This window comes from Pseudonocardia yunnanensis (assembly GCF_039534065.1).
GTDB classification, from domain to species: Bacteria; Actinomycetota; Actinomycetes; order Mycobacteriales; family Pseudonocardiaceae; genus Pseudonocardia; species Pseudonocardia yunnanensis.
On the sequence record NZ_BAAAUS010000037.1, the window covers coordinates 1 to 167004 of the forward strand.

Below are 167004 nucleotides of genomic sequence, written 5' to 3' on the forward strand. Positions count from 1 at the left end.
GCCAAGAAGGAGGCTCTCGAGGCCGCGGGCGTCAAGGTCGGCAAGACCCCCAGCGAGACCGCCGCGCTCATGCGGGAGCTCATCAAGGCGCACTAGGCCTGCCGGAGCCGCCGCGACCCGAACTCCGTCCTCGCCACGTCCGTCGACTCCGGGAGGAGCCGTATGTCCGACGCCGCCCAGATGGCATTGCGTTACGACGTCAACCTGTCCATCTTGTTCACCGAGCTACCGCTGCTGCAGCGACCCGCAGCGGCAGCGGCAGCCGGGTTCGACGCCGTCGAGCTGTGGTGGCCCTTCCCGGAGCCGGTGCCGTCCGATCGGGATCTCGACCAGCTGCGTGACGCGATTCTCGACTCGGGCACGCGGCTGGTCGGCCTGAACTTCGATGCCGGCAACATGGCGGCGGGAGATCGGGGACTGCTCTCCCGGCCCGCCGACAGCGAACGCTTCCGCGCGAACATCGACGTGGCCGTCGGCCTCGCCGCCTCGCTCGGATGCACCGTGCTCAACGCCCTGTACGGAAACTGGGACCCCGAATCGAGCGTGCCCGAGCAGCGCGAGATCGCCACGGAGAACCTCGTGCTCGCCGCGCGTTCCGCGGAACGGGCCGGGGCCACCGTCGTGATAGAGGCTCTCAACAGCATCGAGAGCCCCGACTACCCGATCACGTCCTCGCACGAGGCGCTGGACCTGATCGAGTACCTGCGGGTCATCCACGACGTGCCGAACATCGCGTTCCTCGCCGATCTGTACCACCTCGCCCGCATGGGCGAGCCGGTCGAGCAGCTCATCGAGCGGCGCGCCGACCGGTTCGGTCACGTCCAGATCGCCGACCCACCCGGCCGGGGCCAGCCGGGCACGGGCGACCTCGACTGGCCCACCCTGCTCGACCGGCTGGCCACGAGTGAGTACCGCGGCTACGTCGGCCTCGAGTACAAGCCGGTGGGGCCGAGCGCCGACAGCTTCGGCTGGCTCCCCCGGCACCTGCGGTCCGCCGCCGCCGTCGAGGAGTCCGTGTGACACAGACCGTCGGGATCGCCGGTCTCGGGATCATGGGTGGCCCGATGCTGGCGGAATCGCCTTACGTGGAAGAGGTCGTTCTCGGGCCCGGTGGGGTGCTCGAGAACGCCGAGCCCGGGCTACTGCTGATCGACGGCCACCGGAACGGGGACTCGGAAGGCTAGCGATGGCAACCACCGCGAGCAGGGTCGTCCCCTGCATGGAGGCGGTGGCGGCGGTCATGGAGTCGGAGGGTGTCGACACGGTCTTCGGCACCCCCGGCGCCGCGATCCTGCCGCTGTTCGCGGCGCTGCGGAACAGCGGGATCAAGCACCTCACGGTGCGCCACGAAGCAGGCGCCACGCACGCCGCCGACGGGTGGGCACGAGCCACCGGCAAGGTCGGGGTGACGATCGGAACGTCCGGTCCCGCCGGCACGAACATGATCAGCGGCCTCTCCACGGCGCTGGCCGACTCCATCCCGATCATCTGCATCACGGGGCAGGCGGAGCCCGCCACGCCGCGCCAGGAGGCGTTCCAGGCCGTCGACATCGTCGAGATCGCCAAGCCGGTGACGAAGTGGGCCGTGCGGCTCACGGAGCCGGCCCAGGCCGTGTGGGTGTTCCGTGAGGCGTTCCGGATCGCCCGCTCGGGCCGTCCGGGCCCGGTGCTCATCGACCTGCCGATCGACGTGCAGCGCGGCGCCTGCCTCTACAACCGCAAGGTCGACGCACCGATCCCGATCGAGGTACCGGCGCCACGGGCGCAGCCGATCAACGCGGCCGTGCAGATGCTGCAGGAGGCCGAGCGGCCGATCATCCTCGCCGGCGGCGGGGTCATCGGCGCACAGGCGTCGGACGAGCTGCGCCAGCTCGCCGAGTACCTCCAGGTGCCGGTGCAGGTCACGCTGATGGGCAAGGGAGCGTTCCCGGAGCACCACCCGCTGTTCGCCGGCATGGCGGGGCTGCAGACGCAGACCCCCTGGGGCAACGCCACATTTCTCGAGAGCGACCTCGTGCTCGCGGTCGGAGCGCGGTTCTGCGACCGCCACACCGGCGACCTGCAGACCTACCGGCACGGACGGAAGTTCATCCACGTCGACATCGAGCCGACACAGATCGGCAAGGTGTTCGAGCCGGACCTGGGGATCGTCGGGCACGCGAAGCCGACCTTGGCCGCCATGCGCGACCACGCCCGGCGCTCGTCGCCGCAGCACGCGCCCGGGGTTTGGGTGGAACGGGTGGCGCACCTGCGTACCACCCTGAGGCGCCGGGACGACTTCGACGACATGCCGATCAAGCCCCCGCGCGTGTTCCGGGAGATCAACCGGTCGTTCGGGCCCGACACCACGTTCGTCACTGCGATCGGCCTGTACGAGATCTGGTCCGGCCAATTCCAGCAGACGTTCAAACCGCGCCGCCACATGGTGTGCGGCCGCCCCGGCCCGCTCGGTTGGGAGGTGCCCGCCGCAATCGGCGTCAAAAGTGCGCTCCCGGATGAACAGGTTGTCGCCGTGGTCGGCGACCATTCCTTCCAGTTCCTCATGGAAGAGATCGCGGGCGCCGCCCAGCACAAGATTCCGTTCGTCATCGTCATGGTCAACAACGCCGTCGATCCGCGTCACGGCAAGGGCGGGATCGATCACGTCAAGCTCATGGATGCCTTCGGCTGCCCGGCGCGACGCGTCGAGCAGCCCGGCGATATCGCCGACGCGCTGAGCTGGGCGGCGCTCGAGTCGGAGGCGCAGCAACTGCCGGTCCTCGTCGAGGTCATGGTGGAGCGGGAGGCCAACGCCGCGATTAGCCGGTCCCTGAACACCATCAACGAGTTCGAGCCCGCGCCCGAGCTGGTGCCATTGGACGACTGAGGCCCCCAGGCGCAGAACGGCCACCTCCCGGCAGAACCGGCGAGGAGGCCGTTTCTGCATATTCAGGGCATCGCAGTGCGCACACCGGCCGGCCCCGGAATACAGAAACGGCACTCCCGCCGACCTGATCGGGAGTGCCGTTCGTGCGCTTCGGGCCTGGAGACGCGCCGGCCGCCGGCAGGCTGTTCACCCGCCGGCGGCCTCTGGGCGTGGACCTGTCAGGACGCCGCGGCCACCTGCTGGTTGAGCAGGTCGGCAACAGCGGTGATCGCCCGGAGAGTGGGGACCTCGGCGCCGGTGAGATCGGCGAGCTCCACCACAGCGGTCAGGAGCACGTCGAGCTCCATCGGGCGTCCACGCTCCAGGTCCTGAAGCGTGGAGGTCTTGTGCTCGCCGGTGCGCTCTGCGCCGGCGAGACGCTTCTCCACGGAGATCTCGGGGTAGCTGCCCACCCGGTGGGCGACCTCGAGGGTCTCCTCCATCATCTGAGCCACAAGGGCGCGGGTGCCCTGGTGGCGGCAGATCCCGGCCATCGTCGCCCTGGTGAGCGCGCTGAGCGGGTTGAAGGCGATGTTGCCCATCAACTTGATCCAGATGTCGCAACGCAGGTCGGCCTCGACCGGACACTTGAGGCCGCCGGCCACCATCGCCTCGGCGAACTCCGTGCAGCGCGCAGAGATGCTGCCGTCGGGTTCCCCGATGGAGAACCGCGTGCCCTCCAGATGCCGTACGACGCCGGGAGCTTCGATCTCCGTGGCGGCGTAGACCACGCAACCGATGGCCCGATCCAGGTCGAGCGCGGCCGTAACCGCTCCGTCCGGGTCGACGCTCTCGATGCGGTGGCCCTCGAACTGTCCGGGAAGGCGGTGGAAGTACCACCACGGGATCCCGTTCTGAGCGGCGATGATGCTGGTGCTGTCGTGCAGCAACGGCTTGATCATGGGGCCGGCCGCTGCGTAGGCGTTGGCCTTGAACCCCAGGAACACGTGGTCGACGGGCCCGATCTCGCCGGGATCGTCCGTTGCGTGGGGATGGGCGGTGAAGTCACCGCGGGGACTCAGTACCTGGACTCCGTTGGCTCGGAGCGCTTTGAGGTGCTCGCCGCGGGCGACCAGGTGTACGTCGACACCCGCCCGACTGAGGCTCGCTCCTACATACGCGCCGATCGCACCGGCACCCAGCACAGCAACCTTCACGTCGAGCTCCCGTCCTCGGCGACTGTGCATTCAGTATGCAGTATGGAACCGCGACGTCAAGACGGCACAGGACGGACATACAGGGGTCACGAGGGCTGTCGGGAAACCCGCTCTGGACATCCGACGAAGCTAGGAGTACCAAAGCACCCATACCGTATGCAGTATGGAACCAGCCGCTGGCCGAGTGGCGAGACGACGAGGAGGTGCATCGCCATGACGCAGACGATCCCCGCGAGCGCTCAACGCCACGGGGTGAGCGATGCGGCGATCGCACCCGAGACGATCTCCGGCGGCCACCTGGTCGCGAAGGCACTCAAGGCCGAGGGCGTGGATACGGTCTACACCCTCTGCGGCGGTCACATTATCGACATCTACGACGGCTGTGTCGATGAGGGCATCGAGGTCATCGACGTACGTCACGAGCAGGTTGCGGCCCACGCCGCCGACGGCTATGCGCGCATCACCGGCAAGCCCGGCTGCGCGGTCGTCACCGCCGGCCCGGGCACCAGCGACGCCGTGACCGGCGTCGCCAACGCGCTACGCGCGGAGAGCCCGATGCTGCTCATCGGGGGCCAGGGCGCACTGAGCCAGCACAAGATGGGCTCGCTGCAGGATCTCCCCCACGTCGACATCATGACGCCGATCACAAAGTTCGCGGCCACGGTCCCCCACACGGCCCGCGTCGCGGACATGGTGTCGATGGCCTTCCGCGAGTGCTTCAACGGAGCCCCCGGCCCGTCGTTCCTCGAGATCCCACGCGACGTCCTCGACGCCCACGTGCCCTATGAGCAGGCCCGCCTGCCCAAGCCGGGGTCCTATCGCGCCTCCGCCAGGTCCGTCGGCGACCCCGCCGCCATCGAGCGGCTCGCCGACCTCATCGCGCAGTCCGAGAGGCCGTGCGTCCTCCTGGGCAACCAGGTGTGGACCTGCCGGGCCACCGACGCCGCCATCGAGTTCGTCCGCACCCTCGACATCCCGGCGTTCATGAACGGCGCCGGCCGGGGCACCCTCGCCCCGAAGGACCCGATGCACTTCCAGCTGGCCCGCCGCCACGCGTTCAACGAGGCCGACCTCATCATCATCGTCGGCACGCCGTTCGACTTCCGGATGGGCTACGGCCGGCGGCTCTCCCCCACGGCCAAGGTCGTTCAGATCGACCTGGACTACCGCACGGTCGGCAAGAACCGCGACATCGACCTCGGCCTCGTCGGCGACGTGGGCGCGATCCTGGGGGCCACTACGGCCGCTTCCTCGGGCCGCATCACCACCGGCGCGGCCAAGCGGAAGGCCTGGATCGACGAGCTGCGGGCGTTCGAGACCGCCGCGTACGAGAAGCGCCTCCCCCGCCAGCGCTCCGATGCCATGCCGATCGACCCGTACCGGCTCGTGCACGAGATCAACGAGTTCCTCACGGAGGACTCGATCTACATCGGCGACGGCGGTGACATCGTCACCTTCTCCGGCCAGGTGGTGCAGCCCAAGGCCCCCGGCCACTGGATGGACCCCGGCCCCCTGGGCACCCTCGGCGTCGGCATCCCGTTCGTGATGGCCGCCAAGCACGCCCGTCCCGACAAGGAGGTCGTCGCCCTCTTCGGCGACGGCGCCTTCAGCCTCACCGGCTGGGACTTCGAGACCCTGGTTCGCTTCAACCTCCCGTTCGTCGGCATCGTCGGCAACAACTCGTCGATGAACCAGATCCGCTACGGGCAGATCCAGAAGTACGGCGAGAACCGGGGCCGCGTGGGCAACACACTCGGCAACGTCAAATACGACCAGTTCGCCACGATGCTCGGAGGTTATGGCGAAGAGGTCCGCGACCCCGCCGACATCGCCCCTGCACTCCAGCGAGCCCGCGAGTCGGGCTTGCCGTCCCTCATCAATGTCTGGGTCGACCCGGAGGTCTACGCCCCGGGAACCATGAACCAGACCATGTACAAGTGATCACTGCAGATCCCCGGGGAGTATACGAATGAGCGCACTAGACGGAATCCGCGTTCTCGACATGACCCATGTGCAGTCCGGGCCGTCGGCGACGCAGATCCTCGCCTGGCTCGGCGCCGATGTGGTCAAGCTCGAGGCGCCGACCGGGGACATCACCCGTCAGCAGCTGAGGGACATTCCCGACGTCGACAGCCTCTACTTCACGATGCTGAACTGCAACAAGCGCAGCATCACGCTCAACATGAAGAGCGAGGAAGGCAAGAAGCTCTTCATCGAGATGGTCCAGAAGTCCGACGTCCTGGTCGAGAACTTCGGCCCGGGCGCGGTCGACCGGATGGGATTCACCTGGGACCGCCTCCAGGAGATCAACCCCCGGCTGGTCTACGCCTCGATCAAGGGCTTCGGCGAGGGTCCCTACACCCACTACAAGGCGTACGAGGTGGTCGCCCAGGCCATGGGCGGCTCGATGGCCACCACGGGGTTCGAGGACGGGCCGCCGCTGGCCACCGGAGCCCAGATCGGTGACTCCGGCACCGGCATGCACGCCGTCGCCGGCATCCTCGCGGCGCTGGTGCAGCGCAACACCACGGGTCGCGGCCAGCGCGTCACCGTGGCGATGCAGCACGCCGTGCTCAACCTGTGCCGGGTGAAGCTGCGCGACCAGCAGCGGCTCGAGCATGGCCCGCTCAACGAGTACCCGAACGAGTCGTTCACCGACGAGGTGCCGCGCTCGGGCAACGCCTCCGGTGGGGGCCAGCCCGGCTGGGCGGTGAAGTGCAGCCCCGGCGGCCCCAACGACTACATCTACGTAATCGTGCAGCCTCCGGGCTGGGCTCCCATCGCCAACCTCATCGGCCGGCCCGAGCTCGCCGAGGACTCGGAGTGGGCCACCCCTGCGGCGCGGCTGAACAAGCTCGACAAGATGTTCCAGCTGATCGAGGAGTGGTCGTCCCGCCTTTCGAAGTGGGACGCGCTCGCGGAGCTGAACGCTCTGAACGTGCCATGTGGCCCGATCCTGTCGACCAAGGAGATCATCGAGGACGCCTCCCTCGCCGACAACAACATGGTCGTCACCGTCGACCACCCGGAGCGGGGCGCCTTCAAGACGGTCGGCTGCCCGATCAAGCTGTCCGACTCCCCGGTGAAGGTGGAGACCTCGCCACTGCTCGGGGAGCACAACGAGGACGTGTACGTGCGCGAACTGGGACTCGCCCCGGAGCGCTTCGCTGAGCTCAAGACGCAAGGAGTGATCTGAATATGGCCAACGAGAGCGTGGCCTACGACAAAGACGCGGTACGCGAGGTCCTCGACAAGGCCCGCGCGGAGGGCCGCGACTCGCTGACCGCTCCCGAGGGCCGCCGCGTGTGCGAGGCCTACGGGATCCCGACCCCCGGTGAGGGTCTCGCCGGCACGGCCGACGAGGCGGTGCGACTGGCCGGAGAGCTCGGCGGCCCGGTCGCCATGAAGATCGTCTCCCCGGACATCCTGCACAAGACCGAGGCCGGCGGCGTCAAGATCGGCATCTCGGGCGACGACGCGGTGCGCGGCGCCTTCGACGAGATCATCGCCAACGCCAAGGCCTACAACGCCGACGCCAGTATCGATGGCATCCAGGTCCAGCAGATGCTGAGCGGCGGCCAGGAAGTGATCATCGGGGCCACCACGGACCCCACGTTCGGCAAGGTGATCATCTTCGGCCTCGGCGGTGTGCTCGTCGAGGTGCTCAAGGACGTCACGTTCCGGCTCGCGCCGGTCGACCACGCCACCGCGATCTCGATGCTGGACGGCATCAAGGCCGCCGAGATCCTCCGCGGTGTCCGCGGCGGTGAGGCGGTGGACGCCGACGCGCTCGCCGACGTCATCACGCGGCTGTCCGACCTCGTCACCGACTTCCCGCAGATCAGCGAGTTCGACCTGAACCCGGTGTTCGCGCGGCCCGACGGCGCGTCCGCCGCCGACGTGCGGATCCTGCTGGACAACGCCGAGCACGCCGAGCCGGTGCGCTACAGCCAGGAGGAGATCCTGGCCACGATGAGCCGGATGATGCGGCCGAAGGCGGTCGCGGTCATCGGCGCGTCGGCCGAGGACGGCAAGATCGGCAACTCCGTGATGAAGAACCTCATCAACGGGGGCTACGCAGGCGAGATCTACCCCATCAACCCCAAGGCCGACGAGATCCTGGGGCGCAAGGCCTACAAGAACATCGGCGACGTGCCCGGTGACGTCGACGTGGCCGTGTTCACGGTGCCGGCGAAGTTCGTGCCGCAGGCGCTGCGCGAGGTGGGCGAGAAGAACATCCCGGCCGCCGTGCTGATCCCCTCCGGTTTCGCGGAGACGGGCAACCACGAGCTCCAGGACGAGATCGTCCAGATCGCCCGCGAGGGCGGGGTGCGCCTGCTCGGGCCGAACATCTACGGCTACTACTACACGCCGCAGGACCTCTGTGCGACGTTCTGCACGCCCTACGACGTCAAGGGCGGTGTCGCCCTCACCTCGCAGTCCGGCGGCATCGGCATGGCGATCCTCGGGTTCAGCCGCACCAGCAAAATGGGTGTCTCGGCGATCGTCGGACTCGGCAACAAGTCCGACCTGGACGAGGACGACCTGCTCACCTACTTCGAGCAGGACCCCGACACCAACATCGTCGCGATGCACCTCGAGGACCTGAAGGACGGCCGGGCCTTCGTCGAGGCGGCGCAGCGGATCACCAAGAAGAAGCCGGTGGTCGTGCTGAAGGCCGGACGTACGGCGCTGGGTGCCAAGGCGGCCAGCTCGCACACCGGTGCTCTCGCCGGCGACGACAAGGTCTACGACGACATCCTCAAGCAGTCGGGTGTGGTCCGGGCCTACTCGCTCAACGACATGCTGGAGTTCGCCCGGGGCATCCCGGTGCTGCCCACTCCCAAGGGTGAGAACGTCGTCATCATCACCGGCGCCGGTGGCTCGGGTGTGCTGCTCTCCGACGCGGTGGTCGAGAACGGCCTGTCGCTGATGGAGATGCCGAAGGACCTCGACGAGGCCTTCAAGGCGTTCATCCCGCCGTTCGGCGCGTCGGGCAACCCGATCGACATCACCGGTGGGGAGCCGCCCTCGACGTACGAGGCCACGATCCGGCTCGGTCTCGAGGACGACCGGATCCACGCCCTGATCCTCGGCTACTGGCACACGATCGTCACCCCGCCGATGGTCTTCGCCGAGCTCACCGCTCGCGTGGTGGCCGAGGCTCGGGCGAAGGGCATCGAGAAGCCGGTCGTGGCGTCCCTCGCGGGAGACGTCGAGGTCGAGGAAGCCAGCGACTACCTCTACCAGCACGGAGTTGTCGCGTACCCCTACACCACTGAGAAGCCCGTCGCCGTTCTGGGAGCGAAGTACCGCTGGGCCAGGAGCGCCGGACTGATCTGAAAGGTCTTCGGGCCGGCCCTTCCGGGGGCCGGCTCGAACCGGTCACGGCCCCAGCGCCGGACCGGGTACGGGACGGTCGGCCCGGCCGGCGTCCCCTGGGGGATCTCGCCCACCCTCCAGGGACAGCCTGCCGGGCCGACCGTCGCCGCATCGTCACGACAAGGAGGCCATGGCGAGGGGCGATAGGCCGTACGAAGCACCAATCGGAAGGTCCACAAAAGTGACTACATCAAGACAGCCTGGCGCCACAACCGGGTACGCAACTGACGCTACCGGCGAACGCGTCTGGCATGCGGGTGGCCTCGAGCCGATGCCCATCCGCAAACTGCCGGAAGCTCCGCCCTCAGTCCACATCCTCGGCCCGACGGTCTTCCTCGTCGCGCTCGGTGTGGGCATGGGCGAGTCCTACATGTGGCCCCGGCTCGTTCTCCTGTTCGGGCCAGAGATCCGCTGGCTGTTCCTGATCGGCGTGACCATCCAGGCCATTGTACTGCTGGAAATGGCCCGGTACGCCATGGCAACCGGTGAGAGCATATTCACAGGCGCTGCCCGTGTGTTCAAACCGATCATGTGGTTCTTCTTTACCATCGCAATACTCATCTACATCTGGCCGGGTCACCTTTCGGCCGGAGCGTCCGCTTTCGAAGCCGTAACGGGCGTTCCATGGCAGGTTGCCGCGATTGTCGGGATGCTCCTGGTCGGCACGGTGTTCACGCTGGCCAAGTTCATCTACAACCTGCTCGAGAGCGTGCTGTCGATCCTGATCGGCGTGCTCGTGCTCGGCACCGCGATCATCGCCTCCCTCGTGGGTTCCTGGGGCGACCTGGCCAGCACGATCACCGGCATGTTCGCCTTCGGGTACCTGCCCGAGGAGGCCCTCACGGCCGCCTGGTTCCCGGTGGTGGTCGGTGCGATCGCGTTCGCCGGTCCGTCCGGCATGCAGCAGATGTGGTACACGCTGCACCTGCGCGACAAGGGCGCCGGCATGGGCGCGCACATCCCGAAGCTGCGTGGTCTGCGCCACTCCGGCGACGAGGAGATCATGCCGTCGCGCGGCTTCATGTTCGACACCGAAGACGCCGACGAGATGCGCAAGTGGAAGGGCTGGCGCCGCTGGGTGACGTTCGACGCCCTGCTGCTGTTCTGGGGCATCACGATGCTCGTCACGATCTCGTTCACCGTCATCGCACAGGTCGCGGCCCGGCAGAGCCCGGATGTCGTCAACCTGCTCCGGGATGGTGAGCGGGAGGCAGCTCTCGCGGCGATGTCCTCGTCGATCGCCTCCGTCGGGGTGCCGGCGCTGGGTTCGGTCTTCATGGGCTTCATCGCCCTGATCGGCCTCAACGCCACCCTGGGCCTGTTCGACTCGTTCTCCCGTGGACAGTCGGACATGACCTACCACTTCGTGCCGGGCGCGAAGCGGTTCCGGATGGCGCACCTCTACGCCGGCTTCCTGTGGGGCGTGATCCTCTTCGGGATCGTCATCCTGCTCTGGGGCCCGGCCGACGGTCCGGCAGCGATCCTGGACGTCCTGGCGTTCCTCTCCGCGTTCGCCATGGGCGCCTACTGCGTCGTATTGCTGCTGGTGAACAACCGGTTGCTGCCCAAGCCGATCCGTCCGAAACTGTGGACGAACCTGGTGATCGGCTTCGGCGCGGTGTTCTACCTGGGCTCGCTGTTCTACAGCCTGATCCGCTTCGGCGCGGTGCTGGACTGACATGTCCAAAACCAGAGTGCTGCAGCTCGCGGAGCTCGGGGTACCGGGTGCGGCGATCGGAGCTGCGTCGGGTGCCGTGGTCGGTCTGCTCGTAGCGGCCGTCGGCCATCCCATCGGGTGGGCCGCGGTCGGGGCACTGACCCTCGGTGTTCCGCTTGCACTGCTGGGAGCCGGCTACGGGGCGATCGCCGCCACCGGCTGGTTCCGGCCGGGGGTCTTCGCGCCCGTGGCGATCTACTGGATGCTGGGCTTCCCCCTCTCGCGCCTCGTGCATGAGACGGTGACGCCCGCGCTGCTCGGCGGAAGTTTCGCGCCGCCGAGCGACGTTCTGACGTTCCTGCTCTTCCAGGCTCTCGTCAGCATGGGTTATGCGATCGGCTTCATCTGGCTCCACGAGCGGATCGCGCCGCATTGGCTCATGCGCATCCAGGATCACAATCCCGCCGCCCGAACCATGTTCGCTGTCTACGTGAAGCAGGCAAGCGCGATGTGGGAGGCACGGGAGAGCAAGCGCGCCCGGCGCAACACCGGTCGCGATCGTCCGCGTGCTGCGGCGTCGTCGTCCGGCGCTGCACGGGCGCGGTCCCGACGGTCCTCGTGACCGCAGTGCCGCGGCGGGGCCGGGTCGATCCGGCCACGGTTCCGCCGCGGCACTTCGACCGTCGACCGCCGATTTCCGAGGAGAGAGATGAGTGTTCCGTTCTGGGCCTGGCTCGCGACGATAGGCGCGTTCGTGGCCATCATCGCCTTCGACTTCTATCTGGTCGCCCGCAATCCACGTGATCCGTCGATGCGGGAGTCGACGATCTGGGTCTGTTGTTACGTCGCTCTCGCTGTCATCTTCGGGCTCGGTGTACTGGCCTTCACCGGGCCGCAGTACGGAGGTGAATTCTTCGCCGGCTGGATCACCGAGTACTCGCTGTCGGTGGACAACCTGTTCATCTTCGTCCTGATCATGAGCAGATTCGCCGTGCCGCGGCAGTACCGCCAGAAGGTGCTGCTCATCGGGATCGTTCTGGCTCTGCTCCTGCGCGGCATCTTCATTGCGCTCGGCGCCGAGGCCATCTCCCGTTTCGACTGGATGTTCTACCTCTTCGGCGCATTCCTCATCTACACCGCTTGGAAGCTCATCCGGCACTCCGACGAGGACGAGGAGTTCCAGGAGAACCGCGTTCTGCGCGCCGTTCGCCGGGTCGTCCCGTCGACCACCGAGTACCAGGGTGCTTCGCTCACCACCAAGGTCGACGGGCGCCGGCTCGTCACGCCGATGCTCATCGTGATGGTCGCGATCGGTACCACCGACCTTCTCTTCGCGGTCGACTCCATCCCGGCGATCTTCGGACTCACCCAGGAGCCGTACCTGGTATTCACCGCCAACGCATTCGCACTGATGGGGCTGCGGCAGCTGTTCTTCCTCATCGGTGGCCTGCTCGACCGGCTGGTGTACCTGAGCAAGGGCCTCGCGATCATCCTGGCCTTCATCGGCTTCAAGCTGATCTTCGAGGCGATGCACCACCACGGTGTCTCGTGGGCCCCCGAGGTGCCGATCTGGGCGTCGCTGCTGGTCATCGTCGGCACGCTGGCGATCACCACCGTGGCCAGCCTCGCCAAGTCCCGCAAGGACGCCGCCGCGGAGAACGCGGCCGCCGACCCGACCACCGCCAAGGACGGCGACGACCCGGCCGAGGAGGTGCCGGAGCCCACCAGCAAGTCCGCCGGCTGACGCCGCAGACGTCCGCTCCCGCTGCCCGTCCCGTAACCCGGGGCGGGCAGTTCGGCTTTCGGGGGCGGTCGCTGCGTGCGTCATGTCAGGCCGAGTCCCTGACGCCGGCCAGGCCTGCGGGCTCGTCGCCACCGACCTCGGTGAGGGCGAAGCTCTCGATGTCGAGCACGAAACCGCGGACGACCGTCTCCGGCAGCAGGAACGGATCACGTCGCAGGCGTTCCACACCCCGCTGCACGTCCACAGCGGGATCCACGAAGGCGTACGTCCGCCACAGTGGACGCATCCCCACCTCCGACGCGAGCTCCTCCGCGAAGTCGTCGTCGCTGAACGTGGCCATCCCACACCGGCTGTGGGCCACCACCAGCACCTCACGCGTTCCCAGCTTCCGCTGGCTGACCACCACCGAACGCACCACGTCGTCGGTCACCACCCCGCCCGCGTTCCGCAGCGTGTGCACCTCACCCAGCCCCAGGCCGAACAGGGCCTGGACGTCGATTCGGGTGTCCATGCACGTCACCACGACGGTGCGCAGCCCAGGTGCGGCCGCCGCGCCCCGAGCGTTCGACGCGGCGAGCCGGCCGCCGCCTGCCTCGTGCCGCCGCAGCAGCTCCTCGCTGCTCATAGCGATACCTGGGGCGCGGGGAGCGCCCTGTGGCGGGCCATGCACCTCGAGCGATTCACCAGCGATCTCCATTTCGTCTCACACGGGCCGACAGGCCCGGTAGGTCACCGACCGGACCGGGCGAGCCACCGGCAGCACCCGGCAGCTCGCCCGATCCATTCCATCGGCACCGGGTCGGGTCAGGCCCGGCCCCCATCGGCCACCGCGTGGGGAGCGGACGAACCGAGGGCGGAGTTGGACGCCGCGCGCTCTCGTGCGCCGCGACCGGGCTGCCGGAGGAACAGCGAGATCACCGCGGAGAGGAACGCGATGGCACCGGCGATCGTGTACGCCCCGTTGTAGCCCCATGTCGAGACCACCCAGGACGCCACGCCGAGCCCGAAGAGGCCGCTGACCAGCTTGGAGCTGTAGACGAGCCCGTAGTTGGTCGCGTTGTTGTTCTCGCCGAAGTAGTCGGGGGTGAGCGAGGCGAACATCGGGAAGAACGCTCCACCACCGAGGCCTGCGAGGAAGGCGAAGAAGATGAAGAGCGCCTCGTTGTGCGTGTCCCCGCCCCAGAGCAGGCCGAACTGCGCGACTCCCTCGACCACCAGCACGATGATGAGCGACTCCTTGCGCCCGATCTGGTCGGAGAGCCATCCGACGAACCCACGGCCGAAGCCGTTGACGATCGAGAGCACACCCGCCGAGGACGCGGCGATGAACGGGCCGAAGCCAACTTCCTTCGCGAAGTCGACCTGGTAGCCGATCCCGAACAGCGACACGCCGCCGATGATCGCCAGCGCGAACCACATCAGCGGGAGCTGACCGGTCTTGATCGCCTCCATCGGGCCGTACTGCTTCACGGCCGGTGGGTTCTTGGCCAGGCTACGAGCGGACTTGGGGCTCGCTGCCCACTCGAGCGGGTCGACGTCGTGGGGCCACCAGTTCTTGGGCGGGTCCTTGAACAGGAAACCGCTGATACCGACGACCACCAGCATGTACAGGGCGATGAGGGTGAGGACGAGCGTGAAGTTGCTTTCGTTGAACGCGTAGCTGAAGACGAAGATGAACGGCACTGCGCCGTAGGCGAAGGCACCGTTGACGAACCCCGTCTTCCCGCCCCGCTTCTCGGGGAACCACTTTCCGACCATGTTGATCGACGTGGCGTACACGAGACCGGCGCCGGTCCCGCCGATGACCGAGTAGAACAGGAAGTTCAACACGAGGTTGCTTGTCAGGCCGAGCACGACGAACGCCGCGAACACCATGACGGCACCGGTGAGCATGGCGGTCCGGGCCGAGACGATGCCCTTCTCGCGAAGCCGTCCGGCTGGGAACGCGACTCCCGCCTGGAACACCGTCCAGATGCTGACTAGCCAGAAGGCCTGCCCGAGCGACCAACCGTGTACGTCCTCGAGGGTGCTCTCCGCGGCGCCGTAGCCGTATTCGAAGACGCTGACCCCGAACATGGACGCCCACGGCAACCACATCATCCACTTGCGCGAGCGCCCAAGTATTTGTTCCGCCGGTATCCCGACGCGGTAGACGCGCCCGTTGGAGTCGGTTATTTCACGATCCGCGACAGTCACGTCGTCTCCTTTGACGAGAAGGGAGGATGGACCCGACCACTTGTCGTGTCTTCCATCAATTGGCCGGCTGGCAACGCACCCGAATTCGCGCACCACCGACCGAGCAAGCAGAGCGGGTGGACCGCGCTGCAGCTCCCTTAGTGCTGGTTGTAGGCTCCCGCCGGTCCTGCCATGCCGACAGCGTCTTGCTAGCAAAGACGCAGGTAGACCGGCTGACAGGGCGAGGCGTCAGGGAACCGGCAGAGCCACCGCTCGTGGTCGACGGGCGGCGTCGAACGTCCGCAGGACTAACTCGGGGACCAGCTGAGACATGTGACGCATCTCCTCCTGTCGCCGCTGCGGGGGTGGTTCACATACTGCATACGGTATGACTCCTTGTCTAGATTTTGTTGTCGCCAAATGGCCCAACGGCGCATTTTTTACCCAAGATCAAGCTGGACTTGGCAGTCCCTTTACCATAGCTAATTGTCCGAATTAGGCGTGATTCGGCCACTTCGTCCTGCAGTTCGGCGACGGAGGCCCGGGACAGGGTCGGTCCCGAGCGCACGGGAGGGCGGGTGGAGGCCCGGGCGCGACTACGCGGCAGCGACCGGCGCCGGCCGCAAGAGCCCGCGAGAAGGCGGCAGCCTCCGGCGAGCAGCCGCGGAAGCGGCAACGTCGACAGAGCCGGCTCAGCCGGGTATGGGAGGCCTGGGCGAAGCCAGGACGGTTGGCGCGCGGCAATGAATGCCAACGGCGACGCCCACGGAGCGGCCTACCGGGTCGGAGAGAGACCGCGGCGAAGCCAGGAGAGGCGGCAGCGCGGCAACTGCACCGGCGCGAACTACCGCGCCGGACAGAGGCCGACCGAAACCGGGAGGTGGGGCCCTGCGGCAACCTCCGCGGAGGGGCCTACCGAGCCGGAGCGGGCCGGCGAGAAGCCAGGTCAGTCAGCCCCGCGGCAACGTCAACAGCCACGTCCGCGGAGCGGGCCTGACGAGCCCGGGGAGACTGCCGGACTGAAGTTAGAAGCATTGCCAGTCCCGCGGCGAAGTCTGCGGGGTGGCCGACCGGACCGGGATGAGGGCGCGGCGAAGCCGAGCCCAAGGCTCGGGGCTACGAGCGGCGCTCTCGTCCGATAGGTCGGGACGGATGTGCCGATCGTCCAGTGGGGACGGTCGGCGCGGGCCGGCCCGGTGGCGTCGCCACCGGGCCGGTAACCGGCCGGTCAGTCCTCCGACTTGCCGCTCTTGAGGCCCTCGGAGATGAGGTCCATGACGGAGGAGTCGGCGAGCGTCGTGACGTCCCCGATCTCGCGGTTCTCCGCCACGTCGCGCAGGAGCCTGCGCATGATCTTGCCGGAGCGGGTCTTGGGCAACTCGTCCACGACCATGATCTGGCGCGGCTTCGCGATGGGCCCGATCTCCTTGGACACGTGATCACGCAGTGCCTTGATCGCGTCGGCGCCCTTCGCCTCGTCCTGCGCGACGTTGCCCCGCAGGATGACGAACGCGACGATCCCCTGCCCCGTGGTCGGGTCCGACGCACCCACGACCGCCGCCTCGGCCACCGTGGGGTGGCTGACCAGCGCCGACTCCACCTCCGTGGTGGAGATCCGGTGGCCCGACACGTTCATCACGTCATCGACCCTGCCCAGCAGCCAGAACGCACCGTCGTCGTCGTACTTCGCGCCATCACCGGCGAAGTAGTAGCCCTGGTCGGCGAACCGCGACCAGTAGGTCTCCCGGTAACGCTCCTCATCACCCCAGATGCCCCGCAACATCGCCGGCCACGGCTCGTCGAGCACCAGGTAGCCACCGTTGCCGTGCTCCACCGGCGTACCACCCTCGTCCACGATCGTGGCGCCGATCCCCGGCAACGGACGCATGGCCGACCCGGGCTTCGTGGCGGTGACGCCGGGCAACGGCGAGATCATGATCGCGCCGGTCTCGGTCTGCCACCACGTGTCGACGATCGGGCAGTTGTCCTTGCCGATGTTCTCCCGGTACCACATCCAGGCCTCGGGGTTGATCGGCTCACCCACACTGCCCAGCACGCGCAGCGACGAGAGATCGAACTTCTCCGGGATCTCCTTGCCCCACTTCATGAACGTCCGGATCAACGTGGGAGCGGTGTAGTAGATCGAGACCCCGTACTTCTGGATGATCTCCCAGTGCCGGCCCTCGTGCGGGGTGTTAGGCGTGCCCTCATACATCACCGACGTCGCCCGGTTGGCCAACGGACCGTAAACGATGTAGGTGTGCCCGGTGACCCAGCCGATGTCGGCCGTGCACCAGTAGACGCTCTCCCCCGGCTTGTGGTCGAAGACCACGTTGTGGGTGTAAGCGGCCTGCGTCAGGTAGCCACCCGAGGTGTGCAGGATGCCCTTCGGCTTCCCGGTGGTGCCCGAGGTGTAGAGGATGTACAGCGGGTGCTCGGCGTCGAAGGGCTGGGCCTCGTGCTCGTCGGACTGCCGCTCGACGATGTCGTGCCACCAGATGTCGCGGCCCTCGGTCCAGGGCACATCGGTCTCGGTGCGCTTCACCACCAGCACGTGCTCGATCGACGGCGTGTCCTTGACCGCCTCGTCGGTGTTCTCCTTCATCGGCGCGGGCTTGCCACGCCGGAACTGCCCATCCGAGGTGATCAGCAGCTTCGCCTGCGCATCCTCGATCCGCGAACGCAACGCCCCCGGCGAGAACCCACCGAAAACCACACTGTGCGCCGCGCCCAGCCGCGCACACGCCAGCATCGCGATCGCAGCCTCGGGGATCATCGGGAGCTGGATCGCCACCCGGTCACCCTCCCCCACACCCAACTCGGCCAGCGCGTTGGCCGCCTTGCAGACCGCACTCTTGAGATCCGCGTAGGTGATCGTGCGGGTGTCACCCGGCTCGCCCTCCCAGTGGAAGGCGACCTGCTCACCGTGACCGTCCTCGACATGCCGGTCGACGCAGTTGTAGGCGACGTTCAGCTTGCCGCCCACGAACCACTTCGCGAACGGCGCATCCCACTCCAGGACCCGATCCCACTTCTGGTGCCAGTGCAACCGGTCGGCCTGCTCGGCCCAGAAAGCCTCGCGGTCGGCCGCGCCCCGGTCGTACCACTCGGCCGTCGCATTGGCCTGCGCCGCGAACTCCTCGCTCGGAGGGAAGCTCCGACTCTCGGTGGACAGGTTGCTCAGCGTGGCTTGAGTCGATTCGTCGGCCATGAATGCCCTCCTGATAGTGGGCGCCTCACGCCGGGCGGTCACTGCCCGGCTCCTCGTGCGTAGCACGACGCTAGCGGCCTCTCCGAGCCGCCGCATCGCCAGTCTGTCCAGGTTGATCCCGATCTCCCGCGCCGCCCGGCAGCCAGGCACGACGGGCCCCGAGACGCGGAACGGGCGCCCGGCGGTGGCACCATGCCGGTGTGCCCACGACCGCCGATCCGCTCGCTCCGCTGCTCGGTCTGCCCGGCGTCCAGGACGCCGTGACGAGGGCCCGGGACGCGCTGGTGGCGGTGCACAACCATCCGGTCAACCGGCGCGGGTGGCCGGCAGGCGCGGCGGAGGCGAGCATGCGGGCCGCGCGGGCCTCAGCCGCCCTCGACGGCGCCCCGCTGGGGGGTGTCGATCTTCACGGTGGTGCCCCCGGAACAGAGCACACCGTGAGCCCGGTGCTCGCCGGGGCCGTTCGCGTCGCCGAGGAGTCCGGCCGGCTGCTGGCGGTCTGGCGTACCTCGCCGTTGCAAGCGCTGGCCCGCCTGCATGTCGTGGCAGCGGCCGATCTCGTTCCTCCCGAACGCCACGACGACGAGCTCGGCAGGCCGATGCGGGCCGAGGGGATCTCCGCCCGGCTCGGGCTGCTCGCCGACATGCTGACGGGCGGCACGTCCGTGCCCGGACCGGTGCTGGCCGCCGTGGTGCACGGCGAGTTGCTGGCGCTCGCCCCCTTCCCCACCGCGAACGGTGTGGTCGCGCGCGCAGCGGCACGGCTCACGGCCGTGGCCGCGGGCCTCGATCCCAAGGGGCTGGCCGTGCCCGAGGTCGGGCACCTGCGCCACGCCCCGGAGTACCGCACCGCTGCCGCCGCCTTCGCCGGCGGCACGCCCGAGGGCCTCAGAACATGGCTGCTGCACTGTTGCGCCCAGTGGGAGGCCGGAGCGCGCGAGGGGATGTCGATCGCCGACGCCCGGGCCTGATCACGCTCGTGGCCCGGGGCAATGAGACGGGCGGCGCCCCTTGGCAGGGACACCGCCCGTCTACGCGCAAACATCAGGATCCAGGCGTGCACTACGTGTCGTGGTAATGGCCTCGGCGTCCAGCGTCCCGGTACGCAGGCCCACGACGACATGCCTCCCGCGGCGTGCTGTGCGTGGAGTGCCCGACCTTTGCGCACGGAGCCCCAGTCAGGGGGAACGGGTGCTTCTCCACCGCACCGTCCCTGGCCGACCAGGAGTCCGTGCGCCCTTTGTAGTACGTGACGCGGAGCACAGCAAGGGTCACACGGCAGTGCACCGGTTCAGAACACCCGGGCCCGGCGAAGGCCTCTCGCAGCGGCTCCGCGGCCACTCATCCGCGGGTTCGCCGTCGATGCCCGTACCACGACACCCCGACCAGCGCCACCGCTCCCAGCCCGGCCGCTGCCAGCGTCGTTCGCTTCTCCGGGGCACGAAACCGCCGCAGCGCGACCGGATCGGCGAAGGTCAGGATCGGCCATCCTCGCTGCACGGCTTCGCGGCGCAGGGCCCTGTCCGGGTTGACCACCGTGGGGTGCCCGACGGCCTCCAGCAGCGGCAGGTCGGTGATCGAGTCGGAGTAGGCCCGGCAATCGGAGAGCTGATAGCCCTGCTCGGCGGCGATGGCCCGCGCTGCCTCCGCCTTCTCCTCGCCGTAGCAGTAGTAGTCGATCACACCCGTGTAGCGGCCCTCCTGCACGCTCATCCGCGTGGCCAGGCACCGGTCCGCCCCCACGAGAGCCGCGATGGGTTCGACGACCTCCAATCCCGACGCGGACAGCACCACGACCTCGTCACCGTTGGCCTTGTGCTCGGCGATGAGCTCCGCGGCCTCGGCGTAGACCAGCGGCTCGACGATGTCGTGCAGGGTCTCGGCGACGATCGCCCGGATCTGCGCGACCTCCCACCCGGTGCACAGCGCGGTGATCCGCCGGCGCAGCAGGTCCATCGTGTCGGCGTCGGCCCCGGAGAGCACGAGCAGCAACTGAGCGTATCCGCTCCGCAAGGCGGCACGCCTGCTGATCAAACCTCGGCGGCGGAACGGACGGCTGAACGCGAGCGCGCTCGACCCGGCGATGATCGTCTTGTCGAGGTCGAAGAAGGCAGCGGCTCCCGAGGCCGCGGGGTGTGGCTTCGGGCGTAGCGTCGGCAACGGACCAGGCACGTCGAGCGAGCTTGCCAGAACCCCCGAACGACGGCCGACCCCCGCGGCACTGCCCGAACGCAGCACAGATGGTCCGTCCAGAGGCGCGCGTTGCAGCCCGTCAAGGGCTACAGTTGGTTGTGCTCGGACGTGTCCGGGCGCGGTTCAGCTCGACCCCCCGGAGCTGAACCACCGACGGCCCCCGCCAATCCCCCCTGGCGGGGGCCGTCCCGTATCCAGGGGACCCCCGAATCACACTGCCCCTGAACACCGACAGAACCGGGCATTCGGGAGCCGATTCGATCCGGTTTATCCACATCGGTCACCGCCTGTCCACAAGATCATGGTCCGCCCTCCGCCGAGGCCACGCGCACCGCACGCTGGTCAGGCCGCTCTTCCGAGCGGCAGGACGAGGGAGGCGTGGTGCAGCAGAGCGCAGGTGAACGGCGCGGGTTGGTGATGGTGTCCGACCCCGATTTGCTCGACACCATCCTGCGGTTGGCCGCAGCAGCAGGGTGTGACCTCCACCGCACCATCGACGCGGCACAGGCCCGTCCGCACTGGCCGCGAGCGCCTCTCGTGCTCCTCGACGCGGCCGCAGCCCAGCAGTGCGCGCAGGCGGGGCTGCCTCGTCGTGGCGAGGTGATCGTCACTGTCCGTGGCGAACCGGCCCCTTCCGTGTGGCAACACGCGGTGGCGGTCGGCGCCCAACACGTCATCTCCCTCCCCCAGGCGGAGTCGTGGCTGGTGGCGGCCCTCACAGAGGCCGCCGAGGGTCCCGGCCGCAACGGTGCCGTGCTCGCCGTCGTAGGCGGTCGCGGCGGCGCCGGCGCCTCGGTGCTCGCGGCGGCCGTCGCGGTCACTGCCGTACGCGACGGGTCACGGGTGCTGCTCGTCGATTGCGATCCGCTGGGCGGAGGCCTCGACCTGGTGCTCGGAGCGGAGGAGCTCGGCGGTCTGCGATGGCCCGACATCGGGGTCGGCGGCGGGCGCGTGCCGGCCACCGCGTTGCACGCCGCCCTTCCCGCCCCCACCGTCGCCCGCCGCGGTGGTGGCGAGCTGGGCGTGCTGTCCTGCGACCGCTCCGCTCACGGCCCCTCGCCCGCCGCGGTCCGGTCGGTGGTCGAGGCCGGTCGGCGGGCCGGGGAGACGGTCGTCTGCGACCTCCCGCGCTACCCCACCGAGGCTGCCGTCGCGGCGCTGTCGTCGGCCGACCTCACCGTCCTCGTCGTACCCGCCGAGGTACGGTCCTGCGCCGCCGCGGCGAGGGTGGCCGCCGTACTCGCCGAGCACGGCGGCCCGGTGCGTCTGATCGTCCGGGGTCCGGCTCCGGGAGGCGTGGCGGCCTCCGAGATCGCCCGCGCTCTCGGTCTTCCGCTGCTGGCCGCGATGCGGCCCGAGGCAGGGCTCGCCCGGGCACTGGAGCGCGGCGACGCGCCGGGCAGGCCACGCGGTCCGCTCGCGGCCACCGCGCACACGGTGCTCACCGAGCTGCGCGCGCTCGCAGGGCCGGCGTCGGGGGTGCCGGCGTGAACATGTCGAGCCACGCCGGACTGGCCGTCGCGGCCCGCGCCACAGCCGATATCGGCCCGCGGTCCGCGTCTGCGCTGGTCGACCGCGTGCGATCCCGGCTGGCCGCCGCCGGCGGAGAGATCACCGAAGCGGCGGTGGCCGCGGCCGTGCGGGCGGAGTCCGGCGGGGTCGCCTCCGACCTCGACGTACTCGCGGCGCTGCGCGTGCTGCGCCAGGAGTTCGTCGGCGCCGGCCCTCTCGACGAACTGCTGCGCGACCCACGCACCACCGACGTCCTCGTGTGCGGGCCCACGTCGGTGTGGGTCGACCGCGGATCGGGACTCGAAGCCACCGATGTCCGGTTCCCCGACGAGGCCGCCGTCCGCCGGCTCGCCCAGCGGCTCGCCATCGCCGCAGGCCGTCGGCTCGACGACGCCAGCCCATACGTCGACGGTTGGGTCGCCGACGTCGGGGTGCGGCTGCACGCCGTGCTCCCGCCCGTCGCCGCCGACGGCACCTGCCTGTCCCTTCGTGTCCTGCGTCCCGCCGCGCACGACCTGCCGGCGCTGCGTTCACTCGGCACCGTCGACGCCACCGGCGAGGCCCTGCTGCGGGCGGTGCTTGCCGCCCGGCTCGCGTTCCTCGTCTCAGGAGGCACCGGCACGGGCAAGACCACGATCCTCGCCGCGATGCTCAGCACGGTCCATCCGCGGGAGCGAATCGTCTGCGTCGAGGACGCGGAGGAGCTTCGCCCCCGGCACCCGCACGTCGTACGGCTCGTCGCCCGGCCGGCCAACATCGAGGGAGCCGGCGGGATCGTGCTGCGCGACCTCGTGCGCCAGGCGCTGCGGATGCGGCCCGACCGGCTCGTCGTCGGCGAGGTCAGGGGTGCGGAGGTCTGCGACCTGCTGGCCGCGCTCAACACGGGCCATGACGGCGGTGCCGGCACGGTCCACGCCAACTCGGCCGGCGAGGTGCCGGCGCGGATGGAGGCGTTGGCGGCCACCGGCGGGCTCCCCCGCGATGCCCTGCACAGCCAGCTCGCCGCCGCTGTGCAGGTGGTACTCCACATGCGCAGGCTCGGCTCCGGCGCCCGGGTGCTGGATGTCGTCGGCGTGCTGACCCGCTCCTCCGAGGGAGTCGCCGTCGGAGCAGCGTGGAGCCGCAGTCGCGGCTGGTCCAGCGGACGCGATGCCCTCGGGCGCCTGTTCGCCGACCGCGGGGTGCGGGCACCGTGGTGAACGCCATGGCGTGTGCCGCTCTCGCGGCGGCGATCGGATGCCTGCCCCCGGCTGCTGGGGCCACGAGGCTCGCAGTGCTCTGGCCGGTCACGGCGATCCGCGGCCGCCGAATCGCGTGGGCCGCCGCACCGGCTGTGCTCGGTGGGCTCGCCGGGCTGCTGCTCGCCGGTCCGGGTGGAGCACTGGCGGGCGCGCTCGTGGCGTTCACGGTCCGACGGCGACAGGCCCGGCATCGGGCAGCCGCCGCGGCGGCGGCCGCCGCGGCGCAGCTCGCCGACGCGGTCTCCCGCATCACAGAGGAGCTGCGGGCGGGCAGCCATCCGGCCGCCGCGCTCGCCGGGGCGCGGGCGGACGGTCCGCTGGCCCGCGACATCCTCGATCCTGCGGCCGCTGCCGCACGTCTCGGCGACAATGTGGCCGCCGCCCTGCGCCGGGGCGCGGTCGGACGGCCGGGAATCGGCCCCGACGTCGAACGCATCGCCGTGGCCTGGTCGCTCGCCGAGCGGCACGGGATCCCGCTCGCCGAACTGCTCGGGAGTACCCACCACGACATCCGCTGGAGAGTGCGCTTCGGGGCCACCGTGCGGGCCCAGCTGGCCGGGCCGCGGGCCACCGCCCACGTACTCACCGCATTGCCGCTGCTCGGACTCGGGCTCGGCCAGCTCGTCGGCGCCGACCCGGTCGCGGTACTGCGCGGCGGCTTGCTCGGCCAGATGCTGCTGGTCATCGGCGTCGCGCTGGTGGCGGCTGGCTCAGCGTGGTCGGAGCGCATCCTCCGCTCGGCGGTGCCGTCATGAGTCCGTCGATCAGCGCGGTGCCGGGCACCACCGCCGCCGCACTCGCGGTGCTGGCCGTCGCACTACTCGTCGCTGCGGGGCCCAGCAGCTCAGGCAGGCTGCGGGCACTGCAAGCCGATCCGCCGCCACCGGTCGATGCCGTGGCGTCCCCGCCACTGCGCGGTTCGTGGCTGGCCATCGGGGCAGCCGCGGCCGGGCTGCTCGGATGGGCCGTCGCCGGGGCCATGGCGGGCGCGGTCCTGGGGATCGCGGCCGGAGCGGCAGGCGCAGTGTTCGCGCGTCGCGCTGCCGCTCGCGCCGGCCCGGGCACCGAGCAGGACAGCGACATCGCCGGCGGCTGGGAGCTGCTCGCGGTCTGCTTGGAGGCGGGGTTGCCGGTCTCGGTCGCGGTGTCGGCGGCAGCCGAGCCGCTCGGCGGTTCCACCGGCGCCCAGTTGCGGCGCGTCTCCGGCCTCCTCGAACTCGGAGCCGATCCGGTCGACGCCTGGCTCGCGGCCGAGGGCGTGCCCGCGCTCGCGACGTTCGCTCGCGCAGCGGGCCGCTCGGCCGGCACCGGCGCGGCCCTCGCCCAGGTGGCGAGAGCCGAGGGCGGGCGGCTCCGCGCCGACCTGCTCGACTCCGCGCAGGCACGGGCGGAGCGCGCCGGAGTGCTCATCACCGGCCCGCTCGGACTCTGTTTCCTGCCGGCGTTCCTGGTCCTCGGTATCGCCCCGGTCGTCATCGGCCTGGCGGGCGAGGCACTCGCGCAGTGGTGACCACCGCGCATGTCCACCACGAAGGAGATCTGATGTCCCTGCTCACCATCCCCACACCGCTGAACACGTCCACCCGACTGCGAGCGCTCCGCCATGACGACGCCGGCATGAGCACGGTGGAGTACGCCATCGGCACGATTGCCGCCGCCGCATTCGCCGCCGTCCTCTACGCGGTGGTCAGCGGTGAGTCGATCGTCACGGCCCTCACCGAGCTCGTCGAGCGCGCGTTGTCGGTGACGTTCTGATGGTCGCCCGCACACCGGTGGCGCGCGCGGGGCACCGTTCGCCGGGCCGGCGCGAGCTCCGGTGTGCGGGCGATCGGCGATCACGATGGCAGCGGCGGGAGCAGGCGGACGCCGGCGCCGTCACCGTCGAAGCGGCTCTCGCCCTGTGCAGCCTCGCGGTGTTCCTCGCGGTCGCGGTCACGTCGGTGGTCGCGGTGGCGGCCGCGATCCGCTGCATCGACGCAGCACGCGAGATGGCCCGGCTCGCCGCTCGTGGCGAGGCCGACCGCGGTCGCGCTGTCGCCGCCGAACTCGCGCCCACCGGTGCTCGCCTGGAGCTGGTGCATCGGGACGACCTCGTCATCGCGGAGGTCTCCCACGACCTGCTGCGGCCGCTCCCCCTCCGGGTCGGCGGCCGCGCCGTCGCCGCACTCGAACCCGGGGACGTCGGGTCATGACGCCACGTCGGGTACGTCCCGCCCACGACGAGGGGATCGCCACCGTATGGGCCGCCGCGGGCGCTGCCGTGATCATGGCTGCGCTCCTGCTCGGTCTTCATCTCGGCGCCGCTGTTGCTGCCCGCCACCGGGCGGAGGCCGCAGCCGACCTGGCTGCGCTCGCCGCGGCCGGGCAGGCCGTCCACGGCGCCGGCACGGCCTGCCGACGGGCCGAGGCGATCGCACATGAGATGGGCGGCGAGGTCATCCGATGTTTGCTGTCGGGATGGGACGCCCTGGTCGAGGTCCACGTCCCGGTGCCGCTCGCGCTTTCCGGCGCCGAAGCCGTCGGCCGGGCCCGGGCGGGACCGATGGAACCCGAGCGGCCGTCGGCACCATCGCCCGCTGATCAGGGCACCGCCCACCGTCGCCGCGGCCCCGCCAGGCGCAGGCCCGGCTCTGCCGCCACCGTTGCCCGCGCTCTCCGCACTGGTAGCGCCGGGCACGAGCGGTCCCACGCCTCACGCGTCGGCTCCGGCAAATCCAGATCATGCTCGGTCGGCGTTGCGTGCACCGTTCACCCGACTCTCCCCGATGTCAACTCCATCATCCGGAAATCTGCGCGGCGAACGGTAGGCAGTATTCGACGGATGGGCAGGACGCTGTCGATCAACCCGATTCGTCCGCCTTGGCCAGCCGTCCGACGACTCGGCGCACTACCGCAACGTTCGTCGTGGCTGCCGAACCGATGGGCGACGGCCACTGGCGACACACGGGACAGGGCGCGCCTACTTGACGTGGTTCCGAACGGCCCCGGCCATCGGCACCACGAGCTCGCTCCCCAGGCTGCGGTGGGGCCGGCGCGTCCCCCCCGACGCCCACCCCGATACCGGTTCCACCGCGCTCCGGCCGTCGTCGGCCGGCCCGGCCCCCGATGTGGCCGGCCGACGGCGGCTACCTCGGCACCCGCTCCGTGTGCCGCGGGGGCGACTCGATCTCCCCTGGTCCCGGCGCCGACAGCGCGTCCAGCACCACGCTCAGCACGATCACAGCGCCCGCCTTGTCGAGCGGCACGTTCCCGTTGCCGCACTTCGGCGACTGCACGCAGGACGGGCAGCCCGTGCGGCATTCGCAGCCGCCGATGGCGTCGCGCGTGGCCGTCAGCCACGCGGCGAGCACGGCGTGCCCGCGCTCGGCGAACCCCGCTCCGCCCGGATGGCCGTCGTGCACGAACACCGTGGGGCGACCGGTCTGCGGATGCAGGGCTGTGGACATCCCCCCGATGTCCCACCGGTCGCAGATCGCGAACAGTGGGAGCAGGCCGATCGCCGCGTGCTCCGCGGCGTGCAGCGCCCCCGGGATCCGTACGGGCGGCACGCCTGCAGCGATCAGTGCGCCTTCGTCGATGTCGTACCAGACCCCACGGGTGCGGAGGGTCTGCTCGGGGAGGTCGAGGGGCACGGTCTCCAGCACGGTGCCGTCTGGGGCACGCCGTTGATAGGCCACCACCTGCGACGTCACGGTCACCTCACCGAACGACACGCGCACGTCGCCGAGGTCGCGGTGTGCGAGCACCCGCGCCACCTCCACGTCGGCCGTGGATCGGGCGTCCGTGCGCCAGTCCGGGTCGGCGGGGCACACGAGCGCCACACCGGCCTCGAGGTCGAGTTCCTCGACCAGATAGCTCTCCCCGCGGTGCAGGTACACCGCTCCGGGATGCGCGGTGGCCGGGGCCGAGGGGCCGTCCACCGTGCCGAGCATCCGGCCGGTCTCGGCCTCCACCATGGCCACCTGGCCAAGGCCGGAGCCCCGGATGTCCACCGACGCCGCGGGGCGCTCCCTCGTCGACGGCCAGAACCAGCCGGTGGGCCGGCGCCGCAGCACGCCGTCGGCCACCAACTCGTCCAGCACGGCCGCCGCCGCATCTCCCCCGAACACCTCCGACACGTCGTGCTCCGTCACAGGGAGCTCGGCCGCGGCGCACACGAGTTGGGGGCCGAGGACATAAGGGTTGAGCGGGTCGAGCACACAGCCCTCCACCGGGGCGCCGAGCAGCGCCTCCGGGTGGTGCACGAGGTAGGTGTCCATGGGGTCGTCGCGGGCCACGAGCACCACCAGCGCTTCGTCGCGGGCCCGTCCCGCGCGCCCGGACTGCTGCCAGAACGACGCCCTCGTGCCCGGGAAGCCCGCCACCACCACCGCGTCGAGGCCGGCGATGTCGACGCCCAGCTCGAGCGCGTTCGTGGTGGCCACCCCGAGCAGCTCGCCGCGCACCAGCGCCGCCTCCAGCGCCCGGCGCTCCTCGGGGAGGTAGCCACCGCGGTAGGCAGCCACTCGCTCGGCCAGCGCGGGGTCGACATCGGCGAGCAGCCGCTGCGCACCCAGCGCCGTCACCTCCGCACCGCGGCGGGAGCGCACGAAGGTGAGCGTCCGTGCGCCCTCCACCACCAGGTCGGCGAGCATGCGCGCGGCCTCGGCGCCTGCCGCCCGGCGCACCGGGGCTCCGTTCTCCCCCGTCAGCTCGGGCAGCAACGGCGGCTCCCACAGCGCGACGGTGCGCCCCGCCCCCGGCGAGCCGTCGTCGGTCACCGCCACGACGTCACGGCCGGTGAGCCGGGACGCGAAGGCAGCGGGCTCGGCCACGGTGGCGGAAGCCAGCACGAGCGTGGGGCGCGAGCCGTAGCGGGCGCAGACGCGCAGGAGACGGCGCAGGAGCAGCGCGACGTGCGAGCCGAAGACCCCGCGGTAGGTGTGGCACTCGTCCACCACCACGAACTGCAGCCTGCGCAGGAACGCCGTCCAGCGCCCGTGTTGCGGCAGGAGCGAGCGGTGCAGCATGTCCGGGTTGCTGAAGAGCCACCGGCCGTGCCGGCGCGCCCAGTCGCGTGCGTCCATCGGGGTGTCGCCGTCCAGCGGTGCCGGCCGCACGTCCGGCAGGCCGAGAGCGTCCAGCGCCCGGAGCTGGTCGGCCGCGAGTGCCTTCGTCGGCGACAGGTAGAGCGCGGTGGCGCGGGGGTCCGCGGCGAAGCGGGCGAGCACGGGCAGCTGGTAGACGAGCGACTTGCCCGATGCCGTGCCTGTGGCCACCACGACGTCCTGACCGGCGTGGGCCAGCGCTGCCCCGTCGGCCTGGTGGCTCCAGGGTGTCTGCACACCGGAGCGGCCGAATGCATCCCGCACCTCGTGCGGTACCCAACCCGGCCACTCGACGGGCCGGCCGGGCCGTGGGGGCATGTGCACGGCGTGGCGCAGCGGGCCGGCCGCATCGTCCACGTCGTGCGCTTCCGGATCCGTCGGCCGCCACAGTGGTTCGGCCCCGGCCCCTGCCAGCACTCGGCGGAGCAGGACCTCGCCGCGCCCGGGCCGCGCGCCTACCTCCGGCCCCGCGACACCCTCGGCTCGTCCGTTCCCGCCACCCACGGTGTTCGAGGTTGGCACATCGGTCCGACGGTCAGGCCGTCGCCTGCACTGCTGCGGTGGCGATTCGCGTCATCTCCTGGCGTGCTGCTTCCCAACCCGGCGCGCGGGGCACCCTGGCCAGCAGGGCCATCAGGAAGCGGCGGTCGCCGCCGACCGCACCCGTGCTGTGGATGTAGTACTTCCCGGAGAAACAACACATCCAGCCCTGTTTGGCCACTGCCCCCGGGGCATCCGGCCCGTCCACCGCCGGTGCGAGCAGTCCGAACGCCTGGTTGAACCCGTCAGCTGCCCGCGCCGGAGCGGCGTCCATGGCGGAGGCGAGCAGGTCGCGGTCGGCGGTGGGCATGTCCTCGAGCAAGTACTGCCAGGTCCGCACGGTGTCCTCGGCCGACATCGACACCTCACCCCACTGGGATGGATCCCGCGGAGCCGTGGTGCCGGTGAGCCCCACGCGGCTGCTGACCCTCCCGATGGCGCCTGCACCGTCGAAGCGGCTCCAGAGCGCGTTCATGGCGTTGTCGTCGCTGGGCCCCAGTGCCCGGTTCAGCAGTGTGATGTCGGCGTCGGCGACGGCCAGGCCGTCGAGCCGCCTGCGGTCGAGGACGTCCACGGCGACGAGCACCTTGGACAGCGATGCCGTGTAGTAGGGCTCCCCACCTCGCGCACCGAGGGCGAGCTCGTCGGTCTCGCGATCCAGCACGGCGACGGCGAGTTCCGTGGCGCTCCCTGCTGTCCCCTGCGCGGCGTCGACAGCGGCTTGGGCGAGTCCGGAGCGAGGGACGGGCGCAGCGGGTGCGGCCAGCGCCTCGACGCCGGGTATGGCAGCGCTCAGCTGACCGGACGGCCTCTCGGACGAGTCGCTGAAGGCCATTTCGCCGCTGGGCTTGGCCTCCGCATGGCGGAGCCCGCTGGCCGCGACGACGGGCACGGCGACGAGCAACGCGAGGGTGCAGGTGATGACCAGGAACTGTGTCCGGTGTGAGGGAGCGCTGACCGTCACGTGAACTTCACGATCGACACCATCGGCAAGTTCGGATCCCAACCGTAATCGACCGACTCGTGATCAGATCGTTAACCTTAGCGCGCCCCTGCCCCTCACTCGCGGGTGCCCTACGTACCACCCATAGACTGCAGAGGCCTGCACCGCTCCCACCTGCGGCGACGGGTTTCGAGACGCCAGGGGTGCCGTCTGGAGTTCCCTGGCCCGGTATTCACTGAACCAGGAGGACGGATGTCCACGTCCACCCTCGCCCAGGGCCTCGAGCTCGGAGCGAATGACCGCATCCTCGTCGGTGTGGTCGCGGTGGTCGCCCTTGCTGCCCTGGCCATCGGCTTCATCTTGCGCCGGGAGGTACTCGCCGCGGGCGAGGGCACCTCCAAGATGCAGGAGATCGGCCGAGCGGTCCAGGAAGGCGCCACGGCGTACCTCAACCGCCAGTTCCGCACGCTCGGCATATTCGTCGTGATCGTGTTCGTCCTGCTCTTCGCTCTCCCGGCGGACGATCTCGGCGAGCGCATCGGGCGATCGATCTTCTTCATCGTCGGCGCTGTGTTCTCTGCCACAATCGGCAACCTGGGCATGCGGCTCGCGACCTTCGCCAACATCCGCGTCGCTGCCGCGGCCAACGAGGAGGGCGGCCGGGAGAAGGCCACCCGCATCGCGTTCCGCACCGGTGGCGTGGTCGGCATGTTCACCGTCGGCCTCGGTCTGTTCGGGGCCGCCGTGGTCGTGATGGTGTACGCCGGCCAGGCACCGAAGGTGCTGGAAGGCTTCGGCTTCGGGGCCGCGCTGCTCGCCATGTTCATGCGTGTCGGCGGCGGCATCTTCACCAAGGCCGCCGACGTCGGTGCCGACCTGGTCGGCAAGGTCGAGCAGGGCATTCCCGAGGACGACCCGCGCAACGCCGCGACGATCGCCGACAACGTGGGCGACAACGTCGGTGACTGCGCCGGCATGGCCGCCGACCTGTTCGAGTCCTACGCCGTGATGCTCGTGGCCGCGCTGATCCTCGGCACCGCAGCTTTCGGCCTGCAGGGGCTGCTCTTCCCGCTGATCGTTCCCGCCATCGGCGTGATCACGGCGGTCGTGGGTGTCTACATCACCCGCACCCGCGAGGGCGAGAGCAGCCTGACCACCATCAACCGCAGCTTCTACATCTCCGCGGTCATCTCCGCGGTGCTGTGCGTGATCGCCGCCTACGTCTACCTGCCGGGCAGCTTCGAGGGACTGACGAACCCGACCGACACCACGGTCGTGGCCGCCATGGCGGGCAGCGACCCGCGGTTGATCGCCTCGATCGCCGTCATCATCGGCATCGTGCTGGCGGGCGTGATCCTCTGGCTCACCGGCTACTTCACCGGCACCGAGGACAAGCCGGTCAAGACCGTCGGCGAGTCGTCGCTCACCGGGCCCGCCACCGTCATCCTCGCCGGCATCTCGATCGGCTTCGAGTCGGCGGTGTACACCGCGCTGGTCATCTGCGCGGCGGTGTTCGGCGCGTTCACGCTGGCCACCGGTTCGATCACCGTTGCGCTCTTCGCGGTGGCGCTCGCCGGCACCGGCCTGCTCACCACGGTCGGCGTCATCGTCGCGATGGACACCTTCGGCCCGGTCTCGGACAACGCGCAGGGCATCGCGGAGATGTCCGGCGACGTCAAGGGCCCCGGGGTCGCCATCCTCACCGAGCTGGACGCGGTGGGCAACACGACGAAGGCCATCACCAAGGGCATCGCGATCGCCACGGCTGTGCTCGCCGCCACGGCGCTCTTCGGCTCCTACCGCGACGCCATCGCCCAGGCGCTGGTCGACGCGGGCGGCACCCTGCAGGACGCCGGCACCGCGTTCGCCTTCGAGGTCTTCTCCCCGAACACGCTCGTCGGCGTGATCATCGGTGCGTCGGTGGTGTTCATGTTCTCCGGGCTCGCGATCAACGCGGTCACCCGCGCGGCAGGCGCCATCGTCTTCGAGGTGCGTCGCCAGTTCCGGGACAACCCCGGGATCATGGAGGGCACCGTCCGCCCGGAGTACGGCCGCGTCGTGGACATCTGCACGCGCGACTCGCTGCGCGAGCTGGCCACCCCCGGCCTGCTGGCGATCTTCGCCCCGATCGCCGTCGGCTTCGGCCTCGGCGTCGGCCCGCTGGCCGGTTACCTGGCCGGTGCCATCGCTGCCGGCACGTTGATGGCGGTCTTCCTCGCCAACTCCGGTGGCGCGTGGGACAACGCGAAGAAGCTGGTGGAGGACGGAAACCACGGCGGTAAGGGATCGTCCGCCCACGAGGCCACCATCATCGGTGACACGGTCGGCGACCCGTTCAAGGACACCGCGGGTCCGTCGATCAACCCGTTGATCAAGGTGATGAACCTGGTCTCGGTGCTGATCGCCCCGGCGGTCGTGACGTTCTCCGTCGGCCCGTCGGCCTCGGCCCCGCTGCGGATCGCCATCGCGCTCGTGGCGGTCGCAATCATCGTGGCTGCGGTCGTCGTCTCGAAGCGGCGTTCCACCTCGATCGCCGACACCCCGGCAGCCAGCTCGGTCGGCTGACCGCTCATCCCTGTCCGGAGGCCGTTCACCCGTTCGGGTGGGCGGCCTCCGGCCGTTCTGAGGCCTACCAGTACCTTCCCCCGCGAATCGACGCGCGCCGCGCGTCATGATGCGCACCGCTGCGGGAGGACCGAATGAGTACTCGCAGGCTCACCTACACGCTCGCCTCGGCGTTCGTTCTCCTCGTCGTGACAGGGTGCGGCACCGGGGGTGACAGCGACGCCGAGGCGGTGGCCTGGACGAACCAGGTGTGCGGTGCACTGTCCGGCTTCGCCCGGGCGGCCACGACCCAGCCGCAAGTGAACGGGGCCGACCCCGTCGCGACCGTTCGCGGGCTCGGCGACTACTTCACCGCCACGGGCACCGCGGTGCAGGGCTCCATCACCGCACTCGACGCGATCGGCCCATCGCCGGTGACAGGCGGTGACGAGTACGTCGCCCGGCTCAAGGGAGCCCTGACCCAGATCCGCACCGGTTTCGACGCGGCGCGCGGACAGCTCACCACCGTCGACACGTCCAGCGTCCAGACCATGTCGGTCGCCCTGCCGACGGCGCTCGCGCCGCTGCAGGAGCTACGGAACATGGCCGACCCCACTGCCGGACTGCAGGCCAACGACGAGCTGAAGGCCGCCGCCGCCAAGGCTGCGAACTGCCAGCAAGTCCGCTCGACGACGTCACCTGCTCGCTGACCGGCCTGTCGCGGATTACTGCCCTCCAACGCGGCACACTGACCGCCCACATCACCTTCGATCCAGGAGCAGCATGTCAACCACACCGCGTCCGGCACTGCTCCTTCCGGCGCTCGCCGCTTTAGTGGTGGGCATCGCGGGCTGCACGTCGGCCGTCTCGGGCACGGCCGCCCCGGCCGGACAGTCCCCTGCGACCGCCGCGGGAGATCCCGTGCAGTGGGTGGACGGCGTCTGCGGGGCTCTCCTGCCCTTCGTCAAGACGGCAGGCACGCCACCGCAGCTCAACACCGCGTCCGATCCCACAGCGCTCGCGAAGGGCATCAGCGAATACCTGGGGCAGGGCGCGACCGCGGCCGACTCGGCGATCAACGGGATAGCGGCCGTAGGCCCCTCCCCGGTGGCGGGCGGGGACGACGTCATCACCCGGCTGACCAAGACCCTGACCACGTTCCGGACCTCCTTCCAGGACGCCAAGACCCAGGTGGACGCGGTCGACACCAGCAACCCACAGTCGCTGCGCACCGAGCTGCCGAAGGCCGTCGCGCCGCTGGAGCAGCTGGCGAACATGCCGGACCCCACGGTCGATCTGCAGACCAGCCCCGAGCTGGAGCGGGCGAGTGCACAGGCACCGAACTGCCAGCAGGTCGAACGCCAGACCGGAGGCTGACGCGGCGGACCGACGCCGACCCGGGGCGGGCGCCGCGGGTCGGCCGGACCTCCATGATCAGCGCCGGAAGGGCCCGGGCACACTGACGCCGACCTTCCACCGATCCGGAGCCGGCGCATGACTCGCTCGACCCGCCCCGCCCTGACGGCCGTCGCCGCGCTCGTCGCCGCCGCCGTCCTCGCCGGTTGCACGACCACGGTCGTCGGCAACCCTGGCGTCGACCCTGCCCCGACCCCGACCGAGGGCCCCGGCAGCGATCCGGTGGCCTGGGCCGACCGCCTCTGCGGGGCCGTCATGAGCTTCGCGGTGCCGGCCACGACGCCGCCCGCCATCGCACCGGGGGCCGACCTGCCCACCGTCAAGGGCGCTGTCAGCGACTACCTCGGCACGGTCCTCAACGGAGTGCAGCAGGGCCGCGCCCAGCTCGGGTCGATCGGCCGCTCCCCGGTGCAGGGCGGCAACGACGCCGTGGGCCGGGCACAGAGTGCGCTGGAGTTCCTCGAGCAGGACTTCACCGGAGCCAAGACCGCGGTGGACGCTGCCGACGCGAACAATCCCGAGTCCGTCATGACCGCGCTCAACCAGGCCCAGTCGACCTTCGACGCGATCACGCCCCCGAACCCGCTGGCAGACCTGAGCGCCACCCCCCGGCTGCAGAAGGCCGCCGAGCGGGCCGCGCAGTGCCAGCAGCTCTCCGCGCTGTCGGCCACCGCCCCGCGCTGACCGGCACGCACGTCGACGCCTGAGAGTGCCGATCTTCGGCGCGCCCTGGCCATAACGCTCGAACGCGTGTTCTACTGTGCGCTCGTGTCGCAGCTGTCGCTGTTCTCCGCCGATGCCCGTCCTCCGCGGGTGAGCGACCTCGCCGGGCTGCTGTGCGGTCCGGGACAGATCGTCAGGTTCGGAGCGGGCGATCAGGCCCGGCTCTCGATCGTGCTGCCCGATGCGGCCAGAGCACCGGCGCTCGCGGCAGCGTGCGCCGCCACAGGCATCCGGATGGAGGCTGTACGAACAGAGAGCGGCGCCACCGCGTTACGCTCGGCGTTCCGCTGCGATCTGGTGGGGTTGGCACGGGCGTGGACACACGGGGCGGTCAAAACGGTCCCGGTGGGATGGCAATTGGACGGGCCGGCGTTACGACTGTGGGCTCTGGCCGCAGGCCGGCCCGACGAGCGGGGCGGTTACCTGCTCGGGCTCGACCCGCACGCCCCTGAAACACACCTACCTCTGGTGGCCGCTGCCACCAGAGCAGGAATATCACCCGCGAGGGTGGGTAACGGGCAGGCGCTGCGGATAAGCGGCACCCGACGGGTCCAACGGCTCGTCGAGCTCGTCGGTCCGGTTCCGGCCAGGGCCGACACCGCTGACTGGCCCCGATGCTGGGGCAGGGCTGCGTCTTGACGAGCTGGTTACGCTCGCGCGGCGCAGGCCGACACGGTGTCGCAGGCGCTCCGCCGGGCGACGCTCGGTGTGATGAGGGCGACACGCTAGGTGGGCGGGTGAAGTCTAGGTTCCGGTACTGCCGGAACGGGAGACCCGCATACTCGGTGTCCGGGCACTCCCGCGCATGGGGCGCGGAAACCCAGCAGGACGGCTGGTGCGCGGCGCCGAAACGGCCGTAGACGATGGAGTAGGACCAGGTGGCAACCGGAACGACGAGTGCGAAGCCCGCGACCCCGAGGGGCACGGGCAGCCGGAAGGCTGCCGCGAAGGCCGCCCCGGGTCGGCCCAACGGCACAGCTGCGGTCACCGCCAACGGGCGACCGCCACGCCGACTCGTCATCGTCGAGTCCGGGACGAAAGCGAAGAAGATCCAGCAGTACCTCGGCAACGACTACATCGTCGAGGCTTCCGTCGGGCACATCCGCGACCTTCCGCGCGGCGCCTCCGACGTCCCCGCCAAGTACAAGGGCGAGGCATGGGCGCGGCTCGGGGTGGACGTCGACAACCAGTTCGCGCCGCTCTACATCATCACGCCCGAGAAGAAGAGCAAGGTCGCCGAGCTCAAGGACGCTCTGAAGTCGGTCGACGAGGTCCTGCTCGCAACGGACCCCGACCGTGAGGGCGAGGCCATCGCCTGGCACCTGCTCGACACGCTCAAGCCGCGCATCCCGGTGCGCCGGATGGTGTTCCACGAGATCAGCGAGCCTGCCATCCGTGCCGCCATCGAGAACCTGCGCGATCTCGACCACGACCTCGTCGACGCGCAGGAGACCCGCCGCATCCTCGACCGGCTCTACGGCTACGAGGTCTCCCCCGTTCTGTGGAAGAAGGTCATGCCGAAGCTCTCGGCGGGCCGGGTGCAGTCGGTGGCCACGCGGATCATCGTGCAGCGCGAGCGCGAGCGCATGGCGTTCGTGTCGGCGTCGTACTGGGACATCGCCGCGCAGCTCGACGCCGGTGCCGAGGCGAGCCCCCGGCAGTTCCCCGCGCGCCTGGTCTCGATCGACGGCACCCGGGTGGCCACCGGGCGCGACTTCGGCCCCGACGGCCGTCTCAAGACCGCGGACAGCCCCCGGGAGAGCGCCCGCGTCCTCGACGAGGCGAGCGCCCGCCGGCTGGCCGAGGCGCTTCAGGGCCGCGGTCTCACCGTCGAGTCCGTCGAGTCGAAGCCGTACACCCGCAGGCCGTACCCCCCGTTCATGACGTCCACGCTGCAGCAGGAGGCCGGCCGGAAGCTGCGCTTCTCCGCCGACCGCACGATGCGCAGCGCACAACGGCTCTACGAGAACGGCTACATCACCTATCTGCGTACCGACTCCACCACGCTGTCGGAGTCGGCGATCCAGGCCGCCCGCACCCAGGCCCGCGACCTGTACGGCGACGCCTACGTCCCGGCCCAGCCGCGGCAGTACACGCGCAAGGTGAAGAACGCGCAGGAGGCCCACGAGGCGATCCGGCCCGCAGGCGACACGTTCCGCACCCCCGGCGAGATCGCCCGTGAGGTCGACGGCGACGACTTCCGGCTCTACGAGCTGATCTGGCAGCGCACGGTGGCCTCGCAGATGGCCGACGCCCGTGGCACCACGGTGAGCGTACGCATCGGCGGCACCGCGGCCACCGGCGAGGCGGTCACGTTCGCCGCGTCCGGGCGCACGATCACCTTCCCCGGGTTCCTCAAGGCCTACGTCGAGACCGTGGACGACCAGGCCGGTGGCATGGCCGACGACGCCGAGTCGCGGCTGCCGGAGCTCACGCAGGGCCAGGCGTTGACCGCCGCTCAGCTGACCCCCGAGGGGCACTCGACCAACCCGCCGTCCCGGTTCACCGAGCCGAGCCTGATCAAGACGCTCGAGGACCTCGGGATCGGCCGCCCGTCCACCTACGCGTCGATCATCAAGACGATCCAGGACCGCGGGTACGTGTGGAAGAAGGGCCAGGCGCTCGTCCCGTCGTGGATCGCGTTCGCGGTGGTCGGCTTGCTCGAGCACCACTTCGGGCGGCTGGTCGACTACGACTTCACCGCCGCGATGGAAGACGAGCTCGACTCGATCGCCGCCGGGCTCCAGGGCCGCACCGACTGGCTCTCGGGCTTCTACTTCGGCGCGGACCAGGGCAGCACGGGATCGGTGGCACGGGCCGGCGGTCTGAAGAAGCTCGTCGGGATCAACCTCGAGGAGATCGACGCCCGGGAGATCAACTCGGTCCCGGTGTTCGACGACGTCGTGGTGCGCGTCGGCCGCTACGGCCCGTATCTCGAACGCATGCGCGACGGGCAGTCGCAGCGGGCCAACCTGCCCGACGACCTCGCGCCCGACGAGCTCACCCCCGAGGTCGCCGAGCAGCTGTTCTCGGTGCCGCAGGAGGGCCGTTCCCTAGGCGTCGACCCGACCACCGGGCACGAGATCGTCGCGAAGGAGGGCCGCTACGGGCCCTACGTCACGGAGATCCTCCCCGAGCCGATCGCTCCGGAGGCCACCGCCAACGGCACCAAGAAGAAGGCGCCCGCCAAGCCCAAGCCGCGCACCGGATCGCTGTTCAAGGACATGTCGACCGAGACCGTCACGCTGGAGGACGCGCTGCGTCTGCTCTCGCTGCCGCGGCTGGTCGGCACCGACCCTGAGAGCGGCGCCGAGATCACCGCGCAGAACGGGCGCTACGGGCCGTACCTGAAGCGGGGCACCGACTCACGGTCGCTGGCCAACGAGGAGCAGCTGTTCACCGTCACGCTCGACGAGGCGCTGGAGATCTACAAGCAGCCCAAACAGCGCGGCCGCCGCACCGCCGCGGCCACCCCGCCGCTGCGTGAGCTCGGCGCGGACAAGGCCACCGGCAAGCCGATGGTGATCAAGGACGGGCGGTTCGGCCCGTACGTCACCGATGGCGAGACCAACGCCTCGCTGCGCAAGGGCGACAGCGTGGAGGAGATCAGCGACGAGCGTGCCTCCGAGCTGCTGGCCGAACGCCGGGCGCGCGGGCCGGCACCGAAGAAGCGCACCACGACCACACGGAAGAAGGCTCCCGCCAAGTAGGCCGGGAGCACCGCCCCTCAGGGAACGAGCAGGGCCTTCACCGCGGCGGCCACCCGGCCACCCTCGGCACGGCCGGCGGCGGCCGCGGTGGCCTTCTTCATGACCTGCCCCATCTGCCGCGGTCCGGGCTGCTCGCCGAGCTCAGCGGCGGTCTCCTCCACCGCTGTGCGCGCGATGGCGGCGAGCTCGTCGTCGGACAGCTGGGCCGGGAGGTAGCGGGCCAGCACCTCGCCCTCGGCGCGCTCCTGGGCGGCCAGCTCTTCGCGGCCGGCGGCGGCGAACGCCTCCGCCGACTCGGCGCGCTTCTTCGCCTCCTTGGTGATCACCTTGATGATCTCGGCGTCGTCGAGCTCGCGGGCCTTCGTGCCGGCGACCTCCGCGTTGCCGATCGCCGTCAGCGTCATCCGCAGGGTGGCCTTCACCAGCTCGTCGCGAGCCTTCATGGCGGCGGTCAGGTCGGTCCGCAGCTGCTCCTTCAAGGTGCTCACGGCGCTGCACGCTAATGCATGTCCGCCTGCGTGTCCGCGTACATACCCGGCCCCGCGCCGCCGCGATCGGGGGTGCGGAGTCAAGGAATCGTCACCGAAATAGTGGGGATCGCGGAGGAACCAGCATTCGCCGTACCCTGGCCGAGTGAACAGCTGGGCTCGGATCGCTCTCGGCGCCACCACAACGGGAGCGGCGACGCTCGCGTACGCGGCGGGGATCGAGCGCCGGAGATGGACGCTTCGAGAGGCCACGCTGCCGGTCCTGGCGGAGGGTGCACGCCCGATTCGCGTCCTGCACGTGTCCGACCTGCACCTCACCCCGCGGCAGCACAGCAAGCAGCGCTGGGTGGCCGAGCTCGTCGCCCTGGAGCCCGACCTCGTCGTGAACACCGGCGACAACCTGGCTCACCCTCGCGCCGTGCCCGCTGTCGTCGCCGCCCTCGGGCCGCTGATGCAGTACCCGGGCGTGTTCGTCTTCGGCAGCAACGACTACTTCGGGCCCACCCCGAAGAACCCGGCCCGCTACCTGGTGAAGAGCAAGCGACGCCATCACGGCGCCCCGCTGCCGTGGCGTGACCTGCGGGCCGCGATGGTCGAGCGGGGCTGGGCCGACGCCACCCACGCACAGGTGAGCCTCACCGCCGGGGACGTCACGATCGCCGCCGCCGGTGTCGACGACCCCCACCTCGGGCTGGACCGCTACGACCGCATCGCCGGCCGCCCCACTCGCCAGGCGGACCTGCGGCTGGGCCTCACCCACTCACCGGAGCCACGCGTCCTCGACCGGTTCGCGGGCGACGGCTACGACCTCGTGCTCGCCGGCCACACCCACGGCGGGCAGCTGCGCGTGCCGGGTGTCGGCGCGCTCGTCACCAACTGCGGGATCGACCGTTCCCGCGCTCGCGGTGTCTCCCGGTGGGGCGCCCACACGTGGCTGCACGTCTCCGCAGGTCTGGGCACCTCGCCGTTCGCGCCCGTGCGGTTCGCCTGCCCGCCGGAGGCCAGCTTGCTGACGCTCGTGCCGCGCGCGTCGGTGGTCGCGTCGGCGCGGGCAACCCGCGCGTCAGCGCCCGCAGACGTCGGCTAGAGTTGGTCACGGCCCACGGGCCACCGGGGTGTGGCGCAGCTTGGTAGCGCGCTTCGTTCGGGACGAAGAGGTCGCAGGTTCAAATCCTGTCACCCCGACCAGATAGCACCAGGTCAGGGCCGGTTCTCCGCGAGGGAGAGCCGGCCCCGACCTCGTCTCGGACCCAGCTTGGGAGAATTCTGGGAGACGATCTCGCTCCGGACGGATGGCCTGCCCATCTCCAGACGTTCCGGGCTCATCGACCTGACGCTTTGGCCCAAGCGGGACACACGGCGCGGCGATCGCCAGAATGGTGGACTTCTACGACTCAAGGGGTTCCATGACAGAAACGCCGACCGAGGACGGGTCCCGACCGCCCTCGAACAACGGCATGAAAGGCACAGTGGAGTTCCTCGGCGTGATCACCGCAATCATCGGGATTCTCGCCTGGCTGGGAATAGCGAACTGGCAAGAACTCAAGGACTGGGCCAACGATCGTGGCCATTCGTCCAGTTCCACCACGACGCCGACCCCGCCAACCTCTAGGGCACAGGTCAGTGAGGAAGTCAAAGAGTCGACTGTCGGACGCCGCGACGTAGCCCTACCGAAGACCAAGACCGTAGATCGTGGCTGCGATGCGGCCCTCGCTACGTTAGAAGTCTTCGACGCAGTGCCCTTCCCCGAAGCGCTCAGCGACTTCACCAGCCACGCTAGGGCATACGCCGATGCTCTCGACCGGGCCGCTGACCAGTCCGACGACCGCGAAGTGGTCAGCGCGGTCATCGCACTCGCCATCGACTGGCGCCTCTTAGCGACATACCTCGACAATAACGACTTCGATTCCGCCCAAGCACTTACGAACAAACTAGTTGACGATGCCATCGCGGTCCGCGCCGCCTGTTAGAGGTGACCTTGCTGTCCTCCGACCCGGCGGTGTTGGTGGTCCAGATGGAGGGCTTACGCCCGCTCCTGTAGCAGGGCGTCGAGCACTACGACGGGTGATCGAGTGCTCATCTCGCGGCGGGCCGCCAGGGAGGACTCCCACTGCTCGGTCAGGCCGTGCATGAGCCGTCGGCGCATCTCGGACGTGACGTGGGAACAGCGCCCCTGCACGGTGCCGTCTGCGTGTCCCATCCGCTCGTCCATGAGCGGCGGCGGTGTTCCGAGCTCCTGCATCCACCAGGGCGGGGCTCTGCCGTCCCGACGACTTCGGCCCACCGCATGCCCGTGCTGTCGGCTACTGCATCCCCGCCGCGCCGACTGGGTCACGAAGCAGCAGGGCGTTCCACGACCTGCGGATGGCGATGATCATCGCGTACATCACTCCGTAATTGCACGGAGGTTTGCACAGGAAGGGGGACGTGGCAGATGAGCAGTACTCTCCTCGACGTTGCCTACGGATACCTACAGATCGGGCCGTTGTCTGCCCTGTCGTCCCCGGATCGTCCGGCGAACGATCCGCTCGAGTTTGCGTCTGTCCACAACAGCGTCATCTACGTTCAAGTTGGCACACACACTGGCCAGGTCGAACTTGATGTAACCGTTGTGCGGGACCTCCAGGAAAGGAGCTTCGGGTCAGCCGCGTGGGAGGAACTCTTGTACCCGGTCGAAGAGAGGGAGCTTCGGGCTACCTCCTTCCATGGGCTCAACGAATCGTTCCGGCTTTTCCTTCCGCAAGAATGGGTCGTTGCGCGAGTTCGGATTGTTTCGGAGCGTTATTCCGAGGCAGCTGAGCGTAGCGTGACTGGACAACAGGTTGATCCGTTGGAGCATGTCCGGGTCGAGTTCGCTCCCGGATCTGAATGACATTCTCCGTATGCGCGCCGCGGATGTGGCCGCGGTGCGCATACGGAGTCCCGTGTCGATCGCGTTGTACCTGGCGTCTCATTTTGGAGCTCTTCACGACGACCTCGACGCCGACCGCTAGACGACGCTGCCACCCTGAGGCCCTCCCTTGGGAGAAATCTGGGAGATGACCTTTCTCGGTGGAGGTGGTCGGCGCCGCCGGAGAGCGACGTACACCAACAGCCTGACCTGCACATGTTCCGCCGCCACAGGTAGATCACGTGCCCTCACCTTGTTCGGGACGAAGAGGTCGCAGGTTCAAATCCTGTCGCCCCGACACAGCTCAGGGCCTGTCCGAATATTTCGGGCAGGCCCTGAGTCGTTCCTGGTCAGCGCAGCCTTGCGGGATGCTCCGATTCACGCCGGGTGAGCACCAGAGGGGCGTCCCCGGTGATGGCCACCGTGTGCTCGGAGTGGGCCGTACGCGAGCCGTCAGCCGACCGGATCGTCCAGCCGTCGGCGTCGTAAACGATCCGGTCGGTAGTACCCGCGAACCAGGGTTCAAGCGCGAGGGTGAGGCCAGGCCGGAGCGTGAGGCCGCGCCCTGCCCGGCCCTTGTTCGAAACGTGGGGCTCCTCGTGCATGGTGCGACCGAGACCGTGACCACCGAACTCGCTGTTGACCGGATAGCCGTAGTCGCGGGCCACCGACCAGATCGCCGCCGAAATGTCACCCAGGCGGTTGCCCGGACGCGCCATCTCGATCGCCGCCTCCAACGCTTCCTCGGTGGCGCGGATGATCCGCATGTCCTCCTCGGCGGCGGTCCCGACGACGACCGTGCGCGCCGAGTCGGCCACCCATCCGTCGACGCTGACCGCAAGATCCGCGCTGAGCACGTCCCCGTCGCGCAGCGTGTAGTCGTGAGGTAAGCCGTGCAAGACGGCGTCGTTCACCGACAGGCAGATGACGTTGCGGAACGGGCCCTTTCCGAAGGACGGCGCGTAGTCCCAGTAGCACGACTCCGCCCCGCGCCGTTTGATCATGCCGCGCACGTGGTGCTCCAGGTCCAGAAGGTTGACGCCCACGTCGGCGAGCCTGCCGACCTCGGTGAGCACCTCGGCGACGAAACGCCCGGCCACGTGCATGCGTTCGATCTCCGCAGGCGTCTTCAGTTCGATCACGAGTACCTCACGTCACCAGCACCGGTATAGTTATACCGAACATAGCATGCTTCGGTATAGAAATACCACCCTCGTCCGGCCACGCCGGCCCTGCGGCGCCAGGTGACGTGCCGGCCTTCACCGCACCAGGTCAAGGGTGACGTCGCTTGCCCGCACGAATTCGACCCGGTGACCGAACTGGATCTCGTAGTACTTCCCACCCCTGATCCATGTGCGCACGCTGTCGTACGCCTTGGCGTAGTAGTAGTCCCCGGCGACTTCGTCGCCCACGACGTAGCTCTCTCCGGCGGGCAACCTGTATTGCAGGGTCGTGTCGGCCGGTACGGGAACGTCGGCCGGGAAAGCGGAGGCCTTCGGGAACGCCCCGCCGTAAACGGGGATCGACGCCAGTCCACGCCGCGGTGTGGCGACCACGGCCCGCGCGGGTAACGCCACCCGTCGGCGATGCGGGTCGCGGAACCATGCCTCCTGGCCCAGATACCAGATCGCCGTCCATCCGCCCTTGTGCCCAGCCACCACGTACTGCTGCCCGGCGGAGGCACGCGCGCCGGTGTCGTTGACGTCGGTGGTGCTCTTTCCGCTCGGGTGTAGTCCGACGTCCCCAACCAGAGGGGCCGAGACGCTCGGCGCCGTGTACAGCATTACGGCGCTCGATCCGTGCTGGGCGCACGGTCCTGGCGTTACGCATCCCGTCAAGGCCGGCTCGTTGCGGGGGTAGGACGGGTCGATCGTCACCGCGTCCGCTCCGGACTCGGCCGTCGCGTGGAACGGCGCGCCGAGGAGGCGAAAGTAGTGAGCCCAGTCCCAATACGGGCCGGGATCGGTGTGCATTCCCGCCACCGCGTCCGGCGTGAGACCCGGCACGTTGTCGTGGCCAATGATGTGCTGGCGGTCCATCGGAATGCGGTAGCGATGCGCCAGGTACCGCACGAGACGTGCCGATGATCGGTACATCGCCTCGGTGAACCAGGCGTCGGGATCGGCGAGGAAGCCCTCGTGCTCGATACCGATCGACTTCGAGTTGATGTACCAGTTGCCCGCGTGCCAGCCGATGTCCTTCGTGCCAGGTGCTGATCAATGGCCCCGTCCGAGGACCGCACGGTGTAGTGCCAACCCAAATAGGTCGGGTCTTGGACGAGCCCGATGGCTTCGTCCCATGTTGTTTCGGTGCTGTGGATGACGATGTAATCAATGGAGGAGTCCCTGGGCCGGTTGGCGAGGTCGTGGTTGCCGTAATCCGTGGGATGCGGCCCGTACTGTTCGTAAGGGGCTGGAATCCACGTGCACCTCACCCGAGCGGGACACTCGGTGCGTTCGGCATGGCTGACGGGCGGGCCCGGCGCTCGAACCTGCGCGGTGTGCGGTGCGACGCCCGGCCGAGCGGCGAGTGCGACGCGCTGCCCGGTGTCGGTTGTACGCACCTGGCCGTGTCGGACGACGTCGAACACCTCGTCGGCGAAGCCCGCTGCCGCGGCCTGCGTGTCTGCGCCCGAGTAGCGGGCCACCGCGCCGTACCAGTCTGCAGGATCGGCGGTGAGTGGCTGCCCAAGTGCCCGCTGGTCGGCCGCGAGCAGTGCCGCGCCGCCCGTCACGTTGGCGGCGGGGTCGAGACGGATGCGGTTCTCGGACAGGCCGGTCAGCGACGCGGCCAACGCAGCGGTGCGCAGCGATGCGGGCACGGCCACAGTCCGGGGGAAGTCGGGCGCCGGGGCCGATGGCCGAGCCGGGTCACCTCGGCCATCCGCTGCCAGGCGGGACCGCGCGAGCGCGGCGCGGAGGTCGGTCAGGTGCATGGGCCCGTATCCCCCGGAGACGCTGGGCTTTCCAGGGTGCGCGTCCCAGCGCGACTCGATATAGGACACTGCGAGCAGTACGTCGCCCGGGACGTGGAACCGCTGTGCCGCGGCGGTGAACGCCTCCTGCAACACGCCCGGATCCCCGGCGACGGGCGGCGCAGCAGCCGCAGGCCCGGCGAGGGCAAAAACGGGCAGCAATGCTGATGCAGTCGCCACTGCAAAGGCCGCGCGGAACCGCGCGATATGAGCCTGCATGTACGAACTCCAGAAGTCGGGGTCTTTGACACTGCCGCCGAAACTTCGCTCTACGCAGCGCCTGGCCGATCACGGCATTCGCGCTTCGATAGGATCGACTGGTGATCCATACGACAATGCACTGATGGAGAACTGATTCTCCGCGCCGGGAATGGTCCGGGCCGCCGGCAGCACGGAACACCGCAGAGCGGAACGCTCCCAACCGAGTGATCCCCCCGGGCCCGGGCTCCTCGCGGTGAAGGCTCTGGCATCGGTGAAGGCTGGCTCATCAGGACGACTCCCTGGCTCGGCCCCGTTACGCTCCTCAGCTTCGACCCGAAGATCGGGATCGGCCCGGTGCTGCTTCTACCACCGCTCCGGGTGGTCATCGGAAGCCTCCGACTCGACGTGGCGTCCGTCTCGATCGACGCACGCTCTTCGTCGCAAGGTGCTCAACCGGCGGTCAGCCCGCCTGACCATCAAGACAGGGGCCCGGCCAGGGCCCGGGTAGATTCCGCGGTCCGACGGAAGCGGGGGTGGCATGGCCGGGGGATGGCACTTCTGGGTCGGCACGTTCACTGGCGTCGCATTCATGACGGTGGCCGCACTGCCGTTGGCCGCGCTGGCGGTGTGGGCTCTGGCACGCCTTCGGAATTCCACCGGCACCACGCCGCCGTGGCGGTCGTCGCTGGCCGAGGTCGGCATCGTCTACGGGACGGTGCCGGTGGTATGGATGATCATGTTGCCGGGCAGCCGGGCGGGCGCCGTCCCCGGTCGGGTGAGCCTGGTGCCGCTGCGGGACCTGCTCACGATCCTCGCCGACGCGCCGCTGACGGCGACGGGCCAGATCGTCGGCAACCTGCTGGTGTTCGCAGCGCTCGGGTTCTTCGCCCCGATGCGGTTCGCGGCGCTGGCCTCGGTACCGCGGATCCTGGCGCTCGCGGCCGGCTGCTCGATCCTGGTCGAGGTGGCGCAGTACGTCCTGCGGCTGGATCGGGTGTCCTCCGTGGACGACGTACTGCTCAACGCCGCCGGCGCCGGGCTGGCGGCGCTGGCATCGCGCCGCTGGTGGCGCGCTACGGCCACAGCGTCGTCAGATCGACGTCGATCGGCCCCGGTACCCGGACGCTGAGCCGCCCGCGCTACGCCGGTCAACGGCACGCTGGGCCCGTTGGCGTCCGTACAGCTGCGGATCCGTAGCGCTCACGAAGCGACGGCGCCCCCGACCGCCACTCCGGCGGGTGCCGGAAATCCACCCACGGCCTGTTCGAATGTGTGGGCCACCCGGAGCACGGTGGCGTCGTCGAACCGCTTCCCGACGATCATCATTCCGGTCGGGAGACCGTTCGCCATCCCGGCGGGCACGCTGCACGCGGGATGGCCCGACACGTCCGTAGGAGTGGTGTTGTTCACCATCTCCATGGCGCGGGCGATCACTTCCTCGCGGGGGGCGTCGTCGGCCGGGATGACCGAGGCCTGGATCGGTGTGGTCGGCATGACCAGCACGTCGAAACGCGACAGCGCCTCGTCGTAGGCCGCCTGCAAGTGCGAGGTCAGGTTGCGGGCCATCGCGTAGTGCTTGCCCCGGTAGCGGTCGAGCGAATACCGGCCCGAGAGCAGCACGAGCTTGACCGTCTCGGAGAACCGGCTGCCGTCCTCACGCCATCTGTTGCCGTAGAACTCCATGAACTCGGGGTCGTAGAGGCCCTGCCAGTTCAGCCCGTAGCCATTGGCATCCACCATCTGCGCAGTGATGCCCTCTACGGCGATGACGTCCCAGAGCGTCCGGCCGTGCAGGTGCCACGGGATCGAGACGTCCTCGACCGTGAGCCCGGATTCCCGCAAGGTCTCGACGGCCGCTCGCACCGTGTCGTCCACGGCGGGTTCGGAATTCGGGTGCCCGAAGCCCTCGGCGACCACGCCGACCCGCAGTCCCTCGGCCGAGCGGGCCAGCGCGCCCACGTAGTCGTCGACGACGAGGTCCACAGGCTGCCGGGGGTCGTGCCCGTCGAACCCGGCGATGACGCCGAGCATCAGTGCGGCGTCCGCCACCGTGCGCGTCATCGGACCGATGTGGTCGATCGTCTGTTCGATCGAGATCGCGCCCGTGTACGGCACGAGGCCGTGGGTGGGTTTGTGCCCGACGATCCCGCTGAAAGATGCGGGCATGCGGATCGACCCGGCCTGGTCGCTGCCGGTGGCGAAGTCGACCGCGCCCGATGCGACAAGGGCCGCGCTGCCGCTGGAGGACCCACCGCTGGATCGAGCGAGGTCCCAAGGGTTGCGCACCGGCCCGGTGCGCGAGGTGTGCGAGCCGCCGGAGCAACAGAGGTTCTCGCACACCGACTTGCCGGCGATCGTGGCGCCGGCTTCGAGCATCCGGGAAACGATCGTGGCGTCCCGGCGCGGAACGAAGCCCTCCATGATGGGGGAACCGATCATCATCGGCACCCCGGCCACGGCCGTGTTGTCCTTCACCGCCACCGTGCGCCCGGCGAGCGGACCCCCAGCGTTGCCGGTCACCTCGCAGGTGACGTACCAGGCGCCCAGCGGGTTGTCGGCCGCCCCCGGACGGCTCCAGGCCCGCTGCGGAACGGCCGGCTCGACCTCGGCGTGCAACCGCTCGACGATGTCCCAGGACCGGAGCACGCCGTGCACCGCCGGGATGAAGGACGCCACGTCGGCGTCGGTCAGACCCAGACCGTAACTCTCGGCGACCTTGGTGATGACCGACGGATCAGGCAACTGAACAGGCATACGGGATCCCCTCGGAGTCGGCAGCCCACCGCGCCGTAACGAGGAGCAGCCGATGCTTACGATTTGCAGACGGTATTGAACCTACCCGATGGAACGACTTCCTCCGCACCACTCAATTGATCGTGGTCCGACAGAACTTTCAATGTCGGACTTCTGATCCTGCTGGACGGTTGAGAACTTCCTCCACACCTTTGCTTTCTCTGCGTTTTGAAGCCGACAAGGCGGGGTTGCGCGAGCCGGAAGAGATCATCGCCGCTGGTCACAGATCGTCTCAGCGCGCCCCGAAAGGCATGCACGGCCAGGATCGCGCGATGGGGGCGATTGGCCTGCAGTCAACCCGTTCAGGCGAGAAATTGACAGCTCATCGCAGAAAATCGGGCCGCCGGCGCCACGGCCATTTGTCGCGACCAGCTTGGCCAGACAGTCAATAACGATCTGGAACGACACCGCCTCGCCGATCATGACATCACAATTGCGAAGCTATTACCGCCTCAGCTGCGCCTCGGGCGCCCGATGCCCGCCAGGTACAGCACCAGGAGCACGAGGCCGGGCGGCAGCACCAGCCACAGCAACCACAGCGAGCTGCCGGTGTTCAGTGCGACGAGGCCCCAGATCGACAGGCTGACCACGGAGAGACTGGACCAGATGATCGTCAGCACGCGCATGGCGATGCCGCCACCGGTGCCGGAGAAGACGGTGCGGCGCCCCGGCTCGGGCGGCAGCGCGGGCAGATCGGCCGTGACGCGCTCAAGTTCGCCGCGAGTGCGGGCGGCCCAGACGGAGCGCACGCGCTCGTCGAACTCGCCGAGGTCCAACTGGCCGATGTCGTGTGCGCGGCGCAATGAATCTTGCACCTTGCCACGCTCGACGTCCGATACGCGCATGTTCTCCGGTAGGACGGGTTCCGTCACGCGCGGATGATCGCACGACCCTCCGACGACGGCGATCATCGATCGTCGGGTGGCCCAAGTTGCACTCATGCACACTTCCGCATATGTTGGCGCCCATGGGGGCTGGTCACGGTCACGGTCACGGCGTCGACGCCGGTCAGAGCGCCTCGGGCCGCTATTCGCGGCGGTTGGCGATATCGGTCGTCGTACTCACGGCGTCGCTCGTCCTGCAGGTGATTGTCGGACTCGCCACGTCGTCGCTCGCGCTGCTCTCCGACGCGGGGCACAACTTCACCGACGTGCTCGGCATCGTGATGGCGCTCGCCGCGATCACCGCCGCCCGTGCCACCCAACGCAACGACCGTCGCACCTTCGGGCTCTACCGCGCCGAGGTGCTCGCCGCTCTCGCCAACGCAGTGCTGCTGTTCGGCGTGGCCGCCTGGGTGGTCGTAGAGGCCGTGCACCGGTTCACCGACCCACCCGAGGTGCCCGGGCTCCCGCTGATGTTCACCGCGCTCGCCGGCCTCGCCGCCAACCTCATCGTGTTCGGCCTGCTGCGCCAGGGCGCGAAGGAGAGCATCAACCTCCGCGGCGCGTACCTCGAGGTCATCTCCGACACCCTCGGGTCGATCGGTGTGCTCATCGCCGGTCTGGTCATGCTGGTGTGGGGCTGGCCCTACGCCGACCCGATCATCGCGATCGCGATCGGGTTGTTCATCCTGCCGCGCACCTGGTCGCTCGGCCGGCAAGCTTTGCGGATCCTCGTGCAGGCCGCCCCAGCGGATGTCGACGTCGCCGCCATCCGGTCCGAACTCGCCGCCCTCGAGGGTGTGCAGGACGTGCACGACGTCCATGTCTGGACGCTCACATCCGGCATGGAGGTCGGCTCCGCCCACCTCACCGTCGACGCGAAGTGTGATCCGGCAGTGGTGCTCACCCAGGCGCAGGAACTGCTCGCCGAACGCCACCACCTGGCGCACTTCACCCTGCAGGTGGAGCCGCCCGGTGCGCGCACGGGCTGCGCGGAGCTCGCCTGGTGACGCGACCCGTCAGCGGGGCACGTACATGATCACCGCCACTCCGGCGAGGCACAGCGCGGCTCCGATGTAGTCGAGCCGGTCCGGGCGGAACCCGTCCATCACCATCCCCCAGGCGAGCGAGCCCGCCACGAAGATCCCCCCGTACGCCGCGAGGATCCGGCCGAAGTGCGGATCCGGCTGCAGGGTGGCGACGAACCCGTACGCCCCGAGCGCCACCACGCCTGCGCCGACGAACAGCAACCCGCGGTGCTCCCGCACTCCCTGCCAGATCAGCCACGCTCCGCCGATCTCCGCCACTGCCGCGACAACGAACAGCAGGATCGACCGGACCACCGTCATGGCATCAGGAGAGCACGAGCAGGAAGAGCCCGGCCATCGTGTAGGCCACCATCAGCAGCACGAGCGGCACCTGGTCGGCGAGGCGCCGGTGTTCGGGCAGCAGGGCCACGCTCCGGTCGTGCGCGGCGACGACCGCCACGACGTGCCCGACGAGCACGGCGGCGATCTGAACGCCCGCCACGATCGCCGGCGCGGGCACGGCGGTGACCGCCCCGAGGTGCGCGCCCGCGAGCTGTGCGAGCCCACGAGGCCCTTCGACCAGCAGCAACGTGACGTAGTGGGCGATCGTGTATCCGGCCGCGATCGGCACCAGCGTGGTGACGAGCGGGCGCGCAAGCCGTCCGGTCGCGGCTCGGTAGAGGCCTGCGACGATCAGTACCAGTCCGACGAGCACGAGGGTGTCGAGCACCGGCGGGAGGTTCAGCGCCTGCCAGCTGATCCAGCCGGTGAGGCCGTCGAACACGGTGGAGCCCCACCACACCGCGACGAACCCGACCAGCCCCGGCGCCGCGGGAACGGCCGCGAGCCCTCGGAACGGGTTGCGCAGACCGATCCGCCCGTTGTCCAGCCGACCGATGGGGGCGAGCGCGCCGGTGAGCACCGAGTAGGTCTCGAAGGCGTCGGCCCGGTCGAACCAGCGCGCGCCGAACCGCAGCGCGGCCCCGGTGTGCACCAGGGCGTACGCCAGCAGGAACCCCGCGACGACGGCGGGCCGGTCACGTGCGGGCGCGACCAGCTCCAGCCAGACGAACACGAGCAGCCCGGCCGCGGCCGGGAAGTGGCCGAGTCGATCGGGTAGCGGTGCGGTGCCCTGCACGGGCATGCGCAGCGCCGTGGCGACGAGGCGGTGCAGCAGCCGCAACGGGTTGACCACCCGCCATACCGGCCCCAAGAGCAGCGACGCCGGGACGACCCCCACCCACAGCAACACGTAGAGCGCTCTGGGGGCGGGGTTCGCGTCGGGGTCCTGGGGACCGGCGAAGCCGTAGCCCACGATCGCGACCGCCCCGGCGAGCGCCACCGCCTGGAGCGCGTCGCGCAGGCGGGGCGAGTCCAGAACGGCAGGCAGCGGACGTCCGGTCACCGGGCCGGCGAAGCGCGGATGCTTCCACAACAGCGCCACGGCAAGGAACGACACGAGCACGACCACGCCGCCGGTCTGGAGCACGAGCTCGCCGTCGAGAGGCAGCCCCTCGACATCGCCGATGCCGTGCGCGAGCAGCATCTACGCCGCCGGGACAGGACCGCGGCGCAGCACCGCCATGCCGGCGACCACGACGCCGAGGCCCCCGCCGAGAGTCAGCGCCACCAGAAGCCGGTCGAAATCCGCGCCCCATGAGAAGGGGACCACGGCCTCGACTAGGGTGAAGGCGTCGATCGGGGTGATGACGATGGCGAACAAGCCTCCCGCCGCGACGCACAGCAGCGGGCCACCGACGTGCCCTCGCACCGTGAGCCACGCCCCCACAGCGCCGAGCGGCCAGCCGAGCAGCGCGTATCCCGCGGCGCTGAGCAGCATCAGCGCGTACGGCTGGTCCTCCGGCGCCCCGGCGGAGCCGAAGACGTGCAGCAGGTGCGAACCGATCACCACGACCGTGGCCGCAGCGAGTGCGACCCTGCCCAGCCGCCGCCCCGCCCCGAGCACACCCACCACGGCCGGGACGGCCAACGCGACGAGCGCCAGAGCCACCCACAGTGCCGTGGCCGGGGGCGGGGGCCAGAACTGCTCGCCACGCACCGTTGCCGCGCCGGTGCCCACGCGAAGCGGAACCGACCAGGCCAGCCGATCGCCATCCGGGCGGTCGCCGGCCGCGGCAGCAGTGACCCGCGGGTCGACCCAGTAGGCGACGGCGCCCGGAGCGACGGCGGGCAGGGCGGCGAGCGGGGATCCGTCCAGCGATTCGACGGCCACGGTGTCGCCGGTGCCGTTCTCGATCCGCAGGCGGGCACCGAACTCGACCGCACGGACGTCCAGACCGGGGACGGGCGGATCGATCGCGAGCACCCGCGCCTCACTGGTGGACGACGACAGCCCACCGGCGTGTGCGAGAGCCGGCGTCGCGCCTCCCGGGAGTAGGAGTGCCGTCATGGCCACGAGCAGGAGCAACTGCGCAATCCGCACCCCCGGCACAAGGTCACCCTACGCGGAGACGCACACAGGTGATCGACGCACGCCCCGCCCCGGCTAGGCGATCTGGAGTTGCGTCAGGGGGGTGCCGCTGCCCTCCAGCTCGACGTCGAACACCCCCGGCAGGTCGGCCGCGAAGCGCAGGGTGGCGGTGGCGCCCGCGGTGACGTACGTCATCCGGTCGTAGCCGTGCAGGTGCACCTGCTCGGCCACGTCGCTCGCCACCACCAGGTCGACGGTGGACCCGAGCGGCACCGCGTACCGCCGCACCCCGCCGGTGACCGCTCCGCCGGCGAACGTCACCTCCACCCGTTGGACACCGTCGGCCGTGACGACGGGCGCGGCGGTGCCGGTGCCCGCGGTCCCGCATCCGACGACGACAAGCACCATCGCCACCAACGTCGCGGCCAGACGCGGCCCCATGAGACGGCCGCCGGTCGTGGTCCCCCGAATCCGCACGACGAGATTCAACCGTGGGCCCACGGACGCGACGGCGTCCGGGCGAGGTGCGGCAGGATCGAATGCGTGACCGAACACCCTGCCGCACCCGTCCCCGACCGGCTCTTCGACGACGAGCGCGAGCAGCGGTGGCGCGCGCGGTTCACCGCCACGCGGATGTCGCGGCCGGGCTGGGCCCGCGATGCCCCTGACCGGTCGGTGTACACGTCCAACAGCAGCGGGACCACCGAGGTCTACGTCTGGGACCGCGCGACGGGCACGCACCGGCAGGTGACCGACCGCCGCAGCGGCACGCTCACGGCAACGCTCCCGCCGGACGGTGCGACGGTGTGGTGGTTCGCCGACACCGACGGCGACGAGTTCGGGCACTGGGTGACCGAGCCGTTCGCCGGGCTCACCGACGAGGCCACAGCCGCAGCCGCCGTCGCGGGCGTCGAGGACGGCTATCCGGCAGGCCTGGAGATCGGCCGCCGGGTGGTGGCCGTCGGTACCTCGACCGACGACGGCACGAAGATCTGGCTGCACCGCGGCGACGGCCCGCCGGAGGTCGTCTACACGCACGCCGAGGACGCCGGCGTCGGAGCACTCTCCGAGGACGAGACGCTGCTCGCGATCAGCCACTCCGAGCACGGCGACTCCCGGCACCCCTCCGTACGCGTGGTCAGGGTGTCCGACGTCGGCACGGTGGCCGAGAAGTCCGACGGCGAGGGGAAGGGCCTGACCCCGCTGGCGTTCGCCCCGATCGCCGGCGACGGGCGGCTGCTCATGCTGCACGAGCGCCACGGCCGCGAGGAGCTGCTGATCTGGGACGTCCTCGCCGACGCGGAGCGCGAGCTGTCGCTCGACCTGCCCGGGGAGATCGTGGCCGACTTCTACCCCGACGGCCGCAGCCTGCTCGTCTGGCACACCCACGCCGCCCGGACCCGCGTGCACCGCTACGACCTCGACACGGGCGTGCTGAAGGAGCTGCCCGTGGCACCGGGATGCATCGGCTCGGCCGAGGTCCGCCCGGACGGCACGGTCGAGTACACGTGCTCGTCGGCTGCGGAGCCGCCTGCGGTGCGCGCCCTGCGCCCGGACGGCACCGACCACGTGCTCATCGCACCGCCCGGGGAGCGTGCGCCCGGCTCGGTGCCGGTCGAGGACCTCTGGGTGGACGGTCCCGGTGGTCGCGTGCACGCGCTCGTCGCCCGGCCGTCCGGCGTGGAGGGCCCGGCGCCTGCCGTGTTCAGCCTGCACGGGGGCCCGCACGCGGCCGACGAGGACCGGTTCAGCGCGGCCCGCGCCGCCTGGGTGGATGCCGGGTTCGTCGTCGTGGAGGTGAACTACCGCGGCTCGACCGGGTACGGCTCGGCGTGGCGTGACGCCATCGAGGGCAGGCCGGGGCTCACCGAGTTGGAGGACGTCGCCGCGGTGTTCGACCACTGCGTCGAGTCCGGGCTCGTCGACCCGAAGCGTTGCGTGGTGGAGGGCTGGTCATGGGGCGGCTATCTGGCCCTGCTGGCCGCCGGCACGCAGCCCGACCGCTGGGCCGCGGTGCTCGCGGGGGTGCCGGTGGCCGACTACCTCACGGCCTACGCCGACGAGATGGAGCAGCTCCGCGCGTTCGACCGGGCCTTGTTCGGCGGATCACCGCAGGAGCGTCCGGAGGCCTACCGGGTGGCCTCCCCGCTGACCTATGTGGCCGAGGTGCGCGCCCCGGTGCTGGTGCTGGCCGGAGAGAACGACCCGCGGTGCCCGATCCGGCAGGTCGACAACTACCTGGACGCGCTCGCCGAGCGGAGCGGCATCGAACCGCTCGTCGGCACGTCCCAGGGCGACGTGCACTACCAGGTCAGCCGCTTCGATGCGGGCCACGGCTCGCTCGTCGTCGACGAGACCATGCGCCATATCGCCACCGAGATCGCCTTCGCGCTGCGGGCAGTGGCCTGACGCAGCCCTGCGCGGATACGGATGCGAGGAGCATCCGTATCCGCGCACGGGTCAGACGGTCGCGTTGAGCTGCACGTCGACGTTGCCGCGGGTGGCCTTGGAGTACGGACACAGCTGGTGGGCGGCCTCGACGAGGTCGTTCGCCGTGGCCTGGTCGAGACCGGGCAGGTGGGCGGTGAGGGCGACGCTGATCGCCATGCTGGTGTCGTCGCGGCCGATCCCGACGGCGGCGTCGACACTTGCGCCGTCGGGGATGCGCACGCCCTTGTTCTTGCCGGCGAGGCGCAGGGCGCCGTGGAAGCAGGCGGAGTAGCCCGCCGCGAAGAGCTGCTCGGGGTTGGTGGCGCCTCCGGGGCCACCCATCTCCTTCGGGAACTTCACGTCCTGGTCGATGATGCCGTCCGAGGAGCGGACGTGACCGTCACGGCCTCCACCGGTGGATGTCGCCTCAGCGGTGTAGATCGCCTCTGTCATGTGCTCGCCTTCGCTCGAGGATATGTCGTGCACAACCTATCTCCCGGGATCCACCGCTGTCATGGTTCGTTAGTGGCTACGAAACATCTCCCGGGAACTCTGGGGACCCGATCCCCGAGGAGGTGGCGCACATGGCTCTGTGGCGGGTGCATGTCCAGCTGGAGGACCGGCCCGGCCGGCTCGGCGAGCTGGCCACGGCGGTCGGGGCGGCGGGTTGCAACATCATCTCCCTGCACGTCGTCGGCGAGCCTGCAGACGATGGTTCGATCACCGACGAACTGCTCGTCAAGGTGCCGGAGTCGGCCGACCCGGCCACCCTCGTCGAAGCGGTGGAGGGCGCCGAGATCCCCTGCACGCTCCTCGTGCGCGCCGACGCCACTGAGCTCTCCGACCCCGCCACCACCGTGCTGGCCCTGGCCCGGATGGTCGCGGCGGATCCGGGCAGCGCACCACGCGCGGTGGCCACGATGCTCAGAGCGCGACTGGTCGACCCGTCCGCCGAGCACGACGACGGGCACACGCACGTCATCCGCGTGGGAGCTCAGCAGCTGCGGCTGGGCCGGGCCTGGCCGTTCACAGCCACCGAGCTCTCGCGGGCGGCCGCGTTGCTGGAGCTCGCCACCCAGCTCGCAATGCGCGCCCCGGCACGCGCGGCATCCCCCGACCGGATCCTCCTGCTGCGCGACGGATCGGAGGTGCGCATGCGACCCGCCTCCGACGGCGACGCCCCGCTCGTGGCGGCACTGCACGCGCGCTGCGCCCCGCACTCGCGGCGGTCCCGGTTCCTCAGTCCCACGCGTCAGCTCGCCCCCGGCGAGCTCGAAGCGCTCCTCGGCGTGGGCTCCGACTACGGCCGGGCCGTGCTCGCGGTGACGGTCGACGGCGGTAGCGCCGTCGGGATCGCCAACCTCGACGGCGCCGGGGTGGGCACGGCCCGGGCCGCGGTCCTGGTGGAGGACGCCTGGCAGGGCCGGGGGCTGGGCACGGCGCTGCTGCGCAAAGTGGCGGAGACGGCCGCCGAGCAGGGGATGACGGAGTTGACCGGGGTGGCCCGCGCCGACGATCTCGGCGTCACCCGACTACTCCGCCGCGCGGGGCTGCGGCCGTGTGCAGAGATCGTGGACGACGAGGTGCACCTGCGGGCCGCGCTTCCCACCCCGGTCTCCTGAACGCCGGACGGCCCCGGAACCGCTGGTCCCGGGGCCGCTCGGACAGGCTCGATCAGATCTCGATGCGCTCACCGGTGTCGCCGGCGAACATGTGCAGTGCGCCCTCACGGGGGGCGAGGTGCAGCACCGCGCCCTTGTTCGGCGGCGTGCGCCCGTCGACCCGCGCGATGACCGCGCGGCGTTCGCCGCCCACCTCGGTGCTGCCGTAGACGTAGGCGTCGGCGCCGAGTTCCTCGACGACCTCCACCTCGGTGAGGAGGCCGGCACCGCTCTCGACGATGTCCATGTCCTCGGGCCGGACGCCGACCGTGACCGACCGAGTGGCGCCCACGGCGTCGGCTGCCTGCCGAGGCACGCGGACGTCGGCGCCGCCGAAGTGCAGCGTGTCGCCGTCGACGTCCACCGGGAGCAGGTTCATCGCGGGAGATCCGATGAACCCGGCGACGAACACGTTGGCCGGCTTGTCGTACATCTCGCGCGGGGTGCCGACCTGCTGCAGGAGCCCGTCCTTGAGCACCGCGACGCGGTCGCCCATCGTCATCGCCTCGACCTGGTCGTGGGTGACGTAGACGGTGGTCGTGCCGAGCCGGCGCTGCAACGACGCGATCTGCGTGCGGGTGGAGACGCGAAGCTTGGCGTCCAGGTTGGACAGCGGCTCGTCCATGCAGAACACCTGCGGCTGGCGCACGATCGCGCGACCCATGGCGACGCGCTGGCGCTGACCACCGGACAGCGCCTTGGGGCGCCGCTCGAGGTAGTCCACGAGGTCGAGGATCTTCGCGGCCTCCATGACCCGCTCCTGGATCGTGGCCTTGGACTGGCCGGCGATCTTGAGCGCGAAGCCCATGTTCTCGGCGACCGTCATGTGCGGGTAGAGCGCGTAGTTCTGGAAGACCATCGCGATGTCGCGGTCCTTGGGCGGCACGCGCGTGACGTCACGGCCCCCGATGTGGATGGAGCCCTTGTCGATGTCCTCCAGCCCCGCGAGCATCCGAAGGGCCGTGGACTTGCCGGAACCGGACGGACCCACCAGGACGAGGAACTCCCCGTCGGCGACCTCCAGGTCGAGCGAGTCGACAGCGGGAACGGTGGAGCCGGGGTAGATCCGGCTCGCGCTGTCATAGGTCACAGCAGCCATGCTGTGCTCCTTCCACCGGCAGGAACGTGCCGGACGATCCGAGTGTGAGGGAGTAGCGATCGAAGAGTGCCATGCCGGTCACGATCAGGACAGGCCTACTACTCTGAGTGGCAATTGGGCACGTAGCGTGAGGTTACGTTATCGTTACTGTCCGCTATTGCCCGTTTCCGTCCGCGACCGCTTCCATGGCGTGATTCCCGGGTGCGAGGCACGCGCCCGTCCTTCCCCGATGAAGCGGAGATGTGATGCCTGCTGTGCCATCAAGAGGGCGCGCGGCGAGCCTCGCGAGCGGGGTCCTCGCCCTGGGGCTCGTGCTCGCGGGATGCAGCGGGAGCAACGTCGCGGGTGGCGGCCCCACCGGGCCTGCCCCGGAGTGCGGTGCCTACGCCCAGTACGGGGACCTGAACGGGAAGACGATCACCGTCTACACCTCGATCGTCGAACCCGAGGACCAGCCGCACATCGACTCGTACAAGCCGTTCGAGCAGTGCACCGGGGCCAAGGTCGTGTACGAGGGCTCGAAGGAGTTCGAGGCCCAGCTCCCCGTCCGGGTGCAGGCCGGTAGCCCGCCGGACATCGCGTACGTACCCCAGCCCGGCCTCCTGGCCACCCTCGTGCGGCAGACGGGCGCGGTGAAGCCTGCCCCCGCCGGCGTCGCCGCCAACGTCGACCAGTACTTCCCGGAGACCTTCAAGTCGGCGGGCAGCGTCGACGGCACGCTCTACGCCGCTCCACTGGGCGCCAACGTGAAGTCGTTCGTCTGGTACTCGCCGAAGGCCTTCCAGGCCAAGGGCTACACCGTGCCGAAGACCTGGGACGAGATGATCGCGCTCTCCGACCGGATCGTCGCCGAGGGCGGCAAGCCCTGGTGCGCCGGCATCGGGTCAGGCGAGGCCACCGGCTGGCCCCTCACCGACTGGCTCGAGGACGTGATGCTCCGGGAGAACGGTCCGGAGGTCTACGACCAGTGGGTCAGCCACGCCATCCCGTTCAACGCGCCGCAGGTGAACGCGGCGCTCGACCGCGTCGGTTCGGTGCTGAAGAACCCCGCGTACGTCAACGGCGGGCTCGGCGACGTCTCCTCGATCGCCACCACCACGTTCCAGGACGGCGGCCTGCCGATCCTCGACGAGACCTGCTACATGCACCGCCAGGCGAACTTCTACGCGGCGAACTGGCCCGAGGGCACCGACATCACCGAGAACGGCGACGTCTACGCGTTCGAGCTCCCGCCGATCAACCCGGCCTCACCGCAGACCATCCTCGTCGGCGCCGAGTTCGTGGCGGCGTTCTCCGACCGGCCCGAGGTCCAGGCCTTCCAGGCCTACCTCTCCTCGCCGGAGTGGGCCAACGAGAAGGCCAAGGCGGGCTCGGCGCTCGGGCAGAGCGGCTGGGTGAGCGCCAACACCGGCTTCGACCCGGCCAACCTGTCGAGCCCCATCGACCGGCTCTCGGCCGAGATCCTGCAGGACGAGGGCAACACCTTCCGGTTCGACGGGTCGGACCTGATGCCGGCCGCGGTCGGCGCCGCCACGTTCTGGCGGGGCATGACCGACTGGATCACCGGCAAGAGCACGGCGGACTCGCTGACGTTCATCGAACAGTCCTGGCCCGCCTCCCAGTAGGAACCGCGCCACACGGCCCGGGGCCCCGAGCGGGCGCCGGGCCGTCCGTCCCGGGGCGTGCCCCTCGGTGTGCTCGGAGGTGAGCCGGCATGACCCTGCTGGACAAGCTTCTCCAACTCCTCGTGGCAGCAGCGGTCTTCGCCGCCGTGCTCGGCGCGGTTCTTCTGGTCGCAGGCCGCGCCAAGGGCCGCCGCACCGACGTGGTCGCCGGTATCGCGTTCGCGACGCCCGCGTTGCTGCTGCTCCTCATCGGGCTGCTGTACCCGGCGGCACGTACCGCGGTGCAGTCGCTCCTCGATGCTCGTAGCGCCGGGTTCATCGGCCTCGACAACTACGTGCGGATCTTCACCCAGCCCGACCTGCTGCTGGTGCTGCGCAACACGGTGCTCTGGGTGGTGCTCACCCCGATCCTCGCCACGGCGATCGGGCTGATCTACGCGGTGCTGGTGGACCGGACGCGCTTCGAGTCGTTCGCCAAGGCGCTGATCTTCCTGCCCATGGCGATCTCGTTCGTCGGGGCGTCGATCATCTGGAAGTTCGTCTACGAGTACCGGCCCAACCAGCAGAACATCCAGCAGACCGGGCTGGTGAACCAGTTCCTCGTCTGGCTCGGGTTCGAGCCGGTCAACCTGATCCTGCAACAGCCCTGGAACAACTTGTTGCTGATCGTGGTGATGATCTGGATCCAGGCCGGGTTCGCGATGACCGTGCTCTCGGCCGCGATCAAGGCGATCCCGAGCGACATCGTCGAGGCCGCGCGGCTCGACGGAGTGGGCGGTGTGCGCCTGTTCTGGTACATCACCCTGCCGAGCATCCGGCCGGCCGTGGTCGTGGTGGTCACCGCGATCAGCATCGCGGTGCTCAAGGTCTTCGACATCGTCCGCACGATGACCGGAGGTCAGTTCGGTACGAGCGTGGTGGCCAACGAGTTCTACGTGCAGAGCTTCCGGCTCTCCGACCTGGGAATGGGCTCCGCCCTGGCCATGCTGCTCTTCCTCCTGGTGGTGCCGATCGTGATCTACAACGTGCGGCAGATGCGGAAGGCGAACGCGCGATGACGCTGCTCGACACGCGGGACGACGCGACTCCCGGCATCGTCACGGCGGCTTCGACGCGGCCCGCGACCGCGCGTCGCCGGCTGTCCTCACCGTGGGCGTCGCTCGCGGCGATCGTGATCGCCGTCCTGTGGACGATCCCGACGTTCGGCCTGTTCCTCTCCTCGTTCCGCCCCGAGCGGGAGGTGCAGCGCACCGGCTGGTGGACCTTCTTCGCCCACCCGAGCATCACCTTCGACAACTACGCCGAGGTGCTCTTCGGCGGGAACCAGCCGCTCATCGGCTACGTCGTCAACTCGGTGCTGATCACGCTTCCCTCGGTGGCCATCCCGATCGTGCTGGCCACGCTCGCGGCGTACGGCTTCGCCTGGACGAAGTTCCCGCTGCGCGACACGCTCTTCGTGGGGATCTTCGCGCTGCAGATCGTGCCACTGCAGGTGGCGCTGCTGCCGCTGCTGGAGATCTTCGTGGGCAGCGGCCTCAACAACACGTTCTGGACGGTGTGGATCGCGCACTCGACGTTCGCGCTCCCGCTGGCGATCTTCCTGCTGCACAACGCGATGCGCGAGATCCCGGAGGAGCTCGTGGAGGCCGCGCGCGTCGACGGCGCGGGGCACGTGCGCATCTTCACCACGATCATGCTGCCGCTGCTGAAGCCCGCGATCGCGGCGTTCGCCGTGTTCCAGTTCCTGTGGGTGTGGAACGACCTGCTGGTCGCGCTCGTATTCGCGGGCGGCACGTCGGACGTCGCGCCGCTGACGGTGCGGGTGGCCGACCTCGCCGGCACGCGCGGCGCCGACTGGCACCTGCTCGCCGCCGGCGCCTTCGTCTCGATCGTGATCCCGCTGCTGGTCTTCCTCGGATTGCAGCGCTACTTCGTGCGCGGCCTGCTCGCCGGGAGCGTCAAGGGCTGATCCCGGCCCGCCGCGGGATCAGCTCCCGCCGAGGGTGTCCACCGTGGACGGGTCCGGCGCCTGCGCGGCGACGGGGACGCCGAACTCGAGGTAGTCCACAGCGACGGTCGCGGTGCTGGTCGTCCCGCCAACGGTCGTGGACATCGTGGTCTGCGCCTTGCGGGCCCGGCCCTCGTCGTCGATGTAGAGATCGCCGGGGATCGGTCCACCGCTGCGCAGCATCTCCGCCGCGGGGCCCGTCGTCCCTGACGACTCCACAAGGTCCGCGGGGTCGATCGTGTAGGCCAGGTGGGTCACCTGTTCGCCCCGGAGGTCCTCGGTGCCGACGACCCGGACGTCGTTCGACACCTTCTGCAGGGTGTCGAGCTGCTGGGCAGGGTCGAACTGACCGCCCATCGCAGCCCCATTCATCTGCAACCAGCGGCTTTCCCCAGCGGGGCGGGTGTAGACGTTGCCGCCGTCCATGATCACTTCGCTGGCAGGCCCGCCGGCGGCGGCCATGGTGAGGTCGCCGGCCTTCCGGGCGAAGTCGAATGTGCCCGTACCGCTGGTTGTCGTGTCCCGCCCGCCCGAGCTGACCTGCATCGTGACCTCGAAGCGGACGGACCCGGCTGCGAACGTGGCGGCCGGCACCTCCGCGAGGAGCGCCTTGGGGTCGCCGCCGGTAGAGGCGCCTGCGTTCTGGGGAGACGGGCTACCGGCTGTTGCCCCGCTCCCGCTGCAACCACCGACAAGTGCGACCGCGACGGCGGCCACAGCGACGACCGCGGCACGACGAATCGATCCTGGCATGGGTCCTCCTGGACGTGTGGGGCCGACAAGGGAACCGCCGGACCGGACCCCCATGCCGATCCGGCCGGCACTCGGCGAGATCTCCCCGTGCACGTCCCGATTGGGCCTTCTGACCCATGTTCGTAGCAACGCGAATTTTGCCCGAGAACCCGACGGCCCCCGTTCCTGGGGTGGGAGCGGGGGCCGGCTACTTCGTGCGCGGCCTGCTCGCCGGCAGCGTCGAGGGCTGATCAGCGCACCGTCGCCGGATCCGGTGGCTGCACGGTGACGGGCACGCCGAACTCGATGTACTCGGACACGACGTTGATCGCGGTACTCGCCCCGGCGATGTCCATGGTCATCCGGGTCTGCAGCTTTCGCACGCGGCCCGCGTCGTCGATGTAGACGTCACCCGCGATCGGTCCACCGCGCTGCAGCGCGGCCGCCCCGTCGCCCGCCATGCCGGACGCCGCGGCCAGTGACGCCGGGTCGATGGTGAAGGCGAGGTGGCGCACCTGCTCACCCCGCAGCTCCTCGACGCCGACCAGCCGCACGTCGCTCGACACCTTCTGCAGGATGTCGAGCTGCTGGGCCGGGTCGTACTGCTGTCTACCCGCGGTGCCCTGTGCCTGCGTCCGCGTCCAGCCCTCCTGCCCCGGCAGGCGCGTGTAGAACGAGGCGCCGTCCATGATCACGTCGACCTGGCTGCGCTGCGCAGCGGTGCCGGTTGTGGTCACGGAGATGTCCCCGACCTTCCGGGCGAAGTCGTAGCTACCCGCCCCGCTGGCCGTGGTGTCCTGACCGCCCGAGCTGACCTGCATCTGGAGCGCGAAGCGGGTGGAACCGGACGCGAACGTGGCGGCGGCCGCGCTGGCGAGAAGCGCTGCGGGGTCGCCTGCAGCGAGCGCCCCGTTCTGGGCTGCCGGGGAGGCCGCGGGCGCCTCCCCGGCCGCGCTGCAACCACCGAGGAGCGCGACCGCGACGACGGCCACGCAGGCGAGCCCTGCACCACGGATCGGTCTTGGCATGGGTCCTCCTGGACGTGAGGGCGGCAGACAAGGGGCCGGTCGGACGGGCACCCTATGCCGATCCCGACGCCACGAAGGGGATCTCCGCGCGCACGTCCGGCTGGCCTTGAACCGAATGCGGTCCGAGCGCCCGGCGTGGCCGAATCCGGTCGAGATTTGTCAGCCCTCCGGTCCACTATGTCCCCGTGACGCCGAGCGACGAGGGCAGCGACGAGGGCACTGCCGGCCTGGCCGCCTACCGCACCGTCCTCGCGCTGCCCGGGGTCGCGGCGCTCACGGCCGTCTCGTTCCTCGCGCGCATCGCTCCGTCGGCCGCCACCATCACGCTCACCCTGCACGTGGTGCTCACCCTCGGGCACGGCTACGCCGCCGCGGGTCTCGTCGGCGCGGCGTCCACGATCGGGATGGCAGTCGGCGCGCCGTTGCTCGGCAGGCTCGTCGACCGGCGAGGGCTGCGCACGATGCTGTCTCTCACGCTGTGCGCGGAGGCGGTGTTCTGGACCGTCGCCCCGTGGCTGTCCTATCCCGCACTGCTGGTCGGGGCGTTCCTCGGCGGCCTGCTCGGGATGCCGGTGTACTCGGTGGTGCGGCAGTCGCTCGCCGCGATGGTGCCCGCACGGCACCGCAGGCCCGCCTTCGCGCTCGACTCGATGTCGGTCGAGATGTCCTACATCATCGGCCCCGCCGTCGGCACGCTCCTCGCGCTGCAGCTGTCCACCAGCACCGCCATGTGGATCGTCGGGGCCGGCTGGGTCGCATCAGGCATCGCACTCTGGCTGCTCAACCCGCCCACCCGGGCCCCGGAGACCTCGGACGCCGCACGGCCCGGCTCGGTTCGCGAGTGGCTCGACCTGCGCCTGCTCGGGGCGCTGCTGGCCACCACCGCGGCCGTCGTGCTGATCTTCGGCACCGAGATCTCGATGATCGCGGGGCTGCAGACCAGCGGACAGGCCGCGGCCATCGCGGTCGTCAACGCGGTGTGGTGCATCGCGTCGCTCACCGGAGGGTTCCTCTACGGGGCGGCCCGCCGTTCGCCGTCGCTGTTCGTGCTGGTCGCCGCCATGGGAGTGGCCACGCTGCTCGTGGCCGCCGCCGGCCCCTGGTGGTCCTACGCACTCCTGCTGGTGCCCGCGGGTCTGCTCTGCGCGCCGTCGCTCGCGGCCAGCTCGGAGGCCGTCAGCGGTCTCGCCCCCGAGCACGCCCGCGGTCTGGTCACCGGGCTGCACGGATCCGCCATCACCGTGGGGGCTGCGATCAGCACGCCGGTCGCCGGATTGCTGATCGACGTCGGGTCGCCCGCTGTGGCCGTGATCACTGTGGGGTTTGCCGGCATCGCGGTCGCCGGAGTCGCAGCACTCCTCGCCCGCAGGGGCGTTCGTCTGCGCAGGCAGAACGTCCCGCCCGTTGCCTCGATCGAGGTAGGACCCTCAGTCGGCTCTCAACCGATCTAAGGCACACTCGGTGCCGATGACCGCGCCGCCGGACCGTCTGCAGGCCCCAGCACCACCGCCGGGTCCGCCATCGACTCCTTCCTCCTCCTCTGGCCGCAGAGACGCCCTGCGCTACGTGGCCGCGATCGTCTTCACCCTGCTCGTGGCCGTGTTCGCCCTCCCCGACCTGCTGTTCGGGCTGGACCAGCGCAGCCCGTTCGCGCAGCTCGTGCCGTTCCGCCCGTGGATCCTCATCGGGGTCGCGGGATTGCTCGTGCTGCTGCTCGTGGTGATGGTGTTCGAACGGCGTGTGCTGCCGTTCGTCGACGGCGTCGTTCTGGTGCTGCTCGTGGGCGCCGCGATGCTCGTGCCACGCCTGGTGGCCGATCCGGTGCCCGCCGGCGGCACGTCGTTCACGGTCCTCGCCTTCAACACCTACGAGGGCAGGGCCGACGTCCAGCAGCTCGCCACGCTGATCGAACAGGAGCGGCCGGACGTGGTGGCGCTCAGCGAGTCGGGCGTGCGCTTCTCCGACCGGCTCCGGCCGCTCATCGAGCCCATGGGCTACCACCTGGAGAGCTCGACCGGGCCGCGCAGCCGTGATGTCGGGGGCGTCACCACCGCGGTGTCCGATCGACTCGGCGACGTGCAGGCCCGGATCGGCAAGGAAACCTCGGCGTTCCCGTACATCGAGCTCAGCGGGGCGGGCCTGGGCGGCATGCGCGTGGCGGCGTTCCATTCGGTGGCGCCGGTGCCCGGCAGCGTGCCGGATTGGCGCTCGGATCTCGGCCTGCTCCGGCAGTGGTGTGCCGGCCCGACCCCGGCGATCGTCGCGGGCGACTTCAACGCCACGCTCGACCACTCGGTGCTGCGCGACGCGATCGCCGGATGCGGTGACGCCGGGGCACAGACCGGCGAGGGCCTCGTACCGACGTGGGGCCCCACACAACGAATCCGCGACCTGTTCGGGCCTCAGATCGACCACGTGATCGCCAGCAACGGCATCACCGCCGAGTCGTTCAAGGTGCACGACATCGCGGGCAGCGACCACCGCGCGATCATCACCCGGCTGCGGGTGCCCGGCTGAGCCGGGCCACCCGCGGGCCGCGCGTCAGAGCCGCGCGGCCACCGTCTCCGCGATCTCGTAGGTGTTGAGCGCGGCGCCCTTGCGCAGGTTGTCGCCACACACGAACAGCTCGAGGGTGTTGGGGAAGTCGAGCGCCTGCCGGATACGCCCCACCCAGGTGGGGTCGCCGCCCACGGCGTCGGCGGGAGTGGGCCACTCTCCCGCAGCGGGGTCGTCGCGCAGGACGATCGTGGGCTGCTCGCTCAGCACCTTGCGCGCCGCGTCCACCGACACCTCACGCGCGAACGTGGCGTGCACGGCGAGGGAGTGCGTGGTGACCACAGGGACCCGGACGCAGGTGGCCGACACCTTGAGGTCGGGAATGCCGAGGATCTTGCGGGCCTCGTTGCGGACCTTGAGCTCCTCCGACGACCACCCGTCGTCCTTGAGCGACCCGGCCCACGGCACGACGTTGAGGGCCAGCGGCGCCGGGAACGGCGAAGCAGCGGGATCGAGCCCGGCACCGGCCAGCGCCTCGGCGACGTCGCCGCCGCGCATCCCGACCTCGTGGCCGCTCACCGCGGAGAGCTCGGCGTAGAGCCGGTCGATCCCGGCCTGCCCAGCGCCCGACGCGGCCTGGTACGAGGCGACGACGAGCGCCTCCAGCTCGAACTCCCGGTGCAGCGCGCCCATCGCGGCCATCATCGACAGCGTGGTGCAGTTGGGGTTGGCGATGATCCCCTTGGGCCGTTCGGTGACCTTCTCGGCGTTCACCTCGGGCACGACGAGCGGCACGTCGGGATCCATGCGGAACGCGCCGGAGTTGTCGACGACCACCGCGCCGCGGGACGCGGCGATGGGCGCCCACTGCGCGCTCACCTCGTCGGGCACGTCGAACAGCGCGATGTCGACGCCGTCGAAGACCTCCGGCGCGAGCGCCTGCACGGGGACGTCATTGCCACGCACGGGCAGCACCCGGCCGGCCGACCGGGGCGAGGCCACCAGCCGGATCTCCGACCACGGAACGGACCCGCGGCCGTCGATGATGTCGATCATCGTGGTGCCCACCGCACCGGTGGCACCGACGATCGCGACGACCGGCCCCCCTGTGGGCGAGCCCTCTCCCTGCTGCCTGCCGAACTCGTTCATCGCCCACTCCCCGCGTGCACCACGGCCTGCTCCGCTCCCCCGAGCTCGAAGGCGGCGTGCAGGGCACGCACCGCGGCGTCGAGCTGCTCCACGCGGCAGATCACGGAGATCCGGATCTCCGACGTGTTCATCGTCTCGATGTTGATACCGGCGTTGGACAGCGCCTCACAGAACGTGGCCGTGACACCGGGGTGGTTGCGCATCCCCGCGCCGACCAGCGAGACCTTGCCGACCTCGGAGTCGTGCAGCACCTCGATGAAGCCGATCTCGGCCTGGGCGGCGGTGAGCGCGGCCATGGCGCGAGGTCCGTCGGTGCGCGGCAGCGTGAACGTGATGTCGGTGCGCCGCGCGCCGGAGTGGCTGATGTTCTGCAGCACCATGTCGATGTTGATGTCGGCGTCGGCCACGGTGCGGAAGATGCGCGCGGCCATGCCGGGCGTGTCCGGCACCCCGGTCACCGTGATCTTGGCCTCAGACCGGTCGTGCGACACCCCGGTGATGATCGCCTTCTCCACGGGAATCTCCTCGATCGAGCCGCTGACTAGCGAGCCCGGCTTGTCGTTGTACGAGCTGCGCACCCGCAGCGGGACGTTGTAGCGGCGCGCGTATTCGACGGAGCGCAGGTGGAGGACCTTCGCGCCGCAGGCCGCCATCTCGAGCATCTCCTCGTAGGTGATGGTGTCGAGGCGCTGGGCGTCGGGCACGATGCGCGGGTCGGCGCTGTAGATGCCGTCGACGTCGGTGTAGATCTCGCAGACGTCCGCCTCGAGGGCGGCGGCGAGGGCCACCGCTGTGGTGTCGGAACCACCGCGACCGAGCGTGGTGACGTCCTTGGAGTCCTGGCTCACGCCCTGAAAGCCGGCGACCAGCACGATCGAGCCCTCGTCGAGCGCATCCCGCAGACGCTGTGGCGTCACCTGGACGATGCGTGCGTCACCGTGCTTGGACGTGGTGATCATGCCGGCCTGGGAGCCGGTGAACGAACGGGCCTGCGCACCCAGCGAGTGGATCGCCATCGCGACGAGGGCGTTGGAGATGCGCTCGCCCGCGGTGAGCAGCATGTCCATCTCGCGCGGCGGCGGGGCCGGCGACACCTGCTCGGCCAGGTCGAGCAGTTCGTCGGTGGTGTCGCCCATGGCAGACACCACCACGACGACGTCGTGGCCCTCTTTGTGGGTGCGGACGATCCGTTCGGCGACCTTCTTGATCCGATCCGCATCCTGGACTGACGATCCGCCGTACTTCTGCACGACGAGGGCCACCGCCGACCTCCTGTCCTGATGCCGCGTAGCGCGGCACCGTGGGCTACCGTCCTCACCGAGAGTCGCGGAAGCGCTACCGGCCGAGGTTCTGGTCGGAATCCCACATTACCGGGCAGCATGCCCGCTACCGACTGGAATGGTCCACACCACAGGGGACCCTCACAGGTGCCGCCACTCGCATCAGCGACGGCCGCGCGCAGGTAGGAACTCGACTACGTAGGGTGCTCAGCCGGCGGGGCTCGGCGAGATCGCGAGGCTCACGGGATACGGCGCACGATGCGCACCACAACGCTGGTGATCGCGAACCACACGAGGGCCGCCGTGCCGTAGTTGAGCACGATCCGGAGTTTGGGGTCGGGCGGCAGGAAAAGGTTCGACAGACCCAGGTTGAACGTGTCGGCCAGCTGGTTGATCATCATGGCGATCGTGTTGGCCGGATTCGCGTCCAGCAGCGTGAGCACGATGTGCAGCACGAGGACGAGCACGATCAGCATGCCGACGATCCGAAGGACACTGGCCAGGCCGTCGATGCCCCGCCGTGCCGTGGTTCCCACTGTCACAACGACCTCCCCATGGCACTCGCTCCGCTACTCCGTTGTACCCGCGCGAAGCACTCCACGACACGAACCCCGACACGAACACGGTCATAGTGACACGCTCCGCATCCTCCTCCTACCAGCCGGTATCACCCAATGGGATGACGCGACGGACACAGGGCGCTTGCGGAACTCCCCCCGGCTGGGGCTAACCTCGAAGGCGTGGCGCTCCTGCTCCTTCGTCGCCGCGGCGGGGTCTGACCGACCGGCCCCTCGTCGCGGGGATTAGACGTGCGCGCCGGTCACGTCATCAATTGATCGGCCCACCACAGGAGTGCATCCCGCATGACCACCTCGCCCGACGCCTTCAGCTCCTCGACGTCCAGCAGGCTGCGCAAGCCGTCCCGCCCCGCTCCCGACGAGCAGCCCGTCTGGAATCCGCAGCGCGGCTCGCACATGCCGATCCACCGCTACCGCCCGTTCCACGAGCTGGTGGAGCCGGTGTCGCTGCCCGACCGCACCTGGCCCGAGAAACGGATCACCACGGCTCCCCTGTGGTGCGCGGTCGACCTGCGTGACGGCAACCAGGCCCTGATCGACCCCATGAGCCCGGCCCGCAAGCACCGCATGTTCGAACTGCTCGTACGCATGGGCTACAAGGAGATCGAGGTCGGGTTCCCGGCGGCGAGCCAGACCGACTTCGACTTCGTACGGGAGATCATCGAGCAGGACCTGATCCCCGACGACGTCACGATCCAGGTGCTCACCCAGGCTCGTCCGGAGCTGATCGAGCGCACGTACGAGGCCTGCGAGGGCGCTCCCCGCGCGATCGTCCACCTCTACAACTCCACCTCGATCCTGCAGCGGCGGGTCGTCTTCCGCTCCGACCGTGCAGGCATCTCCAAGATCGCGACCGACGGCGCGGAGGACGTGCTGCGGTTCGCCGAGAAGTACCCCGCCACCGACTGGCGCTTCGAGTACTCCCCCGAGTCCTACACCGGCACCGAGCTCGAGTACGCCGTGGACGTCTGCAACGCGGTGTCGGCGATCTGGCAGCCCACCCCCGAGTCGCCGATGATCGTCAACCTGCCGGCGACGGTGGAGATGGCCACCCCGAACGTCTACGCCGACTCGATCGAGTGGATGAACCGGCACCTGGCCCGCCGGGACGGGGTCGTCCTCAGCCTGCACCCGCACAACGACCGCGGCACGGCCGTGGCCGCCGCCGAGCTGGGCTACCAGGCCGGTGCCGACCGCATCGAGGGTTGCCTGTTCGGCAACGGCGAGCGCACGGGCAACGTCGACCTCGTGACGTTGGGAATGAACCTGTTCACGCAGGGGATCGACCCGCAGATCGACTTCTCCGACATCGACGAGATCCGCCGCACCGTCGAGTACTGCAACCAGCTGGACGTGCCCGAGCGGCACCCGTGGGGCGGCGACCTCGTCTACACGGCCTTCTCGGGCAGCCACCAGGACGCGATCAACAAGGGCTTCCAGTCGATGCACGCCGACGCCGCGGAGGCCGGCGTCGAGGTGGACCAGTTCCGCTGGGAGGTCCCCTACCTGCCGGTCGACCCCAAGGACATCGGCCGCACCTACGAGGCCGTGATCCGGGTGAACTCGCAGTCCGGCAAGGGCGGCGTCGCCTACATCATGAAGGCCGAGCACCAGATGGATCTGCCGCGGCGGCTCCAGATGGAGTTCTCCCGCGTGGTCCAGGAGGTCACCGACTCCGAGGGCGGCGAGGTCTCCCCCAAGGAGATGCGGGACGTCTTCGACACCGAGTACCTCGGCCGCGTCACGCCGCTGAAGCTGATCCGCCATCGGCTCACCAGCGACGGCGAGGGCACCGACGAGATCGTCGCCACCGTGCGCGTCGAGAACGACCTGCACGAGATCACCGGCAGCGGCAACGGGCCGATCGCGGCGTTCGTCGACGCGCTCGCCGGCATCGGTTTCGACGTACGGGTGCTCGACTATCACGAGCACGCCATGTCCGCAGGTGACGACGCCCGGGCCGCCGCCTACGTCGAGTGCGCCGTGGAGGACACCGTGTTCTGGGGTGTCGGCGTGGACAGCTCGATCGTGAACGCCTCGCTCAAGGCCGTGGTCTCGGCGGTCAACCGCGCGATGCGCTGACCGCTCGCGCGGGTACGGGTGCTCGGGCACCCGTACCCGCGCGTGTCAGGCCCGGTTGCGGCCCTCGGTGAAGAACCCCACCACGGCCGACACGTCGGGGAGGTCACTCGCCGAGCGCAGCGCGCCGAACGGGGCGTTCCAGAACTCCCCCTCACGCGGCGTCCACGGGCCCACGTAGGCGTACGGCAGGGGATTCCCGTCGTCGCCGGGAGAGATCCCGTAGTTGACCTCGCCGACGGAGATGCCGAGGTCGAAGTGCTCCGGCCAGAGCACCGGGCTCGACTCGGGCTCGAACGCCCGCAGCCCGGCGTCGCCCCGGGCGAACCAGCCAAGGATCAGCTCTGCCGACGGGGAGTCCACGGCCAACGGCTCGTCCAGGTCGACCCCCGACGTGTCGCTGTAGATCCCCTCGGGTGGCCCGGCCTCCACGCCGGCGGCCTTCCCCAGCTCGCGCAGCGTCCCGTGCAGCGGCCACCGGCCGTCCGGGCCGACGAGGTCGGTGCCCTGCACCCGCAGCGGTGCCGCCACCCCGGCGAAACCACCGGAGCACACCGCCAGCCGGATCGTGCCGTGCGCGCGGTACTGCGGACCGGCGATCACACTCTCCGCCACGCCGTGCAGAGCACGCCGCGTCGCCACCAATTGCTGCTCGTCCATGGACAGGACTGTCCCCCATCCACGTGGACGCCCGCTGGTCGGAGCCGAAGTGCTACCTGGGCGGCCGTACCCGAGCGGTACGGCTCCGAGATGCGGTTCGCAATCAGGTAGCGTCGTTGTGTGCAGCTGCCGGTGAATCCCACCGCCGCCTATCTCGTCGTGCTGCTGTGGACTTCGCTTCCGTTCACCCCTGCCGAGCCGGTTCTGGTCGCCGGCGGGTCGTGGTCGGCCGAGGGTGCGTTGTGGCTGCCGTTGGTGATCGTGGCCTCCGCGATCGGTTCCCTCCTCAGTGACCTCGTCAAGTACGCCATCGGCTGGTACGCCGGTCCCGCGCTGCTCGCGCGGCTACGGCGCCGGCCCGCAGGGGCACGCACGGCCGACTGGGTGGAGGCCCGGGTGCGCACGACCGGGGCGGCGGTGATCGTGCCGTCGTACTTCGTGCCGGTCGGAGTCGTGGTCTCCACGCTGCTCTGCGGCGCTCTACGCCTGCCGTGGCGCGGAGTCGCGCGGGCGTCGGTGCTCGGCGCGCTGCTGTGGTCGGCCGTGTACGTCCTGATCGGCTACGTCGGCGGGAAGGCGACGGGTGATCCGCTGCTCGGCGTCGCGGTCGGCGTGCCGGCAGCATTCATCCTCGGTGCGCTGCTGGCCCGCCGGGCCCGTGCACAGGAATCCACCGAGGCCGGACAGCCCACCAGGACAGAACCCCTCAGCGACCCAGGATCTCCGTAACCGAGCCGGGCAGGTCCGGCACCGCGCCCGGGGCGAGGACGTCGTCGACCGCCTCGACGTCGACGCGGTGCGTCTGGAGTCGTCCACTGCGGATGTCCTCCGCGTAGTGGCAGGCGACCCGGTGCCCTGTGGGTGCTCCGTCGATCACGCGCAGCAGGGGCCGCTCGTCGTCGCACCGCGTCGGCTGGCGCCACGGGCAGCGCGTGTGGAAGCGACATCCGCTGGGGGGCGCGGCGGGCGAGGGCAGGTCCCCGGTGAGCAGGATGCGCTCCCGGCGGTCCTCCAACTCGGGGTCCGGCACCGGCACGGCCGAGAGCAGGGCCCGCGTGTAGGGATGCTGCGGATCGTCGTAGAGCGCTTGGGAGGGCGCCTCCTCGACGAGCCCGCCGAGGTACATCACGCCCACCCGGTCGCTCACGTGCCGCACAACCGCCAGGTCGTGTGCGATCACCAGGTAGGTGAGGCCCAGCTCGGCCTGCAGTCTGCCGAGCAGGTTCAGGACCTGCGCCTGCACCGAGACGTCGAGCGCCGACACCGGTTCGTCGGCCACGATCAGGTCGGGCTCGACGCAGAGCGCGCGGGCGATCCCGATGCGCTGACGCTGGCCGCCGGAGAACTCGTGCGGGTAGCGGCGCAGCGCGCCGGCCGGCAGCCCGACCGAGTCGACGAGGTCACGCAGGCGCGCTCCGTCGGCGGCGGGCCCGCGGGAGAGCCCGTGAGCCTTCATTCCCTCGGTGAGCAGCGACTCCACGGACTGCCGGGGGTCCAGGCTGGACATCGGGTCCTGGAACACCATCTGGAAGCGTCGGCGCATCCGGCGCAGCTGCTCACCCCGCAGGTGCGCCACGTCGACGCCGTCGAACGTCACCTGCCCCGCGGTCAGATCCACGAGCCGCAGGATCGCCCGACCGAGGGTGGACTTGCCGCAGCCCGATTCGCCCACCAACCCGTAGGTCTCGCCACGTCCGATGTGAAGCGAGACGCCGTCCACCGCGTACACGTGCCCGACGGTGCGGTCGAGCATGACACCGCGCTTGATCGGGAAGTGGACCGCGAGATCGCGGACGTCGAGCAGGGGTTCGCTCGTCTCCATGGCGGTCACTCCGCGCTCGCCGGAACGGGGTTGTGGCACCGCAGCAGCCGGCCGCCGCTCGTCTCGACCGGGGGGCTGACCTCGGTGCATTGTGGGATCTCCCGCGGGCACCGCGGCGCGAACGCGCAGGCGTGGTCCCACGGCAGGTTGTCGACCACCGATCCGCGGATCGCCTCCAGCTCCTCCCCCGGCGGGGCGTCCAGCCGAGGGATCGAGCGCAGCAGTCCATGCGTGTAGGGGTGTCGCGGCGTGCCGAAGAGCCGGTGCCGCTGCGCGCGCTCGACGATCCGTCCGCTGTAGAGCACGTTCACGGTCTCGCACAGCCCGGCGACGACGCCGAGGTCGTGCGTGATCATGATCAGGGCCGCGCCCGTCTCCTGCACGAGCTCGGACAACAGCCCGAGGATCTGCGCCTGGATCGTGACGTCGAGGGCGGTGGTCGGTTCGTCGGCGATGAGCAACCGCGGCTGGCAGGCGAGGGCGATGGCGATGAGGGCGCGCTGGCGCATGCCGCCGGAGAGCTGGTGGGGGTAGGAGTCGAGCCTGCGCCGGGGGTCGGGGATGCCCACCCGCTCCAGCAGCTCGGCCGCAGCCTTGCGGGCCTTGTCGCCCGCCATCCCGCGGTGCCGGCGCAGCACCTCGGTGACCTGCAGGCCGATCGGGATCACAGGGTTGAGCGACGAGAGAGGGTCCTGGAACACCATCGACAGGTCGCGGCCGCGGCGCTCACGCATCTGCGACTCGGACAGCGTCAGCAGATCCGTGCCGTCCATCCGCACCGATCCGGTGACGCGCACCCCACGAGCCGGCAACAGCCGCATGATCGCCAGCGACGTCACCGACTTGCCGCAGCCCGACTCCCCGACGAGGCCGACCACCTGACCGGGAGCGACGTCGAAGCTCACCCCGTCGACGGCGATCGTGTCGGGCTCACGGCGGCGCGTGAACGCGACCTGCAGATCACGCACCTCCAGCAGCTGACCGGTCATCGGCGCCCCTTGGGGTCGAGGGCCTCGCGCAGCGACTCGCCGAGGAGCGTGAAGCCCAGCGCCACCACGATGATCGCGGCCGCCGGGAAGAAGGCGAGCGCAGGTCGCACGTCGAGGTAGGTCTGGGCCTGCGCGAGCATGAGCCCCCATTCGGCGCGACCCGGGTCGGCGTCGCCCAGGCCGAGGAAGGACAGCGCAGCCGCGTCCAGGATCGACGTGGCGAGCGTGAGCGTGGCCTGCACGATCACGGGCCCGATGGCGTTGGGGAGCATGTGGCGCAGCACCACCGCGCTCCGCTTCACGCCCAGCGCCGTGGCCGCGACGACGTGGTCGCTCTCCCGCTGCGCGAGCATCGAGCCGCGGAGCAAGCGCGCGAAGATCGGCACACCGACGATCGCCACCGCGATGATGACCGTGGTCTGCGACGGGCTCGCCGCCAGCGCCGCCACCGAGATCGCGAGCAGCAGGCTCGGAATGGCCAGCATGACGTCGGTGATCCGCATGAGCACGGTGTCGACCCAGCCGCCGAACGCACCGGCGAGGGCGCCGATCACGATGCCGGCCGCGAGCCCGATCAGCGTGGCGAGCACGCCCACCAGCAGTGTCTGTTGTGCGGCCAGGATCAGCCGCGAGAAGAAGTCGCGACCGAGCTGGTCGCTGCCCAGCGGGAAGCCGTCCTGCGGTCCGGGGATCGAGCCCGGCCGCAGGTTCTCCTGAAGCTGTGGGAACGCCTCGGCCGCCCCGTGCGGGGCGATCAGCGGCGCCAACGCGGCGACCACCACGAACAGGCCGACGATCACCGCGCCTGCGATCGCCACCGGGTCACGGCGCAGCCGCCGGAATGCCTCCGAGCTGAGGCTGCGCCCGGCGGAGAGGTCGTCGATCCGCGCCTTCCGGCGCTCCGCCCACGTGGTGGTCATGCCGGAAACCCGATCGCTGCCGAAACCCTGATCATGAGAGCCGGACCCGCGGGTCGATGATCGCGTAGGAGAGATCGACGAGCAGATTCACCAGCACGTACACGAGCGCCCCCAGCAGCAGCAAAGCCTGCAGTCGCGGGTAGTCCCGGAGCGTGATGGCGTCGGCGAGCAGTGTGCCGATCCCGCCCCACACGAACACCTTCTCGGTGAGTACCGCCCCCGCGAGCAACAGACCGACCTGGAGGCCGATGGTCGTGGACACCGGCAGCAGCGCGTTGCGCAGGACGTGGCGGCTGCGCACGGTGCCGGGGGCGAGGCCCTTGGAGTTGGCGGTGCGCACGAAGTCCGAACCGAACACGTCGAGCACCGACGCACGCGTGATCCGCACGATCACGGCGAGCGGAATCGTGGCCAGCGCAACCGCGGGCAGCACGAGATGGCCGAGCGCGTCGAAGCTCGCGTCCCACTCGCGGGTGAGCAGCCCGTCTAGCACCGCGAAGCCGGTGACGTTCGTGGCGTCGAGGTCCACCGCCTGGCGGCCGGACGGCGGGAACCAACCCAACTGCACCGCGAACACGGCCTTGAGCAGGTAGCCCAGGAAGAACACCGGCACCGCGACGCCCACGAGTGTGCCGATCACGGTGGTGACGTCGAGCGGCCGGCCCCGGTGCTGGGCCGCGAGGTAGCCCAGCGGGATGCCGAGCGACACCGCGATCAGCAGCGCCGCGACCGACAGCTCGATGGTGGCCGGCAGTGCGCGCCCGATCTCGGCCATCACCGGCTCTCCGGTGATCGACGACGTGCCGAAGTCACCGGTCAACACACGACCGAGGAACCGGCCGTACTGCACGAGGACCGGCTGGTCCAGGCCGAGGACGCGGTTGAGCTCGGCGACCCGTTCGGGTGTTGCACGGTCGCCGAGAAACGCCGACGCCGGACCGCCGGGAAGGCTACGTAGCCACGCGAACACGAGCAGTGACAGCAGCAGCAGCGTCGGGATCACCTGTAACAGGCGCCTCGACACGAATCGCAGCATGTCCCCTCTCCTGATGTAACGCTCGTATGTGACGCCGCGGATGGCTGCCGACGACGTCGCATAGGAACCCGGGTGGCGCCGACATCGTCGGCGGCGCCACCCGGGGTCGGCGGGGTCAGCCCTTGCTGACCGTGTAGAACCGCTCGTCCGTCAACGGCGACGGGATCAGACCCGTGACGTTCTCCCGTACGACGATGGCGGGCGGCGAGCTGCTGAGCGGGACGGCCGGCAGGTACTTCGTCATCAGGTCACGGTTGACCTGCTCGTACGCCGCGGCGTGCCCCGCCGGATCGAAGGTGGTGTCGGCGGCCGTGATCTCCTGGAAGAGGGCCTGGTCGGTGAAGCCGAACTCGGGCTTGTTGCGGCCGAAGAACGTGCCGATGAAGTTGCCGGCGTCGTTGTAGTCACCGGTCCACCCGAGCAGGTGCAGGTCGTGCACCCCGTTGACGCTGACGGAGTCGAGGTAACCGCCGTTCCACGGCTGCGGCACCGCGTTCACCGTGATCCCCGCCTGGCGCAGGTTCTCCTGGATCGCCGTGAAGATGTTGGTGGGGTTCGGCATGTAGGGCCGGGTGACCTCGGTCGGGTAGTAGAAATTGACCGTGAGGTTCGACTGACCGGCCTCTGCCAGCAGCGCCTTGGCGCGCTCGGGGTCGTACGGGATCGGCTGGATGTCACTCGCGTAGCCCGCCACCGTCTCCGGCAGGAACTGGGTGGCCACCACGGCGCCCTCGGGGAGCTGGTTGCGCACCAGCGATTCCCGGTCGATCGCGTAGGCCAGAGCCTGGCGCACCCGGATGTCCTGCAGCGCCGGGTTCTTCGCCTGGTTGATCCCCAGGTAGAGGATGTTGAACACCGGGCGGACGAGCACGTTGTAGCCGCTGCCCTTCAGCGACTCCCAGTCGGCGGGCGACGGGTAGTCGTAGCCGTCGATCGTGCCGGCCTGCAGCTCCTGCTTGCGCGCGTTCTCGTCCGGGATCACGCGGAAGATCAACCGGTCGACCTTGGCGGGCTCACCCCAGTAGTCGGGGTTCTTCACGAGCGTGATCACGTTGGCCGTGCGGTCGTAGCTCTCGAACTTGAACGGACCGGTGCCGGTGGGATGCTCGGTGGCGTAGGGGCCGTAGGTGAAGGCCTCGCCGCTCTGCTCGATCTGGTCGGCGTTGTACTGCTGCATCGCGGTGGGGCTCGAGATCGACAGCGACGTTAGACCGAACGCCGCCGGGAAGGCACCCTTCGCGCGGTTGAGCTTGATCACGGCCGTGTACTGGTCGGGCGCGGAGCACGAGTTGTAGACGGGCGTGGCGGTGGCGCTCGCCTGGTTGTTGGTGAAGCCCTCGAACGTGTCGCTGTAGTAGACCGCCTGCGCCTGTGCGGCGGCATTCGGCAGGTTCACCCAGCGGTTGAAGTTGAAGCAGACGGCCTCGGCGTCGAAGTCGGTGCCGTCGTGGAACTTGACGCCCTGGCGGAGCTTGAAGGTCCACTCGGTGAAGTCGGCGTTCGGCGTCCACTCGAGGGCCAGCGCGGGTGAGAGCTCGGAGCTACCCAGCTTGTAGGTGATGAGCGTGTCGTACATCTGCCGCACCGGCCGGAAGGTCTCGCCGTCCTGGGCGAAAATCGGGTCGAAGTTGTCGGGCGCCCCCGGCACCCCGAACACCAGGGTGCCCCCGGTGGCGCCGGACCCACCCTCGGCAGCTCCGTTGTCCCGCTCGGACTGAGCACAGGCGGCGAGAGTGACGGCGAGCGCTCCGGCCGCGAACACGGCCGCGAGTCGTCGGGCAGCTGACCTCATGCGGGCATCACCTCTTCGGGTAGGAGACCCGCGAACAGTAAAGGGCGGGGATGCCGAACGTAATGGGCCGCGATACCGATCGGTAGATGTTCGAGTCACGGTTGGGCTACGGCTCGCGCGCGGCCGGACACCGTCTGCAGCGGGGCGCGCTTCCGGAGTACCCGACGAGAGCCGCCCCGCAGCCTTGAAGAACCGCGGACGAGCGGCGCGTTCGTCCGAAGCTATGGGGCGGAAGGACCGCTCGTACGCGCTCAGCGCAAAGTTCCGCACACACCGGGCCTGCGGCAGTAGCGCGAGCGGTCCGTTCGCTCAGTCGAGCGCACCCGCGCTCCGAGCCTGGGTCCGACAAGCCACCGGAGCCTTCTCAGCTCGCTCACCGGGCCCGGCCATTGAGCGGGCGGGGCGCCGGTTCAGACCTATCGCACCGAAGTGTCGTTCGTCGACGGGGTGCGCCCGAGCCGCACTCACGTCGCCCGGCACAGTCAGGCCAGGTCGAACTCCCCGCTCTTCACCCCGGCGACGAACGCCGCCCACTCTTCTGCGGTGAAGACGAGCGAGGCCCGGCGCTCGGGGTCCTTGCTGTCGCGAACCACGACAGGACCGCCGGGCGTGCGCCCGACCTCGACGCAGCCGCCGCCGTTGCAGTAGCTACTGATGTGGTACTCGATCACTGGTGCTGGGGCCTTCCTCGGGGAGCGGGCTGTACCGACAACGAGAGTCGAGCCCTCGGCGGTACGCGAGGAATGCCGGGGGACGACTCCGGTCATCTTGCCCTCCGCTCTCCAGAGTTGATCTTGGGGCTCACCCAGACGAGGGTTCTTGGAAACGCAGCAGGTCAGCAGCGCCGCGACGACCGGTTCGCGTTGCTCAGAGGACCGGAAGTCGGCGGCGTAGCTGCGTAGACAGGCGGATTTAAGCACTGGCCGGGTTCAGCCTGCTATCCGGCATACCCGACCGTGCATCCCCCGAGAGCGAAGCCCATGCCGTTTGCACCGGATCGTCCAGCGATCGACCGTGAGTCACAGGCATCGCGCGATGGTCTCCCGCGACTCACGCGGGGAGAGGGCGTGCTGGAGGACATCCGCGAAGACGTCCTTGTACCGGTCCACCTCGGACTGCGCGTCAAGGTACGTCTCGCCCGCATGCCCCTCGACGTAGACCACATCAGACCCCAGCTCGTCGGGGATCTTGAGCAATACGAAGTGTCCGTAGTGCGCACGGAGCAAACCCAACTCGAACGGCAGCACGCGCACCGACACGGTCGGTAGCTCGCTCATCTCGATGATGTACTCGAGCTGCGCCTTCCAGACGGCCCTTCCCCCGACTTTCCGCAGGAGAACCGCCTCATCCAGCACGGCGACGAGCTCGAGCGGAGGTGGGCTGGTCCGGCGCAAGGCGTCCTGCCGCGTGACGCGCAGCTCCACGAGGCGGTCGATCTCTTGTGGAGAGTGGTGGGGCAGAAGTGTCGAGAGGACCGTGCGGGCGTAGTCCGCTGTCTGCAGAAGCCCGAACACCAGCGTGACGTCGAACGAGTGGATCACCGCGGCGTCGTTCTCCAACGCCGCGTACCTACCCGGGTTGTCCAGTACGAACCGCTCCGGATGCACCCCTTCGGTCAGGGGCTCCCACCACCCCGGCTGCCGGCCGTCGCGCACGAGGCGGAGCAGCATGTCCTGCTCGGTGTCGGACGTGACACCGTAGATCCGGATCAGCTCGCGGATGTCGGGCATCTTCGGGATGCCCTTCCCCGTCTCCAGGCGGGAGATCTTGGACGTGGAGCAGGTCATCATGTCCGCAACCTCGTCGAGCGTCAGCCCGGCCTTGCCCCGGAGACGCCGGAGCTCGGCTCCCAGTCGGCGGCGGGAGCCGATCGGGCTCTGCGGTGCGGCCATGCCTCTCCTGATCGCGGGTCCAGCACTGCTACGTGCGGGTGATCAATGCGTCATCACGCTCCCTGCAATTGCATGACGCACTGTCTTCAGGCAATCTAAGCATCCGTAGGTCGGATGTGGTACTCGCCACACCCGACTGCGGCATCCCCGGAGAGGAGGCCGCTGTGAGAACCACCCGACGCCTGCCTCTCCAGTCCTGTGCCCGACGCGAAGCCCGCTCCGCCATCCGGAGCGCCGCGTCCCGTCCCGGTGCGAATCCCGGGACCACTGCTGTCCGGCAGCCGGCCGGAACGAGTTGCACACCGAGAAGGGACTCGATGGGAATGTCGAACACAAAGATCAGCAGCAGCGCCCGCGGGGTGGCCGTCCACCTTGGCAGGTGGTCGCCATGATCGCGGTGATCGTGGGCGGGGTCGCCCTCATCGTGATGATCGCGATCGTCGTGGGGATCGTGGACGTCGCGCAGGCCCCGTCATGGCGAGAGGTCGCGGCGGAGCGGCGGCGGAACTGGGAGGCCCGCCAGCCGGAGTACCACGGCGTCGATGACCACGACCCCCAGTGGGACGACGACTGACGCGGTGCGATCCCGGGGGGTGATCGCGCCACGGCGGTGCCGGGTAGTGCAGCACCGGCGCCGCCGTAGGACCCCCCGACTCAGAGGGTGCGGCGGCCGGACAGGGCGCGGCCCAGCGTCAGCTCGTCGGCGAACTCCAGGTCGCCACCCATCGGAAGGCCGGACGCCAGTCGGGTGACCGACAGGCCCGGGAAGTCCCGGAGCAGCCGCACCAGGTAGGTGGCCGTGGCCTCGCCCTCGGTGTTCGGGTCGGTCGCGATGATCACCTCGGCGATCTCGCCCTCGTCCTGGGCCGGGCCGGTGCCACCCAGGCGGGCGAGCAGCTCCCTGATCCGCAGGCCGTCCGGACCGACGCCGGCCAGCGGGTCGAGTGCCCCTCCGAGCACGTGGTAGCGCCCCTTGAACTCACGGGTGCGCTCCACGGCGAGCACGTCCTTCGGTTCCTCGACGACGCAGACGATCGTGGGGTCACGGCGCGCATCGGAGCAGTACCGGCATCGTTCCCGCTCGGACACGTTGCCGCAGACCTCGCAGAAGCGGACGCCCTCCTTGACCTTCTGGAGCACGTCCTGCAGGCGCGACACGTCGACGGGGTCGGCTGCGAGCAGGTGGAACGCGATCCGTTGGGCGCTCTTCGGTCCCACACCCGGCAGCCGGCCCAGCTCGTCGATCAGGTCCTGGACCGGTCCCTCGAACACCGGCTAGCCGAGACCAGGAAGGCCGAAGCCGCCGGCGTCGCCCAAACCACCGGCCAGCGGTCCCATCTTCTCGGCCTGCAACTCCTGCGCCTTGTGCGCAGCGTCCTGCAGCGCGCCGACGACGAGGTCCTGCAGCGTCTCGACGTCGTCGGGGTCGACGATCTTCGGATCGATCCGCACAGCGCGCACCTCGCCGGCAGCCGTGCTGGTGACCTGCACCAGCCCGTTGCCGGCCTGGCCGACGACCTCGGCCTCCGCCAGCTCGGCCTGAGCGGCCATCAGCTGCTCCTGCATCTTCTGTGCCTGCTGCAGGATCATCTGCATATCGGGCTGACCGGGTTGCACAGCGATCTCCTCGCACGTCGTGCCCGGCGCGTCCAGCGCGTCCGGCTCAGGCCAAAAGGCTAACGCCTCCACGACAGGTCGACGCTCCCAGGCGGGGACGCATCGGCCGTCCGTGTCACGCTGACCACGTGCGGATCGCTCGCCTGTTGCTCTTCGGAGCCGTGCTGTCAGGGCTGACAGCCGTGGGGAGCGGGTGCGCGACCCCGCCGCGGTTGCCCGCGGCCGCCATCGCGGCGCCGCCCCTGACGTCGGCGCCGGCGGCCGCCGGCCCGCCCGTGGTGGTGCTCGACCCCGGCCACAACGGCCGCAACTCCCGGAACCTCGCGGAGATCAACCGGCAGGTGCCCGACGGGCGCGGGGGCACGAAGCCCTGCAACACCACCGGAACGCAGACCAACGCCGGATACCCCGAACACGCCTTCACCTTCGACGTCGCCTCACGCGTCGCGCAGCAGCTCACTGCCGCCGGCGTCCGGGTCGTCATGACCCGCACGGACGACGACGGTGTCGGGCCGTGCGTCGACGAGCGCGGGCGTGCCGGGGAGAGTGCGGGCGCCGACGCCGTCGTCTCCATTCACGCCGACGGCGCGGCCTCCCGCGGCACCGGCTTCCACGTGGCGTTCTCCGACCCGCCGCTCAACCCGGCTCAGGAGGGCCCGGCCCGCGAGCTGTCCGTCAGCCTCCGCGACGCGATGCGGGCCGCGGGCTTCGCGGATTCGAACTACATCGGCCGCGACGGGCTCTCCCCGCGCGCCGACCTGGCCGGGCTCAGCCTGGCCACCCGCCCGACCGCGCTCGTGGAGTGCGCGAACATGCGCAACCCCCACGAGGCGGCAGTGGTGTCCAGCGAGGAGGGCCGCGCCCGCTACGCGGCGGCTCTGACGCAGGGCGTACTGGCGTACCTGAACCTGCCCCACTGAGCCGTCGGGGCCTCAGGCCGTGGCGGGCGAAGGCTCCAGCCGACGGTCGATGCGCGCCGCCACTTCCACCAGCGCCGCACCCACCACCGCCACGACCACGGCCAGCACCATCGTCGAGGTGTCGCCGGGGTCGAGCTGCCAGAACGCCTGCCCGAACAGCACGGGCAGGAAGAGCGCATAACAGAACGCCGCCAGCGACGCGGCGACCAGCACGATCTTCCACCACTCGAACGGTCGCGCGACGACCACGAGAACCCAGGTGGCGATGAGGTACAGCGTCACGACCGCAGCGGTGCTCTGCTGGACCGCCGTGGCCGTGTCGTCGGACCGGGCGACCAGGTAGGTCACCACCGTGGCCACGCCGGCGATCACTCCCGACGGGGCCGCGAGCCGCAGCACGCGGCGCACGAACCCGGGGCGGGCGCGCTCGGTGTTCGGGGCGAGCGCGAGGAAGAACGCCGGGATGCCGATCGTGAGCGAACCGATCAGCGTCAGGTGGCGCGGCAGGAACGGGAACGGCACCGCGGCCAGCCCGATGAGGATCGCCAGGAGCACCGAGTAGACGGTCTTGGCGAGGAACAGGTTCGCGACGCGTTCGATGTTGCCGATCACGCGCCTGCCCTCGGCCACCACGTGCGGGAGCGTCGCGAACGAGTTGTCCAGCAGCACGATCTGCGCGACGGCCCGCGTGGCCGGGCTGCCCGAGCCCATGGCGACGCCGATGTCGGCGTCCTTGAGCGCGAGCACGTCGTTGACCCCGTCGCCCGTCATCGCGACGGTGTGTCCGCGGGACTGGAGGGCGCCCACCATGGAGCGCTTCTGTCCCGGGGTGACCCGGCCGAAGACCGTGCCGTGCTCGAGCGCGCCGGCGAGCTCGGCCCGGTCGTCCGGGAGCCGGCGCGCGTCGACGGGGGCCTCGGCTTGCGGCAGGTGCAGCGAGGCCGCCACCGCACCGACCGACACCGCGTTGTCCCCGGAGATGACCTTGACCTCGACCCGCTGCTCGGCGAAGTAGGCCAGCGTGTCCGCCGCCTCGGGCCGCACCCGCTGCTCGAGGATGACGAGCGCGACGGGCTCGACCGTGCCTGGCGCCGTCACCGCGTCGACCGCGCCGTCGGAGCGGCCGAGCAGGAGCACACGCAGGCCGGAGGCCCCCACGCGCTCGGCTTCCGCGCGCTCGGCGCTGCCCTCCGGCAGGAGCACGTCCGGCGCGCCGAGCACCCAGTTGCCGTTGCCGTTGAAGCTCGCGCCGCTCCACTTGCGCGCGGACGAGAACGGCGCTGTCGCAGACACCGTCCAGCCCGGCGACTCGTACGCCTCCGCCACCGCGGCCAGGCTCGCGTTGGGCCGGGGGTCGGCGGCAGCCAACGCGCCGAGCGGCCCGCTCAGCGGCGGCAGCCCGTCCCGCTCACCGAACGGCTCCACCCTGGCCAGCCGCATGCCGTTCTCGGTGAGCGTGCCCGTCTTGTCAGCACACACCACGTCGACGCGGGCGAGACCCTCGATCGCCGGAAGCTCCTGAACAAGGCACTGGCGCCGGCCGAGCCGGATCACCCCGACCGCGAACGCGATGCTCGTGAGCAGCACCAGCCCCTCGGGCACCATGGGCACCAGCGCGGCGACCATCCCGCGCACCGCGTCGTCGACATCGGTGCCCTCGGTGCGCAGCTGGCTCCAGATGATCAGCGCCGCTGCGGGCACCATGAGGTAGGTGACGATCTTCAGGATCCGGCTGATGCCCGACCGCAGCTCGGACTCGACGAGCGTGAACCGGCTGGCCTCCTCGGCCAGCTTCGCCGCATAGGCCTCGCGGCCCACCTTCGTGGCCTGCTGAGCGCCGGTGCCGACCGTCACGAAGCTCCCGGAGAGCACCTGGTCGCCCACCTGCTTGTGCACCGGGTCGGACTCCCCGGTGAGCAGCGACTCGTCCAGCTCGAGCCCTTCCGAGGCGAGCACCACCCCGTCGACGACGACCTGGTCGCCCGGTCCGAGCTCGATGACATCGTCGAGCACGACCCCGTTGGGCGGCAGGTCGACCGACGCACCGTCGCGCCGCACCCGGGGGCGAGCCTCACCGATGACGGCCAGCCGCTCCAGCGTCTGCTTGGCCCGTAGCTCCTGCACGATCCCGATCAACGTGTTGATGATGATCACGAAGCCGAACAGGCCGTCCTGGATCGGGCCGATGACCAGGATGATCACGAACAGCACGCCGACGATCGCGTTGAACCGCGTGAACACGTTGGCCCGCACGATCTCCGCGACGCTGCGGCTCGCCCGGGCCGGCACGTCGTTGGTGCGGCCGGTGGCGACCCGCTCCGCCACCTCGTCGGCCGTCAGCCCGACGAGAACGTCCGTCCGAACCTGTCCGGGGCTCACGGAACCGAACCCTACGTTCGGTGCAGACGCCACCCACCCATCGCCCTGCACTACCACCCGACCGGCATGGACATGGGGGACGAACCGGCCGCCGGCTGCGCGCTGACCACCGCGGCCCGGCTATCCGCGCCGGTCAGCGGTGGTCGATCGCCCTGGCGCCCAGCTGCGCGCTCAGCAATTCGATCGCCGCCTCCTCGGGGTCGCGGCGCTCGACGGGAGCCGCGATCGGCTCGGCGGCCGCCTCGGCGATCATCGACTCCTCGTCGTCGGGCGGAGGCTCCTCCTCCGGCGGCTCGGGCGGAAGCGGCACGCCGTCCTCAGGAGCGGTGGAACGACGGACGGGCGGCGGGCGAACGGGGCGACGCTGCGGCGCCGGTGGCGAGGAGGCGGGTGCAGGTGAGGCGCTGGAGGAGGCCGGCGCTGCCGCAGGCCCGTCGCCGTGCTCGCAGCGCACCCGCCAGCGGACGCCCAGCACCGCGTGCAACGCTTCGGCGATCACCTCGGTATTGCTCTGCTCCGATAGCAACCGCGCCAGCGGCGCGGTGCCGATGCTGAGCACGAGGGTGTCGTTCTCCACCGCCCGGACGGTGGCGCTGACCAGCAACGCGGCCGTGCGCTTCTTGCGCTCCTTGGCGACCGCGAGCACTTCGGGCCACGCTCGCCTCACCGCAGCGGCGTCGAGCGGCGCGGCAGCCGCGGGTGCGGCCGGGCGCCCGGAGGCACCACCGTCGACGCGGGACGCCGAGTCGTCCGGGACGGCCGCCGCTCCCGATCCAGCGCCGTCGTAAGGGGCGCCGCTGGTGCCCGGTCGCCGACCGGCACCATCCGTGCCGCGGCGCCCGCCGGCGGACTCGTCCCCACCTGGGCGCTGGGCGGCACTACCACGGGACTCGACGCCGGGGCGCCCTCCCGCGGCCTCACGCCGAGGATCGGCGGCTGCGCGCTCGCCGCCCTGATCGCTGCGGTCGCGCTCGGTCGCCGCGCCGTCCCGCGGATCAGCACCCGAGCGCCCACCGGCTGCCCCGCCCTGCAGACCAGGGGCAGCAGGCGGAGCGGCCGCTCCCCGAGGATCAGCGTCCGGGCGTGCTCCGGCTGCTCTGCCCTGGGACTCGGCGGCGCCAGGAGGCTCAGCAGACGACCCGCCTCGCGGATCGGTGGTGCGCGGACCTGCCGCGGTGGCGGGCGGCCGTTCGGCCCGGCCGTCTCCCCGTGGCGGCGCTCCGGCGGGCTGCTCCGACCGTTCGCTCGGGCGCTGGAACCGACGGCGGCCCTCGGCCGGCTCCGCGGGCTCGGCACCCGTCTCGTCCGCAGGAAGCGGAGCCGAGGCGATCGCATTGCGCCGTTCGAGCCGTTCCAGGCGTTCGAGCAGCCCCGGCTCGGCGACGGTGGCCGCAGGGAGCAGCATCCGTGCGCACAGCAGCTCCAGCAGCAGCCGAGGCGCCGTGGCCCCCCGCATCTCGGTGAGCCCCGTGTGCACGATCTCGCTGTACCGCGCGAGCGTGGCCTGCCCGATCTTGCCGGCCTGCTCGATCATCCGCGCCAGCTCGTCGTCTGCGGCCTCCACCAGCCCGCGCTCGGCGGCCTCGGGGACCGCCTGCAGCAGCGTGAGGTCACGCAGCCGCTGCAGCAGGTCGGCGGCGAACCGGCGAGGGTCGTGCCCGGCCTCCACCAGCCGGTCGACCGCCTCGAACACGGCCGCCCGATCGCTCGCGGCCAGCGCGTCGACGACGTCGTCGATCAGGGCGACGTCGGTGACCCCCAGGAGCGCCACCGCCCGCTCGTAGGTGACGCCCTCCGGTCCGGCCCCGGCGAGCAGCTGGTCGAGGACCGACAGCGAGTCGCGCGCCGAGCCACCTCCCGCCCGGATGACCAGCGGGAAGACGGCGGGGGCGACGACCGCGCCCTCGTCGGCGCAGATCCGCTCCATCAGCTTGCGCAACGTGCCGGGCGGGATGAGCCGGAACGGGTAGTGGTGGGTGCGCGAGCGGATGGTGGGCAGCACCTTGTCGGGCTCCGTGGTGGCGAACACGAAGACCAGATGCTCCGGCGGCTCCTCCACGATCTTGAGCAGGGCGTTGAAACCCTGCGTGGTGATCATGTGCGCCTCGTCGACGATGAACACCCTGTAGCGCGACTCCGCCGGGGCGAAGAAGGCGCGATCGCGCAGCTCACGGGTGTCGTCCACACCGCCGTGGGACGCGGCGTCGAGCTCGGTGACGTCGATGTTGCCCGGACCGCCCGGCGCCAGTGAGATGCACGACGGGCAGACGCCGCACGGATCGGGCGTGGGCCCGAGCTCGCAGTTGAGCGACCGCGCCAGGATGCGGGCCGACGACGTCTTGCCGCAGCCACGGGGCCCTGAGAACAGGTAGGCGTGGTTGATGCGGCCGGCGGCGAGAGCCGTGCTCAAGGGATCGGTGACGTGTTCCTGCCCGACCACCTCGGAGAACTTCGCCGGGCGGTACTTGCGGTACAGAGCCAGCGCCACAGCCGCGAGGCTACCGACCGGCACCGACAGGGGGCCGCGGGGGAAGCCGCATGCGGACATGAGGGGACCCCGCGCACCCGACAGAGCCCGTTGACCCTTGCTGCCTTCCGGCCCTGGGGGAGTTCACAGGATGGACGCCGCGCGGGGTCCGTGGAGGAGTGTAGTGCCGACGTCGGCGGCGCGAGCGACCCGGCTATGCTTCGACACGGAGGATTCGCCTAGTGGCCTATGGCGCACGCTTGGAAAGCGTGTTGGGTTCACGCCCTCGCGGGTTCGAATCCCGCATCCTCCGCCAGCGCTACCAGCGCAAACGCCCGGACGACCGTTGACGTGGTCGTCCGGGCGTTGTCGTTCAGTCTCAGTTCCAGTGTCAGTTGTCGGTCCGTCAGCCCCCGATGCGGCCGGCCAGCTCGTCCTCGATGCCGCGCCCGGCCCACTCCCTCTACCTCCGGCCCGGTCGTGGCCGGCGCGTCCGGCTACCCGGCCACTCCCACGGAGTCGGGCCAGGGATCCACGACCAGGCTCGGCCATTCCTGCTGCCACCGCCGAGCCTTCGCCTCATAGACCGCGCGCGGTGCCAACCGTGGATTCGGACGCACTCGCATCGCGAACAGGTCTGCGTACCCGTGGGGCGCGTAGTCGACCAGCGCACCCCCTGGCGTCCGAGATACGCCGAAGCAGCACGTCGTCGACGCGAAGTGGTCGATCGCGTCTGTTGAGCTGGTGAACTGCACTCCCGGGACACCGAAGCGGGCCTCGTACCAGAGGTGGACGCGCGCTTCGTTGCGGACCTCCACCGTCACCCCGAGGTCAGCGAACAGCGCGGCGGCCCTGCGGATCACCACGTCTTCGGCCTCGTAGGACAAGTCGGAGGCGTCGTAGTAGAAGAAGTCGTAGTCGGCTATCCCGGCGACGGGGCTACGGCTGTCCAGGACGTTCCATACGGTCTGGAACACCGCCCCGGCAGTCAGCCACCAGTCCGGGACACCGAGCGCCGGCCCGCGGTCGAGGATCGCCGCATTGATCGAGTTCCGCTGGACGAAGGCGAGGAAGCGGGCACGCTGATCCACGAACAGCAGTCTGGCGCAGCGGACCGACGAGCAAAGCGGCCTCTGCCCGCACCCGACGCCGCTTCGGAGATCAGGGGAGCGCGGCAGGGTGGTGATCTCCACCAGGACCCGGCGTGAGGGGCAAGAACGACCCGCGCGGACTATGCACGGACGCAGACCATGGGAGCGGCCTTTCGCCGCAGGTCAGAGCCGATATGACAGCGCTCTGTAAATCCGTCGGCAGCGGACACCATGTGGACGCGCGAGACCCTCGAAGGAGCATGAGGATCACGACGGAGCAGTCTCAGTTTCAGTCTCGTTCAGTGGCGTCCGGGGGTGTTCGGCCTGGACCGCTCCGGCTGGATGGCCGCCGGCCCAACCAGGATTGGCCGCCCATGAACGCTGCAGTGCAGACTTGGAAAGCGTTTTGGGTTCACGCCCTCGCGGGCTCGAATCCCGCATCCTCCGCTAGCGCTAACAGCGCAAACGCCCGGATGCCCGCTCACGTGGACGTCCGGGCGTCGTCGTTAATTCTCTGTTACCGCCCAGCGGCGGCGGGCGTGGCGAGTCGACTACGCAGCGTGCGTAGGGTGCCCTCGTGCAGCAACTCTCCGACCTAGAGACGGTCCGTGAGTCCTACGACCGGGTGGCCGACGCCTACGTCGAGATGGGGGTAGGCCGGCTGGAGGCGGAGCCGTGGCTTCGGGCCGTGCTCGCCGCGTTCGCCGAGTCCGTCCGTGGGCTCGGTCCGGTCCTCGACGTTGGCTGCGGCCCCGGCATCGTCACCGCCCACCTCACCGGCCTGGGTCTGCACACCTCGGGCGTCGACCTGTCGCCACGGATGATCGAGCACGCTCGACGGGGGTACCCCGCCCTGCGGTTCTCCGTCGCCTCGGCGACCGACCTCGACCTCGCGCCGGCCTCACTCGGCGGCGTGCTCGGCTGGTGGTCGCTGTTCAACCTCCCGCGGGAGGCGCTGCCCGGCGTGCTGCGGACGTTCGCCGACGCGCTCGTCCCTGGCGGTCAGGCGCTGGTCGGCACGCACGTCGGCGACGGCGATATCGCCCGCACGGAGGGGTACGGCGGCCTGCCGGTGTCCTGGACGACCCACTTGTACCGCCCCGAGGAGCTGGTCGGAATGCTGGTCGACGCCGGTCTCGAAGTCGCCGAGCTGAGGCTGCCGGTGCAGCCGCCGTCGCTGCGCCCGCAGGTACTGCTTGCTGCGCGGCGGCCAGCCTGACCGCGCACGCACGACCGACTGCGGTCGGTTCCGACGGCGTCGTGAGCGCCGACGCGGGGCCGCGCCGTCCGCCGCGGAGGATTGCTGGTCACGCGGCTGGTCAGCAAGCGCATCCGGACTGGTCGCAGTCTCAGTTCCAGTCTCGTTCAGCTCGGTACGGGCTCGTACGGCACAGGTCAGTCGGCCGCCCTGAGCTGCAGCGCGGCTGGCGCCGCACGACCGCGGACGCCAGCACGCAGACTTCGAAAGCGTGTTGGGTTCACGCCCTCGCGGGTTCGAATCCCGCATCCTCCGCTCTCTGAGCAGCGAAAACGGCCGGGCCGCCCACCAGGGCAGCCCGGCCGTTGCGTTGTGGTTGCAGTTTTTGGTGGCAATCAGCTCCGCCGGTGGTGCCCCGGTGCTCAACTGACCCGTTCGCTACCCGTCGTCGGCGGCTTCCACAGCAGCCCCCGACTGACCGGCAACGCCGCGCCGCATCGATGCCCTCGACACTTCATGATCACGTCGGGTCCATGCCCGCACCCGTACCTCCACCCGCATGTCACCGCTGGTCGCCGCCCACTCATCGCGACCTTGCCGGGGGCCCGCCTTCCCGCTGACACCCAGCGCACCTTCCCGCTACCCGGTAGAGGAGATGCCCGCAGGCCCTGATGACACGATGGCTGCGGGTGGCGCAGTCTCACCAATCGCGGAAAGAGTGGGCCCGGTCTCATCCAAACGGCCGCAGATCGCGAACTGTCTGTCCTGGCGCAAGCGCACAAGGCGGCTCGATCGCGGAACGATCGGGACTCACGAGCGATGCATGCTCCTTCGCGTGACGAGCTCATGGCGCCAGAGAAGATCATCGTCGCAATAGTTCGGTGGAATTATCGATCCTGTTGCTCGTCGCCGTCTTCGGCGGCACCCGGCTGCGTGCTCGCTCCGGAGAAGCAGAGATCGACCTCAGGGAGGTGAACCATGGATGGTCGAGTACGGAAAACCAGCAGACTCATCGTTCTCATCACCGCGTTGGTGGCGATACTGACGGTCTCCGTCACCGTGAGCTGCGCAGCACGGGGTGATAGTCCTGGCGCCGCGGAACAGTGGCCACAAGCTGAACCTCCCCCCGGTTTTCAGTCCGAGTACGCGGTGGTAAACGGCTTCCGCATGCACTATATGCAAGGTGGTAAAGGCTCACCGGTAGTGCTGATCCACGGGTTCCCTCAGACATGGACTGAGTGGCGGCAGCAGATGGGCCCACTTTCCGAGACCCACACTGTGATCGCCGTCGACCTGCGCGGCGCCGGCGACTCCGAGGTCACCGAGAGCGGCTACCAGACCGCACAGATGGCCGACGACGTGCATCAACTGTTGACGCAGCTGAAGCTGAACAACGGCGTCCAGGTCGTCGGCCACGACATCGGCCTGTGGGTCGCCTACGCCTACGCGGCCCAGTGGCCGTCAGAGGTGCGCCGCATGGCCGTGATGGAAGCCCCCATCCCGGACGAAACCATATACAGCTACCCGGCCCTGGAGGCCAACCCGCAAACCCCGTCGGCGTGGCATTTCGGCATGTTCCAGCTGCCTCTCGCCGAGCAGCTCATCGCCGGTCACGAGGGCCCCTTCGTCCGAGGCTTCATCGGCGAGTATCTGGCCAACAAGCCCGCTTTCAGCTCGGCTGACTACGACTTCTACGCCCATTACCTGAAGGAGCCCGGCCGCACGACAGCCTGGATGCGCATTTATCGCCAGCTCCGCGAAGACGTCCAGCGGAACGCGAAGTTCGCGGCCGAAGGCAAACTGAAGATGCCCATCCTGGCGATCGGCGGCCAGGCGTCGTTCGGTGGCGGTATCGCCGACCAATGGCGTAACTACGCCGAGAACGTCGACGGCCAGGTCCTCGAGGGTTCGGGGCACTGGGTGACCGAGGAGAAGCCGCAGGAAGTGACGGCCATGCTGCAGTCCTTCCTGGAAAAGTAGGTTCGAGAGGAAGTGCCGCGCGCGGTACGGACGGCTGGCACCGCTGCCCATCGCGATTGGCGGTCCCGGCGAGGATGTGGTCGACGATCCCGTCCGACCAGTCGAGGGCACGTTCGAGCTGCGTTTTCGTCTTCGCGCGGACCGCCCAGGTCTCGCTGCGTTCGATCTTCCGGACCGCAGATCGACGCTATGCCGCGGTCGGCGAGCGGGCGTTGCCGCCAGGCGGAGCCGGGATTGCCAGTGGCAGTTGCGATGGCGTTCGGTGGCAATCACGGGCTGTCGTTGGCTCGCCCGACACGGGCCTGACCACAACCAGTCCGGGCCGCGTCCCGCAGCGCGCGGTCCCCCGGACGGACGGCGCGGTGTTGATTGCGACCGACCGGCGCCGGCGTCCACAACGCTGGGATGGCGCATCAAGCGCGAACGCCCATCCCTCTTCGCTTCCGAGCGGCGAGGCACGGCGGCTCAATCGACGTCTCCTGTCGGTCGACGGCATTACCGTCAACCACCGCGTTGGCATGGGAACGTCAAGGAGGACGCGTGACAGCGGCACGAGTACTGGTGGTCGGGCTCGATCCCGCCAAGATCCAGGGCTGGGACCCGAAGCCGGTCCAGGCAGCGATAGCACGCGGACGGGCCCGCTTCGATGATCATGATTTCGAGGCCGACTGGTGCCTGGTGGCGCTCGACGAGAACCCCGAAGAGGCGATCGTCGAGGCGCTGACCAGCAGAGACTACGGCTGCGTGGTGATCGGGGGCGGGATCCGCAGTCACGAGCCGCTGCTCGAACTCTTCGAGAAGGTGATCAACCTGGTCCGGCAGCATGCACCCGCCGCAGCCATCGCCTTCAACAGCACCCCCGAGGACTGCGCTGACGCAGCTCTGCGATGGCTGCGCTAGCCCAGGGCGGCCCTCCAGGCGCAGCGACTGTCGATTCGTTCGGGGAGAGCGGTCCGACCGCGAGCGCGGGCCGCCGAAGTGAATCCGAGCTCCGTGCGGAGAGTCCGCCGCAGGTCAGAGCGCTGTGACATCCACATCGTCCCGTGCGCGGCGGCGATCTGGGCGCCGGCCGGCTCGCGCGATCACCCGCTGCTGTCCGGACGTGCCGTGGCCATCACCGACTACCACCCTGACATCGCCGCGCTGTCCGCGGCACCGACCCGTGTGGTGATCGCGGTGGGCGAGGAAACCGGCGAGGTCTACACGGCCCGCACCGCCCGCGCGGCCGCACGGGTGCTGGGCCAGGAAGCGACGACGTTTCCCAGCCACCACCTCGGCTTCCTCGACGGTGCCGGCCGGCCCGACGCGTTCGCGGCGCGGCTGCGCGAGGTACTCAACGCCGAGTAGCGCCACGCGGACGGGCTGCTTTCGTTGGAAGCACTGCGATCTGATGGAGTCAGGTTCGCGACGTGCGGTAGCGGCGGCTGGGATCGCCGGCCGCTGTTGCCGGGCCGCCCGGGCGGCCTCCGCGCCGACCGTCGGCGTGTGCGGCGATGGGTCGCCTCCCGACCGCGTTCCAGCCGCGGGCCGGGTCCTTTATCGCATCGCACCCCTCATGACCCGTCGGTCAGAATGTGGCGATCGGGTTGACCGGGCTGCCGGACGTACCGGCGAAGCGGACCGGCGCAACTGCGAGGTGGAAGTCCCACTGGCCGAGCTCGGCGGCCGTTGTCGCGCACACCTCCAGGTCGCAGTTGTCGAGCAGCCACAGACCCATCGCGACGAGGCTCACGGCGTGGACCGGCATCAACACGTCCTCGTACCCCGATGGCTGAACGTCCTGGGGGGTGTCGGCGCCGATCAGCGCGACCTCCCGTTCGTGCAGCCACGGCAGGCAGGACGCGTGCCAGCCGGCCTGGGTGAAACCGCCGGCCGCACCGGCTTCGTGCCGGCCGCGGCCGTAGCCGGTCCGCAGCAGTACCGCATCGCCGGGCCGCACCCGCACACCCTGGCGACGCTCGGCCTCCTCGAGATCGTCGGGAAACACACCCTGCCCCGGTTCCAACCACGGCACATCACGGACCCTCGCGATGTCCAACAGGACACCACGCGTGATGATCCCGTTCGCCGCCGCCGTGACGGCCGCCCACGCTGATCCCGTTGCGGGGTCGACCAGCGAGTGCGAGCGCCCGTTGTACATCGTGCCGTCCCAGAAGAGGTGGCACGGGGAGTCGACGTGGGTGACGGTGTTGCCGTGGAACGTGATGCCGAGCCGCTCGGACGAGAAGCCCCAGCGCCGGTCGGCGTGGAATGCGGGCACCGGCATGTTCTCGGCGCCCGGCATGTCGGCGGCGCACGGGCACGTCGTCGTCGACCGCTCCATCTCCCCCGGCACGGCGATCTCCCATGCGCACGACACGCTCCTGCCGTGGCGCACGGCCCGCGACGCCGCCAGCCGAACGTCGTCGGTGATGTGGTTCAGCGTGCCGAGCTCGTCGTCGTCGCCCCACCGTCCCCAGTTCGACAGCGTGTCGAAGTACCCGAGCACGTCGTCCTGCGTAGGCATCGGTCGCCCTGCCGTCATCCCAGCATCGACTCCTCCGGTCACGCGGTTCGAGGCACGCTATAGGAGCCCCACAGATGCTGGTCGAGCACGTGGGCCGGACCCAGCACTGGGTCCCCGGGCTGCGATGGCGGGCAGGGTGGCTCTGGGCCCCGAAATGCGTCTCCCGAATACCGTTCGCCGAAGTGTATGAATCGAGTCTTGCGCCGCGAACCAGGACCGCACAGTAGCCTGGAGGCATGGATGTCGAGTTCGTCGACGACGTATTGAGCAGTGTCGCCGCCGCGGAGATAATGCCTCGATTCGGACGCCTTTCCACTACTGATGTCGTCACCAAGACGTCAGCCTTCGACATTGTCTCGACGGCAGATTGGGCTGCAGAGAAGGCGATCACGGAGGCGGTTCGTCACGAGTACCCTCGAGCGACCGTGATCGGGGAGGAAGCCGCGGCCAACGATCCGGGCATTGTGGGAGCTCTCGATGAGGCCGACCTCGCATTCGTGCTCGACCCCCTCGACGGGACGAAGAACTTCGTGGCCGGCCTCCCGTTGTTCGCCGTGATGGCGGCAGTCGTCGAGCGAGGCCGGATCGTCGCGGGCGTCATCCACGACCCGGTCACCCGTACCTCGGCGATCGCGACCGATGGCGGGGGCGCGTGGATCCGCCGTGACGGCACCGCCGGCGCGCGGTTACGAGTCGCCGATCCGGCGCCCGTGAACGAGATGGCAGCAGTGGCGGGCACGCAGTTCCTGCCGGAATCGATGAGGAGCGTGGTCACGGCCAACCTGTCCGAACTGGGCAGCTACACGTGGTTCCGTTGCGCCGGCCACGAGTACCGGATGGCTGCGGCCGGGCACTGCCACCTCCTCTCCTACAACCGCTTGATGCCGTGGGACCACGCGGCGGGCTGGCTGTTGCACCGGGAGGCGGGCGGCTTCAGCGCCCATTTCGACGGCGCCCCCTTCCGCGTCGGCCGTATGTCAGGCGGCCTGCTGTGCGCACCGGACGAGGACTCCTGGCATGCGGCCCACCACACCTTGTTCGCCGGGGTGAGCACCTCCTGACACCCTTAACGTGTCCTTATGTGTTCGCCTGGGCTGATCGTCGTGATAAGGCTCTGATGCATTCCTGCTAGCAGGCATGCGCGGACCCCGTAGGCATCAAGATATTGGAACCTGCTGGCTGCGATGCCTCGCACCGGACACTGGCGCGACGATGGCTGGAGTTGCACCAACCGCTACGTATTGCACGCCGGCACTCACATACCGCGCGAAGCGGTCGGCCGAGCATCAGCATCGGCGATCCACGCATCTATTGACGCCCGGGCGCCGCAGGTGTGGAAAACGGAGAAATGGGTCATGGAAGAAGGCATCGACACGCCAGGCGACACAACCGACTCCGCGGGACGAGCCGGTCGCAACGACATGAACTACGTAGTGGCGTACTCGCCGGACAACGGTGGGCGAGCGGCACTCGCGGCGGCCCGCCTGTTCTCCTCCCCGGACGTGATATTGACCGTCTGCACGATCATCCCCGAGATGGGGAGCAGCCCGCACACCGCAGTGAGGGGCGCCGAGTACGCAGAGTCCCTGTGGAGGTCCGCGGCGAAGGGGCTCGGCGAGGCCAAGGCGTTCCTCGGGGACGACGTGAACGCGGTGTACATGACCCGCACAGCGCGCTCACCGGCCGAAGGGATCCTTGCGCTGGTCGCCGAACTCGACGCCGGCATGGTGGTCCTCGGTGCGTCCCGGGGTGAACCGTCCCGCCGATTCTCCACAGGGAGTGTCACCGGCGACGTATTGCGCGCCACTCAGGTGCCGACGGCGCTCGCCCCGATCGGCTACCGCCCGGAGCACCAAGTGCGGCTCCAGCAGATCACCTACGGGTACGACGAGCCGAGGCCGTCGAATGCGGTGTCCGCCACGGCGGCTCAGCTCGCCCTTCGCCACGAACTGACGCAGCCAGTTCCGGTCAGCGCCCTCCACCGGGACCGGCTCGGGACGCTGCGCTGGGGGGTGGGCGACGTGCTGCTCATCGGTTCCGCTGATCTGGGCACGATCGGACCGGCTCGCCAGAACAACATGGCCACCATCGTGGGCGAGGCGCCTGTCCCGACCGTCGTCGTACCGAGCCGTCGCCCTTCGACGGAGCAGAGGGTGTCGGCCTACCACTGCCCGACGTGCGAAGTTGAGGGTCGCGACCTCGATCCCGACCCGGCCTGCTGGAGTTGTGGGGGGCCCACTGTCGTCACCAGTAGGCCGCTGCTGAACACGCCCGGCCCATCGCCGGACAAATCGGCCGTGACCCCGCGGAATGAACACTGGTGAACGTGGCTTCTTGAGCCCAGAGCCGCACCTAGGCTCCTGAAAAAGGCGAGCGCGGGGTCTCTTCGTCCGGACCAGGTGACCAGACGGGCCAGCCGCTCATCCCAATCCAGGTGTGGCGACGTCCGGCGAACGCTGCGGCGGTCGTCATCAGGCCATCCGGTGGTCGGCGGTGCACATCCTTCGGTGGTGAGCGTTAGCCCGATCAGCGCAAAGAGCGCCCGCGTTGTGTCGATCACGCTTGGTTCCCGAAGTGATCGGGAAGCCTCCCGAAACGGGTCGTCAAGAGCGGCCCCCGGGCTTAGCTGGAGGAACCGTGACCGTCACGGGCATCATCACTGCGATCATCGTCGGCCTCATCATCGGCGCTCTGGGTCGACTGGTCGTGCCGGGTAAGCAGCCGATCCCGATCTGGCTGACGATCATCATCGGTATCGTCGCCGCCTTCATCGGCTCGTTCATCGCAGGCGCCGTGGGGTTCGCGACCGGATCGGGCTTCCACATCGGAGAGCTGATCCTCCAGGTCGTCGTGGCCGCTCTCGGGGTCTTCCTCGTCTCGGGCATGTACGGCCGTAGGTCCGTCCATCGGTAAGCCATGACGACGGGCGACGCCGGGTCCACCCTTCGAGGTGGACCCGGCGTCGGTCGTTTGCTGGATTCTGCTCAGCCGATCCGGTCGGCGTACACAACCACGTTGTCGAGGTAGTGCCCCGACCTGCGGTCGAACGCCCCTCCGCAGGTGATGAGCCGGAGTTGAGCGTTCGGGGTGTCGCCGTAGACCTCGGCGGTCGGGAAGGAGTTCTTCCCGTACCGCTCGGTCCGGCCGACCGTGAACTCCGCGGTGGTGCCGTCCGCCCGGTCCACCGCGATCCGGTCGCCGGGGTCGAGGTCGCGGAGCCGGAAGAACACCGCGGGTCCCTCCCGCGAGTCGACGTGACCGACGACCACGGCAGGACCCGCCTCGCCGGGCTCAGGGCCCGCACGCCACCAGCCGGTGTCGTGGTTCGTCGGAGGCGGTGGCAGCACCCCGTGCGGGTCGAGCTCGAGCGCACGGACCGCTGCGTCCACTCCGATCCGCGGAATGCGAACCCGGACGGGATCCGCGACCTGCTCGGGCTCGGCGGCCGCGGTCACGGTCATTGCCGGGGCGACGACCGGGGCTGCAGTCTCGCGGGCGGTCCCGCAGCCAGTGGCCAGGAGTGCGGCGGTGGCCAGCGCGGCGGCGGTCAGGGCACTGGGACGAATACCGGTGCGCATGGCAGGTCCGGTCAGTCCGTGCGGTCCGCACGGAACCCGCCGCGGACCAGCGCCGTCCCGCCGGCGAGCGCGATCACACCGGCCGCGCCGAGCGGGACGGCGAGGTCGACACCACCGGCCGTGCCACCGGCGCCCGCAGACACGCCGCCAGAGGGGGCCCTGCCGTCGTCATCGTCGTCGTCGGACGGGGCGAGCAGCCCACCGGTACCGGTCTGCACACCGCCGGCCGGAGCGCGGCCGTCGTCGTCACCCCGGCCGTCGTCGTCGCCGGGGCCGTCGTCGTCGTTCTGGGCGGACATGACGGCGGCGGGGGCCGGCACGGGCTGCGGCGAGGCGACGGCGGGTGCGGCGCCCACCAGCGTGACCGTGCCCGCAGCGACAGCCGCGAGGAGGATTCGTCGAGCGATGATGTTCATGGCGATCGGGCCTCTCGTCCGGGTTCCAGCGGGGAAATCCGCTGATCAGGACGCTATGAAGGCATCCGGAGGCATCAGGTGAGACCGGGATGAACGTCCTCTCATCCCGGTCTCGGTGCGGCCGAGGAAGGGAGAAGCCGGCTCGTAACCCGGGCCGCTCACAACGACGGAGCGCGCGTCGTTCACGATGCGAGAGACGCACCGAGGACAGGAGCACGATGCCGACACCACCCACCTACGCCGACGTCGAGGCCGCCGCCGAGCGGATCCATGGCCACGCACACCGGACGCCGGTGCTGACCTCCCGCAGGGTGGACGCGGAGATCGGCGCGTCCGTGTTCTTCAAGTGCGAGAACTTCCAGCGGATGGGCGCGTTCAAGTTCCGGGGCGCGTTCAACGCACTGTCCCGGTTCGACGACGAGCAGCGGCGCGCGGGTGTGATCACGTTCTCGTCCGGCAACCACGCGCAGGCGATCGCGCTGTCCGCCAACATCCTCGGTATACCGGCGACGATCGTCATGCCGCACGATGCCCCGGCGAGCAAGCTCGCCGCCACGCGCGGGTACGGCGCGACCATCGTCGAGTACGACCGCTACAGCCAGGACCGCGAGGAGCTCGGCAGGGCGCTGGCCACCGGGAAGGGCATGACGCTCATCCCGCCCTACGACCACGCCGACGTCATCGCCGGGCAGGGGACCGCCACGAAGGAGTTGATCGAGGAGGTTGGCGAGCTCGACTCGCTGTTCGTCTGCCTCGGTGGCGGCGGTCTGCTCTCGGGTGCGGCGCTGGCCACGCGCGCGCTGTCGCCGGCATGCCGGATCTACGGCGTGGAGCCGGAGGCGGGTGACGACGGGTTGCGATCGTTTCGTACCGGATCGATCGTCCATATCGACACGCCCGTCACCATCGCCGACGGCGCCCAGACCCAGCATCTCGGTGAGCTGACCTTCGACGTCATCCGGCGCGAGGTGGACGACATCTACACCGCGACGGACGACGAGTTGGTCGACGCGATGCGGGTGTTCGCCACGACCCTCAAGATCGTGGTGGAGCCGACCGGCTGCCTGGCCTTCGCCGCGGTGCGCAGGCTCGCCTCTGAGCTGTCCGGCCAGCGGGTGGGTGTGATCGTGAGCGGCGGCAACGTCGATCTCGACCGATATGTCGCCCTCCTCGCCTGATCCCCTTCAGTGCAGCGTGACGGGGAGGGCGTCGACCCCGAACACGAAGGACAGCTTGCGGTAGGACAGGTCGGCCGGGTCGGTGGCGAGCCGGATATCCGGGAATCGGCGGATGAGGGCCGGGTAGGCCGTGCGCAGCTCCATGCGGGCGAGCTCGGCGCCGATGCAGCGGTGGAGGCCGTAGCCGAAGGCGAGGTGTGGGCGGCTGGGGCGCCCGGGGTGGAAGTCGTCGAGGCCGTCGCCGTCGCGGTTGGCTCCGCTCAGCGAGCAGAGGACGATGTCGCCCTTGGCGATGGTCTGGCCGCCGATCGTCGTCTCCTCCCGGGCGAACCGCGGAAACGCGACCTGGACGACGGTGAGATAGCGCAGCAGCTCCTCGACGAACGGTTCGATCGCGGCGTCGTCGTCGCGTACGGCGCGGCGGCTCTCGGAGTGCTGCAGCAGGACGATGGTGCCCAGCGCGAGCATGCTGGCCGTGGTCTCGAGCCCTCCGGTGAGCAACCCGTCGGCGAGGCCTGCGAGCTCGTGGTCGGAGATGTCGTCGCCGTGCTCCCGCACGAGCATGCCGAGCAGGCCGTCACCAGGCTCGACCCGTTGCTTCTCCACGATGCGGAGCAGGTACTCCATCGACTCCGAGATCGCGCCGAGCGAACCGGTGACCCCGCCGAGGAGGTCGAAACGGGTGGTGCTGAGCCGCTGGAATTCGGCGCGGTCGGAGTAGGGGACGCCCAGTAGCTCGCAGATCGTCAGCGAGGGGATGGGGAGTGCGAAGGTCTGCAGGAGATCGACGGCGCCGTTCGCCTCGGCGAGCGAGGCCATCTCGTCGAGCTGGCCGGCGACGATGGCCTCGATCCGGGGCGCGAGCCGACGTAGCCGGTGGCCGGTGAACTCAGGGGTGAGCATCCGGCGCAGGCGGGTGTGGGCAGGTGGGTCGGTGAATCCGAGCCCGCCGGGATTCTGGTCGGCTGTGATGCCCACGGTGCCGACGAGGTTGGTGAAGTCGTTGCTGAATGCGCTTCCCGCTCCCAGCACCGCGCGGGTCTCCTCGTAGCCGGTGACCACCCATGCGCGGAGCCCGAACGGCAGCCGGAGCCGGCTGACGGGTTCGTGCTCGCGCAGGTTGCCCAGCGCGGCGACGGGATCGAGCCCCGTGCGTTGCAGCGGCACCAACGCAGAGTCGGGCAGAAGCGACAGCAGCGCGTCGGGCGCACCGGCCGCACGTCTGCGACCGAAGCGCCGACGGGCCAGGAAGCCGACGATGCGGCCGCGAACACCACCCATGATCCCGACTCTAGGCAGGTACCCGGACAAGCCGTCCTCCGCATGTGTCCGGAAACGCCTCGCCGGCCCTCATCGAACTCTCAGGAATGTGATGAGGACTACGACCGGCTCGTCCGGTGCTTCCTCCGCGATGTGGTCGCAGAAGTCGATCGTGGACTGCGCCACGGTCGGCCAGGTTGGACGACAGGACGAGGAGCGGGCAGGTGACACGCTGCCTCACGGGGTCGGCCTCGTCGTCCGCACGGTCGATGCCGACGCCGGCGCGGTAGTCCTCAAGCATCGCCGTCACCGTAGCGGGATCGTGGGATCGCACGATGGTCCTCCGCGCGATATGGACACATGACGCGGAAAAAACGGCTGCCGAACGGCGAGGGGTGTCCATGTCGCGCAGGGTCAGGCGTTCGCCCCTCTCGCGGCGACCTGCCAGCGGTCTTGTTGCGCGCCGTTCGCCAGAACTATCAGCTCGTCCGCCAGGTTGACGGCCGCACATACGTGGTTGGGTGCCACCCGCACGACGTCGCCGGGGCGCAGCGACACGCCGTCCTCCGGGAGGACGACGGTCGCGTGGTGCTCGGACAGGGCGACGACACGGGCGTCCGGGTGGTCGGGGAGCCTGCCACCGCCGGTCGCCCAGGCGGGCTGGTCGGCGCCGAGAATCTTGCTGCCCGCGTCGAGTACGACCCGGCGGCCCGAGCTGCTCACCACCGTGCTGATCGCCGTCAGGGCGATGTCGGCCCAGTCGCAGCTGCCCAGCTCCGCCTGTTGCGAGTCGTTGAAGACGTACACGCCGGGCCGGATCTCGGTGAGCGCCCCGGCGTCGGAGAGCGCAGCGGTCGGGGTCGAGCCGCCGCTCGACACCTCCACCTCCAGACCGGCTTTCCGCATCGACGCCCTCGCCTCGGTCAGCGCGCCGGCCTCGTCGACGGCTGCCTGCCCGCGCCGTCCGGGGCCGTAGCCGTGGCCGGGAAAGGTGAAGATCCCCACCACCCGCAGCCCCGCGCGTGCGGCGGCTGTGGCCACCTCCGCCGCCTGCCCGGGTCGTACGCCGCTGCGATGGTGGCCGCTGTCGATCTCGACGAGGGCTTCCACATCTGCGCCGGCCACGGCCTTTGCGAGGGCCTGCGCGCCCTCCTCGGAGTCGATGCCGACCCGCAGCGAGGCGCGCTCGGCCAGGGCCCGCAGCCGGTTGCCCCGCCCGCCCGCCGCCCAGATCGGGTAGGCGATGAACAGGTCCGTGAAGCCGCCCGAGGCGAAGATCTCCGCCTCGCCCACGGTGGCAACCGTCAGACCGGCCGCGCCGTGCTCGACCTGACGGCGGGCGATCTCGAGGCACTTGTGGGTCTTCGCGTGCGGACGCAGCGCGAAACCGCGCGCCCGCGCCGCCCCGGCCATGCTCGCGAGGTTGCGCTCCATGACGTCGAGGTCGACGGCCAGGAACGGCGTGTCGAGCTCCCCGGTGATCAGGTCGATCGCAGCGGACATGCCGCGATTCTCGACCACGGCGCAGCCCGAGCCCCTCACGCCGGCTGAAGGAGAACGATCACACTCGGGTCGGCGGCCTTCACCGAGGCGCCCTCTGACCTGCTGCAGCAGCTCCACGTCTGCATCGACCAGCGTCCGTGCAGCGGAAAACGGCGACTCGACTGTGACGCGCCTGTCAGGATCGGCCGGTGCCGGTGTCCCGTTCTGACCTTTTGCAGTCACAGTTCGACCTGACGTGGTCGCTGCTGGAGTACCACTTGGACCGGTTGGAGGGCGAGGACTTCCTGTGGGAGCCGGCTGCCCTCTGCTGGACCGTTCGACCCACCGCCGATGGGTCGTGGGTGCCCGACTGGGAGGACACCGAGCCCGAGCCGATCCCCGTGCCCACGATCGGCTGGATCACCTGGCACATCGGCTGGTGGTGGACCGTGACGATCGACCATGCGCGTGGCCGTTACCCCCGGGACCGCACCGAGATCAGCTGGCCCGGCGACGGCGAGAAGACGATCGCGTGGCTGCGTTACCTCCGCACCGAATGGTCGGCAGTCCTCGACGGGTTCAGCGACGCCGACCTCGACAAGGCCGCGCCCTTCCCGTGGACGGACGAACCGGAGCGCACCGTCGCGGACATGGTGGCCTGGGTCAACGTCGAGCTGACGAAGAACACCGCCGAGATCGGGCAGCTGCGGTTGCTGCGGGCCGCACGTGCCTAGGGGCGTGCCCGCGCGTGCTTCCGCTACTTGCGGCCCACCCCGAGCAGATGAGCGCTGGTGTTGATCAACAGTGGATCCCGCTCGACGATGCGGGCGCATCGCAGTGCTGCTTCGACCCTGGCCTCGAACTCCTGCAGGCCGGCGGAGTCGAGCGCCGGCCACGCCGGCCCCTCGATGCCGAAGACGGCGACATCCCGCACGCCGGCATCCGTCATCTCGGCGTGCAACTCGTCCGCTGTGTGGAAGTGAGCGTCGACGAAACCGGCATGCCCGTCGTAGCGTCCGGTCGCGATCACGGAGGCGACCGACGGCTCCATCTCAGCGGTCAACCTGCCCTCGCTGCCGACCTCCAGCAGGGACATGTAGCGGCTGACAGCAGCGACCACCAACAGGCCGCCGGGCCGCAGGACACGCCTCGCTTCGGCCAGTGCGCAGGCGCGTTCAGCGGGCTCGACCAGGTGATACAGAGGGCCGAGGAGCAACGCGACGTCAACGCTCTCGTCGCCGGCGCTGAGCTGCCGGGCGTCACCCACCTCGGCCGTGACGCCATCGCGCGCTGCGGCTGCGTCGACGTGACGCGGTACCAGGTCGACGACGTGGACGACGTGGCCGTCCGCGGCCAGCCACGCGGCGTGGACCCCGGTTCCACCGCCGATGTCCAGAATCCGTGAACGGACGCCCGGCAGCAGGCGCCGTATCAGCTCCTGGGTGCGGAGGAACTCCAACCGTCCATGCGGCGACCTGGTCAAGCGCGTGTCCTCGAAGCAGTCGACGCCGTAGTGCTCCACCAGCTCCGATGCCATCGAGCCATACTGATCGCCGCTCGTTCCCGGCTCCACCCAATTCGGCTCCCGGCGAGCCGGTCGCTGACGGGCTTTGCCAGATCTGCACAGATCGAGCCACGATGGTGAGGGCGCCACTGGCCCTGTACTCAGCCGAGCTGGAGATCTGATGCATCCCAGGAAGCTTCCGCCCACTTCGCTCGGGCGCGACAAGCACGTCATTGCGCTGCTGGTCGTTCCCGACTCCGTGGCACTCGAAGTGGCCATCGCGCAACAGATCTTCGGCCGGCGGATGTCGTCGATCACCTCGGTCACCGGAGACCACGACAGCCCGTACGAGGTCATTCTGTGCGGTGAGGAGAAGCGGTACGTCCTGCCGTCCGGAGCCGATCTCGGCGAGCTTTCTCCCCTGGAGACGGTGCTGTCGGCCGACACCGTCATGATTCCCGGGATCGAGGATCCGCTGAGCCCGCGAAGCGACGTTCTCCTCAAGAGCCTTCAGGAGGCCTGTGACGCGGGTGCGCGCATGGTCTCGTTCTGCGGTGGCGCGTTCATCCTCGGTCGCGCAGGCGTGCTCGACAGGCGCCGGGCCACGACGCACTGGTTGTTCTCCGCCGAGTTCCGCACGGAGTTTCCGCTGGTCCGCCTCGAGCCCGAGCACCTCTACGTCGATGACGGACCGGTGCACACCTCCGGCGGCATGTTCTCCGCCACCGATCTCGCTCTCCATCTCGTCGACCTGGACCTCGGCCGTGCCTATGCCAACGACCTCGGGCGCATCCTCGTCAGCGCACCACACCGACCTGGTGGCCAGGCGCAGTTCATCAAGAACTCCATCCGTCTCGACGACGAACCACCGATCCACACGTTCCTGCATTGGCTGCGCGACCACATCCATGAACCGCTGACGCTCGCCGAACTCGCCGACCACGAGCACATGAGCGAACGCAGTCTTGTCCGGAAGTTCCGGCAGAGCACCGGGATGAGCGTCTTCGATTGGATCATCAGGGAGCGCGTCGAACGGGCGAAGGTTCTCCTGGAAACAACCGAATACCGGGTTTCGGAGATTGCGGTGATGGTGGGCTTCGGCTCGCCGGAGACGCTCCGGCGCAACTTCGAGAGACAGGTGGGAACGTCCGCCGCCGGCTACCGGAAGACATTCCGTCCCGAACGAACGACGAGCTCGTCAGATCGGACACCGAGGGACGCGCACCGCGACGAATGAGGTTGGCGAGATCTGGGACGAGATTGGCGGAATCTGTGCACTGGCCACAGGTCCAGCCAGCTAGCGTTCGACCGAACGGACGCAAACCCCGGAAGGACGTCATGCCCGCATACGGTTTCTTCGTCGAGTTCGAAGCACAGGTGGGGAAAGAGGACGAGGTCGCCAAGTTCCTCATCGACGCCAAGACGTTGGTGGACGCCGAGCCGGGAACGCTCGCCTGGTTCGCCTTCCGCACCGGACCCACGTCCTTCCGGATCTTCGACGCGTTCGAGACCGAGGACGACCGCGAGGCCCACTTGCAGGGCAAGGTCCGCGACGCGATCGTGGCCCGCGCATCAGAGCTGTTCAGCGTGCCGCCGACCATCAGCCCGGTGGACGTGCTCGCCGCGAAGCTTCCCCACTAGCCGAACCAGGCCGCAATGCAGAGGCGCCGGTCGCCGGCGTCTCGCCTGCTCAGTTTGACTTGCCCGGCAGGAAAGTCACGTGTTAACTTTCCTTCTAGGCAAGTCAAACTGTGGAGGTACAGCATGAACGACACCGAGGACGCCCAGGCCCGCCTCACGGAGATCGCCAAGCGCCGCAACCAGGTCATCGACGGCGCATCCCGCGGTCGGCACCGAGGCTGGGACGCCGCCGGCATGGCCGTGTTGATCGCCGGGTTCGCTGCATTGGATCTACCCGTGGCCCCGGCCCTGCAGTTGAGCCTCTTGGGCGTAGCCCTGGTTGCCGCCCTGACCTGCTTCACCCAAGCCGGCAAGCGCAGCAAGGCGCTCATGCACCAATCTCAACTGACCGGTCGATTCTGGGCCGTGCTCGGCGGCTTCGCGATCGGCGCCGGCACCTTCACCCTCGGCGGAATGTGGCTGGTCGAGCAGATCGACATCCCGATTCGCTACACCCTTCTCGGCGTGCTGGTCGTCGCCCTCATCGCGGTCACCCAACCGCTGTACCGGGTGTTGCTGCACCGGACGACTGCATGACCACACCACCCGGCTTCGACGAACTGATCCATCCGCCGACCCGGCTGAGTCTGATGGCGCTTCTCGCGGCAACGGAGTGGGCCGAGTTCAGCTTCCTCAAAGAGAGTCTCCATCTCACCGACTCCGCACTCTCCAAACAGGTCTCGACCCTCGCCGAGGCCGGGTACGCCGATGTCCGCAAAGAAGGGGCCGGACGCCGGCGCCGCACCCTGGTCACCCTGACCCCGCAAGGCCGCACGGCCTTCGACAGCCACGTCGAGGCTCTGCGGCAACTGGTCAGCCGCGCATCGTCGGCTTCTGGACGCCCCGGCGACGAGTGAGGCGAGAAGAAAAACGCCGGTCTGATCAGTGGGGCAGGGTTCGGAGTGCGGCAGCGACCTTCAGCTCGGCAGCTGTGAACAAGGCGTGCAATTTCAGGCCGTGCTCAGCCAGCCTCTCGACTCCGCCTTCTTCCCGGTCCACGACACAGAGAACGTCGGTCACGACAGCCCCCAGCTTGCGGAGCTCGAGTGTCGACAGCGCCACTTGGCCGCCTGAGGTGATGACGTCCTCGACAACCAGCACGTTGCGACCCGCGATGTCCACACCCTCGGCGAGTTTGCTGGTGCCATAGGTCTTCGCCTGCTTTCGCACGAAGACCACCGGGAAGCCGGACCGCAGAGACAGCGCCGTCGCGATGGGGACCCCGCCGAGCTCCAAGCCTGCAAGGACGTCAACTCCTGGTGGCATCTCGCCGGCGGCGCGCTCGGCGATGGCGCCCAGCAGCGCCGGGTCGGACTCGAAGCGGTACTTGTCGAAGTACTCCGATGTCGTCCTGCCGGAGCGCAGCACGAATCTCCCCGTGAGATGCGAGACGTCATACAGCGCGGCCGCCAATTCGTACTTCTCCACGCGGCCATCGTCCCTTTGCGTACTTCGGGGCCGGGCACGGACCCAGGAGTGCTTCCGCGTGCGCCGGCAGCCACTGCGTGGGCAGATCACTGATCTACTCTCGGTTGGTGATCCCGCGTCCGCCGACAGATCGCGAGGTCGGCATAGTCGGGACGCTGTTGCCGAGCACCAGCCTCGATCGCGCCACCGTCATACCCAGCGGCTCCCACGACGTCGTTCTCATCCCTGACGTCGCAGCCGTTCGGATCGCCCGCTCGGCACCGGCAGTCGAGTCACTTCCGCGCCGAACGGCCCTGCTCGAGGCACTGGCCAAAGCTGCGCTCCCGTTCGCCACACCGATCCCACTGAGCCCGGTCGTGTCCACGTCCGGTTGGACTGCCGTGGCGGTGTCGTGGATCCCCGGCCGCTATGCACCACGCGGAAACGGTGAACCCGCGAGCCTTCGCAACGTTCTCGAGGCGCTCGCCGCGGTCGACCTCGCGCCGCTGATCGATCTCCTCGACGTTCCCCACGCCTACGCCGGCAGGGAACGATGGGAAGAGCTGATCCTCACCGAGGCCGTTCCACGACTCCCACCCCGCCTACGTGACTCCGCCGTCCGGCGCATAGCCGCGGTGCTGGCACTCGACCCTGTCCCGCCCCGACTCGTCCACGGCGATCTCACCGGCGAGAACATGCATTGGTCCCCTGCCGGCGACATCATCGGTGTACTCGACTGGGACCTCGCCCACCCCTTCGATCCCGCCATCGACGTCGCTTGCCTGGCCCATTGGCACGGCTGGCCCACGATCGCGAAGACGGTCGACGCGGCAACCTACGTCCGAGCCAGAACGTGGTACGGCACGTTCGCAATGGAGCAGATCGTCAAGTACCTCCTCGACGACGCCGACGCTGCAGCAATCGACGAATGCGTCGGACGCGTCGTCCGTTGGATGGACTCCGACGGACTCGGCTGAGGATGCCTGTTCGCCGCGGCACCGCGACGAAAGCCGTGGACATGCGCTGGTAGCGCGGTGATAGCGTCGAGATCGTGAACAGCCCAGAGGCGAACAGACCGTAGCCACCGGTCTTCCGGTGGCTACGCCGCAAACCTGCGCTCGCAGTCCGGATCCCAGGGCCGCGAGTTCTGGCCCTCGATGAGCTTGTTCGGTACAGGTGGCGTTTCTCCGGAGGCCGTGTTCTCACACGGTTCCCGACCGTCTGCGTGGCGCCGCGTCGTGATGTTTCCGGCGCGCCCGGCGACGGTCTCCCCTCGTGGTTGCGGAGTTCTGTCATGCCTGTCGCGTTGTACATGCTCGCTGTAGCGGTGTTCGCGCAAGCGACATCGGAGTTCATGCTCGCCGGCCTGGTGCCCGAGATCGCCGCTGAACTGGGGATCTCTACAGCGGCTGCCGGCTCCCTGACCTCGGCTTTCGCCATCGGGATGATCGTCGGAGCCCCTGTGATGGCGGTGCTGTGCCGCCGGTTCCCGCCTCGCGCCGCGCTCCTGGTCTTTCTCACTGTGTTCGTCGCGGTGCACATCGTGGGAGCACTGACCCCGTCGTTCACCGTGCTGTTCGTGACGCGGGTGATCTCAGCTCTCGCCAACGCCGGCTTCCTGGCCGTGGCGCTCGCTGTGGCTGTTCGCATGGTGCCTGGTGAGCGGACCGGGCGTGCGACGGCGCTCCTGCTGGCCGGCACAACGCTGGCATGCGTGGTCGGTGTGCCTGCTGGGGCGTTGCTGGGCCAAGCATGGGGCTGGCGTTCGGCGTTCTGGGCCGTGGCGCTGATCTCGCTGCCCGCGATCATCGGCGTCGTACTCGGCGTGCCCGAGACTGCAGGTCGACACCGGGTCGGTGGACTGGTTCGCGAGCTCGGCGCCCTTCGGCGGCCGAATCTGGCGCTCACGCTGCTGGTCGGGGCACTGGTCAACGGAGCCACGTTCTGCACATTCACCTATCTGGCTCCGGTGCTGACCGACCGGTCCGGTCTCGACCCGAGTTCGGTGCCGATCGGGCTGGTGCTGTTCGGAATCGGGTCGTTCATCGGCGCCACGGCGGCCGGTCGCCTCGCCGATCAGCACCCAGGAGTCGTCATCCTGGGTGGCGGAATCATGCTGGTTCTCGGCTGGACCGTCTTCGCTCTCACCGCTGTCCACCCCATCGCCGCATTGATCGCGATCGGGGTGCAGGGCGCGCTGTCCTTCGCCGTCGGTTCCACCGTGATCGCCCGAGCGTTCGTGCTGGCCACCGATGCTCCGACGCTCGGCGGGAACTACGCGACGGCGTCGTTCAACGTGGGGGCTGCACTCGGACCCGCGCTCGGCGGACTTGCATTGGACGCCACGCAGTCGGCGCAGGCGCCGATCTGGATCAGCGCAGCCCTCGGCGCGGCCGGACTGCTGGCCGCTGCCTGCGTCGCCTCGTCGAACAGGCGGGACAGCGCAGTTGGTTCGCACTCATCGTGAGCGAAGGCTGCGTTTCATGAGACGAACTGCTGCCCACCGTCGATGTCGTACGTCGCACCGGTGAGCGCCGTGTTGCTCATGATGTGGACGGCGAGCGCGGCGACGTCGGCGGGGCCGACGACGCGGCCGATCGGGAGCGTCTCCCGTAGCTCATTGCGACGCTCCTCGAGTCGGTCGTCGAGCAGCGATGCCGACAACGGGGTGTCGACGAAGCCGGCGGCGATGAGGTTGACGCGAACCGGCGCGAGCTCCAGCGCGAGGGCCGCCGTGAACGGGGGCAGCGCGGCGGTGGCGGCGGAGGCGATCCCGAGGCCGTGACCGATGCGCCGGCCGCCGGTTCCGCCCATGAGCAGCAGCGTGCCCCCGGGCCTCATCTTCCCGGCCGCGTTGCGCGCGACCGCGAGCGCCAGCACCGCGTGGTCGCTGATCGCCTCACGCACCTGGGCGGAGTCCATCTCGAGCAGGGGCCCGTATCGGGGGCCGCCTGCCGTGACCATCACATGATCGATCGGCGCCGGGAGGTCCTGGAAGAACCTCTCCAGCGAAGCGGCGTCGTTGGCGTCGAAGGCCGCTGTGCTTCGGGCGCCGATTTCCAGCGCCGCTTGTTCGAGGCGGTCGGGATTGCGGCCGGTGAGGATGACATCAGCACCCTCGACCCGGGCGCGTCGGGCTGTCTCCAGCCCGATTCCTGCGCTGCCGCCGATCACGACGACGGTCTGTCCGAGCAGTTCCGGTGCGCGCTGAGCGGGAACAGGAGTGGTTGCGCTCGTCATTGTTCCTCCTCACTCCGGCCGGCCGCCGTGAACGTCGTGGCCGCTCACGTCGGCAGTTCCGTCCCGGCCCGCTCCGCCACCATGTACTCGGCGTACCAGTCGGGCCAGTTCGCGTCGGCCTGCCCTGTGCGCTTCTCGTGTTCGCCGTGGGCGGCCTCAGCACGCCGAAGCGCGCTCGCGAGATCCGCCGCGGATGCGAATGCCGTCTCGGCGGCGTCGACCCGGCCGGGCAGCCGCGTCGTGATCTCCTGTACCAGCCAGCCGTTGCCGTCCGGGTCGCTGAACGTGGCGAACGAGCCGTAGCTGGCGCGATCGGGAGCGGGCTCGCTGACGCGACCGCTGCCGTCGGGCTGGAACTGAGCGCCCGGAGTCCCGGCGTGGAACACCTCGCTGACCTCGACACCGCGAGCCGCGAGCCCGTCGCGCGCAGCCTCGATGTCGGAGACGACCAGGTAGAGGCCATGCGCCGAGCCGGGCGCGGACGGGGTGATGTTGGTCCCGAACTGAATCGAGCACCCCGAGCCGGGCGGCGTGAACTGGACGACCCGGAAGCCGTTGTCGAAGGCGAAGTCGGCGTCGAGCCGCCACCCGAGGCTTCCGTAGAACTCCTTCGCACGGTCGACATCCGCGACGGGGATGACCACCGCCTCGAGCTTCAGGTCGACATCCTTGACGTTCGCGTCGTTGCTCCCGACATTCGCCGTGCTCATCGCGGCCTCCTTCGGTCGTGTCAGGGCCGCCGAACTTTCACCGTTCAGGCGCACCACGAAGGCACCCTGGCGGCCCCCTGGTCTGCGCCTTCAGCAGGTCCCGATCGCAGATGTACGTTTCTGCCGGTACCGGCCGATAAGGGTCGTCGGCGACGTCACCGATGTCGTCGTCCTTGATCGTCCCCGGACGGTGCGCGAATCGGTGCCGGCTCGACTCGCGCTTGCCGTCTTCGTTCTCAGCCTGGACCGGCCGAGGTGGCCATGGCAAGCACCCAGCTCTGCCCTGCACCCATACGCACGCAACCTGCGAGCCGTACTCCCTGGTGGAGTGACGCCTCGGTGCGCGGCGCCGTTGTTGATCTTCAGATGCTGACACGCCTGCCGTTAGCATCCGGTTCGTGGCTGTCGACCCGGAGTACGACACGCTCATGGACCGCGTGGCTGGGGCTTGCGCGAGTGATGATCCAGCGACGATCAGCCGGGTGTACCGCTCTGAAGATCTCGCCGTTCCTCAACAGATGATCACCTGATCGACACCTGCCAGACGCGTCCCTTCGACCAGAGCCGCTCCACCTCGGCGGTGAAATGGCGGTGCCAGTACCCGTCCGACGCGTCGACCCGGAAGATCGGTGACCGCTCGGCGGCGATCGACGCGATCGGCTGCTGCACGAAGAGGACGCCGTCGGCACGTCCCAGGCCGAAGCAGTTCACGCCGACGGTCGGAGGGAAGGGCAGCAGGCGCACCTGCAGAGCGTCCTGGTGAGAAGGGACCAACTCCTCGAGCTCATCAAGCGCGCTCCTGATGCGGTCGCGGTTCCGCTCGGGTGACCGGCTGCTTGCGCCGGTAACCGTCGCCGTCTGCAGCGCGGCTTCGTTCTCGAAGTCGAGCAGCAGGAATCTGAGCCGCGCACCTCGGTCGAGCATGCTCTGGAAGTCCTGTCGGCCGGTACCGATCGTTCTGCTGCCGGAGATCCCGACGAATACGTAGCTGCTCTTCTCGCTCGCCCGTCGCTCGTACAGGCCTGCGGGGAAGTCAGTGAGAAAGACCGATCCGAGGTTTCCGCCGTGCGGTGAGCGCAGCGCAACGCGACGCGTCCGGGCCTGGGAGAAAGCCAGCAACGTCAAACCGGCCAAGGTGACCGACGACAGATCCTGCACGTCGGCGAGCCCGGACACCCCGAGGATCGTGAAGAGGATGCCGGCAATGATCAGCGCGTAGAGGTCGAGGTCGGCGAGCAGCGCGCGCCAGAACCTGCCCAGCGCCACAGCGACGGCTGACACAAGCGGCGACCTTAACGAAGATCGTTCGCCCGGTGGCTCTGTGGTTGCTCTCGTGCCGAAGAGCCGGCCGCGTAGACACGGCCGGCTGATCACACCGCGACGCGGCGGTCCACTGTTTCTCGGCGCGGCCGCCCTTGAGGTGGCCGGTGCGGCGTGGGGGACGATCGAGGACCGAGGGAACGGGAATTAGGAGATAGATGACCGAGATGTTCAGCTCGCCTCCGCTGGCGCGGCGCTTCCTCATGGTGCACGGCGTGCAGCACCGTCGCCCGCGGGAGCACTGGCTGTGGTGGTTGACCGAGGCCCTGCGCCGGCGGGGCGAGCAGGTGCTCTATCCGCAGTTTCCCGCGCCCGAGCAGCCGTCGAAGAGCGAATGGATCGATCTCCTGCACGCCGAACTGGCCCAACTCGGCGACCAAGAACGCGTCGTGGTGTGTCACTCCCTCGGCTGCGCCCTCTGGCTGCACGCCGCCCAGACCCTGCCTGCCGACCTGCGCGTCACGCGGGTGCTGCTGGTGTCCCCGCTCGGTGAGCAAGCGTTCACCGCGGCCAACGGCAACGAAGAGTTCAAGCTCGAGCGCGTCGACCGTGAGCTCCTCACCGCCGCGTCGGCCGAGCCGCCGCACGTGGTCGTCTCGGAGACCGATCCGTACGCGCCGGCCGACCCGCGCGCGTGGAGCGCCGCGCTCGGCCTGGACTGCGACCTCCTCCCCGCCGCCGGCCACATCACCCCCACAGACGGATACGGCCCGTGGCCGGCCGCACTCGACTGGTGCCTGCACGAAAAGACCCCTGTGTCAGCCACCACCGGACCGTGAGATCACCGCAGGCTGATGCTTGACGTCAGCCCTGATCGGTCCGGGGTCGGCCGGCGCTCTGCTGACCCTTCTCGCCGGTCTGCGGGAAGTCGGTGGAAAGGGTGAGGTCTTTCCAGGTGTCGAGGTCGTGGTCGACGGCTTCACGTCCGGCGCGGACCAGGCGAAGGGCGTCGGAGCCGAGGACCAGGTGGGCGGGCGGGTCGGGTGCATCGAGGACGCGCAACAGGGCGGTGGCGGCTCGGGCCGGGTCGCCGAGCTGTCGTCCGCTGGCTTTCCGGCGGGCGTTGCGAATGGGTTCGAAGAGTTCGTCGTAGTCGGCCAGGGTGCGCGGCGCGCGGGTCATCGAGCGTCCGGCCCAGTCCGTGCGGAACGATCCGGGTTCGATGGCGGTGACGTGGATGCCGAAGGCGGCAACTTCTTTGCCGATGGCTTCGAGGATTCCTTCGAGTGCGTATTTGCTACCGCAGTAGGCGGAGACGCCGGGGAAGGTGGCCAGGCCTCCCATGGAAGTGACGGCCAGGATGTGTCCGCGACGGCGCTCGCGCATGAAGGGCAGCACGGCCTGAATGGTGGCTGCGGCGCCGAAGACGTTGACGTCGAACTGGGCGCGCAGGGCGGACAGCGGGGTTTCCTCGAAGGTGCCTTCCACGCCGTAGCCGGCGTTGGCGACGAGTACGTCGATGGGGCCGATGGACTTCTCCACCTCGCCGATCACGGCGGAAACGGCTTCGTCGTCGGTGACGTCGAGGTGGCGGGCGTGGGCCCGTTCCGGGTGGAGGGCGGTGAAGGCGTGCGTGTCGGCGTCCTTGCGGACGGTTCCGACGACGGTGTGGCCGGCGTCGAGTGCGGCGGTGGCGAAGGCGCGGCCGAGGCCGCTGCTGACGCCGGTGATCAGAAAGATCTTGGCCGTGGGTGTCATGCCCGTTCTTCCTTGTAGAGGACAAGGTGCTCGTGAAGAGCACGCCGTCGCGGACCGGATGTGTTAGTTCGCGGGGTCTTCGGCAAGCCTGTGCGGCGGCGGAAGCGGGAGCCAGGACGGGTTGTGCCTGGGGGTGGCGTGCCCAGGCACAACCCCGGGAATGCGGCTTAGCTTGGAGGGGTGACCGGCAACGATCTGGGAGATTTCCTTCGCGCACACCGTGCCCGCCTGCGGCCCGACGACGTGGGGCTTGCCTCCTACGGCCGGCGGCGGGTGGCGGGGCTGCGGCGGGAGGAGGTCGCCGTCCTGGCGGGCATGAACACCGACTACTACGCCCGCTTGGAACAGGGCCGCGAGCGCAGCCCCTCGCCACAGATCCTCGAAGCGATCAGCGGCGCTCTGCGCATGGATGATGCGGCGCGTGAGCACTTGTACCGGCTGGCCGGCACGGTGCAGGACGGCGACCGGAACACGCCCAGGGAAACGGTCAGCGAATCGCTGGGACAGCTTCTTGACGGATACACGAGCGCTCCAGCGTTCGTGCTGAACCCGGCGAAGGACTTCTTGGCGGTCAACGCCCTGGCCGACGCGCTGTTCTCCCCGTTCCAGGCGGTGGACAACCTCGCCCGCATGACGTTCCTCGATCCGGCGGCGCGGGAGTTCTTCACACCGTGGGACAGGTCGGCCGAAGCCGTCGTGGCCGGGTTGCGCCATGCCACGGGCCTCGACCCGCACTACCCGCGCCTGCGCGATCTGGTGCGCTCCTTGACCGAAGCGAGCGAGGACTTCGCCGCGCTCTGGTCTTCACACACCGTCTACGGAAAGACCCAGGACGCCAACGAACTCGACCATCCCGACGTCGGGACCCTCTCGCTCACCTACCAGTCCTTCGACGTCCGCGGAGCCCCGGGACAGTTGCTGGTGATCTACCACGCCGTACCGGAAAGCGCGTCTGCCCAGGCGCTCTCCCTGCTCGGTAGCCTGCACGCCACCCGCCGCCGGCAGTCCTCGGCGGAGCGGTAGTTCCTCCGCCCCAGCCCGGGCGACCGGGCGCCCGCACTCGTACCGGGCCGGCGCTTGTTCACGGGCTGGAAGCAGAAACGCCGGTCGGGTCCGTGTGGACCTTCCCGGCGTTTCGCCTGTTCAGGCTGGCGGTAGCGGTGGGATTTGAACCCACGGAGGCTTGCACCTCACACGCTTTCGAGGCGTGCTCCTTCGGCCGCTCGGACACGCTACCGCCGATGAGCTTACAAGGTGCCGTCGGCGCGCTTCGCACGGTCCTCGCAGAGCCCGGAGGACCCTGCGACGATCAGGTCCGGCGTGCAAAGCGCGGGCGGGCCGTTCCCATCACGGCGACGTTCTGCCAGGCTCCGGAGCGGGACACCCCGCGAAGGAGCGGTGACGTGGGCGAGCAGAGCGGTCCGACCCTCATCCAGTCGGTGCAGCGTGCCCTGCGGTTGCTGGAGGTCGTCGCCGAGCGGGACGGTCGCGCGCCCGCCAAGGAGCTCGCACGGGCCACCGGGTTGCCGCTCCCGACCACCTACCACCTGTTGCGCACCCTGACCCATGAGGGCTACCTGCAGCGACTCGACGACGGGTCGTACGTGCTCGGGCACCGGATCGACGTCGTCCGCAGCCACGGGACGGCGGCCCGTGGGGTCGCGCGCGCCCGTCCGGCTCTGGAGTGGTTGCGCGACGAGTTGTGCAGCGCGGTCTACCTCGCCCGCCACGTCGACGGCGAGATCGTCGTCGTCGAGATCATCGACAGCCCGCGGGCGCCGCGCATCGACCTCTGGGTCGGGATCCACCATGCCGCCCACGCCACGGCGCTGGGCAAGTCGATCCTCGGTCAGCTCACCGCTGCGGACCGGGAGGACTACCTGGCCCGGCACCCGTTGCACGATCTCACCCCGCGCACCGTCGTCGACCGTCGACGGCTCCGCGACCGGCTACCCGCTCCGGACGCCCTCGCCGTCGACGACGAGGAGTACGCCGTGGGCGTCTGCTGCCTCGCCGCGCCGGTGACCACGGTGGACGGTGTCGGCGCACTCGGCGTGGTCACGTCGCCCGGGGCGCTTCGGCGACCGGACGTGCCCCGTCAGACGCTCCGTGCGTGCGCGGCGCGGGTCTCGCGGGCGCTCACCATCGAGTGAGGCTGCCCTGACCGGTCGGCGCACCATCTGAAATCACCGCCCTTCCGGACATGAGAGCGGCGTCACACGATCACTGCATGGATCCGCACGCCGCACATCCGGCCGTTCCCGACTGGGCTACCGCCGCCCTGTCGGACGTCTACGACCCGTGCTGCCGGGAGAAGGGCATATCGGTCGTCGACATGGGCCTGCTCCGGTCGGTGGCCCTGCGCGACGGCCACGCCCGGGTCGAACTGTTGCTGACATCGGGGTGGTGCCCGTTCGCCGCTCGCGTGCTCACCGAGGTGGAGGAGGCGATCACGGCGCAGCCCGGCGTGGAGAGCGCCGAGGTCGAGATCGTCTGGGACGAGGCCTGGACCAGCGACCGGCTGTCCGAGTCGGCCGTGCGCAAGCTCCGCTTCCTGCCCACCCCCACCGCCGTGCCCGACCGTGACGCCTACGTCGCGGCGCACCGTCCCCAGGTCGAGGAGGCCATCTGATGATCGGCGACGCATTCGTGTTCGACGGGGTCGCACACCCGTTCAACTTCTCGCCCAAGAACGCCTTCGGCAAACCGGGCGAGATGTTCTCCAACCACCTCTACGCCTTCCACGCGACGCTCACTCCGGATACGGAACCGAAGCTCTCGGCGGACGAGTTCCTGAAGGACTGGACGCCGTCGGACATCCGGCAGATGATCTACGACCAGTCCGACACGGACATGCTCGTGGCCATGCCGTTGCCGCTCACCGACCTCTACCGCGACGGTCTCTCACCGTGGGAGGAATGCGCGGAGCTGGCCGCCCGTGACCCCGACCGCACGATCTTGTGGGGCTCGGTGAATCCGCTCGAGGGTCGCAAGGCGCTCGACCTCATGGAACGCCAGGTCAAGGAGTTCGGCGCCAAGGCGTTCAAGTTCTACAACGTCCGCTACGACTACGGCTCGCCATTCCCCTGGCGGATGGACGACCCGAAGATCGCGTTCCCGATCTTCGAGAAGGCGCAGGAGCTCGGCGTCAACCTGATCGGTGTGCACAAGGGTGTGCCGCTGGGACCACAGCCGATCGAACACACCCAGACCTGGGACATGGACGGCGCCGCAGCCAACTTCCCGGACATCGACTTCGTGATCTATCACGTCGGGCTGCCGTTCATCGACGAGACCTGCTGGCAGCTGATCCGGTACCCGAATCTGCACGCCTCGCTCGCGGCGACCATCAACTTCCTCGTCCGGGCGCCGCGGATGTTCGCCGAGATCCTCGGAAAGCTGCTGTTCTGGTGCGGTGAGGACAAGATCGTCTACGGGTCGGAAGCACCGATCTTCCACCCGCAGTGGGCGATCAAGGCATTCATGGACTTCCAGATCCCGCAGGACCTCTGCGACGGCTACGGCTACCCGCAGCTCACCGACCAGGCAAAACGCAAGATCCTCGGGGAGAACCTGCTGCGACTGCACGGCCTCGACGTCGAGGCGACGAAGCAGCGGTTCGGGAGGCCTCAGACCCACTGACCGCCCTCGGCGGTCCCGGGCCCAGGTGCGCAGCAGGTGCGCGCCCGGGCCCGGGCACCCCGCGTGGCGACGATCATCGACGCCACTTGCTCCCACGGGCGAGAATCCCCTCGTGCCCTCTCCACTCCCCGCCCGACGTCTGCTCGTGGCGGTCGCGCTCGTCCTCGCCGCGGGCTGCGCCCCGGCGGACACCAACGACACCGCACCGGCCGCGGGCGCCTCGTGCGCACCGGGGGCGCTACCGACCCGCACCGCCGGCACCCTCACCGTGGGAACGGACGAGCCCGTCTACCCACCGTGGTACATCGACGACGACCCGACGTCAGGCCGTGGTTTCGAGAGCGCCGTCGCCTACGCGATCGCCGACCAGCTCGGATATCCCCGCGACAAGGTCACGTGGATCCGTGTGCCCTTCAACGCCGCCGTCCAGCCCGGGCCCAAGACCTTCGACCTGAACCTCACGGAGTTCTCGATCACCGACGAGCGGCGGCAGGCCGTCGACTTCTCGGCCCCCTACTACGACGTCAAACAGGCCGTGGTCACCGTGACGTCCAGCCGGTTCGCCGGCGCGACCTCGATCGACGGGCTGAAGAACGCCCGGCTCGGTGCGCAGGTGGGCACCACCAGCTACGACGCGATCGCCTCCGAGATCGCACCTACGACCCAGCCGGCCGTGTTCAACACCAACGACGACGCCAAGCTTGCGCTCACGAACGGCCAGGTCGACGCGATCGTCGTGGACCTGCCCACGGCGTTCTACATGACCTCGGCCGAGCTGACCGACGGCAAGATCATCGGACAGCTACCGGCTGCCCCCGGCACACCCGAGCAGTTCGGCGCCATCTTGGACAAGGGCAGCCCGCTCACCGGATGTGTCTCCGACGCCGTCGAGCGGCTACGGACAGCCGGCACTCTCGACCAGCTGGAGCAGCAGTGGCTCGCCTCAGCGGGGTCGGCACCGGAACTGCGGTGAGTGCGGCGCCGGGCACGACGGAGCTGAGTCCGCTCGCGCGGGAGCGGTTCGCCTACCGGCGCTCGCGTGCCCGGCGCTCCACCCTGGTCGCGTTCGCGTCCACGCTCGTGTTCGCCGGGGCGGTCGGCGCCGGGATCGCGAGCTCACCCGGCTGGCCGCGGGTGCGCGAGACGTTCTTCGACGCGCACGTGGCCTGGGCGTCGCTACCCGCCGTGCTCGACGGTCTCTGGCTCAACATCCGCGTGCTCGTGGTGGCCGAGATCGGGATCCTGGCGTTCGGGCTGGTGATCGCGGTGCTGCGCACGCTGCGGGGACCGGTGTTCCTCCCGGTGCGGGCGCTGGCCACCGGCTACGTCGACCTGTTCCGTGGGCTGCCGCTGCTCATCGCGCTGTACCTGATCGGGTTCGGAGTGCCGGCACTGCGGCTCTCGGGCGTGCCGACCGACACCGCGGTGCTGGGGACGATCACGCTGATTCTCGTCTACTCCGCGTACGTGGCTGAGGTCTTCCGAGCCGGCATCGAGTCGATCCATCCTTCGCAACGGGCGGCGGCGCGCTCGCTCGGGCTCACCCACCGCCAGTCCATGCGGCTGGTGGTGCTGCCGCAGGCGGTGCGCCGGGTGCTGCCACCGCTGCTCAACGACTTCGTCGCGCTGCAGAAGGACGTCGGGCTCATCTCCGTGCTCGGCGCCGTGGACGCGATCCGCGCCGCCCAGATCGAGTCGGCCCGCACGTTCAACTTCACGCCGTACGTGGTGGCGGCGCTGCTGTTCGTGCTGCTCGCGATCCCGACCGGCCGGGTCGCCGACGCCGTGGCAGCGCGGGCGGCCCGCAGGCAGGGATGGTCATGACCCCCGTACTCGAGGTACGCGGGGTGGTCAAACGCTACGGCGTACGCGGGGTGGTCAAACGCTACGGCGCGGCCACCGTGCTCGACGGTGTCGACCTCACCGTCGACGAGCATCAGGTGGTCACGCTGATCGGTGCGTCGGGCTCGGGGAAGTCCACCCTCCTGCGCTGTGTGGACCTGCTCGAGGAGATCGACGACGGGCTGGTCCTCCTCGACGGCGTGGACGTCTCCGACCCGCGCGCCGACGTCGCCGCCGCCCAGCGGCGGATGGCGATCGTGTTCCAGGCGTTCAACCTGTTCCCGCACATGACCGCCGTCCAGAACGTGGCGCTGGCGCCTCGGGTGGTGCACCGCCTGCCGGGGGCCGAGGCGGACGATCGGGCCCACGAACTGCTCCGCCGGGTCGGGCTCGGCGCGTTCGCCGACGCCTACCCGGACCGGCTCTCGGGGGGACAGCAGCAACGGGTGGCGATCGCCCGCGCGCTCGCGGTGCGGCCGCGGCTTCTGCTCCTCGACGAGATCACCTCAGCCCTGGACCCCGAGTTGGTCGGCGAGGTGCTCACGATCGTCCGGGAGCTGGCCGAGACGGGCATCACGATCCTCATGGCTACCCACGAGATGGGCTTCGCCAGGCAGGTGTCCGACCGGGTGTGCTTCCTCGACGGCGGCCGCGTGCTGGAGTCGGGCCCACCGGGTCAGGTGCTGGGCGATCCGGTCCACGAGCGCACCCGGCAGTTCCTCGCCCGGGTGATCGCAGCGGGCCGCCTGGTGTGATTGCTACGGGAGTGAGCTCATGGGCAGGACGATCCCGCACCACGAACTGCGCAACAACAGCAGCGCGGTACTCCGCGAAGTGCAGGCAGGCGAGACGATCACGGTGACGAACAACGGCGAGGTCGTCGCCGTGCTGGTCCCGCCCTCGCGCCGGCCCGGAGCCGTGCTCCCGATCAGGCGAGCGGCGGTCAAGGGTGGTTTCGCCGACCTCCCGCGTGTACGGCTGGACCATCCACTACAGGACGACCTCGACGACCTGTAGCGGTCAGGCGTGGCCGGCTGCGGCGAGCCCGATGTCGACCAGCCCGATGTGAGGCCGGTTGGCCAGGTCGGCGAGCGGCACCCACTCGGCACGGTCCGTGCTGCCATCGATCTCGTCGCGCAACGAGCCACCGATCACCTCGGCGGTGTAGAGGATCCGCAGGGCGTGCATGTCGATCGGGCTGCCGTCGCTCGTCCGGTCCCAGCGCGTCGAGTCGACCCCGATCACCGGGCCGAGCGCGATCTGCAGACCGGTCTCCTCCTCGACCTCACGCACGGCCCCGTCCTCGGGCCGCTCACCGTGATCGAGCCCGCCACCGGGCAACGTCCAGCGATCGCTGCGGCTGAACCGGACGAGCAGCAGCGAACCATCACGCACACAGACGACGTACGCCCCGACGCGGGTCTGTTGCACCACCACCTGGTCCACTGGCGCAGGCTAGCGCGTGCTCAGCGGAAGCCCGCGAAGAATGACACCAGCAGGGCCGCGCATTCCTGCTCCAGCACCCCGCCGACCACCTCGGGCCGGTGGCTTTGCCTGCGGTCGCGCAGTACGTCCCACAGTGAGCCCGCCGCACCGGTCTTCGGTTCCCACGCCCCGAACACCACGCGCGCCACCCTGGCCAACCCGATCGCTCCCGCACACATCGTGCAGGGCTCGACCGTCACGGCGAGGGTGCAGCCCTCGAGGCGCCACTCCCCTCGCACAGCGGCAGCCGCCCGCAACGCCAGCAGCTCGGCGTGTGCCGTGGGGTCGCCCAAGGCCTCCCGGGCATTGCACGCCACGGCAAGCTCACGCCCTTCGGGGTCGACGACCACGGCGCCGATCGGCACGTCACCGGTGCGGGGCGCGGCCCCTGCGACCTCGATGGCGCGCCGTACCAGCGCCTCGTCCGCTGCGGCGGAGAGCGGGCCGCTGGACGCCGAGCCGGAGCCCCACGCTGGGGTCACCGCGCGTCGACGACCTCGGCAAGCGCATCGGCGAACCCGCAACGGCGCCCGATCGCGGCCAACTGCTCGTCGGGGTAGAGCTCGACCTCGCCCGCGAGCACTTCCAGCTCGTCGGCGGGAAGCCCGAGGTCGGCGAGGATCGCGAGGTCGCCCTCGGGCCACGGCGGGGCGTCGAGGGCTTCGTCCTCCGGCGGCAGCTCCAGCCGCAGTAGGTCGAGGACATCGGCCGCCACGTCGTAATCCAGCGCCGCGACGGCGTCGGACACCATCAGCGAGATGCCACCCGGGGTGGGCCGCAACAGGACGAAGAACTCGTCGTCGACATCGAGCAGACCGAGGACCGCTCCGGTGGAGCGAAGCTCCCTCAGCTCGGTGATCGCCGTGTCCAGGTCGACGAGCGCGTCGGCCGACATCCGCGAGCAACGCCACTGCCCGTCCTCCCGGATAGCCGCTACGGCATATCCGGGCAGGGCTTGTTCACGCACCTCTGCGCGCGACTCGATGCTCTGCACCGCCATGCCACTACGGTAAGCCTCCGACCGACTGTGGTCCAAACCACAACTAGAAGTGAACCTGCTCGTCACCTGCCAGAGCTGCCAAGATCGCCCTCATGCCACCGGATGTCGCATTGCTCACCACCCTCCGTTCCCAGGCTCGCGGCGTCCAGCCACGGACGGTGGCGCTGCGCCGCGCCCTCCACCGCCGTCCCGAGCTCGGACTCGACCTTCCCCACACCCGGGATGCGGTCGTCGCCGCTCTCGCGGACCTCCCGCTGCAGGTGCATCTGGGTCGTTCCGTCAGCTCGGTGGTGGCCGTGCTGGAGGGCGCTCGGCCCGGACCGACGGTGCTCCTGCGCGGCGACATGGACGCGCTCCCGCTGGCTGAGGACACGGGGCTGGCGTTCGCCTCCGAGACGGACGGCGCCATGCACGCCTGTGGTCACGACACGCACGTGGCGATGCTCGCCTCGGCGGCCCGGGTGCTGGCTGCGCGGCGAAACGACTTCGCCGGACGGGTGCTCTTCATGTTCCAGCCGGGCGAGGAGGGCTTCCACGGGGCCCGGTACATGATCGACGAGGGCCTGCTGGACCGCACAGGGCCCGCCGGGCGCCCCGACGCCGCCTACGCGCTGCACATCAGCGCCACACTCCCGTCGGGCGAGGTGCACGTCCGACCGGGGCCGTTGATGGCGGCGGCCGACGCGCTCAAGGTGACGGTCCGTGGCCGCGGGGGCCATGCCTCCGCCCCGCACGACGCACTCGACCCACTGCCCGCTGCCGCGGCGATGGTGGGGGCGCTCCAGACGGCGGTGACGCGGCGGGTCAGCGCGCACCACCCCGTGGTGCTGACGATCGCGCGGATCGTCGCGGGCACGACGAACAACATCATCCCGGAGACGGCCTTCATGGAAGGCACGGTGCGCACCCTCTCGGAGACCTCTCGCGCCACCGTGCACGGCGAGATCGAACGCGTCTGCCGGTACATCGCGATGGCTCACGGCTGCACCGCGGAGGTGCACATCGAGCCGGGCTACCCGGTCACCGTGAACGACGCCGACGCCGCCGACCGGGTCGGCAAGCTCGCGCACACCGTGCTCGGGCGCGATCGGGTCGTCACGATGGACACCCCGATCATGGGTGCCGAGGACTTCTCCTACGTGCTCGCCGAGGTGCCCGGTGCTCTGGCGTTCCTCGGGGGCTGCCCGCCGAACGTCCGTCCGGGAACCGCTCCGCCCAACCACTCGAATCGCGTGGTGTTCGACGAGGACGCGATGGCCTCCGGAGTGGCCGTCTACGCCGGGCTGGCACTGGACGCCCTCGCGAAGTAGGTCGCAACCGTGCTCGACGTACGGTTGCTGGCGCCTTGGGTGAGGATGGACTCGTGATCGCCTCACTCCGCGAGCTCGGGATGGCCCTTCGTTCGGGCGCGCTCTCCCCCGTCGAGCACGTCACCGAGACTCTCGACCGCCTCGCCGCCGACCAGCACAACGCCGTGATCACGCTCGACGCCGAGCGAGCCGTCACGCAGGCCAAAGAGCTCGCCGAGGAGTTGGCCCGCGGCGAGTGGCGCGGGCCGCTGCACGGCGTGGCCGTGGGGGTCAAGGACCTGTTCGACGTGGCCGGGCTACCGACAAGAGCGGGTTCGAACGTGCTGGCCGACGCACCACCGGCCACCGCCGACGCCCCGGTCGTCGCGCGGCTACGCGCCGCGGGTGCGGTTGTGGTGGCGAAGCTGCACACCCACGAGTTCGCCTACGGCCCCACCGGGGACGCCGCCGCCACCGGCCCCGCACTCAACCCGCACGACCGCACCCGGATCACCGGCGGCTCGTCCTCGGGTCCTGCGGCCGCGATCGCCGCCGGGCATCTGACCCTCGCGCTCGGCACCGACACCGGTGCGAGCGTCCGGACGCCGGCGGCGCTGTGTGGCGTCGTCGGGTTGAAGCCGGCCTTCGGCACGCTCTCCACGGACGGCGTGTTCCCGCTCTCCGAGACCTGCGACCACGTCGGCGTGCTCGCTGCGGACGCGCACGCCGCCGGAGTGGCCTGGGACGTGCTGAGCAGGCCGGACGGCACCGGCGGAGGGATCCAGGCCCCCGGCGTCACCGGTGTCCGCGTCGGCGTGCTCGTCGACGACTACTGGCGGGCCTACGACCCGGCGCTCACGTCAGCGGTGGACGCCGCCGTCGAGACGCTGCGGGCCCGCGGCGCGTCCGTGGTCGAGGTGAGCACGCCCATGATCGACGAGCTCGCCGCCACCTACCCGGTGATCGTCGGTGCCGAGGCCTACGCCACCCATGCGACGTGGCTCGCCGAGCGCCCGGAGGCCTACCAGGACGTCACCAGGGAACGGCTCATGCCCTATGCCGAGCAGCCGGCCCGCGAGTACGTCGACGCAATGCGGACCAGGCGTCGGCTCGCGGTCGCGATGCGGGAGGCCGTCGGGGACGTCGACGTACTCGTCCTGCCCACCACACGGCTGCGCGCCACCCCCGTGGGAGTGGCCGACGTCGACGTCGACGGTCGCAGCGTGCTCGTGCGGGCACAGTTGCTCGCTCTCACGCTGCCGTTCAACCTCACAGGGTGGCCCGCCGTGTCGGTTCCCGGTGACGTACCCGATGGCGGCCTGCCGGCCGGGGTGCAGATCGTCGGCGTCAAGCTGGAGGAGCGTGGGGTGCTGCGCGTCGCGGCGGCGCTGGCCCGGGACTGACCGGGGTTGCGCAGCGAATACTCTCGTGGGGTGACGCAACGTGCGGTGTGCGTGATCGGCGCCGGGCTGATCGGGGGCTCGCTGCTGCGGGCCGCCGAGCAGGCCGGTCGGACGGTGTGGGGCGCGAGCACTGAGGCGGACGCGGCGGACGCGCATGCCGACGGGTTCGACGTCACCACCGACACCGACGCGGCGCTCCGCCGGGCTGTCGAGACCGACGCGCTCGTCGTGCTGGCCGTGCCGCTCCCGGCGCTGCCCGACGTGCTGCGCCGTGTCGACGCGGTGGCGCCGACCTGCCGCCTCACCGACACGGTGAGCGTCAAGGTCGCCGTGGTCGATGCCGTCGCGCGGTACGCCCCGCGGGCCCGTTTCGTGGGTGGCCACCCGATGGCCGGCACCGCGGAGTCCGGCTGGACCGCGGGCAAGGCGGACCTCTTCGCCGGCGCGGCCTGGGTGGTGGCCTCCGACGACGGTCTCGACCTCGACGTATGGGCCGACGTCGCCGAGCTGGCGTGGGCATGCGGGGCGCGCGTGGTGCCCGCGGCCACCGACGAGCACGACATCGCCGTGGCCCGGGTGTCGCACCTGCCGCACCTGCTGGCGGCCGTGCTCGCCGCTGTGGGCGCGGCGGGCGACGACGAGCTGCCGCTGGCACTCGCCGCGTCCTCGTTCGCCGACGGCACCCGTGTGGCCGGCACCCGGCCGGAGCTGGTGCTCGCGATGTGCGAGGGCAACCGCGACGCCCTGCTCGGGGCGGTGGACGACGCACTGGGCCGGCTCGGCGCGATGCGCGGGGCGCTGGCCTCGACGGGAGGGCTGGCAGCCACGGTGCACGCCGGGCACGCCGGACGGCAACGGTGGGCAGCCGCCCGCGACCCACAGGGCATGCAGGTGAAACGTCGCTCGTCGCTGTCGGCGCTGCGGGACATCGGCCGCCGCGGTGACGCCGTGGTCGGCTGGAAGGACTGAGCCGGGCGCCGGGTCAGCCGGCTGCGGGCGTGGACCCTTGCAGGAGCCTCGTGGCGATACCCGGGTAGCTGAGCACCACGCCGTCGGCGTCGACCACCAGCTCCGCCACGAAATCGCCGGTGCGGAACTCCATCACCGCCTCGCCGGTGTGCTCGTCCAGCACGGACACGGTGCGGTAGACCTGCTCGACCACCTCGACGTCGAGGTCGGGCAACGAGACGAGCACCATCCGGATGACGTGCTCACCGGCCTGCCGATGCAGGTTGAGACGGCGGATCGGCAACGTGTTGAACATCGCGCTGTACTCGAGATCGACATCCACGATGCCCGCGAAGTCGGTGCGGGTGGTGCCGCCGCCCGTGCCGGTGTCGAGAAGCCAGACGCCGTCGTCGGTGCGGTTGATCGTCAGGTGACGTTCGCGCGCCGCGGTGGCCGCGGTGACCGAGAGCCGCACCAGTTCGCCGCCCTCTCCGACGATCAGCCGGTAGGAGGCGGTGAAGTCGCCTTCGGGCTCTGCCTTGACCATCCGGCCCAGGGCGCGATAGCCGTGGGATTGGAGCAGCAGGCGCGCACCTTCGAGCCCATGGCCTCCGTCGGCCTGCCAGGTGAGCATCGTCGTCATCGCCACCACCGTAGACGAGGGCGGAGTCGGATCACCGAGGGTGACACTCAGCACCTCACCAGAGTGGTGGGTGACATATGCGCAGGCCCATGCACCAGTTGGCCGCCCCCTTCTCGAGCGTGTGACGGGCCACATCCTGCCCGCCACGGGACGGATCGGCCAGCCGGGTGAGGATCACTTTTCGGCACGCACCTGTTCGGGGTCAAGGTCGTCACGCACTCCCCGGAAAACCGGTTGCCGCAGGCGGCCGGCCTCGGTCCAGCCGGTGTGGGCGACCTCGACCACGGTCTGCGGCTCGCACCAGTGCGCGTCGGCGGAATCCGATCGGGGCAGGCGCTCGACGAACGGCGGCCCCGGAGCCTCGACGAGCCGGTCCCGCAACACGCGTTGGGCAGTGTCCCCGGCGAGGCCGGAGCCGACCCGGCCCGCGAACCGCAGCCCGGATCCGTCGGGGACCCCGAGCAGGAGCGCGCCGATCCGGCTCGCGCTGCCGCGTTCCGGCCGCCACCCCCCGACGACGCACGCCTGCGTCTGCCGATGGGTCACCTTCGTCCATCCCGGACCCCGGCGGCCCGGCCGGTAGACGCCGTCGCGCCGCTTCGCCACCACCCCCTCCATGCCCCGCTGCCGTGTGGCCTCCAGCAGCGCGAGGCCGTCGGTGTAGGCGGGCGACAGCGACAGCACCGGTATCGCGGCGAGATCGAGGCGCTCCAGTGTGGCTCGGCGTTCCTCGAAGGGGCGCTCCAGCAGCGAGACGCCGTAGAGGCGCAGCACGTCGAACACCATGTACGTGACCGGCCGCTCCAGCACCGTGCGCGGCAGGACGGGGGCGTGGATCCGTTCCAGCAGCGCGGGGAAGCTCGGTACGCCGCCCTCGAGCAGCACGACCTCACCGTCGAGCAGGACGTCGGGCGCGAGCCGGGTGAGTTCGGCGAGCTCGGGGAAGTTCGGCGTGACGTCACGCTCGCTGCGGCTGGTGAGTCGAACCCGCCCGTCGGCCACGTCGGCGAGCAGCCGCATGCCGTCCCACTTCACCTCGAACACCCATTCCGGACCATTCGGAAGGGCTCCAGGGGTGGCGAGCATGGGCTGCACGCCGTCATGCTGGCATCAGAGAGAGATTCACACATGTTGCTGGCGGGATAGCCCGCGAGGGAACAGGGGCCTGCATGCGCGCGATGTGGAGCGGCGCCGTGTCGTTCGGTCTGGTCAGTGTGCCGGTCAAGGCGTACTCGGCCACGACCAACCACGACATCCGGTTCCACCAGGTGCATGGCGCCGACGGTGGGCGGATCAAGTACAAGCGCACCTGTTCGGTCGACGGCGAGGAGGTCGAGTACGCCGACATCGTCAAGGGCTACGAGACCGACGACGGCGAGCTGATCACCCTGAGCGAGGAGGACCTCGACTCGCTGCCCACTGCCACCGGGCACGAGATCGACGTCATCGAGTTCGTCCCGGCCGACCAGATCGACCCACTCCTGTTCGAGAAGAGCTACTACCTCGAGCCCGACGCCAAGGCGGCCAAGCCCTATGCGCTGCTGCGCGAGGCGCTGGTGCAGACCGATCGGATGGCGGTCGTCAAGGTCGCGCTGCGGCAGCGGGAGAGCATGGCGCTGCTGCGTGTGCGGGACAAGGCGATCGTCCTTCAGACGATGCTGTGGCCCGACGAGGTGCGCGAACCCGAGTTCGACATCCTGGATGCCGACGTCGAGCTGCGGCCCCAGGAGCTGACGATGGCGGCGTCGCTGGTGGAGAGCCTCGGCTCCGACTTCGACCCCGCGCAGTTCCACGACGAGTACCGCGATGCCGTGGTGGACCTCATCGAGCGCAAGCGCACCACCGGCGACACCCGTCCGGCGCCCGTCGCCGCGAAGCGCGACGAGGGCCCGGACAGCATGACCGACCTCCTGAGCGCCCTGCAGGCCAGCGTCGAGGCCGCTCGGGCGGGCTCCGGGGCGGGCACCTCGTCGAGCACCACGTCGGACGACTCCGCCGCCAAGAAGAAGGCTCCGGCCCGCAAGCCCGCCGCCAAGAAGAAGACCGAGGAGGACGAGGCTCCGGCGCCCCGCAAGCGCACTCGCAAGCCGGCCTGACGCGTCAGACGGCGGCCACTGCAGCCCAGAAGTCGTCGAAGCCGTCCAGCGGTCCGGTCATCAACCGCTGGGTCAGGAGAACGCCGACCGTGTCGCGGCTCGGGTCGACACGCGCGGTGGTGCCCGTGCCGCCGTCCCAGCCCCAACGGCCCGGCGCCATCCACGGCTCCACGGCCTCGATGTCGAGGCTCGTAGCCATGCCCCAGGACACGCCGGGGCCGAGGACGCGAAGAGCCTGGCTGCGCTGCACGCCGGTGAGCGCGTCGGACGTCATGAGAGCGACCGAGGCACGTGACAGCACCGGCGCGCCACCATCGGCCATCGCGCAGTAGAAGCGCAGGACGTCGGACGCCGTGGACAGCAGGCCTCCGCTCAGCTTCTCGAACCCGGGCGGCGAGGCGAACGCGCCGCTCGGTGGGTCGAACACCTCGAGTCCGTCGGCCCCTGGCAGATAGGCCGTGGCGAGCCGGTGGACCTCCGGCGTCCAGAAGCTGGTGGACGTCATGCCCAGCGGCCCGGTGATGCGCTCGGCGAGCAGGTCGGAGAGCGGCTTTCCGGCGGCCCGGGCCAAGAGGACGCCGAGGAGATCGGTGCCGGTGTCGTACAGCCAGCCCTCCCCCGGCTGGAACGCGAGCGGCAGGTCGGCGACTCGCGCCACGAACTCGTCGCCGGTCATCGGAGGCGGTAGCGGGCCCGGGTAGACGCCCCGTTCCAGCATGGCCGCCTGCAGTGGGGTCTCCTCGAACACCAAGCCCCAGCCGGACGTCATGGTCAGCAGGTGCCGCACGGTGATCGGCCGCTCTGCGTCGGTGGTGCGGTGAAGCGGTGCGTCGGGGGCGACGAGTACGCGCGGGTTCGCCGCCTCCGGCAGCCAGCGCGCGATCGGGTCGTCGAGGGCGAGCAATCCCTCCTGCACCAGGCCGAGCGCGAGAGCACCCCCCATCGGCTTGGTGACCGACGCGATGCGGAACAGGGTGTGCTCATCCATCGGCGCGCTCTGCGGGCCGACGGCCATGGTGCCGCCTGCCCGGACCTCCACCCGGCCACGGGCGCGGACCGCGCCCACGTAACCGGGGATCCGGCCTGACGCCACCTGTGCGTCCGGCACCCGCCAGATCCCGTCGTAGCTCGTGCCTGCTGCTGGTCCGCTGTCCGCGTGCTGAGTCATGCGCTCTCCTCGAGGTCGTCGAGAGACATGACCGCCATCCTGGCCGGAAATCATCGTGCGACGGTCAGGGGCCGAGGGCGCTCTCCGCCGGCCGCTCGTCGTCGGCGATCGCCTGGAACAGCGCGCTCGCGCGCTGGCGATCCCAGTTCACCACCCCGTCGCGAACCGGCACGGTGGTGGAGACGCCGTCGGACAGCCCGCGCATCGCGAGCCCGAGGCTCGCGAGGTTCCACACGTGGGTGCTGTTGTCGACCGTGATGGCGCCGGACAGGCCGGTGGCCAGCGGCACGATCCGGAACGGGTTGAGCAGCGTGGCCGGGCTGGTGACCTTGTCCAGCAGCGCGGAGATGAACGCCCGCTGCCGCTCCACGCGCCCGAAGTCGGAGCTCGCCGTGGCGCGCGTGCGGACGTAGCCCAGCGCCGTGGCCTGGTCGAGGGTCTGGCAGCCGGCCTTGATGTCCAACGCGGCCTTGGGGTCCTTGATCGACTCCGGCACGCACATGTCGACGCCGCCCACGGCGTCCACCATCGAGACGAGGCCGAGGAACCCGATCTCCGCGTAGTGGTCGATGCGCAGGCCGGTGGCCTGCTCGACGGTCTGCACCAGCAGCTCGGGGCCGCCGCCGTCAGCACCACCACCACGCCCGTAGGCAGAGTTGATCTTGTGCCGCCCGTGACCGGGGATGTCCACCATCGAGTCGCGCGGGAGGCTGACCAGGGTGGTGGGGCCGCTACCCGTGTGCAGCAGCATGATCGTGTCGGTGAGCTCGGACTCCGGGTCGCCGGTGGCGAACTCCTTGCGCTGCTCCGGGGTGAGGTTGGCCCGGCTGTCCGACCCGACGATCAGCCAGTTGGTGCCCTTGGAGGCCGCCGTGCTGTCGGCCGGGAGAGCGGCCACGCGGTTCAGCGTGGTGTCGATGTAGACCCCGAACCCGACCACGAGCAGCAACAGCACGAGCAGGGTGACACCGATCCGCCGCCCCCACCGCGGACGCCGGACGGGGCGGGCGCCCGCCGGCCGGCGCGGCGGCGGCACGGGTGGACCGGGCGGCGGTGCGTACCCGGGCCCGGGAGAGCCCGACGGGAGCAGCGCGGTGTCGCGCATGGGCCGTCTGGCGCCGGCGGGCACTCCCATCGGCGGACCGGGCGGCGGCGCCATCGGCGGGCCGGGCGGTCGGGGGTGGGGCCGCTGCGGCTGCCCCCAGCCCGGTCCGCCACCACGTCGCGGCTGTCGCGCCGTCGGCGGCGGACCGCCTCGCCCTCGGTACTCACCGTTCATGCTGCTCACCATCCCGGCCTACGGCGCGTCACCGACGAATCGGGTGCGACGGTCACACGACGCAGTTGTCCTACAGGAGAGGACGCTCCGGACGCCCGGACGGTTGCGTGATCGTCACCACTTCGCGCCGGACGGGCGTTACGAGGAGAGCAGCGGCTCCCCTTCGAACAGGCCGAGTTCCTCGCAGTAGAACTCGATGCCCACCCCGTTGGGATCACGGATGTAGAGGCTGTTGTCGACGCCCCGATCCGGGCCGAGATATGAGATGCCGGCCTCATCGAGGCGCTTGCGGGTGGCGGCGAACTCCTCCGCGGACGTGGACAGTGCGAGGTGCTGGACCGCTCCGATCGTCTCCGAGTAGTCGGGGTGGTCGTGCCCGGGGAAGTCGAAGAACCCGAGCAGGTTGCGGTTGCCGATGTCGAAGAAGAAGTGGCTCGACCCCTGGTAGTCCCGGTTCTCCACGAGCTCGACCAGCGGGAACCCCAGGAGGTCCTGGTAGAACTTGATCGTCTCCTCGACGTCGCGTGCGACCAGCGCGAGGTGGTGCACACCGCGCACGGTGGTGGCCGGTCGGTCACCCACCGGCCGCAGGTACTTCTCCTTGAGTGCGGCGCGGCGCGCGCGCACGGCTTCCAGCTCGGCACCCTCTGGCTGTGGCATCGGATCCTCCGTCTCCCTGGCGTTGCTGTGTCTCGCACAACGTTAGTTGCTACGTCAACATTCCGCTCGGGCTCGGCCCCAAGCCTGTCAGGCGGCAGGCCTCGCGTCTGCACGCCGAATGTCGGCCTCGGCGTTCCGGGTAGTCCCCCGAGAGACCGGAAGGAGCACGATGACCGACCGCTTCGACGGCTGGATCGCAGGCCTGGGCACGTCCGCTGGCCTTCGCGTCGTGGTGGGGCACTGGCCGCGGTCGCCGCTCGGCGCGTTCACCGACGTGATGGTGGAGCAGGCGGACGGGCATCGGGTGCTGCTCGCCCCGTCGCCGGAGGTGGCCGGGTTCGTGGCCGCCACCTACCTGTTCGACGATGTGCGGGTGGCGCCGGTGCGCGCCCGGGTCGACGGGACGCGGTGGCAGGTGGACGCCGCGCCCCTGGCACTCGGCTTCACCGTCGGGGCACGGACTCCGCTCGGGCTCCTGCTCCGCTCGGTGCCCCGGCCCCTGGCCGTGAGCCGGCTCTGGATCAGCGCGGTCGACCTCGTCGCGCGGCGCGTGCTTCCCGGCGTGCGCACGCGGGGAAGCGCATGCAGTGGCCGCCAGGAGTACTACGCAGCCCTCGACCTGCACGGCCTGACGGGCGCGACCACGTTGTGGGGCGGCGTCGACCAGGGCGACCTCGCCCCGGTGACACCGCCCGTCCGGTTCGGTTTCGGGTCGACGCCGAGCACGCCCTCGCTCACCCGCGTCGTGGCCCTCGTCGAACGGGAGTAGGGCGGACGAGATGCAGACCTTCCTGCCCCATCCCGACTTCGCGGCGAGCGCCGCGGTGCTCGACGACCGCCGGTTGGGCAAGCAACGCGTGGAGGCGCTCCAGGTACTGCGCGCGGTGACCCGCACGACCTACGGATGGAAACGCCACCCGGCTGTACGCATGTGGGCCGGGTTCCCGGAGGCCGTCGCGGCCTACGGGCTGGCGGTGTGCGCCGAGTGGGTGGGCCGGGGCCGGGCCGACACGTGCGCGGCCACCATCAGCACCGACCTCGCCGAACACGGGCTCCCATCGCCGCGCACGCAGGCCGAGCTCGCCGCCCGGGCGCTGCTGCCGGAGTGGATCGGGGACGACCGAGTGCACCACAGCCACCGCTCCGCACTGGTGCGCAAGGACCCGGAGTTCTACGGCCCGCTGTTCCCCGACGCCGCCCCGGAGTCGGGCTACTTCTGGCCGGTCTGACCAGCCCGTGATCAGCCGTGACCCGCTACAACCAGCGGGGCGCCTGCGGCACCGCGACGGGCGTGCCGCCCGCGTCGGTCGCCACGAGCTCGGCCCGCCCGGTCCGCCCGACCAACCAGCCGAGCACGCCGGCCGCGTCACCGCCCAGCTCGACGCGGTCGGAGCCGGCCCCGAGGGACCACGACCGGTCCCGGTCGGACGGCGCCAGCCGGGCACACGGGCAGCCATCGCGCGCGGACAGGGTGACCGTGACCTCGTCCATCAGGGCGTCGATCACCGCCGGTGGCAGGTCGGCGACCGTGATCCCGGCGTCGAGGTCGACCGCGTGGAGCCACACCTCCCGCACCCGCATCCAGGGCACCTCGGTTCCGGGGATCGCGCGGCCGAGAGCGCTGCGCACCTGGGCCTGCCACGTGTCGCCGTCGAGCGCGGCGAGGGCCGCGTCGAGATCGCCTGCCGTGCTCACCAACTCGCTACGCAGCTTGTCGGCCGGTGCCTGCGCCGACGACTCGATCTCTGCGGCGCGCTGGTCGCTGCTCGCGTACATCGGCGTCTCGACGCCGGTGCGCGCCCAGGTCGCGAGCCTGGTCAGGGCCTCGGCATTGCGTGCGAGGTGGGCGATGACGTGGGCCCTGCTCCATCCGGGAAGCGCACTCGGCGCCCCGAACGCGTCGTCGGGCAACGCGTCGACCGCTCGGACGAGAAGCTCGGTGCCTGCGCCCATCCAGGGCAGAGTGACACTGACGTCCTGGCGATCCATGCGCCCTCCAGCCTTGCCCGACCGCCCCGTTGCGGCGGTTCGTCCCACTGGTCGAACCGTAGCCCCCGACGGGACAGCGCCGGAGGTACAGGTCGGGCAACGGTGGCGGAGATCTCAGGGACTGCCCGTGGCTGTGCTGCGCTCGAAGGAGCCGAGGACGGCCCGGCCGTTGACCGCGGCCGATCGCCTGCTCTCCACCAGCGCGAGCGCCGCACGCAGCGCGCTCGCCGCGTCGAGGGTGGCGTCGCGGGCGGCGGCGCAGACGGCGGTGAAGCTGGCGTAGCCGTGCACGAGCCCGGGAAAACGCCGCGCCACCACGGGCACCCCGGCCTCGTTCAGCCGCTCGGCCAGCTCCTCGCCCTCGTCCCGCAGGGGATCGAACCCTGCGGTGGACAGGTACACGGGCGGCATGCCGGACAGGTCGTCGGCGCGCAGGATGGCGCCCCGGGTGTCGTCGGACGGCACGCCGTCGGGCAGGTAGAGCCGCTCCAGCTCGCGGATGTACTCCGCGGTCAGCCCGAAGCCGTTGCCGAACAGCTCGCGCGAGCCACCGCTGCGGTCGATGTCGGTGACCGGGTAGAGCGCGAGGACGAACGCAGGAAGCGGACCCCCGGTCGTCGCCTGCTGCTGGGCGACGACGAGGGCGAGGTTGGCACCGGCACTGTCGCCGCCCACGGCGATCAGCTCGGGGTCGGCACCGAGGACGGCAGCGTCGGCCCGAGCTCCGTGGTACGCGGCGATGGCGTCCTCGAGAGCTGCGGGGTAGGGGTACTCCGGGGCCAGCCGGTAGTCCACGGAGAGCACCCGCACTCCGGACTGGGCCGCCAGGAGGCGGCACAGCGGATCCGTGGACGCGAGGCTGCCCAGCGCGAACCCGCCGCCGTGGAAGTAGACGACCAGCCCTGCGGTCTCGGGTACCGCGGGCGGTATGTAGAGCCGGGCGGCGAGCGGTCCGGCTCCCCCGGGGACCTGCAGGTCCTCGGTGACGATGTCGTCCAGACGGGCGTCGGCCACGATCTCGGCCGCGAGGTCGGCCTGGCGCCGCTGCTCGGCCAGCGCGGCCTGGTCGACGGTGCCACCCGCCGGGCTCGCCAGCAGCCGGTCGATCCGGCCCAGGAGCTGAAGGTCCAGGTCGAGCACCTGGCCGTCGAACTCCACCCGCCGGCCGGCCAGCGCGCGCTTCACAGGCTGCGGCAAGCCGAACACCGCGCGTAGGCCCCATCGCAGTGCCCGGAGCCGTGCTCTCGACCCGATCACCCTCACACGGTACGTCGCGTAAATCCGCCGTTCACCGTGTCGACGGCCACGACCCTCCTGGTCACTATTTGATGGCCCCCACGCTCAGTCCGTCCTGGATCCGGCGCTGGAAGACGACGTACACGGCGAGCACCGGCAACAGCGCGATCACCAGTCCGGCGAACAGGGCACTCCAGTCGCTGCGGTAGCCCTGGTTCGCCGCCAACACGGCGAGCCCCTGCGACAGCACGTAGTGATCGCTGTCGGGCATCAGCACCAGCGGCAGCATGTACTGGTTCCACAGCCCGAGGAAGTTGAAGATCCCCACACTGATCAGCCCCGGCCGGGCGAGCGGCAGCATGATCCGGAAGAACACCCCGGCGTGCGAGCAGCCGTCCAACATCGCGGCCTCGGCGAGCGCACTCGGCAACGTCCGGAAGAACCCGGTCATGAAGAAGACGGTGAACGGCAGCGCGTACGCCGTATAGACGAGGATGAGGCCCTGGTAGCTGCCGAGCATCCCGAGGTTCTGCACCACGAAGAACAGCGGCACCAGTGCCAGGAAGATCGGGAACGTCATTCCCGCGATGAACGCGTAGTAGATGACGCCCCGCCCGGGGAACTCGTAGCGAGCCAGTACGTAGGCCACCATCGACCCCAGCAACATCACCAGCACCACCGACGCGCAGACGACGATGAGGCTGTTGACGAAGTAGGTGCCGATGTTGGCCGTGGTCCAGGCCCGGGCGAAGTTCCCGAACTGCCACTGCGCGGGCAGGCTCCACGGGCTGGTGAAGATCTCGCTGTCGGTCTTGAACGATGTGAGCACGGACCAGAGCAACGGGGCCGCCACCAGGACCGCCCACACCGCGAGGAACCCGTGGGTGAACACGTTGAGCGTCCGCTCACCCGTCGAGGCTCGGTGGTCCCCCGCATCGTTGCGTCGCCGCTGCGGCCGGTCGGGAGGCGCCGTGGCCGGTGCCGAGGCCGACGTGCCGAGTGTCATCGCCGTACTCCTCAGTACTCGGTCTGCTGACGGCGGGTGAGCCGCAGGACGGCCACCGCCAGCAGCAGCGTGACCAGACAGAGCGTCACCCCGATGGCCGACGCGTAGCCGAACCGGCCGTCGGTGAAGGCGCTGCGGTACAGGTACTGCGACACCACTTGGGTGGACCCGTCCGGTCCGCCGTCGGGCAGCATCACCTGGAGCAGCGTGAACCCGTCGAGCACCATGATCCCCAGGTAGATGTAGGAGACCTGGACGCTGTCCCAGATCATCGGCAGCGTGATGCTCCAGAAGGTGCGCATGCGGCCGGCACCGTCGAGCACCGCCGCCTCGAACACGTCAGGTGGCACCGACTTCATCGCCGAGCTGAACAGCACGTAGTAGAAGCCGACCGCACCCCAGATGAGCACGGCCATCACCGACGGCAGGGCGAACGTCGTGTCGCCGAGCCACGAGCGCGTGAGCCCGTCCAGGCCCACCACTCGCAGCGCCCCGTTCAGCAGGCCTGCGTCGGGGTTGAAGAAGAACCCGAAGAGCACCCCGGCAATCACGACCGGCACGACCTGGGGGAAGAAGAACACCACCTGGTAGAGCCGTGATCCCCGCACCCCGCCGCGACCCACCGCGCCCGGCCGCCCCGCCACGGTCGTCACGGCCGCCAGGAACAGGGCGAACGCGATCGTCACCAGCGGCACCACCACGAGGAGCAGCCCGTTGTGTCCCATCGCCCGCCAGAATCTGCCGTCAGTGGCCAGCTCGACGTAGTTGTCGAAGCCGATGAAGTTCTGCTGGCCGGAGAAGCCCCGCCAGTCGGTCATCGATATGTAGAACGCCTGGGCATAGGGCGACACGACGAACACGACGTACAGCACGAGCGGGACCACCAGGAAGCTGGCGATGAACCGGTATTTTCCGTGGCGCATGACTGGTCAGCGGCTGTACTTGGTGATGCTCTGGTCGGCGGCGACGCGGTCGGTCTCCGCCTGCATCTTCGCGAGGTAGCCCGCCGCGTCCGTCCGACCGGCGAGCAGGTTGGACGTCTCGGTCTTGAGCAGCTCTGAATAGGTCGAGTACCAGGTGCGGAAATTCCAGCTGAAGACGTTGTCACCGGCCGCGGCGAGACCGGCCGAGAGCGACTCCAGCGCCGGCGTCTTCTTCGCATTCACGGTGGCGTCCTTCACCGCAGGCACCGACGCGGTGAGCTCGGCGAACTTCGAGCCACCGTCCTTGGACAGCATCAGTCGCAGGTACTCCATGCCGCCGTTCACGTTCTTCGCCTTCGACGGAACGACGAACGCCTCGGCAGGCTGCGTGCGCAGCGCCGTGACGGGCATTGCCGAACTGCTGTCGAGCACGGGAACGGGCGCCATGGCCATTGCGAAGTCCGGCGGAGCGATGCCCTTCATCTCGTTCTCGAGCCATGACCCCGAGACGTAGAACGCGGCCTTGCCCTGCACCCAGGCCGTCTGCGCCTCGGTGTGCTTGAGGCCCTCCGAGCCCGGCATGAAGTAGCCCTTGCGGACCATTTCCTCGAGCCGTTGCGTGGCCGCCAGCACCGTGTCCTGCGTCCAGGCGCCCGGCTGCAGGTTGTCGATGTTCTTGACGACGTCGAGGCCGCCCTGCTTGATGGCCGCGCCCAGGTTGAGGTCGATGACGTAGTCACCCGCGTTGACGCCGCCGTAGGTGAACGGGGCGATTCCGGCGGCCTTGATCGTCTCGGAGAGCGCCATCATTTCGTCCCACGTGGTGGGCACCTGCCAGCCGTTCTTCTCGAACAACGGCTTCGAATACCAGATCGCGTAGGTCTCGTAGACGTAGTTGAGGATGACGAACTTGTCGCCGAAGGTGCCCTGCTCGATCACGCCGGGCAGCAGCGTGTCACGCACCTTGACGTTCGGGTCGTCGACCGAGGGAGCGTCGAGGAGGGGGCCGAGGTCGGTCAGCTGGTTGTCGTTCACGAGCACCGCGTACTCGATCTTCTGGGCGCCCGTGTCGTCCAGGACGTCCGGGGGGTTGCCCGCCACGAACCGTGGCTGCATCTCCTGCGCGATCTGCGTGCTCGCCGAGTGCTTGACCTGCGCCTGCGGGTACTGCTCCTTGTACATCGCCTGGTGGGCGAGGGCGTAGTCGTCGCCGTAGCCGCCCTTGAAGATCACGACATCCAGGGGGGCGTCGGTGGCCACGCCGAGTGGGTTGGTGGCGCTGACCTGGCCCTGCGCCGCGGTGGTGGTCCCTCCGCCCCCGGTGGCACAGGCGGAGAGCAGCCCCGCTCCAGGCACGGCGAGCAGGCCCGCGGCCGCCAGCCGCCGCAGGAACTGCCGGCGGTCGAGTCCGGGCATGGGGCGAGACGGGTTCATAGCTGTCTCCTTGAGCTGGTGGTGCGTTTGATCGATGGCGACGGAGGGCGGGAGTGCGGGGTGTCGGCGGGGAGCGGACGAGTGGTGGGGCTCGGGAGCGGGGGTACTGCTCAGGCGGATCGGCGGATGCGGCCGGCGTAGCGGGCTTCGAGCGCCGAGTTGTGAGCGTCGCCTTCGGGGATGTTGGCGGAGAGGTAGACGGGCGGGGTCTCGCCTGCGGCGAGCATCGTGCGCACGACCTCGGCCACAACCATCTGGGCGAGCAGGGCCGCGGTGATCGACGAGATGCCGCCCACCGTGATCTCGCCCGTGGTCAGCACCGCGTCCCCGTAGGGCGCCCCGTTGTCGAGGACCACGTCGGCGATCTCGAACAGCCGCAGCCCGGACGGATGTCGTGAGGTGACCCGCGAGCTGTGGGCCATCGAGGTGATCGCGACCAGGCCGTGCCCGCGCTCCTTGACCAGCCGGGCGAGCTCCACGACCGAACCGTTGCCGCCCGAGTTCGACGCCATCACGAACACGTCGGCCGGGTGCACCCCGGCCAGCTCGTAGATCCGGTGGGCGACCGCAGGGTCGCGCTCGAGGTGCTCGGAGAACAGCACGTCCGGGGCGTCGCCCCCCAGGATGACGAGGTCACGCAGGGCGATCATGTTGGTGGGCACGAGCCCTCCGGCCCGACCGGCGATCTCCATGGCCAGCGCCTGCGAGTGGCCGGTGCCGAAGGCCTGCACCACCCCGCCCGCGCGCAGCGCGTCCACCAGCAGGGCAGCCGCCTTCGCGACGCCGTCCGCCTGTTCGGTGGACACCCGATGTACGGCCGCTGCCGCGGCTTCGGCGAAGGCCGCCGCCGACACGTGCGCGGAGTTCGAGTTCGTCCCGGGCGTCATCAGGCTCCTCGCTGTGGGTCGGCGGAGCGCGCGGATCCACCCCTCGCGCGCGGGTCGTACGGAGTGCGGTGGGCGGCCACGGCTTCGGCGGTGCGGGCGAACGCCTCCGTCGAACGTTCGTGGGTGCGCTGTGCGACCGCGAGGTACAGCAGATCCAGCACCAGGAACTGGGAGTGGCGGGCCGACATCGCGCCCGCGCGGAACGCCGTCTCCCGCACCGAGGTACCCAGCAGGTGGTCGGCGACGTCCGCGATCGGGGACGTCGAGAAGTTGGTGATCGCCACGGTGGTGGCGCCGTGGCGGCGCGCCTCGGCGAGCATCTCGACGGTCTCGGTGGTGCGGCCGCTGTGCGAGAGCGCGATCGCCACGTCGCCCTGTCCGAGCAGCGCGGCGCTGGTGAGTCCGTTGTGGACGTCGGCCCACGTCCAGGTGGCGATGCCGATCCGGTACATCCGCAGCTGCTGGTCCTCGAGCACGGCCGCGCTGCCACCCGCCGCGTAGAAGTCCACCCGCCGGGCGGCCACCACGGCGTCGGCCACGGCGTCGACGGCGGAGAGGTCGAGCGCCGCGGCGGTCTCGTGCATCGCCTGCACGTCGACCGCCAGCAGGGTGCGCAGAACGCGGTCGATCGGGTCGGTGGGCAGCACGTCCGCGCCGATCCCGACCTCCCAGCCGGCCTGGTCGGCCCGGCCGATCTCGGTGGCGATGCCGACGCGCAGCTCCGTGTAGCCCGCCACGCCCAGGGTGCGGCAGAAGCGGGTGACGGTGGCAGGCGAGGTGCCGCTGCGTTCCGCCAACTCCACGATCGTCGCCCGCGACGCCCAGGCCGGGTCCTCCAGGATCACGTTCCCGACCTGCCGCAACGCGCCGGCGAGCCCCGGAAGCAGGCTGCGGAGATGCACGAGCAGCTGACCCGTGCCCGCTTCGGCGGGGGACGCGGATCCGGCGACGAGCATCTTGAGTACAACCTTTCGGGGCCGAGCAGGGTGGTGAAAATTTCCACCGAGTCGGGTGAACTGTCAAGACTTCGGTAAGACGTTTCTTGAAGGAGCGCCGATGGAGCTGTTCCTCGGGATGGACGTGGGCGGCAGCCGCTCGCGCGCCGCGGTCGTCGACGGCTCGGGGCGGTTGTGCGGCACGGCGGAGGGGCCTGGTGGCAATCCGGTCTCGCACCCTCCCGACCAGGCATTCCGCGCCCTCGCCGGTGCGATACGTGCCGTGCTGCACGACGTCCCTGCAGCGGCGGTGCGATCGGCCGTGGTCGGGATGGCGGGCGTCGGCCCGATGCAACTGCCCGCCATGTCGGCCGACCTCGCCGACCTGGCGGACGCCGTCGGCCTTCCGTGCCGTCCGACCGTCGTCGGTGACGTGATCGTCGCCTTCGCAGCCGGCACAGCCGAACCGGACGGCACCGTGCTCATCGCGGGCACCGGAGCGACGGCGGCGCGGATCACCGGCCGGGAGCGAACCGCCGGGACGGATGGTCACGGCTGGCTCGTGGGCGACACGGGATCGGCGTTCTGGCTGGGTCAGCGCGCGGTTCGGGCAGCGCTCGCCGCACTCGACGGCCGGGGCGCCGCGACGTCACTGCTGGGCGGCGTCGCCGAGGCACTGCTCGGCACCGGAGCGGGCGACCCGGTGCCGGAGACGGTGCTGAACGCCGACGCCCGAGCCGACACCGCCGAGCGGATCGTGCACGCGGTGCACGCCGGCCCGCCCATCGCGCTCGCGCGGCTGGCACCACTGGTGAGCATCGCGGCCCGGGCCGGGGACGCCGTCGCGGGAGGGATCGTCGCGGAGGCCGCATCGCTGCTCGTCGCCGACGTCGACCCGATCCGTGACCCCGGCGAGCGCACCCCGATCGTCGTGGCCGGGAGCGTCGTCGCCGGTGACACGCCGGTCGCGGATCTCACGCGCGCCCGGCTCGCGGCCCGCTGGCCAGGATGTGTGGTCACCGCAGGCGACGCCGCACGCGCAGCAGCATGGCTCGCAGCGGCGCGCTCGGTGCCTCCCGGGCGGGCGGCGGAACTGCACGCCACGATTCTCGGGACCTGACGCCGGGGCCGTCGATCACGAGCAGCGTGTCACGTGCTGCCGTGGCGCTTCGGCCGGTGGAGCCCGGACAGGTCCGCCTTCGCGACGGTATTGCGATCGGTGACGTTGTTGCCGAATGCGAACTGCGACCAGGTCCCCATCATCTCCTGGCGGCTGCGCTCACTCCATTCCCGCGCGTGGTCGCTGCGCGACTTGTAGAAGTTCAGCGCGAAACCCTCGGTGTGCAACCGCAGGATCGAGAAGCCGCCGGGGTACTCCTTGGCCGCCGCGACCTCCTGCAACGTCACGCGCGGCGCGGTGGGACTGATCGTGTGGTGGTTGCGATGGGTGTGGCCGGCGTGGTGCAGGAAAACACCCGGTGTCCGGGCGTACGCCTCCAGAACGGAGGCCGCCTGGGCGGCGTCGAGGGAGTTGCTGGGCTTCACGGGGAATGCCGACTTCTGCACGACCAGCGGGTGATGCCCGAACACGATCGTCGGCTGGTCCTTGTGGTCGGCGAGATCCGACCTGAACCAGGCGAACTGCTCCGTCGACATGCCGCCGGCGTCGCCACCACCACCCGGCTTGTCATACGTATCGAGGCCGATCACGTGCAGTCCGGAGAGGTCGGTCGAGAAATACGTGAGCTCGTCGTCCGGGAAATAGCGGTCGTGAAAACAGTCGTTTCCCTGCCAACGCCCCACTCGGCAGGAGGAGTAGGGGTCACCGGCGTGCGCCCGGTCGTGGTTGCCGCGGGTGAGGAAGTAGTCCTCCCGGTACGTCCCGAACCCGTCGAGCAGTTGCCCGGCACGGCTCAGATCCGCAGGCACGGCTTCGGCGGAGATGTCGCCGGCGGCCAGCAGGTAGCTCGGGTCGAAGCGCTTGACGTCGTGCACCAGCGATTCCAGCATGACCTCGGGATACGGCGGCAGGCCCGGCGTCTGGGTGATCCCGATGTATTGCGGCTGCCCTCCCACGAGCCCCGCTTGTGTCTCACCCATGTGCAGGTCGTTGCAGAGCACCACGGAGAAGAGGTAGCGACCCGGCGGCGGCTGCGGGGTGGTGAAGGAGAACGGGCCGCCCGGGGTGCCGAAACCGTGGCGCGACGTGCCGACGGCGTTGCCGGAGATCAGGGTGAACTGCATCGGCGCTGCGCTCTTGCCCGCCGAACGCGCCTGGTAGTAGTAGGTCCGACCAGGCTCCAGATCCGTCAGTTCGACATGGTGGTAAGGCGTTTTTCCGGAGATGTCGCCTGCCACATTCTTCAGGCGCGCGGGATCGGTGCCGTACCAGACCTCTCCGTCGGCCGGCGCCGGAACCATCCGGCCCAGGCCGTCGTTGGTCCCGGCCTCGCCGGTGTACCAGGTGATCACGGCCCGGTCCTCGGTCAGCGTCACCAACTCCAGGTTGACCGGCTCGATCTCCCCCGTGCCGCTCGCTCCGGTCGCCGCGTGAGCACGAGAAGGATCAGCAAGGCCGAGGACAGGTGCGGCGGCGGCGAACGCGGTCCAGCGCAGCATGTCCCGACGGGTGAAATCACAACCAGGCATACCGCGACGCTAGGGAGATTGCGTGAACGAGTCCGCGCGCAGGCAACAGCGCGGAGATGTCGGGCGGGGAAAGAGTCACGGGCCGATTCCGGCAATGCCGTCGAATCCGGCAGTGAAATGAAGACGTCGGATGTCCGATCCGCCGGATCACTCGATGGTCTTGCGGTCGCTCCGTCGATGGCCGTATAAAGACGCGCGATACATCGGATGTCTGGGTGCGGGGGTAGCGGTGCGGCGTCGTCGTTCGGCAGCGCAGGCGTGACCGCGCGGATCACCACGGTACGCACGCTCGACGTGCGCTTCCCGGCACCAGGAGCCGACATGAAGCCACGGACCCTGGACGAGCACCGCTTCCCCGGCGGCGCGGTCCGGGCCGACGAGACGAAGCGGAGCACGTCATGAGCGCAGCGGGTAGTGGCGAGTTCGCCGGGCTGGCTGCGGTGGTCACCGGCGGCGGCTCCGGGATCGGGCTGGCCACCGCGCAGCTGCTGGCCGGGCGTGGCGCTCGGGTCGCCTGCCTGGACCTGGACCCGTCGGGCGTCGAGGCGCCGATCCTCGGGCTGACCGCCGACGTCACCGACCAGGACTCGGTGGACGCCGCGGTCGCCACCGCCGTCGAGCGCCTCGGTGGCCTCGACGTGCTGGTCAACAACGCAGGCATCGGCGCCCAGGGCACGGTGGAGACAAACCCGTTGGCGGAGTGGCAGCGAGTGCTCGACGTCAACGTGCTCGGCATCGTGCGTCTGAGCCGGGCCGCGCTCCCCCACCTGCGCCGCTCACGCGCCGCGGCGATCGTCAACACGTGTTCGATCGCGGCCACCGCGGGCCTGCCGCAGCGGGCGCTCTACAGCGCGAGCAAGGGCGCGGTGCAGTCGCTCACGCTCGCGATGGCGGCCGACCACATCGCCGACGGCATCCGCGTCAACTGCGTGAACCCGGGCACCGCCGACACCCCCTGGGTCGGCAGGCTCCTCGACTCGGCCGACGACCCCGCTGCGGAACGAGCCGCGCTGGAGGCCCGCCAGCCCATGGGGCGTCTGGTGTCGGCCCAGGAGGTGGCCGCGGCCATCGCCTACCTGGCCGGTCCGCTGGCGGGCGCCACCACCGGCACGGCGCTCGCCGTGGACGGTGGCATGCAAGGCCTGCGGCTTCGGCCCCGCCAGCAATGAGCCCGGACCGACTCGAAGGATGCCGAGGAGACCAATGATGATTTCGATCCCCGCGCGAGGTGCCGTGGACGCGTCGGCTGCAACGATCAGCCTGCTGCCATGAGCGCGTTGCTGGGTCGTTCCGCCGTGCCGGTCAGCCGGATCGGGCTCGGCACGGCGCCGCTGGGCAACCTCTACCGGGAGGTGCCCGACGCCGACGCGATCGCCACGATCGACCAGGCCTGGGCCAACGGCATCCGGTTCTTCGACACGGCGCCGCACTACGGGCTGGGCCTGTCCGAGCGGCGACTCGGAGTGGCGCTGTCCGGGCGGCCGCGAGCGCAGTACACCATCTCGACGAAGATCGGACGGCTGCTGGTGCCCGACCCGGCCGGCGCCCACCGGCGCGACGACGAGGCCGGCTTCGACGTGCCCGCCGACCACCGCCGTGTGTGGGACTTCAGCGCGGACGGCGTCCGACGCAGCCTGGAGGACAGCCTGGAGCGCCTCGGGCTCGACCGCATCGACCTCGTCCTGATCCACGACCCCGACGACCACTGGGCCGAGGCCGCAGGGCAGGCCTACCCAGCGCTGCACGATCTGCGCGCCCAGGGCGTGATCGGGGCGATCGGCGCGGGGATGAACCAGGCGGCCATGCTCGCCCGGTTCGTCACCGAGACCGATGTGGACGCCGTGCTCGTGGCGGGGCGGTGGACGCTGCTCGACCAGTCCGCAGCCGACGAACTGCTCCCGGCCTGCGCGCGCCGCGGTGTGTCCGTCCTGGCGGCGGGTGTGTTCAACAGTGGCCTGCTCGCCACCGACAACCCGCCCGCCGACGCCACTTACGACTACCAGCCGGCACGAGCGGAGGTACGCGAACGCGCCATCGCCATCAGTGCCGTCTGCCGCCGCCACGGTGTCGCGCTGCCCGCCGCGGCCATCGCGTTCGCCGGTGCGCGCCCCGAGGTCGCCTCGGTGCTGCTGGGGGCCCGCACCGCGGCCGAGGTGGCGGCGAATGCTGCTGCCGCGGCCGTCCCGGTGCCGGGAGACCTGTGGACGGAACTGGCAGAGGAAGGCTTGATCCGCCGCGACCTCCTCCCCTGACCAGATCCGAAAGGCCGGGACACCGAGACCCTGCGGCTCTACGCCCGCCCGTGCTCGGATGTTTCGGTCCAGACCGCGTGGCGCCTCCGGGTCAGGCGGTGGGTTCGCCCAGGGCGCTGCGTAGCCATTGCTCCACTCCGGCCACGTGGATCGTGGCCCACGCGCGGGCGAGCTCGGGCTGACGTGCGGCGATCGCGTCGCAGATCGCGGTGTGCTGTTCGATCGTGCGCGCGACGGCACCCTCCTGCGTCAACCCGCGCCAGATCCGGGCGCGGGTGGTCGGGCCGGAGAGGCCCTCTATCAGCGAGCACAGCACGGTGTTGCCGCTGCCGACCGCCACCCGACGGTGGAACTCCAGGTCGTTGGCCACGAGGTCCTCGACGCCGGGATTGGGGTCGAGCTCGGCGAGCACGGCGCGTAGGCCCTCGATCTGCTCGTCGGTCATCGTGAGGGCCGCCATCGCGGTGGCGGCGGGTTCCAGGATGCGCCGCACCTCGAGGAACTCCAGCACCGTGTCGTCACGGTGGAAGTCGACGACGAACGTCATCGCGTCGAGCAGCAGGTTCGGGTCGAGGCTGGTGACGTAGGTGCCGTCGCCCTGCCGGACGTCGAGCACCCGGATCAGCGAGAGCGCCTTGACGGCCTCCCGCAGCGAGTTGCGCGACAGCCCCAGCCGCTCGGCGAGGTCCGCCTCCCGCGGCAGGCGCGCACCCGGCCCCAGCTCACCGGAGACGATCATCGCCTTGATCTTCTCGATGGCTTCGTCAGTGACAGGCACGCGGCCTCCTAGACATCGGATGTCTGGGAGCCTACTGCTGCGCGGCCTACGGCGGTGATATCCCGGATGTGGTGGCGGCCCTCGTGCAGTGCCTGCCGTACCAGCCACCGCGCCGAACGCACCTCGTGCGGCAACCGGGTGGCCACCCGGTCCCACTCGGTATCCGCGGTGCGCGATATCTCGTCGCGGAAGCCCTGGACGTTGTCGGCCAGCTCGTCGAGCACGGCCGCCAGGTCCCGCCGGGCGTACCGGAAGCGGCGCGCACGCAGGTCGTTGAGCATCGGCTCGAGCGACGGCCGCAGCTCGGTGCGAGTGCGATGCAGCCGGATCGTGTACGTGGCGTAGACGTCGCGGAGGTGGCACACGTACTCGACCACGCACCAGGTGTGCGGCTCGGGTCGCGTCCGGCGGACGGCCTCCGGCACAGCCGACGCAGCGGCGCGGACCTGGTCGGGGATCTGTTCCAGCGCGGCCAGCGCCGCGGGGATGCCGGTCGTGGCGTAGGACATGTCGCACTCGGGGCAGACGTGGTGCTCGCCCGCGAGCGGCGGTAGCGCCTCAGCCATCGTTCCGCCCGGTGGTGTCCGGCGTGGGGAGGGTCGCAGCGGCCACGGCGAGGAAGTTGGCCAGCAGCGGGGACGGATCGCCGTCCCGCCAGGCCAGGGCGATCGGCACCCGCACGTCGGCGCCGGTGACCGGCCGGAAGACGACCCCCTCGAACTGCAGCTCCTCCGCGGACTCCGGCAGGAGAGCGACGCCGACCGCGGCCGCGACCAGCGCCACCACCGTGTAGGTGTCCTTGGCCTCCTGCGCGACCCGGGGCCAGAAGCCCACGGAGGAGCACGCGCGCATCGCGGTGTCGCGCAGGAACGAGCCCTGCTGCGCCGGGTAGCTGACGAAGTTCTCCTCGGCGAGATCGGTGAGCGCCACGGCGGGCCGGGCCGCGAGGGGGTGTTCCTCGGGCAGCACGGCCATCAGCTCTTCGTCGACGATGGTCCGGCTGGCCAGTGGCGGTGGGACCGGCGCCCGCAGGATGCCGACGTCGATGCCGCCGTCGAGAAGCGAGCTCGTCTGCGGGCCGCTGAAGACGGAGGGGTGCAGTTCGAGGCGGACCAGCGGATAGCGCTCCCGGTACGCCCGGGTCATCCTCGGCAGCAGTCGCCACGTGGTCACACCGGTGAGCCCGAGCCGGATCTCCCCGCGCTCACCCCGCTCCGCGAGCAGCACGGACTCCCGGGCCCGATCCGCCTCGGCGAGCACGCGCCGGGCATGGTCGAGGAAGACGACGCCGGCGTTGGTGAGTCGGACCTGCCGGGTGGTGCGCTCGAACAGCAGCACACCGAGGTCGCGTTCCAGATGCTTGATCTGCTGGCTGAGCGGCGGCTGAGCCATGTGCAGCCGGGCGGCGGCCCTACCGAAGTGCAGCTCCTCGGCGACTGCGGCGAACGAACGGAGGTGCCGCAGCTCCATCGTCGTCGTCCCTTCGCTGGTGGCGGCACTGATACAGCGGATTGATAAGCCTGCGCTCTCAGTGGTGCCGTGATCTTGTATTGGACCGGATCAGTGTGCCTGCCTAATGTCCGTTTCACAGCGTTCGTCCCTCACGGGTGAGGTGCCGATGGATCATTCGACAGCGCCGTCGACGGGTGGCGCGGCGCACCGCGGGCTGCGCGGGCAGCTCCATCGGCTCGGCCCGCTCGTGCTTCTCGGCGTCGGTGTCGCCGCCCTCGTCGGTGCCGCCGGACTGTCACTCGGCGAGCTGACGGAACCCGGCCCCGGGCTGTGGCCGTTCATGGTCGCGCTGCTGCTGACCGGCACCTCGCTGGTGCTGGTGGTGGTCGACGACCCCGCCGACTACGAGCCCTGGACGCGTAGTTCCGCGCGAATCGCCGGCGGCGTGGTCGGGCTCGCCGTGTTCATCCTGGCGTTCGAGGCGATCGGGTTCCTGCTCCCTGCCTTCCTGATGCTCCTGCTGTGGCTGCGCGTCTTCGGCGGGGAGAGCCGGCGCTGGTCACTCGGCCTCGCCCTCGCAGGGTCCGTCGGGATCTACCTGCTGTTCGACCAACTGCTCGGGGTGCCGTTCCCCGACGACGTCGTGGCCGGGCTGGTCGGCGCCTGACATGGACCTGCTGCAGGGGATCGTCCAGGGCTTCGCCGTCGCGCTCGACCCCGTCAACATCCTCTACGTCTTCGTCGGCGTTCTCATCGGCACGGTGATCGGGGTGCTCCCGGGTCTCGGCCCGACCGCGACGATCGCCCTGCTCCTGCCGCTGACCTACGAGATCGAGCCCAGCACGGCCGTGATCCTCCTGGCCGGCATCTACTACGGGTCGATGTACGGCGGCACGATCACCTCGGTGCTGCTGCGCCTGCCGGGCGAGGCCGCGTCCGTCGTCACCACCTTCGACGGCTACGAGATGGCCAAGCAGGGCCGCGCCGGGCCTGCGCTGGGGATCGCCGCGATCGGCTCGTTCATCGGCGGAATCCTGGCCGTCATCGGGCTCGCGCTGCTCGCCCCGCCGCTGGCATCGCTCGCCGTGTCCTTCGGGCCGCCCGAGTACGTCGCGCTGACGGTGCTCGGCATCCTGCTCGTGACGTACCTGGGCACCGGTTCGGCACTGAAGAGCCTGAGCATGGCCGCGCTGGGTCTCCTGCTCGCCACGATCGGCCAGGACCCGATCACCGGCACCACCCGGTTCACGTTCGGCGAGGTCTCGCTCTTCGACGGGCTGGACTTCGTCGCCGTGGCGATGGGGCTGTTCGGGGTCGGCGAGATCCTGCACAGCCTGGAGCGCACCGAGAAGGTCCAGGCCGTCGCGAAGAAGATCAGGAACATCTGGCCGAGCCGCACCGACCTGCGCCGGTCCGCGGGCGCGATCGGCCGCGGCAGCGTGCTCGGGTTCGTGATCGGGGTGCTGCCCGGTGGTGGCGGGGTCGTCTCCTCGCTTGCCTCGTACGCGCTGGAGAAGCGCCGCGCGAAGGACCCGAGCCGGTTCGGCAAGGGCGCCATCGAGGGCGTCGCCGGCCCTGAGACGGCCAACAACGCCTCGTCGACGTCGGCGTTCATCCCGCTGCTCACGCTCGGCATCCCGGCCAACGTCGTGCTGGCACTGATCTTCGGGGCGCTGCTCGTGCAGGGCATCACGCCCGGCCCGCAGCTCATCGACCAACACCCGGAGATCTTCTGGGGCGTGATCGCGTCGATGTTCGTCGGCAACCTCATGTTGCTCGCGCTGAACATTCCGCTCGTCGGGGTGTTCGTGCAGATCCTGCGGGTGCGGGCCGGGATCCTCGCCGCGTTCGCCCTGCTCGTGACGATGGCGGGCGTCTTCTCGATCAACAACGACGTCACCGACATGTGGGTGGTGCTCGCGTTCGGCGTGCTGGGCTGGCTGATGAAGAAGACCGGGTTCGAGCCCGGCCCGCTCGTGCTGGCCTTCGTGCTCGGCCCGATCCTCGAACGCGCCTTCCGCCAGTCGATGCTGATCTCCGGCGGCAGCCTTGACGTCTTCGTCACGCGGCCGATCTCCGGCGGGATCTTCCTGGTGATGGCGCTCGTCGTCGTGGCCGGCATCGTGACCGCTCGTCGGCGTCGTCTCGCGCAGCACGCAGGCACCGTCCCGGCCGAGGACGAGCTCGCGACGTCCACACCCGAGCCCGACCGCCGCACGACCCCGGGAGAGTGATGAACCGACTGCGCCTGTTCGCCGCCGTGCTCACCGCGGGCCTCGTGCTCGCGGCCTGCGGCCAGGGGCCCGGCTCCGGTGAGCCTGCTGCGTATCCCTCCGAGCCGATCCGCATGCTCGTCCCCTACACGGCAGGCGGTCCCACCGACATCGCCGCGCGCTCGCTCGCGAAGTACATGGAGAGCACGCTCGGGCAGACCGTCCTGGTGGAGAACGAGCCCGGCGCCTCGGGCTCGACGGCTTACCAGCAGCTCCTCTCCGCGGATCCGGACGGGCACACGCTCTCGATGACCGCCCTGCCGACGGCCGTGCTCAACTACCTGGTCAACGACGTCGGCTACACCCGGGAGGACTTCGCCCCGATCGGCGTGATCACACAGGTGCCGTCGGCGCTCGTCGTCCCGGCCAGCTCGTCCTACGCCGACCTCGGGGCGCTCTTCGCCGACGCGCGAGCCGACCCCGCCAAGGCCACCGTCGGCACACCCGGGGCGACCAACACCCACGCCGCGGAGACACGCCGCATCGCCCAGCTCTACGACGTGCCGTTGACGGTGCTGCCGTTCAACGGCAACCAGGAGGTACTGACGGCGCTCCTCGGCGGCAACACGACCGCCGGGTTCGTCAACGTGTCGCAGGACATGCTGCCCTCGATCGAGTCGGGCGCCCTGCGGGTGCTCGCCGTCGGCACCGAGGAGCGTCTGCCCTACCTGGACGCGCCCACCTTCGTGGGGCAGGGGTATCCGGAGATCACGAAGAGCACCACGACGTTCGGCGTGATCGCACCGGGAGGGACACCCCAGCCCGTGATCGCCCGGTTGGAGGAGACGATGCGCGCCGCCTCGGCGGATGCTGGAGTCCGCCAGGGCCTCGACGAGCGATATGTGCCCGGGCAGTTCATGGGCAGCGCCGAGCTCGCGGCGCTGTTCGCCGAGACCGAGCAGACGTTTCGAGAGGTGGCCGGTGGCTGAGGTAGGAGCGGACAGCGGAGCAACCGCGCTGGTGGAGGCACTGCGCGAGCTCGACGTCGACATCGCGTTCGGTCTGCCCGGCGTGCACAACCTGCCCGTGTGGGAGGCATGCGCGGCCGCCGGGATCCGGTTGGTGGGCGTCCGGCACGAGCAGGCCGCCGCCTACGCGGCCGACGGGTACGCACGGGCGACGGGACGGTTGGGGGTCGCGGTGGTGACCACCGGGCCGGGCGCTGCCAACACCCTCGGTGCCACCGGCGAGGCGATGACGTCCGGCGCACCGGTGCTCGTGCTCGCCACCGACATCCCGTCGACGCTGCGCCGTCCCGGCGTGTATCGCGGCGTGCTGCACGAGACCCGCGACCAGGCGGCGATGTTCGCCCCGGTGACCAAGGCGGCCACGACCGCCGGTGCGGCATCCGAGCTGCACGCTGCCGTCCTGCGGGCCGGCCGGACGGCGCTGGCCGCCCCGACGGGCCCGGTGTACCTGGGCGTCCCCACCGACCTTCTCAGCCAGGCCACCGGCGGCTCGCAGGCCGATCCCGGCCTCCCCCCGGACCGCCCGTCGTCCGGCGGTGAGCTGCGGGACGCGCTCGCGATGGTGGAGCGCGCGGAGCGCCCCCTGCTGTGGGTCGGGGGCGGGGCGCTCCGCGCGGGCGCAGGCGACGCCGTGGGTCGGCTCGCCGAGCGGCTGGCCGCCCCGGTGATCACCACGTACAACGGCCGCGGGGTCCTCCGGCCCGACCACCCGTGCCTGGTGCCCGGCCCCGCGCACGTCCCGGCCATCGGGGCGCTGTGGGACCAGGCCGACCTCGTGATCGCCATCGGCAGCGACTTCGACGGCATGACCACCCAGAACTGGCGGATGCCTGCTCCGCCCGCGCTGCTCGCGATCAACGTCGACGCCGAGGACGCCGCGAAGAACTACCGGCCCGACCTCGTCCTCGTCGGCGACGCGCTGGCCGTCACCGAGCGGTTGGCCGCCGCCGTTCCGGCCCGCGACGGCCGGGGCGACCTCACCGCGCGGATCGAGGGGCTGCGCGGTGAGGTCGCGGCGCTGGTGCGGGAGGAGGAGCCACAGGCCGCTCTGCTGCTCGACGCGCTCGACCGGCTGGTCCCCGCCGACGCGACGGTGCTCGCCGACATGTGCATCGCGGGCTACTGGGTGGCCGGATTCCACCGCGTGCCCGGCCCGCGCCGGCTCGCCTACCCGATGGGTTGGGGCACACTGGGCTTCGCCTTCCCGGCCGCGCTCGGTGCGGCCGCCGCCGGTGTGGGCCGCGCGGTCGCGGTGGTGGGCGACGGTGGCTTCCTCTTCGCCTGCGGCGAACTGGCCACCGCCGCGCAGGAGCAGCTGCCACTCACCGTCGTGCTCGTCGACGACGGCGGCTACGGGATGCTGCGCTTCGACCAGGTGCAGGCGGGGGTGCCCACTCGCGGTGTCGACCTGGCCACCCCCGACTTCGTCGCGCTCGCCGCGGCGTTCGGGGTGCCCGGGGAGCAGGTCGACGGGTTCGGCGACGCGTTCGAGGCCGCGCTGGCGAAGAGCCTCGACGCCGACGGCCCCAACCTCATCGCGGTCCGTGCCGCGCTCACTCCGCCACCCTCGACCTCGCCGCGGTGGTACCGCGCGAAGGCGCCGCGGTGATCGACAAGCGGGTGGCGTCGCTGACCGACGCCGTGACAGGGATCGGTGACGGCGCGACGGTGCTGGTGGGCGGGTTCGGCAACTCCGGGGTACCGGTGGCCCTCGTGCACGCCGTGCTGGAGCTCGGGGTCCGCGACCTGACCGTCGTCACCAACAACGCGGGCAGCGGCGAGACCGACATCGCGGCGCTCATCCGCGAGCGCCGGGTCCGGAAGATCATCTGCTCGTACCCGCGGTCGGCGGGCTCGGTCTGGTTCGAGAAGTTCTGGCGCGCCGGTGAGATCGAGCTGGAGCTGGTGCCCCAGGGCACGCTCAGCGAACGGATGCGGGCGGCAGGGGCGGGGCTCGGTGGCTTCTTCACCCCGGCAGGCGCCGACTCGCCACTCGCGCAGGGCAAGGAGGTGCGGGTGATCGACGGGCGCAGGCACGTGTTCGAGAAGCCACTGCCTGCCGACGTCGCCCTCATCAAGGCCGACCGCGCCGACCGCTGGGGCAACCTCGTCTACCACAGCGCCGCCCGCAACTTCGGTCCCGTGATGGCCACCGCCGCCGCGCTGACGGTGGCGCAGGTGCGCACGTTCGTCGAGCTCGGGACGCTCGACCCGGAGGCCGTGGTGACACCCGGGATCTTCGTTCAGCGCGTGGTGGAGGTGCCGGCGTGAGTGATCGCAGGCTGTCTGCGCAGGACATGGCACGCCGGGTGGCACACGACATCCCGGACGGCTCGTACGTCAACCTCGGGATCGGCATGCCCACGCTCGTGGCCGATGTGGCCCCGGCGGACCGGGAGATCATCTACCACAGCGAGAACGGGATTCTCGGGATGGGACCGGCGCCCGCGCCCGGCACCGGTGACCCCGAGCTGATCAACGCCGGCAAGCAGCAGGTGACGCTGCTGCCCGGCGGCGCCTACGTCCACCACACCGACGCGTTCGTGATGATGCGGGGCGGCCACATCGACATCACGGTGCTCGGCGCGTTCCAGGTCTCCGCGACCGGCGACCTCGCCAACTGGGCCACCGACGACGCGTCGATGCCGCCTGCCGTCGGCGGGGCGATGGACCTCGCCGTCGGTGCGCGCCGGGTGTTCGTCATGACCACCCACACCACCCGTGACGGCCGGCCGAAGCTGCTCGCCGAGTGCAGCTACCCGCTCACCGCCGCTGCCGTGGTGGATCGCGTCTACACCGACCTGGCCGTCCTCGACGTGACGCCCGACGGCTTCGTGGTCCGCGAGCTGGTGGCCGGCACGACCCCGGACGACCTGCGGGCCGTCACCGCCGCTCCGCTGCACTTCGCCGCCGACCTCGCCGTGCTCGTCCCCACCTGACCGCTGCCCCGTCCCCACCACCGACCGTGAGGAACCATGCAACGTCGCATCCTCGGCCGGACGGCGATCACCCTCGCCGTGCTCGCGCTACTGGCTGCCTGCGGGGGCCGGGAGCGTGCTGACGCCGGATTCCCGAGCGAGTCGATCCGGCTGCTCGTGCCCTACGCCGCGGGCGGACCCACCGACCTCACCGCGCGCGCCTACGGGGAGTTCCTCGAGCGGGACCTGGGGCAGCCGGTGATCGTCGAGAACAAGCCCGGTGGGTCCGGGGAGATCGCTGTGTCCGTGGCGGTGCCCGGGGCGTCCACCCCGCAGGGGATCGAGCTGCAACGCCTGACGAGCACGGCGTCGAGTTCGCCGTCGTCCCGTTCAACGGCAACGCCGAGATGACCACGGCGCTCTTGGGCGGCAACGTCGACGCCGTCCTGATCAACGCCTCGCAGGACGTCGTCGAGAACATCGACGCCGGTCGCTTCCGGCCACTCGCGGTGTCCACCGAGCAGCGCCTGAACTGGCTCTCCGACACCCCCACGCTGGTCGAGGCCGGGTTCGCCGGTCTCACCCTGTCGGGTTCGACGTTCGGGCTGGCCGGGCCGGCGGGGCTGCCCGTGGCCGTGGCCACCCGGCTGGAGGACGCGCTGCGCCGCGCGCACGCCGATCCGGACGTCGTGGCGAAGGTGGGCGAGCGCTACACCGGCACCGGCTTCGTCGGTGCCTCCGACCTGCGCGCGGTCCTCGACCGCACCCGGGCCGTGTACGAACCGATCCTGACCGGTTGAGCGGGAGGACCCAGATGATGCGGTACGGAAGATGGTCGGCCCTCGCCGCCATGACGGCGCTGACGGTCTCCTGCTCGGAAGGAGGAAGCGCGCCCGAGGCGGCCGGGGAGTACCCGACGAAAGAGATCAGGGTGATCGTCCCTTACACCGCGGGCGGCCCGACCGACCTCGCCGCCCGCACGATGGGCACACACCTCGAGCGCGCTCTGGGCGAGCCGGTCATCGTCGAGAACCTGCCCGGTGCCGCCGGGGCCCTCGCCATGAACGAGCTGGTGGGCAGCGATCCCGACGGCCACACGCTCACGCTGGTCGCGGCCCCGTCGACGGTGGTCACGCCGCTCATCCAGGACGTGTCCTACGGACCGGAGGACTTCGAGACCATCGGCGTGATCACCGAGGTGCCGTCGGTACTCGCCGTGGGTGCGGGCTCGGAGTTCGCCGATGCCGCCGCGTTCTTCGACGCCGCTCGTGCGCGCCCCGACGAGCTCACGGTCGGCACGCCCGGTGCCACCACGTCGCAGGGCATCGAGCTGCGCAGGCTGGCGAGCGAGTACGGCGTCCAGGTCACCGTCGTTCCGTTCAACGGCAACGCCGAGCTCATCCAGGCACTGCTCGGCGGCACGGTCGACGCGCTGCTGGTCAACGTCTCGGCGGACATCCGGGCTCAGTTCGACGCGGGCGAGTTCCGGCCGCTGGCGATCAGTCCCGCCGAGCGGGTCGACTACCTCCCGGCCACCCCCACGCTGGCCGAGCTGGGCTTCCCCGGCCTCACCTACAGCACCTCGCTGTTCGGGCTGGGGGCACCGGTGGGAACCCCGCCCGAGGTCATCGCGGAGCTGGAGGAGGCGATGCGCGCCGGGCTGGCCGACCCGGCGCTGCGTACCCAGCTCGACGAGGCGTACGTGCCCGACGAGTTCATCGGCGCGACCGAGTTCCGAACCATGCTCGACGAGATCGTCCGCGTGTACGGCCCGGTGGCGCAGGAGCTACGAGGTGGTTGACTCCCTCCACATGGAACCCAGTGATCGAGGTCTGCAGGACATGGCGACGGCGGTGAGCGCCTGATGGACACGGGACTGCAGGGACGCACCGCGATCGTGCCGGGGTCGAGCTCCGGGCTCGGGCTCGCCGTGGCCCGCGCGCTTGCCGCGGAGGGCGCCAACGTCGTGCTGGTGGGCCGGCGCGGTGAGCTGGTGCAGAAGGAGGCCGCGGCGCTGCCGTCGGCCGTCGGGGTCGAGGCGGATATCGCCGATCCCGACGTGCCGGCGAGGCTCGTCGCGGAGGCCGAGCGGCGTTTCGGGCCGGTGGACGTGCTGGTGCTCAACGGTGGCGGGCCACCGCCGGGGTTGGCCGTCGACTTCACCCCCGAGCAGTTCGCGACAGCCGTCGACCTCCTCGTGCAGCCCCACCTGCGGCTCGTGGCCGGGGTGCTGCCGGGCATGCGCGAGCGCGGGTTCGGCCGGATCGTCGCGGTGGGGTCGAGCGGCGTGCAGCAGCCGATCGACGGTCTCGTGGCGTCCAACGCGGCGCGCGCCGCCCTGGCCGGTTACCTGAAGACCCTCGCCGGTGAGGTCGCCGCCGACGGCGTGACGGTCAACATGGTGCTGCCCGGCCGCATCGACACCGACCGCGTCGCCGTGCTGGACCGCGCCGTCGCCGAGCGCTCGGGCACCACGCCGGACCAGCAGCGGGCTCGTGCCGAGGCGACGATCCCCGCCGGGCGCTACGGCACGCCCGACGAGTTCGCTGCCGTCGTCACGTTCCTCGCGAGCGCCGCGGCGTCCTACGTGACGGGCGAGCAGGTCCGGTGCGACGGCGGGATGATCCGCGCGCACTGACGGGCCGTGTTCACCCCCGCCCGATGAACGGCATCGTCGTGGCGGTGATGGTGAGGAACTGCACGTTGGCGTCGAGTGGCAGGCGGGCCATGAACAGCACCGCCTCGGCGACATGGGCGGGGTCGAAAGTCGGCTCCGGCCGGACGCTGCCGTCGGCCTGACGCGCACCGGTGGAGATCCCCGCGGTCATCTCGGTGGCCGCGTTGCCGATGTCGATCTGCCCGCACGCGATGCCGTAGGGCCGGCCGTCCAGGGAGATCGACTTCGTCAAGCCGGTGATCGCGTGCTTCGTAGCGGTGTACGCGGCGCTTCCCGGGCGCGGGACGTGGGCGGAGATCGACCCGTTGTTGATGATCCGCCCACCCTGCGGCTGTTGGGCGCGCATCGTCGCGAAGGCCTCGCGCGCGCAGAGGAACGTCCCCGTCAGGTTGGTGGCCACGGCGGCCGTCCAGTCGTCGACGGCGATCTGGTCCGGGGTGCCGCTAGGGCCGAACGTGCCTGCATTGTTGATCAGCAGGTCGACCCGGCCCCACGCGTCCCGCACCGTGTCGAACAGCCGGGCGACGGACCCGGAGTCGGCGACGTCCGTGGGCACCACCAGGGCCGCCGCATCGCCGGAAGCCGTGCCGTCCAGGGCCGCGCGGCGCCGGCCCGCGAGCGCCACGCGAAACCCGTTCTCCAGCAGGGCCCGCGCCATGAGCCTGCCGACCCCGGAGCCCGCTCCCGTCACCACCGCGACTGGTTCGTCCGCCACCGTTTCCCCTTTCGATCATGAGGCCGGGCAGGCCGGCCCCGCTCCAGCCGCACTGTTGCCGGCCGGCACAGACCGTATCCACGCGGATGCACCGCTGCCCCGGACTCCGTCGCCGCGGCGCGGCGGGGACGGAGGGCGGGCAGTGGCAGTCGGAGGGTTATTCCGGGCTTTACGGACGATCCCCCATGGTCGGGATCACACCGGCGCCGGCGCGTTCCGAAGACTCCCGTACGGTGTCCGGTTAGTACCTGTAACCACAGTTTCATCTCGGTTCGATTTTTACCAATGCCTTACTCGTCATTGACAGAAGGCATTGACGTAAACGGGGTGAGTACGGTCACGGCCGACAGTGCGAACAAACTCCCGGCGCGCCGCGTAGCCCCAGACATGATGACTGAAAACCGGGGCTCAACCGGGAAGGAAGTTTTCGCGCGCCGCGAGTCGCGAGTGCGCAGCTACAGCCGCAAGTACGAGATCGTGTTCGAGGAGGCCCGCGGCACCCTGGTCTGGGACGGCGACGGCCGTGAGTACATGGATTTCCTCGCCGGGGCCGGCTCCCTGAACTACGGCCACAACGACCCGGACATGGCGGAAGCGCTCGTCGCCCACATCCGCCGCGGCGGCATTGCGCAGGGTCTTGACCTCTTCACGCGACCGAAGATGGAGTTTCTCGAGACCTTCGAGGGTCTCGTCCTCGAGCCGCGCTCCATGGACTACCGGATCCAGTTCACCGGCCCGACCGGGACCAACGCCGTCGAGGCCGCGCTCAAGCTGGCCAGGAAGGCCACCGGGCGCCGCAACGTCATTGCCTTCACGAACGGGTTCCACGGCGTCAGCCAGGGCGCTCTCGCCGCCACCGGAAACCGCGACAACCGCATGGGCGGCATCACCGTGTCGCTTCCCGACGTCACCCGTCTTCCCTACGACGGCTACCTCGGCGGTTCCGTCGACACCTCGGAACTGCTGGAGCGTGTGCTGTCCGACCCGTCCAGCGGTGTCGACGCCCCCGCCGCGATCCTGCTCGAGACGGTGCAGGGCGAAGGCGGCCTCAATGTCGCCTCGCGGCCGTGGCTGCGCCGCGTCGCCGCCATCGCCAAGGCCCACGGCGCGCTGCTGATCGTCGACGACATCCAGGCCGGTGTCGGACGCACGGGTTCGTTCTTCAGCTTCGAGGGCATGGGCGTCACGCCGGATCTCGTGACGCTGTCCAAGTCCATTTCCGGTTTCGGCCTGCCGATGTCGCTGCTGCTGATAAAACCGGAGTTCGACGTCTGGAAGCCTGGCGAGCACAACGGCACCTTCCGCGGCAACGCGCACGCCTTCGTCACCGCACGCGTCGCGCTCGAGAAGTTCTGGGGCGACCGGAGCTTCCAGCACGAGATCGAGCGCAGCAGCGCCCTCGTCGGCGAGCGGCTGGCCCGCATCGCCCGGCTCGTTCCGGGGGCCACGGTCAAGGGCCGCGGGATGATGCAGGGCATCGACGTCCGCGACGGAGACGTCGCCGCCGAGATCTGCCGCCGCAGCGCGGACCGGCGCCTGATCATCGAGTCCGCCGGGCCCAAGGACGAGGTCATCAAGATCCTTGCCCCGCTCACCACGTCCGAGCAGATCCTGAACCGTGGCCTCGACATCCTCGAGGAATCAGCCGCGGCCGGCCTGCACGCGGTCGCATGAGCACGGGATTCGACCAGGGAACTCGACCGGTCGGGGCGTTCGGTCGACTAGCCAATCTGGTACTCAGCAGTGACGATGCCGACCAGTCGGTCCGCTGGACCCCCGGTGAACGGCTGCACCACCTGTTCGAGGAGCGGTGCGACTCGTTCCGGGCCGAGGGGGACCCCGGCCACCTGGCCGTGGCCGGCCCGGATCTCGCAGTGACCTATCCGGAGTTGGACGCTCGCGCGAACCGGATGGCCCGGTTCCTGCGCAGCCAAGGTGTGGGGCCCGGTTCGCGGGTGGGACTCGTGTTCGACGAGCCGCTGCAGTCCTACACCGCCATCCTCGCCGTACTCAAGATCAACGCCGCGTACGTGCCGCTCGACCCGGTGTTCCCCGCCGACCGCATCGCCTACATCGTGGGCGACGCCGGCGTCACCGTTGTGCTCACCCTGTCCCACCTGCGCGAACGCGTGGGAGAACCGGGTGCCGCGGTGGTGTGCGTCGACGAGGTGCAGGAGCAGGTCGACGCCCAGGATCCGGCTCGGCTGAGTGCCGCCGAGCAGGGCACCCCGGTGGAGGACCTCTGCTACATCATCTACACGTCCGGCACGACGGGACGGCCCAAGGGCGTCGCGATCGAGCACGCGAGCATCTGCAACTTCGTGCGCGTCGCGGCCGAGGTCTACGGCGTGGTGCCCGAGGACCGCATGTACCAGGGCATGACGATCGCGTTCGACTTCTCCGTCGAGGAGATCTGGGTCGCGCTCGTGGTCGGCGCGACGCTCGTGCCGAAGCGGGGCGGCAGCCTGCTGGGCGAGGATCTCGCCGACTTCCTGCGCGAAGAGCGCGTCACCGCGATGTGCTGCGTCCCCACGCTGCTCGCAACGATGGACGACGACCTCCCCGACCTGCGGTTCCTTCTGGTGTCCGGCGAGGCGTGCCCCCAGGACCTCGTGACCCGCTGGCACCGCCCCGGACGGCGCTTCCTCAACGTCTACGGCCCGACCGAGGCCACCGTCACCGCCACGTGGACCACGCTGGAACCCGACCAGCCGGTGACGATCGGCGTGCCCCTCCCCACGTACTCGGTCGTGATCCTCGACGAGAACGACCAGCGTCCGCTTCCCCCCGGACAGCTGGGCGAGATCGGCATCGCCGGCATCGGCCTGTCCGCGGGCTACGTCGGCCGCGACGACCTCACGGCGAAGGCCTTCATCCCGGACGTCATCGGCATCCCCAACAACACGTCCGGCCTGATCTACCGCAGTGGTGACCTCGGCCGGATCACCGAGGACGGTCTCGTCGAATGCCTCGGCCGGATCGACACGCAGGTGAAGGTCCGTGGCTACCGCATCGAGCTGACCGAGATCGAGTCGCTGCTCCTGCAGCTGCCGGAGATCGCCCAGGCCGTGGTGGACACCTACGAGCCCGCCCCGGGCGTCGTGGAGCTGGTGGCCTACTACACACTGCGTCGCCCCGGGCAGCCCGCGGACATCGACCGCGTGCACGACGAGCTGCGCAGGCGGCTGCCGTCGTACATGGTGCCCGCCTACTTCGAGCAGCTCGAGCGCATCCCGATGCTGCCCAGCGACAAGGCCGACCGGAAGAACCTCCCTGCTCCGCAGGGCCCCCGGTACACGGCCGCGCAGGGCGAGATCGTCGAAGCCGAGGGCGAGGTCGAGACGCTGCTGGCCGGCACCGTCGCGGAGATGCTCTCGCTCGACCGCGTGTCCGTCGAGAGCAACCTCTTCGAGGACCTCGGGATGAACTCCCTGCTGATCGCGCAGATGTCGGCCAAGCTGCGCGCGCACGAGCAGCTGCCCCCGATCGCCATGAAGGACGTGTACCTGAACCCGACGGTGCGCGAGCTCTCGGCGACGCTGCAGGACGCCGCGCCCCGCCAGTCCTCCGCCGAGCCGCGCACGATTCGCCGGGCAGGCACTCTGCCGTACGTGCTCACCGGCGTGGCGCAGGCAGGGGTGTACCTGGGCTTCGCCTACCTCCTCGCCTTCGTGGGCGTCACCGCGTACGGGTGGCTGTCCGACGCGACCGGCATCCTCGAGATCTACCTGCGTTCGGTCGCCCTCGGCGGGGCCGTCTTCCTCGTCCTCACCCTGCTCCCGGTCGTGGCGAAGTGGGTGCTGATCGGCCGGTGGAAGGCGGACGTGATCCCGGTCTGGGGGCTGCGCTACCTGCGGTTCTGGATCGTGCGCCAGCTCCTGCGCATCAGCCCCGCGCTGGCGTTCGTCGGCTCGCCGCTGTACCTGGTCTACCTCAGGATGCTGGGAGTGAAGGTCGGCAAGGGAGCCGTGGTCCTCTCCACGGCGCTGCCGGTCTGCAGCGATCTGATCACCATCGGTGCAGGCGCCGTCGTGCGTAAGGACTCGTACTTCAGCGGCTACCACGCCGAGTCCGGGTGGATCCGGACGGGCCGCGTCGACATCGGGGCGAACGCCCTGATCGGCGAGGCCACCGTGCTCGAGATCGACACCGCCGTCGGGGACGGCGCCCAGCTCGGCCACACGTCGGCGCTGCGGATCGGCCAGAAGGTGCCTGCCGGGAAGCGCTACCACGGCTCTCCCGCCCAGGAGACGACCGCCGACTACCGGCGAGTGGAATCACAGGGTGGCAACGGCCTGCGCCGCTTCACATACGGGGCCTCCCAGCTCCTGGCGATGCTCCTGATCTGGACCCCCGTCTCGACCGGGCTGATCTTCGTCCTGCTGCCGAGCCTCTTCCCGACCGTGAACACCGCATCAGCGGTACAGGCCGTGGTGGACGGCACCGACCGCAGCGTGTTCGCCCAGCCCCGGTTCTACGTGGATTACTTCCTCGTCTCCGGCGCGCTGCTGTTCGGCGTGATGCTCCTCGGGCTGCTGGCGGCGGCCATCGTGCCGCGTGTGCTGAAGAGGATCGTCCCGCCGGACACCGTGCACCCGCTCTACGGGTTCCGCTACACGGCCCACCGCGCGCTGCGCCGGCTGACCAACATCCCGTTCTTCACCAACCTGCTGGGCGACAGCTCATTCATCATCCGCTACCTCCAGCTGATCGGTTACGACCTCTCCACCGTGCAGCAGACGGGGTCGAACTTCGGGCTGATGGAGAAGCACGAGTCGCCGTTCCTGTCCCACGTGGGCACCGGCACGCTCGTCTCGGACGGCTTGTCGCTCGCGAACGCGGACTACTCGAACACGTCGTTCATGGTGTCGCGGATGTCGCTCGGTGCCAACAGCTTCGTCGGCAACGCGGTCACCTATCCGGCCGGAGGACGGACCGGGGACAACATCCTTCTCGCGACGAAGGCGATGATCCCCGTCGACGGGCCCGTGCGCGAAGGCGTGGGCCTGCTGGGATCTCCCCCCTTCGAGATCCCGCGCTCGGTGCAGCGCGACATGGACCTCGAGCGGTACCGCAGCCCCGAGGAGCTTCCGGCGCGGCTGGCCCGCAAGAACCGCTCCAACGCGATCACGATCGCGATGTTCCTTCTGCAACGGTGGCTGCAGTGGTTCGGCGTCGTCCTCATCGGGCTGCTGTCGACCTACTTCTACAGCGACATCGGAGTCAGCTCGTACGCGCTCGGAATCATCGCGGCGCTGGTGTTCACGACGCTGTTCTCGGTGCTGGCCGAGCGCGCGAGCATCGGGTTCCGCCGGCTCACGCCGCAGTTCTGCTCGATCTACCAGCCGTACTTCTGGCGCCACGAACGCCTCTGGAAGCTGAGCGGAACCGGCTACCTGCAGATCTTCAACGGAACGCCGTTCAAGTCGATCGTGTGGCGGATGCTCGGCGTGCGCGTCGGGAAGAAGCTGTTCGACGACGGCGCTGCCATCCCGGAGAAGACGCTCGTGACGATCGGGGACTACTGCACCCTCGGTGCGCAGGCCACGATCCAGTGCCACTCGCTGGAGGACGGCAGCTTCAAGTCCGGCTACACCGTCATCGGGCACGGCAGCACCGTGGGCGCCAATGCCTGGGTGCACTACGGCGTGACCATGGGCGAGCGTGTCGTGGTCGACGCCGACTCCTTCCTGATGAAGGGCGAGGAGCCGGTCGCGGACTCCCGCTGGCGGGGCAACCCGGCCCGTGAGGTCACGGAAGGCGATGCTCCGGTGGTCTCCCCGACGGTCCGTCGGCTCGCCCGGAAGACCGACCGCGAGGCCCGCGAAGCCGCCCGGTTGGCCGCCTGGCAGGCCCGGCACGGACGGCACGCCAAGGCCAGGAACTCCGGTCCCGCCCGGTGCACGGTGACCCGTACCCCCACAGGGTCGGCCGCCGCACACGCCGAGGTGCCCCGCCGTCGTCGCCGCTCGGAGGCGCGAGCGGCCGAGTCGGGCGCCCCGGAGATCCGCACCATCACTCACCGCTGGCGGAGGAGCTGAGCGCCGGTCGCCTTGCAGTGGCGCCGCACCCGGGGATGCGGCGCCACTGCGATCCCGGCTGTAACCGCCTCTACGGCGACGGCTCTGACCGTCTCACGGCGACGGCTCTGACCGTCTCACGGCGACGGCCGCGGCACCTCACACTCGATCCGCGGGTTCACACCCAGATAGTTCAACGGCCCGACGACGATCGTGACCAGCACCGTTCCGAGCTCGGCGCAGTTCACCTCCGACCGTTCGAAATAGCCGCGCTGGTAGGCCGCGAGCAACCCGATCACCAGCCACAGGACGACGATCACTCCACCCACCCGGCCCATGCGCCCAGCTCCCCCCGAGATCGTGTACTCCCGATACCCGGCACGCGACCGGCTCCAAACCGGACGAAGACCGCACCCACAGCGCGGCTGACCTTCCCCCGCCGCGTAGGAAGGGCACACTAAAAGCAGGATCTCCGGTGTTGCCCCTCACGAGGAAGGTCGTCTTCGCTCGCATGGACTTCCACTCCGCATACCGCCACGGGTTCGTCCGGGTGGCGGCATGCACGACCACGACCTCGATCGCCGTTCCGGCCGCCAACGCCGAGGCGGTGCTGCGCGTCGCGCGTGAGTGCCACGACGACGGCGTCGGGGTGGCGGTGTTCCCCGAGCTGACGCTGTCGGGGTACTCGATCGAGGACATCCTGATGCAGGAGACGCTGCTGGACTCCGTCGAGGAGGCGTTGCTCAACGTGGTCACCGGGTCCGCGGACCTGCTCCCGGTGCTGGTGGTGGGTGCGCCGCTGCGGTTCCGCCATCGCGTCTACAACACCGCAGTGGTGATCCACCGCGGGCGGGTGCTGGGCGTGGCACCGAAGTCGTACCTGCCGACCTACCGGGAGTTCTACGAGCGCCGCCAACTGGCCCCCGGCGATGACATCGTCACGACGATCCGAATCGGTGGCCCGGACGCGGGCGTGGATGTCCCGTTCGGCCCGGACCTGCTGTTCACCGCCACTGACGTGCCCGGGCTCGTGTTGCACGTGGAGATCTGCGAGGACATGTGGGTGCCGGTGCCGCCGAGCGCTGAGGCAGCGCTCGCGGGTGCCACGGTGCTGGCGAACCTCTCGGGCAGCCCGATCACCATCGGGCGCGCGGAAGACCGCAAGCTGCTCTGCCGGTCGGCCTCGTCGCGGTGCCTCGCCGCCTACCTGTACTCCGCCGCGGGTGAGGGCGAGTCGAGCACCGACCTGGCCTGGGACGGCCAGACCATGATCTACGAGAACGGCGAGCTGCTGGCCGAGACCGAACGCTTCCCCGACGGCGAGCGACGCTCGGTTGCCGACGTGGATCTCGACCTCATCCGAGCCGAACGGCTGCGGATGGGCACCTTCGACGACAACCGCCGCCACCACTCAGCGCGCACGGACGAGTTCCGGCGTGTGGAGTTCCGCCTCGACCCGCCCCGCGGGGACATCGGGCTGCGCCGCGAGATCGAGCGGTTCCCGTTCGTGCCTGCGGACGAGTCGCGGCTCGAACAGGACTGCTACGAGGCCTACAGCATCCAGGTCTCCGGACTCGAGCAGCGGCTGCGGGCGATCGGGCAGCCGAAGGTGGTGATCGGCGTCTCCGGCGGGCTGGACTCCACCCACGCCCTGATCGTCGCCGCAAAAGCGATGGACCGCCTGGGCCGCCCGCGCAGCGACATCCTCGGGTTCACCCTGCCCGGCTTCGCCACCGGCGAGCACACCAAGGGCAACGCGGTGCGGCTGGCGCAGGCGCTCGGGATCACCTTCGAAGAGATCGACATCACCGACACCGCACGGCTGATGCTGACGAACCTCGGCCACCCGTTCTCCCGCGGCGAGCCGCAGTACGACGTCACCTTCGAGAACGTGCAGGCCGGTCTGCGCACCGACTACCTGTTCAGGGCCGCCAATCAGCGCAGTGGGATCGTGCTCGGCACCGGCGACCTCTCCGAGCTGGCGCTCGGGTGGAGCACCTACGGCGTGGGCGACCAGATGTCGCACTACAACGTCAACGGTGGGGTGCCCAAGACCCTGATCCAGCACCTGATCCGCTGGGTCGTGAGCTCCAAGCAGTTCGAGCCGGAGGTCGGCGAGGTCCTGGAGTCCGTGCTCGGCACCGAGATCACCCCCGAGCTCGTCCCGACGGGCGAGGACGAGCAGGTGCAGAGCAGCGAGGCCATGGTCGGCCCCTACTCCCTGCAGGACTTCTCCCTGTTCCACGTGCTGCGCTACGGGTTCCGCCCCTCGAAGATCGCGTTCCTGGCGTGGCACGCCTGGCACGACCCCGACGCCGGCAACTGGCCCTCCGGATTTCCTGCCGACAAGCGCCCGTCCTACACGCTCGCCGAGATCCGCCACTGGCTGCAGGTCTTCGCGAAGCGCTTCTACAGCTTCAGCCAGTTCAAACGCTCCGCCCTGCCCAACGGTCCCAAGGTCTCCGCCGGTGGATCACTCTCCCCCCGTGGCGACTGGCGCGCGCCCTCCGACATGTCCGCGCGAATCTGGCTGGAGGAGATCGAACGCGAGGTACCCGAGGAATGACATCGACCCCCTGGGGTCGACGTCGAGGTGGCCTAGCGAGAGGATCGGGAGCCGTGTCCCGTCCCAGGCTCGCATTTGTCGGTTCCGTCCTGGCCGCCGGCGCGCTCGCCGTCGCCGGCTGCTCCGCTGCGCCACCCCCAGCTCCGGCAGCGCCGCCGGCCGCCGCACCGAGCGCTGCGCAGCAACCCGGTGAGCACGGCGAGCACGGCGGACACCAGGGCCACGAGTCCAGTGCGCCGGCGCTGTGGGCCGTGCAGACCGGTCCGCTCGGCGTCGTCACGACCGACGGCTCCGGGCACCTCATGTACCGGTCGGACGCCGACAGCGCCAACCCGCCCACATCGAACTGCACCGGGGAGTGCGCCCAGTCGTGGCTGCCCGTGCTGGTCACCGCGGGTGAGAAGCCCCAGCTCCTCGGCGTCGACCCCGGCGCGGTCGGCACGATCACGCGCCCCGAGGGCACCACCCAGCTCACGCTCGCCGGATGGCCCCTCTACCGCAACCGTGACGATCCCGGCGGCAACCCGAATGCCGGACGGAACGGCCAGGACAACACCTGGTTCGTCATCACGCCCACCGGTGACAAGGCACCGGCAAGCTGAGAATCCCTCAGCGGTCGGCCGGCGCGGTGCCCACGATCCTGCCGATGAGAGCCGCAAGCTCCTCCGGCATGGACAGGAACGGCGAATGGGAGCTCGGCAGCCGATAGACCGCGCCCGCCCGCTCGTGCGCCCGTTCGTCGAGCACTGGCGGGAAGACCTGGTCCTCCTCGCAGCGCACGAAGGCGGAGGGGATCGTCTTCCACGCCGCTGTGGTCAGGGGCTCGGTGAAGGCTCGGATGCTCTGGGGCACCAGCTGGGCCTCCGCCCACGCAGCTTCCTCATCCGATAAGTCCGCGAAGAGCGCCTCCCGCGCCGGCGGTGGCGGCAGCGCGCCCTCCGTCGGCAGGTCCCAGCTCACCGAGCTCGCCACCGACTCGCCGACCTCCAGCATGTGGGACGCGAGGTAGACGAGCTGCGAGACGTTGCCCGCCTCCGCTGCGACCTGCGAGGTGGGAACACCGCCGTAGGAGTGCGCCACCACTGCGACGGTGCCGTTTGCGGCGGCCAGTCGCTCGCGGATCACCTCGGCGTCGTCGTACATGCCCGCCACTCCGCCATTGTCGGCTGCGCTGGGCAGGTCGACGGTGCTCACGTTCCAGCCGTCGGCGATCAGGAGGGGCTCCACGGCCCGCCAACACCAGGATCCGTGCCAAGCCCCGTGCACCAGCAGGAGCTCCGGTCTGTTGCCTTCGGACGATGTCATTTCCGCACGCTCCCCCGCATCCGATCGGACACCATGTCCGACACGATGACGGTACGTGGTGGCGGCGGTTCACCCGGAGGTGCTGGGGTACCCGACACACGTGGATCTGCGCTTCCTCCGTCGGCTGACCGAACCTACCGAGCCCTGCGCCACCGTGTACCTCGACGCGTCCCACGACAGCGAGGACGCCGAACACGCCCTGCGCCTGCGCTGGCAGGAGCGGCGCACCTCGCTCGAGGAGCAGGGCGCAGACGCCAGGACGCTGGACGCGCTGGAGGACGCCGTTCTGCGCGGCCGCAGGGCCGCGGGCCGCGCAGGCCGGGTGCTCGTCGCACGCGGCGACGAGGTGCCGCTGGACCGCTTCCTCCCCGAGCCCCCTGACCAGCCCTCGGCCACATGGGGGGTGGCACCCGATCTCCTCCCGATGCTGCTGCAGCTTCCCGAACCGATGACCGCCGTGGTCGTGCGCGTCGACAGAGGTGGCGGCGAGATCCTGCTCGCCGACCCGAGCGACGCGGATGCCGAAACCGAGCCCGTCGAGGAGTTCGAAGGCGAGGAGCACCCATTGCACAAGGTGCGGGGCGGCGGGTGGAAGCACCTCAAGATGCAGCACACCGTCGAGAACACCTGGCGAAGCAACGTCCGCGAGGTGGCCGAGCGCGTCGACCGGCGTGTGGTCGAGACGGGCGCCCGCCTCGTCGTGCTGGCCGGTGAGGCGCAGTCGCGCAGGCTGCTCCACGACAACCTCGGCGAGGAGTCGGCGAAGTACGCCGTGGAGGTCGAGCACTCGGGCATGCCCTCCGGCGCGGACGACCCTGAGCTCGAGGCGGCGGTCGACACGGCGGCGCGCGACGCGAGCACCCGCGAGCGGCTCGCGGTACTGGATCACCTCGACCAGGTCGCTGCGCGTCCCGACGGGGCGTTCGCCCAGGGAATCCGACCGGTCCTGGCGGCGCTGCGCGCCGAGCAGGTCGACACCCTGCTGCTCGACGGCGGTGTCGAGCGTGCCGCGCTGGTCTGGATCGCCGAGCCCTCGACCCACGTGGCTCTCGAACGCGAGGAGCTCGAGGCCATAGGGGACGAGCCGGTGGACCAGGTTCCGGTGGACTCGGCGCTGCTGCGCGCCGCCGCAGGCTCGGGCGCAGCGTTCCAGCCCCTCGGTGGCGGGCGCACGGGGCTCGTCGGCCGTCCCGTCGAGGACGGGGTGGCGGCACTGCTGCGCTGGGCGCCGGCAGCGAGCTCCTGACGGATCCGCTACAGCGGGTCGGTAGTAAGAACCGGCGGGTGCGGTGGCGGGTATCCGTAGGTGGGCTGGAACTCCACGGGGATGGCGCCGATGTCGCGACTCAGGGTGCCCGCGTCGTGCTCACACACCCATCCGCCGAGCTTGGCGACGTAGTCCCAGCGCTTACCGCGGGCATCCCAGACCGGGGGGTGCTCCTGGGCCTCCGCGGCAGGTGTACCCGCCGCGATCGGCCCGTCGGGGATTGCCGCGGGGTCGATGTTCGGGCCGCTCATCGGTCGCCTCCGAAAAATGGACTGGCGAGCCGCGGTGGGCTCCACGGCGACGCTGACGGCGGGACGCTAACACCCCAGGGTGACGGAACCGCTACCGCCACGACCCGTGTTCGCGTGGTCTCCGCCGGTCCGTCACCTCTGCGAGCACTCCCTGGCACTGCTGCTCGCCGACCCGCCGGGTCATGACACGTCGCCTGTTCCGCAGTCCTTCTCGGCCATCGGGCGGGTGTCGGGCGCCGGTGTGTCGGGCGGCGGGGTGTTGGTGGTGAGGGTGAAGTCGGTGAAGTCGGTGTGTTGGTCGGTGGGGGTGGCCCA

General features: G+C 70.1%; 157 protein-coding genes, 3 tRNA genes, 1 other RNA gene and 2 pseudogenes. 90 read left to right on the plus strand and 73 right to left on the minus strand.

Annotated features, from left to right (window positions below; genetic code table 11):
- The 4 genes and pseudogenes from ABD743_RS31320 to ABD743_RS31335 form a co-directional block, all read left to right on the plus strand.
- A pseudogene (locus ABD743_RS31320) lies at nucleotides 1-96 on the plus strand (succinate--CoA ligase subunit alpha); the annotation flags it as partial.
- 66 nt (nucleotides 97-162) lie between these two features.
- Nucleotides 163-1020 carry a hydroxypyruvate isomerase family protein gene (locus ABD743_RS31325; protein ID WP_344726182.1) on the plus strand — a complete coding sequence of 286 codons (858 nt, stop codon included), beginning with the start codon at nucleotides 163-165 and terminating at the stop codon, nucleotides 1018-1020.
- Nucleotides 1017-1184: a hypothetical protein gene (locus tag ABD743_RS31330; protein WP_344726184.1), complete on the plus strand. Its 168-nt coding sequence runs from the start codon at nucleotides 1017-1019 to the stop codon at nucleotides 1182-1184. The genes ABD743_RS31325 and ABD743_RS31330 overlap by 4 nt, the downstream gene beginning before the upstream one ends.
- Nucleotides 1185-1219: 35 nt before the next feature.
- Nucleotides 1220-2866 (plus strand): thiamine pyrophosphate-binding protein, encoded by a 1647-nt coding sequence (locus tag ABD743_RS31335; protein WP_344726476.1) that lies wholly within the window; start codon nucleotides 1220-1222, stop codon nucleotides 2864-2866.
- A gap of 218 nt (nucleotides 2867-3084) precedes the next feature.
- Here the strand turns inward: ABD743_RS31335 and ABD743_RS31340 are convergent, their stop codons facing one another.
- Entirely contained in the window at nucleotides 3085-4062 is a 978-nt protein-coding gene (locus ABD743_RS31340; RefSeq protein WP_344726186.1) for a 2-dehydropantoate 2-reductase, read from the minus strand.
- Nucleotides 4063-4275: 213 nt separating this feature from the next.
- Here ABD743_RS31340 and ABD743_RS31345 point away from each other — a divergent pair, with 213 nt between their 5' ends.
- The 6 genes from ABD743_RS31345 to ABD743_RS31370 all read left to right on the plus strand — a co-directional run bounded on the left by ABD743_RS31345 (nucleotide 4276) and on the right by ABD743_RS31370 (nucleotide 12845).
- Entirely contained in the window at nucleotides 4276-6003 is a 1728-nt protein-coding gene (locus tag ABD743_RS31345; RefSeq protein ID WP_344726188.1) for a thiamine pyrophosphate-binding protein, read from the plus strand.
- A 28-nt stretch (nucleotides 6004-6031) separates the two neighbouring features.
- Entirely contained in the window at nucleotides 6032-7258 is a 1227-nt protein-coding gene (gene frc, locus ABD743_RS31350; RefSeq protein ID WP_344726190.1) for a formyl-CoA transferase, read from the plus strand.
- A gap of 2 nt (nucleotides 7259-7260) precedes the next feature.
- A complete protein-coding gene (locus tag ABD743_RS31355) occupies nucleotides 7261-9405 on the plus strand; it encodes an acetate--CoA ligase family protein (RefSeq protein WP_344726193.1) in 2145 nt (714 codons plus the stop codon).
- Between the two features lie 310 nt (nucleotides 9406-9715).
- Nucleotides 9716-11122 carry an Nramp family divalent metal transporter gene (locus ABD743_RS31360; protein ID WP_344726195.1) on the plus strand — a complete coding sequence of 469 codons (1407 nt, stop codon included), beginning with the start codon at nucleotides 9716-9718 and terminating at the stop codon, nucleotides 11120-11122.
- 1 nt (nucleotide 11123) lies between these two features.
- On the plus strand, nucleotides 11124-11723 hold the full coding sequence (locus ABD743_RS31365; protein WP_344726197.1) for a hypothetical protein: 600 nt from the start codon (nucleotides 11124-11126) through the stop codon (nucleotides 11721-11723).
- An 87-nt stretch (nucleotides 11724-11810) separates the two neighbouring features.
- The gene (locus ABD743_RS31370) at nucleotides 11811-12845 is read left to right on the plus strand and encodes a TerC family protein (protein ID WP_344726199.1); all 1035 of its coding nucleotides are present in this window, start codon (nucleotides 11811-11813) and stop codon (nucleotides 12843-12845) included.
- 85 nt (nucleotides 12846-12930) lie between these two features.
- On the opposite strand, the gene ABD743_RS31375 is transcribed toward ABD743_RS31370, so the two are convergent.
- From ABD743_RS31375 to acs, 3 genes are all read right to left on the minus strand, one after another.
- A complete protein-coding gene (locus ABD743_RS31375; RefSeq protein WP_344726201.1) occupies nucleotides 12931-13470 on the minus strand; it encodes a beta-class carbonic anhydrase in 540 nt (179 codons plus the stop codon).
- Nucleotides 13471-13649: 179 nt separating this feature from the next.
- Nucleotides 13650-15041, minus strand: coding sequence for an OFA family MFS transporter (locus ABD743_RS31380; protein WP_344726203.1), 1392 nt, complete (start codon nucleotides 15039-15041; stop codon nucleotides 13650-13652).
- A gap of 1207 nt (nucleotides 15042-16248) precedes the next feature.
- Nucleotides 16249-18231, minus strand: coding sequence for an acetate--CoA ligase (gene acs / locus ABD743_RS31385; protein ID WP_344726205.1), 1983 nt, complete (start codon nucleotides 18229-18231; stop codon nucleotides 16249-16251).
- 200 nt (nucleotides 18232-18431) lie between these two features.
- Here acs and ABD743_RS31390 point away from each other — a divergent pair, with 200 nt between their 5' ends.
- A complete protein-coding gene (locus ABD743_RS31390; RefSeq protein WP_344726207.1) occupies nucleotides 18432-19202 on the plus strand; it encodes an oxidoreductase in 771 nt (256 codons plus the stop codon).
- 370 nt (nucleotides 19203-19572) lie between these two features.
- Here ABD743_RS31390 and ABD743_RS31395 read toward each other — a convergent pair whose 3' ends face one another.
- Nucleotides 19573-20403: an HAD family hydrolase gene (locus tag ABD743_RS31395; protein ID WP_344726209.1), complete on the minus strand. Its 831-nt coding sequence runs from the start codon at nucleotides 20401-20403 to the stop codon at nucleotides 19573-19575.
- A gap of 399 nt (nucleotides 20404-20802) precedes the next feature.
- On the opposite strand from ABD743_RS31395, the gene ssd reads away from it, so the two are divergent.
- From ssd to ABD743_RS44615, 7 genes and pseudogenes are all read left to right on the plus strand, one after another.
- Entirely contained in the window at nucleotides 20803-21915 is a 1113-nt protein-coding gene (gene ssd, locus ABD743_RS31400; protein WP_344726211.1) for a septum site-determining protein Ssd, read from the plus strand.
- Between the two features lie 2 nt (nucleotides 21916-21917).
- Nucleotides 21918-23135 (plus strand): TadA family conjugal transfer-associated ATPase, encoded by a 1218-nt coding sequence (locus tag ABD743_RS31405; RefSeq protein WP_425567012.1) that lies wholly within the window; start codon nucleotides 21918-21920, stop codon nucleotides 23133-23135.
- 5 nt (nucleotides 23136-23140) lie between these two features.
- The gene (locus ABD743_RS31410; RefSeq protein ID WP_344726215.1) at nucleotides 23141-23932 is read left to right on the plus strand and encodes a type II secretion system F family protein; all 792 of its coding nucleotides are present in this window, start codon (nucleotides 23141-23143) and stop codon (nucleotides 23930-23932) included.
- Nucleotides 23929-24687, plus strand: a complete 759-nt coding sequence (locus ABD743_RS31415; RefSeq protein ID WP_344726217.1) for a type II secretion system F family protein — start codon at nucleotides 23929-23931, stop codon at nucleotides 24685-24687. The genes ABD743_RS31410 and ABD743_RS31415 overlap by 4 nt, the downstream gene beginning before the upstream one ends.
- A 32-nt stretch (nucleotides 24688-24719) precedes the next feature.
- Nucleotides 24720-24932: a DUF4244 domain-containing protein gene (locus ABD743_RS31420; protein ID WP_344726219.1), complete on the plus strand. Its 213-nt coding sequence runs from the start codon at nucleotides 24720-24722 to the stop codon at nucleotides 24930-24932.
- Nucleotides 24932-25369, plus strand: coding sequence for a TadE family type IV pilus minor pilin (locus tag ABD743_RS31425; protein WP_344726221.1), 438 nt, complete (start codon nucleotides 24932-24934; stop codon nucleotides 25367-25369). The genes ABD743_RS31420 and ABD743_RS31425 overlap by 1 nt, the downstream gene beginning before the upstream one ends.
- A gap of 74 nt (nucleotides 25370-25443) precedes the next feature.
- Nucleotides 25444-25659, plus strand: a pseudogene (locus ABD743_RS44615) (Rv3654c family TadE-like protein); the annotation flags it as partial.
- 643 nt (nucleotides 25660-26302) lie between these two features.
- On the opposite strand, the gene ABD743_RS31435 reads toward ABD743_RS44615, so the two are convergent.
- Together ABD743_RS31435 and ABD743_RS31440 are read right to left on the minus strand one after the other, a co-directional pair.
- Complete coding sequence (locus ABD743_RS31435; protein WP_344726224.1) at nucleotides 26303-28768, minus strand: DEAD/DEAH box helicase; 2466 nt, start codon at nucleotides 28766-28768, stop codon at nucleotides 26303-26305.
- Nucleotides 28769-28799: 31 nt separating this feature from the next.
- Nucleotides 28800-29768: a serine hydrolase gene (locus tag ABD743_RS31440; RefSeq protein ID WP_344726226.1), complete on the minus strand. Its 969-nt coding sequence runs from the start codon at nucleotides 29766-29768 to the stop codon at nucleotides 28800-28802.
- Nucleotides 29769-29999: 231 nt separating this feature from the next.
- Here ABD743_RS31440 and ABD743_RS31445 point away from each other — a divergent pair, with 231 nt between their 5' ends.
- The 5 genes from ABD743_RS31445 (at nucleotide 30000) to topA (ending at nucleotide 38140) form a co-directional block, all read left to right on the plus strand.
- Nucleotides 30000-32312 (plus strand): sodium-translocating pyrophosphatase, encoded by a 2313-nt coding sequence (locus ABD743_RS31445; RefSeq protein WP_344726228.1) that lies wholly within the window; start codon nucleotides 30000-30002, stop codon nucleotides 32310-32312.
- A 134-nt stretch (nucleotides 32313-32446) separates the two neighbouring features.
- Complete coding sequence (locus ABD743_RS31450; RefSeq protein ID WP_344726230.1) at nucleotides 32447-33001, plus strand: hypothetical protein; 555 nt, start codon at nucleotides 32447-32449, stop codon at nucleotides 32999-33001.
- 73 nt (nucleotides 33002-33074) lie between these two features.
- The gene (locus ABD743_RS31455; protein WP_344726232.1) at nucleotides 33075-33668 is read left to right on the plus strand and encodes a hypothetical protein; all 594 of its coding nucleotides are present in this window, start codon (nucleotides 33075-33077) and stop codon (nucleotides 33666-33668) included.
- A 117-nt stretch (nucleotides 33669-33785) separates the two neighbouring features.
- On the plus strand, nucleotides 33786-34391 hold the full coding sequence (locus tag ABD743_RS31460) for a hypothetical protein (protein WP_344726234.1): 606 nt from the start codon (nucleotides 33786-33788) through the stop codon (nucleotides 34389-34391).
- Nucleotides 34392-35308: 917 nt separating this feature from the next.
- Nucleotides 35309-38140, plus strand: a complete 2832-nt coding sequence (gene topA / locus ABD743_RS31465; protein ID WP_425567009.1) for a type I DNA topoisomerase — start codon at nucleotides 35309-35311, stop codon at nucleotides 38138-38140.
- Nucleotides 38141-38157: 17 nt separating this feature from the next.
- Here the strand turns inward: topA and ABD743_RS31470 are convergent, their stop codons facing one another.
- Nucleotides 38158-38628: a GatB/YqeY domain-containing protein gene (locus tag ABD743_RS31470; RefSeq protein WP_344726236.1), complete on the minus strand. Its 471-nt coding sequence runs from the start codon at nucleotides 38626-38628 to the stop codon at nucleotides 38158-38160.
- A gap of 145 nt (nucleotides 38629-38773) precedes the next feature.
- On the opposite strand from ABD743_RS31470, the gene ABD743_RS31475 reads away from it, so the two are divergent.
- The 3 genes from ABD743_RS31475 to ABD743_RS31485 all read left to right on the plus strand — a co-directional run bounded on the left by ABD743_RS31475 (nucleotide 38774) and on the right by ABD743_RS31485 (nucleotide 40598).
- Nucleotides 38774-39715, plus strand: coding sequence for a metallophosphoesterase (locus tag ABD743_RS31475; protein WP_344726238.1), 942 nt, complete (start codon nucleotides 38774-38776; stop codon nucleotides 39713-39715).
- Nucleotides 39716-39739: 24 nt separating this feature from the next.
- A tRNA-Pro gene (locus ABD743_RS31480) sits at nucleotides 39740-39816 on the plus strand.
- Between the two features lie 218 nt (nucleotides 39817-40034).
- Nucleotides 40035-40598: a hypothetical protein gene (locus ABD743_RS31485; protein ID WP_344726240.1), complete on the plus strand. Its 564-nt coding sequence runs from the start codon at nucleotides 40035-40037 to the stop codon at nucleotides 40596-40598.
- A gap of 53 nt (nucleotides 40599-40651) precedes the next feature.
- On the opposite strand, the gene ABD743_RS31490 is transcribed toward ABD743_RS31485, so the two are convergent.
- The 3 genes from ABD743_RS31490 to ABD743_RS31500 form a co-directional block, all read right to left on the minus strand.
- Nucleotides 40652-40828 carry a hypothetical protein gene (locus ABD743_RS31490; RefSeq protein ID WP_344726242.1) on the minus strand — a complete coding sequence of 59 codons (177 nt, stop codon included), beginning with the start codon at nucleotides 40826-40828 and terminating at the stop codon, nucleotides 40652-40654.
- Between the two features lie 1040 nt (nucleotides 40829-41868).
- A complete protein-coding gene (gene map, locus ABD743_RS31495) occupies nucleotides 41869-42660 on the minus strand; it encodes a type I methionyl aminopeptidase (RefSeq protein ID WP_344726244.1) in 792 nt (263 codons plus the stop codon).
- Nucleotides 42661-42777: 117 nt separating this feature from the next.
- On the minus strand, nucleotides 42778-43713 hold the full coding sequence (locus ABD743_RS31500) for an N-acetylmuramoyl-L-alanine amidase (RefSeq protein WP_344726480.1): 936 nt from the start codon (nucleotides 43711-43713) through the stop codon (nucleotides 42778-42780).
- A 1518-nt stretch (nucleotides 43714-45231) separates the two neighbouring features.
- Between ABD743_RS31500 and ABD743_RS31505 the strand changes: the two genes are divergently transcribed.
- Nucleotides 45232-45822, plus strand: a complete 591-nt coding sequence (locus ABD743_RS31505; protein WP_344726246.1) for a VanZ family protein — start codon at nucleotides 45232-45234, stop codon at nucleotides 45820-45822.
- Nucleotides 45823-45893: 71 nt separating this feature from the next.
- Here the strand turns inward: ABD743_RS31505 and ABD743_RS31510 are convergent, their stop codons facing one another.
- Both ABD743_RS31510 and ABD743_RS31515 read right to left on the minus strand, forming a co-directional pair.
- Nucleotides 45894-47447 carry an amidase gene (locus ABD743_RS31510; RefSeq protein WP_344726248.1) on the minus strand — a complete coding sequence of 518 codons (1554 nt, stop codon included), beginning with the start codon at nucleotides 47445-47447 and terminating at the stop codon, nucleotides 45894-45896.
- Between the two features lie 491 nt (nucleotides 47448-47938).
- Nucleotides 47939-48358: a DUF1707 SHOCT-like domain-containing protein gene (locus ABD743_RS31515; protein WP_344726250.1), complete on the minus strand. Its 420-nt coding sequence runs from the start codon at nucleotides 48356-48358 to the stop codon at nucleotides 47939-47941.
- Between the two features lie 95 nt (nucleotides 48359-48453).
- On the opposite strand from ABD743_RS31515, the gene ABD743_RS31520 reads away from it, so the two are divergent.
- Nucleotides 48454-49377, plus strand: a complete 924-nt coding sequence (locus ABD743_RS31520; RefSeq protein WP_344726252.1) for a cation diffusion facilitator family transporter — start codon at nucleotides 48454-48456, stop codon at nucleotides 49375-49377.
- 9 nt (nucleotides 49378-49386) lie between these two features.
- Here the strand turns inward: ABD743_RS31520 and ABD743_RS31525 are convergent, their stop codons facing one another.
- Genes ABD743_RS31525 through ABD743_RS31540 form a run of 4 tightly spaced genes read right to left on the minus strand, consistent with a single transcriptional unit; the run spans nucleotide 49387 to nucleotide 52303 of the window.
- Nucleotides 49387-49716: a YnfA family protein gene (locus ABD743_RS31525; RefSeq protein ID WP_344726254.1), complete on the minus strand. Its 330-nt coding sequence runs from the start codon at nucleotides 49714-49716 to the stop codon at nucleotides 49387-49389.
- A 4-nt stretch (nucleotides 49717-49720) separates the two neighbouring features.
- Nucleotides 49721-50941, minus strand: a complete 1221-nt coding sequence (locus ABD743_RS31530) for a hypothetical protein (protein ID WP_344726256.1) — start codon at nucleotides 50939-50941, stop codon at nucleotides 49721-49723.
- A complete protein-coding gene (locus ABD743_RS31535; protein WP_344726258.1) occupies nucleotides 50942-51847 on the minus strand; it encodes a hypothetical protein in 906 nt (301 codons plus the stop codon).
- A gap of 54 nt (nucleotides 51848-51901) precedes the next feature.
- Nucleotides 51902-52303 (minus strand): hypothetical protein, encoded by a 402-nt coding sequence (locus ABD743_RS31540; protein ID WP_344726260.1) that lies wholly within the window; start codon nucleotides 52301-52303, stop codon nucleotides 51902-51904.
- 66 nt (nucleotides 52304-52369) lie between these two features.
- Between ABD743_RS31540 and ABD743_RS31545 the strand changes: the two genes are divergently transcribed.
- Complete coding sequence (locus tag ABD743_RS31545) at nucleotides 52370-54235, plus strand: S9 family peptidase (RefSeq protein ID WP_344726262.1); 1866 nt, start codon at nucleotides 52370-52372, stop codon at nucleotides 54233-54235.
- A gap of 51 nt (nucleotides 54236-54286) precedes the next feature.
- Here the strand turns inward: ABD743_RS31545 and ABD743_RS31550 are convergent, their stop codons facing one another.
- Nucleotides 54287-54709 carry an organic hydroperoxide resistance protein gene (locus ABD743_RS31550; protein WP_344726264.1) on the minus strand — a complete coding sequence of 141 codons (423 nt, stop codon included), beginning with the start codon at nucleotides 54707-54709 and terminating at the stop codon, nucleotides 54287-54289.
- Between the two features lie 131 nt (nucleotides 54710-54840).
- Here ABD743_RS31550 and ABD743_RS31555 point away from each other — a divergent pair, with 131 nt between their 5' ends.
- The gene (locus ABD743_RS31555) at nucleotides 54841-55878 is read left to right on the plus strand and encodes a GNAT family N-acetyltransferase (protein ID WP_344726266.1); all 1038 of its coding nucleotides are present in this window, start codon (nucleotides 54841-54843) and stop codon (nucleotides 55876-55878) included.
- A 52-nt stretch (nucleotides 55879-55930) separates the two neighbouring features.
- On the opposite strand, the gene ABD743_RS31560 is transcribed toward ABD743_RS31555, so the two are convergent.
- On the minus strand, nucleotides 55931-57016 hold the full coding sequence (locus tag ABD743_RS31560; protein ID WP_344726268.1) for an ABC transporter ATP-binding protein: 1086 nt from the start codon (nucleotides 57014-57016) through the stop codon (nucleotides 55931-55933).
- 245 nt (nucleotides 57017-57261) lie between these two features.
- Here ABD743_RS31560 and ABD743_RS31565 point away from each other — a divergent pair, with 245 nt between their 5' ends.
- The 3 genes from ABD743_RS31565 (at nucleotide 57262) to ABD743_RS31575 (ending at nucleotide 60610) form a co-directional block, all read left to right on the plus strand.
- The gene (locus tag ABD743_RS31565; RefSeq protein ID WP_344726270.1) at nucleotides 57262-58641 is read left to right on the plus strand and encodes an ABC transporter substrate-binding protein; all 1380 of its coding nucleotides are present in this window, start codon (nucleotides 57262-57264) and stop codon (nucleotides 58639-58641) included.
- 89 nt (nucleotides 58642-58730) lie between these two features.
- Nucleotides 58731-59699, plus strand: a complete 969-nt coding sequence (locus tag ABD743_RS31570) for a carbohydrate ABC transporter permease (protein ID WP_344726272.1) — start codon at nucleotides 58731-58733, stop codon at nucleotides 59697-59699.
- Nucleotides 59696-60610 (plus strand): carbohydrate ABC transporter permease, encoded by a 915-nt coding sequence (locus ABD743_RS31575; protein WP_344726274.1) that lies wholly within the window; start codon nucleotides 59696-59698, stop codon nucleotides 60608-60610. The genes ABD743_RS31570 and ABD743_RS31575 overlap by 4 nt, the downstream gene beginning before the upstream one ends.
- An 18-nt stretch (nucleotides 60611-60628) precedes the next feature.
- Here the strand turns inward: ABD743_RS31575 and ABD743_RS31580 are convergent, their stop codons facing one another.
- A complete protein-coding gene (locus tag ABD743_RS31580) occupies nucleotides 60629-61402 on the minus strand; it encodes an SCO4651 family lipoprotein (RefSeq protein WP_344726276.1) in 774 nt (257 codons plus the stop codon).
- A 230-nt stretch (nucleotides 61403-61632) separates the two neighbouring features.
- Entirely contained in the window at nucleotides 61633-62409 is a 777-nt protein-coding gene (locus tag ABD743_RS31585) for an SCO4651 family lipoprotein (protein ID WP_344726278.1), read from the minus strand.
- 185 nt (nucleotides 62410-62594) lie between these two features.
- Here ABD743_RS31585 and ABD743_RS31590 point away from each other — a divergent pair, with 185 nt between their 5' ends.
- Together ABD743_RS31590 and ABD743_RS31595 are read left to right on the plus strand one after the other, a co-directional pair.
- The gene (locus ABD743_RS31590; RefSeq protein WP_344726280.1) at nucleotides 62595-63860 is read left to right on the plus strand and encodes an MFS transporter; all 1266 of its coding nucleotides are present in this window, start codon (nucleotides 62595-62597) and stop codon (nucleotides 63858-63860) included.
- A gap of 115 nt (nucleotides 63861-63975) precedes the next feature.
- A complete protein-coding gene (locus ABD743_RS31595) occupies nucleotides 63976-64926 on the plus strand; it encodes an endonuclease/exonuclease/phosphatase family protein (RefSeq protein ID WP_344726282.1) in 951 nt (316 codons plus the stop codon).
- Between the two features lie 24 nt (nucleotides 64927-64950).
- On the opposite strand, the gene ABD743_RS31600 is transcribed toward ABD743_RS31595, so the two are convergent.
- The 3 genes from ABD743_RS31600 to ABD743_RS31610 all read right to left on the minus strand — a co-directional run bounded on the left by ABD743_RS31600 (nucleotide 64951) and on the right by ABD743_RS31610 (nucleotide 67876).
- Nucleotides 64951-66054, minus strand: a complete 1104-nt coding sequence (locus ABD743_RS31600; RefSeq protein ID WP_344726284.1) for an aspartate-semialdehyde dehydrogenase — start codon at nucleotides 66052-66054, stop codon at nucleotides 64951-64953.
- Nucleotides 66051-67316, minus strand: a complete 1266-nt coding sequence (locus tag ABD743_RS31605) for an aspartate kinase (protein ID WP_344726286.1) — start codon at nucleotides 67314-67316, stop codon at nucleotides 66051-66053. Before ABD743_RS31605 ends, ABD743_RS31600 begins: the two co-directional genes overlap by 4 nt.
- Before the next feature lie 257 nt (nucleotides 67317-67573).
- Nucleotides 67574-67876, minus strand: a complete 303-nt coding sequence (locus tag ABD743_RS31610; protein ID WP_344726288.1) for a hypothetical protein — start codon at nucleotides 67874-67876, stop codon at nucleotides 67574-67576.
- Between the two features lie 321 nt (nucleotides 67877-68197).
- Between ABD743_RS31610 and leuA the strand changes: the two genes are divergently transcribed.
- Nucleotides 68198-69994, plus strand: a complete 1797-nt coding sequence (leuA, locus tag ABD743_RS31615; RefSeq protein WP_344726290.1) for a 2-isopropylmalate synthase — start codon at nucleotides 68198-68200, stop codon at nucleotides 69992-69994.
- A gap of 45 nt (nucleotides 69995-70039) precedes the next feature.
- Here leuA and ABD743_RS31620 read toward each other — a convergent pair whose 3' ends face one another.
- A complete protein-coding gene (locus tag ABD743_RS31620) occupies nucleotides 70040-70651 on the minus strand; it encodes a hypothetical protein (protein WP_344726292.1) in 612 nt (203 codons plus the stop codon).
- A 120-nt stretch (nucleotides 70652-70771) separates the two neighbouring features.
- Between ABD743_RS31620 and ABD743_RS31625 the strand changes: the two genes are divergently transcribed.
- Nucleotides 70772-71380 carry a DedA family protein gene (locus ABD743_RS31625; RefSeq protein WP_344726294.1) on the plus strand — a complete coding sequence of 203 codons (609 nt, stop codon included), beginning with the start codon at nucleotides 70772-70774 and terminating at the stop codon, nucleotides 71378-71380.
- Here the strand turns inward: ABD743_RS31625 and ABD743_RS31630 are convergent.
- The 7 genes from ABD743_RS31630 to ABD743_RS31660 all read right to left on the minus strand — a co-directional run bounded on the left by ABD743_RS31630 (nucleotide 71358) and on the right by ABD743_RS31660 (nucleotide 79102).
- Nucleotides 71358-72473 (minus strand): ABC transporter ATP-binding protein, encoded by a 1116-nt coding sequence (locus ABD743_RS31630; RefSeq protein ID WP_344726296.1) that lies wholly within the window; start codon nucleotides 72471-72473, stop codon nucleotides 71358-71360. The genes ABD743_RS31625 and ABD743_RS31630 overlap by 23 nt on opposite strands.
- A gap of 5 nt (nucleotides 72474-72478) precedes the next feature.
- Nucleotides 72479-73462 (minus strand): ABC transporter ATP-binding protein, encoded by a 984-nt coding sequence (locus ABD743_RS31635; RefSeq protein ID WP_344726298.1) that lies wholly within the window; start codon nucleotides 73460-73462, stop codon nucleotides 72479-72481.
- Entirely contained in the window at nucleotides 73459-74382 is a 924-nt protein-coding gene (locus ABD743_RS31640; protein WP_344726300.1) for an ABC transporter permease, read from the minus strand. Before ABD743_RS31640 ends, ABD743_RS31635 begins: the two co-directional genes overlap by 4 nt.
- 31 nt (nucleotides 74383-74413) lie before the next feature.
- The gene (locus ABD743_RS31645; RefSeq protein ID WP_344726302.1) at nucleotides 74414-75418 is read right to left on the minus strand and encodes an ABC transporter permease; all 1005 of its coding nucleotides are present in this window, start codon (nucleotides 75416-75418) and stop codon (nucleotides 74414-74416) included.
- 115 nt (nucleotides 75419-75533) lie between these two features.
- A complete protein-coding gene (locus ABD743_RS31650) occupies nucleotides 75534-77210 on the minus strand; it encodes an ABC transporter substrate-binding protein (protein WP_344726304.1) in 1677 nt (558 codons plus the stop codon).
- Nucleotides 77211-77692: 482 nt separating this feature from the next.
- The gene (locus ABD743_RS31655; protein WP_344726305.1) at nucleotides 77693-77881 is read right to left on the minus strand and encodes a DUF397 domain-containing protein; all 189 of its coding nucleotides are present in this window, start codon (nucleotides 77879-77881) and stop codon (nucleotides 77693-77695) included.
- Nucleotides 77882-78229: 348 nt separating this feature from the next.
- Complete coding sequence (locus ABD743_RS31660; RefSeq protein ID WP_344726306.1) at nucleotides 78230-79102, minus strand: helix-turn-helix domain-containing protein; 873 nt, start codon at nucleotides 79100-79102, stop codon at nucleotides 78230-78232.
- A 388-nt stretch (nucleotides 79103-79490) separates the two neighbouring features.
- On the opposite strand from ABD743_RS31660, the gene ABD743_RS31665 reads away from it, so the two are divergent.
- A complete protein-coding gene (locus tag ABD743_RS31665; RefSeq protein WP_344726309.1) occupies nucleotides 79491-79676 on the plus strand; it encodes a hypothetical protein in 186 nt (61 codons plus the stop codon).
- Between the two features lie 80 nt (nucleotides 79677-79756).
- Here the strand turns inward: ABD743_RS31665 and recR are convergent, their stop codons facing one another.
- Both recR and ABD743_RS31675 read right to left on the minus strand, forming a co-directional pair.
- Nucleotides 79757-80374 (minus strand): recombination mediator RecR, encoded by a 618-nt coding sequence (recR, locus tag ABD743_RS31670; protein ID WP_241040461.1) that lies wholly within the window; start codon nucleotides 80372-80374, stop codon nucleotides 79757-79759.
- Nucleotides 80375-80377: 3 nt separating this feature from the next.
- Nucleotides 80378-80698: a YbaB/EbfC family nucleoid-associated protein gene (locus ABD743_RS31675; protein WP_344726482.1), complete on the minus strand. Its 321-nt coding sequence runs from the start codon at nucleotides 80696-80698 to the stop codon at nucleotides 80378-80380.
- A 149-nt stretch (nucleotides 80699-80847) separates the two neighbouring features.
- Between ABD743_RS31675 and ABD743_RS31680 the strand changes: the two genes are divergently transcribed.
- Nucleotides 80848-81639: an N-acetylmuramoyl-L-alanine amidase gene (locus ABD743_RS31680; RefSeq protein WP_344726311.1), complete on the plus strand. Its 792-nt coding sequence runs from the start codon at nucleotides 80848-80850 to the stop codon at nucleotides 81637-81639.
- A 12-nt stretch (nucleotides 81640-81651) separates the two neighbouring features.
- Here ABD743_RS31680 and ABD743_RS31685 read toward each other — a convergent pair whose 3' ends face one another.
- From ABD743_RS31685 to ffs, 3 genes are all read right to left on the minus strand, one after another.
- Nucleotides 81652-84018, minus strand: coding sequence for an HAD-IC family P-type ATPase (locus tag ABD743_RS31685; RefSeq protein ID WP_344726313.1), 2367 nt, complete (start codon nucleotides 84016-84018; stop codon nucleotides 81652-81654).
- A gap of 133 nt (nucleotides 84019-84151) precedes the next feature.
- Nucleotides 84152-86506 (minus strand): DNA polymerase III subunit gamma and tau, encoded by a 2355-nt coding sequence (locus ABD743_RS31690; RefSeq protein WP_344726315.1) that lies wholly within the window; start codon nucleotides 86504-86506, stop codon nucleotides 84152-84154.
- A 58-nt stretch (nucleotides 86507-86564) separates the two neighbouring features.
- Nucleotides 86565-86659, minus strand: an RNA gene (gene ffs / locus ABD743_RS31695) — signal recognition particle sRNA small type.
- A 54-nt stretch (nucleotides 86660-86713) separates the two neighbouring features.
- Between ffs and ABD743_RS31700 the strand changes: the two genes are divergently transcribed.
- A tRNA-Ser gene (locus ABD743_RS31700) sits at nucleotides 86714-86801 on the plus strand.
- 181 nt (nucleotides 86802-86982) lie between these two features.
- Here the strand turns inward: ABD743_RS31700 and ABD743_RS31705 are convergent.
- Entirely contained in the window at nucleotides 86983-87576 is a 594-nt protein-coding gene (locus ABD743_RS31705; RefSeq protein WP_344726317.1) for a nucleotidyltransferase family protein, read from the minus strand.
- A 577-nt stretch (nucleotides 87577-88153) separates the two neighbouring features.
- Between ABD743_RS31705 and ABD743_RS31710 the strand changes: the two genes are divergently transcribed.
- The 4 genes from ABD743_RS31710 (at nucleotide 88154) to ABD743_RS31725 (ending at nucleotide 92101) form a co-directional block, all read left to right on the plus strand.
- Nucleotides 88154-88795 carry a methyltransferase domain-containing protein gene (locus ABD743_RS31710; protein WP_344726319.1) on the plus strand — a complete coding sequence of 214 codons (642 nt, stop codon included), beginning with the start codon at nucleotides 88154-88156 and terminating at the stop codon, nucleotides 88793-88795.
- A 1155-nt stretch (nucleotides 88796-89950) separates the two neighbouring features.
- Entirely contained in the window at nucleotides 89951-90754 is an 804-nt protein-coding gene (locus tag ABD743_RS31715; protein WP_344726484.1) for an alpha/beta fold hydrolase, read from the plus strand.
- Nucleotides 90755-91294: 540 nt separating this feature from the next.
- On the plus strand, nucleotides 91295-91654 hold the full coding sequence (locus ABD743_RS31720) for a hypothetical protein (protein WP_344726321.1): 360 nt from the start codon (nucleotides 91295-91297) through the stop codon (nucleotides 91652-91654).
- A gap of 207 nt (nucleotides 91655-91861) precedes the next feature.
- The gene (locus tag ABD743_RS31725) at nucleotides 91862-92101 is read left to right on the plus strand and encodes a hypothetical protein (RefSeq protein ID WP_344726323.1); all 240 of its coding nucleotides are present in this window, start codon (nucleotides 91862-91864) and stop codon (nucleotides 92099-92101) included.
- Between the two features lie 220 nt (nucleotides 92102-92321).
- On the opposite strand, the gene ABD743_RS31730 is transcribed toward ABD743_RS31725, so the two are convergent.
- The gene (locus tag ABD743_RS31730) at nucleotides 92322-93260 is read right to left on the minus strand and encodes a cyclase family protein (RefSeq protein ID WP_344726325.1); all 939 of its coding nucleotides are present in this window, start codon (nucleotides 93258-93260) and stop codon (nucleotides 92322-92324) included.
- A gap of 236 nt (nucleotides 93261-93496) precedes the next feature.
- Between ABD743_RS31730 and ABD743_RS31735 the strand changes: the two genes are divergently transcribed.
- The 3 genes from ABD743_RS31735 (at nucleotide 93497) to ABD743_RS31745 (ending at nucleotide 96173) form a co-directional block, all read left to right on the plus strand.
- A complete protein-coding gene (locus ABD743_RS31735) occupies nucleotides 93497-94321 on the plus strand; it encodes an inositol monophosphatase family protein (RefSeq protein ID WP_344726327.1) in 825 nt (274 codons plus the stop codon).
- Nucleotides 94322-94615: 294 nt separating this feature from the next.
- Complete coding sequence (locus ABD743_RS31740; RefSeq protein WP_344726329.1) at nucleotides 94616-95584, plus strand: universal stress protein; 969 nt, start codon at nucleotides 94616-94618, stop codon at nucleotides 95582-95584.
- Between the two features lie 313 nt (nucleotides 95585-95897).
- On the plus strand, nucleotides 95898-96173 hold the full coding sequence (locus ABD743_RS31745) for a GlsB/YeaQ/YmgE family stress response membrane protein (protein ID WP_344726331.1): 276 nt from the start codon (nucleotides 95898-95900) through the stop codon (nucleotides 96171-96173).
- Between the two features lie 71 nt (nucleotides 96174-96244).
- Here the strand turns inward: ABD743_RS31745 and ABD743_RS31750 are convergent, their stop codons facing one another.
- Nucleotides 96245-96838 carry a class F sortase gene (locus tag ABD743_RS31750; RefSeq protein WP_344726333.1) on the minus strand — a complete coding sequence of 198 codons (594 nt, stop codon included), beginning with the start codon at nucleotides 96836-96838 and terminating at the stop codon, nucleotides 96245-96247.
- Nucleotides 96839-96849: 11 nt separating this feature from the next.
- Entirely contained in the window at nucleotides 96850-97254 is a 405-nt protein-coding gene (locus ABD743_RS31755) for a hypothetical protein (protein WP_344726335.1), read from the minus strand.
- Between the two features lie 218 nt (nucleotides 97255-97472).
- Between ABD743_RS31755 and ABD743_RS31760 the strand changes: the two genes are divergently transcribed.
- Nucleotides 97473-98432, plus strand: a complete 960-nt coding sequence (locus tag ABD743_RS31760; RefSeq protein WP_344726337.1) for a threo-3-hydroxy-L-aspartate ammonia-lyase — start codon at nucleotides 97473-97475, stop codon at nucleotides 98430-98432.
- Between the two features lie 6 nt (nucleotides 98433-98438).
- On the opposite strand, the gene ABD743_RS31765 is transcribed toward ABD743_RS31760, so the two are convergent.
- Nucleotides 98439-99713 (minus strand): cytochrome P450, encoded by a 1275-nt coding sequence (locus ABD743_RS31765; RefSeq protein ID WP_344726339.1) that lies wholly within the window; start codon nucleotides 99711-99713, stop codon nucleotides 98439-98441.
- A gap of 393 nt (nucleotides 99714-100106) precedes the next feature.
- Complete coding sequence (locus ABD743_RS31770) at nucleotides 100107-101195, minus strand: alanine racemase (protein WP_344726341.1); 1089 nt, start codon at nucleotides 101193-101195, stop codon at nucleotides 100107-100109.
- 194 nt (nucleotides 101196-101389) lie between these two features.
- On the opposite strand from ABD743_RS31770, the gene ABD743_RS31775 reads away from it, so the two are divergent.
- The gene (locus ABD743_RS31775; RefSeq protein ID WP_417715931.1) at nucleotides 101390-101908 is read left to right on the plus strand and encodes a DinB family protein; all 519 of its coding nucleotides are present in this window, start codon (nucleotides 101390-101392) and stop codon (nucleotides 101906-101908) included.
- A 23-nt stretch (nucleotides 101909-101931) separates the two neighbouring features.
- Here ABD743_RS31775 and ABD743_RS31780 read toward each other — a convergent pair whose 3' ends face one another.
- On the minus strand, nucleotides 101932-102711 hold the full coding sequence (locus ABD743_RS31780; protein ID WP_344726345.1) for a class I SAM-dependent methyltransferase: 780 nt from the start codon (nucleotides 102709-102711) through the stop codon (nucleotides 101932-101934).
- A gap of 148 nt (nucleotides 102712-102859) precedes the next feature.
- Between ABD743_RS31780 and ABD743_RS31785 the strand changes: the two genes are divergently transcribed.
- The 4 genes from ABD743_RS31785 to ABD743_RS31800 all read left to right on the plus strand — a co-directional run bounded on the left by ABD743_RS31785 (nucleotide 102860) and on the right by ABD743_RS31800 (nucleotide 105215).
- Nucleotides 102860-103915 carry a GlxA family transcriptional regulator gene (locus ABD743_RS31785; RefSeq protein WP_344726347.1) on the plus strand — a complete coding sequence of 352 codons (1056 nt, stop codon included), beginning with the start codon at nucleotides 102860-102862 and terminating at the stop codon, nucleotides 103913-103915.
- Between the two features lie 101 nt (nucleotides 103916-104016).
- Nucleotides 104017-104319, plus strand: coding sequence for a putative quinol monooxygenase (locus ABD743_RS31790; RefSeq protein ID WP_344726349.1), 303 nt, complete (start codon nucleotides 104017-104019; stop codon nucleotides 104317-104319).
- A gap of 123 nt (nucleotides 104320-104442) precedes the next feature.
- Complete coding sequence (locus ABD743_RS31795) at nucleotides 104443-104895, plus strand: hypothetical protein (RefSeq protein ID WP_344726351.1); 453 nt, start codon at nucleotides 104443-104445, stop codon at nucleotides 104893-104895.
- Entirely contained in the window at nucleotides 104892-105215 is a 324-nt protein-coding gene (locus ABD743_RS31800) for a winged helix-turn-helix domain-containing protein (RefSeq protein WP_344726352.1), read from the plus strand. The genes ABD743_RS31795 and ABD743_RS31800 overlap by 4 nt, the downstream gene beginning before the upstream one ends.
- Before the next feature lie 25 nt (nucleotides 105216-105240).
- On the opposite strand, the gene pyrE is transcribed toward ABD743_RS31800, so the two are convergent.
- Complete coding sequence (gene pyrE / locus ABD743_RS31805) at nucleotides 105241-105786, minus strand: orotate phosphoribosyltransferase (RefSeq protein WP_344726354.1); 546 nt, start codon at nucleotides 105784-105786, stop codon at nucleotides 105241-105243.
- A 107-nt stretch (nucleotides 105787-105893) separates the two neighbouring features.
- Between pyrE and ABD743_RS31810 the strand changes: the two genes are divergently transcribed.
- Nucleotides 105894-106742 (plus strand): aminoglycoside phosphotransferase family protein, encoded by an 849-nt coding sequence (locus ABD743_RS31810; RefSeq protein ID WP_344726356.1) that lies wholly within the window; start codon nucleotides 105894-105896, stop codon nucleotides 106740-106742.
- Between the two features lie 317 nt (nucleotides 106743-107059).
- Nucleotides 107060-108232, plus strand: a complete 1173-nt coding sequence (locus ABD743_RS31815; RefSeq protein ID WP_344726358.1) for a Cmx/CmrA family chloramphenicol efflux MFS transporter — start codon at nucleotides 107060-107062, stop codon at nucleotides 108230-108232.
- Nucleotides 108233-108246: 14 nt separating this feature from the next.
- On the opposite strand, the gene ABD743_RS31820 is transcribed toward ABD743_RS31815, so the two are convergent.
- Both ABD743_RS31820 and ABD743_RS31825 read right to left on the minus strand, forming a co-directional pair.
- Nucleotides 108247-109005 (minus strand): SDR family oxidoreductase, encoded by a 759-nt coding sequence (locus tag ABD743_RS31820; RefSeq protein WP_344726360.1) that lies wholly within the window; start codon nucleotides 109003-109005, stop codon nucleotides 108247-108249.
- A gap of 44 nt (nucleotides 109006-109049) precedes the next feature.
- Nucleotides 109050-109715, minus strand: coding sequence for a VOC family protein (locus ABD743_RS31825; RefSeq protein ID WP_344726362.1), 666 nt, complete (start codon nucleotides 109713-109715; stop codon nucleotides 109050-109052).
- Between the two features lie 398 nt (nucleotides 109716-110113).
- Here ABD743_RS31825 and ABD743_RS31830 point away from each other — a divergent pair, with 398 nt between their 5' ends.
- The gene (locus ABD743_RS31830) at nucleotides 110114-110245 is read left to right on the plus strand and encodes a hypothetical protein (RefSeq protein WP_344726364.1); all 132 of its coding nucleotides are present in this window, start codon (nucleotides 110114-110116) and stop codon (nucleotides 110243-110245) included.
- On the opposite strand, the gene ABD743_RS31835 is transcribed toward ABD743_RS31830, so the two are convergent.
- A complete protein-coding gene (locus ABD743_RS31835) occupies nucleotides 110238-110996 on the minus strand; it encodes a hypothetical protein (RefSeq protein WP_344726366.1) in 759 nt (252 codons plus the stop codon). The genes ABD743_RS31830 and ABD743_RS31835 overlap by 8 nt on opposite strands.
- A 197-nt stretch (nucleotides 110997-111193) precedes the next feature.
- Here ABD743_RS31835 and ABD743_RS31840 point away from each other — a divergent pair, with 197 nt between their 5' ends.
- Nucleotides 111194-111814, plus strand: a complete 621-nt coding sequence (locus ABD743_RS31840) for an RBBP9/YdeN family alpha/beta hydrolase (protein WP_344726368.1) — start codon at nucleotides 111194-111196, stop codon at nucleotides 111812-111814.
- 25 nt (nucleotides 111815-111839) lie between these two features.
- Here the strand turns inward: ABD743_RS31840 and ABD743_RS31845 are convergent, their stop codons facing one another.
- Complete coding sequence (locus tag ABD743_RS31845; protein ID WP_344726370.1) at nucleotides 111840-112733, minus strand: oxidoreductase; 894 nt, start codon at nucleotides 112731-112733, stop codon at nucleotides 111840-111842.
- 180 nt (nucleotides 112734-112913) lie between these two features.
- Here ABD743_RS31845 and ABD743_RS31850 point away from each other — a divergent pair, with 180 nt between their 5' ends.
- The gene (locus ABD743_RS31850; protein ID WP_344726372.1) at nucleotides 112914-113756 is read left to right on the plus strand and encodes a helix-turn-helix transcriptional regulator; all 843 of its coding nucleotides are present in this window, start codon (nucleotides 112914-112916) and stop codon (nucleotides 113754-113756) included.
- Between the two features lie 126 nt (nucleotides 113757-113882).
- On the opposite strand, the gene ABD743_RS31855 is transcribed toward ABD743_RS31850, so the two are convergent.
- Nucleotides 113883-113970, minus strand: a tRNA-Ser gene (locus ABD743_RS31855).
- A gap of 166 nt (nucleotides 113971-114136) precedes the next feature.
- Between ABD743_RS31855 and ABD743_RS31860 the strand changes: the two genes are divergently transcribed.
- The 7 genes from ABD743_RS31860 (at nucleotide 114137) to ABD743_RS31890 (ending at nucleotide 119234) form a co-directional block, all read left to right on the plus strand.
- Nucleotides 114137-114886 carry an IclR family transcriptional regulator gene (locus ABD743_RS31860; protein ID WP_241040399.1) on the plus strand — a complete coding sequence of 250 codons (750 nt, stop codon included), beginning with the start codon at nucleotides 114137-114139 and terminating at the stop codon, nucleotides 114884-114886.
- Nucleotides 114887-114963: 77 nt separating this feature from the next.
- Nucleotides 114964-115365, plus strand: coding sequence for a metal-sulfur cluster assembly factor (locus ABD743_RS31865; protein WP_344726374.1), 402 nt, complete (start codon nucleotides 114964-114966; stop codon nucleotides 115363-115365).
- On the plus strand, nucleotides 115365-116375 hold the full coding sequence (locus ABD743_RS31870) for an amidohydrolase family protein (protein WP_344726376.1): 1011 nt from the start codon (nucleotides 115365-115367) through the stop codon (nucleotides 116373-116375). The genes ABD743_RS31865 and ABD743_RS31870 overlap by 1 nt, the downstream gene beginning before the upstream one ends.
- A gap of 112 nt (nucleotides 116376-116487) precedes the next feature.
- The gene (locus ABD743_RS31875) at nucleotides 116488-117348 is read left to right on the plus strand and encodes an ABC transporter substrate-binding protein (protein ID WP_344726378.1); all 861 of its coding nucleotides are present in this window, start codon (nucleotides 116488-116490) and stop codon (nucleotides 117346-117348) included.
- Nucleotides 117309-118199 (plus strand): amino acid ABC transporter permease, encoded by an 891-nt coding sequence (locus ABD743_RS31880; protein ID WP_344726381.1) that lies wholly within the window; start codon nucleotides 117309-117311, stop codon nucleotides 118197-118199. The genes ABD743_RS31875 and ABD743_RS31880 overlap by 40 nt, the downstream gene beginning before the upstream one ends.
- Nucleotides 118196-118972 carry an amino acid ABC transporter ATP-binding protein gene (locus ABD743_RS31885; RefSeq protein WP_344726383.1) on the plus strand — a complete coding sequence of 259 codons (777 nt, stop codon included), beginning with the start codon at nucleotides 118196-118198 and terminating at the stop codon, nucleotides 118970-118972. Before ABD743_RS31880 ends, ABD743_RS31885 begins: the two co-directional genes overlap by 4 nt.
- A gap of 19 nt (nucleotides 118973-118991) precedes the next feature.
- Nucleotides 118992-119234: a type II toxin-antitoxin system Phd/YefM family antitoxin gene (locus tag ABD743_RS31890; RefSeq protein ID WP_344726385.1), complete on the plus strand. Its 243-nt coding sequence runs from the start codon at nucleotides 118992-118994 to the stop codon at nucleotides 119232-119234.
- Nucleotides 119235-119237: 3 nt separating this feature from the next.
- On the opposite strand, the gene ABD743_RS31895 is transcribed toward ABD743_RS31890, so the two are convergent.
- From ABD743_RS31895 to ABD743_RS31905, 3 genes are read right to left on the minus strand one after another with little or no spacing between them, the layout of a single operon-like run.
- The gene (locus ABD743_RS31895; RefSeq protein ID WP_344726387.1) at nucleotides 119238-119663 is read right to left on the minus strand and encodes an NUDIX hydrolase; all 426 of its coding nucleotides are present in this window, start codon (nucleotides 119661-119663) and stop codon (nucleotides 119238-119240) included.
- A 20-nt stretch (nucleotides 119664-119683) separates the two neighbouring features.
- The gene (locus ABD743_RS31900) at nucleotides 119684-120184 is read right to left on the minus strand and encodes a nucleoside deaminase (protein ID WP_379659043.1); all 501 of its coding nucleotides are present in this window, start codon (nucleotides 120182-120184) and stop codon (nucleotides 119684-119686) included.
- Nucleotides 120181-120702, minus strand: coding sequence for a tRNA adenosine deaminase-associated protein (locus ABD743_RS31905; protein WP_344726389.1), 522 nt, complete (start codon nucleotides 120700-120702; stop codon nucleotides 120181-120183). The genes ABD743_RS31900 and ABD743_RS31905 overlap by 4 nt, the downstream gene beginning before the upstream one ends.
- Nucleotides 120703-120794: 92 nt before the next feature.
- Between ABD743_RS31905 and ABD743_RS31910 the strand changes: the two genes are divergently transcribed.
- The 3 genes from ABD743_RS31910 to ABD743_RS31920 are packed head-to-tail and all read left to right on the plus strand — an operon-like array spanning nucleotide 120795 to nucleotide 124363.
- Entirely contained in the window at nucleotides 120795-122012 is a 1218-nt protein-coding gene (locus ABD743_RS31910; protein ID WP_344726391.1) for a M20 metallopeptidase family protein, read from the plus strand.
- Nucleotides 122013-122065: 53 nt separating this feature from the next.
- The gene (locus tag ABD743_RS31915; protein WP_344726393.1) at nucleotides 122066-123394 is read left to right on the plus strand and encodes an amidase; all 1329 of its coding nucleotides are present in this window, start codon (nucleotides 122066-122068) and stop codon (nucleotides 123392-123394) included.
- Nucleotides 123395-123424: 30 nt separating this feature from the next.
- Complete coding sequence (locus ABD743_RS31920) at nucleotides 123425-124363, plus strand: prephenate dehydrogenase (protein ID WP_344726395.1); 939 nt, start codon at nucleotides 123425-123427, stop codon at nucleotides 124361-124363.
- Between the two features lie 13 nt (nucleotides 124364-124376).
- Here the strand turns inward: ABD743_RS31920 and ABD743_RS31925 are convergent, their stop codons facing one another.
- Nucleotides 124377-124985: a putative glycolipid-binding domain-containing protein gene (locus tag ABD743_RS31925; protein WP_344726399.1), complete on the minus strand. Its 609-nt coding sequence runs from the start codon at nucleotides 124983-124985 to the stop codon at nucleotides 124377-124379.
- Between the two features lie 174 nt (nucleotides 124986-125159).
- Nucleotides 125160-126071: a non-homologous end-joining DNA ligase gene (gene ligD / locus ABD743_RS31930; protein WP_344726488.1), complete on the minus strand. Its 912-nt coding sequence runs from the start codon at nucleotides 126069-126071 to the stop codon at nucleotides 125160-125162.
- An 83-nt stretch (nucleotides 126072-126154) separates the two neighbouring features.
- Here ligD and ku point away from each other — a divergent pair, with 83 nt between their 5' ends.
- The gene (ku, locus tag ABD743_RS31935; RefSeq protein ID WP_344726401.1) at nucleotides 126155-127081 is read left to right on the plus strand and encodes a non-homologous end joining protein Ku; all 927 of its coding nucleotides are present in this window, start codon (nucleotides 126155-126157) and stop codon (nucleotides 127079-127081) included.
- Nucleotides 127082-127085: 4 nt separating this feature from the next.
- On the opposite strand, the gene ABD743_RS31940 is transcribed toward ku, so the two are convergent.
- The 3 genes from ABD743_RS31940 to ABD743_RS31950 all read right to left on the minus strand — a co-directional run bounded on the left by ABD743_RS31940 (nucleotide 127086) and on the right by ABD743_RS31950 (nucleotide 130188).
- Complete coding sequence (locus tag ABD743_RS31940; protein WP_344726403.1) at nucleotides 127086-128249, minus strand: serine hydrolase domain-containing protein; 1164 nt, start codon at nucleotides 128247-128249, stop codon at nucleotides 127086-127088.
- Between the two features lie 64 nt (nucleotides 128250-128313).
- Nucleotides 128314-129384, minus strand: a complete 1071-nt coding sequence (locus ABD743_RS31945) for an LCP family protein (RefSeq protein ID WP_344726405.1) — start codon at nucleotides 129382-129384, stop codon at nucleotides 128314-128316.
- Between the two features lie 282 nt (nucleotides 129385-129666).
- Nucleotides 129667-130188, minus strand: coding sequence for a VOC family protein (locus ABD743_RS31950; RefSeq protein WP_344726407.1), 522 nt, complete (start codon nucleotides 130186-130188; stop codon nucleotides 129667-129669).
- Nucleotides 130189-130357: 169 nt separating this feature from the next.
- Here ABD743_RS31950 and ABD743_RS31955 point away from each other — a divergent pair, with 169 nt between their 5' ends.
- Nucleotides 130358-130957: a hypothetical protein gene (locus ABD743_RS31955; RefSeq protein ID WP_344726409.1), complete on the plus strand. Its 600-nt coding sequence runs from the start codon at nucleotides 130358-130360 to the stop codon at nucleotides 130955-130957.
- A 10-nt stretch (nucleotides 130958-130967) separates the two neighbouring features.
- A complete protein-coding gene (locus ABD743_RS31960; RefSeq protein ID WP_344726411.1) occupies nucleotides 130968-131417 on the plus strand; it encodes an MSMEG_6728 family protein in 450 nt (149 codons plus the stop codon).
- A gap of 25 nt (nucleotides 131418-131442) precedes the next feature.
- On the opposite strand, the gene ABD743_RS31965 is transcribed toward ABD743_RS31960, so the two are convergent.
- The 7 genes from ABD743_RS31965 to ABD743_RS31995 form a co-directional block, all read right to left on the minus strand.
- Complete coding sequence (locus ABD743_RS31965) at nucleotides 131443-132177, minus strand: maleylpyruvate isomerase family mycothiol-dependent enzyme (protein ID WP_344726413.1); 735 nt, start codon at nucleotides 132175-132177, stop codon at nucleotides 131443-131445.
- A gap of 114 nt (nucleotides 132178-132291) precedes the next feature.
- Nucleotides 132292-133434: an alpha/beta hydrolase gene (locus tag ABD743_RS31970; RefSeq protein ID WP_344726415.1), complete on the minus strand. Its 1143-nt coding sequence runs from the start codon at nucleotides 133432-133434 to the stop codon at nucleotides 132292-132294.
- A gap of 64 nt (nucleotides 133435-133498) precedes the next feature.
- Entirely contained in the window at nucleotides 133499-134419 is a 921-nt protein-coding gene (locus tag ABD743_RS31975; protein WP_344726417.1) for a carbohydrate ABC transporter permease, read from the minus strand.
- A gap of 11 nt (nucleotides 134420-134430) precedes the next feature.
- Nucleotides 134431-135342, minus strand: a complete 912-nt coding sequence (locus ABD743_RS31980) for a carbohydrate ABC transporter permease (RefSeq protein ID WP_344726419.1) — start codon at nucleotides 135340-135342, stop codon at nucleotides 134431-134433.
- 6 nt (nucleotides 135343-135348) lie between these two features.
- The gene (gene ngcE, locus ABD743_RS31985) at nucleotides 135349-136776 is read right to left on the minus strand and encodes an N-acetylglucosamine/diacetylchitobiose ABC transporter substrate-binding protein (RefSeq protein ID WP_344726421.1); all 1428 of its coding nucleotides are present in this window, start codon (nucleotides 136774-136776) and stop codon (nucleotides 135349-135351) included.
- Between the two features lie 110 nt (nucleotides 136777-136886).
- On the minus strand, nucleotides 136887-137663 hold the full coding sequence (locus tag ABD743_RS31990; RefSeq protein ID WP_344726423.1) for a sugar isomerase domain-containing protein: 777 nt from the start codon (nucleotides 137661-137663) through the stop codon (nucleotides 136887-136889).
- The gene (locus ABD743_RS31995; protein WP_344726425.1) at nucleotides 137663-138619 is read right to left on the minus strand and encodes a MurR/RpiR family transcriptional regulator; all 957 of its coding nucleotides are present in this window, start codon (nucleotides 138617-138619) and stop codon (nucleotides 137663-137665) included. The genes ABD743_RS31990 and ABD743_RS31995 overlap by 1 nt, the downstream gene beginning before the upstream one ends.
- A gap of 100 nt (nucleotides 138620-138719) precedes the next feature.
- Between ABD743_RS31995 and ABD743_RS32000 the strand changes: the two genes are divergently transcribed.
- A complete protein-coding gene (locus tag ABD743_RS32000; RefSeq protein WP_344726427.1) occupies nucleotides 138720-139718 on the plus strand; it encodes an N-acetylglucosamine kinase in 999 nt (332 codons plus the stop codon).
- 29 nt (nucleotides 139719-139747) lie between these two features.
- On the opposite strand, the gene ABD743_RS32005 is transcribed toward ABD743_RS32000, so the two are convergent.
- A complete protein-coding gene (locus ABD743_RS32005; RefSeq protein ID WP_344726429.1) occupies nucleotides 139748-141247 on the minus strand; it encodes a metallophosphoesterase in 1500 nt (499 codons plus the stop codon).
- A 207-nt stretch (nucleotides 141248-141454) separates the two neighbouring features.
- Between ABD743_RS32005 and ABD743_RS32010 the strand changes: the two genes are divergently transcribed.
- From ABD743_RS32010 to ABD743_RS32020, 3 genes are all read left to right on the plus strand, one after another.
- Complete coding sequence (locus tag ABD743_RS32010; protein WP_344726431.1) at nucleotides 141455-141649, plus strand: hypothetical protein; 195 nt, start codon at nucleotides 141455-141457, stop codon at nucleotides 141647-141649.
- Nucleotides 141646-142416 (plus strand): SDR family NAD(P)-dependent oxidoreductase, encoded by a 771-nt coding sequence (locus tag ABD743_RS32015; protein ID WP_344726433.1) that lies wholly within the window; start codon nucleotides 141646-141648, stop codon nucleotides 142414-142416. Before ABD743_RS32010 ends, ABD743_RS32015 begins: the two co-directional genes overlap by 4 nt.
- A gap of 99 nt (nucleotides 142417-142515) precedes the next feature.
- Entirely contained in the window at nucleotides 142516-143499 is a 984-nt protein-coding gene (locus tag ABD743_RS32020) for an aldo/keto reductase (RefSeq protein ID WP_344726435.1), read from the plus strand.
- 91 nt (nucleotides 143500-143590) lie between these two features.
- Here the strand turns inward: ABD743_RS32020 and ABD743_RS32025 are convergent, their stop codons facing one another.
- Genes ABD743_RS32025 through ABD743_RS32035 form a run of 3 tightly spaced genes read right to left on the minus strand, consistent with a single transcriptional unit; the run spans nucleotide 143591 to nucleotide 145747 of the window.
- Entirely contained in the window at nucleotides 143591-144277 is a 687-nt protein-coding gene (locus ABD743_RS32025; RefSeq protein WP_344726437.1) for a FadR/GntR family transcriptional regulator, read from the minus strand.
- A gap of 8 nt (nucleotides 144278-144285) precedes the next feature.
- A complete protein-coding gene (locus ABD743_RS32030) occupies nucleotides 144286-144843 on the minus strand; it encodes a DinB family protein (RefSeq protein WP_344726439.1) in 558 nt (185 codons plus the stop codon).
- The gene (locus tag ABD743_RS32035) at nucleotides 144836-145747 is read right to left on the minus strand and encodes a LysR substrate-binding domain-containing protein (RefSeq protein ID WP_344726441.1); all 912 of its coding nucleotides are present in this window, start codon (nucleotides 145745-145747) and stop codon (nucleotides 144836-144838) included. The genes ABD743_RS32030 and ABD743_RS32035 overlap by 8 nt, the downstream gene beginning before the upstream one ends.
- 148 nt (nucleotides 145748-145895) lie before the next feature.
- Here ABD743_RS32035 and ABD743_RS32040 point away from each other — a divergent pair, with 148 nt between their 5' ends.
- The 10 genes from ABD743_RS32040 (at nucleotide 145896) to ABD743_RS32085 (ending at nucleotide 154526) form a co-directional block, all read left to right on the plus strand.
- Nucleotides 145896-146396, plus strand: a complete 501-nt coding sequence (locus ABD743_RS32040; RefSeq protein ID WP_344726443.1) for a tripartite tricarboxylate transporter TctB family protein — start codon at nucleotides 145896-145898, stop codon at nucleotides 146394-146396.
- Between the two features lies 1 nt (nucleotide 146397).
- Complete coding sequence (locus tag ABD743_RS32045; protein ID WP_344726445.1) at nucleotides 146398-147963, plus strand: tripartite tricarboxylate transporter permease; 1566 nt, start codon at nucleotides 146398-146400, stop codon at nucleotides 147961-147963.
- Nucleotides 147963-148931 carry a Bug family tripartite tricarboxylate transporter substrate binding protein gene (locus ABD743_RS32050; RefSeq protein ID WP_344726447.1) on the plus strand — a complete coding sequence of 323 codons (969 nt, stop codon included), beginning with the start codon at nucleotides 147963-147965 and terminating at the stop codon, nucleotides 148929-148931. Before ABD743_RS32045 ends, ABD743_RS32050 begins: the two co-directional genes overlap by 1 nt.
- A complete protein-coding gene (locus ABD743_RS32055; RefSeq protein WP_344726449.1) occupies nucleotides 148924-150579 on the plus strand; it encodes a thiamine pyrophosphate-binding protein in 1656 nt (551 codons plus the stop codon). The genes ABD743_RS32050 and ABD743_RS32055 overlap by 8 nt, the downstream gene beginning before the upstream one ends.
- Nucleotides 150576-151241 (plus strand): 3-oxoacid CoA-transferase subunit A, encoded by a 666-nt coding sequence (locus tag ABD743_RS32060; protein WP_344726451.1) that lies wholly within the window; start codon nucleotides 150576-150578, stop codon nucleotides 151239-151241. The genes ABD743_RS32055 and ABD743_RS32060 overlap by 4 nt, the downstream gene beginning before the upstream one ends.
- A complete protein-coding gene (locus ABD743_RS32065; RefSeq protein ID WP_425567011.1) occupies nucleotides 151238-151909 on the plus strand; it encodes a 3-oxoacid CoA-transferase subunit B in 672 nt (223 codons plus the stop codon). The genes ABD743_RS32060 and ABD743_RS32065 overlap by 4 nt, the downstream gene beginning before the upstream one ends.
- A gap of 36 nt (nucleotides 151910-151945) precedes the next feature.
- The gene (locus ABD743_RS32070) at nucleotides 151946-152299 is read left to right on the plus strand and encodes a hypothetical protein (protein ID WP_344726452.1); all 354 of its coding nucleotides are present in this window, start codon (nucleotides 151946-151948) and stop codon (nucleotides 152297-152299) included.
- Nucleotides 152296-152688 (plus strand): tripartite tricarboxylate transporter substrate-binding protein, encoded by a 393-nt coding sequence (locus ABD743_RS32075; RefSeq protein ID WP_344726454.1) that lies wholly within the window; start codon nucleotides 152296-152298, stop codon nucleotides 152686-152688. Before ABD743_RS32070 ends, ABD743_RS32075 begins: the two co-directional genes overlap by 4 nt.
- Before the next feature lie 17 nt (nucleotides 152689-152705).
- Nucleotides 152706-153689 carry a Bug family tripartite tricarboxylate transporter substrate binding protein gene (locus ABD743_RS32080; RefSeq protein WP_344726456.1) on the plus strand — a complete coding sequence of 328 codons (984 nt, stop codon included), beginning with the start codon at nucleotides 152706-152708 and terminating at the stop codon, nucleotides 153687-153689.
- 63 nt (nucleotides 153690-153752) lie between these two features.
- Nucleotides 153753-154526, plus strand: a complete 774-nt coding sequence (locus tag ABD743_RS32085; protein WP_344726458.1) for an SDR family oxidoreductase — start codon at nucleotides 153753-153755, stop codon at nucleotides 154524-154526.
- Between the two features lie 10 nt (nucleotides 154527-154536).
- Here the strand turns inward: ABD743_RS32085 and ABD743_RS32090 are convergent, their stop codons facing one another.
- Complete coding sequence (locus tag ABD743_RS32090; protein WP_344726460.1) at nucleotides 154537-155280, minus strand: SDR family oxidoreductase; 744 nt, start codon at nucleotides 155278-155280, stop codon at nucleotides 154537-154539.
- Between the two features lie 390 nt (nucleotides 155281-155670).
- Here ABD743_RS32090 and ectB point away from each other — a divergent pair, with 390 nt between their 5' ends.
- Both ectB and ABD743_RS32100 read left to right on the plus strand, forming a co-directional pair.
- The gene (gene ectB / locus ABD743_RS32095) at nucleotides 155671-156954 is read left to right on the plus strand and encodes a diaminobutyrate--2-oxoglutarate transaminase (protein WP_344726462.1); all 1284 of its coding nucleotides are present in this window, start codon (nucleotides 155671-155673) and stop codon (nucleotides 156952-156954) included.
- Nucleotides 156951-161321: a Pls/PosA family non-ribosomal peptide synthetase gene (locus ABD743_RS32100; protein WP_344726464.1), complete on the plus strand. Its 4371-nt coding sequence runs from the start codon at nucleotides 156951-156953 to the stop codon at nucleotides 161319-161321. Before ectB ends, ABD743_RS32100 begins: the two co-directional genes overlap by 4 nt.
- A 116-nt stretch (nucleotides 161322-161437) precedes the next feature.
- Here the strand turns inward: ABD743_RS32100 and ABD743_RS32105 are convergent, their stop codons facing one another.
- On the minus strand, nucleotides 161438-161638 hold the full coding sequence (locus tag ABD743_RS32105) for a hypothetical protein (RefSeq protein WP_241040357.1): 201 nt from the start codon (nucleotides 161636-161638) through the stop codon (nucleotides 161438-161440).
- A 137-nt stretch (nucleotides 161639-161775) separates the two neighbouring features.
- Here ABD743_RS32105 and ABD743_RS32110 point away from each other — a divergent pair, with 137 nt between their 5' ends.
- Both ABD743_RS32110 and ABD743_RS32115 read left to right on the plus strand, forming a co-directional pair.
- Entirely contained in the window at nucleotides 161776-163866 is a 2091-nt protein-coding gene (locus tag ABD743_RS32110) for an NAD(+) synthase (protein WP_344726466.1), read from the plus strand.
- A 53-nt stretch (nucleotides 163867-163919) separates the two neighbouring features.
- On the plus strand, nucleotides 163920-164468 hold the full coding sequence (locus ABD743_RS32115) for a COG4315 family predicted lipoprotein (RefSeq protein ID WP_344726468.1): 549 nt from the start codon (nucleotides 163920-163922) through the stop codon (nucleotides 164466-164468).
- 7 nt (nucleotides 164469-164475) lie between these two features.
- Here ABD743_RS32115 and ABD743_RS32120 read toward each other — a convergent pair whose 3' ends face one another.
- Complete coding sequence (locus ABD743_RS32120; RefSeq protein WP_344726470.1) at nucleotides 164476-165171, minus strand: alpha/beta fold hydrolase; 696 nt, start codon at nucleotides 165169-165171, stop codon at nucleotides 164476-164478.
- A gap of 100 nt (nucleotides 165172-165271) precedes the next feature.
- On the opposite strand from ABD743_RS32120, the gene ABD743_RS32125 reads away from it, so the two are divergent.
- Nucleotides 165272-166417: a baeRF2 domain-containing protein gene (locus ABD743_RS32125; RefSeq protein ID WP_344726472.1), complete on the plus strand. Its 1146-nt coding sequence runs from the start codon at nucleotides 165272-165274 to the stop codon at nucleotides 166415-166417.
- Nucleotides 166418-166425: 8 nt separating this feature from the next.
- On the opposite strand, the gene ABD743_RS32130 is transcribed toward ABD743_RS32125, so the two are convergent.
- Nucleotides 166426-166689, minus strand: a complete 264-nt coding sequence (locus tag ABD743_RS32130) for a hypothetical protein (protein ID WP_344726474.1) — start codon at nucleotides 166687-166689, stop codon at nucleotides 166426-166428.
- Between the last annotated feature and the right edge of the window lie 315 nt (nucleotides 166690-167004).

What these genes read in the sequence shown, in the direction of transcription:
- ABD743_RS31325 (WP_344726182.1), top strand. Translation starts at nt 163, where the DNA reads ATGTCCGACGCCGCCCAGATGGCATTGCGTTACGACGTCAACCTGTCC.
- ABD743_RS31335 (WP_344726476.1), top strand. Translation starts at nt 1,220, where the DNA reads ATGGAGGCGGTGGCGGCGGTCATGGAGTCGGAGGGTGTCGACACGGTC.
- ABD743_RS31345 (WP_344726188.1), top strand. Translation starts at nt 4,276, where the DNA reads ATGACGCAGACGATCCCCGCGAGCGCTCAACGCCACGGGGTGAGCGAT.
- frc (WP_344726190.1), top strand. Translation starts at nt 6,032, where the DNA reads ATGAGCGCACTAGACGGAATCCGCGTTCTCGACATGACCCATGTGCAG.
- ABD743_RS31355 (WP_344726193.1), top strand. Translation starts at nt 7,261, where the DNA reads ATGGCCAACGAGAGCGTGGCCTACGACAAAGACGCGGTACGCGAGGTC.
- ABD743_RS31360 (WP_344726195.1), top strand. Translation starts at nt 9,716, where the DNA reads ATGCCCATCCGCAAACTGCCGGAAGCTCCGCCCTCAGTCCACATCCTC.
- ABD743_RS31365 (WP_344726197.1), top strand. Translation starts at nt 11,124, where the DNA reads ATGTCCAAAACCAGAGTGCTGCAGCTCGCGGAGCTCGGGGTACCGGGT.
- ABD743_RS31370 (WP_344726199.1), top strand. Translation starts at nt 11,811, where the DNA reads ATGAGTGTTCCGTTCTGGGCCTGGCTCGCGACGATAGGCGCGTTCGTG.
- ABD743_RS31375 (WP_344726201.1), bottom strand. Translation starts at nt 13,470, where the DNA reads ATGAGCAGCGAGGAGCTGCTGCGGCGGCACGAGGCAGGCGGCGGCCGG.
- acs (WP_344726205.1), bottom strand. Translation starts at nt 18,231, where the DNA reads ATGGCCGACGAATCGACTCAAGCCACGCTGAGCAACCTGTCCACCGAG.
- ABD743_RS31405 (WP_425567012.1), top strand. Translation starts at nt 21,918, where the DNA reads ATGTCGAGCCACGCCGGACTGGCCGTCGCGGCCCGCGCCACAGCCGAT.
- ABD743_RS31410 (WP_344726215.1), top strand. Translation starts at nt 23,141, where the DNA reads ATGGCGTGTGCCGCTCTCGCGGCGGCGATCGGATGCCTGCCCCCGGCT.
- ABD743_RS31415 (WP_344726217.1), top strand. Translation starts at nt 23,929, where the DNA reads ATGAGTCCGTCGATCAGCGCGGTGCCGGGCACCACCGCCGCCGCACTC.
- ABD743_RS31420 (WP_344726219.1), top strand. Translation starts at nt 24,720, where the DNA reads ATGTCCCTGCTCACCATCCCCACACCGCTGAACACGTCCACCCGACTG.
- ABD743_RS31425 (WP_344726221.1), top strand. Translation starts at nt 24,932, where the DNA reads ATGGTCGCCCGCACACCGGTGGCGCGCGCGGGGCACCGTTCGCCGGGC.
- ABD743_RS31445 (WP_344726228.1), top strand. Translation starts at nt 30,000, where the DNA reads ATGTCCACGTCCACCCTCGCCCAGGGCCTCGAGCTCGGAGCGAATGAC.
- ABD743_RS31450 (WP_344726230.1), top strand. Translation starts at nt 32,447, where the DNA reads ATGAGTACTCGCAGGCTCACCTACACGCTCGCCTCGGCGTTCGTTCTC.
- ABD743_RS31455 (WP_344726232.1), top strand. Translation starts at nt 33,075, where the DNA reads ATGTCAACCACACCGCGTCCGGCACTGCTCCTTCCGGCGCTCGCCGCT.
- ABD743_RS31460 (WP_344726234.1), top strand. Translation starts at nt 33,786, where the DNA reads ATGACTCGCTCGACCCGCCCCGCCCTGACGGCCGTCGCCGCGCTCGTC.
- ABD743_RS31485 (WP_344726240.1), top strand. Translation starts at nt 40,035, where the DNA reads ATGACAGAAACGCCGACCGAGGACGGGTCCCGACCGCCCTCGAACAAC.
- ABD743_RS31490 (WP_344726242.1), bottom strand. Translation starts at nt 40,828, where the DNA reads ATGGGACACGCAGACGGCACCGTGCAGGGGCGCTGTTCCCACGTCACG.
- ABD743_RS31505 (WP_344726246.1), top strand. Translation starts at nt 45,232, where the DNA reads ATGGCCGGGGGATGGCACTTCTGGGTCGGCACGTTCACTGGCGTCGCA.
- ABD743_RS31510 (WP_344726248.1), bottom strand. Translation starts at nt 47,447, where the DNA reads ATGCCTGTTCAGTTGCCTGATCCGTCGGTCATCACCAAGGTCGCCGAG.
- ABD743_RS31520 (WP_344726252.1), top strand. Translation starts at nt 48,454, where the DNA reads ATGGGGGCTGGTCACGGTCACGGTCACGGCGTCGACGCCGGTCAGAGC.
- ABD743_RS31525 (WP_344726254.1), bottom strand. Translation starts at nt 49,716, where the DNA reads ATGACGGTGGTCCGGTCGATCCTGCTGTTCGTTGTCGCGGCAGTGGCG.
- ABD743_RS31530 (WP_344726256.1), bottom strand. Translation starts at nt 50,941, where the DNA reads ATGCTGCTCGCGCACGGCATCGGCGATGTCGAGGGGCTGCCTCTCGAC.
- ABD743_RS31550 (WP_344726264.1), bottom strand. Translation starts at nt 54,709, where the DNA reads ATGACAGAGGCGATCTACACCGCTGAGGCGACATCCACCGGTGGAGGC.
- ABD743_RS31555 (WP_344726266.1), top strand. Translation starts at nt 54,841, where the DNA reads ATGGCTCTGTGGCGGGTGCATGTCCAGCTGGAGGACCGGCCCGGCCGG.
- ABD743_RS31560 (WP_344726268.1), bottom strand. Translation starts at nt 57,016, where the DNA reads ATGGCTGCTGTGACCTATGACAGCGCGAGCCGGATCTACCCCGGCTCC.
- ABD743_RS31565 (WP_344726270.1), top strand. Translation starts at nt 57,262, where the DNA reads ATGCCTGCTGTGCCATCAAGAGGGCGCGCGGCGAGCCTCGCGAGCGGG.
- ABD743_RS31570 (WP_344726272.1), top strand. Translation starts at nt 58,731, where the DNA reads ATGACCCTGCTGGACAAGCTTCTCCAACTCCTCGTGGCAGCAGCGGTC.
- ABD743_RS31575 (WP_344726274.1), top strand. Translation starts at nt 59,696, where the DNA reads ATGACGCTGCTCGACACGCGGGACGACGCGACTCCCGGCATCGTCACG.
- ABD743_RS31580 (WP_344726276.1), bottom strand. Translation starts at nt 61,402, where the DNA reads ATGCCAGGATCGATTCGTCGTGCCGCGGTCGTCGCTGTGGCCGCCGTC.
- ABD743_RS31585 (WP_344726278.1), bottom strand. Translation starts at nt 62,409, where the DNA reads ATGCCAAGACCGATCCGTGGTGCAGGGCTCGCCTGCGTGGCCGTCGTC.
- ABD743_RS31600 (WP_344726284.1), bottom strand. Translation starts at nt 66,054, where the DNA reads ATGAACGAGTTCGGCAGGCAGCAGGGAGAGGGCTCGCCCACAGGGGGG.
- leuA (WP_344726290.1), top strand. Translation starts at nt 68,198, where the DNA reads ATGACCACCTCGCCCGACGCCTTCAGCTCCTCGACGTCCAGCAGGCTG.
- ABD743_RS31620 (WP_344726292.1), bottom strand. Translation starts at nt 70,651, where the DNA reads ATGGACGAGCAGCAATTGGTGGCGACGCGGCGTGCTCTGCACGGCGTG.
- ABD743_RS31630 (WP_344726296.1), bottom strand. Translation starts at nt 72,473, where the DNA reads ATGGAGACGAGCGAACCCCTGCTCGACGTCCGCGATCTCGCGGTCCAC.
- ABD743_RS31635 (WP_344726298.1), bottom strand. Translation starts at nt 73,462, where the DNA reads ATGACCGGTCAGCTGCTGGAGGTGCGTGATCTGCAGGTCGCGTTCACG.
- ABD743_RS31640 (WP_344726300.1), bottom strand. Translation starts at nt 74,382, where the DNA reads ATGACCACCACGTGGGCGGAGCGCCGGAAGGCGCGGATCGACGACCTC.
- ABD743_RS31645 (WP_344726302.1), bottom strand. Translation starts at nt 75,418, where the DNA reads ATGCTGCGATTCGTGTCGAGGCGCCTGTTACAGGTGATCCCGACGCTG.
- ABD743_RS31650 (WP_344726304.1), bottom strand. Translation starts at nt 77,210, where the DNA reads ATGAGGTCAGCTGCCCGACGACTCGCGGCCGTGTTCGCGGCCGGAGCG.
- ABD743_RS31660 (WP_344726306.1), bottom strand. Translation starts at nt 79,102, where the DNA reads ATGGCCGCACCGCAGAGCCCGATCGGCTCCCGCCGCCGACTGGGAGCC.
- ABD743_RS31665 (WP_344726309.1), top strand. Translation starts at nt 79,491, where the DNA reads ATGATCGCGGTGATCGTGGGCGGGGTCGCCCTCATCGTGATGATCGCG.
- ABD743_RS31675 (WP_344726482.1), bottom strand. Translation starts at nt 80,698, where the DNA reads ATGCAGATGATCCTGCAGCAGGCACAGAAGATGCAGGAGCAGCTGATG.
- ABD743_RS31715 (WP_344726484.1), top strand. Translation starts at nt 89,951, where the DNA reads ATGCAAGGTGGTAAAGGCTCACCGGTAGTGCTGATCCACGGGTTCCCT.
- ABD743_RS31730 (WP_344726325.1), bottom strand. Translation starts at nt 93,260, where the DNA reads ATGCCTACGCAGGACGACGTGCTCGGGTACTTCGACACGCTGTCGAAC.
- ABD743_RS31735 (WP_344726327.1), top strand. Translation starts at nt 93,497, where the DNA reads ATGGATGTCGAGTTCGTCGACGACGTATTGAGCAGTGTCGCCGCCGCG.
- ABD743_RS31740 (WP_344726329.1), top strand. Translation starts at nt 94,616, where the DNA reads ATGGAAGAAGGCATCGACACGCCAGGCGACACAACCGACTCCGCGGGA.
- ABD743_RS31750 (WP_344726333.1), bottom strand. Translation starts at nt 96,838, where the DNA reads ATGCGCACCGGTATTCGTCCCAGTGCCCTGACCGCCGCCGCGCTGGCC.
- ABD743_RS31755 (WP_344726335.1), bottom strand. Translation starts at nt 97,254, where the DNA reads ATGAACATCATCGCTCGACGAATCCTCCTCGCGGCTGTCGCTGCGGGC.
- ABD743_RS31760 (WP_344726337.1), top strand. Translation starts at nt 97,473, where the DNA reads ATGCCGACACCACCCACCTACGCCGACGTCGAGGCCGCCGCCGAGCGG.
- ABD743_RS31765 (WP_344726339.1), bottom strand. Translation starts at nt 99,713, where the DNA reads ATGGGTGGTGTTCGCGGCCGCATCGTCGGCTTCCTGGCCCGTCGGCGC.
- ABD743_RS31770 (WP_344726341.1), bottom strand. Translation starts at nt 101,195, where the DNA reads ATGTCCGCTGCGATCGACCTGATCACCGGGGAGCTCGACACGCCGTTC.
- ABD743_RS31780 (WP_344726345.1), bottom strand. Translation starts at nt 102,711, where the DNA reads ATGGCATCGGAGCTGGTGGAGCACTACGGCGTCGACTGCTTCGAGGAC.
- ABD743_RS31785 (WP_344726347.1), top strand. Translation starts at nt 102,860, where the DNA reads ATGCATCCCAGGAAGCTTCCGCCCACTTCGCTCGGGCGCGACAAGCAC.
- ABD743_RS31790 (WP_344726349.1), top strand. Translation starts at nt 104,017, where the DNA reads ATGCCCGCATACGGTTTCTTCGTCGAGTTCGAAGCACAGGTGGGGAAA.
- ABD743_RS31795 (WP_344726351.1), top strand. Translation starts at nt 104,443, where the DNA reads ATGAACGACACCGAGGACGCCCAGGCCCGCCTCACGGAGATCGCCAAG.
- ABD743_RS31800 (WP_344726352.1), top strand. Translation starts at nt 104,892, where the DNA reads ATGACCACACCACCCGGCTTCGACGAACTGATCCATCCGCCGACCCGG.
- ABD743_RS31815 (WP_344726358.1), top strand. Translation starts at nt 107,060, where the DNA reads ATGCCTGTCGCGTTGTACATGCTCGCTGTAGCGGTGTTCGCGCAAGCG.
- ABD743_RS31820 (WP_344726360.1), bottom strand. Translation starts at nt 109,005, where the DNA reads ATGACGAGCGCAACCACTCCTGTTCCCGCTCAGCGCGCACCGGAACTG.
- ABD743_RS31825 (WP_344726362.1), bottom strand. Translation starts at nt 109,715, where the DNA reads ATGAGCACGGCGAATGTCGGGAGCAACGACGCGAACGTCAAGGATGTC.
- ABD743_RS31840 (WP_344726368.1), top strand. Translation starts at nt 111,194, where the DNA reads ATGACCGAGATGTTCAGCTCGCCTCCGCTGGCGCGGCGCTTCCTCATG.
- ABD743_RS31845 (WP_344726370.1), bottom strand. Translation starts at nt 112,733, where the DNA reads ATGACACCCACGGCCAAGATCTTTCTGATCACCGGCGTCAGCAGCGGC.
- ABD743_RS31865 (WP_344726374.1), top strand. Translation starts at nt 114,964, where the DNA reads ATGGATCCGCACGCCGCACATCCGGCCGTTCCCGACTGGGCTACCGCC.
- ABD743_RS31870 (WP_344726376.1), top strand. Translation starts at nt 115,365, where the DNA reads ATGATCGGCGACGCATTCGTGTTCGACGGGGTCGCACACCCGTTCAAC.
- ABD743_RS31885 (WP_344726383.1), top strand. Translation starts at nt 118,196, where the DNA reads ATGACCCCCGTACTCGAGGTACGCGGGGTGGTCAAACGCTACGGCGTA.
- ABD743_RS31890 (WP_344726385.1), top strand. Translation starts at nt 118,992, where the DNA reads ATGGGCAGGACGATCCCGCACCACGAACTGCGCAACAACAGCAGCGCG.
- ABD743_RS31905 (WP_344726389.1), bottom strand. Translation starts at nt 120,702, where the DNA reads ATGGCGGTGCAGAGCATCGAGTCGCGCGCAGAGGTGCGTGAACAAGCC.
- ABD743_RS31910 (WP_344726391.1), top strand. Translation starts at nt 120,795, where the DNA reads ATGCCACCGGATGTCGCATTGCTCACCACCCTCCGTTCCCAGGCTCGC.
- ABD743_RS31925 (WP_344726399.1), bottom strand. Translation starts at nt 124,985, where the DNA reads ATGACGACGATGCTCACCTGGCAGGCCGACGGAGGCCATGGGCTCGAA.
- ligD (WP_344726488.1), bottom strand. Translation starts at nt 126,071, where the DNA reads ATGCTCGCCACCCCTGGAGCCCTTCCGAATGGTCCGGAATGGGTGTTC.
- ku (WP_344726401.1), top strand. Translation starts at nt 126,155, where the DNA reads ATGCGCGCGATGTGGAGCGGCGCCGTGTCGTTCGGTCTGGTCAGTGTG.
- ABD743_RS31940 (WP_344726403.1), bottom strand. Translation starts at nt 128,249, where the DNA reads ATGACTCAGCACGCGGACAGCGGACCAGCAGCAGGCACGAGCTACGAC.
- ABD743_RS31945 (WP_344726405.1), bottom strand. Translation starts at nt 129,384, where the DNA reads ATGGGAGTGCCCGCCGGCGCCAGACGGCCCATGCGCGACACCGCGCTG.
- ABD743_RS31950 (WP_344726407.1), bottom strand. Translation starts at nt 130,188, where the DNA reads ATGCCACAGCCAGAGGGTGCCGAGCTGGAAGCCGTGCGCGCGCGCCGC.
- ABD743_RS31955 (WP_344726409.1), top strand. Translation starts at nt 130,358, where the DNA reads ATGACCGACCGCTTCGACGGCTGGATCGCAGGCCTGGGCACGTCCGCT.
- ABD743_RS31960 (WP_344726411.1), top strand. Translation starts at nt 130,968, where the DNA reads ATGCAGACCTTCCTGCCCCATCCCGACTTCGCGGCGAGCGCCGCGGTG.
- ABD743_RS31965 (WP_344726413.1), bottom strand. Translation starts at nt 132,177, where the DNA reads ATGGATCGCCAGGACGTCAGTGTCACTCTGCCCTGGATGGGCGCAGGC.
- ABD743_RS31975 (WP_344726417.1), bottom strand. Translation starts at nt 134,419, where the DNA reads ATGACACTCGGCACGTCGGCCTCGGCACCGGCCACGGCGCCTCCCGAC.
- ABD743_RS31980 (WP_344726419.1), bottom strand. Translation starts at nt 135,342, where the DNA reads ATGCGCCACGGAAAATACCGGTTCATCGCCAGCTTCCTGGTGGTCCCG.
- ngcE (WP_344726421.1), bottom strand. Translation starts at nt 136,776, where the DNA reads ATGAACCCGTCTCGCCCCATGCCCGGACTCGACCGCCGGCAGTTCCTG.
- ABD743_RS31990 (WP_344726423.1), bottom strand. Translation starts at nt 137,663, where the DNA reads ATGACGCCCGGGACGAACTCGAACTCCGCGCACGTGTCGGCGGCGGCC.
- ABD743_RS31995 (WP_344726425.1), bottom strand. Translation starts at nt 138,619, where the DNA reads ATGCTCGTCGCCGGATCCGCGTCCCCCGCCGAAGCGGGCACGGGTCAG.
- ABD743_RS32000 (WP_344726427.1), top strand. Translation starts at nt 138,720, where the DNA reads ATGGAGCTGTTCCTCGGGATGGACGTGGGCGGCAGCCGCTCGCGCGCC.
- ABD743_RS32005 (WP_344726429.1), bottom strand. Translation starts at nt 141,247, where the DNA reads ATGCCTGGTTGTGATTTCACCCGTCGGGACATGCTGCGCTGGACCGCG.
- ABD743_RS32010 (WP_344726431.1), top strand. Translation starts at nt 141,455, where the DNA reads ATGTCTGGGTGCGGGGGTAGCGGTGCGGCGTCGTCGTTCGGCAGCGCA.
- ABD743_RS32015 (WP_344726433.1), top strand. Translation starts at nt 141,646, where the DNA reads ATGAGCGCAGCGGGTAGTGGCGAGTTCGCCGGGCTGGCTGCGGTGGTC.
- ABD743_RS32020 (WP_344726435.1), top strand. Translation starts at nt 142,516, where the DNA reads ATGAGCGCGTTGCTGGGTCGTTCCGCCGTGCCGGTCAGCCGGATCGGG.
- ABD743_RS32030 (WP_344726439.1), bottom strand. Translation starts at nt 144,843, where the DNA reads ATGGCTGAGGCGCTACCGCCGCTCGCGGGCGAGCACCACGTCTGCCCC.
- ABD743_RS32035 (WP_344726441.1), bottom strand. Translation starts at nt 145,747, where the DNA reads ATGGAGCTGCGGCACCTCCGTTCGTTCGCCGCAGTCGCCGAGGAGCTG.
- ABD743_RS32040 (WP_344726443.1), top strand. Translation starts at nt 145,896, where the DNA reads ATGGATCATTCGACAGCGCCGTCGACGGGTGGCGCGGCGCACCGCGGG.
- ABD743_RS32045 (WP_344726445.1), top strand. Translation starts at nt 146,398, where the DNA reads ATGGACCTGCTGCAGGGGATCGTCCAGGGCTTCGCCGTCGCGCTCGAC.
- ABD743_RS32050 (WP_344726447.1), top strand. Translation starts at nt 147,963, where the DNA reads ATGAACCGACTGCGCCTGTTCGCCGCCGTGCTCACCGCGGGCCTCGTG.
- ABD743_RS32070 (WP_344726452.1), top strand. Translation starts at nt 151,946, where the DNA reads ATGCAACGTCGCATCCTCGGCCGGACGGCGATCACCCTCGCCGTGCTC.
- ABD743_RS32075 (WP_344726454.1), top strand. Translation starts at nt 152,296, where the DNA reads ATGACCACGGCGCTCTTGGGCGGCAACGTCGACGCCGTCCTGATCAAC.
- ABD743_RS32080 (WP_344726456.1), top strand. Translation starts at nt 152,706, where the DNA reads ATGCGGTACGGAAGATGGTCGGCCCTCGCCGCCATGACGGCGCTGACG.
- ABD743_RS32085 (WP_344726458.1), top strand. Translation starts at nt 153,753, where the DNA reads ATGGACACGGGACTGCAGGGACGCACCGCGATCGTGCCGGGGTCGAGC.
- ectB (WP_344726462.1), top strand. Translation starts at nt 155,671, where the DNA reads ATGACTGAAAACCGGGGCTCAACCGGGAAGGAAGTTTTCGCGCGCCGC.
- ABD743_RS32100 (WP_344726464.1), top strand. Translation starts at nt 156,951, where the DNA reads ATGAGCACGGGATTCGACCAGGGAACTCGACCGGTCGGGGCGTTCGGT.
- ABD743_RS32105 (WP_241040357.1), bottom strand. Translation starts at nt 161,638, where the DNA reads ATGGGCCGGGTGGGTGGAGTGATCGTCGTCCTGTGGCTGGTGATCGGG.
- ABD743_RS32120 (WP_344726470.1), bottom strand. Translation starts at nt 165,171, where the DNA reads ATGACATCGTCCGAAGGCAACAGACCGGAGCTCCTGCTGGTGCACGGG.
- ABD743_RS32130 (WP_344726474.1), bottom strand. Translation starts at nt 166,689, where the DNA reads ATGAGCGGCCCGAACATCGACCCCGCGGCAATCCCCGACGGGCCGATC.